The 227959-nt window shown below is 67.5% G+C and carries 193 protein-coding genes, 1 tRNA gene and 3 pseudogenes (2 of these 197 only partly in view); 103 read left to right on the top strand and 94 right to left on the bottom strand.

The window, feature by feature from the left end; translation table 11 throughout:
• Positions 1-534: the 5' portion of a CTP synthase gene (gene pyrG, locus ABWV53_RS02285; RefSeq protein WP_353362482.1), read on the bottom strand. It extends 1164 nt beyond the left edge of the window; the window shows 534 of its 1698 coding nt (coding positions 1-534); the start codon lies at positions 532-534; its stop codon lies off the left edge, out of view.
• A gap of 104 nt (positions 535-638) precedes the next feature.
• Here pyrG and coaBC point away from each other — a divergent pair, with 104 nt between their 5' ends.
• The 4 genes from coaBC (at position 639) to ABWV53_RS02265 (ending at position 3341) form a co-directional block, all read left to right on the top strand.
• Positions 639-1859, top strand: coding sequence for a bifunctional phosphopantothenoylcysteine decarboxylase/phosphopantothenate--cysteine ligase CoaBC (gene coaBC, locus ABWV53_RS02280; protein WP_353362480.1), 1221 nt, complete (start codon positions 639-641; stop codon positions 1857-1859).
• Between the two features lie 79 nt (positions 1860-1938).
• The gene (locus ABWV53_RS02275) at positions 1939-2208 is read left to right on the top strand and encodes a hypothetical protein (protein ID WP_353362478.1); all 270 of its coding nucleotides are present in this window, start codon (positions 1939-1941) and stop codon (positions 2206-2208) included.
• Between the two features lie 11 nt (positions 2209-2219).
• A complete protein-coding gene (dut, locus tag ABWV53_RS02270) occupies positions 2220-2669 on the top strand; it encodes a dUTP diphosphatase (RefSeq protein WP_353362476.1) in 450 nt (149 codons plus the stop codon).
• Between the two features lie 174 nt (positions 2670-2843).
• Positions 2844-3341, top strand: coding sequence for an outer membrane lipoprotein (locus tag ABWV53_RS02265; protein ID WP_353362474.1), 498 nt, complete (start codon positions 2844-2846; stop codon positions 3339-3341).
• 104 nt (positions 3342-3445) lie between these two features.
• On the opposite strand, the gene ABWV53_RS02260 is transcribed toward ABWV53_RS02265, so the two are convergent.
• Complete coding sequence (locus ABWV53_RS02260; protein WP_353362472.1) at positions 3446-3967, bottom strand: FKBP-type peptidyl-prolyl cis-trans isomerase; 522 nt, start codon at positions 3965-3967, stop codon at positions 3446-3448.
• 52 nt (positions 3968-4019) lie between these two features.
• On the opposite strand from ABWV53_RS02260, the gene ABWV53_RS02255 reads away from it, so the two are divergent.
• The 3 genes from ABWV53_RS02255 (at position 4020) to ABWV53_RS02245 (ending at position 6127) form a co-directional block, all read left to right on the top strand.
• On the top strand, positions 4020-5150 hold the full coding sequence (locus ABWV53_RS02255) for a JmjC domain-containing protein (protein ID WP_353362470.1): 1131 nt from the start codon (positions 4020-4022) through the stop codon (positions 5148-5150).
• Between the two features lie 16 nt (positions 5151-5166).
• Positions 5167-5676 carry a hypothetical protein gene (locus ABWV53_RS02250; RefSeq protein ID WP_353362468.1) on the top strand — a complete coding sequence of 170 codons (510 nt, stop codon included), beginning with the start codon at positions 5167-5169 and terminating at the stop codon, positions 5674-5676.
• Positions 5677-5872: 196 nt separating this feature from the next.
• Positions 5873-6127, top strand: coding sequence for a hypothetical protein (locus tag ABWV53_RS02245; protein WP_353362466.1), 255 nt, complete (start codon positions 5873-5875; stop codon positions 6125-6127).
• A 145-nt stretch (positions 6128-6272) separates the two neighbouring features.
• On the opposite strand, the gene ABWV53_RS02240 is transcribed toward ABWV53_RS02245, so the two are convergent.
• The 6 genes from ABWV53_RS02240 to ABWV53_RS02215 form a co-directional block, all read right to left on the bottom strand.
• The gene (locus tag ABWV53_RS02240; protein ID WP_353362464.1) at positions 6273-7058 is read right to left on the bottom strand and encodes an MBL fold metallo-hydrolase; all 786 of its coding nucleotides are present in this window, start codon (positions 7056-7058) and stop codon (positions 6273-6275) included.
• A gap of 10 nt (positions 7059-7068) precedes the next feature.
• Complete coding sequence (gene bamC / locus ABWV53_RS02235) at positions 7069-8157, bottom strand: NlpB/DapX family lipoprotein (protein WP_353362462.1); 1089 nt, start codon at positions 8155-8157, stop codon at positions 7069-7071.
• A gap of 62 nt (positions 8158-8219) precedes the next feature.
• Entirely contained in the window at positions 8220-9116 is an 897-nt protein-coding gene (gene dapA / locus ABWV53_RS02230; protein ID WP_353362460.1) for a 4-hydroxy-tetrahydrodipicolinate synthase, read from the bottom strand.
• A 45-nt stretch (positions 9117-9161) separates the two neighbouring features.
• Positions 9162-9791 carry a class I SAM-dependent methyltransferase gene (locus ABWV53_RS02225; protein ID WP_353362458.1) on the bottom strand — a complete coding sequence of 210 codons (630 nt, stop codon included), beginning with the start codon at positions 9789-9791 and terminating at the stop codon, positions 9162-9164.
• 70 nt (positions 9792-9861) lie between these two features.
• Complete coding sequence (locus ABWV53_RS02220; protein ID WP_353362456.1) at positions 9862-10017, bottom strand: hypothetical protein; 156 nt, start codon at positions 10015-10017, stop codon at positions 9862-9864.
• A complete protein-coding gene (locus tag ABWV53_RS02215; RefSeq protein WP_353362454.1) occupies positions 10014-11240 on the bottom strand; it encodes an MFS transporter in 1227 nt (408 codons plus the stop codon). Before ABWV53_RS02215 ends, ABWV53_RS02220 begins: the two co-directional genes overlap by 4 nt.
• A gap of 129 nt (positions 11241-11369) precedes the next feature.
• Here ABWV53_RS02215 and ABWV53_RS02210 point away from each other — a divergent pair, with 129 nt between their 5' ends.
• The 3 genes from ABWV53_RS02210 (at position 11370) to parC (ending at position 16636) form a co-directional block, all read left to right on the top strand.
• Positions 11370-13355, top strand: a complete 1986-nt coding sequence (locus ABWV53_RS02210; protein ID WP_353362452.1) for a DNA topoisomerase IV subunit B — start codon at positions 11370-11372, stop codon at positions 13353-13355.
• 29 nt (positions 13356-13384) lie between these two features.
• The gene (locus ABWV53_RS02205; protein ID WP_502903811.1) at positions 13385-14203 is read left to right on the top strand and encodes a lytic transglycosylase domain-containing protein; all 819 of its coding nucleotides are present in this window, start codon (positions 13385-13387) and stop codon (positions 14201-14203) included.
• A 75-nt stretch (positions 14204-14278) separates the two neighbouring features.
• Entirely contained in the window at positions 14279-16636 is a 2358-nt protein-coding gene (parC, locus tag ABWV53_RS02200; RefSeq protein ID WP_353362450.1) for a DNA topoisomerase IV subunit A, read from the top strand.
• 131 nt (positions 16637-16767) lie between these two features.
• On the opposite strand, the gene pdxY is transcribed toward parC, so the two are convergent.
• A complete protein-coding gene (gene pdxY, locus ABWV53_RS02195; RefSeq protein ID WP_353362448.1) occupies positions 16768-17664 on the bottom strand; it encodes a pyridoxal kinase PdxY in 897 nt (298 codons plus the stop codon).
• Positions 17665-17678: 14 nt separating this feature from the next.
• Positions 17679-18137, bottom strand: a complete 459-nt coding sequence (locus tag ABWV53_RS02190; RefSeq protein ID WP_353362446.1) for a RidA family protein — start codon at positions 18135-18137, stop codon at positions 17679-17681.
• Between the two features lie 274 nt (positions 18138-18411).
• Here ABWV53_RS02190 and ABWV53_RS02185 point away from each other — a divergent pair.
• Positions 18412-19224: pseudogene (locus ABWV53_RS02185) on the top strand (ComEC/Rec2 family competence protein); the annotation flags it as partial.
• A gap of 255 nt (positions 19225-19479) precedes the next feature.
• Here the strand turns inward: ABWV53_RS02185 and qatD are convergent.
• The 12 genes from qatD to ABWV53_RS02120 form a co-directional block, all read right to left on the bottom strand.
• The gene (gene qatD / locus ABWV53_RS02180; RefSeq protein ID WP_353362742.1) at positions 19480-20214 is read right to left on the bottom strand and encodes a Qat anti-phage system TatD family nuclease QatD; all 735 of its coding nucleotides are present in this window, start codon (positions 20212-20214) and stop codon (positions 19480-19482) included.
• On the bottom strand, positions 20214-21350 hold the full coding sequence (gene qatC / locus ABWV53_RS02175; protein WP_353362740.1) for a Qat anti-phage system QueC-like protein QatC: 1137 nt from the start codon (positions 21348-21350) through the stop codon (positions 20214-20216). The genes qatD and qatC overlap by 1 nt, the downstream gene beginning before the upstream one ends.
• A 125-nt stretch (positions 21351-21475) precedes the next feature.
• The gene (qatB, locus tag ABWV53_RS02170; protein ID WP_353362442.1) at positions 21476-22312 is read right to left on the bottom strand and encodes a Qat anti-phage system associated protein QatB; all 837 of its coding nucleotides are present in this window, start codon (positions 22310-22312) and stop codon (positions 21476-21478) included.
• Positions 22312-24225 carry a KAP family P-loop NTPase fold protein gene (locus ABWV53_RS02165; RefSeq protein ID WP_353362440.1) on the bottom strand — a complete coding sequence of 638 codons (1914 nt, stop codon included), beginning with the start codon at positions 24223-24225 and terminating at the stop codon, positions 22312-22314. The genes qatB and ABWV53_RS02165 overlap by 1 nt, the downstream gene beginning before the upstream one ends.
• A gap of 527 nt (positions 24226-24752) precedes the next feature.
• Entirely contained in the window at positions 24753-25031 is a 279-nt protein-coding gene (locus tag ABWV53_RS02160) for a hypothetical protein (protein ID WP_353362438.1), read from the bottom strand.
• A gap of 71 nt (positions 25032-25102) precedes the next feature.
• Positions 25103-26095, bottom strand: coding sequence for a helix-turn-helix transcriptional regulator (locus tag ABWV53_RS02155; RefSeq protein WP_353362436.1), 993 nt, complete (start codon positions 26093-26095; stop codon positions 25103-25105).
• A gap of 282 nt (positions 26096-26377) precedes the next feature.
• A complete protein-coding gene (locus tag ABWV53_RS02150; RefSeq protein ID WP_353362434.1) occupies positions 26378-27043 on the bottom strand; it encodes a cation:proton antiporter domain-containing protein in 666 nt (221 codons plus the stop codon).
• Positions 27044-27335: 292 nt separating this feature from the next.
• Complete coding sequence (locus ABWV53_RS02145) at positions 27336-28019, bottom strand: hypothetical protein (protein ID WP_353362432.1); 684 nt, start codon at positions 28017-28019, stop codon at positions 27336-27338.
• A gap of 448 nt (positions 28020-28467) precedes the next feature.
• Positions 28468-29739, bottom strand: coding sequence for a TniQ family protein (locus ABWV53_RS20280; protein ID WP_502903810.1), 1272 nt, complete (start codon positions 29737-29739; stop codon positions 28468-28470).
• Positions 29727-31424, bottom strand: coding sequence for an AAA family ATPase (locus tag ABWV53_RS02130; RefSeq protein WP_353362430.1), 1698 nt, complete (start codon positions 31422-31424; stop codon positions 29727-29729). The genes ABWV53_RS20280 and ABWV53_RS02130 overlap by 13 nt, the downstream gene beginning before the upstream one ends.
• A gap of 5 nt (positions 31425-31429) precedes the next feature.
• Positions 31430-33730, bottom strand: coding sequence for a TnsB C-terminal domain-containing protein (locus tag ABWV53_RS02125; RefSeq protein WP_353362428.1), 2301 nt, complete (start codon positions 33728-33730; stop codon positions 31430-31432).
• A gap of 1 nt (position 33731) precedes the next feature.
• Positions 33732-34577, bottom strand: coding sequence for a TnsA endonuclease N-terminal domain-containing protein (locus tag ABWV53_RS02120; protein WP_353362426.1), 846 nt, complete (start codon positions 34575-34577; stop codon positions 33732-33734).
• A 261-nt stretch (positions 34578-34838) separates the two neighbouring features.
• On the opposite strand from ABWV53_RS02120, the gene ABWV53_RS02115 reads away from it, so the two are divergent.
• Positions 34839-35138, top strand: coding sequence for a DUF6471 domain-containing protein (locus ABWV53_RS02115; RefSeq protein WP_353362424.1), 300 nt, complete (start codon positions 34839-34841; stop codon positions 35136-35138).
• Between the two features lie 406 nt (positions 35139-35544).
• Here ABWV53_RS02115 and ABWV53_RS02110 read toward each other — a convergent pair whose 3' ends face one another.
• The 5 genes from ABWV53_RS02110 to ABWV53_RS02090 all read right to left on the bottom strand — a co-directional run bounded on the left by ABWV53_RS02110 (position 35545) and on the right by ABWV53_RS02090 (position 44885).
• Entirely contained in the window at positions 35545-39297 is a 3753-nt protein-coding gene (locus tag ABWV53_RS02110) for an SNF2-related protein (RefSeq protein ID WP_353362421.1), read from the bottom strand.
• Positions 39298-39306: 9 nt separating this feature from the next.
• Entirely contained in the window at positions 39307-41007 is a 1701-nt protein-coding gene (locus ABWV53_RS02105) for an EH signature domain-containing protein (protein ID WP_353362419.1), read from the bottom strand.
• Positions 41004-41714, bottom strand: a complete 711-nt coding sequence (locus ABWV53_RS02100) for an OmpA/MotB family protein (protein ID WP_353362417.1) — start codon at positions 41712-41714, stop codon at positions 41004-41006. Before ABWV53_RS02100 ends, ABWV53_RS02105 begins: the two co-directional genes overlap by 4 nt.
• A 3-nt stretch (positions 41715-41717) precedes the next feature.
• A complete protein-coding gene (gene zorA, locus ABWV53_RS02095) occupies positions 41718-43775 on the bottom strand; it encodes an anti-phage ZorAB system protein ZorA (RefSeq protein WP_353362415.1) in 2058 nt (685 codons plus the stop codon).
• A gap of 279 nt (positions 43776-44054) precedes the next feature.
• On the bottom strand, positions 44055-44885 hold the full coding sequence (locus ABWV53_RS02090) for a helix-turn-helix transcriptional regulator (protein WP_353362413.1): 831 nt from the start codon (positions 44883-44885) through the stop codon (positions 44055-44057).
• A gap of 232 nt (positions 44886-45117) precedes the next feature.
• Here ABWV53_RS02090 and ABWV53_RS02085 point away from each other — a divergent pair, with 232 nt between their 5' ends.
• From ABWV53_RS02085 to ABWV53_RS02070, 4 genes are read left to right on the top strand one after another with little or no spacing between them, the layout of a single operon-like run.
• Positions 45118-46581 carry a DUF3375 domain-containing protein gene (locus ABWV53_RS02085; RefSeq protein ID WP_353362411.1) on the top strand — a complete coding sequence of 488 codons (1464 nt, stop codon included), beginning with the start codon at positions 45118-45120 and terminating at the stop codon, positions 46579-46581.
• Entirely contained in the window at positions 46565-47293 is a 729-nt protein-coding gene (locus ABWV53_RS02080; RefSeq protein WP_353362409.1) for a DUF4194 domain-containing protein, read from the top strand. Before ABWV53_RS02085 ends, ABWV53_RS02080 begins: the two co-directional genes overlap by 17 nt.
• Positions 47290-50646 (top strand): ATP-binding protein, encoded by a 3357-nt coding sequence (locus tag ABWV53_RS02075; RefSeq protein ID WP_353362407.1) that lies wholly within the window; start codon positions 47290-47292, stop codon positions 50644-50646. The genes ABWV53_RS02080 and ABWV53_RS02075 overlap by 4 nt, the downstream gene beginning before the upstream one ends.
• Positions 50621-51835, top strand: coding sequence for a Wadjet anti-phage system protein JetD domain-containing protein (locus tag ABWV53_RS02070; protein ID WP_353362405.1), 1215 nt, complete (start codon positions 50621-50623; stop codon positions 51833-51835). The genes ABWV53_RS02075 and ABWV53_RS02070 overlap by 26 nt, the downstream gene beginning before the upstream one ends.
• Positions 51836-51942: 107 nt before the next feature.
• Here the strand turns inward: ABWV53_RS02070 and ABWV53_RS02065 are convergent, their stop codons facing one another.
• From ABWV53_RS02065 to ABWV53_RS02050, 4 genes are read right to left on the bottom strand one after another with little or no spacing between them, the layout of a single operon-like run.
• The gene (locus tag ABWV53_RS02065) at positions 51943-52743 is read right to left on the bottom strand and encodes an HAD domain-containing protein (protein ID WP_353362403.1); all 801 of its coding nucleotides are present in this window, start codon (positions 52741-52743) and stop codon (positions 51943-51945) included.
• Positions 52736-53143 (bottom strand): DUF6088 family protein, encoded by a 408-nt coding sequence (locus ABWV53_RS02060; protein WP_353362401.1) that lies wholly within the window; start codon positions 53141-53143, stop codon positions 52736-52738. Before ABWV53_RS02060 ends, ABWV53_RS02065 begins: the two co-directional genes overlap by 8 nt.
• Positions 53134-53694, bottom strand: coding sequence for an HAD domain-containing protein (locus tag ABWV53_RS02055; protein WP_353362399.1), 561 nt, complete (start codon positions 53692-53694; stop codon positions 53134-53136). The genes ABWV53_RS02060 and ABWV53_RS02055 overlap by 10 nt, the downstream gene beginning before the upstream one ends.
• A gap of 20 nt (positions 53695-53714) precedes the next feature.
• Positions 53715-54164, bottom strand: coding sequence for a hypothetical protein (locus ABWV53_RS02050; RefSeq protein WP_353362397.1), 450 nt, complete (start codon positions 54162-54164; stop codon positions 53715-53717).
• A 178-nt stretch (positions 54165-54342) separates the two neighbouring features.
• Between ABWV53_RS02050 and ABWV53_RS02045 the strand changes: the two genes are divergently transcribed.
• The 5 genes and pseudogenes from ABWV53_RS02045 (at position 54343) to ABWV53_RS02025 (ending at position 59666) form a co-directional block, all read left to right on the top strand.
• Complete coding sequence (locus ABWV53_RS02045) at positions 54343-54735, top strand: helix-turn-helix domain-containing protein (protein WP_353362395.1); 393 nt, start codon at positions 54343-54345, stop codon at positions 54733-54735.
• A gap of 468 nt (positions 54736-55203) precedes the next feature.
• Positions 55204-56892 (top strand): annotated as a pseudogene (locus ABWV53_RS02040) (DNA internalization-related competence protein ComEC/Rec2); the annotation flags it as partial.
• A gap of 113 nt (positions 56893-57005) precedes the next feature.
• Positions 57006-58556 (top strand): circularly permuted type 2 ATP-grasp protein, encoded by a 1551-nt coding sequence (locus ABWV53_RS02035; RefSeq protein WP_353362393.1) that lies wholly within the window; start codon positions 57006-57008, stop codon positions 58554-58556.
• A 1-nt stretch (position 58557) separates the two neighbouring features.
• A complete protein-coding gene (locus ABWV53_RS02030) occupies positions 58558-58704 on the top strand; it encodes an alpha-E domain-containing protein (RefSeq protein WP_353362391.1) in 147 nt (48 codons plus the stop codon).
• Complete coding sequence (locus ABWV53_RS02025; protein WP_353362389.1) at positions 58698-59666, top strand: alpha-E domain-containing protein; 969 nt, start codon at positions 58698-58700, stop codon at positions 59664-59666. The genes ABWV53_RS02030 and ABWV53_RS02025 overlap by 7 nt, the downstream gene beginning before the upstream one ends.
• A 93-nt stretch (positions 59667-59759) precedes the next feature.
• Here ABWV53_RS02025 and ABWV53_RS02020 read toward each other — a convergent pair whose 3' ends face one another.
• The 3 genes from ABWV53_RS02020 to ABWV53_RS02010 all read right to left on the bottom strand — a co-directional run bounded on the left by ABWV53_RS02020 (position 59760) and on the right by ABWV53_RS02010 (position 61823).
• On the bottom strand, positions 59760-60170 hold the full coding sequence (locus ABWV53_RS02020) for a DUF4148 domain-containing protein (RefSeq protein WP_353362387.1): 411 nt from the start codon (positions 60168-60170) through the stop codon (positions 59760-59762).
• Positions 60171-60388: 218 nt separating this feature from the next.
• Positions 60389-60703 (bottom strand): VF530 family protein, encoded by a 315-nt coding sequence (locus tag ABWV53_RS02015; RefSeq protein WP_353362385.1) that lies wholly within the window; start codon positions 60701-60703, stop codon positions 60389-60391.
• 184 nt (positions 60704-60887) lie between these two features.
• A complete protein-coding gene (locus tag ABWV53_RS02010; protein WP_353362383.1) occupies positions 60888-61823 on the bottom strand; it encodes a LysR family transcriptional regulator in 936 nt (311 codons plus the stop codon).
• A gap of 166 nt (positions 61824-61989) precedes the next feature.
• Between ABWV53_RS02010 and ABWV53_RS02005 the strand changes: the two genes are divergently transcribed.
• The 4 genes from ABWV53_RS02005 (at position 61990) to ABWV53_RS01990 (ending at position 69247) form a co-directional block, all read left to right on the top strand.
• Positions 61990-62859, top strand: a complete 870-nt coding sequence (locus tag ABWV53_RS02005) for an alpha/beta hydrolase (RefSeq protein ID WP_353362381.1) — start codon at positions 61990-61992, stop codon at positions 62857-62859.
• Positions 62860-63089: 230 nt separating this feature from the next.
• Complete coding sequence (locus ABWV53_RS02000; RefSeq protein ID WP_502903809.1) at positions 63090-64403, top strand: efflux RND transporter periplasmic adaptor subunit; 1314 nt, start codon at positions 63090-63092, stop codon at positions 64401-64403.
• A 29-nt stretch (positions 64404-64432) separates the two neighbouring features.
• Positions 64433-67672, top strand: a complete 3240-nt coding sequence (locus ABWV53_RS01995; RefSeq protein WP_353362379.1) for an efflux RND transporter permease subunit — start codon at positions 64433-64435, stop codon at positions 67670-67672.
• 57 nt (positions 67673-67729) lie between these two features.
• Complete coding sequence (locus tag ABWV53_RS01990; protein WP_353362736.1) at positions 67730-69247, top strand: efflux transporter outer membrane subunit; 1518 nt, start codon at positions 67730-67732, stop codon at positions 69245-69247.
• Between the two features lie 6 nt (positions 69248-69253).
• On the opposite strand, the gene ABWV53_RS01985 is transcribed toward ABWV53_RS01990, so the two are convergent.
• Positions 69254-71416 (bottom strand): TonB-dependent siderophore receptor, encoded by a 2163-nt coding sequence (locus ABWV53_RS01985; RefSeq protein WP_353362377.1) that lies wholly within the window; start codon positions 71414-71416, stop codon positions 69254-69256.
• A 374-nt stretch (positions 71417-71790) separates the two neighbouring features.
• Here ABWV53_RS01985 and ABWV53_RS01980 point away from each other — a divergent pair, with 374 nt between their 5' ends.
• The 3 genes and pseudogenes from ABWV53_RS01980 to ABWV53_RS01970 all read left to right on the top strand — a co-directional run bounded on the left by ABWV53_RS01980 (position 71791) and on the right by ABWV53_RS01970 (position 76281).
• The gene (locus ABWV53_RS01980; RefSeq protein ID WP_353362375.1) at positions 71791-73230 is read left to right on the top strand and encodes an NAD-dependent succinate-semialdehyde dehydrogenase; all 1440 of its coding nucleotides are present in this window, start codon (positions 71791-71793) and stop codon (positions 73228-73230) included.
• 106 nt (positions 73231-73336) lie between these two features.
• Positions 73337-73965, top strand: a pseudogene (locus tag ABWV53_RS01975) (LysE family translocator).
• A 153-nt stretch (positions 73966-74118) separates the two neighbouring features.
• Positions 74119-76281 (top strand): TonB-dependent receptor, encoded by a 2163-nt coding sequence (locus ABWV53_RS01970; RefSeq protein ID WP_353362373.1) that lies wholly within the window; start codon positions 74119-74121, stop codon positions 76279-76281.
• Positions 76282-76467: 186 nt separating this feature from the next.
• On the opposite strand, the gene ABWV53_RS01965 is transcribed toward ABWV53_RS01970, so the two are convergent.
• Entirely contained in the window at positions 76468-77373 is a 906-nt protein-coding gene (locus ABWV53_RS01965; RefSeq protein WP_353362371.1) for a LysR family transcriptional regulator, read from the bottom strand.
• Positions 77374-77446: 73 nt separating this feature from the next.
• Between ABWV53_RS01965 and ABWV53_RS01960 the strand changes: the two genes are divergently transcribed.
• Complete coding sequence (locus ABWV53_RS01960) at positions 77447-78463, top strand: sodium-dependent bicarbonate transport family permease (RefSeq protein ID WP_353362369.1); 1017 nt, start codon at positions 77447-77449, stop codon at positions 78461-78463.
• A 21-nt stretch (positions 78464-78484) separates the two neighbouring features.
• Here the strand turns inward: ABWV53_RS01960 and ABWV53_RS01955 are convergent, their stop codons facing one another.
• Complete coding sequence (locus ABWV53_RS01955) at positions 78485-79201, bottom strand: DUF4198 domain-containing protein (RefSeq protein WP_353362367.1); 717 nt, start codon at positions 79199-79201, stop codon at positions 78485-78487.
• Positions 79202-79584: 383 nt separating this feature from the next.
• Between ABWV53_RS01955 and ABWV53_RS01950 the strand changes: the two genes are divergently transcribed.
• Positions 79585-80010 (top strand): DUF4174 domain-containing protein, encoded by a 426-nt coding sequence (locus ABWV53_RS01950; RefSeq protein WP_353362365.1) that lies wholly within the window; start codon positions 79585-79587, stop codon positions 80008-80010.
• 12 nt (positions 80011-80022) lie between these two features.
• Here the strand turns inward: ABWV53_RS01950 and ABWV53_RS01945 are convergent, their stop codons facing one another.
• The 4 genes from ABWV53_RS01945 to ABWV53_RS01930 all read right to left on the bottom strand — a co-directional run bounded on the left by ABWV53_RS01945 (position 80023) and on the right by ABWV53_RS01930 (position 84354).
• The gene (locus ABWV53_RS01945; RefSeq protein ID WP_353362363.1) at positions 80023-81060 is read right to left on the bottom strand and encodes a BLUF domain-containing protein; all 1038 of its coding nucleotides are present in this window, start codon (positions 81058-81060) and stop codon (positions 80023-80025) included.
• A 61-nt stretch (positions 81061-81121) separates the two neighbouring features.
• Positions 81122-82027, bottom strand: coding sequence for a sulfurtransferase (locus ABWV53_RS01940; protein ID WP_353362361.1), 906 nt, complete (start codon positions 82025-82027; stop codon positions 81122-81124).
• 185 nt (positions 82028-82212) lie between these two features.
• Entirely contained in the window at positions 82213-83124 is a 912-nt protein-coding gene (locus ABWV53_RS01935) for a DMT family transporter (protein ID WP_353362359.1), read from the bottom strand.
• Positions 83125-83214: 90 nt separating this feature from the next.
• Entirely contained in the window at positions 83215-84354 is a 1140-nt protein-coding gene (locus tag ABWV53_RS01930) for an aromatic ring-hydroxylating oxygenase subunit alpha (RefSeq protein WP_353362357.1), read from the bottom strand.
• 288 nt (positions 84355-84642) lie between these two features.
• Between ABWV53_RS01930 and xseB the strand changes: the two genes are divergently transcribed.
• From xseB to ABWV53_RS01910, 4 genes are all read left to right on the top strand, one after another.
• Positions 84643-84894 carry an exodeoxyribonuclease VII small subunit gene (gene xseB / locus ABWV53_RS01925; RefSeq protein ID WP_353362734.1) on the top strand — a complete coding sequence of 84 codons (252 nt, stop codon included), beginning with the start codon at positions 84643-84645 and terminating at the stop codon, positions 84892-84894.
• 11 nt (positions 84895-84905) lie between these two features.
• Entirely contained in the window at positions 84906-85823 is a 918-nt protein-coding gene (locus ABWV53_RS01920) for a polyprenyl synthetase family protein (protein WP_502903819.1), read from the top strand.
• An 88-nt stretch (positions 85824-85911) separates the two neighbouring features.
• The gene (dxs, locus tag ABWV53_RS01915) at positions 85912-87789 is read left to right on the top strand and encodes a 1-deoxy-D-xylulose-5-phosphate synthase (protein ID WP_353362353.1); all 1878 of its coding nucleotides are present in this window, start codon (positions 85912-85914) and stop codon (positions 87787-87789) included.
• Positions 87790-87999: 210 nt separating this feature from the next.
• Positions 88000-89079 carry a TRAP transporter substrate-binding protein gene (locus tag ABWV53_RS01910; RefSeq protein ID WP_353362351.1) on the top strand — a complete coding sequence of 360 codons (1080 nt, stop codon included), beginning with the start codon at positions 88000-88002 and terminating at the stop codon, positions 89077-89079.
• A 76-nt stretch (positions 89080-89155) separates the two neighbouring features.
• Here the strand turns inward: ABWV53_RS01910 and ABWV53_RS01905 are convergent, their stop codons facing one another.
• The 5 genes from ABWV53_RS01905 to ABWV53_RS01885 all read right to left on the bottom strand — a co-directional run bounded on the left by ABWV53_RS01905 (position 89156) and on the right by ABWV53_RS01885 (position 95375).
• Complete coding sequence (locus ABWV53_RS01905; protein ID WP_353362349.1) at positions 89156-91084, bottom strand: BCCT family transporter; 1929 nt, start codon at positions 91082-91084, stop codon at positions 89156-89158.
• A gap of 237 nt (positions 91085-91321) precedes the next feature.
• Positions 91322-91834 carry a hypothetical protein gene (locus ABWV53_RS01900; protein ID WP_353362347.1) on the bottom strand — a complete coding sequence of 171 codons (513 nt, stop codon included), beginning with the start codon at positions 91832-91834 and terminating at the stop codon, positions 91322-91324.
• Positions 91831-93342, bottom strand: coding sequence for a TRAP transporter large permease (locus tag ABWV53_RS01895; RefSeq protein WP_353362345.1), 1512 nt, complete (start codon positions 93340-93342; stop codon positions 91831-91833). The genes ABWV53_RS01900 and ABWV53_RS01895 overlap by 4 nt, the downstream gene beginning before the upstream one ends.
• 51 nt (positions 93343-93393) lie before the next feature.
• Positions 93394-93933, bottom strand: a complete 540-nt coding sequence (locus ABWV53_RS01890; protein WP_353362343.1) for a TRAP transporter small permease subunit — start codon at positions 93931-93933, stop codon at positions 93394-93396.
• Positions 93934-94190: 257 nt separating this feature from the next.
• Entirely contained in the window at positions 94191-95375 is a 1185-nt protein-coding gene (locus ABWV53_RS01885; protein WP_353362341.1) for a substrate-binding domain-containing protein, read from the bottom strand.
• Positions 95376-95427: 52 nt separating this feature from the next.
• On the opposite strand from ABWV53_RS01885, the gene ABWV53_RS01880 reads away from it, so the two are divergent.
• The 3 genes from ABWV53_RS01880 to ABWV53_RS01870 are packed head-to-tail and all read left to right on the top strand — an operon-like array spanning position 95428 to position 97771.
• Positions 95428-96165: an ABC transporter permease gene (locus tag ABWV53_RS01880; RefSeq protein ID WP_353362339.1), complete on the top strand. Its 738-nt coding sequence runs from the start codon at positions 95428-95430 to the stop codon at positions 96163-96165.
• Entirely contained in the window at positions 96162-96935 is a 774-nt protein-coding gene (locus ABWV53_RS01875) for an ATP-binding cassette domain-containing protein (RefSeq protein WP_353362337.1), read from the top strand. The genes ABWV53_RS01880 and ABWV53_RS01875 overlap by 4 nt, the downstream gene beginning before the upstream one ends.
• A 41-nt stretch (positions 96936-96976) precedes the next feature.
• Entirely contained in the window at positions 96977-97771 is a 795-nt protein-coding gene (locus ABWV53_RS01870) for an ABC transporter substrate-binding protein (protein WP_353362335.1), read from the top strand.
• Between the two features lie 18 nt (positions 97772-97789).
• On the opposite strand, the gene ABWV53_RS01865 is transcribed toward ABWV53_RS01870, so the two are convergent.
• The 7 genes from ABWV53_RS01865 to modA form a co-directional block, all read right to left on the bottom strand.
• The gene (locus tag ABWV53_RS01865) at positions 97790-99526 is read right to left on the bottom strand and encodes a bifunctional protein-serine/threonine kinase/phosphatase (RefSeq protein WP_353362333.1); all 1737 of its coding nucleotides are present in this window, start codon (positions 99524-99526) and stop codon (positions 97790-97792) included.
• A gap of 19 nt (positions 99527-99545) precedes the next feature.
• On the bottom strand, positions 99546-100358 hold the full coding sequence (locus ABWV53_RS01860) for a formate/nitrite transporter family protein (protein ID WP_353362331.1): 813 nt from the start codon (positions 100356-100358) through the stop codon (positions 99546-99548).
• 44 nt (positions 100359-100402) lie between these two features.
• Positions 100403-100744: a nitrite reductase small subunit NirD gene (gene nirD / locus ABWV53_RS01855; RefSeq protein WP_353362732.1), complete on the bottom strand. Its 342-nt coding sequence runs from the start codon at positions 100742-100744 to the stop codon at positions 100403-100405.
• Positions 100745-100791: 47 nt separating this feature from the next.
• The gene (gene nirB, locus ABWV53_RS01850; protein ID WP_353362329.1) at positions 100792-103320 is read right to left on the bottom strand and encodes a nitrite reductase large subunit NirB; all 2529 of its coding nucleotides are present in this window, start codon (positions 103318-103320) and stop codon (positions 100792-100794) included.
• 370 nt (positions 103321-103690) lie between these two features.
• The gene (modC, locus tag ABWV53_RS01845) at positions 103691-104785 is read right to left on the bottom strand and encodes a molybdenum ABC transporter ATP-binding protein (protein WP_353362327.1); all 1095 of its coding nucleotides are present in this window, start codon (positions 104783-104785) and stop codon (positions 103691-103693) included.
• Positions 104782-105459 (bottom strand): molybdate ABC transporter permease subunit, encoded by a 678-nt coding sequence (modB, locus tag ABWV53_RS01840; protein WP_353362325.1) that lies wholly within the window; start codon positions 105457-105459, stop codon positions 104782-104784. The genes modC and modB overlap by 4 nt, the downstream gene beginning before the upstream one ends.
• A 40-nt stretch (positions 105460-105499) precedes the next feature.
• A complete protein-coding gene (gene modA, locus ABWV53_RS01835; RefSeq protein WP_353362323.1) occupies positions 105500-106282 on the bottom strand; it encodes a molybdate ABC transporter substrate-binding protein in 783 nt (260 codons plus the stop codon).
• A 126-nt stretch (positions 106283-106408) separates the two neighbouring features.
• Here modA and ABWV53_RS01830 point away from each other — a divergent pair, with 126 nt between their 5' ends.
• From ABWV53_RS01830 to ABWV53_RS01795, 8 genes are all read left to right on the top strand, one after another.
• Positions 106409-107227 (top strand): TOBE domain-containing protein, encoded by an 819-nt coding sequence (locus ABWV53_RS01830; RefSeq protein WP_353362321.1) that lies wholly within the window; start codon positions 106409-106411, stop codon positions 107225-107227.
• 124 nt (positions 107228-107351) lie between these two features.
• Positions 107352-108122 carry an ABC transporter ATP-binding protein gene (locus tag ABWV53_RS01825; protein ID WP_353362319.1) on the top strand — a complete coding sequence of 257 codons (771 nt, stop codon included), beginning with the start codon at positions 107352-107354 and terminating at the stop codon, positions 108120-108122.
• Positions 108122-108853, top strand: a complete 732-nt coding sequence (locus ABWV53_RS01820) for an ABC transporter ATP-binding protein (RefSeq protein ID WP_353362317.1) — start codon at positions 108122-108124, stop codon at positions 108851-108853. Before ABWV53_RS01825 ends, ABWV53_RS01820 begins: the two co-directional genes overlap by 1 nt.
• A 64-nt stretch (positions 108854-108917) precedes the next feature.
• Complete coding sequence (locus ABWV53_RS01815; protein ID WP_502903808.1) at positions 108918-110114, top strand: ABC transporter substrate-binding protein; 1197 nt, start codon at positions 108918-108920, stop codon at positions 110112-110114.
• A 115-nt stretch (positions 110115-110229) separates the two neighbouring features.
• Entirely contained in the window at positions 110230-111438 is a 1209-nt protein-coding gene (locus ABWV53_RS01810) for an ABC transporter substrate-binding protein (protein WP_353362315.1), read from the top strand.
• Complete coding sequence (locus ABWV53_RS01805) at positions 111420-111545, top strand: hypothetical protein (protein ID WP_353362313.1); 126 nt, start codon at positions 111420-111422, stop codon at positions 111543-111545. Before ABWV53_RS01810 ends, ABWV53_RS01805 begins: the two co-directional genes overlap by 19 nt.
• Positions 111546-111573: 28 nt before the next feature.
• Positions 111574-112458 carry a branched-chain amino acid ABC transporter permease gene (locus ABWV53_RS01800; protein ID WP_353362311.1) on the top strand — a complete coding sequence of 295 codons (885 nt, stop codon included), beginning with the start codon at positions 111574-111576 and terminating at the stop codon, positions 112456-112458.
• 19 nt (positions 112459-112477) lie between these two features.
• The gene (locus tag ABWV53_RS01795; protein WP_353362309.1) at positions 112478-113494 is read left to right on the top strand and encodes a branched-chain amino acid ABC transporter permease; all 1017 of its coding nucleotides are present in this window, start codon (positions 112478-112480) and stop codon (positions 113492-113494) included.
• 166 nt (positions 113495-113660) lie between these two features.
• On the opposite strand, the gene ABWV53_RS01790 is transcribed toward ABWV53_RS01795, so the two are convergent.
• The 6 genes from ABWV53_RS01790 to ABWV53_RS01765 form a co-directional block, all read right to left on the bottom strand.
• Positions 113661-114779 carry a lipocalin-like domain-containing protein gene (locus ABWV53_RS01790; RefSeq protein ID WP_353362728.1) on the bottom strand — a complete coding sequence of 373 codons (1119 nt, stop codon included), beginning with the start codon at positions 114777-114779 and terminating at the stop codon, positions 113661-113663.
• A 78-nt stretch (positions 114780-114857) separates the two neighbouring features.
• A complete protein-coding gene (locus ABWV53_RS01785) occupies positions 114858-115919 on the bottom strand; it encodes a PLP-dependent cysteine synthase family protein (protein WP_353362307.1) in 1062 nt (353 codons plus the stop codon).
• A 52-nt stretch (positions 115920-115971) separates the two neighbouring features.
• Complete coding sequence (locus tag ABWV53_RS01780; RefSeq protein WP_353362726.1) at positions 115972-117021, bottom strand: tetratricopeptide repeat-containing glycosyltransferase; 1050 nt, start codon at positions 117019-117021, stop codon at positions 115972-115974.
• A 1134-nt stretch (positions 117022-118155) separates the two neighbouring features.
• A complete protein-coding gene (locus ABWV53_RS01775; RefSeq protein WP_353362305.1) occupies positions 118156-118854 on the bottom strand; it encodes an IPTL-CTERM sorting domain-containing protein in 699 nt (232 codons plus the stop codon).
• Positions 118855-119014: 160 nt separating this feature from the next.
• Entirely contained in the window at positions 119015-121810 is a 2796-nt protein-coding gene (locus ABWV53_RS01770; RefSeq protein WP_353362303.1) for an ABC transporter permease, read from the bottom strand.
• Between the two features lie 107 nt (positions 121811-121917).
• Positions 121918-122895: a helix-turn-helix transcriptional regulator gene (locus ABWV53_RS01765; RefSeq protein WP_353362301.1), complete on the bottom strand. Its 978-nt coding sequence runs from the start codon at positions 122893-122895 to the stop codon at positions 121918-121920.
• 210 nt (positions 122896-123105) lie between these two features.
• Between ABWV53_RS01765 and ABWV53_RS01760 the strand changes: the two genes are divergently transcribed.
• Complete coding sequence (locus tag ABWV53_RS01760) at positions 123106-123876, top strand: hypothetical protein (RefSeq protein WP_353362299.1); 771 nt, start codon at positions 123106-123108, stop codon at positions 123874-123876.
• A gap of 70 nt (positions 123877-123946) precedes the next feature.
• Here ABWV53_RS01760 and ABWV53_RS01755 read toward each other — a convergent pair whose 3' ends face one another.
• The 4 genes from ABWV53_RS01755 to ABWV53_RS01740 all read right to left on the bottom strand — a co-directional run bounded on the left by ABWV53_RS01755 (position 123947) and on the right by ABWV53_RS01740 (position 127889).
• A complete protein-coding gene (locus tag ABWV53_RS01755) occupies positions 123947-124648 on the bottom strand; it encodes an ABC transporter ATP-binding protein (protein ID WP_353362297.1) in 702 nt (233 codons plus the stop codon).
• The gene (gene miaA / locus ABWV53_RS01750; protein ID WP_353362295.1) at positions 124645-125640 is read right to left on the bottom strand and encodes a tRNA (adenosine(37)-N6)-dimethylallyltransferase MiaA; all 996 of its coding nucleotides are present in this window, start codon (positions 125638-125640) and stop codon (positions 124645-124647) included. The genes ABWV53_RS01755 and miaA overlap by 4 nt, the downstream gene beginning before the upstream one ends.
• A complete protein-coding gene (locus ABWV53_RS01745) occupies positions 125627-126874 on the bottom strand; it encodes a multidrug effflux MFS transporter (RefSeq protein WP_353362293.1) in 1248 nt (415 codons plus the stop codon). Before ABWV53_RS01745 ends, miaA begins: the two co-directional genes overlap by 14 nt.
• 130 nt (positions 126875-127004) lie before the next feature.
• A complete protein-coding gene (locus ABWV53_RS01740; RefSeq protein WP_353362291.1) occupies positions 127005-127889 on the bottom strand; it encodes an alpha/beta hydrolase in 885 nt (294 codons plus the stop codon).
• A 275-nt stretch (positions 127890-128164) separates the two neighbouring features.
• Between ABWV53_RS01740 and ABWV53_RS01735 the strand changes: the two genes are divergently transcribed.
• Entirely contained in the window at positions 128165-129106 is a 942-nt protein-coding gene (locus ABWV53_RS01735; protein ID WP_353362289.1) for a 2-hydroxyacid dehydrogenase, read from the top strand.
• Positions 129107-129159: 53 nt separating this feature from the next.
• On the opposite strand, the gene ABWV53_RS01730 is transcribed toward ABWV53_RS01735, so the two are convergent.
• Positions 129160-129483, bottom strand: coding sequence for a hypothetical protein (locus tag ABWV53_RS01730; protein WP_353362287.1), 324 nt, complete (start codon positions 129481-129483; stop codon positions 129160-129162).
• Between the two features lie 81 nt (positions 129484-129564).
• Between ABWV53_RS01730 and ABWV53_RS01725 the strand changes: the two genes are divergently transcribed.
• From ABWV53_RS01725 to ABWV53_RS01615, 23 genes are all read left to right on the top strand, one after another.
• Positions 129565-130767, top strand: coding sequence for a pyridoxal phosphate-dependent aminotransferase (locus ABWV53_RS01725; RefSeq protein WP_353362285.1), 1203 nt, complete (start codon positions 129565-129567; stop codon positions 130765-130767).
• A gap of 143 nt (positions 130768-130910) precedes the next feature.
• Complete coding sequence (rpsO, locus tag ABWV53_RS01720; protein WP_092937170.1) at positions 130911-131177, top strand: 30S ribosomal protein S15; 267 nt, start codon at positions 130911-130913, stop codon at positions 131175-131177.
• Positions 131178-131395: 218 nt separating this feature from the next.
• On the top strand, positions 131396-133621 hold the full coding sequence (pnp, locus tag ABWV53_RS01715; protein ID WP_353362282.1) for a polyribonucleotide nucleotidyltransferase: 2226 nt from the start codon (positions 131396-131398) through the stop codon (positions 133619-133621).
• A gap of 87 nt (positions 133622-133708) precedes the next feature.
• A complete protein-coding gene (locus ABWV53_RS01710; RefSeq protein ID WP_353362280.1) occupies positions 133709-134713 on the top strand; it encodes an NAD(P)H-quinone oxidoreductase in 1005 nt (334 codons plus the stop codon).
• The gene (gene tpiA / locus ABWV53_RS01705) at positions 134710-135456 is read left to right on the top strand and encodes a triose-phosphate isomerase (protein ID WP_353362278.1); all 747 of its coding nucleotides are present in this window, start codon (positions 134710-134712) and stop codon (positions 135454-135456) included. The genes ABWV53_RS01710 and tpiA overlap by 4 nt, the downstream gene beginning before the upstream one ends.
• Before the next feature lie 40 nt (positions 135457-135496).
• Positions 135497-135880: a preprotein translocase subunit SecG gene (secG, locus tag ABWV53_RS01700; protein WP_353362276.1), complete on the top strand. Its 384-nt coding sequence runs from the start codon at positions 135497-135499 to the stop codon at positions 135878-135880.
• 116 nt (positions 135881-135996) lie between these two features.
• Positions 135997-136081, top strand: a tRNA-Leu gene (locus tag ABWV53_RS01695).
• A 73-nt stretch (positions 136082-136154) separates the two neighbouring features.
• A complete protein-coding gene (locus ABWV53_RS01690) occupies positions 136155-136514 on the top strand; it encodes an NADH-quinone oxidoreductase subunit A (protein WP_056665836.1) in 360 nt (119 codons plus the stop codon).
• A gap of 24 nt (positions 136515-136538) precedes the next feature.
• Positions 136539-137018, top strand: a complete 480-nt coding sequence (locus tag ABWV53_RS01685; RefSeq protein WP_007849129.1) for a NuoB/complex I 20 kDa subunit family protein — start codon at positions 136539-136541, stop codon at positions 137016-137018.
• Between the two features lie 10 nt (positions 137019-137028).
• Positions 137029-137637: an NADH-quinone oxidoreductase subunit C gene (locus tag ABWV53_RS01680; RefSeq protein WP_353362272.1), complete on the top strand. Its 609-nt coding sequence runs from the start codon at positions 137029-137031 to the stop codon at positions 137635-137637.
• A gap of 26 nt (positions 137638-137663) precedes the next feature.
• Positions 137664-138917 (top strand): NADH-quinone oxidoreductase subunit D, encoded by a 1254-nt coding sequence (locus ABWV53_RS01675; RefSeq protein WP_056665831.1) that lies wholly within the window; start codon positions 137664-137666, stop codon positions 138915-138917.
• Positions 138914-139429 carry an NADH-quinone oxidoreductase subunit NuoE gene (gene nuoE / locus ABWV53_RS01670; protein ID WP_353362269.1) on the top strand — a complete coding sequence of 172 codons (516 nt, stop codon included), beginning with the start codon at positions 138914-138916 and terminating at the stop codon, positions 139427-139429. Before ABWV53_RS01675 ends, nuoE begins: the two co-directional genes overlap by 4 nt.
• Positions 139426-140781: an NADH-quinone oxidoreductase subunit NuoF gene (gene nuoF, locus ABWV53_RS01665; RefSeq protein ID WP_353362267.1), complete on the top strand. Its 1356-nt coding sequence runs from the start codon at positions 139426-139428 to the stop codon at positions 140779-140781. Before nuoE ends, nuoF begins: the two co-directional genes overlap by 4 nt.
• Positions 140782-140795: 14 nt before the next feature.
• Positions 140796-142940, top strand: coding sequence for an NADH-quinone oxidoreductase subunit NuoG (gene nuoG, locus ABWV53_RS01660; protein ID WP_353362265.1), 2145 nt, complete (start codon positions 140796-140798; stop codon positions 142938-142940).
• Complete coding sequence (gene nuoH, locus ABWV53_RS01655) at positions 142937-144013, top strand: NADH-quinone oxidoreductase subunit NuoH (protein WP_353362263.1); 1077 nt, start codon at positions 142937-142939, stop codon at positions 144011-144013. Before nuoG ends, nuoH begins: the two co-directional genes overlap by 4 nt.
• A 12-nt stretch (positions 144014-144025) precedes the next feature.
• Positions 144026-144538, top strand: a complete 513-nt coding sequence (gene nuoI / locus ABWV53_RS01650) for an NADH-quinone oxidoreductase subunit NuoI (protein WP_056665818.1) — start codon at positions 144026-144028, stop codon at positions 144536-144538.
• A gap of 40 nt (positions 144539-144578) precedes the next feature.
• Complete coding sequence (locus tag ABWV53_RS01645; protein ID WP_353362261.1) at positions 144579-145247, top strand: NADH-quinone oxidoreductase subunit J; 669 nt, start codon at positions 144579-144581, stop codon at positions 145245-145247.
• Positions 145244-145552, top strand: coding sequence for an NADH-quinone oxidoreductase subunit NuoK (gene nuoK / locus ABWV53_RS01640; protein WP_056665810.1), 309 nt, complete (start codon positions 145244-145246; stop codon positions 145550-145552). The genes ABWV53_RS01645 and nuoK overlap by 4 nt, the downstream gene beginning before the upstream one ends.
• A gap of 31 nt (positions 145553-145583) precedes the next feature.
• On the top strand, positions 145584-147635 hold the full coding sequence (nuoL, locus tag ABWV53_RS01635) for an NADH-quinone oxidoreductase subunit L (protein WP_353362258.1): 2052 nt from the start codon (positions 145584-145586) through the stop codon (positions 147633-147635).
• Positions 147636-147648: 13 nt separating this feature from the next.
• Positions 147649-149124: an NADH-quinone oxidoreductase subunit M gene (locus tag ABWV53_RS01630; RefSeq protein WP_353362256.1), complete on the top strand. Its 1476-nt coding sequence runs from the start codon at positions 147649-147651 to the stop codon at positions 149122-149124.
• A gap of 28 nt (positions 149125-149152) precedes the next feature.
• On the top strand, positions 149153-150646 hold the full coding sequence (gene nuoN, locus ABWV53_RS01625) for an NADH-quinone oxidoreductase subunit NuoN (protein ID WP_353362254.1): 1494 nt from the start codon (positions 149153-149155) through the stop codon (positions 150644-150646).
• 73 nt (positions 150647-150719) lie between these two features.
• Positions 150720-151025 carry a DUF2818 family protein gene (locus ABWV53_RS01620; RefSeq protein ID WP_353362252.1) on the top strand — a complete coding sequence of 102 codons (306 nt, stop codon included), beginning with the start codon at positions 150720-150722 and terminating at the stop codon, positions 151023-151025.
• Positions 151026-151110: 85 nt separating this feature from the next.
• Positions 151111-151653 carry a DUF1178 family protein gene (locus tag ABWV53_RS01615; protein ID WP_353362250.1) on the top strand — a complete coding sequence of 181 codons (543 nt, stop codon included), beginning with the start codon at positions 151111-151113 and terminating at the stop codon, positions 151651-151653.
• Positions 151654-151790: 137 nt separating this feature from the next.
• On the opposite strand, the gene ABWV53_RS01610 is transcribed toward ABWV53_RS01615, so the two are convergent.
• Positions 151791-153689: an ABC transporter transmembrane domain-containing protein gene (locus ABWV53_RS01610; protein WP_502903807.1), complete on the bottom strand. Its 1899-nt coding sequence runs from the start codon at positions 153687-153689 to the stop codon at positions 151791-151793.
• Positions 153686-154057 carry a hypothetical protein gene (locus tag ABWV53_RS01605; protein WP_353362248.1) on the bottom strand — a complete coding sequence of 124 codons (372 nt, stop codon included), beginning with the start codon at positions 154055-154057 and terminating at the stop codon, positions 153686-153688. The genes ABWV53_RS01610 and ABWV53_RS01605 overlap by 4 nt, the downstream gene beginning before the upstream one ends.
• A gap of 118 nt (positions 154058-154175) precedes the next feature.
• Between ABWV53_RS01605 and ABWV53_RS01600 the strand changes: the two genes are divergently transcribed.
• A complete protein-coding gene (locus ABWV53_RS01600; RefSeq protein ID WP_353362246.1) occupies positions 154176-154844 on the top strand; it encodes an ABC transporter ATP-binding protein in 669 nt (222 codons plus the stop codon).
• An 81-nt stretch (positions 154845-154925) separates the two neighbouring features.
• Here ABWV53_RS01600 and gdhA read toward each other — a convergent pair whose 3' ends face one another.
• On the bottom strand, positions 154926-156269 hold the full coding sequence (gdhA, locus tag ABWV53_RS01595; RefSeq protein WP_353362244.1) for an NADP-specific glutamate dehydrogenase: 1344 nt from the start codon (positions 156267-156269) through the stop codon (positions 154926-154928).
• Positions 156270-156543: 274 nt separating this feature from the next.
• Between gdhA and ABWV53_RS01590 the strand changes: the two genes are divergently transcribed.
• Positions 156544-157710 carry a glycerophosphodiester phosphodiesterase gene (locus ABWV53_RS01590; RefSeq protein WP_353362242.1) on the top strand — a complete coding sequence of 389 codons (1167 nt, stop codon included), beginning with the start codon at positions 156544-156546 and terminating at the stop codon, positions 157708-157710.
• Positions 157711-157788: 78 nt separating this feature from the next.
• On the opposite strand, the gene mutL is transcribed toward ABWV53_RS01590, so the two are convergent.
• The 3 genes from mutL to ABWV53_RS01575 form a co-directional block, all read right to left on the bottom strand.
• Positions 157789-159822 carry a DNA mismatch repair endonuclease MutL gene (mutL, locus tag ABWV53_RS01585; protein WP_353362240.1) on the bottom strand — a complete coding sequence of 678 codons (2034 nt, stop codon included), beginning with the start codon at positions 159820-159822 and terminating at the stop codon, positions 157789-157791.
• Positions 159823-159832: 10 nt separating this feature from the next.
• Positions 159833-161632 (bottom strand): EAL domain-containing protein, encoded by a 1800-nt coding sequence (locus ABWV53_RS01580; RefSeq protein WP_353362722.1) that lies wholly within the window; start codon positions 161630-161632, stop codon positions 159833-159835.
• A gap of 466 nt (positions 161633-162098) precedes the next feature.
• The gene (locus ABWV53_RS01575) at positions 162099-163121 is read right to left on the bottom strand and encodes a porin (protein WP_353362238.1); all 1023 of its coding nucleotides are present in this window, start codon (positions 163119-163121) and stop codon (positions 162099-162101) included.
• A gap of 293 nt (positions 163122-163414) precedes the next feature.
• Between ABWV53_RS01575 and ABWV53_RS01570 the strand changes: the two genes are divergently transcribed.
• Together ABWV53_RS01570 and ABWV53_RS01565 are read left to right on the top strand one after the other, a co-directional pair.
• Positions 163415-164038 carry a Crp/Fnr family transcriptional regulator gene (locus tag ABWV53_RS01570; RefSeq protein ID WP_353362236.1) on the top strand — a complete coding sequence of 208 codons (624 nt, stop codon included), beginning with the start codon at positions 163415-163417 and terminating at the stop codon, positions 164036-164038.
• A gap of 311 nt (positions 164039-164349) precedes the next feature.
• Complete coding sequence (locus tag ABWV53_RS01565) at positions 164350-166500, top strand: sensor domain-containing diguanylate cyclase (RefSeq protein ID WP_353362234.1); 2151 nt, start codon at positions 164350-164352, stop codon at positions 166498-166500.
• 31 nt (positions 166501-166531) lie between these two features.
• Here ABWV53_RS01565 and ABWV53_RS01560 read toward each other — a convergent pair whose 3' ends face one another.
• Positions 166532-167707, bottom strand: coding sequence for a PQQ-dependent sugar dehydrogenase (locus ABWV53_RS01560; RefSeq protein WP_353362232.1), 1176 nt, complete (start codon positions 167705-167707; stop codon positions 166532-166534).
• 33 nt (positions 167708-167740) lie between these two features.
• Between ABWV53_RS01560 and ABWV53_RS01555 the strand changes: the two genes are divergently transcribed.
• Entirely contained in the window at positions 167741-168238 is a 498-nt protein-coding gene (locus ABWV53_RS01555) for a hypothetical protein (RefSeq protein ID WP_353362230.1), read from the top strand.
• A 56-nt stretch (positions 168239-168294) separates the two neighbouring features.
• Here the strand turns inward: ABWV53_RS01555 and xdhB are convergent, their stop codons facing one another.
• Both xdhB and xdhA read right to left on the bottom strand, forming a co-directional pair.
• Entirely contained in the window at positions 168295-170703 is a 2409-nt protein-coding gene (gene xdhB, locus ABWV53_RS01550) for a xanthine dehydrogenase molybdopterin binding subunit (protein ID WP_353362228.1), read from the bottom strand.
• Positions 170700-172301 (bottom strand): xanthine dehydrogenase small subunit, encoded by a 1602-nt coding sequence (gene xdhA / locus ABWV53_RS01545; protein WP_353362226.1) that lies wholly within the window; start codon positions 172299-172301, stop codon positions 170700-170702. The genes xdhB and xdhA overlap by 4 nt, the downstream gene beginning before the upstream one ends.
• 292 nt (positions 172302-172593) lie before the next feature.
• On the opposite strand from xdhA, the gene ABWV53_RS01540 reads away from it, so the two are divergent.
• The 5 genes from ABWV53_RS01540 (at position 172594) to ABWV53_RS01520 (ending at position 178435) form a co-directional block, all read left to right on the top strand.
• Positions 172594-173526 (top strand): LysR family transcriptional regulator, encoded by a 933-nt coding sequence (locus ABWV53_RS01540; protein WP_353362224.1) that lies wholly within the window; start codon positions 172594-172596, stop codon positions 173524-173526.
• 79 nt (positions 173527-173605) lie between these two features.
• Positions 173606-175192 carry an ABC transporter ATP-binding protein gene (locus ABWV53_RS01535; RefSeq protein WP_353362222.1) on the top strand — a complete coding sequence of 529 codons (1587 nt, stop codon included), beginning with the start codon at positions 173606-173608 and terminating at the stop codon, positions 175190-175192.
• Positions 175185-176264, top strand: a complete 1080-nt coding sequence (locus tag ABWV53_RS01530; protein WP_353362220.1) for an ABC transporter permease — start codon at positions 175185-175187, stop codon at positions 176262-176264. The genes ABWV53_RS01535 and ABWV53_RS01530 overlap by 8 nt, the downstream gene beginning before the upstream one ends.
• Positions 176264-177184, top strand: a complete 921-nt coding sequence (locus ABWV53_RS01525; RefSeq protein WP_353362218.1) for an ABC transporter permease — start codon at positions 176264-176266, stop codon at positions 177182-177184. The genes ABWV53_RS01530 and ABWV53_RS01525 overlap by 1 nt, the downstream gene beginning before the upstream one ends.
• 84 nt (positions 177185-177268) lie before the next feature.
• A complete protein-coding gene (locus ABWV53_RS01520; protein ID WP_353362216.1) occupies positions 177269-178435 on the top strand; it encodes a BMP family ABC transporter substrate-binding protein in 1167 nt (388 codons plus the stop codon).
• A gap of 279 nt (positions 178436-178714) precedes the next feature.
• Here the strand turns inward: ABWV53_RS01520 and ABWV53_RS01515 are convergent, their stop codons facing one another.
• The 4 genes from ABWV53_RS01515 to ABWV53_RS01500 form a co-directional block, all read right to left on the bottom strand.
• On the bottom strand, positions 178715-180172 hold the full coding sequence (locus ABWV53_RS01515; RefSeq protein WP_353362214.1) for an N-acyl-D-amino-acid deacylase family protein: 1458 nt from the start codon (positions 180170-180172) through the stop codon (positions 178715-178717).
• Positions 180172-181158, bottom strand: coding sequence for a Bug family tripartite tricarboxylate transporter substrate binding protein (locus ABWV53_RS01510; RefSeq protein ID WP_353362212.1), 987 nt, complete (start codon positions 181156-181158; stop codon positions 180172-180174). The genes ABWV53_RS01515 and ABWV53_RS01510 overlap by 1 nt, the downstream gene beginning before the upstream one ends.
• A gap of 55 nt (positions 181159-181213) precedes the next feature.
• Positions 181214-182158: an N-carbamoyl-D-amino-acid hydrolase gene (locus ABWV53_RS01505; protein ID WP_502903818.1), complete on the bottom strand. Its 945-nt coding sequence runs from the start codon at positions 182156-182158 to the stop codon at positions 181214-181216.
• Between the two features lie 221 nt (positions 182159-182379).
• Positions 182380-183303, bottom strand: coding sequence for a LysR family transcriptional regulator (locus ABWV53_RS01500; RefSeq protein WP_353362208.1), 924 nt, complete (start codon positions 183301-183303; stop codon positions 182380-182382).
• A 133-nt stretch (positions 183304-183436) separates the two neighbouring features.
• Between ABWV53_RS01500 and ABWV53_RS01495 the strand changes: the two genes are divergently transcribed.
• On the top strand, positions 183437-184489 hold the full coding sequence (locus tag ABWV53_RS01495; protein ID WP_353362206.1) for an adenosine deaminase: 1053 nt from the start codon (positions 183437-183439) through the stop codon (positions 184487-184489).
• Positions 184490-184697: 208 nt separating this feature from the next.
• Here ABWV53_RS01495 and ABWV53_RS01490 read toward each other — a convergent pair whose 3' ends face one another.
• A complete protein-coding gene (locus ABWV53_RS01490) occupies positions 184698-185897 on the bottom strand; it encodes a glyoxalase superfamily protein (protein WP_353362204.1) in 1200 nt (399 codons plus the stop codon).
• Between the two features lie 267 nt (positions 185898-186164).
• Between ABWV53_RS01490 and ABWV53_RS01485 the strand changes: the two genes are divergently transcribed.
• From ABWV53_RS01485 to ABWV53_RS01465, 5 genes are all read left to right on the top strand, one after another.
• Complete coding sequence (locus tag ABWV53_RS01485; protein ID WP_353362202.1) at positions 186165-188675, top strand: penicillin acylase family protein; 2511 nt, start codon at positions 186165-186167, stop codon at positions 188673-188675.
• A gap of 566 nt (positions 188676-189241) precedes the next feature.
• Complete coding sequence (locus ABWV53_RS01480; RefSeq protein ID WP_353362200.1) at positions 189242-190231, top strand: hypothetical protein; 990 nt, start codon at positions 189242-189244, stop codon at positions 190229-190231.
• Positions 190228-193833, top strand: a complete 3606-nt coding sequence (locus tag ABWV53_RS01475; protein WP_353362198.1) for a carboxypeptidase regulatory-like domain-containing protein — start codon at positions 190228-190230, stop codon at positions 193831-193833. The genes ABWV53_RS01480 and ABWV53_RS01475 overlap by 4 nt, the downstream gene beginning before the upstream one ends.
• Positions 193834-193892: 59 nt before the next feature.
• Entirely contained in the window at positions 193893-197432 is a 3540-nt protein-coding gene (locus tag ABWV53_RS01470) for a transglutaminase-like domain-containing protein (protein ID WP_353362196.1), read from the top strand.
• A gap of 2 nt (positions 197433-197434) precedes the next feature.
• The gene (locus tag ABWV53_RS01465) at positions 197435-197863 is read left to right on the top strand and encodes a hypothetical protein (RefSeq protein WP_353362194.1); all 429 of its coding nucleotides are present in this window, start codon (positions 197435-197437) and stop codon (positions 197861-197863) included.
• A gap of 170 nt (positions 197864-198033) precedes the next feature.
• Here the strand turns inward: ABWV53_RS01465 and ABWV53_RS01460 are convergent, their stop codons facing one another.
• From ABWV53_RS01460 to kynB, 4 genes are all read right to left on the bottom strand, one after another.
• A complete protein-coding gene (locus ABWV53_RS01460; RefSeq protein WP_353362192.1) occupies positions 198034-198543 on the bottom strand; it encodes a hypothetical protein in 510 nt (169 codons plus the stop codon).
• 120 nt (positions 198544-198663) lie between these two features.
• The gene (gene kynA / locus ABWV53_RS01455) at positions 198664-199551 is read right to left on the bottom strand and encodes a tryptophan 2,3-dioxygenase (protein WP_353362190.1); all 888 of its coding nucleotides are present in this window, start codon (positions 199549-199551) and stop codon (positions 198664-198666) included.
• Positions 199552-199553: 2 nt separating this feature from the next.
• Positions 199554-200849, bottom strand: a complete 1296-nt coding sequence (kynU, locus tag ABWV53_RS01450; protein ID WP_353362188.1) for a kynureninase — start codon at positions 200847-200849, stop codon at positions 199554-199556.
• Between the two features lie 87 nt (positions 200850-200936).
• Positions 200937-201587, bottom strand: a complete 651-nt coding sequence (gene kynB, locus ABWV53_RS01445; RefSeq protein ID WP_353362186.1) for an arylformamidase — start codon at positions 201585-201587, stop codon at positions 200937-200939.
• 131 nt (positions 201588-201718) lie between these two features.
• On the opposite strand from kynB, the gene ABWV53_RS01440 reads away from it, so the two are divergent.
• Positions 201719-202255, top strand: a complete 537-nt coding sequence (locus tag ABWV53_RS01440; RefSeq protein ID WP_353362184.1) for an Lrp/AsnC family transcriptional regulator — start codon at positions 201719-201721, stop codon at positions 202253-202255.
• Here ABWV53_RS01440 and ABWV53_RS01435 read toward each other — a convergent pair.
• Positions 202213-202557 (bottom strand): YkgJ family cysteine cluster protein, encoded by a 345-nt coding sequence (locus ABWV53_RS01435; RefSeq protein WP_353362182.1) that lies wholly within the window; start codon positions 202555-202557, stop codon positions 202213-202215. The genes ABWV53_RS01440 and ABWV53_RS01435 overlap by 43 nt on opposite strands.
• A 137-nt stretch (positions 202558-202694) precedes the next feature.
• Here ABWV53_RS01435 and ABWV53_RS01430 point away from each other — a divergent pair, with 137 nt between their 5' ends.
• The 3 genes from ABWV53_RS01430 to ABWV53_RS01420 are packed head-to-tail and all read left to right on the top strand — an operon-like array spanning position 202695 to position 205206.
• Entirely contained in the window at positions 202695-203012 is a 318-nt protein-coding gene (locus ABWV53_RS01430; RefSeq protein WP_353362179.1) for a FeoA family protein, read from the top strand.
• Positions 203009-204934 (top strand): ferrous iron transporter B, encoded by a 1926-nt coding sequence (gene feoB / locus ABWV53_RS01425; RefSeq protein WP_353362177.1) that lies wholly within the window; start codon positions 203009-203011, stop codon positions 204932-204934. Before ABWV53_RS01430 ends, feoB begins: the two co-directional genes overlap by 4 nt.
• Positions 204935-204939: 5 nt before the next feature.
• Positions 204940-205206, top strand: coding sequence for a hypothetical protein (locus ABWV53_RS01420; RefSeq protein WP_353362175.1), 267 nt, complete (start codon positions 204940-204942; stop codon positions 205204-205206).
• A gap of 562 nt (positions 205207-205768) precedes the next feature.
• Here ABWV53_RS01420 and argF read toward each other — a convergent pair.
• A complete protein-coding gene (gene argF / locus ABWV53_RS01415; RefSeq protein ID WP_353362173.1) occupies positions 205769-206689 on the bottom strand; it encodes an ornithine carbamoyltransferase in 921 nt (306 codons plus the stop codon).
• 16 nt (positions 206690-206705) lie between these two features.
• Positions 206706-207902, bottom strand: coding sequence for an aspartate aminotransferase family protein (locus ABWV53_RS01410; protein ID WP_353362171.1), 1197 nt, complete (start codon positions 207900-207902; stop codon positions 206706-206708).
• A 280-nt stretch (positions 207903-208182) separates the two neighbouring features.
• On the opposite strand from ABWV53_RS01410, the gene ABWV53_RS01405 reads away from it, so the two are divergent.
• Together ABWV53_RS01405 and ABWV53_RS01400 are read left to right on the top strand one after the other, a co-directional pair.
• A complete protein-coding gene (locus tag ABWV53_RS01405; protein ID WP_353362169.1) occupies positions 208183-208503 on the top strand; it encodes a DUF3579 domain-containing protein in 321 nt (106 codons plus the stop codon).
• Positions 208504-208558: 55 nt separating this feature from the next.
• Positions 208559-209803, top strand: a complete 1245-nt coding sequence (locus ABWV53_RS01400; protein ID WP_353362167.1) for a DUF533 domain-containing protein — start codon at positions 208559-208561, stop codon at positions 209801-209803.
• Positions 209804-209941: 138 nt separating this feature from the next.
• Here the strand turns inward: ABWV53_RS01400 and nth are convergent, their stop codons facing one another.
• Positions 209942-210580, bottom strand: coding sequence for an endonuclease III (gene nth, locus ABWV53_RS01395; protein WP_353362165.1), 639 nt, complete (start codon positions 210578-210580; stop codon positions 209942-209944).
• A gap of 198 nt (positions 210581-210778) precedes the next feature.
• Between nth and ABWV53_RS01390 the strand changes: the two genes are divergently transcribed.
• The 6 genes from ABWV53_RS01390 to ABWV53_RS01365 all read left to right on the top strand — a co-directional run bounded on the left by ABWV53_RS01390 (position 210779) and on the right by ABWV53_RS01365 (position 214422).
• The gene (locus ABWV53_RS01390) at positions 210779-211114 is read left to right on the top strand and encodes a hypothetical protein (RefSeq protein ID WP_353362163.1); all 336 of its coding nucleotides are present in this window, start codon (positions 210779-210781) and stop codon (positions 211112-211114) included.
• Entirely contained in the window at positions 211111-211422 is a 312-nt protein-coding gene (locus ABWV53_RS01385; protein ID WP_353362161.1) for a hypothetical protein, read from the top strand. The genes ABWV53_RS01390 and ABWV53_RS01385 overlap by 4 nt, the downstream gene beginning before the upstream one ends.
• Entirely contained in the window at positions 211397-212593 is a 1197-nt protein-coding gene (locus tag ABWV53_RS01380) for an aminotransferase-like domain-containing protein (RefSeq protein ID WP_353362159.1), read from the top strand. Before ABWV53_RS01385 ends, ABWV53_RS01380 begins: the two co-directional genes overlap by 26 nt.
• 6 nt (positions 212594-212599) lie before the next feature.
• Entirely contained in the window at positions 212600-212824 is a 225-nt protein-coding gene (locus ABWV53_RS01375) for a SlyX family protein (RefSeq protein WP_353362157.1), read from the top strand.
• Positions 212825-212902: 78 nt separating this feature from the next.
• The gene (locus ABWV53_RS01370) at positions 212903-213934 is read left to right on the top strand and encodes an aldo/keto reductase (protein ID WP_353362154.1); all 1032 of its coding nucleotides are present in this window, start codon (positions 212903-212905) and stop codon (positions 213932-213934) included.
• Between the two features lie 92 nt (positions 213935-214026).
• Positions 214027-214422, top strand: a complete 396-nt coding sequence (locus tag ABWV53_RS01365; RefSeq protein ID WP_353362152.1) for a DUF6172 family protein — start codon at positions 214027-214029, stop codon at positions 214420-214422.
• 91 nt (positions 214423-214513) lie between these two features.
• Here ABWV53_RS01365 and ABWV53_RS01360 read toward each other — a convergent pair whose 3' ends face one another.
• Positions 214514-215857, bottom strand: a complete 1344-nt coding sequence (locus ABWV53_RS01360) for a DEAD/DEAH box helicase (RefSeq protein WP_353362150.1) — start codon at positions 215855-215857, stop codon at positions 214514-214516.
• A 185-nt stretch (positions 215858-216042) separates the two neighbouring features.
• Here ABWV53_RS01360 and ABWV53_RS01355 point away from each other — a divergent pair, with 185 nt between their 5' ends.
• Both ABWV53_RS01355 and ABWV53_RS01350 read left to right on the top strand, forming a co-directional pair.
• Entirely contained in the window at positions 216043-216420 is a 378-nt protein-coding gene (locus tag ABWV53_RS01355; protein WP_353362148.1) for a translation initiation factor Sui1, read from the top strand.
• Between the two features lie 13 nt (positions 216421-216433).
• The gene (locus tag ABWV53_RS01350) at positions 216434-216661 is read left to right on the top strand and encodes a DUF3820 family protein (RefSeq protein WP_353362146.1); all 228 of its coding nucleotides are present in this window, start codon (positions 216434-216436) and stop codon (positions 216659-216661) included.
• 102 nt (positions 216662-216763) lie between these two features.
• Here ABWV53_RS01350 and ABWV53_RS01345 read toward each other — a convergent pair whose 3' ends face one another.
• Positions 216764-217672, bottom strand: coding sequence for an HTH-type transcriptional regulator ArgP (locus ABWV53_RS01345; protein WP_353362144.1), 909 nt, complete (start codon positions 217670-217672; stop codon positions 216764-216766).
• 70 nt (positions 217673-217742) lie between these two features.
• Between ABWV53_RS01345 and ABWV53_RS01340 the strand changes: the two genes are divergently transcribed.
• Positions 217743-218393 (top strand): LysE/ArgO family amino acid transporter, encoded by a 651-nt coding sequence (locus ABWV53_RS01340; protein WP_353362142.1) that lies wholly within the window; start codon positions 217743-217745, stop codon positions 218391-218393.
• A 120-nt stretch (positions 218394-218513) separates the two neighbouring features.
• Here ABWV53_RS01340 and ABWV53_RS01335 read toward each other — a convergent pair whose 3' ends face one another.
• From ABWV53_RS01335 to mfd, 6 genes are all read right to left on the bottom strand, one after another.
• Entirely contained in the window at positions 218514-219305 is a 792-nt protein-coding gene (locus tag ABWV53_RS01335; RefSeq protein WP_353362140.1) for a MetQ/NlpA family ABC transporter substrate-binding protein, read from the bottom strand.
• Positions 219306-219540: 235 nt separating this feature from the next.
• A complete protein-coding gene (gene serB, locus ABWV53_RS01330) occupies positions 219541-220254 on the bottom strand; it encodes a phosphoserine phosphatase SerB (RefSeq protein WP_353362138.1) in 714 nt (237 codons plus the stop codon).
• Between the two features lie 52 nt (positions 220255-220306).
• Positions 220307-221317 (bottom strand): Bug family tripartite tricarboxylate transporter substrate binding protein, encoded by a 1011-nt coding sequence (locus ABWV53_RS01325; protein WP_353362136.1) that lies wholly within the window; start codon positions 221315-221317, stop codon positions 220307-220309.
• A 148-nt stretch (positions 221318-221465) separates the two neighbouring features.
• Complete coding sequence (locus ABWV53_RS01320) at positions 221466-222212, bottom strand: hypothetical protein (protein WP_353362134.1); 747 nt, start codon at positions 222210-222212, stop codon at positions 221466-221468.
• 98 nt (positions 222213-222310) lie between these two features.
• The gene (locus tag ABWV53_RS01315; RefSeq protein WP_353362132.1) at positions 222311-223168 is read right to left on the bottom strand and encodes a helix-turn-helix domain-containing protein; all 858 of its coding nucleotides are present in this window, start codon (positions 223166-223168) and stop codon (positions 222311-222313) included.
• 164 nt (positions 223169-223332) lie between these two features.
• Positions 223333-226818, bottom strand: a complete 3486-nt coding sequence (gene mfd, locus ABWV53_RS01310) for a transcription-repair coupling factor (RefSeq protein ID WP_353362130.1) — start codon at positions 226816-226818, stop codon at positions 223333-223335.
• A gap of 231 nt (positions 226819-227049) precedes the next feature.
• On the opposite strand from mfd, the gene ABWV53_RS01305 reads away from it, so the two are divergent.
• Entirely contained in the window at positions 227050-227895 is an 846-nt protein-coding gene (locus ABWV53_RS01305) for an IspD/TarI family cytidylyltransferase (protein WP_353362128.1), read from the top strand.
• 59 nt (positions 227896-227954) lie between these two features.
• On the top strand, positions 227955-227959 hold the start of the coding sequence (gene ispF, locus ABWV53_RS01300; RefSeq protein WP_353362126.1) for a 2-C-methyl-D-erythritol 2,4-cyclodiphosphate synthase. The gene runs 478 nt beyond the window's last position; the window shows 5 of its 483 coding nt (coding positions 1-5); the start codon lies at positions 227955-227957; the stop codon falls past the right edge of the window.

The following is a 227959-nucleotide window of genomic DNA, read 5'->3' as shown; positions in this document are numbered from 1 at the left end:
GAGGTGCACGAAGGCCGCGTTGTTGGGCCCGAGCTTCAGGCTGAGCTGGCGCACGGCCTCCAGGAAGGGCAGCGATTCGATGTCGCCCACGGTGCCGCCGATCTCGACGATGGCGACGTCCACCGCGTCGTCGGTGCCCACGCCAGCGCCGCGCTTGATGTATTCCTGGATCTCGTTGGTGACGTGCGGGATCACCTGCACCGTCTTGCCGAGGTAGTCGCCGCGGCGTTCCTTCTCCAGCACCGACTGGTAGATGCGGCCGGTGGTGAAATTGTTGGTTTTCTTCATGCGCGTTTCGATGAAACGCTCATAGTGGCCCAGGTCGAGGTCGGTCTCGGCGCCGTCGTCGGTGACGAACACTTCACCGTGCTGGAATGGGGACATGGTGCCCGGATCCACGTTGATGTACGGGTCGAGCTTGATGAGGGTGACTTTGAGGCCGCGCGATTCGAGGATCGCAGCAAGGGAGGCTGAGGCGATTCCCTTGCCCAGGGAAGACACCACACCGCCGGTGACGAAGACAAATTTGGTCATGTCTTTTTTGGTGGTGGGAAATTGGGATTATAGAGGGCGGGCACGGACCGCCCGCCGGCCCGCCAGGCCGGCGGCATGGCACCCGTCTGCTAAATTGCGCCCCCATGACTGAGCTTGCTGGCAAACACATCGTTCTGGGCCTGAGCGGAGGCGTGGCCTGCTACAAGGCCGCCGAGCTGACCCGGCTGCTCATCAAGGCCGGCGCGACCGTGCAGGTGGTGATGACGGAGGCCGCGGGCCAGTTCATCACGCCGGTCACCATGCAGGCGCTGAGCGGCCGCGCGGTGTACGGCTCGCAGTGGGACGCGCGCGAGCCCAACAACATGCCGCACATCAACCTGAGCCGCGAGGCCGACGCCATCCTCGTCGCGCCGTGCAGCGCCGACTTCATCGCCCGGCTGGTGCAGGGCCGGGCCGACGAGTTGCTGAGCCTGCTGTGCCTGGCGCGGCCGGCCGGGCGCGTGCCGCTGCTGCTGGCCCCGGCCATGAACCGCGAGATGTGGGCGCACCCGGCCACCCAGCGCAACCTGGCGCAGGTGGCGGCCGACGGCGCCACCGTGCTGGGCGTGGGCACGGGCGACCAGGCCTGCGGCGAAACCGGCGACGGGCGCATGCTGGAGCCACCCGAGATCATGGACGAGCTGTCGGCGTTCTTCACCCCGAAGCGGCTCGCCGGCCAGCGGGTGCTGGTCACGGCCGGCCCCACGTTCGAGGCCATCGACCCGGTGCGCGGCATCACCAATCTCTCGAGCGGCAAGATGGGTTTCGCCATCGCCCGCGCCGCACGCGAGGCCGGTGCCGAGGTCACGCTGGTCTCGGGCCCCGTGCACCTGCCCACGCCGCGTGGCGTGCGGCGCATCCCGGTGCAATCCGCGCAGGAAATGCTCCAGGCGGTTGCCAGCCAAGCGCAGGGCGCTAGTATTTTCATAGCAACCGCCGCTGTGGCGGATTGGCGCCCGGCGCAGCCGAGCGGCCAGAAGATCAAGAAGGACGGCTCTGGCGCCGTGCCCACGCTGGCCTTCGTGGAGAACGAAGACATCCTGGCCACCGTGGCGAAGTCCGAGCGGGCGCGGTCCGGCGCTCTGTTCTGCGTGGGCTTTGCCGCCGAGAGCGAGAACCTGCTGGAGCACGCCAGCGCCAAGCGGCTGCGCAAGGGCGTGCCGCTGCTGGTGGGCAACATCGGCCCGGCCACGTTCGGGCAGGACGACAACACGCTGGTGCTGATTGACGAGCAAGGCCACCGCACGCTGCCCCGGGCCTCCAAGCAGGCGCTGGCCCGCGAGTTGGTGGCGGACATCGCCAGCCGTGTCGCGCCGCTGCGCTGAGCGAGGCCTCGCCCGCCATCCCGTGGCCACCCGCCACCCCGCCAGCCCGCCCGCCTCCCCATTCGACCGAAAGCCCCGCATGCCGCTCGACCCCTCCCGCCTGGACGCGGACACGCCACCCGACGGCGACTTCGCCCGCTATGTCGAGCAGCTGACCCGCCGGCCCCCGGCCGTGCGCCAGCCCGGCAGCGCGCCCGCTCGCGGCGGGCCAGAGGTTCCTGGCGCGGCTGTAAGGCCCCCGTCACCGCGCCGCGCCGGCGCCGCTCCGGCCCCCGGGCGCGCCGCGCCGGCCTCGTTCTGGCAGCGCGTCTGGCACGCACTGCAGCAAGCCTCCCAGCACAGAAAGTGAATGGTTGTTCCGTGAAGATCGACGTCAAGATTCTCGACCCCCGCATGGCAGAGCAACTGCCCGCCTACGCCACTCCCGGCAGCGCCGGCCTGGACCTGCGCGCCTGCCTCGACGCGCCGCTCACCCTCGAGGCCAATGCCTGGCAGCTGGTGCCCACGGGCATCGCCATCCATCTGCAGGACCCGGGCTACGCCGCGCTGATCCTGCCGCGCTCGGGGCTCGGCCACAAGCACGGCATCGTGCTGGGCAATCTGGTCGGCCTGATCGACAGCGACTATCAGGGCCAGCTCATGGTGAGCGCCTGGAACCGCAGCGACACCGCCTTCACGCTGCAGCCGATGGAGCGGCTGGCGCAACTGGTCATCGTGCCCGTGGTGCAGGCGCAGTTCAACGTGGTCAGCGACTTCGGCACCGCGTCCGCGCGCGGCGAAGGCGGCTACGGCTCGACGGGCAAGCAATGAGTTGAAGGGCTGCAGCGCAGGAGGCGCACTGTCGGACCACGGATGACGCGCCGGCCTGGCTTCGACCGGCATGGCACGCAGCCCTTGGCTCGCAGCAGCGCAAATGTGTGCAATGGTTCAATCGGTCAACGTTCCGGCGCTGCCGGCCATTGCATCGACAAAGGAGTCTCCACCATGCGTTCTTCCACCCGTCTCGCCTCCCTGGCTGCTTCCCTCGTCGTTGCAGGTTCGCTGGCCGCATGCGCCCAGCAGCCGCGCTACAACGACTACCCCTCGCAGCCGGTCTACAACAACGCGCCGGTGTCCAACAACCAATACGGCAACCAGTACGGCAACGAATTCGGCACGGTCGCCCAGATCGAGACGCTGCGCGACAAGCCCCGCACCAGCGGCGCGGGCGCGGTGCTGGGCGCCGTGGTCGGCGGCGTGCTGGGCAACCAGATCGGCGGCGGCAGCGGCCGTGCGGCAGCCACCGTGCTGGGCGCCGTCGGCGGCGGCGTCGCCGGCAACGCCATCGAAGGCCGGGGCGGCAACAATGGTGCCATCGAAGGCTATCGCCTCGTCATCAATCTGGACCAGGGCGGCCAGCGGATCTACGAAGTGGCCTCGCCCGGCGATCTGCGCACCGGCGACCGCGTCCGCCTGAACGGCGGCCAGATCTCGCGCATGTAAGGCGCCCCAGGCGGCCCTTTAGAGGCCGCGCACGATGAAACGGGCCACGGCGGCCCGTTTCGTGTTTCCAGCATGCTGCCGGGTACGCGGCCCAGCAGGCGAATTCAGTGCACCGCGCCGCCCCCGCCCGTCGGCTGGATGCGAAAGAAGCCCGTGCCCGCGGTGCCGCGCTCCAACTCCTCGTCGGTCGCTTCGCGCACCCCCTGCACGACCAGGTGAAGGCGCAGCGCGATGCCGGCCAGCGGGTGGTTGCCGTCGAGCACGATGTGCTCGGGGTAGATCTGAGCCACGGTGTAGAGCGCGTCTCGCGGTGCGTCCGGGTTCGTGCCCTCTGGCAGCGCTGCACCCTCGAACGTCATGCCTTCTTCGATGTCGGCCGGGAACAGTGCCCGGGGCTCGAGGAACAGCAGCTGGTCCTGGTAGTCGCCGAACGCTTCTTCCGGCTCCAGGTGCAGATCGAGCCTGGCTCCGGTCGAATGGCCCTGCAGCGCCTCCTCGACCCGCTCGAGCAGGTCGTCCCCGCCCACCAGGAATTCCACCGGCTCATCGAGCACGTCGAGTTCTTCGCCCAGCGTGTCTTTCAAGACCCAGGTCAAGGCGACCACACATTGTTGTTTGATTTCCATAGGAGAATTGTCGCAGCTTGACCACTGCCGCGAACGCGGCCGCCCCGACCCCATGGATGTCCATTCGCCCCTGTCCCTGCTTGCAGGCCTGACGCCCGCGCAGTTCATGCGCACCCACTGGCACAAGAAGCCGCTGCTGGTGCGGCGGGCCGTGCCCGGCTTCGCGCCGGCGGTCGGCCGTGCGGAGCTGTTCGCGCTCGCGGGCGAGGAGGGCGTGGAGTCGCGCCTGGTGCAGCACAGGGAAGGCCAATGGCGGCTGCGCCACGGGCCTTTCGCCCGCCGTTCCCTGCCGCCTTTGGCCACCCGCGAATGGACCTTGCTGGTGCAGGGCGTGGACCTGCACGACGATGCCACGCACGCCCTGATGCAGCAGTTCCGCTTCGTGCCCGAGGCGCGGCTCGACGACCTGATGATCAGCTACGCCAGCGACGGCGGCGGCGTGGGCCCGCATTTCGACAGCTACGACGTTTTCCTGCTGCAGGCGCATGGCCGGCGCCGCTGGCGCATCGGCCGGCAGAAGGACTTCACGCTGCGCGAAGGCATTCCGCTCAAGGTGCTGGACAACTTCGAGCCGGAGGAGGAGTTCGTGCTCGAACCCGGCGACATGCTCTACCTGCCGCCCCGCTGGGCGCACGACGGGGTGGCCGAGGGCGAGTGCATGACGTACTCCATCGGGTTCCGGTCGCCGCGCCGCGCCGATATCGCGCAGAGCATTCTGCTGCGCCTGGCCGACGAGGCCACCGACGACGAAGACACGCCCCTCTACCGCGACCCGAAGCAGGACGCCGTGGCCCAGCCCGGCGCCATTCCGCCGGCCTTGCAGGACTTCGCCCGCGACGCGGTGCGCCGCGCGCTGGCCGATCCCCTGTCGGTGGAGCGTGCGCTCGGCGAATCGCTGACCGAGCCCAAGCCCAACGTCTGGTTCGACCCCGCGCCCGCCAGCGGCCTGCTGGAGGGCGTTGCGCTCGACCGGCGCACCCGCATGATGTATGACGACAAGCATGTGTACATCAATGGCGAGAGCTACCGCGCCGCCGGCCGCGATGCGACCTTGATGCGCCGCCTGGCCGACGAGCGGGGGCTCACCGCCCGCGACCTGGCGCGGGCCAGCGACGATGCGCTCGAGCTGCTGTCCGCGTGGTGCGACAGCGGCTGGGCCCACGCCCGGGCGCCGCAGGCGTGAACGAGGCCCCTCGCCCATGAGCGACGCTCCCGCCGCCGCGCCGGACCTGCCCGAGGGTCGCTTCGCCGGCCGGGAGGATTTTCGCCAGTGGGTGCGCGATGCCCTGGCCTGCGCCGCGCGCGAGGGTTGGCGCGAGATCGTCATCAGCGACCCGGACTTCCACGACTGGCCGCTGGGCGAGCGGGCGGTGGTGGATGCCTTGCACACATGGTCACGGTCGGGCCGCAGCTTCACGATCCTGGCGGCCGATTTCGGTGCCGTCGTGCGGCAGCACGCGCGGTTCGTGCAGTGGCGCGGCACCTGGGGCCATATCGTCACGGCGCGCAAGGCGGCGTCCTCGCCATCGCAGGAGGTGCCCAGCATGCTCTGGTCGCCGGGTTGGCACTTGCACCGCCTCGACCGTGACCGCTGCGTGGGCCTGTACGGCCAGTCGCCCGACCGGCGAGCCCTCCTGCGCGGGGCGCTCGACGAGTGGCTGGTGCGCCGCAGCGGGCCGGGCTTTCCGGCCACGACGCTGGGGCTGTAGGGCCGCCTGGGCGAACACTGTGAACCTTGGTGCAAGCCCCGTCAGTGTTAGTCAGTATTGACGAAATTCCCTATAATTTACTGTTGGCTTCAAATACCGCACGCGCCACCAGGCGCCGCCTGCCAACCGGACCGCTGCAAGAGTCGGACGTGGTGTCCATTCAAAAGAATCCCGTTTGTCCAAGAGGAAACCTGACATGAAGAATTCCGTCGTTCTGGCTGCTTTGATCGCCGCTGCTGCCCTCGCCGCCTGCGGCAAGAAGGAAGAAGCCGCTCCCGCGCCCGCACCGGCTCCCGCCGTGACGCCCGCGCCCGCCGTGACGCCTGCCGCATCCGCTCCCGTGGCTCCCGCATCGGCCGCTGTGACGCCTGCCGCTCCTGCTTCCGACGCCGCCAAGGCTGCTGCCGACGCAGCCGCCGCTGCCGCTACCGGCGCTTCGGCCGCCAAGTAAGCGAACAGACTCCGCATCGGGCTGCGGCCCGGTGCCGACTCCGAGCCCCGCACGCCGTGTCGGGGCTTTTTTTCGTCTGGCGGTTGTCTGGCGGGTGGCCTGTTCAGGTGGTTTCCGCGGGCCGGACTGGGCTGCTGGCCCAGCGTCAGCCCGCGTCGATCCAGCCGGTGCCCTCGCGCGGGTGCGCCACGTCGATGGCTTCGAGCGGCCAGCCCAGGGCGTCCGCGAGGGCGGCGCGGGCCAGGTCGGGGTGGTTGTTCTGCGCGCTGAGATGGGCCGCCACCACGCGGCGCAAGCCGCTGTGGCGAACAGTGCGCAGAATGTCCGCCGACACGTGATTGGGCAGGTGGCCGAAGCGGCCGCTGATGCGCCGCTTGAGGAAGGCGGGATAGCCCGAAGCCTGCAGCATCTCCGGGTCGTGGTTCGACTCCAGCAGCAGCGCGTGGCAGTCGCGCAGCTGGTCCAGCACGTGCCCCGAGGCATGCCCCAGGTCGGTCAGCAGGCCGACATGGGTGGCGCCGTCGCTGCAGCGCAGGTGCAGGGGCTCGCGGGCATCGTGCGGAACGGTGAAGGGGCGGGCCTCGAACGCGCCCAGGTCGATCGCCTCGCCATCGCGCGCGATGCGCAGCAGCCCGTCGAAGTCGGGCGCGCCCAGGGCTTCGTGCGTGCCCTGGCTCATCCACACCGGCACGCGGTGGCGCAGAACGAGTTTTTGCACGCAGCCGATGTGGTCGGAATGCTCGTGGGTGATGAACACCGCGTCGAGCTGGGCGGGCGCGATGCCCGCGGCGCCGAGCCTCCCTTCGAGGATGCGGATGCCCAGGCCGCAATCCATCAGCAGGCGGCGGCGCGGACCGCCGCCGGCGGTGCCGCCTTCGATCAGCGTGGCATTGCCGGTGCTGCCGCTGGCCAGGTTGCGAAACCGCAGCACCCGGGCTGGCTCACTTCAGGTCGTCCGCCAGCACGCGCACGATGCGCTGGGCGTTGTCGGACGATTCGGGCGCGCCGGCGGCGTTGAGCACGGAGACGGTGCTCTTGTTGCCTTCGCTGCGCACCACGATGCGGTACTTGAGCGGCGGCACCGCGTCGGGCGAGCGGTTGAAGAGCTTGCCGAAGAAGCCGGGCTCCTTCTTGTCGGTGGGGGCCACGTAGCGCACGAAGTACACGCCCTGGCTGCGGTCGCGGTCTTCCACCGTGAAGCCGGTGCGGTCCAGCGACAGGCCGACGCGGCGCCATGCGCGGTCGAACGGCTCGTCGATCTGCACGGCCGGCGCGCCGCCCACGTTGGCGATGCGGGCCACCGGTACCACTTGCGCGGGCGCGGCGGCGACGGCCCGGGACTGCTCCTCGCTCACGCCGAGCTTGACCATGATGCGGCGCAGGAATTCGGTCTCCAGCTCCGGGTCGGCCGGGCGCGGCTGCCACACGGTGGTGTCCTTCTGGGTGTTGGAATACACCTCGATCATGCCGCGGTGGCTGACGAAGATCTCGGTCGTGCCGTTGGGGCCGCGCTCCAGGCGGGTGCGGAACTTGTCGCGCTCGCCGGTGGAGTACACCGAGTCGAAGATCTTGCCGATGGTCGAGCGGATGATGTCCTGCGGCAGCTTGGCGCGGTTCTCGGCCCAGTCGGTTTCCAGCAGGCCCAGGTTGGCCTGCTCGGTGGTGTAGACGAAGCCGTTTTCGAGCCAGAAGTCGCGCACCGGCTCCCACAATTGGTCGGCAGGGCGGTTGACGACCAGCCAGCGCTGGTTGCCGTCGCGCTCAATGCGCACGTCGCCGATGGTTTGCGGCGCGGCGTTGGCCTTGCCCACGGGGCGCTGGGCCTGGCCCGCCTCGAAGGCAGCGGCCGACACCGTGCCGCCGGGCACGACATAGCGGGAATCGGTGGAGAGCTGGCGCAGGTCGGGCGGCACCTCGAGCGTCGCACCCTTGGTGGCGCTCTTGTAGTCGATCTTGTCGTTCTCGAGAACGGAGCAGGCGGACAGGGCCATGGCGAGGCCGAGCAGGCCCAGGCGGGTGGTAGCGTTCACGCGGAAATCCTCAGGTGATCTGGAAGTGCCGAAGCGGCGGGTTCGGGCTGCGGCGGACCGGATTAAAGCAGACCGCCGGCGCGCAGGGCACCTTCGACGATGGCCTCGTTGGCCGTACCGAGCGGCGTCATCGGCAGGCGCAGCGTGCCGCCGCAATGGCCCATGCGCTGCAGCGCCCACTTGACCGGGATCGGGTTGGCCTCGACGAACAGGTGCTTGTGCACGGGCATCAGCTGGAACTGGATTTCCATGGCGCGGCGCGCATCGCCCGCCAGGGCGGCCACGCACAGCTCGTGCATGAGGCGCGGCGCGACGTTGGCCGTCACGCTGATGTTGCCCTGGCCACCGCAGAGCATCAGGGCCACGGCGGTCGGGTCGTCGCCCGAGTAGACGGCGAAACCCTTGGGCAGGTCGCGGATGAGCCATTGCGCACGTTCGATGTTGCCCGTGGCTTCCTTGATGCCGATGATGCCGGGCACCTGCGCCAGGCGCAGGACGGTGTCGTGCAGCATATCGGCGACAGTGCGGCCGGGCACGTTGTAGAGCACGATGGGCAGGTCGCCCACGGCCTCGGCGATCGCCTTGAAGTGCTGGTACTGGCCCTCTTGCGTGGGCTTGTTGTAGTAGGGCACGACCTGCAGCTGCGTGTCGGCGCCCACCTTCTTGGCGAAGCGGGCCAGCTCGATGGCTTCGGCCGTGGAATTGGCGCCGCAGCCGGCCATGATCGGCACGCGGCCGGCGGCCTGCTCGACCGCCACGCGGATGATCTCGCAATGCTCTTCGACGTTGACCGTGGGCGATTCGCCCGTGGTGCCCACGACGCCGACGCAGTCGGTGCCCTCGGCGACGTGCCAGTCGATCAATTGGCGCAGGGTGGGGTAGTCCACGCTGCCGTCTTCGTGCATGGGGGTGACGAGGGCGACGATGCTGCCGGTGAGAGGGGCGCTGGGGAGGGTCATGTCCGCGTGGTGAAACGGTAAAAGAGCATTCTAACTAGGGATGATTCAGCCGGCGCCCGCTCCGGGAGCGGGCATGCCCGGCGCCGCCGGCGGCAGGAGCGCATGGCGCGCCGGGGCGCTGCCGGGCCGTTCGCGCACGGCGGCGATGCGCTGCACGAAGCGCTCGGGCGACGGCAGCCAGCCGTCTTCGAACGCCACGATACGCAGACCCTGGCAGACGGCCCACAGTTCCCCGGGCGCGAGCAGAAAGTCCGGGCGCGCCGGGCGGCCGACCGTTTCGTTGCCGGCGGCGAAGGTCTCATACAGCAGCACGCCGCCCGGTGCCACGCTGGCGACCAGGGTGGGCAGCAGCGGCCGCCAGAGGTAGTTGGTGACGACCACGCCGCCGAACTGGCGGCCGGCAAAGGGCCAGGGGCCGGATTCGATGTCGGCGCAGACGGCCTCGATCGCCGGCGCGGGCGGGTGGGCCGCAGCCGCGTCCGCGCCTGTCCGCGCCAGCTCGGCCAGGGCCTCGGCCGATCGGTCCACGCCGGTCACCGCATGACCCAGGCCCAGCATCCAGCGCGCATGGCGGCCCCGGCCGCAGGCGACGTCGAGCACGCTGCTGCGCGCCGGCACCAGGTGCGACCAGCGCCGGATCCAGTCGGAGGGAGCTTCGCCGCCATGCAGGGTCATGCTATGAATACTGTAGCTATACGCCCATGCGCAACGGGCGCTGGAGGGCTTTTCCGTCCCATTTTTAGGCTCAGAAGCATGACCACACCTGGTCGGCCATCATCACCATGAAATCGGGCTGGGAGTAGAGCAGGAACACCACCGCCAGCAGGGCGGCGGCCCCCGCCCAGGCCAGGCCCGCCGCCCAGCGGCCGGCGCGGCGATGGGGGGTGGCGGCGGGCGTCATGCCGGGCGTGGCTGCCGCACGATGGCCGTCTCGCGCACCGGCAGGTTGATGAGGCCGGCGAACACGCCCAGAGCGATGGAGAGGTACCACACCACGTCGTAGCTGCCGGTGCGGTCGTACAGGTAGCCGCCCAGCCACACGCCCAAAAAGCTCCCGATCTGGTGGCTGAAGAACACGAAGCCGCTCAGCATCGACAGGTGCTGCACGCCGAAGATCTGCGCCACTGTCGCATTGGTCACCGGTACGGTGGACAGCCACAGCGCGCCCATCACGGCCGAGAAGACGTACACCGACATGGGCGTGAGCGGCGCGAGCAGGAAGACGCTGATGGCCACCGCCCGCGCGAAGTAGATGAAGGCCAGGATGTAGCGCTTGGGCATGCGCTGGCCCAGCGTGCCGGCGATGTAGGTGCCGAAGATGTTGAAGAGCCCGATCAGCGCCAGCGCGTAGCTGGCCACCTGGGGCGACAGGCCGTGGTCCTTCAGGTAGCTGGGCATGTGCACGCCGATGAACACCACCTGGAAGCCGCAGACGAAGTAGCCCGCCGTCAGCAGCAGGAAGCTGGGGTGGTGCAGCGCCTCCGAGACGGCACTGCCGATGGACTGTTTGCGCGGCGCCGCCGCACCCGCTGGGGCCGAGGCGCCGAAGCCCGGCTCGCGCAGGCCGAAGGCCAGCGGCACGATCAGCAACACCATCACCGCCAGCGCCAGCAGGGCCTCCTGCCAGCCCAGTTGCGCGATGAGCTGGCCTTCGACCGGCACCATCAGGAACTGCCCGAACGAGCCCGCCGCCGCCGTCACGCCCATGGCCCAGGAACGGCGTTCCGGCGCGATCTGCCGGCCCAGCACGCCATAGATCACGGCATAGGTCGTGCCGGCCTGCGCCGCGCCGATCAGCACGCCCGCCGTGAGCGCGAACAGCACCGGCGTGGGCGAAAGCGCCATGCCGGCCAGGCCCGCCGCGTAGAGCGCCGCCCCGCCCATCAGCACGCGGAAGGCGCCGAACCGGTCGGCCGCCATGCCCGCGAAGATGCCGAACACGCCCCAGGCGATGTTCTGCACCGCGATGGCCAGGGCGAAGGTCTGCCGCGTCCAGCCCATCTCCTGCGTGATGGGCTGCAGCCACAGGCCGAAGCCATGGCGAATGCCCATCGACAGCGTGACGATGGCGGCGCCGCACAGCAGCACCTGGCCCATGGACAGTTTGGTGGTTTCTTGATGCATCCGGCGAATGTAGCCAAATCCGCCTGCGGCCGCTGACGCGGCGGCGTCTCGCCCACCTCTGCCATGCGCAAGCCGGGGCTAAACCAGCCATGCGGGCTGTGGTTATATCCAGCACTACAATCCGCCGCCATGGCAGTCAAACCCGCATCCTCCTCCGCAAGCAGCGAATACTCCGAAGGCTCGATCCGCGTCCTGAAAGGGCTGGAGCCGGTCAAGCAGCGCCCGGGCATGTACACCCGCACCGACAACCCGCTGCACATCATCCAGGAAGTGCTGGACAACGCCGCCGACGAGGCGCTGGCCGGCCACGGCAAGAAGATCAAGGTCACGCTGCACGCCGACGGCTCGGTCAGCGTGGAGGACGACGGCCGGGGCATTCCCTTCGGCCTGCACCCGGAAGAGAAGGCGCCGGTGATCGAGCTGGTCTTCACCCGCCTGCACGCGGGCGGCAAGTTCGACAAGGGCAAGGGCGGCGCCTACAGCTTCTCGGGCGGCCTGCACGGCGTGGGCGTCTCGGTCACCAACGCGCTGGCGCTGCGACTGGAGGCCTACACCCACCGCGAGGGAAAGATCGCCCAGCTGGTGTTCGAGGGTGGCGACGTCACCGAGCCGCTGACCTCGCGCCCCCTGGCGGCGGGCGAGCGCAAGCAGGGCACCACCGTGCGCGTGTGGCCCGACCCGAAGTACTTCGAGACCGCCGCCCTGCCCATGGGCGAGCTGACCCACCTGCTGCGCAGCAAGGCCGTGCTGATGCCCGGCGTGACGGTGACCCTCGTCAACGAGAAGTCGAAGGAAACCCAGAGCTGGCAGTACAAGGGCGGCCTGCGCGACTACCTGGCGCAGACTTTGTCGGCCGACCCGGTGATCCCGCTCTTCGAGGGCGAGGGTTTCGCCGACCGCCACAGCGAGAGCTTCGCCGAGGGCGAGGGCGCGTCGTGGTGCGTGGGTTTCACCGACGAGGGCGGGCCGGTGCGCGAGAGCTACGTCAACCTGATTCCCACCAGCGCGGGCGGCACGCACGACGCCGGCCTGCGCGACGGCCTCTTCAACGCCGTCAAGAGCTTCATCGAACTGCATTCGCTGTTGCCCAAGGGCGTCAAGCTGCTGCCCGAGGACGTATTCGCCCGCGCCAGCTACGTGCTGTCGGCCAAGGTGCTGGACCCGCAGTTCCAGGGCCAGGTGAAGGAAAAGCTCAATTCGCGCGACGCGGTGCGGCTGGTGTCCAGCTTCGTGCGGCCGGCGCTGGAGCTGTGGCTGCACCAGCACGTCGACTACGGCAAGAAGCTCGCCGAACTCGCCATCAAGGCGGCGCAGACGCGCCAGAAGGCCGGCCAGAAGGTCGAGAAGAAAAAGGGCTCCGGCGTGGCCGTGCTGCCCGGCAAGCTCACGGATTGCGAAAGCCGCGACCTGTCGCACAACGAAGTCTTCCTGGTGGAGGGCGATTCCGCCGGCGGCAGCGCCAAGATGGGCCGCGACAAGGAATGCCAGGCCGTGCTGCCGCTGCGCGGCAAGGTGCTCAACACCTGGGAAGTGGACCGCGACCGGCTGTTCGCCAACAACGAGATCCACGACATCTCGGTGGCGCTGGGGGTCGACCCGCACGGGCCCGACGACACGCCGGACCTCTCCGGCCTGCGCTACGGCAAGGTCTGCATCCTGTCCGATGCGGACGTGGACGGCTCGCACATCCAGGTGCTGCTGCTCACGCTCTTTTTCCGCCACTTCCCCAAGCTCATCGAGGCGGGACACATCTACGTGGCGCGGCCGCCGCTCTTTCGGGTGGATGTGCCCGCGCGCGGCAAGAAGCCGGCCTCCAAGGTCTATGCGCTGGACGAGGGCGAGCTGGAGGCCATCCTCGACAAGTCCGCCAAGGACGGCGTGCCGCGCGAGAAATGCCAGATCAGCCGCTTCAAGGGCCTGGGCGAGATGAATGCCGAACAGCTGTGGGAAACCACGCTCAACCCCGACACCCGCCGCCTGCTGCCGGTGCAGCTGGGCGCGCTGGACTTCGCGGCCACGGCCGGGCTCATCACCAAGCTGATGGGCAAGGGCGAGGCGGCGGCGCGGCGCGAGCTGATGGAGCTGCACGGCGACGCCGTGGAGGTGGACATCTGAATGCGGCCCCGTGCCCCTGAGGTGCTGACATGATTCAAGGTGTTTTTGGCCGCTGGCGCTTGATGTGCCTGGGCATGCTGCTATGGTTTTCGCAGCAGTCGGCGCACGCCGACCTGTGGGCGCACGTGGATGAGCGGGGCGTGACGCACTTCGCGGCCGAGCGCATCGACGAGCGCTACACGCTCTACTTCCGTGGCGACGTGTTCGATTCCACCGTCGATGGCAACGCCGCCGGCACCGGCATCGTCGCGCCCGGCACCGCGCCCGAGGCCACGGCGGCGGGTGCACGGCGGCTGGCGTATTTCGACATCGCCCCCGAGGTCAAGCGCGTCAAGCACCACCTGCGGGCCTCCGCCCTCCAGCAGGGGCTGGACTACGAGCTGCTGCAGGCGGTGATCGCCACCGAATCCGGTTTCGACGCGCAGGCGGTGTCGCCGCGGGGCGCCGTGGGGCTGATGCAGGTCATGCCGGCCACCGCGCAGCGGTTCGGCGTGGCGGGCGCACCCCGGCGGTCGGTGCAGCAGCAACTGGCCGACCCCGGCACCAACGTGGCCGCCGGTGCGCGCTACCTGCGGCACCTGCTCGATGTGTTCGAAGGCCGGCTCGACCTGGCGCTGGCCGCCTACAACGCCGGCGAGGGCGCCGTGCGCCGCGCGGGCGACCGCATTCCGGCCTACCGCGAGACGCAGAATTACGTGAAGAGCGTGATGGGGCTCTACGCGCTGCTCAAGCCCGCCAGGGCGGCTCCGCCGGCCGCGCGCGCCGCCAATGGGCGCGTGCGCATGGAGCTGGCCGGCCCCCTGAGCACGACCACCGCCACCACCACCGCCGCGCCCGACCTGCGCTGACCGTTTGGTGAACGACAGACAGGGCGACGCCCCGGCTGCCGCCTTCCTTTCCTTTTTCTTTTTCCTGCCCGACGCATGAGCGACAACGACCAACCCACCCTCGACCTTTCGCAGCCCGCATCGGACGACAGCCAGAGCCTGGCCGGCTACGCCCAGCGGGCCTATCTGGAATACGCGCTTTCGGTGGTCAAGGGCCGTGCGCTGCCCGACGTGTGCGACGGCATGAAGCCGGTGCAGCGGCGCATTCTCTTCGCCATGGAGCGCATGGGCCTGGCCTACAGCGGCCCCAACCGCAACACCGCCGCCAAGCCGGTGAAGAGCGCCCGCGTGGTGGGCGACGTGCTGGGCCGCTTCCACCCGCACGGCGACCAGTCGGCCTACGACGCGCTGGTGCGCCTGGCGCAGGACTTCAGCCAGCGCTACCCGCTGATCGACGGCCAGGGCAACTTCGGCAGCCGCGACGGCGACGGCGCGGCGGCCATGCGCTACACCGAGGCGCGGCTCACCCGCATCGCCGGCCTGCTGCTCGACGAGATCGACCAAGGCACGGTGGATTTCGTGCCCAACTACGACGGCTCCACCGAAGAGCCGCGCCAGCTGCCGTCGCGCCTGCCGTTCGCGGTGCTCAATGGCGCCAGCGGCATCGCCGTGGGCCTGGCCACCGAGATCCCGAGCCACAACCTGCGCGAAGTGGCCGACGCCTGCGTGGCGCTGCTGAAGAACCCCAGGCTCACCGACGAAGAACTCTTTGCCCTGATTCCCGGCCCCGACTACCCGGGCGGCGGGCAGATCATCAGCAGCGCGGGCGACATCCAGGATGCCTATCGCACCGGGCGCGGCAGCCTGAAAGTGCGCGCCCGCTGGAAGATCGAAGACCTGGCGCGCGGCCAGTGGCAGCTGGTGGTGACCGAGCTGCCCCCCGGCGTCTCGACCCAGAAAGTGCTGGAGGAGATCGAGGAACTCACCAACCCCAAGGTCAAGGCCGGCAAGAAGGCCCTGGGCGCCGAGCAGGTGCAGCTCAAGGCCACGCTGCTGGGCGTGCTGGACGTGGTGCGCGACGAGTCGAGCAAGGACGCGCCGGTCCGTCTCGTCTTCGAGCCCAAGACGGGCCGCGTGCCGCAGCAGGAGCTGATCACCGCGCTGCTGGCGCACACCAGCCTGGAGACGTCCGCCCCCATCAACCTGACCATGGTGGGGCTGGACGGCAAGCCCATGCAGAAGTCGCTGCGGCGCATGCTGCAGGAGTGGGTGGACTTCCGCCAGCAGACCATCACGCGGCGCAGCCGGCACCGGCTGGACAAGGTGCTGGACCGCATCCACATCCTCGAGGGGCGGCAGATCGTGCTGCTCAACATCGACGAGGTGATCGCCATCATCCGCGCGGCCGACGAGCCCAAGGCCGCGCTCATCGCCCGCTTCAACCTGTCCGACCGGCAGGCCGAGGACATTCTCGAGATCCGCCTGCGCCAGCTGGCGCGGCTCGAAGCCATCAAGATCGAGCAGGAATTGAAGGAGCTGCGCGAGGAGCAGGGCAAGCTCGAAGACATCCTGGCGAACCCCGCCTCCCTGCGCCGCCTGATGGCCCGCGAGATCGAGGCGGACGCCAAGCAGTTCGCCGATGCGCGCCGCACGCTCATCCAGGCCGAGAAGAAGGCCGTCGCCGAGGTCAAGGTGGTGGACGAGCCGGTCACGGTGGTCGTCTCGCAAAAGGGCTGGGTGCGCGCGCGCCAGGGCCATGGTCACGATGCGGGCAGCTTCGCCTTCAAGTCGGGCGACGGGCTTTATTCCACCTTCGAATGCCGCACGGTCGATACGCTCATCGTCTTCGGCAGCAACGGGCGCGTCTATTCGGTGGCGGTGGCGCAGCTGCCCGGCGCGCGCGGCGACGGCCAGCCCATCACCACGCTGATCGAGCTGGAAAGCGGCACGCAGCCGCTGCACTACTTCGCCGGCCCGGCCGGCGCGGCGCTGCTGCTGGCCAGCTCCGGCGGCTACGGCTTCATCGCGGCGTTGGAACACATGACGGCGCGCAACCGCAGCGGCAAGGCCTTCGTCACGCTGGCAGAAGGCGAGCAGCTGTGCAAGCCCTCGCATGCGGCTTTCACCAGCGGCGGGCAGGCCCTGGCGCCCGCCACGCACGTGTGCTGCGCCTCCACCGGCGGGCGCATCCTGACCTTCGAGATCACCGAGCTCAAGCAGATGGCCAACGGCGGCCGGGGCCTGATGCTGATCGACCTGGACGACAAGGACACGCTGGCCGGCGCGGCGGCCTACACCCGCAGCGTGCGCATCGCCGGCGTGGGCCGGGGCGGCAAGGAGCGGGAAGAGACGCTGGAGATCCGCAGCCTGAACAACGCGCGCTTTCCGCGCGGGCGCAAGGGCCGTGCGGCCGACCTGGGCTTCAAGCCCACGTCGGTCACGCGGGTGGAATGAAAGAGGCGAGGCGGGCCCGTGGCCGCCGGTGGCCAATACCGGTCGATGCTATATTTTTGATAGCTATACGCGCTGATGTATCAAGCGCTGCCAGCCGTTTGGGCATGAACTAAGCGGCGGTGGGCCGCTGCTCAGCCGGCGCTGCACGGCTCGGCCGAGAAGCATTCGGCCGGCGCGGCGATCTGGCTCTGGCAGGCCACCAGCGGCAGGTCGCGCTGGCCGGGTGCCGTGCGGGCGACCAGCGCATAAAGGCTGCTGACGGCGCCCGACACGGCCTGCGCCGTGGGCTGGCCGCGCAGCAGGTGGCCCAGCAGCACGGCGGAAAACACGTCGCCCATGCCGTTGGGCAGGGGCTGCAGATCGATGTAGGGGGTCTTGACCAGCCAGGCGGCATCCGCCGTCACCGCCAGGGTGGCCAGGCGGTCGGTCGGCAGGTCGGGCGTACGCAGGCTGGTCACCACGATCAGCGACGGGCCGGTGCCGGGCGCCACGCCCAGCAGGGCGCGCGCGGCGGCGATGGCCTCCTGCACCGATGCCAGCGGCGCGCCGTGCAGCAGTTCGAACTCGTAGTGGTTCGGCGTGATGATGCTGGCCTGCGCCAGCGCCCGGCGCCGCAGGAATTCGGGAATGCCGGGCCGCACGAACACGCCCCGGCCCACGTCGCCCATCACGGGGTCGCACAGGTAGTGCAGGCCGGGACGGACGGCGCGGATCTCCTGCACCGCGGCCAGGATGGCCTCGCCCACGCCGGCATCGCCCAGGTAGCCCGACAGCACCGCCGTGCAGCGCGCCAGCACGCCGCGCGCCCGCAGCCCGTCCAGCACGTCGGCGATGTGCGCGGGCGCGAACACCTGGCCCTTGAATTCGCCATAACCCGTGTGGTTGGAGAACTGCACCGTGTGCACCGCCACCGGCTGGATGCCCAGCAACTGCAGCGGCAGCATGGCCGCGTCGTTGCCCACATGGCCGAAGGCGACGTGCGACTGGATGGACAGGACCAGGGGGGCTTCTTGGACGGGAGCGGTCATGGGGCGGTGGTGCTTCAGGACAGTTCGGCGATCAGCTCGATCTCGACGCAGGCGCCCATCGGGATCTGCGCCACGCCGAAGGCGCTGCGGGCATGCACGCCCTTGTCGCCGAACACCTGGCCCAGCAGTTCGCTGGCGCCGTTGGTCACCAGGTGCTGCTCGGTGAAGTCGCCGGTGGAATTGACCAGGCTCATCACCTTCACGATGCGCGCGACGCGGTTCAGGTCGCCGCCGGTGGCTGCATGCAGCGTGCCCAGCAGGTCGATGGCCACGGCGCGCGCGGCCGCCTTGCCCTCTTCGGTCGTGATGTCGCGGCCGAACTGAGCGGCCCAGGGCTTGCCGTCCTTGCGGGCAATGTGGCCCGAAAGGAACACGAGGTTGCCCGTCTCCACATAGGGCACGTAGGCCGCCGCAGGCACCGAGACGGGCGGCAGGGTGATCTGGAGTTCTTTCAGCTTGTCGTAAACGCTCATGGCAGTCCTTGCAGTCTTGCGGATGGAGGAAAAGTGGATGGAAGGGAGCGAGGGCGGCTCCACGGCGGGCTGGGCCCGGTGCGGCCGCCGCCCCCGAGGCCCGGTGTGGCCGCCGCCCAACCTGCGCCAAGTGTTACATAGCGCGGACCGCCCGCCACCGCTCGCGTGCCCTTGGCCTTAGCATGTCCGCATGCCTGCCCATGGCTCGACTCCAGCCTCCGCTCCACCGCTTGCCACGCAGCGCGGGCAGGCGGGCTGGCTGCTGCCGGCGCTGCTGCTGGGCGCCCTGCTGGGCACGGCCCTGCAACTGCAGCAGGCGGCGCTCTGGCCGGCCGGGGCTTACGCGCTGCTGGCCGGGGCGGCGCTGGCGGCCGGCGGCGGGCTCGCCTTCGTACCGGGCGGCCGGTGGCGGCGCCATGTCCGGGCGCTGTGCGTGGGCGCCGGCCTGGCGTTCGCGGCGTGCGGGCTGCGGGCCGGCGTGTTCCTCTCGCACGCGCTGGCTCCCGCGCTGGAGGGCCGCGACGTGCGCATCACCGCCGTGGTGGCCGCCATGCCCCAGTCGCTCGAAGGGGCGCTGCGCATGCGGCTCGCGGTGGAGTCCGCGCGGCTGGACGGCGCGGCCGTGCGGGTGCCGGAATCGATCGACGTGTCCTGGTACTTCGGGCCGTTCATCCGGGACGCAGGCGGGGGGACAGGTGCGGGTGCGGGTGGAGGTGCATTGTCACTGGCGGTGGCGGAACTGCAGAGGCCCCCGCCCACGGTGCGGGCGGGCGAGCGCTGGGAGCTGACCGTGCGCCTGAAGGCCCCGCACGGCGCGCGCAACCCGCACGGCTTCGACTACGAACTGATGCTGTGGGAGCAAGGCGTGCAGGCCACGGGCTATGTGCGCGCCGGCCCGCGCGATGCGCCGCCCCGGCTGCTGGCGGCCACGGCCCGCCACCCGGTCGAGCAGGCCCGCCAGCGGGTGCGCGACGCCATCCTGCAGCGGCTGGCGAGCGAAGGTCCCGCAGCGGACTCCGCGGCCGCCCGGCGCGCCGCCGGCGTGGTGGCGGCCCTGGTCACCGGCGACCAGCGCGCCATCGACCGCTGGTCGTTGACAATCAAGTCCTACGCTGGCTTCCCTCTCAAGCCAAAAGCGACTTGGTAAGTTTTGACAAATGGAGCTACTTTGCTGTTGTGGTTGGTGACCAACTGATGGTCAATCAAGTCCTACTCTGGGGCGGCACGACAGCAGCTCTGGCCTTTGCCGGTAGCGGGTCCGTTTGCACCAACACAGTGCCGTGCCTTGGTCGCGTCGGCCATTGAAGCGGGGGGCTCGCACTCCATAAGCTCAAGTCGGAATTCAATCGCTTAGTAGCTGTAGCAACTGGCGGGAATTCTCTTGGAGATTGCTGGCCGCCTCTTCCTTGGGGACCTTCCAAGTTGCGCTCACGAGCTCGACTGTGCGGTCTTCGCACCAGGGCATAAGTGGTTCGCCATCTATGTGGGCAAACGGGCCATCACTTTCAGGAACTACACGGTTCTTGGGCATCGCAGCAACAAGGCGACGGCAATTCGCCGAGGCGAACATGGCGGGGCCAACACTGAACCAGCAGCCCATGGCTGCTGCACTTCGTAACTCTGAAATCGACCCTGAGAACCAGTGCATGACTGCAACTCCGAAGGCAGGGTGTCGGGCGAGTTCGCGAAGTACATCTGAAGCGGCAGCCCGAGAATGGATGCTTAGGACGCGTCCCCCGAGTTCGGCACTGCGGGCGACGACTGCGGCAAATATCGACTGCTGGATTGCATAGCTCACCTTGTACCTGGCCGACCCATCAAGTCCAACCTCCCCGACCCCCTTGCACTGGGCCATTTGCTCAAGCAAGAGATTGATTTCATTGGCACGCTGCCCAGCAATCTCCGGATGTAGCCCTGGAGAGATGAGCACCCTTTCTGAGCGACCAAGAGCCGCAGATGTTGCCGCGAAGGCCTTCGGGCTTGTTGTCACCAACCAAGTGAATTCATTTCGCAGTACTGCCTGCCTGTACACCTCCCTTGGCTGCTTGTACAAGTCTAGGTGGCAGTGAAAGTCCATCACAGTAGACCATCTCCAATGAGCAAGGCTTCGAGTTCAGCCAACCCTTTCTCAAGAGTCTGTCGGTAGAAAGGTCGTTCCGAGGCTGTAGCGAAGGCGAGCGAAGCACCGAGGAACCGGTCAATACTCTTGTCTCTAGCGGCCAGAACCGCAAGGGCTGCTGCCATTGGGTCGTCCGGGCCGCTGGACTTCGCGGAGCTAATGAGGTTCGAGTGCACGTAGTTGGTGGTATCTTTGTTTGGGCCTCCCCACTTGAGGAAGGATGCCCGACGAATCATGCATGGGACACATCGGCCACAGTGCGTCCTGTTGTATGTACGGTACCGCCCACAGCTAGTTGTCGTGGCGGCAAGTTGGTTGAGCTGAGCCTGGTTCTGGCACTCGGAAAGCATCTCCCCTTTGGTCTTAAACTTGTACGGAAGCTTGAAATTGACCAGCACACCGAGCCCATCCAGCAGTTGCTGCATTTGCCGAATGAAAAGGGGATGCGTGGTCTTTGTGCTCAGGCTTCCCATGCGTCCAGGTACGAGAGGTGGGTTGATGCAGATGAAGCCGTTTTCCGGGACGAAGATGTCCACGGGCATGCCCGGGATACGCGACGCTGCAAGCACTGCGAACGCATAAAACGCCAACGAGCGCCCTCTGGTCGACGTCTCACGCTGCCCGGTAAAGCTAATCTTGTGGCTCCATTGGCAATGCGTTGCCGAACGACCAAGAGCCGTGGCATAGCGAATTTGCTTCTCCGAGTCTTCGTGAGCCAACTGAGATACAAACATGGGCCGTCGGCCCTGCGCAACGAGGTCGATGCCACCAATAAGGCTATCGAGTCCACCAGACAGAAGCGAAACGCAGTCGCTATCGTGAGGCCTGGGCTTTCCATTAGGCGGAAGCTGCCCTCCATCGACGAAGTGGAGTGTCCAGTAGTCACCGGTAAGGACCTTCAGCATGTGTTCAACATGTGCAATCCATGGCTGCCAGCGGACAGGTTCAGCCATTGCTACAGTCAGGTCGATAGTCCGAGTCCACCCATCAGCGCTGGTTGACCGAAGACACGCCAGGTCAGCCGCACAGACCGCAAGACAGAGCTGAACAAAGTCCCAACACGCAGGGGAAGGCGAGTAGCCCTTGCGCTTGATTGACCCTCTCCAGCCCTGCGCGATGGTTCCGACGCTTTCCCGCTTTGCGCTCTTGTTGAAGGTGAAGACGCGAGTATCAGGAGGAAGCTGCGCTGGCAGCTGCTCAACGGTGGTGCAGAGAATCTTCATTCGGAACCGAACACTTTCCATGCCATTGAGTGGACATTCTTTGCCAAGGCTTCTGGGGTTTGGCCCTTCATGCCGGGTTGCTCCATTACGACGCGGACCTGTCCCTGAACGTACTCGCGCATGTCATTTCTAAAATCCTGAATCTGTCGCGCGTCGTACTTGAGCTTCTCGTAGGACTGGCCCAACTGTAGGTCCATGCGGTTGCTAACCTCGTTCGCCACTGTGATTGCGATGACTTCGTCAATCTGCTCGTTGGTGAGTTGGAAAATATCTACGCCAGGGTTGGCTTCATAAAGCTCGGCAAGCGCATCTGTGGCGGCGTTGCGCAATGACTCGTCGTCGAGGCTTCCGGAGTTGGGCATGACCTCCTTGATGATTTCAAGGATGAGCTCGTTGGCTGGCAGGTTTTGCGCCCGAACATTGGCGACCCAGTTCGTAACTTCTTGGTTGGTTCCGTCACGGGCGGCGGCCAAGAAGCTACCCAATTGCCCTGCGCCGGCGGCAGTTGCTCGCGTACTGCTGGTCGCTCGCCGGGAGCCACCCATCCCGGAGTTGACCATCTTGCGGACGGCGGACTTCAGTGCGCTTCGTCCTCCGCCACCTAGGTACGAAGACAAGCTCGCCTTCGCCGAGCCGTAGCGAGGGCTCACGGAAATGGAGTCAGATGTGTCCTGGCCGTCCGCGCCATCGCCATCGCCAGATTCGCCATCGCCCTGCCCATCCGGCGAGCCGTCGCCACCGCCACCTGCTCCACTACCGGAATCAGGTACTAGCCATTCTGGGTCGAAAGGGGACCCCTTCTTGCCGCCCTTAGAGGATGTGGAGGTACCCATTACTTCGACTTGCCTTTCTCACCGCGGATGGCATTCTTGGTTAGCTGTGACGAGTTCGTGTCCGCGAGCCAGTTCTCAACAATTGGACGAGCCCACTCTTCCGCATATAGCTTGGGGATAATTCCAGGGCCAACGTCCTTTACGGGGGCCTGCGAAAGCAGTGCGGATGCCTTCGCTCCAAGCTCCTTGAATGTGCGGCACGGCTCTAGGAGCATCACCATGTCCTCGTTTTTCTTCCAAGTACGTTTGCCCGTTGAGAGCTGCCAAGCCCGCTCCATCGCAAACTGCGCTTGCACCGCACCTGCCTTCTGTATGGCGGCGGTCAGCGCCTGATTTCCTGTACGAGCGACCAAGAGAGCATCCCTGAGCTCACGGCCATCTGCGTTCAACTCATCAATCCCAAAGTCGCGGACCACGGTGTCGCGGCTAAGGTGAAGGAGGGGGCGCAAATCCAACTCGCCGAGCCTGGGCTCAAGAAGCAGCCAGCCTGGCGCAAACTGGGCCTTTGTGAAGAGGTCTGGAAGCTGTGTACCCTTTGCCGCTGCTTCCTCGGCCTGACGAAGCAGTTCCACGCGACCATCCTGCTTGGATGTGACCATGCCGGCGAGGGCATTGGCCAACTCGCTATCACAGCGTTCGACCAGGTGCCACTTAGCCAGCGCCGGTATGTCCAGGTCGATGCCCTGAGGCTCCGCTAATGCCTTCCTCAAGTAGACCGTGTTTAAGAAGCGCTTCATCAGGCGGGGATTGCCAGCCACATCGCTGGACTGACTGAGCAAGGGGGCCAGACCTTCAACCAAGTTCATGAGCTTTACCATTTCGGCGTTGCTTGGGCCGACCGTGGCGACCAAGAATTCCGATGTGATGGCTTCGCCTTTCCAGCTAGCTCTCAGACGTTCAGGAATGGCCTCTAGCGCGTTATTGAACTGAGCCTTATCGAACTGTTCCTGGGCACAGGCATGTTGCATGAGCAGAAGAGCGAGGTAGGCCTTTACCTCGTTGAGGCCAAGCCTCGGAACCATCAGCGGTACCTGTATAAGCTTGTCGAAGTAGTTCGTCGCGACGTCCTTGGTAATGCCGCTTTGCGCGAAGTGAACGCGCACCGCACCCTCAATGAAGTCGTTGTCCGCCGCCACAACAAAGGCGCTGCGCTTGAGGAACAGAAGCAGCCGGATGGACTCCAGTGTCGCGATGGCCGTTTTCGGAAGGCATCGGTCCAAGTCATCGACAAAGACCACCAAGGTGATTTTGAGTTCCTCCAGAAGCTCTTCCACCGCCTTGCGAAAAAGATGAATCTCACTAGGTAGTGAGATAGGCTCTCCGGGCTTCAGAAGGCCGTCAAAGTCCTTGCCTTCGACCTTTTCGACTTTACTGTCGTTGCTGTCATCTCCGAATCCGAGAAACCCGGCGACTTGCATCACAGCCCTACCGGCAACACCAATTGGGACGCCTGTGGCGACCGTTGCGGCAAGCTCTCCCCCCATCTGGGCAAGCCTGAGGACGTTGATGCGAGCAATCAGGCGCTTGGCCTTCTTGAGCAGACCTTCGTCTTTGCCTGCTTGCCGGAGCAACTCGTCTCCAACTTGCTGTAGCAACGCGCTGCGGGCACCCTCAAAATCCTGGTAAAGCCAAGGATTAAAGGTGACTACCACATAGGTATTCTCCTCGTCGCTATCGACTGGTTTGGGCGCTGTGGTTTGCGCTGTTCCTGATGACGTCCCAGCGGCTTGGACCGGCTTGGCACTCAATCGCTTCTGAACCATCCGGACAAGCGACGATTTGCCTGCCCCCCATCCGCCAGAGACACCGATTGAAATCGGCTCCCCCTTTGCCTGCCTCAGCAGATTTGCGCAGGCATCTGCGACGACACCAAAGTTCAGGTAATCAACGGTTGTTTCGTTGTCATGCCACATTGGCAGTTCTCCTCCCCAGTAAGACTACCTCGGTTAGTGTGCTGGACCGTGGTTGACCTGCTGCCGCCACCTGAGGCCTAGCCAAGCCGAGCCGTCCGACAACAGGTGTGTTGAAGGAGCTCTGCGGCGAAGGGCCCTGTCGAGCATCAAGATTCAAACCGAAGGTGACATGCATGGCGCGTAAAGCAAGTAGCGCAAGCACCTCGAGGGGATGTGCCTGCGCGGGCTAGGCAAAGGGCAACATCATCAAGTTCCGTATTCCACTCCCCGGAGCGTCAACCCGGCTGGTCTGATGAAAGTCGAACGCTGCCCGGTCTCCCGAACAGCGTGTTGACTACTTGTGCTCCTTGCGGACGCCCTTGAAGGGCTCGCCGTCCTTCTTTTGGTCCATGAAGCGACCGTTGCCGGCGTCGCGCTTGGTCCAGGTCTGGTTGGTGGGATTGAACACTGCGAGCGGTCGCGCACAGCGCCGCGGCGGGCGTTGTCTCCAACGGGGTCGTTTTTTGCCATTTCAGTCTCCTGTGTGGTTACGCGTTGAGGGAGTGGGTCCAGCTCGGGAGCCCACTGCGAGAAAGGAAATCCACCAGGGGTGGGCTTCCGAAGAACTGCAGCCGTCTGCCGGACATGAAGGCGAGGGCTGCTTGGTCGACGCGAAGGTTCGCACCCCGCGCTTTGGCCGTCAGTTGGGCCAGCAACTGGGAGTTGTCATCCCGGGAGCCAGAGGACGAGCGGGCATCGAAAACGGCGAAATTAATCCAGCCGCCGTTCTGTGCACGCTCCCGAATATGGGCGAAATTCACTTTCATCTTGCACTCCTAGCCCGGAAAACGTCGAGCATGGAAGGCATTCTTGCGAGTGCACTGGTTCAAATAACGACCTACTGAACAGCTGCAGGAAGATTTTTCGATGCTGCGGCGCACAATGCGGCGTGTAGGCGCTGTCGCAGTTCCGGGGGCTCCAGAATCTCCACTTCCGGGCTGTGGCGCAGGAGGTCCATCAACAGCTCTTGGTCGTTGGAGTATGGAATTTCAAGGACGTAGCTGCCGTCCTCGAGGAGTTCGTTTGACTGGTCGTGGTGCCAAGTCTCCTTGCTGACCCATTGCGCTCGCTCTGGGGTGAACTTCAAGCGTGCGCGGTGGGCCGCTTGGCCGGCAAAGATGCCGTAGCCGCTACGGAAGTGCTCCTGCATCTCGTCCTGGCTGACTTCCTGCGCGGGCTCATCCACAACGCGGACGTCGGCAACGGCTTCCAGTGCAAATGACCTGAGGGCATTGCGGGTGTGGCACCACGCGTCCAACATCCAGTTCTCGCGGTAGTGCACCAGCTGTTGAGGAGAAATGGTGCGCTCCGTGTGCTCCTTGCGGTCACGGTTGAGGTACCGCAGATGCAAGCGCTTGCCGTCCAGCAAGGCGCCGGCGATGAGTTGGAAGTGCTTGGGTTCAACCTTCCTGGGCGCGAAATGGATGAGCTTGAGCTTGCGTTCAATCGGCTTGGCCGACTTTGTACCTTCAGCGAGCAGGCTGCGGAAGCGGGATTTCAAGGGGCCGACATGTTCGTCCAGCAGGCCGGGCTGGACGCCCTCCACCAGATGAAGCATCGTCAGCAGAGCAAAGACCTCGGATGAGTTGAACCAAACTCCAGGAAGTTCGAACCGGCCGCCATCGGCCAGCTCGTCATGGATGACCCAGCCGCGCTGGCTGCGGTCCCAGTCAAGGGGGCACCCGAGCCGGTCTCGCAGAAAATCGAGGTCACGCTTTACAGAGGCCTTCGAGACCTCCAGCTCTGTCAGGAACGTATCCATCGACACTGCACCGTGCCGACGGATGAGGCGCACGATTTTGGTTATACGCTCGATGCTGACCTTCGACATGGCTTCCTTCTTCAAGTGGTCGCCCCGCGCAGGCGTGAAGGGGAAGCACACCCCTCACCGACTCGTCAGGCGATATTCCAATGCTCCTTCGAGGTCTGAGCGGCCTCGCGTGATACATCTTAGTCTGACTTGAAACACTTATACACACTCGTTTATAAGGAGTCGGAAGCCGGTTCCAAAAAAGGAAATTTCGCGGGAGTCGGGAGGGCTGGGGACCTCTATTGGCAGATTTCCAATGGGGGCTGTTGCCGGTTTTGTGGAAGTCAGCGCGTAGCTATTGGTCTACTTGCGCGGTTCACTCGGTTCTGGAATGCTGGTCGGCACTGAGAAATGCCGAATCATCCGGCCCAAAGTCGTAGCCTGCACGAGCAGGCTGAAGACGACCACGACGTAGGTCACGCCCAGGACCATATCGCGGCCCTGGAATTCAGGCAGCGAAAGCGCCAACGCGATGGAAATGCCTCCACGCAGTCCGCCCCATGTCAGAATTTTCACGGCGTGTGGGCTGACGCGTCGAAAGCGCCGCAGCACCGTCATTGGTGCGGCGACGCTCAGGCCGCGGGCAACAAGTACCACTGGAATGGCCGCGATACCAACCCAGATGTCCACCGCACGGAAGGACAAGGCGATGAGCTCCAGGCCGATGAGGCCGAACAGCACCAGGTTGAGCAACTCGTCGAGCAGCCCCCAGAAGCTGAACAGATGTTCACGGGTCTTTTCTGACATGTGTTTAGAGGCGCCGTGGTTGCCGACGACCAAACCCATGACCACCACAGCAAGGGGCGCCGAAACGTGCAAGCTCTCAGCGACGCTGTAGCCCGCCGTGGCCAGGGCCAGCGTGATGAGAATTTCCACCGGGTAGCTGTCGATGTCGCTCAGGAGGTAGCAGGCTCCGTAGCCCGCGATGGCTCCGAAAACCAGTGCTCCGATGACTTCACGCACCAGCATGCCGCTGACGCCTACCACCGACAATTCGGCTATACCGGCATCAAGTCCTCAGAGGTCACGAAGGTCGCCATTGCGTCCAAGGCCTCAATCAATCGCACCCTGATGCCGCCGGGTGACTTTATGGTCTTGGTCTGGTGCAATTATCGGATACAGCGCCTCCTCAGCGAACGGTAGTCAGCGAGGGGAAGGCTTGAGGCAAGCAAAACAGAATTTCGGTGTTCCACTTGAAAGCTATTAGTTTCATTTCGAGTTGTCGCCTAAGTTTAAGCACATCCTTGACATGGACAGAGAATCATGGTGCGGCATTTCGCATTTCATTTAGCCGTTCCATAACGCTGTTCAGTCTTGTGTCGGTCTTCCAGCGTCTTTGGGCGGTGGTTACTCTCGGCACGGGAACGTTATGCAGCGCTGCAACTTCATCCCAGGTCATGCTCGTATACCGCTTCTGCAAAATGCAGTCCAGTAGGGTCCTGTTATCGACCGGAATTTTTCCCTTTGGACTGGCCAGAAGTGGGCGAACCACCTCCCACTCTGCATCGGTGAGTTTTTGGTACTCTTTGCCCAAAGATGAACATTGCGGGTCGCGCTTACCCGCGCGCGAGTGAGCAGAAGCTTCGATAACTTGAGGGTGGCCCACGCCAAATTCAATTGGTTCCTCTTGCGCTTCTATTTTAAGAAGACTGAGTTGGGTCGCATATACGGTGGAGCCAACTCGCATGCCCCTCATGCTGACCGTTATGGATGCTTTTGGAAGCTCGAAATGCAATCGACCTTCCTTTGCGGCTTGATAGACGCTTGCCCAGGCTCGCCGGGCAGACGGGAAGCAGTAGAACCACGATAAGGGCGCCATAATTGTGCTGTCTCGAGTTTTCCTTACATCGCCAAGCGGACTGAGCGAGCGGACAAAATATTCGCCTTCGTTGCGTGCGAACACACAAACATCGTCCAGTGATTGTGGTTTGAAAAGCTGAGGCATCAGCACCCGGCCTGGCCGGATAAACGCTCGTAGAAAGACTAGAGCCGGGATGACGAGCCGTGTCCTCGCATTGAGAATAGACCAAGTTGAATGCCGAGATGTCTGCGCATATGGTCTATTAAATGCAAAAGCATATTCTTCGAATGTCGCCGTCTGGCAGTTGCTTAAATCTACTGTGACTATTCGCGCAACCTGGTCCAAGACTGGGAGTCCCCGGGATGGAAGGTCCTCAATGCTTATATTTATGCACTTGCTCCAGCCGACGACAGCATGCGCCGTAGGACTTCCTTCATGCCAATCTATACCTGTTATTAGTTCCACAATCTACATCCTTCTGTTTGAAGGTGTAGCGGCAGTTTTTATCTCGACGATGTGGCACGTCTAGCGGGCATCAATTTGATTTTCAGCTTCAAAGTTTGACCGCTTAACTCGCGGCTTGTAGGTCTGCTCAAACGCCTTCGGCCGACCTTTTGGTCACCGAAATAGATGATTTTTTACGCAGCCGATATTTGTAGACGAACGGCTTCTGCCGGCCCTCCTGGATTGCCAACAGCTTCTTGGCATGCGCCTCACGTCCGCCTGTCTTCCTTTGCGAGGCTTCCGATTTCTTGAAGGCTTCAATCTGTTCCAGCGTCAGTGGAAGTAAGGCCCGGTGATGCCGGAAGACTTGCCATTTTCCGGTGTCTTCCAGCAGGCTCTTAACGGTCACTATTTCCTGGCGGCAGATAGCCGCGTCGGCCCGCTTTTTCACTGCCGTGGCAAGCAAACGGTCTAACTTGACGGAATCGACAGGAGCCTTTCCCGGCTTTCGATAGGAGAACGATGAGGCCGTAGACTGGTAGTGCTCAAAGAACGCCGACAGCAGAACATGCTTGGCAGGTGCGAAGGGAACGCTGCATCGCTCTCGGACCATCAGCGCAGGCCATGCCTTCTCAACGGCGGCGTAGTCGCATCCTGAATCTGAAAGGTACTCCGGGCTGAATGCTTCCTTCAGTTCGAAGGCCATGCGTGTGCCTGCGACTAGCCCATTGGGCAGCGTTAGATTCAGGAATGTTGCTCGTGAGCGGTAGTTGCGGAGCCACTCCCTATGGTGCGTCCAGGTGCCATGACAGATGGCGGCGGATGTCTGCGCGACTTGGTGGAGCAATGCCAAAGAACAGCTTGGAGGCTCAGCTTGCCGACGTTGTCGATGCGGCAACGGCATCAAGAGATTCTGAGCCAAGGTTGTTGGACGAGTGCCAGTGCCATGTAGCGGGTTTCCGTGCTTTAGACACATCCGGACGCCCGGCAAGCAATGGACGCGATGCCAATAACTCTCCCCCTTTTCGAGGAGCTCCTCCCGCGCACACCAAGGACAGTATCGAAACGTCGGGAGACCATGGGTCACTGACTTCACCAAGGAAGCTGTCGAGCCTTGGTCGGCTGTGCAGCCAACCAAAAGCTTCTTCTCAAGACGGTGCACCTCTGCCGTGGGCATGAAAGCCACGGCGTACGGAAAAACGGTGTGACCCCAGAGCAGTGTCTTGGCGTCTGTGCGAGTTTGGATTGCAAGGTCCGGCAGATTGGTGGGTAGAAACATTGAATAGTTGCTCCTGCCCGGTGTGCCTAGAAGATGTGCGACCAACCGCTTAGGTGCCAGGCCATTGTGAATAACGGCCCGCGCCAGAACGCTTCCAATGAGCTCGTCCGGATAGGGAGTAGGTAAGCTCAGGCAGCCCAAAGCGCATTCTCGGGTTCTCGTACGAGTTGCAATGCGAACAACTGCTCAACGATTGAGGTGCGCTCTGTTGCGGCGCGCACGATGGCATGGCGGAAGTCGTCCGGACGATGTTCGATGCCCGGGAACGAAGGAATCGAGACCTGTGTCGATTCGACTTTGGACGAACCTTTTGGCTTGGAGTTTCCCTTTTTGACAGGTGCAGCCTTCTTCGCCAACTGAGCTGCTGCATCGAACATGTTTTTCGCGGTGCCGTCTCGTTCAACTTCCACCGCCAACACCTTTGCGTCTTCAACCGGCATGCCCAACGCCGTGCCAGCATTGACAAGCCGCAACTGGAAGTCAGGAGACCCTGGGCGTGCAGACGCGGCGCGGATACGGGTGAGGCGTTGCCGGCGTTCCAAGCCTTCCATGAGAGTTTCGACGTGCAGAGATTTCACGTCTTCGAACATCATCAACGCTTCGCGGTCGTCGTTACGCAGGGCTGTGACCATCGGATGCACCAGCGTGAACTGGCTTTCATAGACGGACCAAACTAGCTGAACGCTCAGCGTGTCGAGGTCATCCAGAATAGCGCGGGCCTGAACGACGATAAACAGTTTGATGGCCAAGTCGATGATGCCCTGAGTGCAGTCGTAGAAAGCATCGAGCAACTCAGGCGTGAGCCGTTGTGGCGTACTCATCCAGCAGTACCTCCATAGGCACTCCATAAAGTAGACCCACTCACCGTCAGCTTCGACAAGCTGCATCGTTGCCTCGTCCTGAACGACGTCATAGCGGGGTAGCGGTGACCAGCTGCCAAGCCCCATCCCCAGGCTTCTCCGTGCTTGTCGCATGTCCAAGCCCAACACCTTCTCCGCCTTTGGCGTGCCGATGTAGAGGACCGGATTCTTCGATTTGTTGGCCAAGGTCGTGAGTTCGGTCATGACGACCTGGTCTGACTGACCTCGGGTATTGGCGGCGTTTTGCACCTCGTCCGGAATGAGGAGTCCAACACAGTGCTTGTTCAGCAGGATGCGAACGGATGTCTGTAGGGCTGCGTCGGTGGCTCGTCCCTTTTTGAGATGGTCCTCGACATAGGTGTTGTCAGGGATGAGTTCTGCAATTGCATGGATGATGGCCGACAGCAAGGCCTTGACGCCCTTGCCATCCTTCGACATTTCAAAGTGCAGCCACGTAATCTGGTAGAGGTCCAGGTCTGGGTGATAGATGACTTGTGGGTATCTAGCCAAGCATCGCTGGATGGTGGTTGTTTTTCCCATGCCAGACACGCCGATGATGGACGCCGAAAGCTTAGGGGCCACCGTGTCGTAGCTTTGTCGAAACTCCCTTGGCTTCTGGGCATCCTCGTGGATTTCTTGGTAGATGCTCACGTGCTCGGGAGACATCGGACGTCGGCCGATGTAGCCCTCGCGCAGCATGTTGTCCAGCGTAAGCGCCAGTTCAACATGTGAAGTGAGTGGAACCATGACGTTATTCAGGCTGAGCAGTTCTCGCAGGCGGTCGTGGCGGGCCCATTGACGCGAGGATTCATCGAACTTCGGAAGGAATTCCAGCGATTCGATAACTTGCTCCTCGCTGAGTGGCAGCGGCAGCGCTTCAATGAGCTTGTTGCCAGAATAGCGTGCTTGCTGCTGCTGCTTGTAATTGGCGAGTTGGACGTGAGGTGGTAAATACGACGGTGTCATAGGGCTCATCGAATGCGCTGGCGAAACTCGGCCATGCGCGCAGCCAGCGGTGACTTATGCGGACCGGTGGTGGCTGCGATAGCTGGTGCGCCGGGCAGTTCGTCATTCGAGGACTTGGCCTGTTGTGCTTGATTGATGTGTATGACTTGGGCCGTCGGTCTTGCTGCCTCCGCGGGTTGAGGAGCAGTCCGTGGGTCTTCCGTGATGGCTGCCTGCATGTTGGAGATATCGACCAGAACGGCGCGTTCGTCCCTGAGCTCTTCTGCGCGGGCAGGTGCAACGTCCTTACGACGGCTAGAGCGCGATATGCCTTTTGTGATGGACTTCATCTCCTTCACCGCTGCATCAATGACGGGCTTCGTCAATTTGTGGAAATCGTATTGCGCCTGCCGTTTCACCTCGACAGCGTCCGCGGTGAGTTCTTCCACGTCGTGGAAGTGTTGAGCCACTTCCTTGAAGCTCATGCCTTCGAACTTGACGCTATCTTTGGTCAACTTTGCAACGAATGACTCGCCATTTCCATTCGGGGAGTAGAGGATGATTTCATCGACGAGCCGATAGTCGAACGCGACCTGGATAGGCATGCGCTTTTTCCGACCTTGAACGAGCCAGCCACGTTCTCTTGCCTCGGGGCAAGAGAAGAGAATCTTCTTGAATGAGACACCGTCCGCCGTGACCACTGCCTCTCCTCGTGGGAGTAATTCCGCTCTCACTTTCTCGAAGTTCATGCGGTCGAGCGAGCCCATGCGCCGCTGGACGCTGTGCTCAAAGAGTTCACGAGGAATCGGACGTTGGAGGTCCGTCACCTGGTCGTCGGTCAACGGGTAGCCTTTTTGCATCGTCTTGTTGTGCCTGATGATGGCAGCGACGATGATGGTGGTGAACTCGGTGATGTTTAGAGCCACGTCTTTGTCGACATTGATGCTGCGGCGCTTGCGTGCTTCCGCATCTGGGGCGTACCCGGGCGTATCCGGTGCAATGATGGCGTGCATCATCTTGAAGCCACATTCAACAAGTGGCTTCCAATCTGGCCGCAGGCCTGGAACATTTGAGATGGTGCTGCGCAGAGACATTCCGATTCTGCGGGCCTCCATGCTGACAAGCTCTCCTTGGTCCGCAAGGAACATTTCCGGCAAGACGCCGTGAGCCGGCCAATCCGTAGGGTCGTAGGGCAACCCGAGGCGCTCGCAAAGCGCATCCTTGTCTTCGCCAATACTCAGAATTGCCTGCATGGCCGCGGTGTAGCAGGCGTTCTCAAAACCCAGGTAGTAGCCAACAATGAGTCGGCTGTGGCGGTCGATGATGAGGTACAGCGTCGGTTTGCCTACGATTTTCAACCTGTCCTTTGTCGAGACTAGCTTCACGTCAACAATGGTGGCGTCGAATTCGTAGATGTGGCCGGCACCATGGCACTCAATCTGAATGGACCCTTCAGTCGCACGGTCTTCTTGAGCGAACCGCTTTTCGCCCTTGCGTCGGGAAAGTCGAACGTGCAAGGGGTAATTGGTTTTCAGGAAGCGAGATAACTGTCGGTAGCTCGGACACTCCCGCTCGGGACGTAGACATTCATCCCCGTTGCCATCAATGAATGTGTATCGTGTTTCATGGAGGTGCTGAAGGGTCGCCGTCAGCGTACGCTGCTTTCCTTCCTCGAAGTAGTACGCCTCGAGGACCTCACGCATGTTGTCCAGGTCATATTGTTCCAACTGATAGGGCTGCAATGCCGCTTCTCCGGCGTCTATCAGGTCGCCCTTTGCCTGGCGCTTGCGCCCACGCTTTGCCGTACCGACGACATCGAGTCGCCCGCACAAGCTGTACTTGCCGAAGAGAGCGTCCTGTGTTTGACCTCCTTGCCACCAGTCGCGCAGGTCTTTCAGCATCGTCTTGGGTGTGCCGCCCCCCGTCTGCTTTGAGCGCTGAATGAGCAGTGCATGCCTTGTCGTCGGATTGAGGATGGCAGGGTTGTCGACAAGAGTGGATATGCGCTCGTATGCCCTGAGGCTGAGCGCGATGCTCGCAGCCGACGGAGCGCGCCGGAAGGCTTTTGTTTTTGGCTGGAATAGGTCAGAGGATTCTCGACGGTTGACCGCCGGCTCAATGGTGTGTGCCTCGTACTCTGCATACAGCAGGTCAAGGTGCACTTCGAACGGAAGTGCCAATGGTTCTGTGAGATGGATAAGCCAGGCGCGTCCTACCAACGCGCACGTTGAATTTTTAGCCTTGCCCACGACTTCAATATGGAGGATGCGATAGAGACTCCCATCCTTGGACGCCACGACATCGTTTCTGAAGTAGGTGACACCCATATCAAGCTCCTCCCACCGCGCGAAGGCGTCCCGGGACAGCGGACAACTGAAAGCTCGCTAGAGGCGCGCGCTCCGGGCGCGGATTGTTGAGGTCCATCGACAACGCGCGGTTGGCCAGCAGCATGCGTGCTACGCGCATGCCTGTTCCAGCATCGATGCTGCAGCGCCTGTCGTAGTTCGTGCAGTAGTCCACCAGTGAGCCGGAAAAGCTGGTTGCTGCGAGGTCTTGCACCATGCGCGACTGATGCTCTTCATAGAAGCCGGCGTAAGGCTCTGCTGCATCTGGCTCGAGTTGAGCCTTCCGAATCCACAGAAGGTTTCTCACTTTGGCATGCGGCAGGCGCTCCTTGATGATGATGTCGTAGGAAAGCCCCATTCCCGAGCAGATGGCATGTTCGATTTCAAGGCGCGCCACCACCTCTGGAGTGAGCGCTTTCTGCTCTTTGACGCTGTACGCCTTCAGGACTTCCTGGCCTTCGACAATCCTTGTGACCAGGAAGTCGAGTGTCATGACGTACGGAACGTCAGTTCTTGGGTAGTACGGATGCGGCACACTGATTTCGTGAGCGATTTCCAGCGAGATGTCGCGGTCGAGCGGGAACTGCTCACGGATGTCAGCATTGTCTAGGCGCCATTCCAGCATCGCGAAGGTCTCGTTCTCGCCGTCCGAAAGTAGGTCGTGGTTGCGGCCTGTTCGATAGCTGTAGGGCGCATGCGTACGCCCTCGCGAATGGAAGTCCGTGATACGAACCCAGGGTTGATATGAGGCGTGGTGACCGCTTCCGCGTCCCTCGTTCTGGAGCTCGGCGATGCGTGCTTCGCTCCACTTCTTGATGCCGCGGCTCATTGCGGTTGCTCGATGGAATGGGGAGAGTGCGGCTGTGACGGGCTAAGAGAACAAGGGTGATGCATAGGGCTTACTTCAATTGAGGAACTACTGGAGAAGCGAACGTCGCTTCCTAGACATGGCCAAGGCGCATGCATGTCGTGTAGCGCTCAAGGTGTAGAAATTTCTATACGGATATCGCCGTATGTGATTTGTCAATGTATTCGATGAATATGCATCGTATACGATGTATTCTGCAAATAAGCATCATCAGCGACAAAAATGCATCGAATGCAAGGAAGACACACTGATATCGATGTGAAAACGCAACCAAAGTCCGCGGTGGACAAAGAGTGGGAGGCTGAGGCCAAGCAACTACTCAAGGCTGAGCTCGCGCGACAGGGAGTGACCTACCGAGAACTGGTCAGCAAATTGGAAGTCCTTGGAATCAAGGACGACGAGAAGGCTATCGGGAACCGCATCAGCCGAGGCAAGTTCACGCTAGTGTTCTTTCTTCAGTGCATGCGAGCCATCGGTGTCCAGCAGGTTGACCTGCGTGACAGAACACGGTCACGACTCTAGGCTTATTGCGAGGGGTACCGAGTTGGGTAAGCGAGGGGCGGGCCGCGGACGCTCGCTATCACGCTTCTGGACTTCTACGTCCGGCGATTAAGTATGCTGCGAGTCGTTGAGAGGCTTCGCTGGTCGGGGACAAGAAGTACCACATACCGGCTGCGGCGCCGGAGAATACGGATGCCTGTTCTTGCAATCTTGTTGCGATGACAAGAAGGCCGCGGAATGTCGCTACGCACCAGACGCTCAAGCAAGGCTGCTGAGCCGGCGAGGACTATAAATAGTTAAGAATTGGCGCTAACACTGCGGAGGATTGCTTGGCTGCGAGTATTCATGACCGGCGTGGTCAACAGGTGCATTCAAGCGGGCCAAGGAGGATTTCTAGCGTCAGGTCAGAAATCGCAGGGCTTCATGGCTATTGATTCGATGAGATATCGGACCACTCGGAATACAGCATTCTTTCAACCTCCAACATTGTTACCGGGTGGCGCCCCAATAGTTCTGCCAGATGACTTTGGTCCAGCAGTTCTACGGAGTTCAATGCGGCATTTTCATGCGCTTGCCTGTTGAAGAACTGGTTGGTGATGCAAACCTTGTCGAAGGCCACCATTGGATGCCGCCGCCGGTAGAAGGCTTCTCCGGTCACCACTTCCTTCACGGCATCCCAGTTCAGTGAGGTGCCTTGGTTTCCACTGGTTTTAGCCTGTACCAATTTCCCCTTGGACGACGCCAGCGCGACGACGTCCACCCCATTGTCTGCGGTGCCTGGAGTGCGATAGCAGTCGTATCCTTGCTTCGTCCATAGAACGCCAGTGAGGCACTCGAAGTGCTGCCAGCTCATGCGCAGTGCCATATCCAGGGTGACACGCTCATCAATATCCAAGCTATCGGCGGCGGGCACAACATCCGCAATATTGAAGTCGCCGGGGTTCACGTCGCCGGAACCATTGAGCATGTCTTCGGCTAAACCACGTTTGTAGGTGAGTAACCGGTCTAGTTTCACATCGAAAGTCGTGAAGTCTTCAGCCCAGACGACAGGGTAGTAGACATAAACGTCCTTCTTCTGACCGATGCGGTATGCCCGGTCGGTGGCTTGGTCCTCTTTGGCAGGGTTCCAAGTCCGGGTGTAGTGGACCACGTGATTCGCTGCCTGGATGTTCACTCCGAAGCCAACGGCCACTGGAGAAAGGACGAGGACACCGAATCCGGGAGCCTTTTGGAAGGCCTTGATGCGTTTTTGTCGGCTGGCGGTATGGCTGGCCGAGGCGCTTGTGTCGCCATTGATGATGTCTGGTTTGAGACCAAACTCAGCCTCAATGTAGTGCTGCAGGAGCCTCTGAATCTCCCGAAACTCACAGAATACGATAGCCTTTTCTTGCTTATTCTGCACTTGGCGTAGCTGCGCCAATAGCCAATCCAGCTTGGGAGCCTTCTCTCGGTACTGCTTGGTCGGCTCTGGCTTGAAGACATTCAGACCGTGCGGCCGCGGGTCGGTACAGACAAGGCGCAGGTAGTGCAGCAACCCCAGATGGTTTTTGAACGGCGTGGGGTGGTCTGGGTCGCCACGTTTCTTGAAACTGTCGATGGCTTTGGCGTACAGGTTGCGCTGCGTGCTGGACAGCGACAGCTTGCGGCAGTCCTCGACAACAATCTTCTTTGGCAGTTCAGTTGCCACGTCCGCTTTCATCCGCCGCAGAATTTGCGGAGCGATGCGAGTCCGGAGTTCCTCAACGCGGGCCTTCTCTTCATCCGTCTTGGCCTCAATTGGCTTGCGGTAGCGTTGCCCGAAGTCGTTGAGAGCACCGAGTAGGCCGGGCTGAACGAAGTCGAACAGGCACCACATGTCGGCAAGCGTGTTCTCCACGGGAGTACCCGTACAGGCAATCTTGAAGGCTACGTTCTGCTTCTTCGCGGCGCGGGTCACCATCGCCGCAGGATTTTTGATGCGTTGAGCCTCATCGCAGACCATCAGTGACCACTTCTGCGCAGCGAACGAAAACTCCAGGTCACGCAGGGTTTCGTAGGTGGTCAGAACAACCTTGGCGTCACCAACCCAGTTTGGTCGCAGAAACTTCACGAGCCCATCGTCGGTTTGCAGGCGCTGCTCCACCTGGGCGCGCGGCACTCGCAGAGGCGCCAGTGCATCACCGTAGGCGGTCAGCAGTGGAAGTGTGCCTTCCCGGAAGAACTTGCGAGCTTCCTCTGCCCAGTTCTCTAGCAGAGACACGGGCGCGACCACGAGCATGGGCTCAATTGAGGGTTCTTTCTCAATGAGGTATGCCATCAAGGCAAGCAACTGGAGCGTCTTGCCCAGGCCCATGTCATCGGCAAGGACCGCACCGCGCACCTGGTAGTCGCTCTGGAGGCTGAACAGATGCTGCATCCAGGCCAGGCCCTCCCGCTGATGCTTCATCAGGGGGTACTCGGGGCGAATGGCCTGCGGCACTTTTGGTTCGGACGGAACGGACTCCAACGCATCACGACGGAGTTCTTCGTACTCCAGTGCTTGAATATTTGCTCGCAATACGAGCTGCTTTTTCTGCGCGCTTGGCGGTGGTGGCGTCAGTGTTGGTGGCGGGACCGTCCTATCTTCGAGGTCTTTGAAGACTTCCTTGAACGTTTTGACGATGGCTGTCGCTTCATCCAGCGGGATGTCCTGAGGCAGCCAAGACGTCTTTACGGTTGATGCCCCGGATTGCTGTGCTGCAGCTATCGCTTTTTCCAACCGCTCAATGGCCGTCTTGTTTGTCGGAACGGCTACTGGCTCTCCACCGTCTGCCGGTTGGTAAACGACTACGGGTAGTACGTTCTCCGGGAACCATCCTTCTCCTTCGTCCTTTTTCGTGATGTAAGGGGAGTAGTAGGGCTTCTCGACACCGATGCCTTCCACGCGTGAGCTGTAGCCACTGAGGTCATGGACTTGGGCATACGAAACCAGGGTAGGCGGGGCGCTCCGCCGAGCGAGCGCTTCTTTCAGTTCCTCAAGATGGCGCTGTGTGTCGCCTTGGACCTCAAGGTCATATCCATGCCAGGCGACGAGTTGGAAGTTGCGGGCAAGTGCGGTGTGAAGGGTTCGAACGAACACGTTGAGTTGAGCATCGTCCAGCCATTCTTTCTGCGATGTTGTCGGACCACTGGTGTTGGCCGTTTCAATGAGCAAGCCCACCTGTAGGGGGTACCCCGAAGCGTCACGCTCAAACACAGGGGTAAATCGCTCGTATGCGAGTCCCGCGTCTTCACGGGCCTTCTCGAACTGAGACTCGACGATGACATCGACTGCGTCATCGCCCAACGTGGCGTATGGGTTGACCAGGAAGGCCTGGGCTCGGCTGCCTGCGACTCGCCGGCCGGGTAGTCGCTTGATTTCTTGTAAAACGGTGCGGACCTTGGGGGTCACCAGAATCTGGATGATTCCTTCCGGCGTGACGATGTCATAGCGGTCTCGAACGTCCTTGCTGCGGTCGAATGCGTCCAGCCAATCCGAAGGGGCTCCCTCGAAGCCAGGCTCTATCTCCACCACATGGTCGTTGTCGACCACTTCAGAGCGCCGCAGCCCTATCTCCAGCTTTTCTGGAGTCAGCACCACTGACCGATAAAGAAAATCGTCGAGCTGCGCACCTGCTTGAAGTGCGAGCTTTCGGATGCTGCCCCAAGCTTGGCGATGTGCGATATCGGTGCGCTCTGAATCGGAGCGTCGAGCAAAGGCAACAACCGCTTTGAAGAGCTCCCACTGCTTGGGTTGCATCAATTCCGAGCAGTCTTCGCGCGCCATCAGCGGACCCGTGAGCTCCCAGTCCTGAGGTGCTCCATCACGGTCTCGCCAACCTGCGATAGCGATGGAGAAGTTTTCGTCGGTCAACGAGTTACTGCTTTGGAGTACAGGTAGCGCCTTCGTGAAAGGAGGCGTAGACAGGACTTCGGGAAGCGAGGCATAGGCGGCATCGGTGATGGTGGCGTACAACGCATCCCATCCCAGAAGAAAACCATCTTCGACTTCGACCGCAAGGCCATCATCAGCCAACTGAGTAAGGAACCCGCCGACCATGGGGTCGCGCAGGTGTACGCCGCCGCCATGTCCGGGGCCACGAGCGATGACCAGGCCGGTCGGCGACCAGCGACGCACCCATTCGGACGGAGGTGCTGCGTTCTTCTTGAATAACTGGAACATGTGTTCTTCTTATCTCCACCAGCCCTTGTCAGCCTTGTGTTGGAAGCCCCAGGTGGACAGAATTTCGGAGACCTGTGGGTCGGAGTCATCTGTAAGGACCCAGAGGCTGCCGCCCTTGGGCGTTCTGTCCTCGATGCGCAAACCAAGTCGATTGGCCAGTTTGTTCAAGGCAAACCGGTTGTAGTGCCGGGGGGCCTCCGCGCCTGCGCCTGCGCCTTCAGCCGCAGGTTGCTCACGGGGTGGCATAACATTTTCGGGCGGTCGCGTTGCGAGGGGCTCCGAGGGCCGAGCTACGCGCGTCGCAGCGGTCTGGGGCTTGATGCCGAACTCCTCGCGTAACTTGGCGTCGAACATCTGTTCCCACTTGGACCAGCCGTTGATGCCATCTTGGTGGCTGAGCCACAGGATGCTGCGGTTCTTCTGTTTGAGCGAATTGTGGTCGTACTGCGGCAGGCGTAGCGGTTCAGCCGTGTCGAATGGAACGGACCTGCGGGCGTCGTACCCGTACAGGGCATTACCCATGCCACTGAACTCGACGGCGACCAGGTCGCCCATCCGCATGATGAAGGCGTTGTTGCTACCCGATGCGTCGAGATGACAAATGAGACCATCCATCTTCTTGCGCAGAGCAACAAAGTCCCGGTCACGGGCATTGCGCGCCGTCGACCCAAGGGCGAATTCGATGCGGTCGATAGCCTTGACGTAACGTGTCCAAAACTCCATGCGACGGCGGTCGCCCAGACCGTCCTCTGCCAGCTTGGTGAAAAAAGTTTCTATGAACTCTTTCTTGAGCCACTCGGAGACCATCGACCGTGCCTCGGGCACGACCCCGCCCCAACGTGTTTCATTAGAAGGGAGCCATGGATTTCCCCACCAAAGCACTGACCAGTCCCGCAGGTTCTGCTGCAGATGCATGCCGGGGACTTTCACGTACCTGTCTAGCAGCATGACGAGACCACGGTCTCGCAGCACATCGTTGTTTGCAAGTAGCTCCAGCATCCGGGGCAGCAGGCCTTTGAACTGGCTATCGCTCAGCTGCGTTGCTCCACGGATTTGGGCGAGGACAAGTTCGCGCAAGAACCAGGAGGCCTTGGCGATGCCCAGTTCTGCGCAGAGATGGTCGATGGCACTGGCATCGCCCCGCAGCAACTCATCGATATAAGGTGCGCAGGGGTTCTCTCCGAACAGTTGCCTGTTGCCAATGGCGGTGGCCACCCAGTCTGGGTTGACCTGCCTGTCCCTGATGAGGCTGTTCTTGTCGTGCAGATATTCGCGCAGCAGCTTCCAGTTGTTGCGGGCCGTCGCGGGGGCGTTGCCGCCGAATGCGTCGTAGGTGAAGTAGCTTTTCGCCAACCCCTGATAACAGCGACGGAAGGCGCTCGGACGCGCGGACCAGCTATCGACGCCACCAAGAACGGCCTCCAGCCGAGGGCGGTCTTCCAGGACACAGGACCCACTTGGCTTGTGCGGTAGACAAAGGCCCCAAGACAGCAAGTAGGCGTCCCGGAACGATGCGATTTCTTGGCTGTGCCAGAACCTGCACACAGCATCGAGTTGCTGGTCCTCGGACAAAGTTTGTGGAGCTGACCCTTTGGCGCGCGCTCGTATCTTCGTCAGTACGGCGTCGATTTCGGTGGAAACCGCCAGTGCGCGTGAGCCTTCTTCGGTCCCGGTCCGGAGCAGCGAAGCCAGATGGTCGAGCGGGCTCATCGCAGTGCACACTCTCCGAAGTTTCCGGACTCTACCGGCGCCGGCGCTCGGTGCTCGTTGATGCCCAGAAACTCCATTCGCATTTCTACCCGGCGGCTTTCTTCGTCGGTTTCCTTCGCAGCATTGAAGGAGTAGCCACCGACGAGAAAGAGGCTTCGGACGTCTTCCTTCTGCGGAGCCGACAGAACGCTGGTGCCGTTGGTCGCAAACATCGTGCACAGGACCCGTTGGCTGCGCTGCAGGCTGAGATTTAAGTTGCTCAGATAGGAACCAGTCTTGTCCGTGTACCCTTCAACGACAACGCGCTTGAGCACGCGTTTGCCCAAGTCTTCATTGGCCAGTGTGAGGATTTCCGGCACGAACTGCCGCAGGACGCTCTCCTGGTCCGAAGTCAGCGTGGATTTACCAAAGGCAAACCGGGCTCGGTCGCCGAAGTCGATAACGCGACGCTCCTTGTCGACCTTGATACCGTCATAGCGTTTTGCCGCTTCCGTGAACCGCTCGAGGATGCGTTCGATGTCCTTGCGGTGCTGTTCTTCCGCCTTCTCGCGTTCGGTCACGTTCTTCGTTACAGCGAGCAGCGCAACGCCCATCACCACGAGGAACAAAACCATCAGAGCCGTCATGAGGTCTGCAAAGGAAATCCAGAATGGTTTCTCCGCCTCATCTCGGCTGCCGCGTTTAATGATAATTTTGGACCCCACCATGGCTTAAACCCGTGCTGGCTTCATGTTGCCCATGGATGCAAGCGTCACTTCTAACTCTTGTACACCGGAGGACAGGAGGCCTACGGCTGCACCGAGCTTCGTGTGGAACTCTGTGTTGGCTTTCTCCAGGGTACGCCGAACTTCAGTGGCGAAGGTCGTATGGGCTTCACCAAGCACCCTGCTGACACCTTCCAAATACTCATCGGCCTGCTTCTGAGCGGTTCCCAATCGGGTCGCCGAACTCTCGATGCGTGCGAGGATGTCGGTTGTGAGAGAGGCCTCTTTCCTGGCGAGTTCGACAGTTTCTCGCAGTTCGGCGACCAATTGACCGACTGCGTCACGTTGGACGCGATAGTCACGCAAGAGGTCTTGCAAAGTGGAGGCCCCGGCTGTAAGTGCACCGGATGTTTCGGCGAGCTTGGCAGTGACGCTTGCCGCTTGTCCGAGCACGCCGGTGACACGCTCGCCCGCCACGGCGAAGTTTCGAGAGGCAGCTCCCAGTTGCTCGGCACCGGCGTTCATTTTGTCGACCGAGGTGCTGGTGGTTTGGGTTAGGACCGCGACGTTCTGGGCCATCTGCGTGGAGGCCACGCCGATTTCCTTGATGGCGGCCTCCACCGATTCGGACATGCTGTTGACGGCACTGGTTGTGCGGTCCGCCATGACTTGCTCACGAGCACGATTGCTTTCGAACACCGCAGCCTGAGAGTCGTTCAAGGTGGCAAGCATGCCCGCCACCTGGGCCCCGATAGCCTCCAGTGTGGTCTGAAGCTTGGTGTTCGTCTCTGACTGCGACGATGCAACGAGTTGTCGAATCTGCTCGATGAACGCAGCGGATTGGGCGTTCATTGCTTCTTGCCGAGCCTCCATCTTTTCAATGGCTTGCGCCATCCGCTCGGCCATTGTGTCTGTGGAACGTCGGCTTGATTCCTCCATGTTGGCGACGAGCATCTGCAATGTTCCGACAGCGTCTTGGATGCCCTTGGCTGTCTGCTGATTAAGGTCGCTGAGGCCGCTAATCTGCCCGCCGAACAGGTCATTCAAACGCTGGCTGAAGCTCGCCATGACGTCTTGGAGCATGCGTGCAGCCGTCGCGCTTTGGTCGCCGCTTGCAGACTTGACTGTGCTGGCTATGTCTTGCAGAGGACCTTGGAGACTCTGTTGGATGCTCTCTGCAATGGTGGCTCCCAGTGCCTTGTTGTCTTCCCGGGACGCGTCGACTTGCTCTTTCGAGGTCTGGGTTAGGCGGTCTACTAGCTGCAATTGGGCGTCTTTTGATGCAGCGATTTGAGCGGAAGTCAACTCCCGAAGCAGTTCGCCCATTTCCTTGACTAGGGCGTCCTTGAGAATCTTGGACTGGCTGGCGGAGTCCTCGGAGGCGCGTACGAGGCGCGACAGGTATTCCTCTCCAGCGCCCGAGTCGAATCTCGCATCGATATCGTGGGCAATTTCCTCGGTACGACGATAGAGGGAAGCCAGGAGCAGTTTCTCGATGAACGTCACGAGCATTGCTGCGGCAATGGCGGCTGCGGAGACAAGAAACGCCTCGCCCACGAGGTGCATGAGCGACTGCAAGCTATCCCGAACGGTGGCGGCGTTTTCGCTGACTTGGAACTGGCGCAGGCCTTCGATAAGCCCGCTGAAGGTGCCAATGATGCCGATGCCGGTGAATAGACCTGGGAGGTGCTTGAAGAACTCCGTACGAAGCCGGCTGTCAACCACGAATTGGCTGTTGAAGTACAGCTCGGCAGGCGCTGTTGCACGTGTTGCGATGATGGTGAGCTGCCCATCACGTTCCTCGCGCTGAATATGCAAGGAGTCTTGGTACTCCTTCCAAAGGTGTGCCAAACGCCGGTCTCGTGCAAAGACCTTCTTGAACTCCGAAGCGGAGTTCTTAGAGTCAAAACGCTTGATGTCCTTCTGAATAGACCTCAGCCGATTCCAGTGGAGGACGCCCGGGACGAGAAAGACCGTCAGGAATACCAAGATGAGGAATGCCAGCACAGCTCCGGTAGCCAGGACGGGAGTTGGAGCTGTGGCGAGAATAGATTGCAAGTTCACTTAGTCGGCCCTTCCACCGGCGTTCCGTTGACAGCCTTGAGTTCGGGAGCCTCGATGCCATGCGCATCGCAGTGCTGGAACAAGAGCATCTCCAGCATGTTGGTTTGGGAGCGTCGTTCCGTGCTGCTGCGGCTTCCAGCAACGCTTTGAAGCGCGCGGACACGCGAAAGCTGACGGAGACGTTCTTTCCCTCGGACATGGTGGGCTCTTCCCGGCTGTATAGAGCTCCACCATACATGTATCCAATGGTTTCTGGAAGTGGTACAAGCAGGGAAATTGCTATGTCTGTCGAACGAACCCTGGCATCAAGGCTTCGACTTCCGCACGGTTCCTGAGCGCGATTTGTTGTGCTTCGGGCTTGGCGGATTCAGCCAGTTCAAGCCGAAGGTGACGCAGCGCATAGAAGAGAAATGCTCGCCGGCAATGGAACTCCACCTGTCCATCTTCCATGCCGAAGTCGAGCTCAATTGCGCGCTTGTGGGATTCAGACAGTTTGGGGTGAGGAGTCAAAACCAACGGGACGATGGTGTGCCATTCCGAATCTTCTGCCGGATTGGCTATGCCTGGCTCGGTGCCAGTGACTTCGAGCATGCGTGCGATGACGAAGTCACGAAACTCCTTGCGCGTATGACAGAACGCGCGCGCGTGCCAGCGGAAGCCGTCATGAGCCAGGGCATGCGGCGCAATCGTGCGCAAGGTCGGCTGTGGACGTGTCATGGACTGGTATTGCACGCGGATAGCCGTCCCTTCCCTGATGGCGCGCAACAGTGCGAGCAGAACGTCGGTCCGAAAATTCCGACTGGGCGCCGGTACGGTTGCCACTGGAGGGCCCCAGGCCAGAAAGCTGCTTTGTTCAGCCCGCAGTCCTGCACTGTTCTCCAGTAGTTCGTTTAGGAATCGGCCCGCATCGCTGGAGGGATAGAGGGGCTGGAATTCGGGAGGCGCCGTGTAGACCCGAGAACTGCGGTCATACACGAGATTGCCTGGCGCCAGGCTGGTGTACTTGGCGATGTCCAGCGACGCTTGAGGTACGGATATACCGAAAAACTCCATGAGGTCGCTGCGGTTGAGTCGGCCGTTCCAGCGCAGGCGGAAGTCTATGAATTCCAAGCGGCGGTCCTGGCTCCACCGGCCAGAGGCGCGACCGGGGGCTTGTTCCGCTTTGGTGGGCGGCTTGGCATCTGGCTGTGTCATCCCTCGAATTGTCTCATGGGTACAAAAACTATACGAGAATAAAAAATAGACGCGAATAATAAATAGATGCATACTGGCGCAATTGGACATCAGCCTTGGAGGTCTCTGTGGGAGAAGTCAGCAGGTTTGACGTTGCCGGGGATGTGGCATGAAAGCTCTTCGAGGCGCGGCCGCCCTTCGCAATCTTCGCGAACAACCCTTGTGGCGCCTGTTGGCCGCCAACAAGGGGCCGGTTGTGATTGCCATGCTGCAGTCCTTGTTCGTGGAATCCGGGCAAACGCTTCCAAGTTCGGTGCTTCATGAACGCTTGACCCGGGACATCGAAGCGCTACGGGCTGTTGGGGAGGAGCTTCCGCAAACGCCGCAGGCATATGTCGCAGAGTGGCTCAGTCAGGGGTGGTTGACGCGTCGATTTCCTGCGGGGGCTTCCGAAGAGGAGTACGAGCTGTCGGTTGACGCGCTGACAGCACTGCGCTTTGTGACAGGGCTTTTGAAGCCTCGAACCACTGCGACGGAGAGCCGGCTGTCCGTCGTGATTCACCAGCTGTCACGGCTGGCGGAGGAGACCGATACCAATCCGCAATCGCGCCTGGCGGCCCTGCGCGCGGAGCGCGACCGCATTGACCGGACGATTGCCGAGGTCGAACGCGGTGGGGTCAAAGCGCTTGCCCCGGACCGCGCCGTTGAACGGGCGCGCGAAGTCATCGGCTTGGCACAAGAACTCGCGGCCGACTTTCGAAGCGTTCGTGATGAATTCGAGAGGTTGAACCGAGGTCTTCGTCAGAGCTTGATGGAAAACGAAGGGAGCCGCGGCGATGTGCTGGAGCAGCTCTTTGCCGGGGTCGACCTCATTGGTGAAAGCGATGCCGGCAGAACTTTCCATGCGTTCTGGCGGCTGCTGACGGACAGCGAGCAGGCCGCGACGCTGCGCGAGTCGTTGGATGAGGTGACTGGTCGGCCCTTCGCGCGACAGCTGGAGTCGCAGGAGCGCAAATTCTTGTTGGGACTTACTGGGGCCTTGTTGAACGAAGGACGAGGGGTGCACGACGTCCTGCAGCATTTCGCACGTAGCCTTAAAAGCTTTGTCCAGAGCCGGGAATTCCTGGAGCACCGTCGTCTGCACGGCCTCCTCAAAGCGGCGACGCAGGCTGCGCTGAGCGCCAAGGACGACGTGCGGCCAAACGAACAGGTGGGCTTTGAGCTCATGCAGTCCAGCAGCCGTATCAGGTCAGTGTCCCAGTGGGCGCTGTATGACCCGGCGGAGCGCGTGACCGACTCCTCGATGCAGGCAGCCGAGCCGTCCGAACTGGACCTCGAAACGGTGAGCGAGCTGGTTCGGCAATCGGAAATCGACTTTCGAACGCTCAAAGCCCATGTGCGGGCCATCTTGGAGCGGCAGTCTCAGGTGTCCATCGCGCAGGTCCTTGCTGAGTATCCCGCGGAGCAGGGTTTGGGAAGTGTTGTCGGCTACGTCGCCCTGGGCTCCAAGCATGGGGAAGTGACCGACGGTACAGAGTTGGTGGTCTGGGAAGGGGACGACGAGGTGCAGCGCCGCGCCAAGGTTCCCACTATTTATTTCATGAGGGAGCGCTATCTTGAACTCGTTGACTGACGCGATGGATGAGCCCTTTGCAGACGATGCGGCGGCAGATTCTGCTGTTGCCGAAGCTGCGACCTTCCAAGGGGATACGGGGGCATTGCCCATCGATACCCGACGGGTCCTGGTTCAACTCCTTCTCGGCCCCTCGGTAGACGCCCGTCGCCAGTCGAAGCTCTGGCCAGTCCTGCTGCGCGACGAGGTCGCCATCCGTTCGCGCATGCATGACCTCTTCCTTGAAGTCGTCATCGACCATGAGCAGAAGGTCGCCTTTACGAGGCAAGTCGTATCTGAAGACCTAGATGTTCCTATCTTGTTGCGCAAGGCTTCGCTCACATTCCTGGAAACGGCGCTGCTGCTTTTCCTGCGACAGCGGTTGACGCAGGCCGATGCGCAGGGCGACCGGGCGGTTGTGTCGCGAGAAGACATGCAAGAACATCTGGCGGTGTTCGAAAAAGAGAACAACCCCGACCACGCCAAGTTCGCACGGCAGGTCGTCAATGCGGTCGACAAGGCGAAGAAGCTGAGCCTGCTGCAGTCCATCCGTGGGTCGGGGGAGCGCTATGAGGTCTCGCCAACACTCAAACTCCTGTTCTCCGCCGAGGAAATTCAGGAACTCACTCGCACGTATGCCACTTTGGCTGCCTCCCCTGGCGGAGTCGGTTCCAGTGGGGCATCTGATGGCGATGACGACGAACAGTCTGCGGATGAGGAGGAAGCCCAATGAACCCGTTTTCTCAAGCCGACCTGCTTGGCGGCAGCAGTGACCAATTTCGTCTCGCACGGATTCAGACGTTCAACTGGGGAACGTTCTCAAATGTCTTCGACTATCCCATTCCGAAAGAAGGCTATCTTTTTGTCGGCCCATCGGGTTCCGGCAAGTCGACGGTCCTGGATGCGCATGCTGCACTGCTGACGCCTCCGAAATGGGTGGACTTCAACGTTGCGGCGCGCGAGGCCGAGCGCAATGGCCGGGACCGCAGCGTCATGACGTACCTTCGAGGGGCTTGGGCGCAGCAGACCGGCGAAGCCGGTGAATATGTGTCGCAGTACCTGCGTAGCGGCACGACGTGGTCGGCCATCGCGGAAACCTACCGTGATGAACTGGGGCGTGTAGTGGTGCTTGCCCAAGTTCTGTGGGTGAAGGGAAATTCGACCGCCCCGGGTGATGCCAAGCGTGTGTACCTGACGCTTGAACGGGAGTTTGATGTTCAGGAGCTGGAATTCTTCGCGAAGAACGAGTTCGATGCTCGACGCTTCAAGCACGACTTGCCTGATGCAAAGGTGCATACGGAGTTCAGCGCCTACCAAGAGCGTTTTCGCCGGCTGCTGGGCATCGAGAACGAGCGTGCATTGCGCTTGCTGCACAAGACGCAATCCGCCAAGAACCTGGGCGACCTCAACGTGTTCTTGCGGGACTTCATGTTGGATGAGCCCGAAACCTTCGGCATCGCCGCAAGCTTGGTCAATGAATTCGGGGAGCTCAACGAGGCGCACCAGGAGGTTGTTGCTGCACGCAAGCAAATTCAGACGCTGGTCCCGGCTCGGGAAGAACATGGGGAACTGGACCGGGTAAAGTTTGAAAGCAATGGCTTGCTGGCCATACAGACCGCCATTGACCAATATCGAGAACACCGGCGCAAGCTTCTTCTCGATGAGCGCATTGCAGAACTCGAAGTGGACAGGGAGGGGTCGAGGCAGGAGGCGTTGCGACTCGCGTCCATTGCCGAAAACGAGTTCCAGAAGCTGACGGACCTTCAACGGCAGAAGCTCAACATGGGGGCCGACGTCCTGGTCCGGCTCGAAGATGACATCAAGGCGGCTGAAGCTGAAAAGCCCATCCGTATCGGCAAGCGGGACATGGCCGCAGCGGCATGCGAAGCCATGGGCTGGGCTGTCCCGGATTCCGTGGTGTGGTTTGTTCAGCGTGTCGAAGCCGCCAAGCAGCGGGTGTTGAAGGCCCGCGACTTGAAGAAGGAGGTCGAGGAACGGAAGGATGGTGTCAAGGACGAGTTGCGCAGGGCAAATGAGGGCTTCCTGAAGGTCGTCGCTGAGGTGAAGGCGCTTGAACGCCAGAAGTCGAACTTGCCGGCACGGCTGGTCGACCTGCGCGAGCGCATGGCTCGGGACCTCTCGATTCCGGAAGAGAAGCTGCCGTTTGTCGGCGAACTGGTCGAGGTGCGAGCCGAGGAAACGGCTTGGCGTGGTGCCATCGAGCGTGTCCTGGGTGGTTTCGCGCGGGCCATCCTCGTGGACGAGAAGCACTACTCTGCAGTGTCGGCTTACCTGAATGAGCGAAACATCGGTGAACGGCTGGTGTACTTCCGAACCATCCCCCAGACCTCGGGGCGGTCCCCTGGGCCCAATTCCTTGGTGCGCAAGCTCAACATGGCGTCAGGTAGTTTCGGGGACTGGGTCCGGGAGGAGCTCAAGCATTCCTTCGACTTCGAGTGCGCCGACACCCTGCAGGCGTTCCGCAATGCTTCGCGCGCGGTCACCCGGGAGGGGCAGGTCAAGCACAGCACGATGCGGCATGAGAAGAATGACCGCCACTCGGTCAACGACCGCAATCAGTGGGTCCTGGGGTTCGACAACAAGGAAAAGCTGGCACTTTTCAAGCAGCAGGCTGTGGAAATCGGCGGTCGCATCAGCGAGCTGGAAGAGACCGTTCGCAAGATTGGGAAAGAGGAGGAAACCCAGCAGGCGCAGATGCTGCACTGCCAAAACCTGTCCAACCTAACTTGGAACGATGTGGACGTCGGGTCGTTGTTGACACGAATCAACGACCTGACCAGCCGGTTGAAGGCTGAGCGTGAAGCTCGGCCGGACCTTGCAGCGCTGAATGACAGCATCAGGAAGCAAGAAGGCGTGCATTCCCAGGCTGTCGGAAAGAAGAACACGGAAGACGGCAAAGGGCAGGCCATTGCTGCAGACATCAGCCGCCTAAATGGAAAGCTGGAAGAGCTTGCCCGACTGTGGCCGACTTCAGACCGCCCACCTGCGTTCGCCGAGCAGATTGCTGTCCGGTACGAGGCCACGGAGAAGGTGGTCACCTTGGAAAGTCTCGACCATGTGACCAACTTGGTTGAGCGCGGCCTGAATTCGGAGCTCCGGGCACTGGAAAGCCGGTTGTCGGACCTCCGCAACTCCATCGTGCAGCGTTTTGCGGACTTCAACCGGGTGTGGCCTGCGCTTGCTGGCGGACTTGATGCGACGCTCGAAAGCGCCGATGACTATCTGGCGAAGCTCAAACGGCTGGAGGACGACAACCTGCCTGCGTTCGAGGACAGGTTCTTTAGCCTTCTGCGGGAGCAGAGCGACCAGAACCTCACGCTGCTCACCACGAAGCTGGACGAGGAGCGCTCGGCCATTCGGTCGCGCATGGAACTCGTCAATGAAAGCCTGCAGACGGCGCCGTTCAATCCAGGTACGCACCTCGTTATCGACACGACCGACAAGTCCCTCGAGGATGTGCGCCTGTTCCGTGCGAGCCTCAAGGAATCGCTCAGCCACTCGTTCTCCAACGCCCGCGACTTGGCCGAAGAGCGCTTCAAAGCGTTGGCAGCCCTCGTCAAGCGTCTCGCGAGCCAGGAAACCGCAGACAAAAACTGGCGGAATTTTGTGCTCGACGTGCGCCAGCACGTGGAGTTCGTTGCTCGAGAACTGGACGAGGACGACCTGGAGGTCGAGGTCTACCGCAGTGGCGCAGGCAAGTCTGGTGGTCAGCGTCAGAAGCTGGCTGCAACCTGTTTGGCCGCAGCGCTTCGATACCAGCTTGGCGGTCAGGACAGGGCACTTCCCCGTTACTCCACCGTGGTGCTGGATGAAGCGTTCGACAAGGCGGATGCGGAGTTCACGGCCATGGCCATGAACATCTTCAAGACCTTCGGGTTCCAGATGATTGTGGCGACACCGTTGAAGTCGGTGATGACGCTGGAGCCGTTCATCGGCGGCGCATGCTTTGTGCACATCAAGGACCGCAAAAAGTCGGCGGTCATCCCCATCGAATACGACAGTGAGTCTCATCGACTGAAACTGAGCCAGGACGTGCGCAATGTCGAAGAAGCTACTGTCTCTTGAGGCCGCGCGCGATTTTTTGGTTCGTCGCTTCAACAACCATCATCAGAACTGGCTGGCCGGAGAAGGAACCTGGCCGTTGGTCGTGGCGCTGGGCGTCCCAACCGACAAGGACATTGCGGAGGATGCTTCCGCGGTCAGGGGGTGGGCGGCCGCTTGGCAGTTACGGACTGGTCCAGGAGAGGTCCTGTTCGAAGAACGGCAGTTTGCGCGATTTGGCCGGCACCGGCTTCCCAGTCGGCTAAGCTTTGAAAGCGCTGCCGTTGTGGCGGATGCAGTTGGTCAGTCCAGGCGTTGGGGGCTTGCCTGCGAGCGATATCAACGCCTGTCGAGTCGGTGGCCGATGCTTGCGCAGGGCAATGCTTTGGTTTCTCGGTTCGATGTGCTTGCGGACTATTCTGCCGAGGACTTTGAACGCTTGGTGGGCCTGCTGGCGTGGTTGAACGCGAATCCGGCGTCGGGCCTGTATCTACGGCAACTTCCGGTGGAGGGGCTGGATACAAAGTGGTTGGAGAAACGCACGGGGCTCGTGGCTGGTCTTCTTCGCGCGATACGCGGGACTGGAGGTGAGGGCGGTGACTTCCATGCGTTGGTAGGCCTGAAGAAGCCCGCTCATCGAGTGCGCATCCGATTGCTCTGTCCTACGCTGCGCAGCCTCGTCGGGGGGTTGGGTGATATTGAGGCGCCAGTAGGGGAGCTTGGCAGATTGCCCATTTCTCCGGCAGCCGTCGTGATTGTTGAGAACCTCGAAACAGGGCTGGCGCTTCCAGATGTCGCGAACACCGTGCTCGTCATGAAGCTCGGAAATGCGGTGAGCGCTTTGGGAGCTCTGCCCTGGTTGCAGAGTGCTGACGTTGTGTATTGGGGAGACATCGACTCCCATGGTTTTGCAATCCTGGACCGCGCCCGCAAGGCCGTTTCTCAGATTCGGTCCGTTCTGATGGATGAAGCAACACTTTTGGCGCACCGGCCACTCTGGGTTCAGGAGTCGGCGTTGTGTGCCAATGGGGCTTTCGAAGGACTGACTGCAGAGGAAAAGGCTGTCTATGAGCACTTGCGCGCGGGCACATGGGGCGGTCGTGTGCGACTTGAGCAGGAGCGGCTGGAGTGGGGGGCTGCGCTGGCTGCGTTGATGGAGGCAATCTCCGGACACGCGCGTGATGTCCGGGAGCCGGTGGCATCGACTGTGTAAGGGGCTGACTTTTTGAGCGTTGGAAAAACTGCGTGGAAGCCCTTGTAACGGGCACCTACCGTCACGGCGAGCAGCAGACGTAGACCGTGTATCCGGTTTTGGTGAACTCATCCCCCGTTACGCCCTTGTATCACCTTACGCTTGCGCGGCGGCGGGGTCGCCTGGGTTGAAAGCGTCGGTATGACTTGCTCGTCCTGCGCGTGATGCGTGGGCGCGAACGAGGCCAGACGCTGTTCATCCCACATGCACCGCTCGAGTTCGGGCGGAACGAAATGTCCCGACACCATCGCTTGCGCGCTCAGCCGTTCCGCTTCGGCGATGAGCTCCCGCTGACGTTGGTCGGGTTCGAATTGAGGCGCGGCCCACGCGCTGCCGGACTGCGAAGGCCGGCGCAACGCAGCGTGGGCGGCGTCAAGTTGGTCGGCATGAAAACCGACGCCGTCGGGGCAGAGAATCACATGCCCGGACTTCATCCATGCCGTGTCTATGAACGTTGCACCGGAAGTTTCGCTGTCAAGGATGAGCAAACCTTCGCCCCGATAGTGCCTTTCAATCCAACTTGAAACGCTCGCCCTTCGGTCAGGGCCAGAAGTCTCTGGCGCCGACCACGCCGGATGCAGGTTGTCAAGCTTGATGTTGAGGCCAGCTAACGCGAAGAGCGCAAAGAACCCTTCACGGTCGAGTAGTCGAATCCGCCACATCGGCACGACCTGCGGCTTGACCTCAGAAAGTAGCTGGTTGAGTGCGGCTACCGCGTTCCCGGCGAAGAGCTTCTCGGGGGAACTTGGCGCCACGCTTGATGACCGATTGCTACCTCGCGTAGCGCCGTGGTCATTGGAGTACGCGTTGCTCGAAAGCACGCTGTCCACGCCAAGGAACAGAACCGGCTTGCGCGAAGGTTTAGCCACGCTCGTACATAAGCCGACGCCCGCCGACTTCGATTATTCGGCTGATGCGGCGCTGGCCGGTATTGACGACCAGTCGACCAGGCAACTGTGTCGTCATCCCTTGGTTGTATTCCGCGGTAGCGCGACCAGGTCGCACTTCGATGCCAAGACGTTCGAGAACCTGCTTGGACAGCGTTTCAAGACTCCCTCTTGGGATGAGTTGGCCGGTTACGGAACTCACGCGAGTCTTCGCGTAAATCCCCGTACCAATTCGCATCAGCGAGCCCTCGAGACACAGTACCCGCAGGCACCGCGACACTTGGGAAGCGCTTCCGGCCTGGCGAAAGTCCGTGCGCAGCAGAACGTCGCTCTTTTCCACATGCATGGTCAGTCGCATCCGCTCCATCACGTTCACCACCACGCCGGCTTCACGTAAGGTGTTCGCAGCGCCTGCATAGCCTTCGGAAGCAGGCCCGCGTGGAAGCCGCGCTCGGGCTCGCACAAGATTTGATGGCCAGCCGCGTCCCATTCCGACTCCACCAAGCTTTCGCCGCTCTGCAAGTCATCAAGAATCAAGAGGGGCTCACCGCGATGATGTGCCTTGAGCCAGTTGGAAATGGCGGTGTGTCGCGACTCGCCGAGGTCCGCAGGCGCGTCCCAATGCTCATGAAGGGCTTCGGCGACAGCTTCGAGCCCCGTGCGCAGGAAGACTTCGACGAAGTGCTGCCGCTCCAGGATGGAGAGCCAGCTTGTGGTGAGCACAACCCGAGGGCGGCACTCCCTCATTAGCTCCTGCGTCGCTGTCACCGCCTTGGGATGAAACAGCTTCTCCCAAATGTCTTTCGATTCATCGCCTGGCCGCCAGAGCGCGCCTCTTGCGTGGTAACCGCCAAATGGCTGGGACATGCACAGCACGTCATCTATGTCGAGAAGTAGCAGCCCTCGCTGCGGCAAGGCTTCAGCGACCTGCATGCGGCCATCGGGTCGTGAGGTTAGCTCGGTCGCCATGCGTCTGCCCGGTAGAAGGGTTCGAAGCCAGTTGGGGTCAACTCATCATCCCGGCCGTCGCGGCTCAACATCACAGAGAAGCCGTTGCCATATCTGACAAAGAACGCTCCGGTCGGCACAGCGCGCAGTACTTCGACGACCTCGCCAAACACGAACCCACATGCGGTACTCGGAGTGAAAACACCGACATACAAGCTGAAGGACGTCACGTTCTCGCCGCGCCCGAAACGCAGCGCTTCGTAGAAGTTGCAGGTCATCCAGTGACGCCGGTCAGCGGTGCCGCGCGCGCCGTCCTCGGTGCGCCGGGCATGAATCCAGAACTTGCCTGGCATCTCCACCGCGTTCCAGGCACGAACACCACGGCTCTCGGATGCTCCGAGGTCTGCGAGCTTGATTTCATCCCTGAGGGACGTGCGAAGGGCGTGGCGGTCCATAGCAGCTTCTTGGGCGTGCGAATACTGAAAGAGGCAGCGCGGAAAGCCGAAGGTTGCGGCGGAACAGGCGCTGAGGTCGGGGCCACAGTCTATTCCGTTACCGAGGTTTGGGCAATATATTGGGTAGACCGGTAAATGGGCAATGCAGAGACTGAAAGGTTTCTTGAATCCCGCCCGCATGAATTTTCTGGCCACCATCGGTTCTGTGCTCCGTGCTGCCCGCCTTGAGGCAGGGCTCTCGCAAGAGGGTCTTGCGCACAAAGCAGGCATCTATCGGAACACGGTCGGCTTGGCCGAACGGGGCGAGATGTCCATCAGCCTTCAGACCTACGCCCAGATGTGCGATGCGCTCGGCCTCAGCGCCTCGGAGTTGTTGGTCAAAGCAGAGTTGCTGATTGAAGCTGCGGAAGCTGCAGGTCAGGCAAAGACGGAGCGCTGGGTGGTCACGACTAGGGTTGCCGCCAGAGCTGTAGCCGCCAAGAAAGCAACTGCCGAGAGGGTAGGGTCGAAGGCACGGGGGACTGTGCCCTTGAAGACCCGCAAGGTTAAAGCTGGTTCCAGCGACCATTAGCCCCTGCGCGCTTCAGTTGGCAGACAGTTGCCTGGACAGCGTCTTACCCACAAATCAGGGCTAAAGTTGACGTTCAGGCCGGTTTCGACCCGCATTTGCGGAAGCAACCGGCCTCTGCTGGGGTGCTATACGCCTCACAGGAAAGACGACGGAACTCCGGTTTGAACGAGGTGGGGTAGGCTGGAGTAGCACCATTTGTTCAACATCGGGTTTGAGCGTGGTAGCTATTGTCGAAACAAGCAGAAGAGTGTCGTTTCCCTTCGAGCTGGGCCCTATTCTTGGGCCAAGGCTCAAACAAGCCCGTTCTCAACTGGTGCCCAGTGAGATATGGATGCTTGTCGGCTCCTTCGAAAGTAGGACCTTTTGTCTCTGACTACAGGGATGGTTCCTATGCTTTGGCGTAGGACCTATTGATGAAAACTTGCTGAGGTAGGACCTATTGTTCGGGAGTAGGACTTGTTTGTTCTTCTCCACCGCGCCGACTGGGATGTGTTCCGCGCCACCGGCGTGGCTCACCTGATGAGCATCTCCGGCCTGCACATCACGCTTTTCGCCTGGCTCGCCGCGCGGCTGGTGGGCGCGGGCTGGCGGCGGTCGCGGCGGCTCTGCCTGGCGGTGCCCGCCCCCACGGCGGCGCTGGCCTGCGGCGTGCTGCTGGCGGCGGGCTATGCGCTCTTCAGCGGCTGGGGCGTGCCGGCGCAGCGCACGGTGTGCATGCTGGCCGTGGTGGCGCTGCTGCGGCTGTCGGGCCGCCGCTGGCCGTGGCCGCAGGTGTGGCTGCTGGCCTGCGCCGCGGTGCTGCTGCTCGACCCCTGGGCGCTGTGGCAGGCGGGCTTCTGGCTGAGCTTCGTGGCGGTGGCGGTGCTGTTTGCCAGCAGTGCCGGAGCTGTCGGCCCCGTCGATACCGGCGCCCGGGGCCGATTCGGCTCCATGCTGCGCGAGCAGTGGGTGGTCACGCTGGCGCTCACCCCGCTCAGCCTGCTGCTGTTCGGGCAGGTGTCGGTGGTGGGGCTGCTGGCCAACCTCGTCGCCATTCCGTGGACCACGCTGGTCGTCACGCCGCTGGCGCTGGGCGGCATGTTGTGGGCGCCGCTCTGGGACGCCGCCGCCTGGGCCGTGCGGCCCCTGTCCGCCGGGCTGCAGTGGCTGGCGGACTGGCCCTGGGCGCAGCTGTCGCTGGCCATCGCGCCCCTCTGGGCGGGCGCCGCCGCCGTGGCCGGGGGCACGCTGCTGGCGTTGCGCCTGCCCTGGACGGTGCGCCTGCTGGGTCTGCCGCTGCTGCTGCCCGCGCTCTGGTGGCAGCCGCCGCGCCCGCCGCCGGGGCAGTTCGATCTGCTGGCGGCCGATGTCGGCCAGGGCCAGGCCGTGATCGTGCGCACCGCCCGGCATGCGCTGCTCTACGATGCCGGCCCGCGCTACCACCAGGACAGCGATGCCGGCGAGCGCGTGCTGGTGCCGCTGCTGCGCGCCACCGGCGAACGGCTGGACCGGCTGGTGCTGAGCCACCGCGACATCGACCACACGGGCGGCGCGGCGGCGGTGCTGGGCCAGCAGCCGGGGGCCGATGTGCGCGGCTCGGTGGAGGCGGGCCACCCGCTGCGGCAACTGAGGCCCATAGTGCCGTGCACCGCCGGCGAGGCGTGGGAGTGGGACGGCGTGCGCTTCCAGTGGCTGCATCCACCGCCGGGCGACGACCCTGCCGTGGGCGCACCCAACACGCACAGCTGCGTGCTGCGCATCGACGCGGCTGCTTCGGGGTCCGGCCGCGGCGCGGCGGCCCTGCTGGCCGGCGACATCGAGCGCGCCCAGGAGGCCGAGCTGGTCGCCCGCGGCGCGCCCCTGCGCGCCGACGTGCTGCTGGTGCCCCACCATGGCAGCCGCACGTCGTCGAGCCCGGCCTTCCTGCAGGCCGTGGCGCCGCGCACCGCCTGGGTACAGGCGGGCTACCGCAACCGTTTCGGGCACCCGGCGGCGGATGTGGCCGCGCGGTACGCCGGCCAACGCATCGAGCTGGTCCGCACCGACCGTTGCGGCGCGATCGCATGGGCGTCGGCGCAACCCGATCAGGTGCGGTGCCACCGCGCGCTGGCGCGGCGCTACTGGCACCACGTGCCCGGCGACGGCGCCGCACAGGGCGCGGACCCGGCAGACGGGTAGCCGGCCGTACCGAGAGAGACGCCCCTGCTTGAAGATTGGAAAAAATCTCGCACCCGTCTGACGGAATTCAGGCGCACAACTTGCTATGCTGGACGCAGGAGGCACCGCTTTTTATGCAGAAGTTCGACGAGATGTACGCGTCACTGCCGTTTCAGGGCAGCGACGTGCGGGAACACTACAAACGCTACGGCCAGTGGCTGGGCAAACAGCCAGAAGAAGCGATGCAGGCGCGCCGCGCCGAGGCGGAGATGATCTTCCGCCGGGTCGGCATCACCTTCGCGGTGTATGGCGCCAAGGACGAGGGCGGCGCCGGCACCGAGCGGCTGATTCCGTTCGACCTGATCCCGCGCATCATTCCCGCGCACGAATGGTCCCACATGCAGAAGGGCCTGGTGCAGCGCGTGACGGCGCTCAACCGCTTCATCCACGACGTCTACCACGGCCAGGAGATCATCCGCGCCGGCATCGTGCCCTCCGACCTCATCATGCGCAACGCGCAGTTCCGCCCCGAGATGGTGGGCGTCGACGTGCCGCGCGACCTGTACGCGCACATCGCGGGCATCGACATCGTGCGCGCGCCCGATGCGAACGGCGAGGGCGTCTATTACGTGCTGGAAGACAACCTGCGCGTGCCCTCCGGCGTGTCGTACATGCTGGAGAACCGCAAGATGATGATGCGGCTCTTCCCGGAGCTCTTTTCCCTGCACAAAGTGGCGCCCGTCGCGCACTACCCGGACCTGCTGCTCGACACCCTGCGCGCCAGCGCCCCGGCCGGCGCGGCCGAGCCCACCGTGGCGGTGCTCACCCCCGGCATGTACAACAGCGCCTACTTCGAACACGCCTTCCTCGCCCAGCAGATGGGCGTGGAGCTGGTCGAGGGCCAGGACCTGGTGGTCAAGGACAACTTCGTCTACATGCGCACCACGCGCGGCCTGCAGCGGGTGGACGTGATCTACCGCCGGGTCGACGACGACTTCCTCGATCCGCAGGTCTTCCGTCCCACCTCCACCCTCGGCTGCGCGGGCCTCATGAACGCCTATCGCGCCGGCAACGTGGCGATCTGCAACGCGGTGGGCACCGGCATCGCCGACGACAAGTCGGTCTACCCTTACGTGCCCGACATGATCCGCTTCTACCTGGGCGAAGAGCCCATTTTGGCCAATGTGCCCACCTGGATGTGCCGCAAGGAAGACGACCTGAAGTACGTGCTGGACCACCTGCATGAACTGGTGGTGAAGGAAGTCCACGGCGCGGGCGGCTACGGCATGCTGATCGGCCCGGCCGCCACCAAGGCCGAGATCGAGGAGTTCCGCGCCGCGCTCGTCGCCAACCCGGCCGGCTATATCGCCCAGCCCACGCTGTCGCTCTCCAGTTGCCCCACCTACGTCGAGTCGGGCATCGCCCCGCGCCACATCGACCTGCGGCCCTTCGTGCTGTCGGGCCAGAAGGTGCAGATGGCGGCAGGCGGCCTGACCCGCGTGGCCCTCAAGGAAGGCTCGCTGGTCGTCAACTCGTCGCAGGGCGGCGGCACCAAGGACACCTGGGTGCTGGGAGAAGACAGCACCGCGCCACCGGTGCCATTTCCTGCGCCAGCGCAGACCATCGGCGGCATGACCCAGACCCAGACCATGGGCGGCATGACGCAAACCCTGGGAGGAGTCTGAGATGCTGAGTCGCACTGCCGATCATCTGTTCTGGATGTCTCGCTACACCGAGCGGGCAGAAAAGGCCGCCGCAGGCGGACTTTCGCCACAACACTGCGGACGCGCGCAGCGCGTGCGGGGTTCTTTGCCCGAGGAGGCTGCATGCTGAGTCGCACTGCCGATCATCTGTTCTGGATGTCTCGCTACACGGAGAGAGCTGAGAACACCGCCAGGATGCTGAACGTCAACTACGAGACGTCCCTGCTGCCCCAATCCGCCGCGGTCTCCGAAGAAGGCTGGCAAGGCCTGCTGTCGATCAGCGAACTGATGCCCGCCTACACCGCCAAGCATGGCGAGGTGACCGCCGCCGGCGTGCTCAACTTCATGGTGCACGACGGCACCAATCCGTCGTCCATCGTGTCGTGCATCCGCGCGGCACGCGAGAACGCGCGGGCCGTGCGCGGCGCGCTCACCACCGAGGTGTGGGAAACGCAGAACCAGACCTGGCTGGAGCTGAGCCGGCAACTGGACGGCGGCGTGTTCGAGCGCGACCCGGCGCAGTTCTTCGAATGGGTGAAGTACCGCTCGCACCTGTCGCGGGGCGTCACGCTGGGCACCATGCTGCAGGACGAGGCCTTCCACTTCCTGCGCATGGGCACGTTCCTGGAGCGGGCCGACAACACGGCCAGGCTGCTCGACGTGAAATTCCACGCTGTGCAGAGCGACTTCCACGGCTCGGTGCAGAACCCGCGCCGCGCCACGCCGGAATTCGACTTCTATCACTGGAGCGCCATCCTGCGCAGCGTGTCGGCCTTCGAGGTGTACCGCAAGGCCTACCGCGACGTCATCACGCCCGAGCGCGTGGCCGACCTGCTCATCCTGCGCCGCGACATGCCGCGTTCGCTGCATGCCAGCCTGCACGAGGTGGCGGAGAACCTGGCGGTGGTGTCCAACGAGCAGTCGGGCGAGACGCAGCGCAAGGCGGGCCGGCTGCTGGCCGACCTGCGCTATGGCCGCATCGACGAGATCCTCGCGACCGGCCTGCATGCGTACCTCACGCAGTTCCTGGATCGGGTGAACGAGCTGGGCGCGGGCATCAGCCGCGACTTCCTGGTGCCGGTGCCGAACTGACGCGCCCGGCACGCCCGCCCTGCTGCCCGGGGCAGCGCCGCAGCGTCGGCCCCGGGTGCCGTGGCGCCTGGGAGCGCCGGCTCATGCGCCGTCTCAGCGACGGGCGGTGGGCAGGGTGCAGCCGCTGCCGCCCGCCGGCCGCTGCACCGGTGCCGTGGAAGGCAATCCATACGACTGCAGCATCGCGGCCTCCATCTCGCCCGACGCCCGTGCGCATTCCAGCTCGGCGATGACCTGGGCGCGGGTCAGCGGGGCAGGGGCGGACGGTGCGCTGCCGGCCGCGGCCGATGGGGCTGCCTGCACGGCAGTCCCGGCGGTCGCGGTGCTGGTGGTGGCGGTGGTGGCGGTGGTGGGGGCATTGGCGGCGCCCGCAGGGGGCGCGGCCTGCTGCGCCAGCGCGCCGGTGGCGCCCGCCGACAGCATGAACAGCCAGGCCGCGGCGGCCAGCGTCGAGCGGGGTGCAAGACGGCGGCCCGTGGACAGGGCGGCGTCGAAAGAAGCCATGAAGGGGTGCATGGAAAGGCTCTCCGGTAGGACAGGGCGGCGCGGGATGGCCGTCCGTGATGTCACTGTGCCGGCCGCCTTCGGCAGGCGCCATCGGCCTGCGACGAGCTGCGCCCTGGTGCCCGTCAGTGGCGGAGGGGGAGCGCCAGCGGTTGCCGATGGGGGCGCACGCCGGCGCGATGGCCGCACCGCTTTCACCCCACTCCGGCGCGACAGGTTCAGCGCTGCCCCTGGCGGCGTTGCTCGCGCAGCATGAAGAGATAGAGGCTTTCGACCTTCTCTCGCGCCCAGGGCGTCTTGCGCAAGAACTTCAGGCTCGACGACACGCTCGGGTCGCTCTGGAAGCAGCGCACCGGAATCTGCTGGGCCAGGCCGCGCCAGCCGAAATGCCGCTCCAGCGCGACCACCATGGCCTCCAGCGTGACGCCGTGCAGCGGGTCTCTGGAGCGGACCGGCGCCGCTGCAGGGGCAGCGGATGCGCTGGCGTCGGCAGCGGGGGTGGCGGTCGGTGGCAGGGTGGGGTCGTCATGCATGGCGAGGGAGCATACGCCCTGCGCCGATTCACGTCGTTTTCACAGGGAAAATGACCGACAGCGCTTGCTGCATAAGCGCATATAGCTATTATTATTGTAGCAATTGCCTGGCTTCGGCGCCTGGCATGCCGCTGCGCATGGCCCGCCCGCTGCGCGCGCCAGCCTCGCCGGCCGCTCCCGTCGCTCAGACCGTGCCGGGCGGGGCTTGCAGCAGCCGGTCGCCGGCGAAGAGCTCCGCGGCCCAGTCGACGAAGGCCCGCACCTTGGCGCTCAGGTGGCGGTTGGGCGGGTACACCACATAGACCGGCAGCAGCGGCTGCGTCCATTCCGGCAGCACGCGCACCAGCTGACCTTCGGCGAGCGGCTGGTCGGCCTGGAAGGTGGTGATCTGGCCCACGCCGTGCCCCGCCATCAACGCGGTCACGTAGGCGTTGCTTTCATTGACCGCCAGTTGCGACGGGCCGGCCAGTTCCAGCACCTCGCCATCGCGGTGGAATTCCAGCGGATAGCGGCGGCTGGACACTGGCGAAAAGTAGATCACGCAGCGGTGGGCGCCGTCGCCGCGCTCCAGATCCAGCGGGTGCTGCGGCGTGCCGTGCCGCGCCAGGTAGGCCGGTGACGCGACGGTGATGAATTCGAGATTGCCGATGCGCCGCGCCACCAGGGACTGGTCCGCCAGCTCCCCGCCGCGGATCACGCAGTCCACGTTGTCGCCGATCAGGTCGACGGTGCGGTCGCTCACGCCCAGGTCGATCTGGATGTCGGGAAAGCGCTGCTGAAACTCCGCCAGGCGCGGCAGGATCAGCAGCCGCGCGACGGAGGAGCCGACGTCCACGCGCAGCCGGCCACGCGGGCTGGAGCGCGCCTGGCCCATGCTCGCCTCGATGTCGTCGAAATCGGCCAGCAGCCGCACCGTGCGGTCGTAGTAGGCGGCCCCGTCGGCGGTGACGGTGACGCGCCGGGTGGTGCGGTTGAGCAGTTTCACGCGCAGGCGCGCTTCCAGCGCCTGCACGTGCTTGGTGATGCTGGCCTTGGGCAGATGCAGCGAATCGGCCGCGCGCGTGAACGTGCCGGCTTCCACCACCCGCGCGAAGATGCGCATGGCCTGGATCTGGTCCATGGCTTGTCCTTCCTCATCCCTGGTCGGGGTGGAAGAATTCTCACACGCGGGCAGGGCGTGCATTGTTCCGCGTTTGGAAACAGAGCAATGGCCATTCGCGGGTTTATCGTGCCGACCGGGGCCGCTACATTGCTCATCACCCGGCCTCCTGTCAGGGACCCACCCCATGTCATCTCCCTTCTCCGCTGCTCCACCGCCCAGCCCGCCTGCGCCCCCCGCTTGCGCCGACGCCACCATCGACGTGGCGCCCGGCCGGCAGGTCGGCGTGCGGGTGTACGGCAAGAAGCCCAAGGCGAAGACGGGCACCGCGCCGGCTGCGGCGCTGCCGCTGGTGGTGCATTTCCATGGCGGCGCGTTCGTGTCGGGCGACCTGGACAACGGCGGCACCGTGGCCACCCTGCTGCAGGGCGCGGGCGCGCTGGTGGTGTCGGTGGCCTATCCCCTCGCGCCGTTCCCGGAGCCGCTGGAGACGGGCTATGCCGTGCTGCAGTGGGCCTTCAAGCACCGCACGCGGCTGGCCGGGGCCGGCGCGCCGGTCTACCTGGCCGGCGAAGAGGCCGGCGGCAACCTCGCTGCGGGCGTGGGCCTGATGGCACGCGACCAGTCGCACCCACCGATCGCCGGACAGATCCTCCTGTCGCCCATGCTCGACCCCTGCGTGGGCACGCCCTCGGTGCGTGCCGCCACGGGCGAGGCCACCGCCTGCAAGTGGTCGATGGGTTGGACCAAGTTCCTGGGCTGCACCCGCGACGCCGAGCACCCCTATGCCGTGCCCGCCGCCGCACAGCGCCTGGCCGGGCTGCCCCCCACGCTGGTGCTGGTGGGCAGCGACGACCCCATGCGCGACGAAGCGCTGGCCTACGCCGCGCGGCTCGAAGCCGCCGGCCAGCCCGTCACGCGCCACATCTTCAACCAGGCCGCGCAGTGGCCCGAAGCCCTGCTGCAGCAGGGCGCCGGCCACTGCCCCTGCGCGCCCGAGGTGCAGGCGCAGTTGCGCCAGTTCTTCGAGGCGACGCGATGTCGGCCGCCGCTGTGAGCCCTTAAGTCCTCTGATCGCGCGGCGCCGCGCTGCCGCCGCCGTCACCCATCGATTTCCGCTTGACCTCAACCACGGTTGAGGTCGGAGACTGCACACGCCTGCCGATCGCACGGCGTTCAACCACCGTTCGTTTTTTCCGGGCCCGATGCGCCGGAGGGCACCGCTTTGCCCGCGTTTTTTTCCATCGCACCGAATCGCCCGGCCCTGCAACACAAGGAGGAACCACCATGACACACATCAACGACCCGTCGAAGCCCGATTCCCAGCCCGTCCGCACGCCAGAGGCATTGCCGGCGGCCGCGCCCGCTCCATCCTCCGCACGCCGCTGGTGGACCGCCGCCGGCGCCGCCGTGGCCCTGGCCGCCGCCGGGGGTGCTGTCTTCGGCCTGGGCACCTCGCATGCGGAAGCGCCCCAGGCCGCCGCCGCGCCGCCGGCCGCCGTGCCCGTGTCCGTCGCCGCCGTGGTGCAGCAGGAGGTGTCGCTGTGGGACGAGTTCTCCGGCCGGCTGGAAGCCGTGCAGCGGGTGGACGTGCGGCCGCGCGTGGCGGGCGCCCTGCAGGCCGTGCATTTCCGCGAAGGCGCGCTCGTGCGCCAGGGCGACCTGCTGTTCACGGTGGACCCGGCGCCCTTCGCCGCCGAGGTGGACCGTGCCGCCGCGCAGGTGGCCGCCGCGCAGGCCCGCGTGTCGTACACCCGCAGCGAAATGGAGCGCGCCACGCGCCTCTGGGAAGAGCGGGCCATCGCGCAACGCGAGCATGACGAGCGCATGAACGCCCAGCGCGAAGCCGACGCCAACCTGCACGCCGCCCAGGCCGCGCTGCAGGCGGCGCGCCTGAACCTGGGCTACACCCAGGTGCGCGCCCCGGTCTCGGGGCGCGTCGGCCGCATCGAGGTCACCCAGGGCAACCTGGTGGCCGCAGGCGCCGGCGCGCCGGTGCTCACCACGCTGGTGTCGGTGAGCCCGATCTACGCCAGCTTCGACACCGACGAGCAGATCGTCGCGCGCGCGCTGGGCGGCCTGCGCGGCGGCCAGGGCGCCCGCGCCCAAATCGAGCGCATCCCCGTGCAGATGGGCACCGGCACGGCCGGCGGCACGCCGCACACCGGGCACCTGCAGCTCATCGACAACCAGGTCGACGCACGCAGCGGCACGGTGCGCGTGCGGGCCGTGTTCGACAACGCCGATGGCGCGCTCATGCCGGGCCAGTTCGCCCGCATCCGCATGGGCCAGGCCAGAAGCGCGCAGGCCGTGCTCATCAACGAGCGCGCCGTCGGCACCGACCAGAGCAAGAAGTTCGTGATGGTGGTGGGCGAGGGCAACAAGGCGGAGTACCGCGAAGTGCAGCTGGGCGCGCCGGTCGATGGCCTGCGCGTCGTCACCTCGGGCCTGAAGGCCGGGGAGCGCATCGTCGTGAACGGGCTGCAGCGCGTGCGCCCGGGCGCTGCCATCGCCCCGCAGGAAGTGCCGATGGCCGCCAAGGCCGAACAGGGCGGCGACGCTCGGCAGGCGCGCGCCGCCGCCAAGCAACCGGCGGCCTGAGACGGCGCCGCAACCAGGGCAAGAACACCATGAACCTCTCTCGCTTCTTCATCGACCGCCCCATCTTCGCCGGGGTGCTGTCGGTGCTCATCTTCCTGGCGGGGCTGATCGCCCTGCGCGCGTTGCCGATCTCGGAATACCCCGAGGTCGCGCCGCCCTCCGTGGTGGTGCGCGCCACCTATCCCGGCGCCAATCCGAAGGTGATCGCCGAGACCGTCGCCACCCCGCTGGAGGAATCGATCAACGGCGTGGAAGGCATGCTCTACATGGGCAGCCAGGCCACCACCGACGGCGTGATGACGCTCACCGTGACCTTCGCGCTGGGAACCGACCCCGACAAGGCGCAGCAACTGGTGCAGAACCGCGTCTCGCAGGCCGAGCCGCGCCTGCCCGAGGAAGTGCGCCGCCTGGGCATCACCACCGTCAAGAGCGCGCCGGACCTGACCATGGTCGTGCACATGGTCTCGCCCAACGGCCGCTACGACATCGACTACCTGCGCAACTATGCGGTGCTCAACGTCAAGGACCGGCTGGCGCGCATTCCCGGCGTCGGGCAGGTGCAGATCTTCGGCGGCGGCGACTATTCCATGCGCGCCTGGCTCGACCCGCAGAAGGTCGCGCAGCGCGGCCTGTCGGCCGCCGACGTGGTGGCCGCCATCCGCGGCCAGAACGTGCAGGCCGCAGCCGGCGTGGTCGGGCAGTCGCCGGGCCTGCCGGGCGTGGACATGCAGCTGTCGATCAACGCGCAAGGGCGCCTCGCGACGGTCGAGGAATTCGGCGACATCATCGTCAAGACGGGCGCCGACGGCGCGGTGACGCGCCTGCGCGACGTGGCCCGGCTGGAGCTGGGCGCAGCCGACTACTCGCTGCGCTCGCTGCTCAACAACGACCCGGCCGTCGGCATGGGCGTGTTCCAGGCGCCGGGCTCCAACGCGCTCGACATCTCGTCCAACGTGCGCGCCACCATGGCCGAGCTGCAAAAGCACATGCCCGAGGGCGTGGAGTTCCGCATCGCCTACGACCCCACGCAATTCGTGCGCGCCTCCATCCATTCGGTGATCCAGACGCTGCTGGAAGCCATCGCGCTGGTGGTGGTCGTGGTGATCCTGTTCCTGCAGACCTGGCGCGCCTCCATCATTCCGCTGCTGGCGGTGCCGGTGTCGGTGGTGGGCACGTTCGCCGTGCTGCACCTGCTGGGCTTCTCGATCAACGCGCTGTCGCTCTTCGGGCTGGTGCTGGCCATCGGCATCGTGGTGGACGACGCGATCGTGGTGGTGGAGAACGTCGAGCGCAACATCGAGGCGGGCCTGTCGCCCCGCGAGGCCACCTACCAGGCCATGCGCGAGGTGAGCGGCCCCATCATCGCCATCGCGCTGGTGCTGGTGGCAGTGTTCGTGCCGCTGGCCTTCATCAGTGGTCTGACGGGGCAGTTCTACCGGCAGTTCGCGGTCACCATCGCCATCTCCACGGTGATCTCGGCGATCAATTCGCTGACCCTGTCGCCGGCGTTGAGCGCGCTGCTGCTCAAGGGCCACCACGAACCCAAGGACGCGCTGACGCGCGGCATGGACCGCGTGCTGGGCGGGTTCTTCCGCCGCTTCAACCGCGTGTTCCACCGCGGCTCGCAGGCCTACAGCGGCGGCGTGCAGCGCGTCATCGGCCGCAAGGCGCTCATGCTGGTGATCTACACCGCGCTGGTGTTCGTCACCTGGGGGCTGTTCAAGGCGGTGCCCGGGGGCTTCGTGCCCGCGCAGGACAAGCAGTACCTGGTCGGCTTCGCCCAGCTGCCGGACGGCGCCACGCTGGACCGCACGGACGACGTGATCCGCCGCATGGGCGAGATCGTGAAGAAGAACCCGAACGTGGAAGACGCCATCGCCTTCCCGGGCCTGTCGATCAATGGCTTCACCAACAGCTCCAACTCCGGCATCGTCTTCGTCACGCTCAAGCCCTTTGCCGAGCGCACCCGTGCCGACCAGAGCGGCGGCGCCGTCGCAGGCCAGCTGAACCAGGCCTTCGGCAGCATCGAGGAGGCGTTCATCGCCATGTTCCCGCCCCCGCCGGTGGCCGGGCTGGGCACGACGGGCGGCTTCAAGCTGCAGATCGAGGACCGCGCCTCGCTGGGTTATGAAGCCATGGACGCGGCGGTGAAGGCCTTCATGGCCAAGGCCTACCAGACGCCCGAGCTGGCCGGCCTCTTCACCAGCTGGCAGGTCAACGTGCCGCAGCTCTACGCGAACATCGACCGCACCAAGGCGCGCCAGCTGGGCGTGCCGGTGACCGACATCTTCGAGACGCTGCAGATCTACCTGGGCAGCCTCTACGCCAACGACTTCAACCAGTTCGGCCGCACCTACAGCGTGCGCGTGCAGGCCGATGCGGCCTACCGCGCCCGGGCGGAAGACGTGGGCCTGCTCAAGGTGCGCTCGACCACGGGCGAGATGGTGCCGCTGTCGGCGCTGATGAAGATCGAGAACAGCTTCGGCCCCGAGCGCGCCATGCGCTACAACGGCTTCCTGGCCGCCGACGTGAACGGCGGGCCCGCCCCCGGCTACTCGTCGGGCCAGGCGCAGGCCGCCATCGAGCGCATCGCCGCCGAGACGCTGCCGCAGGGCATCGGCTTCGAGTGGACGGAACTCACCTACCAGGAGATCCTGGCAGGCAACTCGGCCGTGCTGGTGTTCCCCATCGCCATCCTGCTGGTGTTCCTGGTGCTGGCCGCGCAGTACGAGAGCCTGACGCTGCCCATCGCCATCATCCTGATCGTGCCCATGGGCCTGCTGGCCGCCATGGCGGGCGTTTGGCTGACCGGCGGCGACAACAACGTGTTCACGCAGATCGGGCTCATCGTGCTGGTGGGGCTGTCGGCCAAGAACGCGATCCTGATCGTGGAATTCGCGCGCGAGCTCGAATTCGCCGGCCGCACGCCGGTGCAGGCCGCCATCGAAGCCAGCCGCCTGCGGCTGCGCCCCATCCTCATGACCTCGCTGGCGTTCGTGATGGGCGTGCTGCCGCTGGTGCTGTCCACGGGCGCGGGTGCCGAGATGCGCAGCGCCATGGGCGTGGCGGTGTTCGCCGGAATGATCGGGGTGACGGCCTTCGGCCTCTTCCTCACACCGGTGTTCTACGTGGTGCTGCGCCGCATGGCGGGCAACCGGCCGCTGCAGCAGCACGGCAGCCACGTGGCGCCGATCAGCCCGCCCGACGCCGGCAGCCTGGGTGCCAACGCCCAGCCGGTGCTGGCCGCGCCGCGCGGCCAGCACGAATGAAACGCCGCAAGCCAAGCAAACCAACGAGGACCTTTCACCATGTCTGCTGATTCCCTGATGGCTTCCTTCGACAGTTCCGCCGTTCACGTGCGCCGGGCGGTGCGGCTGCTGCCGCTGGCCGCCGCCCTGGTGCTGGCCGGCTGCGTGGGCACGCCCACCCTGACGCAGCCTGCCCACGCCGGTGTGCCCGTGCCCACCCGCTTCAGCGCGGAAAGCACCTCGCCTCTCTGGACGACCGCCGCGCCCGCTGAAGCGCAGCCCCGCGGCGCCTGGTGGCAGAGCTTTGCCGACCCGGTGCTGAACGACCTGGTGGAGCGTGCCGCCACCGGCAACACCAGCCTGCAGGAAGCCGCTGCGCGCCTGGCCGAAGCCCGGGCGCTGCTGCGTTCGGCCGATGCCAACCGGGCGCCGCAGGTGGGCGCATCGACGGGCGTGGCCCGGCAGGCCGGCGCCAATACGGCCTCCGGCGGGCCCGTGCCCGCCACGCTGGCCACGGCGGGCCTGAACGTGTCTTACGAACTCGACCTGTTCGGCCGCCTGTCGCAGGCCAGCGACGCGGCGCGGCTGGACGCGCAGGCGCGGGCTGCGCTGCTGCAGAGCGCCCGGCTGATGGTGCAGGCCGACGTGGCGCAGACCTATCTGCAGCTGCGCGCCGTGCAGGCCGAGCGCGCCCTGGTGCAGGAGAGCCTCGATGCCTACCAGGGCACGCTGCGCCTCACCCAGCGCCGCTATCAGGCGGGCGACGTGGCCGAGCTGGACCTGGCCCGCGTGCAGACCGAGGTGGCGGCCACCGAATCCGAGGCGCTGGCGCTGGAGCGCCAGCAGGTGCTGCTGCGCAATGCGCTCGCCGTGCTGCTGGGCGAGGTGGCCACCGGCTTCACCGTGCCGCCCGCACCGGCCGAAGCGGCCCTGCCCGCCATCCCGGCCGGCGTGCCGGGCACGGTGCTGGCGCGCCGGCCCGACGTGTCGGCGGCGCAGGCGGCGGTGCTGGCCGCGCAGGCCCGCGTGGGCGTGGCCCAGGCGGCGTGGTTTCCGGCCGTCACGCTCACCGGCAACGGCGGCTTCGCGTCGCCCGAGCTGGGCGATCTCTTCAAGTGGTCGGCGCGGTCCTGGGGCATCGGTGCGCTGCTGTCGCTGCCGATCTTCGACGGGGGCCAGCGCGCCGCGCAGGAAGAGGGCGCCCGCGCCCGGCTGGAGGGCGCCATGGCCGCGCACAAGGGCCAGGTGCTGACGGCGTTCCGCGAGGTGGAGGACCAGCTGGGCGCCCTGCGCCTGCTCGCCGGCCAGGCCGAGGCGCAGGAGCGGGCCGTGCAGTCCGCCCGGCGCGCCACGCAGCTGTCCGATTCGCGCTACCGCAACGGTTTGGTCAGCCAGCTGGAACTGCTGGACGCACGGCGCAGCGAACTGCGCAACCGCCGCCAGGCGCTGCAGGTGCGCACCGCTCAGCAAACGGCGACGGTGGGCCTCATCCGTGCGCTGGGCGGCGGCTGGGGGGAAGGCGCATCCGGCGCGCTGGCTTCGGCCGATCCGGTGGTCGGCGGCGGGTGGCTCGCTGCCGCTCCGCCAGCGCGCTGAGCCGGGTCAGAAGCGGTACGTGCCCGTCAAGGTGACCGTGCGGCGCTGGCCGTAGAAGCAGTCGCCCCGCGCCAGGCACTGCGTGATCTGCACCTTGTCGGTGAGGTTGGTCACGTTGAGCGCCAGGCGCCATTGGCCCGCGTCGTACGCTGCCAGCGCATCGGTGAGCAGGGCGGAGGGCGTGGTGATGGCGCTGGTGCCGCTCCACTGCGAGCCGGTATAGCGCAGGCCCGCGCCCACGGTCCAGCCGCCGCGGCCGCTGCTGGCGAAGCGGTGCATGAGCCAGCTCGAGGCCGTGTGCCGGGGCACGCTGGCCACGGGCTGGCCCTGGTCGCCGGCATTGCTGCGCGAGATGACGGCATCGGTGTACGCATAGCCCACGGTCCAGTCCCAGTTGCGCGCCAGGCTGGCCGTCATCTCGGCCTCGAAGCCCTTGGTCTTCACTTCGCCGATCTGCAGGCTGTTGAGCGGGTTGCCGGGGTCGGTGGTCTTGCGGTTCTTCTCGCGCAGCTGGTAGATGGACGCGAAGGCCGAGATGCCCTGGCCCTCGGGCTGCCATTTCACACCCGCTTCCCACTGCTCGCCGCGCTGCGGCTTGAACGGCGCGCCGTAGAAGTCGGCCCCGCCCAGCGGCTGGAACGACTCGGAATAGCCCAGGTAGGGCGCCCAGCCGCCGTCCAGTTGGTAGGTGACACCGGCGCGCTTGGTCCAGGCCTTGTCGTCGCCCGCGGCGGCGGGGCGGCCCTGGGTCTCGCTCTTGGCCTGGTCGTGCCGCAGGCCCACGGTGGCGGTGAGCCGGCCCCACTTGATCTGGTCCTGCGCGTAGAAGCCCAGCTGGCGCTGCTCCACGTCGGGCTGCCGCACGAGGGCCGTGTCGGCCGGGGCGGTGAAGTTGCCGTAAACCGGGGCGTAGACGTCGATGGACGGCGCCAGCGCACGCCAGGTGCGCTGGCCCCAGTGGTTGCGCTGCACGTCGATGCCGCCCAGCACGGTGTGCTCGGTCTCGCCCCAGCGCAGCTTGCCTTCGAGCTGCGTGTCCACCAGCAGCATGCGCGAATTGCCCACCGTCCAGGAAGCGTCGCGCACCACGGTGCGTCCGTCGGCATTGAACACCGGCCGGGCGGGGCGGCCCCGCGCCGCGTTGGCGGCGAAGCTGGTGTAGAGCGTGCGGTAGTCCACCTCGCCCAGGCTGCGCCGCAGGTTCTGGCGCACCGTCCAGTCGTTGCCCAGCTGGTGGCTGAACAGATAGCCCCAGGTGGTGCTCTCGGAGTCGTAGCGGTCCCACCCGGGCTCGCTGATGAAGGTGGACGTCGGGATCTGGCCGTAGCGGTTGGGCAGCTGCGTGCCCTGCCACGGGAAGAACCCGATCATCGAGCCGCTTTCGTCCTTCTGGTGCGTGAACTGCAGCGTGAGCGAGGTGGCGGCGCTGGGCTTGAAGGTGAGCGTGGGGGCGAAGACCAGGCGGTCGTCGGGCACGTGGTCCACCTGGGTGTCGCTGTCGCGCCCCACCGCCACCAGGCGGTAGAGCCACTGGCCGTCCTCGGTGAGCTTGCCCGTCAGGTCGGCGGCGATCTGCTTGCGGGCATGGCTGCCGACCTGCACCTGCACCTCGCGCAGGGCTTCGGCCTGCGGGCGCTTGGAGGTGAGGTTCAGCACGCCGCCCACGCTGCCCTGCCCGTACAGCACCGAGGACGGACCGCGCAGGAATTCCACCCGCTCCAACGTATAGGGGTCGGGCCGGGTGTCGTTCCAGTAGCCGATGAAGCGCACCATGCCGTCCAGGTACTGCGTCACGTCGCCCCCGCGTGCCTTGAAGGTGTCCTGCCGGCTGTCGAAGTAGTTCGACACGACGCCCGCCGAGTACGCCGTCGCCTGCCGCAGCGTCTGCACGCCCTGCGCTTCCATCTGGTCCCGGGTGATGACGCTGATGGCCTGCGGTGTCTCGATGAGCGGCGTGTCGGTCTTGGTGGCCGACAGTGCGCGCTTGGCGACGAAGCCGCTGACGGGCGCGGTGGGGTTCTCGCCCTCCGCGTTGGCATTGACCGTGACGGGCGCGAGCGTGGCGGCGGGCGCCGGGGCTTGAGCCTGGGCATGGGCCGGCGCGGTGGCGTTGGCCAGCAGCGCGGCTGCGGCGACGAGGTTGAGACGAGGCAATCGCGTGAATCGCATGGAAGGCTTTCCGTCGATGAAATGAGGCACGGTGGCGGAATTGGCTTCCCGGATGCGCGGACGGCAGCGGGTGGCTGAGGCAGGGGCGCAGGATCAGGCGGCCGCGAGGCAGCGGCGCCGTGCGGCCAGGCGGGCATTCTAGAGGGTATCGAGAACCATTCTTATCTTCATCGGGCGGTGCAGCGGCTCGGCGAGGTCTCTGGACACCCGATGGCACAGGGTTGTCATGGGCGAGCCTGCAGGACTGCGGCAGCCGACCTATAGTGCTTGGTTGCTGCCGCGCTCGCCGGCCTGCGGGCCCGGGTGACCCCTCCGGGCGAGTGGGGTCGAAAGTGCAAGCGCATCCCCTTCCAATCCTGCAAGGAGCTATTCGAATGACCTATCCCAACACGCAACTCTTCATCGCCGGCCAGTGGCAGGACGCGGCCGACGGCAAAACGATTGCCGTGCACAACCCCTCCACCGGCCAGGAGATCGGCCGGGTCGCGCATGCCGGCCGTGCCGACCTGGACCGCGCGCTGGAAGCGGCGCAAAAGGGTTTCGAGGCCTGGCGCGACCTGCCCGCCGTCGAGCGCGCAAAAATCATGCGCCGCGCCGCCGGCCTGATGCGTGAGCGCGCCGAAGCCATCGGCCGCATCCTGACGCAGGAGCAGGGCAAGCCGCTGGCCGAGGCCAAGGTCGAGGCCATGGCGGCGGCGGACATCATCGAATGGTTCGCCGACGAAGGCATGCGCATCTACGGCCGCATCGTGCCCTCGCGCGGCAATTTGAACGTGCGCCAGCTGGTGCTGAAGGACCCGGTCGGCCCGGTGGCCGCGTTCACGCCCTGGAACTTCCCCATCAACCAGGTGGTGCGCAAGCTGGGCGCCGCGCTGGGCGCGGGTTGCTCCATCCTCGTCAAGGCGCCAGAAGAGACCCCGGCCAGCCCGGCCGAACTGATCCGCGCCTTCGCCGATGCGGGCGTGCCGGCCGGCACCGTGGGCCTGGTGTATGGCGATCCGGCCGAGATCTCCAGCTATCTCATTCCGCACCCCGTCATCCGCAAGGTCACCTTCACCGGCTCCACCGCCGTGGGCAAGCAGCTGGCGGCCCTGGCCGGCAAGCACATGAAGCGCGTGACGATGGAGCTGGGCGGCCATGCGCCGGTGATCGTGGCCGACGACGCGGACGTCGAGCTGGCGGTGAAGGCCTCCGGGGGCGCCAAGTTTCGCAATGCCGGCCAGGTCTGCATCTCGCCCACGCGCTTTCTGGTGCACGAGAGCATTCGCAAGGATTTCGTTGCCGCGCTCACCCGCCATGCGCAGGGCCTGAAGGTGGGCGACGGCCTGGCCGAGGGCACGCAGATGGGCCCGCTGGCCAACCCCCGCCGCGTCACCGCCATGGCCGAGCTGCTGCAGGACGCCGTCCAGAGCGGCGCCGAGGTCACGGCCGGCGGCGAGCGCATCGGCAGCGAAGGCAACTACTTCCAGCCCACGGTGCTGGACAACGTGCCGCTCAGCGCCCGCATCTTCAACGAAGAGCCCTTCGGCCCCGTGGCCGCCGTGCGCGGCTTCGAGAAGATCGAGGACGCCATCGCCGAAGCCAACCGCCTGCCCTACGGCCTGGCCGGCTATGCCTTCACCCGCTCGCTCAAGCACGCGCACCTGCTGTCGCAGCGGGTCGAGGTGGGCATGCTGTGGATCAACCAGCCAGCCACTCCGTCGGCCGAACTGCCCTTCGGCGGGCTGAAGGATTCGGGCTACGGCTCCGAAGGCGGCCCGGAGGCCATCGAAGCGCACCTGAACACGCGCGCCGTGTCGATCACCAACGTGTGACCCCGGCCGCCTGCGCCCGGCAGGCACGCTCCCACCCGTCGAAGGCTGCGCCGCAGGGCGCGGCCTTCGTCGTTTCTGGCGCTGCGCCGCTGCTTATCATCGCCCGATGCTGACTGCCGCCCAACTCATCGCCTTCCTGGTCGCCGCCGTGCTCATCACCGCCACGCCGGGCCCCGACAACCTCATGGTGCTGGGCATGGGCATGTCCCGGGGCCGGCGGCCCGGCATCGTGTTCGGGCTGGGCTGCGCGCTGGGGTGCCTGAGCCACACGCTGCTGGCCGTGGTCGGGGTGAGCGCGCTGATCGCCGCCTCCCCGGTCGCCTTCACCGCGCTCAGGTGGGTGGGCGGTGCGTACCTGATCTGGCTCGGCATCCAGGCGCTGCGCAGCACCGGGGGTGGCGGTGTGGCCTCCGCCCAGGCGGCGCCCGCGCAGTCGCTGCGCGGCTTGTTCTTCAAGGGCATGCTCGCCAATGCGATCAACCCCAAGGTGGTGCTGTTCTTTCTGTCGTTCCTGCCGCAATTCGTGGTGCCGGCCCAAGGCCAGGTCGCGCTGCAACTGGGGCGCTGGGGCTGGCCTTCACCGTGCAGGCGGCGCTGCTGTTCGGCCTGCTGGGTTACTTCGCCGGCTCCATCGGTGCGTGGCTGAGCCGCCGCCCGCGCGCAGGCCTGTGGCTCGACCGCATCGCCGGCGCGGTGTTCGTGGGGCTGGGGTTGAAGATGTTGAGCGGCCGATAGGGTGTGCGCGACGGGCGCGCGCCGCGCGCTGGCGGTCGCCACGTGGAATCCGCGCAAGAGCATCGTTTTGCCTGCCGACTTGTCGTGATAATTGGGAGTGATTCCCATTTAACAATGACCATGCACGACCGCAGCTTCCCTTCATCCGCCGGCTTGAACCTTTCCCCGCTGGCCCATCGCATTCGCCAGGGCCTGGCCACCGGCCTGCTCGCGGCGACCGCCGGCGCCATGGCGCAGCCCGCGACCGACAAGACGCTTTCCCAGGTGGAGGTGAGCGACCAGGCCGAGGCCATCGGCGGCTTGCAGAAGACCTATTCGGGCGGGCAGCTCGCCCGGGGCGGCGACCTGGGCCTGCTCGGCCGGGTGGACCTGATGGACGTGCCCTTCAGCACCACCAACTACACGTCCGAGCTGATCGAGAACCAGCAGGCGCAGAGCGTGTCGGACGTGGTGATGAACGACGCCTCGGTGCGCCCGCTCGCCGCACGCGGCGGCTTCGGCGACGAATTCCAGATCCGCGGGCTCACCATGCCCAACGGCGACCTGGCGATCAACGGCCTCTACGGCCTTGCGCCGTCCACGCGCATTCCGCTGGAGATGATCGAGCGCGTGGAGGTGCTGAAAGGTCCCGGTGCGCTCACCAGCGGCGTGGGCCCAAACGGCAGCGTGGGCGGCAGCATCAACACCGTGCTCAAGCGTGCGGGCGATGCGCCGCTGACGCGCCTGACCACCACCTACATGAGCAAAGCCAACCTGGCCGCCCACCTGGACGTGGGCCGGCGCTTCGGCGAGGACAACGAGTGGGGCGTGCGCGTCAACGGCCTGGTGCGCGGCGGCGAAGGCACCATCGACGGCGGCAAGCAGAACCTGAACCTGGGCTCCATCGCCCTGGACTATGCCGGCGCGCGCACCCGCTGGTCGCTCGACGCCACCGCGACACGCGGCGAGACCGACGACTTCCGCAACCACATCACCTTGCCGACCACGGGCGGCATTCCGGCCGTGCCCGACACGCGCACCGCCTTCTATCCCAACACCGAACTGAAGGACAACTTCAAGCTGGTGACCTCGCGCCTGGAGCATGACATCAGCGCCGGCACCACGGTGTATGGCAGCGTGGGCTGGTCCAAACTCGACTACCGGCAGGACTTCCCTGGCGGCCTGGGGCTCGACTCCAACGGCAACTTCACGGTGCGCAATGCCTGGTACGACCAATACACCGATTCGAAGGCGGCCGACGTGGGCCTGCGCACGCGCTTCACCACCGGCGCCGTCAAGCACACGGTCGCGCTGGGCTTGAACTACATGGAGCAGGAGACCGGCTACTTCTACGCCACCGGCGGCAGCGCCCGCTCCAGCCTGTACGACCCGGTGCCGGCTCCGGCGATGACCGGCGTGCGCGGCGCGCCCGCCAAGAGCGTGGAGAACCACCAGCACAGCATCGCCATCGCCGACACGCTGGCCCTGCTGAACGACAGCCTGCTGGTGACGGTGGGCCTGCGCCGCCAGACCATGGACTACGAAGGCTTCAACGTGGCGACCGGCGCCTCGTCCAGCCAGTACAAGTCGAGCAGCACCACGCCGCTCGCCGGCGTGGTCTTCAAGCCCGCGAAGAACACGTCGATCTATGCCAACTACACCGCCGGCCTGTCGCGGGGCAGCAAGGTGTCCGAGACGGCCACGCCCGCCTACGACAACGCGGGCGAGACCATTCCACCCTTCAAGTCACGGCAGGTCGAGGTGGGCGTGAAGGTGGACTGGGGCCGGCTCACGACCCAGGCCGCCGTCTACCAGATCAAGCGGCCCAGCGCCTACACCTCCGTCTCCACCATCGACCCCAGCCTGAACCACTATGGCTTCGACGGCGAGCAGCGCAACCGCGGCCTGGAACTGACGGCCTACGGCGAAGTGCAGCGCGGCCTGCGCCTGATGGCCAGCGCCGCCTTCAACGAAGCCAAGCTCACCCGCACCCAGGGCGGCGTCAACCAGGGCAACACGGCCACCGGCGTGCCCAAGGTCAACTACAACCTGGGCGTGGACTGGAACACGCCATGGCTGCAGGGCCTGAGCTTCAACGGCCGCGTGGTCAGCTCGTCCTCGGTGTACCGCGACGTCGCCAACACGCTGCGCACGCCGTCCTGGACGCGGCTGGACCTGGGTGCGCGCTATGCCACCCAGCTCTCCGGCAAGCCGGTGGTGTTCCGCGCCAACCTGGAAAACGCGTCAGACAAGTCCTACTGGATCACCGGGCTCAACAGCTATTCCACGACGGGTCTGCCGCGCACGCTCACCGTGTCGGCGCAGTTCGACTTTTGAGAAGGTGTAAAAGAACCCGCCATGCCCGCTCGCACCGCAAAAACACGCCCCCTCGGCGTTGCAAGTGCTCGCCATAGCCCGAGCTATGGCTGCGCTTTGCGCCTTGACGGAACGCGTTTGTGCGGCCCGCTCGGGCTCGTCGGATTCATTCACACCTTCTGAGCGGCCGGCCGGCCACCGCATCGCTCAAGAGTGCACCTCCCACCCGCGCGCCTGCTGCAGCAGCTGGCGCAGGAAGTTCTCGGCGATGGGCGACAGGCGCTTGCCCTGCGGCCACAGCACGTACCACGATGACGGCACGGGCATGCCTTCGGCGCGCAGGATCGCCACGCCCTCGCTGGCCGGCTCGGCCGGCAGGGCATGGCGCGACACCAGCCCCAGGCCCATGCGCGCGGCCACCGACTGCTTGATGGCTTCGTTGCTGCCCAGCTCCAGCCGCACGCGGGGCGCGAAGCCCAGCGACTTGAAGTGCTCGTCGGTCGCCAGGCGTGTGCCCGAGCCGGTCTCGCGCAGGATGAACGGCTCCTTCAGCAGCTGCTCCAGCCGTACCCGGCGGCGCGTGGCCAGGGGGTGGTCCTGCGCGGCGATCACCACCAGCGGATTGCCCAGCAGCACCTGCCGGTCGTGCGGCACGTTGCGCGGCGGGATGGAGAGGATGTAGAGGTCGTCCTCGTTGGCCAGCAGCCGCTGCACCACGCCGTCGCGGTTGAGCACCTGCAGCGACACGTCCACCGCCGGGTGTTCGGCGCAAAAGCGCCCCAGCATGCGCGGGATGAAGTACTTGGCAGTGCTGGCCAGCGCGATCCGCAGCCGCCCCTGGCTCACGCCCTTGAGCGCGGCCACGCGCTGCTCCAGCGTTTCCCACTCGGCGGCGATGGCCCGGGCCGTCTGCGCGGCGGCCTCGCCCGCCTGGGTGAGGTGCAGGCGCTTGCCGACGCGCTCGTAGAGCGGCAGGCCGATGGCGTCGGACAACTCCTTGAGCTGCATCGACGCGGTGGGCTGGGTCACATGGCAGTGGCGCGCCGCGCCGGTGACCGAGCCGGTCTCGGCCAGCGCCAGCATCAGCTGCATCTGGCGAAAGGTGGCATGCATAGAGAAACCTCGATGAAGTCGATCGATAGTATCGATTTTCCAGGATCGCTGAGGACCCCTAGCATCGCAGCCCATGAACCACCTTCTCGACCCTGCGATCCTGTTTTTCGTGCTCGGCCTGGCGGCCGGGCTGCTGCGCTCCAACCTGGAGGTGCCCGCGCCGCTGTCGCGCTTCCTGTCGCTCTACCTGCTGATGGCGCTGGGCCTGAAGGGCGGCTTCGCGCTGGCCCAGTCGGGCTGGACGGCGCAGGTGTCCGCCGCGCTCGGCTGCGCGCTGGTGCTGGCCATCGCCGTGCCCGCCATCGCCTGGTGCGTGCTGCGCCGGCTGCTGCCGCCCTTCGACGCGGCGGCGGTGGCGGCCACCTATGGCAGCGTCAGCGCCGTGACCTTCGTGACGGCCAGCCACCTGCTGGAGCAGCAGGGCACGCCGGCCGGCGGCTACATGGCGGCGGCGATGGCCTTGATGGAGTCGCCCGCCATCGTGCTGGCGGTGGTGATGGCGCAGTGGCTGCGGCAGCCGGCGGGGGGCGCTTTGCCGGCGGGTGGGCAGGCGGTGCTGGCCGGCGGCGGCGGCGCCCGCACCGCCATGGGCCACGGCCCCCGGCTCGGCCCCGTGCTGCGCGAGGCGCTGACCGATGGCGGCGCCGTGCTGCTGCTGGGCGCGCTGCTGGTGGGGCTCGTCACCGGCGAGCGGGGCGAAGCCGCCATGCACCCCTTCACCGTCGATCTCTTCAAGGGCCTGCTGGCGTTCTTTCTGCTCGACATGGGGCTGCTCACCGCCCGCAACGTGACCGGGCTGGGCGCGCAGCGCCTGCCGCTGGCGCTGTTCGCGGTCGTCGGCCCGGTGGCGCACGGGCTGCTGGCGCTGGGCCTGGCGCGGATCGCCGGCCTGGCCGTGCCCGAGGCCACGCTGCTGGCCGTGCTGGGCGCGAGCGCCTCGTACATCGCCGTGCCCGCCGTGCTGCGCCACGCCATGCCGGAGGCGCGGCCGGCCCTTTACGTCGGCCTGTCGCTGGGCATCACGTTCCCGTTCAACCTGGTGCTGGGCATACCGCTCTATGGCTGGCTGGCGCAGGCGTGGCTGGGGTGAGGGCGCCGCACGGAGGCCGCGTCAGTGCCCGGGCGCGGCCGGCAGGGCGGGCGATTCCATGCCTTCCGCCTGAGCGAAGGTCAGCGTGGTGATGTAGCTGGTCTCGCCGAATCGGGCGCCGTTGCGCTCGCCCGGCGCCGTGTCGGCGTGCTTCACCTCGGCGACGTACTGGCCCTTCCAGGGCAGCGCGAACCGCACTGTGCCGTCGGCCCCCGTCTGCGCCTCGCGGGCCCAGCCGGAGGGCGACACCAGCGTCACCTGCGTCTTGGGCAGCGGCTGGCCGTTGAAGACCACGCGCAGCTCTCCCGCGCGCTCCGTCGGCACCAGGTCCAGCGGCGCAGTGGCAGCCACCGGCTTGCCCAGGCCCGCCACCCAGCGCGCGGCAGGGCGCCACAGCAGGGCGGGCTTGCCGGCCTTGCTGCGGTCGATGAGCGGGTAGGGCGCTTCGGCGAACAGCGAATCGGCAGCGCCGGCGGGCAACGCATAGGTGAAGGCGCCGGCCGCACGCTGGCCGGGCAGCTGGCGGCTCTGGCCGCCGGCTTGCTGCGCCAGCACGGGCACGCCTTCAAACTTGTCGAGCGCGCCCGGCGAGGTCTCGCGCAGGTTGTCGGCGTATTCGCCGAAGTGCAGCCGGGCCTGGTTGCCGCTGGCTTCGATCCACACCTGGTGGGCCTGGGCGGTGCCGGCGAGCGCGGCCATCAGGCAGGCGGTGACGAGCGGGTGCAAGGGACGGGTCATGAAGAGAACTCCAGGGTTGAAAATCAGCAGGCTTCATGCATTTGCTATCAAAAGCGTAGCTGCCCGCGCTGATGGATCAAGCGCTGCAGCCCATTTTGTGCACGAAGAGGTGAGCGGCTGGCCGAGGGGGCCCGCTGGCGCGGGCGCGCCCCGGGGTGGCTGCGCGGCCCAGGGCGCAGGCGGGCGCACCCGGCTGGCTCCGCGCAGGTGGCGCGGGCCGCTGCATTCTAGGCGTTGAGAATCGATCTCATTCTGGAATGTGTGAAAGTCGTGCCGAAGGCTCCCCTGCAACCAGCGCGGTGCGGCGCTCCACCGGGTCGGGCCGCCGTCCGACGCACCGCGCGCCGGGCCGTCACGACACTACCGGGATGAGCCCGACCTTCATGACCCATGCCGCCGTGGCCTTCGGCCTGGCGCTGCCCGCCGCCGCCGCCTGGGCCGACGGCAACCCGCTCGCCGCCGAGCGCTGGAAGACCCGCCCGGTGGTGGTCGTGGTGCCGGCGCCGGACGACCCGCTGCTCGTGCGGCTGAACGCCGCCCTGCGGGAGCCGGCCCTGCGCGAAGGCTTTCGCGAGCGCGACATGGCGCTCTACACCGTCGTCGCCGGCCAGGGCAGCCGCAACGGTCAGGCGCTGCCGGCCGCCAGCACGGCGGCCTTGCTCGCCGCGCTGGAACTGGGCGCCCAGGGGCCGGCGACCTTCGTGCTGGTGGGCAAGGACGGCGGGGTGAAGATGAGGGAAGGCGCTGACGTGGACCTGCGGGAAGTCTTCGCCGAGATCGACCGCATGCCCATGCGCCAGCGGCGCTGAGGCGGCGCGTGCTCAGCCAGCCGCCACGCCGGGCCAGGGCTGGGACAGATCGATGTCCAGCACGACGCCCGAGCGCGCCGGCGGCCGGGGCTGAATGGCAGCGAGCCGCGTTTGCATGGCGTCCCAGATCGGCCCGCCCAGGAGCACCGAGCCCGCTGTCTCGAAGGCCGAGAAGCCGCTCGCCTGGGCCAGCGCATGCAGGCTGCCCGAGAGTTCCGGCACGCCCGGCGGCGTGATGAACAGCACCTCGGGCCGGGCCTGGCGCACCATCTCGTGGGCCAGCGCCCGGGCGACGAAGTCGGTGTCGCTGCCGTGGCCGCTGCGGCGCATGAGGAACACCACCAGGTCGACGTTGCGCAGCAGCGGCGAGGCGAGGGTGGAGCCCAGCAGGTTCTCGCTGATGCCCACCAGACGCACGGCGCCGGCGCCCGGGTCCGCCACGTCGGCATAGTCGAGCGGGTAGGTGTCGGCGTCACGGCCGGTGTCGGAGATCTTCAGGGAACAGGCGGGCGTGCCGAAGCGCTCGGTGAGGTGGCTGAAGATGGGGTGGAACCACAGCACGGAGTTGCTGAACACAGCCGCCTGCTTGACCGCGCCCGCCTCGCCGCCGGCGCCACCCGAGGCCGTGTCGGGGCGCGGCAGGCGGTTGGGCGTGAGGAAGTAGCGGAACGCGTCGGTGACCGCCGCCAGCCGGTGCGCGGCCAGGAACCTTCGGATGGTGGCCAGCCGCTCGCTGGTCTGGCGGGCAGTGGAGGGCGACGACTGCACCAGCGCCACGCTCCACTGCCCGTGGCTGCGTTCGGTGATGCGCTGGTTGAACAGCACCGTCGGCTGTTCGTGGTTCCAGAAGGCGCTGGTGCGCGCCAGCAGCCCGCGCAGGGCGGCGTCGTCGCCTTCGATGAAGTGCAGGAAGTAGCCCTCCGCTACCGCCAGCAGGCCGGTCAGGCCGTTGCGCCGGGCGTACTCCGCGCAGGTCGCCAGCAGGCTTTCCGGCGGCACAGCCAGGTTCCCGTTGCGTCGGGCGGGGCCAAAGTAGCAAACGGCGCGCATGGCGTGGGGTGGGCGCGTGAAAAGCGTCAGAGCGGCGTCAGGGGGCGTGAAGGGCGCCGCTTCAGCCGCGCTCCACCGGGCGGCTGGCGTCGCTGCACCATTCGCTCCAGCTGCCCGCGAACAGCCCGGTGGGGCCCAGGCCGGCGACCTCCATCGCCAGCAGGTTGGGCACCGCGCTCACGCCGCTGCCGCACTGGTGCACGACGCTGCCCGCCGGCCGGCCCTGCAGCAGGGCGTCGAACTCGGCGCGCAGCTGCTCGGCCGACTTGAAGCGGCCGTCCGGCCCCAGGTTCTGGGGGAAGGGGCGGTTGAGCGCGCCCGGGATGTGGCCCGCGACGGGGTCGAGCGGCTCCACCTCGCCGCGAAAGCGGGGCGTGGCCCGCGCATCGACGATGGTCTGCCCGGGCTGGCCCAGGCGGGCCTGCACCTCGTCGGCGGTAACCAGCTCGCGCAGCGGCGCCCCGAGCCGGAAGTTGGACTGGAAGTGCGCCGGCTCCTCGCCGCTCGCCACCGGCAGGCCGGCGCTCTGCCAGGCCTGCAGGCCGCCGTCCAGCACGGCCACGGCGTCGTGGCCGGCCCACTTGAGCATCCACCAGAGGCGGCCGCAGTAGTTGGCGCCGTTGCGGTCGTACACCACGGCCTGCATGTCGTTGGCGAAGCCGATGCTGGAGAGCCAGCTGGCCAGCCGCTCGCGGTTGGGCAGGGGGTGGCGTCCGCCCGATGCGGGCTCGTCGCCCTCGGCCGCGACGATGACGCCGCCGGCACCGGGCGCGCCGTGCGGGGCGCTCAGGTCGCGGTCGAGGTCGGCATGCACGGCGCCCGGAATGTGCGCCTCGAGGTACTGCGCGCCGCCTGACGACGGATGCATCAGGTCGAAGCTGCAGTCGAAGACCATGCGCGGGCGCGCACTGGCCATCAACGCCTGCAGTTCAGGCACGGAGATCAGCGTGGTGTAGGCAGAGGGCATGGCGGGTCGGCGGGTGCTGTGATGCGGCCATTGTGGCACTGCCTCGGCCGGCGGCATGCCGGACTGCGCCTGCAAAAACGCCGGTTCCGGCCGCGCTGGACCTTGGTTCACGTTGCGCGGGCCGGCCCGGCAAAGCGTGGGTGTGGTGGGTGTGTGAGGGGGCCGCCGCGCAGCGCGCTCGGCGCTCAGCGTTCCTCGGCCGGCGCGCCCGGTGCCGCCCGTGCCCGCAGCGCGGTGGCGACGATGCCGCTCGCCACGATCAGCGCCATGCCCAGCCAGCCGATCGGCGGGATGACGTCGCCGAAGAGCGCCACGCTGAAGAACGCGGCGAAGACGATGCCCGAATACTGCAGGTTGGCGACCACCAGCGTGCCGCGCGGCGTCATGGCGCGCGCATACGCCCGGGTCATGCACAGCTGGCCGGCGGCGGCCAGCGCGCCGATGGGCAGCAGCCAGAGCGCGGGCCAGCCGGGCCAGTCGGAGGTGCCCGTCACCAGCAGGGCCGCGCCGCCCGCCACCGCCGAGCCGACGGCGAAGTAGAAAACGGTGCGGGTCTCGGGCTCGCCCAGGCGCGACAGCGCCATGACCTGCATGTAGGCGAAGGCGGCGGTCAGCCCCGAGAGCAGCCCCACCATGCCGGCGAACCCCTGGTTGTCGCCGATGCTGGGGCGCAGCATCATCACCACGCCGGCAAAGCCCGCCAGCACGGTGGCCACCAGCGTGGCCTGCAGCGGCGGTCGCGGCTGGGCGCCGCTGGGGCGCCAAGTCAGCAGCGCGCCGCCCACCAGGAAGGCGGCGATCCACACGCTGCTCATGTAGTTGAGCGTCATGGCGGTGGCGAGCGGCAGGTGGGCGATGGCATAGAACCAGGAGCCCAGCGAGGTCACGCCGATCAGGCTGCGCCAGGCATGCATGCCCGGAAAGCGCGTGCCCAGCGACACCCCCTGCGCCCGCGCCAGCCCCCACAGAATGGCCATGCCGATCAGGCCGCGGTAGAAGACCAGCTCGGCCGAATTGAAGTGCGCCGATGCGAACTTCACGCACACCCCCATGCTGGCGAAGATGAAGGCAGCCAGAACCATCCAGAGGGCGTGCATGGGCAGTGAGTCGAATCTAGGAATGAAAAAAGCTGCCAGCGCCCGAAACATCGGCGCTGGCAGCTATGCTTTTGGTAGCAATGGGGGGAATCACCGCTGGGATATGGCGTCGCCCATCTGCGCGCGGTACCACTCGTGGAAATGCTGCATGCCGTCTTCCATCGGGCTCTGGTAGGGGCCGACCTCGTTGTCGCCGCGCTCGTACAGCGCCCGGCGGCCGGCGTCCATGCGCTCGCCGATCTCGTCGTCCTCGATGCAGGTCTCCATATAGGCGGCCTGCTGCGCCTCGACGAATTCACGCTCGAAGGCCGTGATCTCTTCCGGGTAGTAGAACTCCACCATGTTCAGCGTCTTCGTCGGGCTGACCGGGTGCAGGGTCGAGACGGTGAGCACGTGCGGATACCACTCCACCATGATGTGCGGGTAGTAGGTCAGCCAGATCGCGCCGCGCTCGGGCAGTTTGCCTTCGCGGTAGTTCAGCAGCACCTCGTGCCACTTCCGGTAGACGTCGGAGCCCGGCTTGCCGAAGGTGGAGGCCACGCCCACCGTCTGCACCGAGTAGTGCTGGCCGAACTCCCAGCTCAGGTCGTCGCAGGTGACGAAGTTGCCCAGGCCCGGGTGGAACGGGCCGACGTGGTAGTCCTCCAGATAGACCTCGATGAAGGTCTTCCAGTTGTAGTTGCACTCGTGCATCTCCACGCGGTCGAGCGTGAAGCCGTCGAAGGACAGCTGCGCCAGCGGGCCCATGCGGCCCAGGTCGGCGTGGATGTCGCGGCCGTTGTCTTCGAACATGAGGCCGTTCCATTCGCGCAGGCCGTAGTTGTTCAGGTTCAGGCAGGGGTCGTGCGAGAAATGCGGCGCGCCCAGCAGCTCGCCGGAGGGGGCATACGTCCAGCGGTGCAGCGGGCAGACGATGTTGCCGCCGGCATGGCCCTTGCCCTGGCCCTGCAGCGTGCCGCGCCCCCGTAGCATCACGGCCTGCCGGTGGCGGCAGACGTTGGAGATCAGCTCGACCCCGCCCTGGGCATTGCGCACCAGCGCGCGGCCCTCCTTTTCCTGGGGCAGCGCATGGTAGTCGCCGGGATGGGGCACGGACAGCTGGTGCCCCACGTAGCGGGGCCCGCGCTGGAAGACGGTCTCCAGCTCGCGCTGGAAGAGCGTTTCGTCGAAGTAGCTTGAAACTGGTAGTTGGCTTGCGGCCTGCTGCAGTTGAAGACTTAAATCAGACATGAAGACCTGACCTAAAGACTCCCCACAGGGAGGTGCGGGTGCGCACGTGGAAAAAACGAAACCGGCCGAGCAAAACACCCACAGCCGGTTCGATGGAAGGAATGGGATTGTAGCCGGTGGGGTTATTTCCGCCCGGCCGGTATGTGTATTGCACCAGTACGGGGAGCGCCCGGCCGGCTGCGGCGAGGCGGGTGTCGCCGCCGCGCTCGCGCCGGGGAGGCGCCGGCGGGCGCTGGCCCCTAGAATCGCAGGTTTTTGACAGTGCGCCGCCAGGCCGCGCCCCCCTCCATGCTCAAGGCCCCGCCACCCCCCGCCCAGCCCGCCCCCCTTGCCGAGCCCGCCAGCTACGAAGCCGCGCTGGAGGAGCTGGAGCAACTCGTGGGCCGCATCGAGTCGGGCCAACTGCCGCTCGACCAGATGCTGGCGGGCTACCAGCGCGGCGCCGCCCTGCTGGAATTCTGCCGGGGCCGGCTGGAGGCGGTGCAGGACCAGATCAAGGTGCTGGACGAAGGCACGCTGCAGCCGTGGACGCAGGAATGAGCGGCCGCCCGATGACGCCCGCCCGCACCACCACTTCCCCGGCGCCCGGCTTCGACCTGGGCGGCTGGAGCGACGGGCAACTGCAGAGCGTGGAAGCGGCGCTGTCGCAATGGGTGCGTGGCGATGCGCCGGCGGGCCTGGGCGATGCGATGCGCTACGCCGTGCTGGACGGCGGCAAGCGCCTGCGGCCGCTGCTGGTGCTGGCCGCCAGCGAGGCCGCCGGGGGCCTGCCCGAGGCGGCCCTGCGCGCGGCCTGCTCGGTGGAGCTGATCCATGCCTATTCGCTGGTGCACGACGACATGCCCTGCATGGACAACGACGTGCTGCGCCGCGGCAAGCCCACGGTGCACGTGCGGTTCGGCGAGGCCCAGGCCCTGCTGGCGGGCGATGCGCTGCAGGCCCTCGCCTTCGAGTTGCTGACGCCCGAAGACGGCGTGCCGCCCGCCATGCAGGCGCGGCTGTGCCGTCTGCTGGCGCGGGCCGCGGGTGCCGACGGCATGGCCGGTGGCCAGGCCATCGACCTGGCCAGCGTCGGCGTGGGGCTGGACGAAGCCCAGCTGCGCCGCATGCACCGCCTGAAGACCGGCGCGCTGCTGCAGGGCAGCGTGGCCATGGGCGCTGCCTGCGCGGAGGCGGCCCCCGCCGTCGCCGAACCGCTGCTGCGCTATGGCGCCGCCATCGGGCTGGCCTTCCAGGTCGTGGACGACATCCTCGACGTCACCGCCGATTCCGCCACTCTAGGCAAGACCGCCGGCAAGGACGCCGCGAGCGACAAGCCCACCTACGTGTCCCTGCTGGGCCTGGACCGGGCTCGCGCGCATGCCGACGAACTGCTGGCCGAGGCCCATGCCGCGCTGCAGGCCACCGGCCTGCCGGACACCCGGGCGCTGGCGGCGCTGGCGGACATGGTGGTGACCCGCTCGCACTGAGCGCCCGGGTGCCCCGGAGCCCGAAATTTGAATCGAATCGGCCGCGCGCTCGTCAATCAAGCGCCGGCTGCTATCAAAAAAGTAGCTTATGCCCACGAACTCCTATCCCATGCTGCAGACGGTGAACGACCCCGCGGACCTGCGCCGCCTGTCGCGTGCCGAGCTCAAGGAGCTGGCCTCCGAGCTGCGCGCCTTCGTGCTGGAAAGCGTCTCGCAGACCGGCGGACACCTCAGCTCCAACCTGGGCACGGTCGAGCTCACCGTGGCGCTGCACGCCGTGTTCGACACGCCGCGCGACCGGCTGGTGTGGGACGTGGGCCACCAGACCTATCCGCACAAGATACTGACCGGCCGGCGCGACCGCATGGGTTCGCTGCGCCAGATGGGCGGCCTCTCGGGCTTTCCGCAGCGCGCCGAAAGCGAGTACGACACCTTCGGCACGGCGCACTCCAGCACCAGCATCTCGGCGGCGCTGGGCATGGCGCTGGCTGCCAAGCAGCGCGGCGAGGACCGCCGCGCGGTCGCCATCATCGGCGACGGTGCGATGACGGCCGGCATGGCCTTCGAGGCGCTCAACAACGCGGGCGTGGCCGATGCCAACCTGCTGGTCGTCCTGAACGACAACGACATGAGCATCAGCCCGCCGGTGGGCGCGCTGAACCGCTACCTGGCGCAGCTGATGAGCGGCCAGTTCTACGCCAAGGCGCGCGACGTGGGCAAAAGCGTGCTCAAGAACGCGCCCCCGCTGCTGGAGCTGGCCAAGCGCCTCGAGCAGCAGGCCAAGGGCATGGTGGTGCCCGCGACCCTATTCGAAAAGTTCGGCTTCAACTACATCGGCCCCATCGACGGGCACGACCTGGACTCGCTCATCCCCACGCTGGAGAACATCAAGGGCCTGAAGGGCCCGCAGTTCCTGCACGTGGTCACCAGGAAGGGCCAGGGCTACAAGCTGGCCGAGGCCGACCCGGTGGCCTACCACGGCCCGGGCAAGTTCGACCCCACGGTCGGCATCGTCAAGCCCGCCACCCCGGCCAGGCAGACCTTCACGCAGGTCTTCGGCCAGTGGCTGTGCGACATGGCTGAAAAGGACGAGCGGCTGGTGGGCATCACGCCCGCCATGCGCGAGGGCTCCGGCATGGTCGAGTTCGAGCGGCGTTTTCCCGGCCGCTACTACGACGTGGGCATCGCCGAGCAGCATGCCGTCACCTTCGCGGCCGGCATGGCCTGCGAGGGCGTCAAGCCGGTGGTGGCGATCTATTCCACCTTCCTGCAGCGCGGCTACGACCAGCTCATCCACGACGTGGCCCTGCAGAAGCTGCCGGTGGTCTTCGCGCTCGACCGTGCGGGCCTGGTGGGCGCGGACGGCGCCACGCATGCGGGCGCCTACGACATTCCCTTCGTGCGCTGCATCCCGAACATGAGCATGGCCTGCCCGGCCGACGAGCGCGAATGCCGCCAGCTGCTCACCACCGCCTTCGAGCAGGACCACCCCGTCGCCGTGCGCTACCCGCGCGGCAGCGGCGCCGGCGTGGCGCCGCTCGCTGGTCTGGAGGGCCTGCCCTTCGGCCGTGGCGAGGTGCGCCGCAAGGGCAGTGGCAACGCGCCGCAGCGCATCGCCATCCTGGCCTTCGGCACGTTGCTCTACCCGGCGCTGCAGGCGGCCGAGGCGCTGGACGCCACGGTGGCCAACATGCGCTGGGCCAAGCCGCTGGACACGGCCCTGCTGCTGGAGCTGGCCGCCAGCCACGATGCGTTGGTGACGGTGGAAGAGGGCGCCATCATGGGCGGCGCCGGCAGCGCGGTGGGCGAGGCGCTGAACGCGGCGGGCCTGGCCGTGCCGCTGCTGCAGCTGGGCCTGGCCGACGTGTTCATCGAGCATGGCGACCCGGGCGCCCTGCTGGCGCTGCAGGGGCTGGACGCATCGGGCATCGAGGCGTCGATCCGCGCGCGATTCCTGCCCGGTTGAACGTGAGCCGGGCGCCCGTGCGGCCGCCCGATGCGAGAAGGCTTGCAGAAAGCTGAATCCGGTGCGGCCGGGGCCCGGCTGCGCGGGAAAACCCCCAACGGTGCGCGAGAAGGCGGTTCCTACAATCGCTTCCGGCTGAAACAGCCAGGGGCGAGCGCAGTGCCTGCAAGGCCGGCCGCCCCGGTTTCGCAATCACATCGGAGATCTTCCATGGACCGTCGTTCCATCCTCAAGCACGCGGGCGTCGCCGGCGTACTCGCCGCCGGGGCCGCCCCGGCCGTGCACGCGCAGGCCACCATCCGCTGGCGCCTGGCTTCGAGCTTCCCCAAGTCGCTGGACACCATCTACGGCACGGCCGAAGTGTTCTCCAAGAAGGTCAGCGAATGCACGGGCGGCAAGTTCCAGATCTCGGTGCACGCCGGCGGCGAGCTGATGCCCGCGTTCGGCGTGGTCGACGGCGTGCAGAGCGCCTCGGTCGAAATGGCGCACACGGCGCCCTACTACTTCTACGGCAAGGACCCGACGTTCTGCCTGGGCTGCGCCGTGCCCTTCGGCCTGAACGCCCGCCAGATGAACGCCTGGATGTACGAAGGCAACGGCTTGAAGCTGATGCGTGAGTTCTACGCCAAGTACAACATCATCAACTTTCCGGGCGGCAACACCGGCGCGCAGATGGGCGGCTGGTTCCGCAAGGAAATCAAGTCGGTCGCCGATCTGAAGGGCCTGAAGTTCCGCACCAATCCGTTCGCTGGCCGTGTGCTGGAACCGTTCGGCGTGATCCCGCAATCCATTCCCGGCGCCGACCTGTACCCCGCGCTGGAAAAGGGCACCATCGACGCGCTGGAATGGGTGGGCCCCTACGACGACCAGAAGCTGGGCTTCAACAAGGTCGCGCCGTTCTACTACTACCCCGGCTGGTGGGAAGGCGGCCCGCAGCTGGACTTCTACATCAACACCAAGGCCTGGGAAGGCCTGCCGGCCGAATACAAGGCCGTGGTGGAGGCATCGGCATCGCACGCCAACATCTCCATGCTGGCCAAGTACGACGCCCGCAACCCGGTGGCCATCAAGCAACTGGTGGGCTCCGGCACCAAGCTGCGCCCCTTCACGCAGGACGTGATGAACGCCGCGTTCAAGTCGGCCCAGCAGATCTATGCCGACCTGAACAACAGCAACCCGGAGTGGAAGAAGATCTACCCCGACTACTCCAAGTTCCTGGCCGACCAGAACGCCTGGTTCCGCTTCACCGAAGGCACCTTCGACCGCTTCATGCAGGCGCAAAAGCTCTAAGGCTTCACGGCCCCCGCGACCAAAGCCCGCTTCGGCGGGCTTTTTCACGCCTGGCCAGGCGCGGGGCGGTGCGCCGTCAAGGGATGCGCCGAGCGGCCCGGAAGCGCCCGTAGCGCACCAGGAAGTCGTGGATGAGCTGCTCCTGCGTGAATCCGGTCACGTCGTGCGACGCCTCGGCGTCGGTGGTGCGGGCCACGGCGCGGTAGTGCCGGCGCGCGCCGTCGCTCTTGCCGTCGGCCCAGGCGAAGCTGGGCATGCGGTAGTCGCGTTCCCGCACCGCGAATTCGAACGGGCCGCGCTCGCCGTGCTGCACCACCAGCGCCACCCGCTGGTCGGTCTGCTCCACCGCGGCGTCCAGGCCGCGCTCGCGTACCTGCGCTGCCACCGCTTGCAGCGCGGGCGTCGCGGTGTCTTTCAGGTAGGCCAAGATCTCGGCGCGCGGGTGGTAGCGCACGATGGAGTCCAGGCGCTGTTCCCAGGTCATACCGGCATCGTCGTCCTCCGTGGCGACGATGGGCAGCCCGCCGGGCATGGCGTTCTCGGTCTGCAGCGCGCGCAGGAGGCCATAGCACATCAGGATCATCACCACCACGAAGGGCAGCGCGCTGGCGATGGCCGCCGTCTGCAGCGCCTGCAGGCCGCCGGTGGCCAGCAGCACGGCCGCCACCACCCCGGCCGTGACGGCCCAGAAGATGCGCTGCCACACGGGCGAGGGCGTTTCCGCGCCGGAGGTGATCATGTCGATCACCAGCGCGCCCGAGTCCGCCGAGGTGACGAAGAACAGCATGACCAGCAGCGTGGCGAGCCCCGACGAAATGGTGGCCCAGGGCAGATGCTCCAGCATGGCGAAGAGCGCCACCGAGATGTTCTCGTCGACCACCCGGGCGATGGGCGCCACGCCGGTCATCTCCATCTGCAGCGCGGTGTTGCCGAACACTGTCATCCAGAGAAAGGTGAACAGCACCGGCACCAGCAGCACGCCGGAGATGAATTGGCGGATGGTGCGGCCGCGCGAGATGCGCGCGATGAACATGCCCACGAAAGGCGACCACGCGATCCACCAGCCCCAGTAAAAGAGCGTCCAGTCGCCGAACCAGGGATTGGGCTCGTAGGCGTAGAGCGCGAAGGTGCGGGGAATCACGTCCCCCAGGTAGGCGCCGATGTTCTGCACGAAGGCCTTGAGGAGGAACACGGTGGAGCCCGTGAACAGCACGAACAGCAGCAGCACGAGCGCGATGCCGATGTTCAGCTCGCTCAGCCGCCGCACGCCTTTGTCCAGGCCCGCCACCACCGAACCGGTCGCCAATGCGGTGGTGACAGCGATCAGCGCGATCTGCACCCAGAGCGAGGACGGAATGCCGAACAGGTAGGTGAAGCCGGCGTTGACCTGCAGCACGCCCAGGCCCAGGGAGGTGGCGATGCCGAACATCGTGCCCAGCACGGCGAAGATGTCCACGGCATGGCCGATGGGGCCGTTGATGCGCTTGCCGATCAGCGGATAGAGGGCCGAGCGGATGGTGAGCGGCAGGCCGCGCCGGAACGAGAAGTACGCGAGCGCCAGGCCGACCACGATGTAGATCGCCCAGGCATGCAGGCCCCAGTGGAAGAAGGTGAGCGTCATGGCCCGCCGGGCGGCGGTCACGGTGCCGCCCTCGCCGGTGGGTGGCGCGATGTAGTGCTGGATGGGCTCGGCCACGCCGAAGAAGATGATGCCGATGCCCATGCCCGCGCTGAACAGCATGGCGAACCACGAGGCATAGCTGTATTCGGGTTCCGAGTCGTCGGGTCCGAGCTTGATGTCGCCGTAGCGGCTGGCCATCAGGAAGACAGCGAAGAAGAGAAAGCCCGCCGTGCTGGCCACGTACAGCCAGCTGAAGTCGGCCACGATGTAGGCCTGGATGGCGTTGAACACCTGCCCCGCGTTCTGGGTGAACACCGCGCCGTAGACCACGAAGGCCAGCACCAGCGCGGCCGAGAGATAGAAGACGGGCGGATTGATCTGCATCCGCGGCGGACGGGAGGCAGAGGCGGAAGGATCTGGGGGCGGTGCGGGAGTGGACATGGGCGGATCGATCCGTGCGAGTGGGACAGTGCGGCCAGCCGCTGCCAGCGGGAGGCCGTCGCCGGAATTACGCCATGGCGGCGGGCCCTGCGCAGACAGCGCCCGATAAGGCCTGCTGTAGGAAAAGCGCTTGTCCGCAGCCGGCCGGCCAGCCCCGCTCGACGGGGCTGCGCGAGGTGGTCAGGCCGACGGCCCGGCTGCCGGCGCGGGCACGGGCGCCATGCCCTGGCGCACGACCGCATGGCCGAACGCCACGAGCAGGGCGGGGTCGGCGGAGTGGATCCAGGTGATGCTGCCGCCACGGCGGCGCAGCAGCATGCGCGGCGCGATGATGGCCTGCACCCAGGGCCAGTGCACGATCTTGAAGGTGGCGACGTCGGCGGCGTGCACCTCCTTGTCCCAGAGCCAGGTCTGCACCACGGTGTCGCCCGCCAGGCGCGTGCGGCTGAACACCATCCACCAGCCGACCCAGCCGATCACCACCGCCGCCAGCCCGAAGGTGGAGAGGGCGGTGAAGTTCCAGTCGGCCTCGCTCAGCGTGGGCAGCGACCAGGCCGCCAGCGCCGCGAGGCTGGCGACGATCAGCACCGCCAGCGCCCGCACCAGCGGGGGGAAGGCAGCGCTCTCCATCGACGGCGGGGCCGTCGGCGCCGTGTGGCCGGTCACGGCATCCTGGGTTGCGCCAGTGTTCACTGCGGGGTGCTGGCCGCGCCCTCGGGCGCCGCGGCAGGGGCGTTGCCGAAGGGGTTTTCCATGTCGATGTTGCCTTCCTGCTGCGGCTGGCTGTCCGCCGGCATTTCCAGCTGCACCTTGTCCACGTCAACGACGACTTCCTTGTCGAGGAACACGGTCACGGTCTGCGGGAAGAAGATCACGATCGCCACCAGCAGCACCTGCATGACCACCCAGGGGATGGAGCCCATGTAGATGTCGCTGGACTTGACCGGCCTGTCGATGCGCTTTTCCTTGAAGAGCGTGTCCGAGATGCCGCGCAGGTAGAAGAGGGCGAAGCCGAAGGGCGGGTGCATGAAGCTGGTCTGCATGTTCACGCACAGCAGCACGCCGAACCACACCAGGTCGATGCCCAGCTTGTGCGCCACCGGGCCCAGCAGCGGCAGGATGATGAAGGCGATCTCGAAGAAGTCGAGGAAGAACGCCAGGAAGAAGATGAAGATGTTCACCACGATCAGGAAGCCGATCTGGCCACCCGGCAGGTCCGTGAGCATGTGCTCGATCCAGATCGCCCCGTCCACGCCCTGGAACACCAGCGAGAAGACGCGCGAGCCGATCAGGATGAACACCACCATGGCCGTGAGGCGCATCGTGCCGTCCATGGCTTCCTTGATGAGCTTCCAGCTCAGCCGCTTGTGGATGGCCGCGAGGATCAGCGAGCCCACCGCGCCCATGGCGCCGGCTTCTGTGGGCGTGGCGATGGCGTGGTCCATGAACGGCAGGCCGCCCATGGAGCCCAGCACCGCGAAGATCAGGATGGCCGAAGGAATGATGCCGCGCAGACACTTGCCCCAGAGGGCCCAGCCGTGCAGCGTGCGCGCCGTCTTGGGCAGGCCGGGCACGAAGTCGGGGCGGAAGCGGCCCAGGATGAAGGTGTAGATCGCGAAGATCAGCACCTGCAGGATGGCCGGACCCCAGGCGCCCTTGTACATGTCGCCCACCGAGCGGCCGAGCTGGTCGGCCATCACGATCAGCACCAGCGAGGGCGGCACCAACTGCGTGATGGTGCCCGAGGCCGCCAGCACGCCGGTGGCGTAGCGCATGTTGTAGCCGTAGCGCATCATCACCGGCAGCGAGATCATGGCCATGGCGATCACCTGGCCGGCCACGGTGCCGGTGATGGCGCCCAGGATGAAGCCGACGATGATGACCGAGTAGCCCAGGCCGCCGCGCACGGGGCCGAAGAGCTGGCCCATGGAATCGAGCATGTCCTCGGCGAGGCCGCATTTCTCGAGCACCGCGCCCATCAGCGTGAAGAACGGAATGGCCAGCAGCAGGTCGTTCGACAGGATGCCGAACATGTTGATCGGCAGGTTGGCCATGAAGTTGGCCGGGAACCAGCCCATCTCGATGGCGAAGAAGCCGCAGAACAGCCCCAGCGCCGACAGCGAGAAGGCGACCGGGAAGCCGATCAGCATGATCGCGATGAGCCCCGCGAACATGATCGGGGCGAAGTTTTCCATGTGCATGCTGAAATCTCTTGCGCTGAGGAATCGGGTGGGCGAGGAACGGGGCGGGGCTTACTGCACCGGCTTTTCGTAGTGGGTGGTCATCTCCAGGTCGCCGGTCAGCACCGCCACGCGCTTGATGATCTCCGCCACCCCCTGCAGGAACATCGCGCCGAAGCCCACGGGCAGCAGCAGCCCGGCGGGCCAGCGGATCAGCCCGCCGATGTTGCCGGACATCTCCTGCGTGACGAACATGTTCCAGAAGAACGGCACCGTCAGCCAGGTCAGCAGGCCCATCACCGGCAGCAGGAAGAAGAGGAGGCCGAACAGGTCGATCAGCACCTGCCCGCGCGCGCGCAGCTTGCCGTAGATGATGTCCACGCGCACGTGTTCGTTGAGCTTGAGCACCAGGGGCGCGCCCAGCATGACCGTGGTGCCGAACAGGTACCACTGGATCTCGAGCCAGGCGTTGGAACTCAGGTCGAGCCCGTAGCGCACGACGGCATTGGTGGCCGAGATGAGCGCGGCGGCCAGCACGGCCCAGCCGGCCAGCTTGCTGAGCCTTGTGGAGATCCAGTCGATGCCCAACGCCAGTTTGAGAAGCCCTGACATGGTGTGCGTCCTGTAGAGAAATGGGGTGGCGGGCCGGCGCGTGGCCGGCCCGTGGTGCGGGGTCGGGCGATTACAGCGCATCCTAAGGCTCGCCTCCTTAAAAAAGGCTGACGCAATAGGCTGGGGTTTTCCATAGGTGAAGGCCGCGGCGTCGGGGTTTCCGCGGGGGTGCAGCCGCCGCATGCAGGCCGCGTGCAGGCCGTGCGCACGCCGCTCGTGCGACGGTGGCGGCGGGGCGCCGCTGCGGGCGCCCGGCGCTACCGGGCCCCGGCGGACGACCCGCGCCGGCGCCGCGCCGCCGGGAAGTTCCACCAGGGCAGCACGCGGCTCATGGACAGCACCTCGCCGCAGCGCATGGGCGCGTAGCCCGGCATGGCGGCCATGCGCTCCTGCCAAGCGGGCGTCTGCAGCAGCTCGCGCAGCGCCCGCGTGGCGGGCTGCTCCAGCGACGACTTCAGGCAGGCGAGGTGGTAGCACTCGTGCACCAGGGGCACGAAGTCCAGCCCGCGCGCCCGCGCCGCCAGCTCGATGCCCATGCCGGCGTCGGCCGCGCCCGATGCGATGGCCTGCGCCAGCGCGCCGTGCGAGGGCTCGATGCGCCCGCTGCCGGCCGCGTCGATGTCGCCGGGCTGCAGGCCCGCCTGGGTCAGCAGGTCGCCCAGCAGCACGCGGGTGCCGGTGCCGATGGGCCGGTGGATGAAGCGTGCGCCGGTGCGTGCCACGTCGGCCAGCGACTGCAGCCCCAGCGGGTTGCCGCGCGCCACGATCAACCCCTGCGTGCGGCGGGCGAAGCCGATCACCTTGTGCAGGCCCGGCTGCAGCAGCGGCTGGTAGGTGCGTGCCGCGAGCGAATCGGCGGCCGGCTGCTCCAGCGTATGGAAGCCGGCGATCGTGCAGCGGCCCTCGTTGAGCGCGCGGATGGCATCCACGCTGCCGGTGAAGCGGATGTCCAGATGCAGCCCGCCGCCCGCCGCGTGGCCGGGAGCGGCATCGTCGCCGCCGGACGCGGGTGCCGCCGACGCATGCGCCGCCGCGTGGGCGCGCAGCACCGACAGCGCATCGTCGTGGCTGGCGTAGAGCGTGAGCACATGGCTGCGGTCGTCGAAGGCCACGGCGAAGGCGCGCTCCAGGTCGGCGCGCAGGGCCTCGATCTGCGGGGCGAGCCGGGCCTGCGCCTGGCGCTCGGCCCAAAGCAGCTTGGTGCCGAATTCGCTGAGCTGCGCCGACTGGCCCTTGCCCCAGATGATGAGCTCGCCGCCCAGCTCGTCCTCCCAGCGCTTGAGCGCGCCCCACACATGGCGGTACGACAGCGCCAGCGACCGGGCGGCGGCGGAGATGGAGCCGTGCTGCGCCACGGCCTGCAGCGTGTCGAGCAACGGGTTGCGGATGAGCGCGTCGCCCGCGTCGCGGCTGAGCGTGTAGTGGAACTGGACCCTATGCACGAGGTTTCATATCGCTGGACATTGATGTGCTGCATACGATAGCCCACAACCCATGTCCACGATGACCCAGAGCGCGGCCACGGCGCTCGATCTCCTGACCTCCGCAGATGCCGCTCTGTGGACCATCGTCGCCCGCTCCCTCGCCGTGAGCGCGACGGCCTGCGCGCTGGCGTGCGGCGCCGGCCTGGTGCTGGGCGCCTGGCTGGGCGTGGCGCGCTTCGCCGGGCGCGGCGCCGTGCTGGCGGTGCTGAACACGCTGCTGGCCGTGCCCTCCGTGGTGGTGGGGCTGGGTGTCTACCTGCTGCTCTCGCGCAGCGGGCCGCTGGGCGCCTGGGGCTGGCTCTTTTCCTTCAAGGCGATGGTGCTGGCACAGGCCATCCTGGTGCTGCCGGTGGTCACGGCGCTGACCCGGCAACTGGTGGAAGACGCCGACCGCGCCCACGGCGAGCAGCTGCGGTCGCTGGGTGCCGGCCCGCTGCTGCGCAGCCTGCTGCTGGCCTGGGACGAACGCTATGCGCTGCTCACGGTGCTGATCGCGGCATTCGGCCGCGCCATCTCCGAAGTCGGCGCGGTGATGATCGTGGGCGGCAACATCGACGGCTTCACCCGCGTGATGACCACCGCCATCGCTTTGGAGACCAGCAAGGGCGACCTGCCGCTGGCGCTGGCGCTGGGCTTCGTGCTGCTGGCCGTGGTGCTGGCGTTGAACGTGTGCATCGCGCTGTTGCGGCGCTGGCGTGAGCGGGTCGATGGGGCGGTGGCGGCCCCGTCCATCGGGGTCGCCGCATGAGCGCGCGCCCCTGGGCCGAGACCTCTGAGCCGACCCCGGCCTGCGACGCGAGCGCCGCCACACCGCTCTTCGCGCTGCAGCGGGTGGACGTGCGCTACGGCCGCGTGCAGGCGCTGGCGGCGGTCGATCTGCGGGTGGTGCCGGGCGAGCGCCTGGCGCTGGTGGGTGCCAACGGCAGCGGCAAGAGCACCCTGCTGCGCGTGCTCCATGGCCTGGCCGCGCCCACCGCCGGCCAGTTTTCGCGCGATGCCGCCAGCCGCCAGGCGATGCTGTTCCAGCGGCCTTTCATGCTGCGCGCCAGCGCCCTGAACAACGTGGCGCTGGGCTTGTGGCTGGGCGGCGTGCCGTGGAAGCCGGCGCGCCTGCAGGCGCTGGCCGCATTGCGCCGCGTGGGCCTGCTGGAGGCGGCGGCGCAGAACGCGCGCACGCTCTCGGGCGGGCAGCAGCAGCGCCTTGCGCTGGCGCGCGCCTGGGCGCGCCGGCCCGACGTGCTGCTGCTCGACGAGCCCACCGCCAGCCTCGATCCGCATGCCAAGCGCGAGGTCGAGGCGCTGATGGCCGACTTCGCCGCCGGCCATGGCGCGGGCGGCCCGGCGCACCCCGTCACCATGGTGTTCAGCAGCCACAACCTGGGCCAGGTCAAGCGCCTGGCCAGCCGCGTGGTGTACCTGGAGCATGGCCGCGTGATGGCCGATCTGCCGGTGCACGATTTCTTTCATGGACCGCTGCCCGAAGCGGCCCGCCTGTTCGTCAAAGGAGAAATGGTATGAATCAGAGCATCGATTGCAAGTGTTTTCGGCCTCCAGCGCTCATGAGTAAAGCGCTTGTAGCTATTGTTTTTGTAGCATCCGGCGGTGTGGCATCGGCGCAGTCCATCACCATGGCGTCCACCACGTCCACCGAGCAGTCGGGCCTCTTCGGCCACCTCATGCCGGCCTTCAAGCAGGCCAGCGGGGTGGATGTGAAGGTGGTGGCGGTGGGCACCGGCCAGGCGCTGGACATGGCGCGGCGCGGCGACGCGGACGTGCTCTTCGTGCACGACCAGGCGGCGGAGGAGAAGTTCGTCGCCGACGGCTGGGCCACCAAGCGCTACCCGGTCATGTACAACGACTTCGTGCTGATCGGCCCGCCCGCGGACCCGGCCGGCACGCGCGGCAAGGACATCGTCGCTGCCCTGGGCAAGATCGCCGCGGCGAATGCCGAATTCGTCTCGCGGGGCGACAAGAGCGGCACGCATGCGGCCGAACTGCGCTACTGGAAGATGGTGGTGGGCGAGGGCGGCAAGGGCGGCGCCTACAAGGAATGCGGCTGCGGCATGGGGCCTGCGCTCAACATAGCCGCCTCCAGCGGCGCCTACGTGCTGGCCGACCGGGGCACCTGGCTCAACTTCAAGAACCGCGCCGCGCTGGCGGTGCTGGTCGAAGGCGACACCCGGCTCTTCAACCAGTACGGCGTGATGGTGGTCAACCCCGCCCGCCATCCGCACGTGAAGGCGGCCGACGCGCAGAAGTTCGTGGACTGGGTGGTTTCGCCCGCCGGGCAGACCACCATCGCCCAGTACAAGGTGGGCGGCGAGCAGTTGTTCTTCCCGAACGCCCAGCCCTGAGCGCCCAGCCCTGAGCGCTCACAGCCCCGGCACGCGCCAGCCCAGCACGCCCACCAGCGCCAGAGCCAGCACCAGGCACAGGCCCTGCCAGAACCGCACCGGGTTGCGCTCGATCAGCGGCGTGCGGCGGCGCCGGGAGAACGAGCGGGCGGGGGCGCGCAGGTCGTGCGCGAGCTCCGAGGCTGCCTCCTGCCGCCGCAGCGGGTCGGGGTCCAGCGCCTTGGCGAGCACGCTGTCCAGCCAGTCGGGCAGCTCCGGCCGCAGGTGGCGCAGCGGCGTGTAGCGCAGGCGGCGCATGTCCTGGGGCGTGCGCACGCGCGATGCGTCGAGGCCGTAGGGCAGCTGCCCCGTCAGCATCTGGTAGGCGATGGCCGCCAGCGAGAACAGGTCGGCCCCTGGGCTGGCGCGATGGCCCAGCAAGACCTCGGGGGCCATGTACTGCAGCGTGCCGGGGGGCTGCCCGGCCGGCTCGCCCGTGCCGCTTTCCGCCAGGCCCGCCACGTGCGCGGCCGCCAGGTCGATCAGCCGCACCGTGCCGTGTGCGTCGATCATCACGTTCTCGGGCCGCAGGTCCTGGTGCAGCATCTCCCGGCTGTGGAGGGCGTGCAGGCCCATCGCCATCTGCTCGACCAGCGCGCGCACGGCGGCCAGGGTGGGCCGGGGGTGGTCCACCATCCATTGCGCCAGGGTCTGGCCGTCGATGTATTCCAGCGCCGTGAAGAGATGGCTGCGCGGCCGCTGGCCCGCCCAGGCCTTCACGACGTGGGGGCTGTCGATGCGGCGCGCCACCCATTCCTCGAGCGCGAAGGCGTCCAGGTACGCCGGCTGGTCGCGCAGGTCCACCGACGGGGTCTTCAGCACCACGGCCTGGCCGGTGGCGTCGTCGGTGGCCAGGTGCACGTGGCTGCGGGCGCTCACCTGCAGCGCCCGCACGATGGTGAAGCCTTCGAAGCGGTCACGCGGCGCCAGCGCGGGCGGCAGTGCCAGGCCTTCACGCGCTGCGTGCGGCAGGGGCGCATCGGCCGGGGGCAGGGCGTCCACCCGCAGCAGCTGCACGGTGGCGTCGTCCGCGCCGCCGCGTTGGCGTGCCAGGGCCGTCAGCGTGGCGGCGGCCGCGTCGAAGTCGTCGCGGTGCAGATGCAGCGCGGCGTGCACGTCCGCGGCTTCCAGCCCTTCGTAGGCGCCGTCGGTGGCCAGCAGGTAGATGTCGCCCGCATCCACGGGCCAGTGGCGGTAGTCGATCTCGACGTGCGCGCCGATCCCCAGGGCGCGGCCCAGGTACGACTCGGCCGACGACAGGCGCACCCGGTGGTCGTCCGTCAGCTGCTCGAGCGCCTGCGGGTGCAGCCGGTAGGCGCGTGCGTCGCCCACGTGCAGCAGGTGGGCCTGCCGGCCCTTGAGGATGAGCGCGGTGAAGGTGCAGACATAGCCGCGGTCCTTCTCGAACCGGCCTTCGCCGCGTTGCGTCTGCGCGTGCAGCCACGAGTTGGTCGCGCACAGCACGCGCTGCGCCGCCCGGCGCACCGACCAGGCCTCGGACGTGGCGTAGTAGTCGTCCAGGAACGACCGCACCGCCGCCTGCGCAGCCACCTGGCTCACGTCGCTGGAGCTGATGCCGTCGGCCAGCGCCAGGGCGATGCCCTTGCTGGCGAGCAGGTGCCCGGTGGGCAGCAGCGCGCCGTGGAAGTCCTGGTTGGCGCCGTGCGCGCCGGCCAGCGAGTGCTGGCCGAGCGTCACGCGCAGGCCGTGGGCCATGGGGTTGCAGGCCCTGGGGTCAGCCGACGCGGCGCTTGGGCGCGGTCTTGTAGTGGGTGGAGTAGAGCGTGGCGCCCACGAAGGTAAGGCCCCCGACCAGGTTGCCCAGCACGGTCGGGATCTCGTTCCAGATCAGGTAGTCCATCAGCGTGAACTGGCCGCCCAGCATCAGGCCGATGGGAAAGAGGAACATGTTCACGATGGAATGTTCGAAGCCCATGTAGAAGAAGACCATGACGGGCATCCACATGCCGATGGCCTTGCCCGACACGCTGGTGGACATCATGGCCGCCACCACGCCGGTGGAGACCATCCAGTTGCACAGCACGCCGCGGATGAAGAGCGTCAGCATGCCCGCCGCGCCGTGCGCCGCGTAGCCCACCGTGCGGCCTTCGCCGATGTGGCCGATCTTCTGGCCGATGGCGTTGGGCGCCTCGGAAAAGCCGAAGGTGAAGATGATCGCCATGAACACGGCCACGGTGAAGGCGCCGGCGAAGTTGCCGCAGAACACCAGCCCCCAGTTGCGCAGCACGCCGGCCCAGGTGGCGCCCGGCCGCTTGTCGAAGACGGCCAGCGGCGCCAGCGTGAACACGCCGGTCAGCAGGTCGAACCCCAGCAGGTACAGCATGATGAAGCCGACCGGGAACAGCATGGCGCCGACCAGCGCGTTGCCGGTGTTCACGGTGACCGATACGGCGAAGGCGGCGGCCAGCGCCAGGATGGCGCCGGCCATGTAGGAGCGGATGAGCGTGTCCCGGGTGGACATCAGGAGCTTGGATTCACCGGAGTCCACCATCTTGGTGACGAATTCGGAAGGGGCTAGATAGGCCATGGTGTGTGTAGTCGAGAGGGATCGATGATGGGGTGAGCGGTGGCTCAGCGGGACAGCGCGACGAGCACGCGGCCGGCGTCGACGCGCACCGTGTGCGCGTGCACCGAGTGCTGGGGCGCTTCCACGCATTCGCCCGTGCACAGGTCGAAATGGTTCTTGTAAAGCGGCGATGCGACCACCACCCGATCGCCCAGGCTGCCCACGAGCCCGCGGGAGAGCACGCTGGCGCCGGACTGGGGGTCGACGTTGTCGATGGCGTGGAACCGGTCCTGGCCGATGCGGAAGACCGCGACGTGGCGGCCCTCCACCAAAGCGCAGACACCGGTCGCGGGCACGATGTCGGCCACCGCGCAGATGTCGTGGAAGGGTGCGAGTTCGGTGCTCATGGCGGCTTGCGTATCGATGGCTTCTTGCGGTGCGGCGGTGGAGGACGTCATGCGGCTCCTTCCTCGGCCGCGGCGGGGGCGCGCTCGTCGGCGCGGGCCGGGCGGATCTGGCCGCGCTCGTTCACGAACACGATGTGCTTGTCCGGCTGGCTGCTGTTGACGAAGGTGCGGAAGCGCTGGCGCACGGCCGGGTCGGTCACGGCGGTCTTCCATTCGCACTGGTACGTGTCCACCACGTGCTGCATCTGCGCTTCCAGCTCGGCGGCCAGGCCGAGGGTGTCGTTCACCACCACGCCCTTCAGGTAGTCCAGGCCGCCCTCCAGGTTGTCGCGCCAGGTGCTGGTGCGCTGCAGGCGGTCGGCCGTGCGCACGTAGAACATCAGGAACCGGTCCACCAGGCGCACCAGCTCTTGCCTGGACAGGTCGGACGCCAGCAGCTCGGCATGGCGCGGCTTCATGCCGCCGTTGCCGCAGACGTAGAGGTTCCAGCCCTTCTCGGTGGCGATGATGCCCACGTCCTTGCCCTGCGCCTCGGCGCACTCGCGGGTGCAGCCCGACACGCCGAACTTGATCTTGTGCGGCGCGCGCAGGCCCTTGTAGCGGTTCTCCAGCTCCACCGCCAGGCCCACGCTGTCGCCCACGCCGTAACGGCACCAGGTCGATCCCACGCAGCTCTTCACCGTGCGCAGCGACTTGCCGTAGGCATGGCCCGATTCGAAACCGGCGGCGATGAGTTCTTCCCAGATGAGGGGCAGCTGCTCGACGCGCGCGCCGAACAGGTCCACCCGCTGGCCGCCAGTGACCTTGGTGTAGAGGCCGTACTTCTTGGCGACCTGGCCCACGGCGATCAGGCCGTCGGGCGTGACCTCGCCGCCCGCCATGCGCGGCACGACGGAGTAGGTGCCGTCCTTCTGGATGTTGCCGAGGAAATAGTCGTTGCTGTCCTGCAGGCTGGCGAGCTGGGGCTTGAGCACGAACTCGTTCCATACCGACGCGAAGATGTTGGCCGCCACCGGCTTGCACACGTCGCAGCCCAGGCCACGGCCATGCCTGGCCAGCAGATCGTCGAAGGTCTTGATCTCGCCCACGCGGACGAGGTGGAAGAGTTCCTGGCGCGAGTAGGGGAAGTGTTCGCACAGGTGGTTGTTCACCGCCATGCCGCGCTTGGCCATCTCGGCCTTCATCACCTGGGTGACCAGCGGCACGCAGCCGCCACAGGTGGCGCCCGCCTTGGTGCAGGCCTTCATCTCGGCGATGCTGCAGGCGCCTTCGCCCACGGCCGCGCAGATCTGGCCCTTGCTCACGTTGTTGCACGAGCAGATCTGGGCGGTGTCGGGCAGCGCCTCCACGCCCAGGCCCGGCTTGGCCTTGCCGTCGCTGGAGGGCAGGATCAGGAATTCGGGCTCCTCAGGCAGGGCGATGCCGTTGAGCGCCATCTGCAAGAGCGTGCCGTATTCGTCGGCATTGCCCACCAGCACGGCGCCCAGCAGCGTCTTGCCGTCATCGCTCACCACGATCTTCTTGTAGATCTGCTTGCGCTCGTCGATGTACTGGTAGCTTCGGCAGTGGGGCGTCTTGCCCTGCGCGTCGCCGATGCTGGCGACGTCCACGCCCATCAGCTTGAGCTTGGTGCTCATGTCGGCGCCGGCAAAGGCCGCATCGGCCTGGCCGGCGATGTGGCGCGCCACCACGCGCGCCATGTCGTAGCCGGGTGCCACCAGCCCGAAGAGCTGTTCGTTCCACGAAGCGCACTCGCCGATGGCGTAGATGTCGCGGTCGCTGCTGCGGCAGTGGTCGTCCACCGCAACGCCGCCCCGCGGGCCCAGGGCGAGGGCGCACTGGCGGGCCAGCTCGTCGCGGGGGCGGATGCCGGCGGAGAACACGATCATGTCGGTCTCCAGGTGCGTGCCGTCGGCAAACACCATGCGGTGGCGCGCCGTGGCGCCGTGGGTGATCTCGACCGTGTTGCGGCTGGTGTGCACCTGCACGCCCAGCGCCTCGATCTTGCTGCGCAGCACCCGGCCGCCGCCGTCGTCCACCTGCACGGTCATGAGGCGCGGGGCGAACTCGACCACGTGCGCCTCCAGGCCCAGGTCGCGCAGGGCCTTGGCGCATTCCAGGCCCAAGAGGCCCCCGCCCACCACCACGCCGGTCTTGGAGTGCGCGCCGCTGGCCTTCATGCCTTCCAGGTCTTCGATGGTGCGGTAGACGAAGCAGTGCGGGCGGTCGCGCCCCGGGACCTGGGGCACGAACGGCACCGAGCCGGTGGCCAGGATCAGCTTGTCGTAGTGCAGCACCTCGCCGTCAAGCGTGGTGACGGTGTTGTTGCGCCGCTCGATGGAGGCCGCCCGGGCGGCCAGGCGCAGGGTGAAGCCGCTGCGCTCGAAGAACCCAGGTTCGACGACCGACAGCTCCTCGGCCGTCTTGCCCGAGAAGAACTCGGACAGGTGCACCCGGTCGTAGGCCGGACGCGGCTCCTCGCAAAGGACGGTCACCTCGGCGGCAACCTTCAACTGCTCCAGTTCTTCCAGGAGCTTGTGGCCGACCATGCCATGGCCTACTACGATGATTTTCATGTGGGTGATCCTGCAATTCCACGGCGGGCGGGGGTGTGCAGGTCGGCGTGCCGGGCATCGAAAGGGAGGATGCGGCGCGTGACATGTGCCCCCGCGAGACGCGGGCGTAAGTCGGGTGGGAACGGCCGACGACCGGGGCGGCAAGGCCGCCAGGCCATCGGGTTCCGCCGTCGTTGGCGGAGGCTGGTGAGCCGGCGGCGGCACTGCCGCAGGCTCTGTCAAACGCTGAGCAGGATTCGTGCCCGACTGGGAGGGCGATGCGGGGCCGTCATGCCGGGGTTGCCGGGGTCGGATGCCCCTCTTTTGCACCACAGTGGTGTGGGCAGTGCCCGTTGCGGGGGCGTACGCACCATGGGGCAGCGGCGGGTGCTCAGCCCAGCACCGCCACGCCCTTGACCTGCGCCCACAGCGGCAGGCCCGGGGCCAGCCCCAGCGTGCGGGCCGAGCGCAGCGTGATCCGCGCCAGCAGCGGCGTGCCGGCCGCGTCCAGCGCCACCATCACTTGGCCGGGCCCGTCTTCCTGCACCGCCACGACGCGAACGGCCACGGCATTGAGGATGCTGCTGCCCTGCGGCGGGGCCAGCGCCAGGCTGACGTCGCGGGCCTGCACCCGCAGGCGAAGGGGCTGGCCGGGCTGGCGGTGCCCGGCCGAGGCGAACTGCAGCTGTCCTCCGGAAAAGCCGACGGTGGTCAGCTGGTCCTCGGCGTCGTGCGACAGCACCGTGCCGGCGACCACCGTCGCCGCCGTGTCGCCGTGAGCGAGCGGCAGGTCCAGCCGCGCCAGCAGCTCGGCCGTGGGGCCGGCGGCCTCCACCCGCCCGGCGCGCAGCAGCACCAGATGGGCGGCCAGCCGGGCGACCTCGTCCTGCGCATGGCTGACGTAGATCACCGGAATGTCGAGCCCGCGCTGCAGCCCTTCCAGGTAGGGCATGACTTCGGCCTTGCGCGGGGCGTCCAGCGCGGCCAGCGGCTCGTCCATCAGCAGCACGCGGGGGCTTGCGGCCAGCGCCCGGGCGATGGCGACGCGCTGCCGCTCGCCACCCGACAGCGTGTGTGGGCGGCGCTCCATCAGCGGGCCGATGCCCAGCAAGGTGACGGCCTGCTCGAGCGCCACGGCGCGGCGGGCGGCCGGCAGCCGGCGCAGCCCGTAGTCGATGTTGCCGCGCACGGTGAGGTGCGAAAACAGGCTGGCTTCCTGGAAGACGTAGCCCAGGCCGCGCCGGTGGGTGGGCAGCCACAGGCCCTGCGCGTCGTCCTGCCACACGTCGCCATTCACCACGACGAGGCCTTGCGCCCGGTCCAGCCCGGCCAGCGCACGCAGCACGCTCGTCTTGCCGCACCCCGAGGGTCCGAACAGCGCCGTGATGCCGCGCCCGGGCAGCGCGAGCGCCACGTCCAGCGTGAAGTCCGGGCGCTCGAGCCGCAGCCGCGCGTCGATCACAGGGGTGCCTGGGGGCTGCGTCATGGGCGGGGGCGCTCAGGCTGCCACCACTGCAGCGCCAGCAGCACGATGAACGAGAACGCCACCATGCCGCCCGCCAGCCAGTAAGCCTGGGCGTATTCCATGGCCTCGACGTGGTCATAGATCTGCACCGACACCACCCGCGTCACGCCGGGGATGTTGCCGCCCAGCATCAGCACCACGCCGAATTCGCCCACCGTGTGGGCGAAGCTCAGGATGCCGGCGGTGATGAAACCGGGCCGGGCGAGGGGCAGCACCACGGTGACGAAGCGGTCCACCGGGCCCGCGCCCAAGGTGGCGGCCACCTCCAGCGGGCGCGCGCCCAGCGATTCGAACGCCCGCTGCAGCGGCTGCACGGCGAACGGCAGCGAATAGGCGACCGAACCCACCACCAAGCCGGCGAACGTGAAGGGCAGCGTGCCCAGGCCCAACGACTGGGTGAGCGTGCCCAGCGGCCCCGCCGGCCCCATCAGCACCAGCAGGTAGAAGCCCAGCACCGTGGGCGGCAGCACCAGCGGCAGCGCCACCACCGCCGCGATGGGGCCGCGCCAGCGCGAGCGGGTGTGGGCCAGCCACCAGGCGAGCGGGGTGCACAGCACCAGCAGCAGCGCGGTGGTCAGGGCCGCCAGCCGCAGCGTCAGGCCGATGGCCGACCAATCTTCAGCCGACAGGTGCATGGGGTGCCGCGAGCACAGGCAGAAGTGAGGGACCGCCCGTTCAGAACGAGTAGCCGTAAGAGCGGATCACGGCCCGGGCGCTTTCGGAGCGCAAATAGGCCAGCAGCGCCGTGGCGGCGGCATGGCCCTGGCGCTTGTTCAGCAACACCGCATCCTGGCGGATGGGGTCGTGCATGTCGGCCGGCACCTGCCAGGCCGAGCCGCGCGCGATGCGGCCTTTCTCCATCACCTGCGACAGTGCCACGAAGCCGAGCGGCGCATTGCCCGTGACGACGAACTGGTAGGTCTGCGCGATGTTCTCGCCCATCACCCAGCGGGGCTTGAGCCGGTCGGCCACGCCCAGCTTCTCCAGCGTCTGGTGCGCCGCCAGGCCGTAGGGCGCGAGCTTGGGATTGGCCACCGCCAGGTGGGCGAAGTCGCCCGTGCGCAGCACCTGGCCCTCGGCATCGACATAGCCGGGCTGTGCGCTCCAGAGCACCAGCCGGCCCACCGCGTAGGTGAAGCGCGAGCCCGCGACGGCGCGGCCCTCCTGCTCCAGCCGCTGGGGCGTGGTGTCGTCGGCGGCCAGCAGCACGTGGAAGGGCGCGCCATGGGTGATCTGTGCATAGAACTTGCCGGTCGCCCCGGACGACAGCGTGACCTGGTGGCCGCTCTCGCGCTCGAAGGCCGCCGCGATCTGCTGCATGGGCGCGATGAAGTTCGCGGCGACCGCGACCGACACCTCGTCCGCACGGGCCGGTGCCGAAAGGCTGGCGACGAATGCCAGGCCGATGAGGCCCAAGAGGCTGGCGCGGGCCGAGGTCGGCGGTGAGGCAAGGTGCATGGGGACCGATCGCTATTCCATCGATGAATAGCGAAGTATAGCGAGAGCGGGTAGCTGCCCGGCCGGCGCGGGCCGGGCGACGATGCCGCCGCGCGACCCCGGCGCCGACGGCGGCATGATGGGGCCATGCAAGAACGACGACTGGCTTTTTCCGAAGCGCTGGGCCACGGCATGGCCGACCGACGCATCGACATCCTGCGCCACATCGGCGAGGGCGGCTCCATCTCGCAGGCGGCGCGGCAGGTGGGCGTGAGCTACAAGGCCGCCTGGCAGGCGGTGGACACGCTCACCAACCTGGCGGGCGTGCCGCTGGTCGAGAAGCTGGTGGGCGGCGCGGGCGGCGGAGGTGCGCGGCTGACGGATGCGGGCCGCCAGCTGCTGGCCGCGGCCGGCGCGGTGGAGCAGGCTCGGCGCATGGCGCTGGCCCAGGTCGATGCCAGCGTGACGGGCGGCCACCAGGCCGTGGCCCGGCTGGCGGTGCGCACGAGCATGCGCAACCAGTGGCCCTGCGTGGTCACGGCCATCGAGCGGCACGGCCCGCTGGTGCAGGTGCAACTGGCGGGCGATGGGCCGGCGAGCCATGCGCTGGTGGTGCGGGCCCGCATCACCCGCGAAAGCGCCGAGCTGCTGGGCTTGGCGCCCGGCCTGCCGGTGCAGGCGCTGTGCAAGGCCACCGCGGTACGCGTGGCGGGGGTGGGCGCTGCGGCGTCGCCGGGGCCCAACGCATGGTCGGGCCGGGTCACGCGCTTATCGCGGGGCACGGCGGGCGACGAGATTTCGGCGCAGCTCGACGCCGGCGTCCAGATGGTCGGTTTCGCGCCGCCGGGCAGCGGTTTGCGCAGCCGGGCGAAGGTGGTGCTGCAGGCCGACGAAGCCGCCGTGGTGCTGGCCGTGGGGCCTGTGGCGCAGACTGACAGGGTTGGCCCGCATAGCGTTTCTACATAGGCATTTGCCCCATGTCGCGGGCTTGCGGGCCCGACTTACGATGCGCTGCAACATTCCTTCGGGGACAGCGTCCGGGCCCTGCGCCAGGCCGCCGTCACCCCCACCACGGAGCCGCCCCAAGCGCATGAGCGACGTCATTCTCGAAACCCACAGCCTGACCAAAGAGTTCAAGGGCTTTACGGCAGTCAGCGATGTCAATCTCGCCGTGCGGCGGGGTTCGATCCATGCATTGATCGGGCCCAACGGCGCGGGCAAGACCACCTGCTTCAACCTGCTGACCAAGTTCCTCGAGCCCACGTCCGGCACCATCCTGTTCAACGGCCACGACATCACCCGCGAGCACCCGGCGCAGATCGCCCGGCGCGGCGTGATCCGCTCGTTCCAGATCTCGGCCGTGTTCCCGCACCTCACGCTGATGGAGAACGTGCGCCTGGGCCTGCAGCGCCAGCTCGGCACCTCGTTCCACTTCTGGCGCAGCGCCGGCACGCTCCGGCAGCTGGACGACCGGGCGATGCAGCTGCTGGCCGAGGTCGGCCTGGAAGACCTGGCCGGCGAGATGACCGTGAACCTGCCCTACGGCCGCAAGCGCGCGCTGGAGATCGCCACCACGCTGGCCATGGAGCCCGAGCTGATGCTGCTCGACGAGCCCACGCAGGGCATGGGCCACGAGGACGTGGACCGCGTCACGCAGCTCATCAAGAAGGTGTCGGCCGGCCGCACCATCCTGATGGTCGAACACAACATGAAAGTCATCGCCACCATTGCCGACTGCATCACCGTGCTGCAGCGCGGCGCCGTGCTGGCCGAAGGGCCCTATGAAGAAGTCTCCCGCAACCCGCAGGTGATGGAAGCCTACATGGGCACCACCGACGGCCAACTGCAGGGAGCGCACTGATGGCCGCCCCGCACACCTCCACGGGCCAGCCCGCGCTGGAGATCCGCAACCTCGAAGCCTGGTATGGCGAGTCGCACGTGCTGCACGGTGTCGACATCGTGGTGCAGCCGGGCGAAGTCGTCACCCTGCTGGGCCGCAACGGCGCGGGCCGCACGTCCACCATGCGGGCGGTGATGGGCCTGACCGGCGCGCGCAAGGGCTCGGTGAAGATCGGCGGCGTCGAGACCATCGGCATGCCCACGCACCGCATCGCCCACCTGGGCGTGGGCTACTGCCCGGAAGAGCGCGGCATCTTCTCCAGCCTGTCGTGCGAAGAAAACCTGCTGCTGCCGCCCGTGCTCAAGACCGGCACGCCCGGCATGCCGATCGACGAGATCTACGCCATGTTCCCCAACCTGGCCGAGCGCCGCCACAGCCAGGGCACGCGCCTGTCGGGCGGCGAGCAGCAGATGCTGGCCGTGGCGCGCATCCTGCGCACCGGCGCCAAGCTGCTGCTGCTCGACGAGATTTCGGAAGGCCTGGCGCCGGTGATCGTGCAGGCGCTGGCCCGCATGATCGTCACGCTGCGCGAGAAGGGCTACACGGTGGTGATGGTGGAGCAGAACTTCCGCTTCGCCGCGCCGCTGGCCGACCGCTTCTACGTGATGGAGCATGGCCGCATCGCGCTGCAATTCGGCGCGTCCGAACTCGAAGCGCGCATGCCGGTGCTGAACGAGCTGCTCGGCGTCTGACCCCCGCGCTGCAGCCTCGCCCTGTTTGTCAGAGATTTCCACCCGTTCCACAGGAGACAACCCCATGAAGGCACAACTCACTCAACTGGCCCTGGCCCTCGGCGTCATGGGCCTGGCGGCTTCCGGCGCGCATGCGCAGGACAAGGTCAAGATCGGCTTCATCACCGACATGTCGAGCCTCTATGCCGACGTGGAAGGCAAGAACGGCGCCGTCGCCATCCAGATGGCCATCGACGACTTCGGCGGCAAGGTGCTGGGCATGCCCATCGAACTGCTGACGGCCGACCACCAGAACAAGGCGGACATCGCGGCCAGCAAGGCGCGTGAATGGATCGACACGCAGAACCTGACCATGCTCTTCGGCGGCACCAATTCCGGCACCGGACTAGCCATGGCCAAGGTGGCGCAGGAGAAAAAGCGCGTCTTCGTCGTCAATGGCGCCGGCACCTCGGCCCTGACCAACGAGCAGTGCAGCCCCTACACCGTGCACTACGCCTACGACACCGTGGCGCTGGCCAAGGGCACGGGCGGCGCGGTGGTGCAGCAGGGCGGCAAGGACTGGTTCTTCCTCACGGCCGACTATGCCTTCGGCGCCGCGCTGGAGGCCGACACCGCCAAGGTGGTGAAGGAAAAGGGCGGCCGCGTGGTGGGCAACGTCAAGCACCCGATCAACGCGTCGGACTTCTCCTCCTTCCTGCTGCAGGCGCAGAACTCCAAGGCGCAGATCCTGGGCCTGGCCAACGCGGGCGGCGACACCATCAACGCCATCAAGGCCGCCAAGGAATTCGGCATCAACAAGACGATGAAGATGGCCGGCCTGCTGGTGTTCCTCACCGACATCCACAGCCTGGGCCTGAAGAACACCGAGGGCCTGCTGCTGACCACCAGCTGGGACTGGAACCTGGACGACAAGACGCGCGAGTTCGGCCGCAAGTTCTTCGCCAAGACCAAGCGCATGCCCACCGACATCCAGGCGGCCGACTACTCCGCCACCATGAACTACCTGAAGGCCGTCGACGCCGCCAAGACCATCGACGCCGACAAGGTCATGGAAAAGCTGAAGTCCACGCCCATCAACGACTTCTACGCCAAGGGCACCATCCGTCCCGACGGCCGCTTCGCGCACGACATGTACCTGATGCAGGTCAAGTCGCAGGCCGAGTCCAAGGAGCCGTGGGACTACTACAAGGTCGTCGCCAAGCTGCCGGCCGACCAGGTCTGGACCACCAAGGCCGACAGCAAGTGCGCGCTCTGGAAGTGAGCAGCCCGCATTGAGCAGGCCATGAGCTGAGCTGGGCAGACCGGCTTCGCTCATCGCCGGCTGCGCCCGGCGCCGTTCCACCACACCCCACAACATCAGCAGGAGACAAGACACCATGCAGCACCCACGCACCCGGCAGTTCACTCGATTGGCGCTCGCGGCCGCCCTGGGCCTCGCCGCTGCAGGCGCGGCCCAGGCGCAGGACAAGGTGAAGATCGGCTTCATCACCGACATGTCGAGCCTCTATGCCGACGTGGAGGGCAAGAACGGCGCCGTCGCCATCCAGATGGCCATCGACGACTTCGGCGGCAAGGTGCTGGGCATGCCCATCGAGCTGCTCTCGGCCGACCACCAGAACAAGGCCGACATCGCGGCCAGCAAGGCCCGCGAGTGGATCGACACGCAGGGTCTGACGATGGTCTTCGGCGGCACCAATTCCGGCACGGCGCTCGCCATGGCGAAGGTCGCGCAGGAAAAGAAGCGCGTGTTCATCAACAACGGCGCCGCCACCTCGGCCCTGACCAACGAGCAGTGCAGCCCCTACACCGTGCACTACGCCTACGACACCGTGGCGCTGGCCAAGGGAACGGGCGCGGCCATCGTCGATGGCGGGGGCAAGAGCTGGTTCTTCCTCACGGCCGACTACGCCTTCGGCCACGCGCTCGAGGCCGACACCAGCGCGGTCGTGAAGGACAAGGGCGGCACGGTGGTGGGCTCGGTGCGTCATCCGCTGAACGCGTCGGACTTCTCCTCGTTCCTGCTGCAGGCGCAGAACTCCAAGGCCCAGGTGCTGGGCCTGGCCAACGCCGGCGGCGACACGGTCAACTCCATCAAGGCCGCCAAGGAATTCGGCATCGGCAAGAGCATGAAGCTCGCCGGCCTGCTGATCTTCTTCAGCGACATCCACAGCCTGGGGCTGCGCAATACCGAAGGCCTGCAGTTCACCACCAGCTGGTACTGGGACATGAACGACGAGACGCGCAAGTTCGCCGACCGCTTCATGGAAAAGACCAAGCGCCGCCCGACCGAGATCCAGGCGGCCGACTACTCGGCCACCATGAACTACCTGAAGGCCGTCGAGGCCGCCAAGTCCATCGAGGCCGACAGGGTCATGGAAACCTGGCGCGGCATGAAGATGAACGACTTCTTCAGCTCCGGCACGCTGCGCGGCGACGGCCGGTACGTGCACGACATGTACCTCATGCAGGTCAAGGCGCCCAGCGAATCCACCGGCCCCTGGGACTACTACAAGCTCGTCAAGAAGCTGCCGGGCGAGCAGGTGTTCACCACCAAGGCGGAAAGCAAATGCGCGCTCTGGAAGTGAGCCCCGCGTGGCCCGCTGGCGGCCCGGCGGCAGGCGCCGGCGGGCTGCCGCGCCAGGCCGCGCAACGCCGCCGCCGCGTTCCGACCCGCATCGCCCACCTGACCTGATCCCTTTCCTCACCACGCGCGTCACCCCATGGAAATCTTCGGTGTCTCCCTGCCGGCCCTGCTGAGCCAGCTCCTGCTGGGGCTGGTCAACGGCTCGTTCTACGCCATCCTCAGCCTGGGGTTGGCGGTGATCTTCGGCCTGCTCAACGTCATCAACTTCGCGCATGGAGCGCTGTTCATGCTGGGCGCCTTGCTCACCTGGATGGGCATGAGTTACCTGGGGCTGAACTACTGGGTGATGCTGGTGGCGGCGCCGCTGGTGGTGGGGCTGCTGGGCGTGGTCATCGAGCGCCTGCTGCTGCGCTGGATCTACAAGCTCGACCACCTCTACGGCCTGCTGCTCACGCTGGGCCTGACGCTGCTCATCGAAGGCGTGTTCCGCTCGATCTACGGCGTCTCGGGCCTGGGGTACGACACGCCCGAGCTGCTGGAAGGCGCCACCAACCTCGGCTTCATGATCATGCCGAACTACCGCGCATGGGTGGTGGTGGCGTCCATCGTGGTGTGCCTGGGTACCTGGTACGTGATCGAGAAGACCAAGCTCGGTGCCTACCTGCGCGCCGGCACCGAAAACCCGCGCCTGGTCGAAGCCTTCGGCATCAACGTGCCGGTGATGATCACGCTCACCTATGCGTTCGGCGCGGCGCTGGCCGCCTTCGCCGGCGTGCTGGCGGCGCCGGTCTACCAGGTCACGCCGCTGATGGGCCAGAACCTCATCATCGTGGTGTTCGCGGTGGTGGTGATCGGCGGCATGGGCTCCATCATGGGCTCGATCCTTACCGGCCTCGGCCTGGGTGTGATCGAGGGGTTCACCAAGGTCTTCTACCCGGAGGCGTCTTCCACCGTCGTGTTCGTCATCATGGTCATCGTCCTGCTCATCCGCCCCGCCGGCCTCTTCGGCAAAGAGAAGTGAAAAGAACAGAGGCCATCGCATGAACCAAAAGAACCTCACCACCATCGGCTACGGCCTGCTGCTCGTCGGCCTCGTGGCCGCGCCCTTCTTCGGCGCGTACCCCGTCTTCGTGATGAAGCTCATGTGCTTCGCGCTGTTCGCATCCGCCTTCAACCTGCTGCTGGGCTACACGGGCATGCTGTCCTTCGGCCACGCGGCCTTCCTGGGCGGCTCGGCCTACGTCACCGGCCACGTCGTCAAGGCCTGGGGCGCCACGCCGGAACTCGGCCTGCTGGCGGGCCTGCTGTCCGGCGCGCTGCTGGGCCTGGTGATGGGCTTCTTCGCCATCCGCCGCCAGGGCATCTACTCCACCATGATCACCCTGGCGCTGGCGCAGATGCTGTTCTTCGCCTGCCTGCAGGCGCCGTTCACGGGCGGCGAGGACGGCCTGCAGGGCGTGCCGCGCGGCAAGCTCTTCGGCGTGATCGACCTGGCCAGCGACCTCACCATGTACTACGTGGCGCTGGTGGTGGTGGTGGTGGCCTTCCTCGTGATCGTGCGCACCATCCACTCGCCCTTCGGTCAGGTGCTCAAGGGCATCAAGGAAAACGAGCCGCGCGCCATTTCGCTGGGCTACGACACCAACCGCTTCAAGCTGCTGGCCTTCGTCATCTCGGCGGCCATCGCCGGTCTGGCCGGTGCGCTCAAGACGCTGGTGCTGGGTTTTGCCACGCTGTCCGACGTGCACTGGTCGTCGTCCGGCCACGTGGTGCTGATGACGCTGGTGGGGGGCCTGGGCACGCTCAGCGGCCCGCTGGTGGGCTCGGCCGTGGTGGTGCTGCTGGAAAACAAGATCGGCGAGCTGGGCAACCTGCTGGCTGCGCTGAGCGGGGTCGAATGGTTCCGCACGCTGGGCGAATCGGTCACCATCGTCACCGGGCTGATCTTCGTGGTCTGCGTGCTGGCCTTCCGCCGCGGCATCATGGGCGAGATCATCGCGTGGCTGGAACGCCGCCGTGCCGGCCGCGGCCAGCGGCCCGGGCCGGGCGCGCACTGAGCCTGTCAAACCGATTCTTTCAGGAAAAAACAGCCTCTGGCGCTTGCTCCACCTGGGGGTGCCGCTATCAAATAAATAGCGTGGGTCATGGGGCAGTGCTCCACGCGGTGGGGAATGCCGCCTCGTCCCTGGCGGCGAGGGCGCCATGCCCTCGCCGTCGGGCGGCTCAACTCAGTTCCAGCCGCCGAGCGTAGCCCGTCATCTCCAGGTAACCCTGGCCCACCGCGCTGCCGCTGGCGTCCACCAGGCGGCTCAGGCCCTCCCAATACACGGCCCCGGTGGAGCCTCGGCTGTCCAGCTCCTGGTCGTCCAGCACCGCCTGCACGGTGAAGCGCCCACGCGGCGTGGCCACCTGCCACTCGACCGGGTAGCGGGCGCCGGTCACGCCGCTCTGCCAGTGGCGCAGCGGCGTGAAGCTCACGTCGCCCGCGCCGAACACGATCGGCGCAGTCTCGCCCGCCGCACGCCACGACCCGCCGGCCCACAGCGCGCTGCCGTCGGCGCGCCGCAGCCGAAAGGCCATGAGCGCGGCGCCACCCTCCAGGTTCATGCCGATCCAGTCCCAGCCCACGGCGTCGGGGTGCATCAACGCCTCGCTCCATTCGTGGTCCAGCCAGGCTCGCCGGTCGTGCGGCGCGCTGCGCTCGTCCACCGCCATGCGCTGGCCCTCCAGCGTGATGTGGCCGGCCACCGCCAGCTGCGGCTGGCTGTAGTAGTGGCTCGCCTGCACGGGCTCGGGTCCCTTGCGCGACAGGCCGGCGCTGCCCTGCAGCAGCAGCGGCTGGGTGGTGACGAACGTCAGCTCCAGCCCGAACTGCGCGCCCTGCACGCGGGCGGTGTAGCGGCTGGTGCCGGGCGCGCTGCCATCGGCGCGCACCAGCGACCAGTCGCGCAGCCGCACGTCGGTGTCGTGCTCAGCTGCCTCGGCAATGCCGAAGCCGGCGCGGGCGATGCGCTGGTCGTGGTGGAGCCTGCGGCCCTGCACGTCGGTCAGCGCCGCATGCGCGAACACCAGCTGCCGCGCCGCGAAGGCCGAGCGCATGCCTTGCGCCGCGTCCACCCGCGAGCGGAAGAACGTCACCTGGAAACCCCAGCGCCGCCCGCCCGCCAGCGCCTGGCCGGTGATGTACCACCACTCCGTGCGCAAGTCCGGGTGGCTGCCGTGGTCGCGCGGAAAGACCAGGCTGCGCGGCGCAAGCGCCCGGGCCATGCCCGCCGGCAGCAGCCAGCCCGCCGCGCCGCCGCCCGCGCCCAGCGCGGCAAGCAGCCAGCGCCGGCGGTCCATGGCATGGGTCGCCGCACCCAGGAGGGTGTGGGGCAGGGCAGTGGGCAGCGGGGGCCGGGCAGGCATGGCCAGGTGCCTTCAGGCCAGCAAGGCATCCATGCGCGCACCCGCCGCCGCGCAGCAGCCCATGCGTGCCTGCACCCAGGCCTCGTCGTAGTAGGTCGGCAGGTAGCGCTCGCCCGAATCGCAGAGCAGCGAGAGGATGGAGCCTTCCTGCCCCTGTTCGCGCATCTCTCGCGCCAGCCGCAGCATGGCGACGAAGTTGGTGCCGGTGGACGGTCCCACGCGCCGGCCCAGCAACTGCGACAGCGCGCGCATGGCGGCGATGGAATCGTCGTCCGCGACTTCCTCCATGCGGTCCACCAGCGTGCGGATGAAGCTCGGCTCCACCCGCGGGCGGCCGATGCCCTCGATGCGCGAGCCCGGCGCCGTCAACGTCTCTACGCCCGTGCGGTGGTAGGCGCTGAACACCGAGCCCGCCGGGTCGGCCACGCACACCTGGGTGGCATGCCGCTGGTAGCGCACGTAGCGGCCGATGGTCGCGCTGGTGCCGCCCGTGCCCGCGCCCACCACGATCCAACGCGGCACCGCATGCCGCTCGTGCGCCATCTGCGTGAACATGCTTTCGGCGATGTTGTTGTTGCCGCGCCAGTCGGTGGCGCGCTCGGCGTAGGTGAACTGGTCCATGTAGTGCCCGCCCGTCTCGGCCGCCACGGCGCGGGCGGCGTCGTACACCTGGGCCGCGCTGTCCACGAAATGGCAGCGCCCGCCATAGAACTCGATCAGCGCGATCTTCTCGGCCGACGTGCTGCGCGGCATCACCGCCACGAACGGCAGGCCCAACAGGCGGGCGAAGTACGCCTCGCTCACGGCGGTGGAGCCGCTGGACGACTCCACGATGGTCGAGCCCTCGTGCAGCCACCCGTTGCACAGCGCGTAGAGGAACAGCGACCGCGCCAGCCGGTGCTTGAGACTGCCCGTCGGGTGGGTGGACTCATCCTTCAGGTAGAGGTCGATGCCCGCCGCCGCGTAACCCGGCAGGGGCAGGGGAATCAGGTGGGTGTCGGCGCTGCGGTGGTAGTCGGCTTCGATGCGCGCGATGGCGGCGGGCAGCCATCCGCTGGAGGAATGTGCGGTCATGCGGACGAGTATCGCAGGCACTCCGGTGCGGTGCGCCCGGCCGGCACGGCGCCTACAGCCCGAAGAACGGGCGATTGGCCTCGATGCGAGCGGCCTCCGCTGCAGGGAAGAGCCGCTGGTCCAGCAGCCTTTGCAGCGCCGATCGGCCCTGGTCGAAGTCCTGCACGTAAAAGGCGCTCACCGTCAGCTCGTCCAGGGCGCGCCAGGCATAGACGGCCGCGTCGACGAACAGGATGTCGTCCGGCCGGGGGATGCGCGCAGCCTCCTGGGCGTAGAGATGGGCGAGCGCGAACTCCGAACGCAGGCGGTGGTAGCGCGCCAGCTCGCACAGCGGCTCGGCACGCCGGGGGCGCTGCGCATAGGCGGCAAGGTAGCCCTCGCGCACTTCGTGCGCAGGAGCCTGCAGTTGTTCGGTGAGCACCGCCACCTGCATCGCCGCATACCAGCACTCTTCGTCCCACCCGCCCATGGCGGCACGCCGCCGATAGGCCTCGCGGGACTCCTGCAGCCGCCTCGCGTCGCGCAGGCTCTGGGCTAGGTAGAAGGCGTAGCGCGTGTTGCCGGGCGCATCGCGCAGCGCCTGCTCCAGCACGGCGATGTCGCGCAGATAGGTCTGCGGATCACGCGCCCGCGCACCGTCGTGCGAGACATCGATCAGCGGCCCGGTCACGGTCTGCCAGGCACCGTGCGCGGGCGCGGCGAGGAACTCGTGCAGAACGCCCTCCCACCGCCATGGCACCCGGGTGGCCACCATCGCGTTGCGCAGGTACTCGCAGTCGTTCATGCGGCAGGTGAACATGTACCCGTCGGCCTCCAGCCGGGGCCACGCAAAGCCTTCCGGTACGCGCAACTGCTCGTCCGCGTCGATGAAGAGCAGGTAGTCCGCCTGGGGGCGCGCCAGCTCCAGCGCCTCGTTGCGGTTGTGGGCGAAGTTCTTCCAGGGCCGCTCGTGCAGGCTGCCGGGCACATCCTGCAGGAAGCGGCGCACGATGTCCTGCGTGCCGTCCGTCGAGCCCGTGTCGACGATCACCCAGTGGTCGATGAGCGGCCGCACGGAAGCGAGGCACCGGGTGATCACCGGTGCCTCGTTCTTCACGATCATGTTCAGGCAGATGCGGGGGCGTGTCACTGCGGATCGGATGGGGGGCACCAGTGGCCCCCGTGGTGGGTGTCAAAGCGCTGCAGTTGCGGCGCTTCTGGGGCCGCTTTATTGACAGTAGGCCTCGGCCGTCACGTTGGCAGCCGATGTGCAATTGAACTTGCAGGACCACTGGTTGGCCGCGGAGCGGCGGGACGTCGCGATGGTATTCAGGAAGTCTGCCGAATTGCAGCCGCCCGACACCACGTTGCCCGACGAGCAGACGGCCGTCAAGTTGTCCTGGCCGGTGCCACCGTTGCAGTTGGTCGTGGCCGACGTGGAAGTCGTCAGGGTGCCGACGCTTCCCGTCGGACCTGCGGGCCCGGCTGCACCGGTATTGCCGGTCGCCCCCGTAGGACCAGTGGCCCCCGTCGATCCATTGGGACCCTGAATACCCTGAGGGCCCTGAATGCCTGTCGCCCCCGTAGCCCCGGTGGCGCCCGTCTGCCCGGTCGCGCCTGTCGGTCCCGTCGCGCCCGTCGACCCCGTTGCTCCAGTCACCCCGGTGGGGCTGGTGGCACCCGTCTGCCCGGTCGCGCCTGTCGGTCCCATTGCGCCTGTCGACCCTGTTGCTCCGGTCCCCCCCGTGGGGCCGGTGGCACCCGTGCTGCCGACTCCGCCGGCCCCGGTCGGTCCGGTCATACCCGTCGCACCTGTGGATCCGGTAGGGCCCGTTGCCCCGGTGGCACCCGTGGCGCCCGCGGCGCCTGCTGGGCCGGTGGCCCCGGTCGCACCCGTCGCACCTGCGCCAATGCCCGGATTGCACTTGGTCAATTGCCCCGTGGCGCCGTCATGGCAGGTGAGGTTGCTGCTCGTGCCCGATGACGATATGCCCGGCACATAGACCTCGCCCGTGCCCTGAACGCGCAGCCGCTCCTGGCCCCCGGAGCCCTTGACAACGAAGCCGCCGCCGGCGGGCGGGGTGGCGGAGATGTCCGCCGCCATCACGCCAGCGGCATGCAGGGCGAAGACGGAACACACGGCAGTGGCGGCCCAATGGGCGCCTGGGCGGGGGTGGGACTTGGACATGACCATCCTTTTCTCTGTTTCAGAGCGGGTGTTCGAGGGGAGGGGGCCGGGCCATGCCCGGGGGCAGTTTCAGCCGGAATGGCTTCCGAAGGCCGTGCGGTCGCGCCGGCTCCGGAAGGCAAACGCCGCCAGCAGCAGCGACAGCAGGACCAGGCCGAATTCGCTCAGCGTGGGGATGGCCGCCGGGGAGGTGGCCGCACCGATCTGCACGTTGGCCGGCACATTGGCGAAATTGCGCGTGACGGTGGCGTTAGGCCCCAGGTTGATCACGGCGGTGCCGCCGGACGAGGTCAGCTGCACCGGCTGCGCTGCGGTGCCCTGGAGGGTGAGCGCGCCCAGCACTGTGATGTTGGCGCCCTGCGGCAGCACGAAGGTGCGCCCCGTGGTGCTCTGCAACACCAGGTTCTGGACGGTGATGGTGCCGCTCAGTTGCGAGGTGTTGCCGACATTGCAGCCGTCGCGCAGCACCAGCGTGTTGTTGCCCGTGTTGGTCCCGTTGGCGGACAGGTTGCCGCCCAGGGAGATCGTGCCGCCGGTGCCGGTGATGTCCGAGCCCGAGGCGAAGATGGCGTCGGAGTCCGAAGAAAAGGTGCCACCGCCCAGGTTGAGCGTGCCCTGCAGGTCGAGCGAAGTGCAGCCGATGTCGATGGCTCCGCCCGCCACGTCGAGCGAGCTGCCCGGCGGTACCACCACCTGAGCCGCCACGGGAGCGCACAGGGAAAGCAAAAGCGCGGCACCGGCAACCCAGCGCAGGGACGGTCGAATCATGGGAACTCCTTGGGCGGCAACCGTGCAATACCCGGCGAAGCGGCGTCGGATCCGGGCGAGGAAGCACCGTTGTGAAAGCCGTGTCGTCAATTGACGGTGGTTAACATTTTGGGTGAATGTATTCGAGTCTGAACAAATTGCTACCCGGGCAAAGCCAGTGTTACCAATCTTCCTTCACGGCGGCCGCCATCTGCCGCGACATCGACGTCCGAGCAGCCGACCATGCCGCGAGCGTGCCGGCCGTGATGGTGGCAGCCGCCATCCACCCGAGGCGGTCCACCGGCACGAGCAGCTCCATGGTCCAGTGAAAGCTCTGCGGATTGACGACGTGCACCAGGATCACCGACACGGCCCAGCCCAGCACGGTGCCGGCCATAGCGCCCACCGCCGTCCACACGGCCCCTTCGCCGGCCACCACCGCCAGCACCTGGCGGCGGGTCAGGCCCAGGTGGACCAGCAGGCCGAACTCCTTGCGCCGCGCCAGCATCTGGGCGCTGAAGCTGGCGGCCACTCCGAAGAGCCCGATGCCGATCGCCACGGCCTGCAGCCAGTAGGTGACCGCGAAGCTGCGGTCGAAGATGGCGAGCGACCGCTCGCGGATGGCGGCGGCGGAGCTGAATTCCAGCGGCACGGCGGCGGCTGGCAGCGTGCCGGCCTGCGCGGCACTTCTTTCGCTGCCGGTGCCGTTGCGATCCGGCTCGCCCTGCGCTGCGCCGGCCGGTCGCCCGAGTTGCCGTGCCAGCGCCGAGATGGCGCCGCGCAGCGCCGCCTCGTCGGCGCGCGGCGCCGGCCACAGGGCGAGGTCGGTGGTGCGCTCATCGCCCGTCAGCCGGATGAAATCCGCCCGGTCCAGCGTCACCGCGCCGAACTGGCGCACGTAGTCGCGCCATACACCTGCTATGAAAAATGTAGCTAGGTGCGCTGTATCCACCTGCGCCAGCGGCCTGAAAGCCTGGGAAAGCGCGGGCCAGTCCATGCCCGGCCGCACGTCATAGAGCTGCACGACCGCCTCGCTCACGTACACGCCCACGCGCCCTGCGGGAACGGGCAGCGCGGCGCTGACCAGCGGCAGGGCCTGGGCGGCGTCCGCGCCCGTGCCCAGGCCCTGGCGGGCCAGCAGCGCGACGGCGGGGCGGGTCGGCTCCAGCAGCAGGTTGCCCACGCGCAGCGGTTGCAGGCGTTCCACGCCGGGCAGGCGGGCGACGGACTCGGCAAAGCCGGCCGGAAAGGTGGCGGTGGCCTCGTCGCCCCCGCTGCCGGCGGCGGCGATGCGCACGTAGAGCGGTGCGGGCAGCACGGCGTCCAGCCACTGGATGACGGAGCCCCGGAAGCTCGACACCATCACCGTCAGGGCGACGGCCAGGCTGAGCGAGGCGACCACGCCGCCCACGGCCACGGCGGCGGTGCCGCGCATGCGGCGGGCGCGCTCCAGCGCCAGCAGCGGCAACGGGTGGGTGAAGGCGTGGCGCTGCACCAGCGGCTGCACAGCGTTCAGCAGCACCTGCACCAGCCAGGGCAGCAGGGCGATGCCGCCCACCAGCAGCAGGCCCACGGCCGCGTAGGCCGCCAGCGGCACGCCCCAGACCGGCGGCGCGAAGGCCAGCCCCGCCGCCGCGGCGATCAGCGCCAGGCCCAGGGCGCCGCCCCGGCCGGCGCCAGCGCCCTGGCCGCCCAGCCCCTTGAGGGTCTGCGCGGGCGGCAGCTGCTGCGCCTGACGCGCCGGCCACCAGCCGCCCGCCAGCGCCGCCGCCACGCCCAGCAGGCCGTATACGCCGGCGGCCGTGGCACTCCACTGCAGTGTGGGCCGCACGCCCGCGAAGTAGCCGCCGCCCAGGTCGCCGCCCAGCACGCGCAGCGCCAGGGCCGCCAGCGCCGTGCCCAGCGCCAGGCCGCACGCGCTGCCCAGCAGGCCGAGGGCGGCCGATTCGGCGAGCACCAGCGCCCGCCGCTCGCGGGGCGTGGCACCCAGCACCGCCAGCAGCGCGAACTGCGGCGCGCGCTGCGCCACGCTGAGCGCCAGCACGGAGAAGACGAGGAAGGCGCCGGTGAACAGTGCCACCAGCGCCAGCACGGTGAGGTTGACGCGGTAGGCGCGCGAGAGATTGCTCACGCGCTGCGCGGCGTCGCCGGGCTCGGCCACGACCACGCCGCCGGGCCAGCCGGGCAGGGCCTGCAGTTCGCGCTCCACCGCGCTGCGCTGCACGCCGGGGCGCAGCTGCAGGTCGATGCGGGTGAGCTGCCCACCGCGCCCGAACAGGTCTTGCGCGGCGCCGATGTCCATCACCGCCAGCGGCGCACCGGCCGCGGCCACGGTGCCGGCGACCTGCACGGTGTAGGTGCGCAGGCCGGCTTGCAGGGTGAGGGTGCGCGGCGCCCAGGGCGCAGCCGTCGCCGGGGCCGACGTAGCGGCAAAAGAGCCCCGGTCCGCCCCGCCGAGCGCCTGCAGGGCGGCGGCGTTCAGGAAGACGGTGGCGGGCGAGAGCATCGCCAGCCGGGGCGCGCCGGCGAAGGCCTGGGGCATGAGGGCGGGCGCCACCGCCGGCAGGGTGAGCGCGTCGGCGCCGACGAGGCGCAGGGCGACCGGCGCCACGGGGGCCGGCGGGCCCCCGGCATCGCCCGCCGGCCCGTCGCCCGTGCGGGCCTGCACGGTCATCTCCAGCCAGGGGCTGGCCAGCGCCACCTGCGGGTGGGCCGCGGCGGCCGCGTACACCGACTCGGGCAGCGCGCCCTGCGCGGCGCGCAGCTCCAGGTCGGGCTGCCCGTTGACGGAACGCACCGCCTGCGAGAATTCCTGAAGCGCCGACGCGTTGATCACGTGCACCGCGAAGCCCAGCGCCACGCCCAGCATCACCGCCACCACGGCCGCCGCGCTGCGCCAGGGGTGGTGGCGCAGCTCCTGCCAGGAAAAGCTGCGCAGCAGGCGCACGAGCGGGGTGGAGACGAATGGCGAGGGCATGCAGGCGATGGGGTTCACCCACCGCATTGTCTGGCAGCGGCCCGCAGCGGGGCTTGTGCGGGCGTTTGCGGGCGTTCGCGGGCGGCGCGCCGGATGGTCGTGGGCGACTACTCCAGCCGCCGCAGCGCGTCGATGAGCTGCGCGACGTTGGAAACCCCCAGCTTGTCGTAGGCGGCCCTCAGCTGGTTGCGCACGGTGGCGGGCGAGCGCCCGAGCCGGGCAGCCACCTCCTTGTAGCTGTTGCCCTGGGCGGTCAGCTCCGCCACGCGCAGCTCGCTCGGCGTCAGCCCGTCCGCCGCGCAGCGCGGCCGGCATCTGAGGAACAACAGGCCATGCCGTGCATGGTGGCGGATCACCACCGTGCGGCCCGCATGGCAGGCCTGCCCGCGCAGGAAGACGTCGAGCGCCGCCGTGGGCACCACCTGGCCCGGCCAGCCAGGCCATTCGGTGCGGAGCATGGCCTTGAAGGGCTCGTCGGCGTGGTAGATCACGCCGCGCAGGTCGGCAATCGCCGTGCCGCAGGGCGGCGGCCCCGCCGGGTGCACCTCGCGCAGATGCATGCGCCGGTTGATGGCCAGCGCCTGCATCACGTGGGGCGCGATCTGGTGCACGAACGCCGTCTCGTGCGCCTGCGCCTCGGCCTCGGGGTCGGCGCGGAACAGGGATATCCAGTGCACGAATCTCCGATCCGTGTCGTTGTCGGCCGTGATGAAGTTGTTGTTCAACCCCCAGCGCTTCATATGGTCTCCCAACCGGCGATGCTCGCCATGACGGGGCCAGGTGGGTGCATGGACGCGAACCGTGCCCCGGCGCCGATCCATCAGGCTGGCCGCCGCCGTGTCCAGGTGCTTGACCTGCTCGTACTCGGCCATCATGTCGGTGCCCTGCTCGAACAAGTGCAGCGTATGGATGTCGATGCCCGCCGCAGTGGTCCGTGCCGTGCCCCACATCGCCGAGTCGAACGGCAGCACGGTCTGCAGCAGCCGCAGCGCGTCGTCCTGGAACGCGTCGATGGCATGTTCGTGCGCCATGGCGTATAGGCGCAGCAGGAGGTCGCTCGGGTCTTGGGGCGTGCTGGAGGGCATGGCTTGACGAGCAGCAGTGGGCTGGTTGCGGTCGTGCGGTCGGCACGTGCGGCGGCGGCCGTGACGCGTGGTCGCGCCAGCCCGCATGGTGCATCTGCATCATGGCTCGAATGGTCTTGGCAAGGAACACTCGTGTCGTGGACAGCCGGGTGTGTGTGGCCCGAGCGCCACGCCCGTCCTCTTCGCAAGCCTCTCATCCCAGGACCCACCATGACGTTCCCTGTTGCTTCTCCTTGTTCCGCTTCTCGCCTTGCCCCGGTCCGCCTCGGTCTCATGGGCGCAGCCATGGGCCTTTTGGCCGCCTGCGGCGGGGGCGGCTCCTCGGAGGATTCCCCTCCTGCTGCGTCCACCACCTACATCAGCTTTGCCGGCAGCAGCAACGGCGAGTCCGTGGTCGACGCGTACAACAAGCTGGCCAAGTTCAGGGCAGGGACGCGCGGCATGGAGGTGGCGGGCGTTCCGTCGGACATCACCATCGACAACGACAACAATCTGCTGAAGACCGGCTACCAGGCGATCGGCAAGGTCCAGCTGGTTGCGGGCACCGGCGGCACCACCATCGCTGGATTGGTGGCCAAGGATGAAACCATGCTGGCCATCGAGGCGGCGGGTTCCGGGGCCGTGACGCTGGGCAAGAGCGACGTGCGATTCGCACCCCCTGGCTCCGGCTCCGGCTCCGGCTCCGGTTCCGGTTCCGGTTCCGGCTCGGGTTCGGGCTCTGGCTCTGGCTCTGGCTCTGGCTCTGGCTCTGGCAGTCTGGCGGCCTGCAGCCAACTGAAGTACCCGGGAGATACCTCGGATCCGCAGGTCTATAGCTACGACAGAATCGCGCAGTTCGATATCTGCGCCTACAAGGCCACGGGCGACAGCAAATATCTCACCGACGGCAACCGGCAGTGCAGCGTGCTGGACGGGCTGCTGCGCGCCACGTCCAGCACATTCAAGCCGCTCTTTTGCAATGGCGCCTCGTTGAAGATGTGATGCGTGCCCCCCCAAAGGAGTGCGCCAGCGTTCGGGCGATGAACCGTTTCACGGCCCGGCCGGTGGCGCTTCACCCCGACGTTGCCAAACCGTTCATGCGCAACCGCAACACCCGGTCGGCCAGCGCCGCGGCGGCCTGCGAATGCGTCACCAGCACCAGCGCCGTGCCATTTTCGCGGGTCTGTGCCTGAAGCAGTTCCATCACCCGCGAGGCCGTGCCAGGGTCCAGGTTGCCGGTGGGCTCGTCGGCCAGCAGCAGGGCGGGGCGGTGCACCAGGGCGCGGGCGATGGCCACGCGCTGCAGCTGGCCGCCGCTCAGCTGCTGGGGCAGGCGCGACCCCAGCCCCTGCAGGCCGACGGCGGCCAGCATCCGGTCGACGCGGGCGGGGTCTTGCCGGCCCAGCAGCATGAGCGGCAGGGCCACGTTCTGCGCCACGTCCAGGTGCGGCAGCACATGGAAGGCCTGGAACACGAAGCCCACCTGCCGCCGCCGCCAGAGTGCCCTCTGGGTGTCGTCCAGCGTGCCCAGGTCGATGTCGCCCTGCAGGATGCGGCCCTCGTCCCAGGTGTCCAGCCCCGCCAGGCAGTTGAGCAGCGTGGACTTGCCCACGCCCGAGTCGCCCACGATGGCGATGAATTCGCCGCGCTGCACCTGCAGGTCGACACCGCGGAAGACGGCCTCCTCGCCATAGTGCTTGCCCAGGCCGGTCACGGTGAGCACCGGGCCGGTTGCGGCATCGCTCGCCGGAGTGGGGGGCGCGGCGGCGTTCATGGCGCGGGCCTCTCGGCCAGCAGCGCCTGCACGCGGCGCACCAGCGTGCCGGTGGCGTCCGCCGCGTCACAGGCGATGACCTGGCGCTGGGGCATGCCGCGCAGCCAGGTGATCTGGCGCTTGGCCAGCTGCCGCGTGGCCGCCACGCCGCGTTCGCGCAGGTCGGCGGCGGGCCACTGGCCGGTAGCGGCTTCGAAGTCCAGCGCCTCCCAGGCCTGGCGGTAGCCCACGCAGCGCATCGAGGGCAGGTCCGGGTGCAGGTCGCCACGGGCGCGCAGGCGACGCACTTCGTCGACGAAGCCGGCCTGCAGCATGGCGTCGAAGCGCTGGGCGATGCGCCCATGCAGCCAAGCGCGGTCTTGCGGTTCCAGAGAAAAAAGGGCGATGGCGCCCGGTGCGCCTGGGCTTGATGCTATCTTTTTGGAAGTGTGGAAGTGGGAGAGCGGCTGGCCCGAGACATGCCACACCTCCAGCGCCCGCTGGATGCGCTGACTGTCGGCTGGCGCCAGGCGCGCGGCCGTGACGGGGTCGACGCGGGCCAGTTCGGCATGCATGCCGGGCCAGCCGATGGCGGCGGCCTGGGCCTCCAGCCGGGCGCGCACGGCGGGGTCGGCGGGCGGCATGTCGTCGATGCCGCCTTCCAGCGCCTTCAGGTACAGCATGGTGCCGCCCACCAGCAGCGGCAGCGCGCCGCGTGCGCGGATCTCGCCCATGAGGCGCTGCGCGTCGGCCACGAATTCGGCCGCGCTGTAGGCCTGCAGGGGGTCGCGGATGTCGATCAGGTGGTGCGGCACGCGGGCCAACTCGTCGGCGCTGGGCTTGGCGGTGCCGATGTCCATGCCGCGATAGACCAGCGCCGAATCGACGCTGATGATTTCCACCGGCAGCGCGGGCGCCAGCGCCTGGGCGATGGCGAGCGCGCCGGCGGTCTTGCCCGAGGCGGTGGGGCCGGCCAGGGCGATGGCGGCGGGCCAGGCGTCAGCGCGAGGCATGCAGGCCTCCGGCGAAGCGCGGCACCAGCGTCCACGCGATGGCGGCCAGCAGCGCCGCCCAGAAAGCGACGCCCTGCACCAGCGGCAGGGCGGTGCCGGCCGGCTGCGCACCCAGCCAGGCCCCGCTGCCGAAGGCCGCCAGCATCATCATGAAACCGTTGAGCGCCGAGGCCACGCCCGCGGCCTGCGGAAACGGGCCGACCGCGCCGCTCTGGCCGCAGGGCTGGTGGATGCCGTGGCCCAGCATGAAGAGATAGAAGGGCAGCAGCAGCGCCCAGGGCGAGGGCCAGCCCGCCAGCGAGCAAGCCACCAGCCCGCAGCCCCCGGCCGCGCTGAGCGCCCCCGCCAGCGCCACGGTGCGTACCAGCCCCAGCCGCGCCAGCAGCCGCCGGCACAGCAGCGTGCCCAGCAGGTAGGCCAGCGCCGTGGAGAGCAGCGCCATGCCGTAGGCCGTGCGGGACAGGCCCAGCACGTCGATGAAGGCGAAGGACGATGCGGCCAGGAAGGTGAACAGCCCGCCGTAGCTGGCGGTGGTCAGCAGCGAAAACGCCCAGAACGCGGGCGTGCCCAGCACGTGCGCCCAGGTGCGCACCAGCGTGGCGGGGTGCAGGGCGCGCGGGTTGCGCTGCGCCAGCGTCTCGGGCAGGCGCAGCGCGACCAGGGTGAGCGTGGCGATGGCATAGGCGGTGAGCACCAGCAGCGCGGCGCGCCAGCCCAGCGCATCGGCCAGCAGCCCGCCCAGCGGGGCGCACAGGCAGGCGATCAGGCCCAGCCCGGTCAGCGCCTTGGACATGGCGCGGGCGCCGGCCAGCGGCGTGTATAGGTCGCGCACGATGGCGCGGGCGCACATCACCACCGCGCCCATCGCCGCGCCCTGGGCCGTGCGCCACACCACCAGCAAGTCCATGGACGGCGCGAGCGCGCTGCCCACCGAGGCGGCGGTGTAGGCCGCCAGGCCGACGAGCAGGATGGGGCGGCGGCCGAAGCGGTCGGAGAGCGGCCCCCACGCGAGCTGCGAGACGCCGAAGGCCAGCAGCAGCGCGCTCAGGGTGAGATGGGCGGAGGCGACGCTGGCGCCCAGGCTGCGCGTGAGCGCGGGCAGGGCGGGCAGGTAGAGATCGGTGGTGACGGGCTGAATGCTCAGCAGCAGGGCCAGCACGACCACGGCAAGGCCGGGTGACAGGGCCGTGCTCGGCAAGGGCTCCGACCCGGGGGCGGCGGAGGATGCGGACATGGTGCGGGCGAGGGTACCAGAGACGGCCGCCCTGGCGCGCCGCGCGCCCTGCGCCGACCGGCGCTGGTGCCCGTCCTGCCGCTGCCTGCCGGCCTGGGTTCAGGTCACGGGCAGGCCGCCAGCGGGCCGGTCAGATACGCTGCGCCGGCACCGCCGACGCCTGCTGCGCGCCGCTGCCCGGCGGGCCCAGCTTGAACAGGTCGGCCAGCGCCTCGCGGTACTGGTCCTGCCCCAGGTCGTTGGTGTTGTGGTGCGTGCCGCCTTCCACGACGACGAAGCGCTTGGGCTCCTGCGCCGCCTCGTAGAGCTTGCGGCCGAGCGACGGCAGGATGAGCCGGTCGTCGCTGCCGTGCACGACCAGCAGCGGCGAGCCGATGTGGGCCACCTTCTGCGCCGACTCGAAGCGCTGAGTGATGAGGCCGGAGATCGGCAGCCAGCCCCACTTGAAGGTGCTGACCACTTCGGCGATGTTGGTGAAGGTGCCTTCGACGATGGTGCCTTTCTCGTCCGGCACCTGCGCGGCCAGGTCGATGGCGATGGCGCCGCCCAGGGAGTGGCCGAAGATGTAGCGGTCGCTGCGCGGCGCCTTGCCAGCCAGCCAGCGCCAGGCGGTGTGGGCGTCTTCCAGCGCGGTGGCTTCGGAGGGCAGGCCCGCGCTGCTGCGCCCGAAGCCCCGATAGTCCACCGCCAGCACCGAGAAACCCATCTCCTGCATGCGGCGGATGCGCGGCGCCGAGCCGGTCACGTTCCAGCGGGCGCCGTGCAGGTACAGCAGCACCGGCGCGTCGGCCTGGCCGGCCGGCATCCAGAGGCCGTGCAGCTTCTCGGCGCGCGAGGTGACGGTGGACTGGAAGTCGATCCACACGTCCTGCATGCCGTCGGTCATCTGCATGCCGCCCCAGGCCCGGTCGCTGGGCTGGAAGATCCATTCGCGCTGCTTGGCGTCGAGCGTGGCGCAGCCCGCCGTGACAGCCATGGCCAGGGCGAGGCAGGAGAAGACGGACCAGCGTTTCATCATGGATCGGACTGAGTGGCGAAGCAGTGGAAAGTTCAGCTAACGGACGGTGCCCCCGCACGGATGACAGCCGTGGAGCGAAGGGGGGGCCGCGGCGTGGAAAGCGCCGAAGGCGCGGCCGGAAAGGCCGAGCAAGTTTCGTGCATGGTTACCATCGGCACCATGGGGGTTCCACTGCGTACCCCACTGTCTGGTTCTGGCCTTTTCGGGCTGCAGCGCTCCATGCGATTGGGCTTTGCGCTATCGAAAGGGTAGCAATATCTGGAGTTGATGCTTTGACCGATCCCAAGATCCCCCTGCTCGTCATCCACACCCTGGCGCCGGGCCACCAGGCACAGATCGCCGAACGCTACGACCTGCACTACGCCCCGACCGCGTCGGACCGCACGGCGGCCATCGCCACACAGGGCGAGCGGTTCCGTGCTGTGCTGACCATCGGCTCGACGGGCCTGACGGCGCAGGAAATGGTGGCCATGCCGTCGCTGGAGCTGGTCTGCGCGCTCGGCGCGGGCTATGAAAACATCGACGTGGAGGCCGCCCGTGCGCGCGGCATCACCGTGGCGACGGGCGCCGGCACCAACGACGAATGCGTCGCCGACCATGCCTTCGGGCTGCTGCTGGGCGTCGTGCGCGGCCTGCGCCCGCTGGACCGGCTGGTGCGCGAAGGCGTCTGGCGCACGGCCATCCCGCTGCCGCCCAACGTGTCGGGCAAGCGCCTGGGCATCTTCGGGCTGGGGGCCATCGGGCAGAAGATCGCACGGCGCGCCGCCGCGTTCGACATGCCGGTGGGCTATCACAACCGCCAGCCGCGCCAGGGCGTGGACCACCGTTATTTCGACAGCCTGGAGGCCCTGGCCAAATGGTGCGACGTGCTCGTCTGCGCCACGCCCGGCGGCCCCGCCACCCGCCACCGCATCGGCGCCGACGTGCTGGATGCGCTGGGCCCGCAGGGCTATCTCGTCAACATCTCGCGCGGCAGCGTGGTCGACACCGACGCCCTGGCGGCCGCCCTGCGCGAGCACCGCATCGCTGGCGCGGGCCTCGATGTCTATGAAAGCGAGCCGGCGCCGCCCGAGTCGCTGATCGCGCTGGACAACGTGCTGCTGACCCCGCACGTGGCCGGCTGGTCGCCCGAGGCAGTGCAAAGCAGCATCGATCAGTTCCTGGCGAATGCCGAAGGGCACTTTTCCGGCCGGGGCGTGGTCGCGCCTGCCTGAGGGCGACCGCGCCTCGCCGGCCGACCCGCCTACGCGGGGGTGGCCGGATCGGTTCAGGGCCGGGCGTAGCCCCGGCAGGCGCCCGCGTTCGGCAGGCCCTTGCATTCGCGCAGCAGGCGCCGGTCCCGCTGGGCCGGGGTCTCGCCCGAATGGTTCTGTGAGTCCTTCACGCGCAGGCCAGCTCGTTTGTGCGGCTTGGGCGCCTTGGCGGATGCCACCCTGGCCGTCTTGTCGGCGGCGGCGGCCTGGGACGGCGCGGCTGCCAGCATCCCGGCGAGCGCCCAAGGCAGGGCCAGCGAGGTGATGGCATGGCGCAGGAACGGACGGCTGCGCCGCTGGCGCACCGCTGATGTTGGTGAAACGTGGGCTCGAATCATGAAGCAATCTCCCTGGCCGCAATATAAGCCGGGTGCGCGGGTTTCGGCCGCAAAGGCAAGGCGGGTTGACGTTCCGCTACAGTGCCTGCGTTCCGTTTTCATTCCACTCGTTCATTAGTCCAGCCCATGCGCGCCACCCTCGCCACCCTGCAGGAATCCCGTATCCGTGAAGTCGCCAACGCCGGCATGGGCCGTGGCGACGTGCTGCCTTTCTGGTTCGGCGAAAGCGACGAGCCCACGCCCCAGGTCATCCGCGATGCGGCGGTGGCCTCCCTGCAACGCGGCGAGACCTTCTATTCCCACAACCTGGGCCTGCCGGACCTGCGCGAGCAGGTCGCGGCCTATGCCAGCCGGCTGCACGGCGCGGTGGGCATGGACCGCATCGCCATCACCTCGGGTGGCGTGAACGCGCTCATGCTGGCGATGCAGGCATTGCTGGATGCTGGCGACGAGGTCGTCGCGGTCACGCCGGTCTGGCCCAACCTGACGGCCCAGCCCGTGGTGCTGGGCGCACGCCTGCGCTGCGTGCCGCTCAGCCCGCAGCCGGACGGCGCCTGGGCGCTGGACATGGCCGCGCTGCTGGCCGCCATCACCCCCGCCACGCGCCTGCTGGTGCTGAATGCGCCCAACAACCCCACCGGCTGGACGCTGTCGGCCCAGGAGCAGTGCACCATCCTGGCGCACTGCCGCGCCACCGGCACCTGGATCCTGGCCGACGAGGTGTACGAACGCCTGTATTACGAGCCGACACCCAACGCCTGCGCTCCCAGCTTCCTCGACATCGCGCAGCCGGACGACCGGCTGGTGGTGGTGCAGAGCTTTTCCAAGAGCTTTCTCATGACGGGCTGGCGCCTGGGCTGGCTGGTGATGCCGCCGGCGCTGACGCCCCACATGGGCAAGCTGGTGGAGTTCAATACCTCCTGTGTGAGCGTCTTCACCCAGCGGGCCGGCCTGGCGGCGCTGGCGCACGAGGCCGACATCACGCCCCGGGTGGTGGCGCACATGCGCGCCTGCCGCGACACGCTGGTGCCGCTCCTGCAGGCGCTGCCCGGGGTCTCCGTCGCGCCGGCCAAGGGCGGCATGTACGCGTTCTTCCGGCTGGAGGGTCAGCCCGACTCGCTGGCGCTGGCCAAGCGCCTGGTGGCCGAGGCGGGCCTGGGCCTGGCGCCGGGCGTGGCGTTCGCCGACGAAGCCGAAGGCTGGCTGCGCTGGTGCTTCGCCTCCCAGGACACGGGCCGGCTGGCGGAGGGGGTGGGGCGGCTGAAAAAGTGGCTCGGGTTATAATCGGCCGGTTTTGCATGGTGCAAGACGCACGCCGGTGGCCGTTCCAGCCGCCAGCGCAAGTAAACCGGGGGCGCCAGCCGCCGCTCCGATCCGCCCTTGCAGGGTGCGACTCTGGCGGCCCGCCTCCATACAAAGGAAATCCAATGATCGCATCCTCCATCAAGGCCGAAGTCGTCAAGGCCAACGCCCGCGCCGCCAACGACACCGGCAGCCCAGAAGTGCAAGTCGCACTGCTGACCGCCCGTATCAACGAGCTGACCCCCCACTTCAAGCAACACGCCAAGGACCACCACGGTCGCCGCGGCCTGCTGCGCATGGTGAGCCGCCGCCGCAAGCTGCTGGACTACCTGAAGGCCAAGGATGCTGACCGCTACACGGCGCTGATCGCCAAGCTGGGTCTGCGCAAGTAAGCGCATTCGCATGCCGAAACGCCTGGGTTAGCACGCTAGCTCAGGCGTTTTTTACTTCGGAGTCTCCATAAGCAGAGCGAAGCTGTGTCATTCCAATGGTCCTGGGTTCGGTGCCCGGGCCCCAGGCCCACTGGAATGGCATCGTGTTCTGACTTGGGTCTCCGGCCCTTGCTGGCTCTGGGCAGCCAGCTATCAAAACCGAAGCATAGGAAATACGCATGACCATCTTCAACAAAGTCACCAAGTCCTTCCAGTGGGGCGACAAGACCGTCGTCATGGAAACGGGCGAAATCGCCCGCCAGGCCAACGGCGCCGTGCTGGTAGAGATCGACGGCACCGTCATCCTCGCCACCGTGGCGGCCTCCAAATCGGCCAAGCCCGGCCAGGACTTCTTCCCGCTGACCGTCGACTACATCGAGAAGACCTACGCCGCTGGCAAGATCCCCGGCAGCTTCTTCAAGCGCGAAGCCAAGCCCAGCGAACACGAAACGCTGACCAGCCGCCTGATCGACCGTCCGATCCGCCCGCTGTTCCCCGAAGGCTTTCTGAACGAAGTGCACGTGGTGATCCACACCGTGTCGCTCAACCCTGAAGTCGATGCCGACATCGCCGCCATGATCGGCGTGAGCGCTGCGCTGGCCATCTCCGGCATCCCGTTCGCCGGCCCCATCGGCGCCGCGCGCGTGGGCTACATCAACGGCGAGTACGTGTTGAACCCGGGCCAGACCGCCCGCAAGAATTCGCAGATGGACTTGGTCGTCGCCGGCACCGAAGCCGCCGTGCTGATGGTCGAATCCGAAGCCCAGCAACTCAGCGAAGAAATCATGCTGGGCGGCGTGGTGTTCGGCCACGAGCAGGCCAACATCGCCATCAACGCCATCCATGAGCTGGTGCGCGACGCCGGCAAGCCCGTGTGGGACTGGCAGGCGCCCGCCGAAGACGAAGCCTTCGTCGCCAAGGTCAAGGGCCTGGCTGAAGACAAGCTGCGCGCCGTCTACCAGATCCGCAGCAAGCAGGCCCGCACGCAGGCCCTGCGCGAAGCCAATGCCAGCGTGATGGCGTCGCTGAAGGAAAGCGGCGAGCCGTTCGATGCCGGCAAGGTGGGTGACCTGCTGTTCGCCATCGAATCGAAGATCGTGCGCAGCCAGATCCTGGCCGGCGAGCCCCGCATCGACGGCCGCGACACGCGCACCGTGCGCCCCATCGAGATCCGCAACTCCGTGCTGCCCCGCACGCACGGCTCGGCCCTGTTCACGCGTGGCGAAACCCAGGCCCTGGTGATCTCCACGCTGGGCACCGAGCGCGACGCGCAGCGCATCGACGCGCTGGCCGGCGAGTTCGAAGACCGCTTCATGTTCCACTACAACATGCCTCCCTTCGCCACCGGCGAAGTGGGCCGCATGGGCTCCACCAAGCGCCGCGAGATCGGCCACGGCCGCCTGGCCAAGCGCGCGCTCGTCGCCGTGCTGCCGACGAAGGAAGAATTCCCCTACACCATCCGCGTGGTGTCGGAGATCACCGAATCGAACGGTTCCTCGTCGATGGCTTCGGTCTGCGGCGGCTGCCTGTCGATGATGGACGCCGGCGTGCCGATGAAGGCCCATGTGGCCGGCATTGCCATGGGCCTGATCAAGGAAGACAACCGTTTCGCCGTGCTGACCGACATCCTGGGCGATGAGGATCACCTGGGCGACATGGACTTCAAGGTGGCCGGCACGACCGCCGGCATCACCGCCCTGCAGATGGACATCAAGATCCAGGGCATCACCAAGGAGATCATGCAGGTCGCACTGGCCCAGGCCAAGGAAGCGCGCATGCACATCCTGGGCAAGATGCAGGAAGCCATGGGCGAAGCCAAGACCGAGGTGTCCGATTTCGCGCCCAAGCTCTACACGATGAAGATCAACCCCGAGAAGATCCGCGACGTGATCGGCAAGGGCGGCTCCGTGATCCGTGCGCTGACCGAAGAGACCGGCTGCCAGATCAACATCGACGAAGACGGCACGATCACCATCGCCGCCACCGACAACGCCAAGGCCGACGAAGCCAAGCGCCGCATCGAGCAGATCACGGCCGAAGTCGAGATCGGCAAGATCTACGAAGGCCCGATCGTCAAGATTCTGGACTTCGGTGCGCTGATCAACCTGCTGCCCGGCAAGGACGGCCTGCTGCACATCAGCCAGATCGCCCATGAGCGCGTGGAAAAGGTCACCGACTACCTGACCGAAGGCCAGATCGTCAAGGTGAAGGTGCTGGAGACGGACGAGAAGGGCCGCGTCAAGCTGTCCATGAAGGCCCTGCTGGACCGCCCCGCGGGCGACCAGGGTGGCCGTCCGGAGCGCGCCGAGCGCCAGGACCGGGGCGAGCGCCGTGATGGCGGCCGCGCCGAGGCGCAGCAGCAACACGCCGCGCCCAGCGCCGACGGCGGCCAGTTCAACGGCTGATTGCTACTGAAACGATAGCTGCCGGCGCTTGTGCGACAAGCGCCGGAGCTGTTTTTCGATCCCATACAAGGTCACAAGGTCATCCCGATGAACCGAGTCATGCGCGCCGTGGAAATCACGGCGTTCGGCCCGCCTGAAGGGCTGAAACTGGGCGAGCGGCCCGTGCCCACGCCGGGTCCGGGCGAGCTGCTGATCCGCGTGGCGGCCAGTGGCATCAACCGCCCCGACGTGCTGCAGCGCAAGGGCCACTACGCACCGCCGCCGGGCAGTTCGGACCTTCCCGGTCTGGAAGTGGCCGGCGTGGTCGAGGGCGGCGAAGCCGAGACGCTCGCGCAAGCCGGCCTGCGCATCGGCGACCGCGTCTGCGCCTTGCTGGCGGGCGGTGGCTATGCCGAGTGGTGCGTGGCGCCGGTCGAGCAATGCCTGCCGGTGCCGGCCAACCTGAGCGACGTGGAGGCGGCCTCGCTGCCCGAAACGTTCTTCACGGTGTGGAGCAACGTCTTCGACCGCGGCCGCCTGCAGGCGGGCGAGGTGCTGCTCGTGCAGGGCGGCAGCAGCGGCATCGGCGTGACGGCCATCCAGCTGGCCCGCGCACGCGGCGCCACGGTGGTGGTGACGGCGGGCAGCGACGACAAGTGCGCCGCCTGCCTGGCGCTGGGCGCCCACCATGCCGTCAACTACAAGACGCACGACTTCGTCGCCGAAGTCCAGCGCATCACGCAAGGCCGCGGCGTCGACGTGATCCTGGACATGGTGGCGGGCGACTACGTCAGCCGCGAGGTGGAATGCCTGGCCGAGGACGGCCGCCTGGTCATCATCGCGGTGCAGGGCGGGGTGAAGGCCGAGTTCAACGCCAGCCTGGTGCTGCGCAAGCGGCTCACGGTGACCGGATCGACGCTGCGGCCCCGCTCGGTGGAGTTCAAGGGCGCGATCGCCCGCGCGCTGCGCAAGGACGTCTGGCCGCTGCTCGAATCCGGTGCCGTGCGCCCCGTGATCCACAGCACGCTGGACGCCGGCGACGCCGCGCAGGCCCATGCCCTGATGGAATCGAATCAACACATCGGCAAGATTGTCTTGACGTGGACCGCATGAAAAAGAAACTCATCGCCGGCAACTGGAAGATGAACGGCGGCCTGGCCGCCAACGAAGCGCTGCTCAAGGCGCTGCAGGATGGGCTGGCCTCGCCGCCCACCTGCGACGTGGCCGTGGCGGTTCCGGCCGCCTACCTGGCGCAGGTGCAGGCATTGGTTACGGGCTCCGGCATCGCCCTGGCGGCGCAGGACGTGTCGCAGCACGAGTCGGGCGCCTTCACGGGTGAAGTCTCGGCAGCCATGCTGCGCGATTTCGGCGTGCGCTACGCGCTTGTCGGCCATTCCGAGCGCCGCCAGTACCACGGCGAAACCGACGCCGTCGTGGCCGCGAAGGCGCAGCGCGCCCTGGCGGCGGGCATCACGCCCATCGTGTGCGTGGGCGAGACGCTGGCCGAGCGCGAAGCAGGGCAGACCGAGGTGGTCGTCAAACGCCAGCTGGCTGCCGTGATCCACGTCAACGGCCACTGCATCAGCGAGATCGTGGTCGCGTACGAGCCCGTCTGGGCCATCGGCACCGGCCGCACGGCCACGCCGGCGCAGGCCCAGGAAGTGCACGCCGTGCTGCGCGCGCAACTGGCCGCCGCGACCGACAAGGCCGACCGCATCCCGCTGCTCTACGGCGGCAGCATGAACGCGGCCAATGCCGCTCAGCTGTTGTCTGAAAACGACATCGACGGCGGGCTGGTGGGCGGAGCCTCGCTCAAGGCCCCCGATTTTCTGCAAATCATTGCCGCAGCGCGCTGAAGATCTGCGCCGGCTGCTATCAAAACAGGAGTACTGAAGAATGAATGTATTGGTCAACGTCATCCTCGCCATCCAGATGCTCACCGCGCTGGGCATGATCGGGCTCATCCTGATCCAGCACGGCAAGGGCGCCGACATGGGCGCGGCCTTCGGCAGCGGCGGCTCGGGCAGCCTGTTCGGCGCCAGCGGCAGCGCCAACTTCCTGTCGCGCACCACCTCGGTGCTGGCGGCGGTGTTCTTCGTCGCCACGCTGGCACTGGCCTACTTCAGCAACGCCCGCCCGGCGACCACCGGCAGCGTGCTGGAAGGCGGCCCGGCCGCAGCCGTGCCGGCGGGTGCGCGCCCGGTGGCGTCAGCGCCTGTCGCAGTGCCTGCCGTGCCAGCGACGCCGGCATCCGGCGCGGGCCAGATTCCGACCAAATAATCTGCTTTCCGTGACCTCGTGTGAGCGAGGTAAGGGAATTTCCGGAGTAGAATCACGGATTGCCTGGACAAGCCAAAACCTCAAAGGTTCCTCATGCCATCCAGGTACATAAATCAGCCGTCGTGGTGAAATTGGTAGACACGCTATCTTGAGGGGGTAGTGGCGAAAGCTGTGCGAGTTCGAGTCTCGCCGACGGCACCAATCAAAAGGCCCCCTCACATGCTCTGCAACGGAGCGTGTGTGGGGAGTCCTCAGCGATGAGCAAATCCTCCAGATGAACCTCGATCAGTACCTCCCCGTTCTTCTGTTCATTTTGGTCGGCATCGGCGTGGGCGCCGTCCCGCTGATCCTGGGCTATGTCCTCGGCCCCAATCGCCCCGACGCGGCGAAAAACTCCCCCTACGAATGCGGCTTCGAAGCCTTCGAAGACGCCCGCATGAAGTTCGACGTCCGGTACTACCTCGTCGCCATCCTCTTCATTCTTTTCGATCTGGAAATCGCATTCCTCTTCCCATGGGCGGTTGCCCTGCACGATGTGGGTTTGACGGGATTCATCGCCGTGGTGATCTTTCTGGCCATCCTGGTCGTGGGCTTCGCCTACGAGTGGAAAAAGGGTGCGCTGGATTGGGAATGAACGGCCAGAACAAAGGACGACACGATGATTGAAGGCGTGATGAAGGAAGGCTTCATCACCACGAGCTACGACTCGGTGGTGAACTGGGCCAAGACCGGCTCGCTGTGGCCCATGACCTTTGGTCTGGCCTGCTGCGCGGTCGAGATGATGCACGCGGCCGCTGCGCGCTACGACATCGGCCGCTTCGGCGCCGAGGTGTTCCGCGCCAGCCCCCGCCAGTCCGACCTGATGATCGTGGCCGGCACCCTGTGCAACAAGATGGCGCCGGCGCTGCGCAAGGTGTACGACCAGATGTCCGAGCCCCGCTGGGTGCTCTCCATGGGCTCCTGCGCCAACGGCGGCGGCTACTACCACTACAGCTATTCGGTGGTGCGCGGCTGCGACCGCATCGTGCCGGTCGACGTCTACGTGCCGGGCTGCCCGCCCACGGCCGAAGCGCTGATCTACGGGATCATCCAGCTGCAGCAGAAGATCCGCCGCACCAATACCATCGCGCGCGTCTGAAGGCCCGAACATGACTGCTATTGCCATTCGCCCCGACGTGCTGCGGGATGTGATCGCTGGCGCCCTGGGCGACAAGCTGCGTTCGATCACGGTGCAACTGGAAGAGGTCACCGTGGTGGTCTCTGCCGCCGACTACTTGGCTGCCATGCAGATCCTGCGCGATGCGCCGGGCTGCCAGTTCGAGCAGCTGGTCGATCTGTGCGGCGTGGACTATTCCGCCTACCGCGACGTCGGTGTGGAGGGTGCCCGCTACGGCGTGGTCTCCCACCTGCTGTCGGTGAGCCTGAACCAGCGCGTTCGCGTCAAGGTGTTCTGCCCGGACGACGACCTGCCCGTGGTCGCTTCGGTGTCCGAGCTGTGGAACTCCGCCAACTGGTACGAGCGCGAAGCGTTCGACCTGTACGGCATCGTGTTCGACGGCCACAACGACCTGCGCCGCATCCTGACCGACTATGGTTTCATCGGCCACCCGTTCCGCAAGGACTTCCCGCTGACCGGCCATGTCGAGATGCGCTACGACGCCGACCAGCGCCGGGTGATCTACGAGCCCGTGACCATCGAGCCGCGCGAGGTAACGCCCCGCATCATCCGCGAAGACAATTACGGAGGCCTGCATTGAGGCGTTCCGGCGCTCAGTGATCCACCATGGCTGAAATCAAGAACTACTCCCTGAACTTCGGGCCCCAGCACCCGGCCGCCCACGGCGTGCTGCGCCTGGTGCTCGAGCTGGACGGCGAAGTCGTCCAGCGCGCCGACCCGCATATCGGCCTGCTGCACCGCGCCACCGAGAAGCTGGCCGAGCACAAGACCTTCATCCAGTCGCTGCCCTACATGGACCGGCTGGACTACGTGTCGATGATGTGCAACGAGCACGCCTATTGCCTCGCCATCGAGAAGCTGCTGGGCCTCGACGTGCCGCTGCGCGCGCAGTACATCCGCGTGATGTTCTCCGAGATCACCCGTCTGCTGAACCACCTGATGTGGCTCGGTTCGCACGGCAACGATTGCGGCAGCTCCACCATCCTGATCTATACCTTCCGCGAGCGCGAGGACCTGTTCGACATCTACGAAGCGGTGTCGGGCGCGCGTATGCATGCGGCGTATTTCCGTCCGGGCGGCGTCTACCGCGACCTGCCCGACTCGATGCCGCAGTACAAGGTCAACAAGATCCGCAATGCGAAGGCCATCGACGCGCTGAACCAGAACCGCCAGGGTTCGATGCTCGACTTCATCGACGACTTCACCAAGCGCTTCCCCAAGTGCGTGGACGAGTACGAAACCCTGCTGACCGACAACCGCATCTGGAAGCAGCGCACCGTCGGCATTGGCGTGGTGACGCCCGAGCGCGCGCTCAACCTGGGCATGACCGGCCCGATGCTGCGCGGCTCGGGCATCGCCTGGGACCTGCGCAAGAAGCAGCCCTACGACGCCTACGACCGCGTCGATTTCGACGTGCCGGTGGGCAAGACGGGCGACTGCTACGACCGCTACCTGGTGCGCGTGCAGGAAATGCGCGAGTCCAACCGCATCATCAAGCAGTGCGTGGACTGGCTGCGTGCCAACCCCGGCCCGGTCATCACGGACAACCACAAGGTGGCGCCGCCGTCGCGTGAGTCCATGAAGTCCAACATGGAAGAGCTGATCCACCACTTCAAGCTCTTCACCGAAGGCTTCCGCGTGCCCGAGGGCGAGGCCTATGCCGCCGTCGAGCATCCCAAGGGCGAGTTCGGCATCTACCTCGTGAGCGATGGCGCCAACAAGCCCTACCGTCTGAAGATCCGTGCCCCGGGGTTCGCCCACCTGGCGACCCTCGACGAAATGGCGCGGGGCCACATGATTGCCGACGCGGTGGCCATCATCGGCACCATGGATATCGTGTTCGGGGAGATTGATCGATGATTACCGAAGCGACCAAGGCGCGTTTCGCGCGCGAAGTGGCGAAGTACCCGCCCGAGCAGAAGCAGTCGGCCGTGATGGCGTGCCTCTCCATCGTCCAGCAGGAGCAGGGCTGGGTGAGCACCGAGAGCGAAGCCGTCATCGCCGAATACCTGGGCATGCCGCAGATCGCCGTGCACGAAGTCACGACGTTCTACAACATGTACAACCAGCAGCCGACGGGCAAGTTCAAGCTGAACGTCTGCACCAACCTGCCGTGCCAGCTGCGCGACGGCCAGAAGGCGCTGCACCACCTGGAAAAGAAGCTCGGCATCGCCATGGGCGAGACTACGCCGGACGGCCTCTTCACCTTGCAGCAGTCCGAGTGCCTGGGCGCCTGCGCCGATTCCCCCGTCATGCTGGTCAACGACCGCACGATGTGCAGCTTCATGGACAACGACAAGCTCGACCAGCTGGTGGACGGGCTCCGGCAGGCCGAAGGCGCCGCGCCCGGCCGTGTGGAGGAGCGCGCATGACCACCGCCGCACAAATCCTCTCGCAGTTCCAGGCCACGGGCGTCCAGACCTGCTTCCACGACCGCCACATCGAGCCGCAGATCTATGCGGGCCTGGACGGCACGAACTGGAGCATCAAGGACTACGAGGCCCGCGGCGGCTACCAGGCCCTGCGCAAGATCCTGGGCACCGATGGCGGCGAGCCGATGACGCAGGACCAGGTCATCGCCACCGTCAAGGAATCGGGCCTGCGCGGCCGCGGCGGCGCGGGCTTTCCGACGGGCCTGAAGTGGAGCTTCATGCCCCGCTCGTTCCCCGGCCAGAAGTACCTCGTCTGCAATTCGGACGAAGGCGAGCCGGGCACGTGCAAGGACCGCGACATCCTGCAGTTCAACCCGCACATCGTCATCGAGGGGATGATCATCGCGGCCTACGCGATGGGCATCTCCGTGGGCTACAACTACATCCACGGCGAGATCTTCCAGACCTACGACCGTTTCGAAGAGGCGCTGGAAGAAGCCCGTGCGGCGGGCTATCTGGGCGACAAGATCCTGGGCAGCAACTACAGCTTCCAGCTGCACGCGGCCCACGGTTTCGGCGCGTACATCTGCGGCGAGGAAACGGCCCTGCTGGAGTCGCTGGAAGGCAAGAAGGGTCAGCCGCGCTTCAAGCCCCCGTTCCCCGCGAGCTTCGGCCTCTACGGCAAGCCCACCACGATCAACAACACCGAGACCTTCGCGGCGGTGCCCTGGATCATCCGCAACGGCGGCGCGGCGTATCTCGCCTGCGGCAAGCCGAACAATGGCGGCACCAAGATCTTCTCGGTGTCCGGCGACGTGGAGAAGCCCGGCAACTACGAAGTGCCCATGGGCACGCCGTTCGCCAAGCTGCTGGAACTCGCCGGCGGCGTGCGCAAGGGCCGGCAGCTCAAGGCGGTGATTCCCGGCGGTTCGTCCGCCCCGGTGCTGCCGGCATCCATCATCATGGAATGCACGATGGACTACGACTCCATCGCCAAGGCCGGCTCCATGCTGGGCTCGGGCGCCGTCATCGTGATGGACGACTCCCGCAGCATGGTCGAGAGCCTGCTGCGCCTGTCGTACTTCTACTCGCACGAATCCTGCGGCCAGTGCACGCCGTGCCGTGAAGGCACCGGCTGGATGTGGCGCGTGATCGACCGCATCCAGCACAACGAAGGGCGCGTGGGCGACCTCGACCTGCTCAATTCGGTGGCGGACAACATCCAGGGGCGCACGATCTGCGCCCTGGGCGACGCAGCGGCCATGCCCGTGCGCGCCATGATCAAGCACTTCCGCCCCGAGTTCGAAGCGCTGATCCGACAACAGACTCCCCAGGCGCCTGCCTCTGCCTGACCTCGAGAACGCATATGGTTGAAATCGAACTGGACGGGCAGAAGGTGGAAGTCGCCGAAGGCAGCATGGTGATGCATGCGGCCGAGAAGGCGGGCACCTACATTCCCCATTTCTGCTATCACAAGAAGCTTTCCATCGCCGCCAACTGCCGCATGTGCCTGGTGGACGTGGAGAAGGCGCCCAAGCCCATGCCCGCCTGCGCCACGCCGGTGACGCAGGGCATGATCGTGCGCACCAAGAGCGACAAGGCCATCAAGGCCCAGCAGTCGGTCATGGAGTTTCTGCTCATCAATCACCCGCTGGACTGCCCGATCTGCGACCAGGGCGGTGAATGCCAGCTGCAGGATCTGGCCGTGGGCTACGGCGGTTCCTCCTCGCGCTACGACGAAGAAAAGCGCGTGGTGTTCCACAAGGACGTCGGCCCGCTGATCTCGATGGAAGAGATGAGCCGCTGCATCCACTGCACCCGCTGCGTGCGCTTCGGCCAGGAAGTGGCCGGCGTGATGGAGCTGGGCATGATCCACCGCGGCGAGCATTCCGAAATCACCACGGTGGTCGGCGACACGGTCGACTCCGAGCTGTCGGGCAACATGATCGACATCTGCCCCGTCGGTGCACTGACCAGCAGGCCCTTCCGCTACAGCGCCCGCACCTGGGAGCTGTCGCGCCGCAAGTCGGTGAGCCCGCACGATTCGACCGGCGCCAACCTGATCGTCCAGGTCAAGAACCACCGCGTGATGCGCGTCGTGCCGCTGGAGAACGAAGACGTCAACGAGTGCTGGATCGCCGACCGCGACCGCTTCTCCTACGAAGCGCTCAACGGCGACGACCGCCTGACCCGCCCCATGCTGAAGCAGGGCGGCCAGTGGCAGGAAGTCGATTGGCAGACTGCGCTGGAGTACGTGGCCAATGGCCTGCAGAGCGTGCGCAACGACCACGGTGCTAGCCGCATCGGCGCCCTGGTCAGCCCGCACAGCACGCTGGAAGAGCTGTACCTGGCCGGCGCGCTGGTGCGTGGCCTGGGCAGCGACAACATCGATTACCGCCTGCGCAACGCCGAGTTCACTGCCTTCGAAGGCGTGCGCTGGCTCGGCACCTCGATCGCATCGCTGTCCACCCTGCAATCCGTGCTGGTGGTGGGCTCCAACCTGCGCAAGGACCATCCGCTGTTCGCGCAGCGCATCCGCCAGGCCGCCCGCCGCGGCTGCCGCGTGACGTCCATCCACAGCCAGGCACACGACTGGGCCATGCCCGTCGAGCGGTCCGTGGTGATGCCCGCCGCCGAATGGCTGGGCGCGCTCGGTGCCATCGCTGCCGCCATCGCGCAGGAAAAGAACGTTGCCGCACCCCACGCCGTGGGCGAAATCGGCGAGGAAGCGCGTGGCATCGCCCAGGCGCTGCTGTCGGGCGAGCGCCGTGCCATCCTGTTGGGCAATGGCGCCGCGCACCATGCGCAGGCTTCACAGCTGCTCGCCATGGCGCAGTGGATCGGCGCGCACACCGATGCGACCGTGGGCTACCTGACCGAAGCGGCCAATACCGTGGGCGCGCAGTTCGTCGGCGCGCAGCCGCAGTCGAACGGCCTGAACGCCGGACAGATGCTCACCGGCGGCCTGAAGGCGGCGCTGCTGCTCAACACCGAGCCGGTGTACGACTCCGCCTTCGGCGTCGAAGCCGGCCGCGCCCTGGCGCAGGCCGACATGGTCGTCACGCTGAGCCCATTCAAGGCGAACATGGAATTCAGCGACGTGCTGCTGCCCATCGCGCCGTTCTCGGAAACCTCGGGTACGTTCGCGAATGCGGAAGGCCGGCTGCAGGGCTTCCATGCGGTGGTGAAGCCGCAAGGCGACGCCCGTCCGGCGTGGAAGGTGCTGCGCGTGCTCGGCAACCTGCTGGGTGTGCCGGGCCTCGATTTCGAGACCTCGCAACAGGTGCTGGCGCAGGCCACCGGCGTGGCGCCGGGCGCCGCGGCGCTGGACTTCCTGCCCGCGGAGAGCCTGGACAACACGACCTCGGAAGCGCCCGCAGCCGCGGAAGGCGCCGCCGTGGGCGAGCCGGTCGTGGCCAGCATCTACCAGCTCGATGGCCTGGTGCGCCGTGCCACGTCGCTGCAACTGACGGCCGATGCCCGCTACGCAGCTGAAGGAGTCGCAGCATGATCGACGCGCTGTACAACGGCGGGCTGCATCTGCTGCCCTACACCTGGTGGACGGCCGCTGCCTGGCCCGTGCTCTGGATCCTGCTGAAGATCGTCGCCATCGTGGCGCCGCTCATGGGTGCGGTCGCCTACCTGACGCTCTGGGAGCGCAAGCTGCTGGGCTTCATGCAGGTTCGCCACGGTCCCAACCGCGTCGGCCCGTTCGGGCTGCTGCAGCCCCTGGCCGACGGCCTGAAGCTGCTGACCAAGGAAATCATCCAGCCTGCGGCCGCGAGCAAGGGCCTCTTCGTGCTCGGCCCGCTGATGGCGATCATGCCGGCGCTCGCCGCGTGGGTGGCCATTCCCTTCGGCCCCGAAACCGTGCTGGCCAACGTGAACGCAGGCCTGCTGCTGATCATGGCCATCACCTCGATCGAGGTCTACGGCGTCATCATCGCCGGCTGGGCATCGAACTCGAAGTACGCCTTCCTGGGTGCGCTGCGCGCATCGGCCCAGATGGTGAGCTACGAGATCGCCATGGGCTTCTGCTTCCTGGTGGTGATCATGGTGTCGGGCAGCATGAACCTGATCGACGTGGTCGCGAGCCAGGGCCGCGGCACCATGGCAGACATGGGCCTGACCTTCCTCTCCTGGAACTGGCTGCCGCTGCTGCCCATCTTCATCGTCTACCTGATCTCGGGCGTCGCTGAAACCAACCGCCACCCGTTCGACGTGGTCGAAGGCGAGGCGGAAATCGTGGCCGGCCACATGGTCGAGTACTCGGGCATGGGCTTCGCGGTGTTCTTCCTGGCTGAATACGCCAGCATGTGGCTGGTGTCCATCCTGGGCGTGCTGATGTTCATGGGCGGGTGGCTGCCGCCGGTCGAGGCACTGGGCTTCATCCCGGGCTGGATCTGGCTGGGCCTGAAGACGTTCGTCGTGGTGTCCATGTTCATCTGGATCCGCGCGACCTTTCCGCGGTTCCGCTATGACCAGATCATGCGTCTGGGTTGGAAGATCTTCATTCCGGTCACCCTGGTGTGGCTGCTTATCGTGGGCGCTTGGCTGCATTCGCCCTGGAACATCTGGAACTAGGCGGGGACAACCATGACTGCTGTTGCTTCTGCATCACCTTTCTCGATCAAGGATTTCTTCAAGAGCTTCATGCTGGTGGAGCTGGTCAAGGGCATGGCACTGACCGGCCGCTACGCCTTCCGCCGCAAGGTGACGGTGCAGTTTCCTGAAGAAAAGACGCCCCTGTCGCCGCGTTTCCGGGGCCTGCACGCGCTGCGCCGCTACGAAAACGGCGAAGAGCGCTGCATCGCCTGCAAGCTGTGCGAAGCGGTGTGCCCGGCGCTGGCCATCACCATCGAGTCCGACGTGCGCGCCGACGGGTCCCGGCGCACCACGCGCTACGACATCGACCTGACCAAGTGCATCTTTTGCGGCTTCTGCGAGGAAAGCTGCCCGGTCGACTCCATCGTGGAAACCCAGATCCTGGAATACCACGGCGAGAAGCGCGGCGATCTGTACTTCACGAAGGAAATGCTGCTGGCCGTGGGCGACCGCTACGAGCCCGAGATTGCCGCAGCGAAGGCCGCGGACGCCAAGTACCGCTGAGCGGCGCTGCTCCCGCCTGATCTTTACAAAGACCCGATCCATGGACGCCAAGACTGGTTTCTTCTATCTGTTCTCGGTCGTGCTGCTGTACGCAGCCTTCCGGGTCATCACCGCGCGCAACCCCGTGCACGCCGTGCTGCATCTGATCCTCGCCTTCTCCCAAGCTGCGGCCATCTGGCTGTTGCTCAAGGCCGAATTCCTCGCCATCGCGCTGGTGCTCGTCTACCTGGGCGCGGTGATGGTGCTGTTCCTGTTCGTGGTGATGATGCTGGACATCCACATCGACCATGTCCGCCGGGGCTTCTGGCGGCACTTCCCGCTGGCCGCCTTCATCGGCGCGCTGATCGCCCTCGAGATGGGCGCGGTGCTGATGACCGGCTTCCGCGGCATGGACGAGCCCAAGGCCGTCGCCGTGATGGTGGATGCGGCGGGGCAGGCCATTCCGTATTCGAACACCCGCGCCCTGGGCAAGCTGCTCTATACCGAGTATCTCTACCCGGTCGAGATCGCCGCCGTGATCCTGCTGGTGGCCATGATCGCCGCCATCGCGCTCACCCTGCGCCAGCGCAAGGACAACAAGACCATCAGCCCGTCCGAGCAGATCCGCGTGCGCGCCAGCGACCGCGTGGCGATGGTGCAGGTGCCTGCCACGCGCAAGGCTGAAGAACCGGCTCCCGTGGCCGCCGCCGTCGAGGAGAAGAAGGCATGACGTTGACCCTGGGCCACTTTCTGACGCTGGGAGCCATGCTGTTCGCCATGGCCGTGATCGGCATCTTCCTGAACCGCCGCAACCTGATCGTGCTGCTGATGGCGATCGAATTGATGCTGCTGGCGGTGAACATGAACTTCGTGGCCTTCTCCCACTACCTGGGCGACATGCACGGCCAGGTGTTCGTGTTCTTCATCCTGACCGTGGCCGCCGCCGAGTCCGCCATCGGCCTGGCCATCCTGGTTCTGCTCTTCCGCAACAAATCCAGCATCAACGCGGAAGACCTCAACACCCTCAAGGGTTGATGGTCGCCGGACACAAGCAAGGTTCTCAAGAATGAGTCAAACCCTCTCTGCATCCATGCTCCTGGCGGTGCCCCTGGCGCCGCTGGTGGGTTCCGCGCTCGCGGGTATCTGGGGCACAGCCTTTGGCGGCAACAAGATCGGCCGCGGCGGCAGCCATACGCTGACGATCCTCGGCGTGCTGATCGCCTTCATCCTGTCGGCCCTCACGTTCAACAGCGTGGTCTCCGATGGGGCGCGCTTCGACCAGTCCATCTACACCTGGATGGTGGTCGGCGGCCTGAAGATGGAAGTCGGCTTCCTGATCGACAGCATCACCGCGATGATGATGTGCGTGGTGACCTTCGTGTCGCTGATGGTCCACATCTACACCATCGGCTACATGCAGGAAGACGACGGCTACAACCGCTTCTTCTCGTACATCTCGCTCTTCACCTTCTCGATGTTGATGCTCGTGATGAGCAACAACCTGCTGCAGCTGTTCTTCGGCTGGGAAGCCGTGGGCCTGGTGTCCTATCTGCTGATCGGCTTCTACTACAACCGTCCTTCCGCCATCTTCGCCAACATGAAGGCGTTCCTGGTCAACCGGGTGGGCGACTTCGGCTTCATCCTGGGCATCGGCCTGATCGCGGCGTACACGGGCACGCTGAACTATGGCGAGATCTTCTCCAAGCTGCCCGAACTGCAGAGCACGCTGCTGCCCGGCACGGGCTGGCTGCTGGTCACCGTGATCGCCATCTGCCTGTTCATCGGCGCCATGGGCAAGTCGGCCCAGTTCCCGCTGCACGCCTGGCTGCCGGACTCGATGGAAGGCCCGACCCCCATTTCCGCGCTGATCCACGCCGCCACCATGGTGACGGCCGGCATCTTCATGGTGTCGCGCATGTCGCCGCTCTATGAGATGTCGGATGCCGCGCTCAACTTCATCCTGGTGATCGGCTCCATCACGGCCCTCTTCATGGGCGTGCTCGGCATCATCCAGAACGACATCAAGCGGGTGATCGCGTATTCCACGCTGTCGCAGCTGGGCTATATGACCGTGGCGCTGGGCGCGTCCGCCTACTCGGTGGCCGTGTTCCACCTGATGACCCACGCGTTCTTCAAGGCGCTGCTGTTCCTCGGTGCCGGCTCGGTCATCATGGGCATGCACCACAACCAGGACATCCGCTGGATGGGCGGCGTGCGCAAGTACATGCCCATCACCTGGATCACCTTTCTGCTGGGCAACCTGGCGCTGATCGGCACGCCGTTCTTCTCCGGTTTCTATTCGAAGGACGCGATCATCGAGGCGGTGCACGCCACCAACCTGCCGGGCGCCGGCTTCGCCAACTTCGCCGTGCTGGCGGGTGTGTTCATCACCGCGTTCTATTCGTTCCGGCTGTACTTCCTGGTGTTCCACGGCAAGGAGCGCTACGACCAGAACCCCGACGCCCATCACCATGATGCGCACCACCCCGACGACCACCACGACGACCACCATGGCCACGGCCACGACGCCAAGCCGCACGAGTCGCCGCTCGTGGTGACGGGCCCCTTGATGCTGCTGGCCATCCCGTCGGTGGTGATCGGTGCCATCGCACTGATGCCCATGCTGTTCGGCGACTTCTTCAAGGGCGTGATCTACGTGGACGGCGCCAAGCACGGTGCCATGGCCGAGCTGGCCGAAGCCATCCACGGCTGGGTGCCCATGGCCTTGCACGGTTTCACCGCTGCGCCGTTCTGGCTGGCGCTGGCCGGCGTGGTCGTGTCCTATGTCTTCTACATGGTGATGCCTGCCTGGCCCACCGCCATCAAGTCCGCCATGCAGAAGATCGGCGTCTATCAGGCCCTCGAGGGCAAGTACGGCGTGGACTGGGTCTATGAGAACGTGTTCGCCCGCGGCAGCCGCGTGCTGGGCACCGGTCTCTGGAAGGGCGGCGACCAGGCGCTGATCGACGGCCTGGTGGTGAACGGCTCGTGGAAGCTGGTGGGCCGCATCGCCTCGGTGGTGCGCTGGTTCCAGTCCGGCTACATCTATCACTATGCGCTGGTGATGATCCTGGGCGTGTTCGCGCTCATGACGTACTTCGTCTGGCTCAACAAGTAGGAGAACAATAAAAATGGGTTGGTTGAGTCTTGCGATCTGGGTGCCGATTGCGTTCGGCATCCTCCTGCTCGCCTTCGGGCGTGACGAACAGGCGCCGATGGTGCGCTGGCTGGCGTTGGTCGGCGCCCTGGTCGGGCTGGCCGTGACGGTGCCGCTCTACGGCGGTTTCGACAACGCCAGCGCCGCTGCGCAGTTCGTCGAGAAAGCCATGTGGATCGAGCGTTTCAACGTGCAGTATCACCTGGGCGTGGACGGCATCTCGTTCTGGTTCGTGCCGCTGACGGCCTTCATCACCGTGATCGTCGTGATCGCGTCGTGGGAAGCCATCACCGAGCGCGTGAACCAGTACATGGGTGCGTTCCTGATCCTTTCCGGCCTGATGATCGGCGTGTTCAGCGCGCTGGACGGCATGCTGTTCTACGTGTTCTTCGAAGCCACGCTGATTCCGATGTATCTGATCATCGGCGTCTGGGGCGGCCCGAACAAGATCTATGCGGCGTTCAAGTTCTTCCTCTACACGCTGCTCGGCTCGCTGCTGATGCTGATCGCGCTGATCTACCTGTACAACCAGTCGGGTGGCAGCTTCGACATCGCCACCTGGCACCAGCTGCCGCTGTCCCGCACGGCGCAGACCCTGCTGTTCTTCGCGTTCTTCGCGGCGTTCGCGGTGAAGGTGCCCATGTGGCCGGTCCACACCTGGCTGCCCGACGTGCACGTGGAAGCGCCCACCGGTGGCTCCGCCGTGCTGGCGGCCATCATGCTGAAGCTGGGCGCCTACGGTTTCCTGCGCTTCTCCATGCCCATCGCTCCCGACGCCGCCCGCGAATGGGCCTGGCTGATGATCGCGCTGTCGCTGGTCGCCGTGATCTACGTGGGCCTGGTGGCGCTGGTGCAGAAGGACATGAAGAAGCTGGTCGCCTATTCGTCGGTCGCTCACATGGGCTTCGTCACGCTGGGCTTCTTCATCTTCAACGACCTCGGTGTCTCCGGCGGCATCGTGCAGATGATCGCCCACGGCTTCGTGTCGGGCGCCATGTTCCTGTCCATCGGCGTGCTGTACGACCGCGTGCATTCCCGCGAGATCGCGGCCTACGGCGGCGTGGTCAACACCATGCCCAAGTTCGCGGCGTTCGCCTTGCTGTTCGCCATGGCCAACTGCGGCCTGCCGGGCACCGCCGGTTTCGTCGGCGAGTGGATGGTCATCCTCGGCGCCGTGAAGTTCAACTTCTGGGTGGGTCTCGCATCCGCCACGGCCCTGATCCTGGGCGCCGCCTACACCCTCTGGATGTACAAGCGCGTCTATCTGGGCCCTGTCGCCAACGACCATGTCCGCGAACTCAAGGACATCAACGCCCGCGAATTCCTGGTGATGGCGGTGCTGGCGATCGCGGTGCTGTACATGGGCCTCTATCCACGTCCATTCACCGACGTCATGGACGTGTCCGTCGCGCAGCTGCTCAAGCACGTGGCCCTGTCCAAGCTCAACTGACCCACCAGACTGAACCGAGAGAGACGAGATGATTGACAACATCAGCTGGCTGGCGATCTACCCCGAGATCGTGCTTCTGGTCATGGCGTGCGTGATCGCGTTGGTGGACCTGGGGGTCTCCAGCGCCCGGCGCACCGGCACCTATGTGCTCACCATGCTCACGCTGGCCGTGGTCGCCGCGCTGCAGGCCATGTACGCCACCGGCGGCAGCACCTTCTACGGCTTCGGCAACATGGTGGTCAGCGACGCCATGGGCAATTGGCTCAAGTGCTTCGCCACCATCGCGATGATGGTGACCCTGGTCTACGGCCGCCCCTACGCGGCCGACCGCGACATGCTGCGCGGCGGCGAGATGTTTACGCTCTCGATGTTCCTGCTGCTGGGCATCTTCGTGATGATCTCGGGCAACAACTTCCTCGTGATCTACCTGGGCCTGGAACTGCTCACTCTGTCGAGCTACGCGCTGGTGGCCCTGCGCCGTGACCACACCGTCTCGACCGAGGCGGCCATGAAGTACTTCGTGCTCGGCGCGATGGCCAGCGGTTTCCTGCTCTACGGCCTGTCGATGATCTACGGCGCCACGGGCTCGCTCGACATCGGCCAGGTCTTCAAGGCCGTGAATTCCGGCCAGATCCGCCACCAGGTGCTGGTGTTCGGCCTGGTGTTCGTGGTGGCTGGCCTCGGCTTCAAGCTGGGCGCCGTGCCGTTCCACATGTGGGTGCCCGACGTGTACCAGGGCGCGCCCACCGCGGTCACGCTGGTGATCGGCGGCGCGCCCAAGCTGGCTGCCTTCGCCATCACCATCCGCCTGCTGGTGGACGGCCTGCTGCCGCTGGCCATCGACTGGCAGCAGATGCTGGCGGTGCTGGCCATCGGCTCGCTGCTGGTAGGCAACCTGGCCGCCATCATGCAGACCAACCTGAAGCGCATGCTGGCCTACTCGACCATCTCGCAGATGGGCTTCGTGCTGCTGGGCCTGCTCTCGGGCGTGATCAATGGCAACGTCGATGCCACGGCCGTCGAGAACGCCTACAGCTCCGCCATGTTCTACGTGGTGACCTATGTGCTGACCACGCTCGCCGCATTCGGCGTGATCCTGCTGCTGGCGCGCGAGGGCTTCGAGAGCGAGGAAGTCGCCGACCTGTCCGGGCTCAACCAGCGCAGCCCGTTCTATGCCGGCGTGATGGCGATCTGCCTGTTCTCGTTCGCGGGTCTGCCGCCGCTGGTGGGCTTCTATGCCAAGCTCGCCGTGCTGCAGGCACTGGTGGCCTCGGGCCAGACGCTCTACATCGCCCTGGCCGTGTTCGCCGTGGTCATGTCGCTGATCGGCGCCTTCTACTACCTGCGTGTCATCAAGGTGATGTACTTCGACGCGCCGCTGACGGCGACCCGCGTGTCCGCCCCGATGGACGTGCGCGTGGTGCTGACACTCAACGGCGCCCTGATCGTGGCGCTGGGCCTGCTGCCCGGCGGCCTGATGGCCCTGTGCGCCGACGCCGTCGTGCGCGCCCTCGCGACCTAAGGAAGGGCGCGGGCGCCCAGCGCCCGCCCAGTCTTCCGGCTCTTTTCAGCCTTCGCCACACGATCATCTCGCCATGTCGCAAACCGGTGCCGTCTGGCTGGTGATCGTGGCTGCGTTGCTGGCGGCCAACCTGCCTTTCATCAACGAGCGCTGGCTGATCGTCGGGCCCCGCGCCGGCGCACGCAAGCCACTCGGCGGGCGACTGGCCGAAATGGCGCTGCTCTACGCCGTGGTGGGGGGCCTGGCCCTGTTGCTGGAGCGTCGCGCCGGGCAGATCTCGCCCCAGGGCTGGGAGTTCTACGCCATCACGGCCACGCTGTTCGTGACGCTGGCGTTCCCGGGCTTCGTCTATCGATACCTGCTGCGTCGCCGCGATTGAGCGGACGACGAAGCGCAGGGCTCCCCGGGCGACCTGCTCCGCCCATCCGTCCACCCACCCATCCATCCCACTTTTTCCTCGTACCGTGAAAGTCCTCGATCTCTTCTGCGGGCACGGGCATGGTTTCGAGGGGTGGTTCGGCTCCGAAGACGACTACCAGTCGCAGCAGCAGCGCGGCCTGGTGCAATGCCCGCTCTGCGGCAGCAGCCAGGTGCGCAAGGGGCTGAGCGCGCCCCGGCTGAACCTGGGGGCAAGGCCGGCTCCCGGCGGCGCACGCCATCGGGAGGACGCCCCGGCCCCCGGCGCACAGGCCGGCGCGGCTTCGTCCCCACAGCAGCCGCCCGCCGCTGCGGAGATGGCGCCCCCCGCCGCAGACCGAGAGGCGCTCCGGCAGATGCAGGCGCAGCTGCAGGCCGCCTGGCTCAAGCTGTCGCGCGAGATCGCCGCGCGTACCGAAGATGTGGGGAGCCGCTTCGCCGACGAAGCCCGGCGCATGCACCACGGCGATATCGCCGAACGTTCCATCCGGGGCGAAGCCACCCGCGAGCAGGCGATGGAGCTGCTGGAAGAGGGCGTGCCGGTGATGCCGCTGGCGTTGCCGGTCGGCGCGAAGGAAACCCTGCAGTAGGCTGCCGCTGCCGGGCGCTCAGCGCTGTGCAGGCCCTTCCCAGGGCGCGCCCGAAGACCCGCCAGGCGGGTGGAGCGGGCAGCCCGGTCGACCGCTGGGGCCTCGGCCCCCACCCAAGCAGACCTCTTTGGGCCCGCTCAAGGCTGAGCCGGTCCATCCGCCGCGAACTGCAGCGCCGCCAGCCGGGCATAGACACCCCCCTGGCGCAGCAGCGCTTCGTGCCGGCCCTGCTCGACGATGCGGCCGTGCTCCAGCACGACGATGCGGTCCACGTTCTGCACCGTGGCGAGGCGGTGCGCGATGACCAGGGTCGTGCGCCGCCCGGCATGCCGGTGCATCGCGGCTTCGAGCGCGGCCTGCACGACCCGCTCGCTCTCGGCGTCCAGCGCGCTGGTGGCTTCGTCCAGCAGCAGCACGGGCGCATCCTTCAGCAGGGCGCGGGCGATCGCCATGCGCTGGCGTTGCCCGCCCGACAGCCGCACGCCGCGTTCGCCCAGGAAGGTGTCGTAGCCCTCCGGCAGCGCCTCGATGAAGCCGTGGGCGTAGGCGGCGCGGGCGGCGGCCTCCACCTCCGCGTCGCTGGCGTCGGGCCGGCCGTAGCGGATGTTCTCGCGGGCCGAGCGGGAGAAGATGACCGCGTCCTGCGGCACGATGCCGATCTGGCCGCGCAGCGTGTGCAGCGGCAGCGTGCGGATGTCGCTGCCCGCCAGCGTGATGCGGCCGCCATCCAGCGGGCCGCCGCGGACGTCGTAGAAGCGCTGCAGCAGCTGGAACACCGTGCTCTTGCCCGCGCCGCTGGCACCGACCAGCGCAACCGTCTCGCCCGTGCGCAGTGCCAGGTCGAAACCCTGCAGCGCAGCCACTCCCGGCCGGGACGGGTAGGCGAAGCTGACGTTGTCGAACGCCAAAGCGATGGGCGGCGAACTGCCTGGCGCTGCCTCCGCAGCTTTCCCTGCCGCCGGGTTCGCACCCGGCGCGCCGGCCGACGGAAGAACCTGGCCCTCCGGGGCCATCGGCGACGTGATCGAGGCGTTCGTCGCCAGCAGCTCCATCAGCCGCTCGGTCGCGCCCGCCGCACGCAGCAGGTCGCCGTACACCTCGCCCAGCACGGCCACCGCCCCCGCGAGAAACATCACGTAGACGACGGTCTGCCCCAGGTTGCCGGCACTCAGGGTGCCGGCGATGACGGCCTGCGTGCCCTGGTGCAGGCCCCACAGCAGCAGGGCGGCGTTGGTGATGATGATGAACGCCACCAGCGCGGCACGCGCCCCGCTGCGCCGCACGGCGGCCTGGAAGGCGGTGTCGGTGGCGGCCTCGAAGCGGCGCGCCTCGCGCGGCTCTGCGGTGAAGCTCTGCACCACGGGAATGGCGTTCAGCACTTCGGCGGCCATGGCGCTGGCGTCGGCCACCCGGTCCTGGCTGGCGCGCGAGAGCCGCCGCACGCGCCGCCCGATCCACAGCGTGGGCAGCACCACGATCACGATCGCCACCAGCACCAGCACCATGACGTAAGGGTGGGTCCAGACCAGCATCGCGAGCGCGCCCAGGCCCAGCACCGCGTTGCGCAGCCCCATCGACAGGGACGAGCCGACGACGGTCTGCACCAGGGTGGTGTCCACCGTCAGCCGCGACAGCACCTCGCCGGTCTGCGTGGTTTCGAAGAATTCCGGGCTCTGCCGCAGCACGTGGGCATACACCGCGTTGCGCAGGTCGGCCGTCACCCGCTCGCCCAGCCAGCTGACCATGTAGAACCGTGCCGCCGAGAAGACGCCCAGCGCGGCCGCCACGCCGAACAGCAGGGCGAAATGCCCGCGCAGCGCCATGGCCTGCGTCGCCTTGTCCGCGCCGACCAAGCCGCCGTCGATCAGTTGCCGCAGCGCCCACGGAAAGGCCAGCGTGGCCAGCGCCGCCAGCACCAGGAACACGCCGGCCAGGGCGATGCGGCCGGCGTAGGGACGCAAGAAGGGCAGCAGCCCCATCAGCGAGCGGGGAGCGCCGCGCGCGGGCGCCGGGGCTTCGGAGCGCGCCACCGTCATTCCAGCCCGAAGGCGGACTGCAGCGCCTGCGCGAACTCGCGGTTGCCGCTGAGCGACAGGGTGAACGTGTGGCGCACGCCGGCGTGGCGCTCCACCGCCGGCTGCAGCCGCCGGGAAGCGGGGTCGTAGTGCAAGGTCTGCAATGGCGCGTCGTCGGGTTCGCTCTGCAGGTCGTAATCCCAGGCGCCGCCTTCCTCGACGGGGCCGCGCCGGCCGGGGAACTGCTCGGTGGCCCAGGCCAGCAGCCGCACGATCTCGTCCTGCAATGGCACGAGGTGGGCGTCGGTCACGCTGGCGATGGCGTCCCAGGTGCCGGTGCCTTCATCGTCTTCGCTGTAGTCAAATTCAAGGTAGTCGAGGCGAGCCATGGTGCGGTGGGATGATCGGTGGCTTGCATTCTGCGGCATCGTCGAATGCGCCGCAGGAGGCCGGCGTTCGCCCCCGACCGCCGCGTTCTCTCTTTCCGCCACTCGATCACCGCGCTCCATGCCTTCGACGGATTTCTCACGGACCCTGCCGGCCACGCCGCCCTCTGACACCCCGATCCTGCACGCGCAGGCCTGGAGCTTCGGCTACCCCGGCCGGCCGCTGCTGCGCGACTGGAGCGCGCGTATCCGCCCCGGCGTGTCGCTGGTGCTGGGCGGCGACGGCGCGGGCAAGACCACGCTGCTGCGGCTGCTCGCGGGCGCTCTGGCACCGCAGGCGGGGTCCGCGCAGCTGCTCGGCCTGCCGCTTCCACCCTGCCGGTCGCCCGGGGCGCCGCACGTCTTCTGGGTGGAGCCGCGCTCCAGCGGGCTCGATGCCGTCACCCCGGCGCAGTGGTTCGCGCAATTGCCCGCGCTCTATCCGCATTGGGACGGCGAGGCCCTCGCGCTGCACGTCCAGGGCTTCGATCTTCTGCCGCACCTGCACAAGCCGATGGAGCAACTCTCCACCGGCACGCGGCGCAAGGTGCTGTTCGCTGCGGGATTCGCCTGCGGCGCGGAGCTCACGCTCTTCGACGAGCCGGTGGCCGGGCTCGATAGGCCGTCCATCCACCACCTGCAGGCAGCGCTGGCCGGCTGCGCGAGGCAGGGCGCGCGCGCCCTGGTGGTGGCGCATTACGAGCCGCTGCCTGGCGTGCCCTGGAGGGACACCTGGGTGCTGCCGGACTGAAACACGCGCGTGTAAAGTCGATTGCTATGAAAAACATAGCATGAGGCCCAAGTGGGATGGGCGCCAGAGGGCGATTTGGCTTCAAACCACCCCTTGCGCCAGCATCGCGTCCGCCACCTTCACGAAGCCGGCGATGTTCGCGCCATCCACGTAGCTCACGCTGCCGTCCGCCCGCTGGCCGTGACGCACGCAGGCCGCGTGGATGCCCTGCATGATCTTCAGCAGGCGCGCATCGACCTCTTCACGCGGCCAGGCCAGGCGCGACGCGTTCTGGCTCATCTCCAGGCCCGACGTGGCCACGCCGCCCGCGTTGCTGGCCTTGCCCGGCGCATACAGCACGCCGGCCGCCTCGAAGGCCTTGGCCGCCTCGATGGTCGATGGCATGTTGGCGCCCTCGGCCACGCAGAGCACGCCGTTGCCGATGAGGCGGTCCGCATCCTGCGCCTGCAGCTCGTTCTGCGTGGCGCAGGGCAGTGCGACCTCCACCGGCACATGCCAGGGGTTCGCACCGGCCTCGAAGCGGGCGCCGACCTGCGCGGCATAGTCGCCGACGCGGCCGTAGCGCTGGTTCTTGATCTCCATCAGCAGGGCGAGCTTCTCGGGCGTAAAGCCGGCCTCGTCGATCACCGTGCCGCCGGAGTCGGACACCGTGACCACCCGGGCGCCCAGCTGCAGCGCCTTCTCGACCGCGTACTGCGCCACGTTGCCCGAGCCCGACACCGCCACGCGCAGCCCGTCCATGGCCCGGCCCCGGGTCTTGAGCATCTCCTGGGCGAAATACACCGTGCCGTAGCCCGTCGCCTCCGGGCGCACCAGCGAGCCGCCGAACGACAGCCCCTTGCCGGTGAAGACGCAGTCGGCCCGGTTGGTCAGCTTCTTGACCATGCCGGCCATGAAGCCCACCTCGCGCCCTCCCACGCCGATGTCGCCGGCCGGCACGTCGGTGTCGGCGCCCACGTGGCGGTACAGCTCCGAGGCGAACGCCTGGCAGAAGCGCATCACCTCGCCCTGGCTCTTGCCCTTGGGGTCGAAGTCCGAGCCGCCCTTGCCGCCGCCCATCGGCAGCGTGGTCAGCGCGTTCTTGAACGTCTGCTCGAAGGCGAGGAATTTCAGCACCGACAGATTGACCGACGGATGAAACCGCAAACCGCCCTTGTACGGCCCGATCGCCATGCTGTGCTGGATGCGGTAGCCCCGGTTGACCTGCACCCGGCCAGCGTCGTCCGTCCAGCACACGCGGAAGGTGATCGTGCGCTCCGGCTCCACCAGGCGCTCCAGCAGCGCCTGCTCGGCATAGCGGGGGTTTTGCGCGATGAAGGGCCACAGGCTCTCCATCACCTCGGTCACGGCCTGCAGGAATTCGGGCTGGTCAGGGTTGCGCTGGGCGACCTGTTCGAGAAACTGGCCGACGGATGCATGGGACATGGAAAGCACTTTCTGTGGCGACGGGGAGGGCGGGGCCGCTGACGGCACGCGGGCATGCCGGGGTGCGGGCGGGCGCCACATTATGGAGAGCCGGTCCGGCTGGGTGCACCGTTCGAGGGATTTTTCAGCGCCATTGGAGGAAATTTGAACCGAACTGGTGCAAATGTCGGTGCCGACTTGGTGCTTCTTCGACTTGTGCCTGTCATCGAAGCACTGCACAGTGCCACTGGGCTGGACCGGCCCGCCCATCCTCGACCTGAGAAAGAGACACACCATGACCCGAAAGATTTTGGGAAAGACGGCCTTGGCCGCCGCCGTGGCCACGGCGCTGCTGGCCGGCTGCGGCGGCGACGACAACGACCCCACGCTCGACGGCAAGAAGGCGCTGGTGATCGGCCATCGCGGCGCCGCCGGCTACCTGCCCGACCACACGCTGGAGGGCTACCGCCGCGGCATCGAGATGGGCGCCGACTTCATCGAGCCCGACCTGGTGGCCACCAAGGATGGCGTTCTGATCGCCCGCCACGAGCCGAACATCACCGCCACCACCGACGTCTCCACCCGCCCCGAGTTCGCCAGCCGCAAGACGAAGAAGGTGGTGGACGGCGTCACCGAAGAGGGCTGGTTCGCGTCCGACTTCACGCTGGCCGAGATCAAGACGCTGCGCGCCGTGCAGCCCCTGCCCGAGCGCGACCAGTCGTTCAACGGCCGCTTCCAGATCCCGACGCTGGCCGAGGTGCTCGACCTCGCCCGCAGCGAGGGCCGGCGCCTGAACCGCAGCGTGGGCGTGTACATCGAGACCAAGCACCCGACCTACCACGCGCGCCTGGGCCTGCCGCTCGAAGACCGGCTGCTCGGCACGCTCTCGCAGTACGGCTACACCGCCAAGGACTCGCCCGTCATCCTGCAGTCGTTCGAGGTCTCCAACCTGAAGTACCTGCGCGGCAAGACCCAGGTGCGGCTGGTGCAACTGGTGGACGCGAACGACGTCAACGCCGACGGCAGCATCGATTTGACCGCGCCCTACGACAAGCCCTACGACTTCGCCGTGGCGGGCGACCGCCGCACCTTCGCCAGCCTGCTCACGCCCGAGGGCCTGAAGGAAGTAAAGACCTACGCGGACGGCATCGGCCCCTGGAAGCCCTATCTCATCCCCTCGCGCCAAGTCGATGCCAACCGCGACGGCAAGCCGGACGACCTGAACGGCGACGGCGTCATCGACGAGCGCGACCGCGTGCTGATGCAGCCCACCCGGGTGGTGGAGTACGCCCACGACGCCGGCCTTTTCGTGCACCCCTACACCTTCCGCAGCGAGGCCAAGCGGCTCACGTCCGACTACAAGGGCGACGCGAAGGAGGAGTACCGCCGCTTCTTCCGCCTGGGGGTGGATGGCGTGTTCTCGGACTTCCCGGACCAGGCCAAGGCGGCGCGGGACGATTGAGACTCGGGGCTGGCTGGCGAAGCCAGGGCGGACGGCCCGGCTGGGCCGAACGCCCCCCGGCGCATCGGCCCGAACCCTTCACCGACCGCGCAGGAAGAGCGCGTCCAGCTCCTTCATCGACAGCTGGCGCCAGGTCGGGCGGCCGTGGTTGCACTGGTCGGACCGGTCGGTGGTCTCCATCTGCCGCAGCAGGGCGTTCATCTCGTCCAGCGTCAGCCGGCGGTTGGCGCGCACCGCACCGTGGCAGGCCATGGTGCCCAGGATCTCGTTGCGGGCGCGCTGCACCACGGTGCTGGCGTCGTGCGCCGCCAGCTCGGCCAGCACGCTGCGCGCCAGCTCCACCGGGTTGCCGTGCGCCAGCGTGGTGGGCACGGCCCGCACCGCCAGCGTGCGCGGCGAGAAGGGCGAGATCTCCAGGCCCAGCATCTCCAGCGTATCGGCCTGCGACTCGGCCGTCGCCACCTCTTCGGGCGTGGCGGCGAAGGTGGCGGGAATCAGCAGCGGCTGGCTGGCGATGCGCGTGCCGCCATCTACCTGGGCCTTGAGCCGTTCATACACGATGCGTTCGTGGGCGGCATGCATGTCCACCACGATCAGGCCCTGGGCGTTCTCGGCCAGGATATAGACGCCGTGGATCTGCGCGACGGCGCGGCCCAGCGGCCAGGTGGTGGCATCGGGAACGGCAGTGGCCGTGGGGCGGGGTGGCACGGGCGTCGCCCAGTCCGTCGCCTGCGGCGCGGCCACGGGCTGGGCCGCCTCTGCACCCAGCGGCTCGAAAGGTGGCGTGCCCGCTGGGAGCACGGCAGTCTCGGTGGCCGTCGATGGCGAGCCCCACAGCGCCTGCAGGTCGGACACCTTGTGGCCGGGCCGTTCATCAAATTTAATAGCACTCTGCGCTGATGAATAAAGCGCTGCAGGCCGATTCGTTGTAGAAAACTGGCTGGCCGCCGCAGCCGGGGCGCCGTCGGTGCCCGCTGTGCCCGCTGTGCCCGCTGTGCCCGCACCGCCCGCGCCGCCTGCGCCTGGTGCGCCCGCAGCGGCAGCCGCCTGGGCCAGTGCCTGCGCACGCGGCGCGGCCAGGGCGTTCTCCACCGCGTGGCGCACGGCCTGGTGCACTTCGCGGCTGTCCCGGAAGCGCACCTCGATCTTGGTGGGGTGCACGTTCACGTCCACCCGCAGCGGGTCGATCTCGACATAGAGCGCATACACCGGCTGCTTGTGGCCGTGCAGCACGTCTTCATACGCGCTGCGCGCCGCGTGGGTCAGCACCTTGTCGCGCACGAAGCGGCCGTTGACATAGCAGAACTGCTGGTCGGCGCGGGAGCGGGCGGCATCGGGCAGGCCGGCGCGGCCGGTGACGGTGACGGCACCGGAGCGGTGCCGCACGGCCACCGATTCAGCGAGGAAGTCCTCGCCCAGCACGTCCGCCAGGCGGCGCGCCAATGCCTGCTGCAGCGCGTCGGCGTCGTGCGGGCCATCGCCGGCGGCCAGCGTGGCGCGCCACTGCTCGACCAGCTTGCCTTCGTGCCAGATGGCAAAGCCCACGTCCGGCCGGGCCAGCGCATGGCGGCGCACGGCCTCCACGCAGTGGGCCAGTTCGGTGGCGTCGGTCTTCAAGAATTTGCGCCGGGCTGGCGTGGAAAAGAAGAGTTCCTTCACTTCCACCGTGGTGCCGGTGCTGCGCGCCGCGGGCCGCAGCTCGCCGCTGCGCGCCTCCAGCAAAAAGGCGCTGGCCTGGTGCGCCGTGCGCGACAGCAGCGCCATCTCCGACACCGAGGCGATGGCGGCCAGCGCCTCGCCCCGGAACCCCATGGTGGCGACCGATTCGAGGTCGTGCAGGTTGGTGATCTTGCTGGTGGCGTGGCGGCGCAGCGCGATGGGCAGCTCGTCCTGCGGAATGCCGGCGCCGTCGTCTTCCACCGCGATCAGCCGCACGCCGCCGGCCAGCAGGCGCACGGTGATCTGCGTGGCGCCGGCATCGAGCGCGTTGTCCACCAGTTCGCGCACGGCGGAGGCGGGGCGTTCGACCACTTCGCCCGCGGCGATCTGGCTGATCAGCTCGTCGGGCAGGTCGCGGATGGGGCGGCGGGGCGTGGGAAGGGGTGCGTTCACCCGGCCGATTTTAGGTGGCCGCCCTCGCCGACGCCGCAGCGGGCGTGGAGTGCAGCACCTGCGGCACCCCGCCCGTGCCGGCCAGCGCCGCGGCCATGCATGCGATGCCGCTGGGCGACAGCTTGGCATCGTGCTTGGCCAGCGCCGCCAGGTTGGCCACTTCCTCGGCGCGCTGGATGCGGCCCGGCGCCACGCGCACCGCGCCGATGGACAGCGTCGTGCAGTCGAAGAAGCGCTTCACGCCGTGCCGGTCTTCCGCCCAGATGCCGCCGGCGCGCTGCGCTTCGTCGTCGAACAGGCTGCGGGCCTCGGCGGCGAAGGCCGCCACCAGGTCGCGGCAGCGCTGCAGCCAGTTGCCGCTCTGGAAGAGCAGCATGAAGTCGTCGCCGCCCACGTGGCCGACGAAGTCGCGCTGCGCGTCGCAGTGCGCCACCGACAGCCGCGCCAGCAGGCGGATCATCTGGTCGCCGCGCCAGTAGCCGTAGTAGTCGTTGAACGGCTTGAAGTGGTTCATGTCGGCGTAGCAGGCGACGAACTCGGTGCCGCTGTCCAGCAGCCGCTGCATGTGCAGGCTGATCGGGATGTTGCCCGGCAGGAAGGTGAGCGGGTTGGCGTGGCGCGCCGCCTCGATGCGCGCTTCCGTCACTCCGCGCACGAGCTGGTCGCCCGTGCCCAGGCCGATGTAGCGGCCGTTGTCGGTCACGATGAAGCCGTCGTTCAGGTAGCGCTGGTCCTGCGAGGTGAGGATGCCCACCAGCTGGTCCACGTCGCAGTCCAGCTCGACCACGCGCGGCGCATGGTTGGCGAAGGCGCTGCAGGGCCTGCGGCCGTGCACTTCGCGAAAGAAGAGCGTGGCGTAGTGGTTCATGAACTGCTGGCGGTTGATCAGCGCCACCGGGCGCGTGCCCTCCAGCACGGCCACCGCGTGCAGCTCGGCATGGGTCTTGAAGAGCTGCGCCACCTCGTCGTTGGGGGTGTCGGGCTCCACCGTGGGCGCCTGCAGCACCAGCAGATTGCGCAGGATGCCCGGGCGCGCATGCTGGCCCTGGTGCGGCAGCACGGCCACGCGCCGGTCGCGCAGCGCTTCCAGCGCGGAGGGCTCGATGGATTCGAACGGCAGCCGTGCCGGACGGCCCAGCAGGTAGCCCTGGCCGTAGGGAATGTCCAGGTCGCGCAGGGCGCGCAGCTCTTCGCGCGTCTCGATGCCTTCTGCCACCAGCGTGGTGCCGAACACCTCGGCGATGCCCTTGATGGCCTGCAGCATCTGCAGCTTCTCGGGGTGCTCGGCGATGTCGCGGATGAAGTATTTGTCGATCTTCACGAAGTCGGGCTTCACCTCCGACCAGAGCCGCAGGCTCGAATGCCCGTCGCCGAAATCGTCCAGCGCCAGGCGGGCGCCGCAGGCATGCACCTCGCGCAGCGCGGCGCGCAGCGAGGCCATGTCCGAGACGCGCTCATGCTCGGTGATCTCCAGCACCACCATGCGGGCGGACACGCCCAGCTCGCGCACGGTGCGGCCCAGCAGGCCGGCGCCGCACATCGCCACGCCGGACACCAGCGCATCGGCGCTGATGTTGACGAACACGCGCCCGGCGCGCCCCTCGCGGCCCCACTGCCACAGCGCGAGCACCACGCACAGCAGCTCGAAGTCCTGCAGGATGCGCTCCTGCCGCGCCATCTCCAGCAGCGCATCGGGCCGGTGCAGCGCGGAGCCCTCGGGCCCGCGGATCAGCGCCTCGTGCGCGTAGATCGAGCCTTCGCGCAGGTCGGCCAGGGGTTGGAAGACGCAGTAGAGGCCGCCGCCACGCATCAGCCGGGCGAGCGGCCCGGTGCCTTCGCGCACGGCGGGCGAGAGCAGCTCGAGCACGGAAGCCGGCGCAGGCGCAGGCGCGGGCGGCACAAACGCGGGCAGGGCGGTGTGCGCCGGCGCGTGGACGGGCACAGGCGCGGGCGCGGCGGCGAGGAAGGACACCATGATGACCAGATGAAGCGATGGGCCACCTTAGGGCCGGGCGGTGACAGCGGCATGACACCGCCGAGGCTGCCGGGTGGCTTCCGCCGCACGGAAAAGCCGGCAGCGGCGCCCGCGTTGGCATACGGCCGCAGCTGCTATGAATTCGATAGCTATAAGCGCTTGATGGACGGGCGCCCGAGCCTCAAAACACCTCGAACCATCGGCCTGGCCACGAAAAAAGGCACGGCGGGTGGCTCCGCCGTGCCTTCGGAGGGCATCGCCGCCCCGCGCCGGTTCACGGCGTGGGGGCGGCACGCGCCGTTCAGAACCGGTGGCGGATGCCTACGCCCATGCTGTTGCCGCTGCGCTGGTTGGTGATCTTGTCGTTCATCACGACGGCATAGACGTCGGTGCGCTTGGACAGGAAATAGTCGTAGCCGACGGAGAAGGTCTTGCGGTTGACGTCGGGCGTGGACCAGTCGGTCTTGACCCATTCGGCCAGCAGCTTGCCGTTGCCGATGGGGGCGGATGCGCCGACCTGGAAGGTCTTGCCCTTGGTGTCGGCCGTGTCGCTGATCTTCTTCTCGCCATAGCTCAGGAAGGGCTTGACCATGCCGAAGTCGTACGCGCCCAGCAGCATCCAGTATTTCTGGTTGTTGGCCAGCAGCGTGTTGGTCGGGTTGGCGATGTCGGTGTTCTCGTAGAAGCCGGTCAGGGTCAGCGGGCCGCCGAAGTAGAAGAAGTTGGCGCCGAAGTTGTTCTTGCCGCCCTGGCCCGGCTGCTCGCCGAACTGGTACTGGACGTTGGCCGAGAAGCCGCCGAACTTGGGCGTGCTGTAGACCAGCTGGTTCGACCAGCCGGTGTCGGACGGGGTCATCGCGCGCCAGCCGGTACCGTTGAAGAGCGGCACGTCCTTGTGCAGGATCAGGGGCGAGAACACGAAAGAATCACCGAACGGGTTGCCCACCACCGATGGCAGGAAGTTGGGCGCCATCCAGCGGCCCAGCAGCACCGAGCCGAAGTCGCCCGACAGGCTCACGTTGGCGTCGCGCGAGAAGAACGGGTCGTTGGCGAAGCGGCCCTGCGTGCCGGTGTCCACCTTGATGAACGAGGTCAGCTGGAAGTTGGCCTTCAGGCCGCCGCCCAGGTCTTCGGTGCCCTTGAAGCCGAACCACGAGGTCGTCATGCCGCCGCTGTCCACCACCGAGCGGCGGTTGGGGTCGCCCGCCATCTTCATCGAGCCGACGAATGCGTCGGTCAGGCCGGTGATCTCGACCTTGCTCTGGGCGTGGGCAGTTGCGCCGCACAGCAGGGTGGTTCCGAGGGCGATCAGGGTTTTCTTCATGGTGTTTCCTGCAGGTGGATGAAAAGACAACGGAAAGGAGTCGTCGGCGCCATGGCGCAAACGGTTGGAATATGCGCTAAACGTATCCAGCTGAAAACCGCTAGCAAACTCCATGCCTCCAGGTCGTGCCTTGGGGCAGCCGCGTTGTCTTGAAGGTTGCTTGCATTCGCCGCGCCCGCTCGGCCCGGTGGTTGCGCGACGCGCCCTGTTCCGGGCGCTCGATGCCCGCTGCGGGAGTGCATCCCTTGACCTCCCTCAACACGCTGCGGGGCACGCGCCGGCACAGTCGCGCCATGTTTGTCCAACCCTCTCTCGACCCCCTTTGCGCGCCCGAATGGGCCGCCGCCGGCGAGGTGCTGCGCGAGCGCCACCAGCGGCCGGCGACGGTGCTGCACCTGGACATCGGCCGCGTGCTGCTGGGCGTGCGCGAGGACGGCCAGATGCGCCACCAGTTGGGCGTCGTGCAGGGGCCGTTCTGGCTCGATGCCGCGGCGGCGTTGCTGGGGCAGCCCTGCGCGGTCGACATGGTCGCCGACACCCGCGTGGCGGTGCGGCGCGTGCCGGTCGATGTGTTCCAGCAAGGCGTGGCGACGCTCGCGCCCGCCGTGCGGGAGCTGGTGCACAGCCTGGCCAGCGGCTACTGCCGCCAGACCGAACTGGCGGTGAGCCGGCTGGCGCAGGACGCGGAGGCGCGCTGCGCGCAATGGCTGCTGCAACATGCCCAGCCGGGCGATGACGGCACGCTGCGCGTCACCCTGCAGCAGCGCAAGCGGCTGATCGCGGCGCAACTCGGCATCGCCCCCGAAACGCTTTCGCGCGTGCTGCGGCAGCTGCGCGAGCACGGTCTGATCGCCGGCACCGGCAGCGTGCTGAACCTGCCCCGGCCGCAGGCGCTGCAGAGCGTGGCCGGCGGCTGATACGGCTTCGCGTGCGATCGTCTGGCTTCGTTGGTTCGCCCCGCCGTGCTAGAGCACTGTCTTCGGCTTTCCGCCTCGTCAGCCGGCTGAATGCGAACCCGTATGAAACGCCTGCCGGGCGGCGCCGCGCCGGCGTGGCGCGGGGCAGGGTTTTCCTGCCAGGCATTGAGGGTTGCCCCGGACCCGGGCCTTTAGGGTCGCTGCGTATATTGGGGCACGACCCTCGATCGCGCCGCCCCTTTTTTTCAGCCCATGCCCCGAGTTTCTCGCCCGTCGTCGCTCATCCAAGGTGCCTCCTGCGCGGAGGCGGCATGACACCGCCAGCGGCCGAGGCAGCGGGCGGGCGCGACGCGGCATTCGCGCCGGCCGACTCGTCCTTCGACCCCTCGCCGGACTCCATCTCCTCCGATCCGCCGGGCTGGCCGCTGCCCGGTGCACTGGTCGTCAAGCTGGTGGCGGTGGCCCTGCTGGCCGTGCTGCTGGCCGGCAGCACCGCTGCCTGGCTGGTGTCCTATGCCTCCACGCAGGCCGCCATGCGCCGGCTGGTCAGCCAGCAGAACGACGAAGTGGAGATGGTGGCGCGCCTGCTGGCCAGCAAGATCGAGCAGAGCCAGCGCGTGCTGGGCACCGTGGCCGACGGCATCGCTCCGAACCTGCTGGACTATCCGCAGTCGCTGGAATGGCTGGTGCAGCAGGGCCTGCCCGCGGTGCGTTTCTTCGACGCGATGCAGGTGGCGCGCAAGGACGGCCAACTCAGCGTCAACCTGCAGTACGGCAAGCTGCAGCAGGCGGCAGCGCTCGACCCGATCGAGCGCGACTACCTGCTGCGCACCATCGTGGATGGCAAGCCCCTGGTGTCCGACCTGATCGGCACCGCGCCGGGCGAGGCGCGGGTGATGTTCACCATGCCGCTGCGCCAGGGCGAGGGCCCGGTGAGCGGCGCCGTGGCCGGCGTCCTGCGGCTGCAGTCGCAGGGCCTGCTGCCGCAGTCCATGGCGATGCCGGCGCGGGAAGATTCCCGCCTCATCGTCTTCACCCGCGAGGGCGTGATCCTGTCGCACCCCCAGCGGGAGCGCGTGCTGGGCCACGTGCGCGACGAGCCCGGGCTGGCAGCCGTCTACGCCCGCTGGCAGCAGCAGGAGCAGCCGCTCAAGGGCCGGGGTTTCACCGAGCGCATGGCGGGCCACGTGGTCAGCATCGCGGGCGTGCCGCTGCCGCAGTGGATGGTCGCCCGCGTGAGCGACGCCCAGGCCCTGATGGCGCCGGCCGAGGGCGCCCAGCGCGGCGCATGGTGGATGGCCGGGGGCGGCGTGCTGGCCGTCGCCCTGCTGGCGGGCCTGGCGATGCTGTGGATCGCCCGGCCGCTGGCGCTGCTGGGCCTGCGCGCCCGGCGCATGCTACGCGCGCCGGCGGGCGAAGGCGACGCGGGCGATGGGTGGCCGCGCTCGCGTGGCGAGGTCGACGCGCTGGTGAGCGTCTGCACGCAGATGGCCTCGCAGCGTGCGCGCGAGCAGCGCCAGGCCGGCATCACGGCGGTACGGCTGGACACGCTGCTGGCGCATGCCCCGGTCGGCATCGTCATCACCCGGGGCGAGGTGCTGGAGGTGGCGGGCGTGCAGGCCGCTCGCATGCTGGGCTATTCGCCGCCCGAGTTGCAGGGCCTGCCCGCCCGCGCCATGCATGCCAGCCAGGGCGACTACGACCAGTGGCGCAGCCGCGTGCGCCAGGCCTTCGCCGCGCACGGCAGCTTCGACGGGGACGTGCGCTTTCGCCGCAAGGATGGCAGCTCGGTCTGGGCACGGGTGCTGGCCTATCGCGCGGGATCGGCCACCCCCGGGCCGGCGTCGGCCGGCACGGTATGGCTGCTGGAGGACATCACCGCCGAGCGGGGCTCGCGCCAGTTGCGTGGCTGGGCGGCCGGCCACGATCCGCTCACACGCCTTTTGAACCGGCGCGCCTTCATCGAGCGGCTGGGCGAACTCATGGGCGTGCGCGCCCAGGGCGGCGCCACGGTGCCGGCCCCACCGCCTGGCTCGGAGGCCGACGCGCTGGCGGTGCTCTTCATGGACCTGGACCACTTCACCGTCATCAACGACGTCGCGGGCCACGACGCGGGCGACGAGGTGCTGCAGCACGTGGCGCGCCTCATCGAGGAGCAGGTGCGCCACGTGGGGTGGGCCGCACGGCTGGGGGGCGATGAATTCGCCGTGGTGCTTCCCGCCTGTTCGCCTTCCCGGGGGCAGGAGATCGCCGAGCTGATCCGCCTGGCCATCGCCGCCTGGGAGCCTTCCTTCGGCAGCCGCAGCTTCCTGGTCAGCACCAGCGTGGGGCTGGTGGTGCTGGAAGACAGCGTGACGGGCGAGGAGCACGTCACCCATTTGCTGCGCGCCGCCGACATGGCCTGCTACGAGGCCAAGCGGCGCGGGCGCAACCGGGTGCACACGACCCGGCTGCAGCCGTGAAGGCGGCCGGCGACCGCGCCGGGCCTGCGGGTCACGGGGCGGGCGCGATGCGCAGCACGCGGCCCTGCGCGCTGTCGGTCAGCAGGTAGAGCGCGCCGTCCGGCCCGGCGCGCACGTCCCGCAGGCGCTCGCCCAACTCCTCGAACAAGGTCTCCTGCGGGCCCGGCACACCGCCCTGCAGCGGCACGCGGCGCACCGAGCGCTCCTTCAACGCCGCGATGAACAGGCTGCCGCGCCATGCGGGAAAGAGGGCGCCGTCGTAATAGCTCATGCCCGCCGGGGCGATGGAGGGCGTCCATTCCGCGAGCGGCGGCTCGACCCCCGGCAACGTGCGGTAGGGGGTGATGCGCGCGCCGGTGTAGTCCACGCCGCCGGTGGCGAGCGGCCAGCCGTAGTTGGCGCCGGGCACGATGCGGTTGAGCTCGTCGCCACCCTTGGAGCCGTGTTCGTGCTGGTAAAGCGCGTTCAGCGCCGGCACGAACACCAGGCCTTGCGGATTGCGGTGGCCCAGGCTGTAGATCTCGGGCAGCACGCCGGCGCGGCCAGTGAAGGGGTTGTCCGCCGGCAAGCCGCCGTCGCGGGCGATCCGCACCGTCTTGCCCAGGTGCGTGTCCATCCGCTGCGCGTCGGTGCGCTCCACGTTGCCGTCGCCCAGCGTGATGGCCAGCGTGCCGTCGCCCAGCAGCGCCATGCGCGCGCCGAAGTGCTGGTCGTGCCGCTTGGCCGGCCGGGAGGTGAAGAGGGTTTGCACCTCCTGCAACTGTTGGCCGTGCAGGCGGGCACGCACCACGCGCAAATGGTTGGCCTGTGGCGTGCCGTGGGCGAGCGACAGGTAGATCCAGCCGTTGCGCGCGAAGTCCGGGTCGACCAGCACGTCGAACAGACCCGCCTGGCCCGCGACCAGCACGGGCGGCAGGCCCTCCACGGGCTGCGGTTGCAACGCCTGCCGGCCATCCGATCCCGGCGCGATGACGCGCAGGCGCCCGGCCCGCTCGGTCACCAGCAGTCGGCCGTCGGGCAGGAAGGCGGCGGCCCACGGAAACTCCAGCCCGCTCGCTACCGTCTCGACGCGGTAGCCGGCGGCCTGGGCCGGCACGAGCGGCAGCGCTGCCAGGCAGGCGAAGGCCGCGGCGCCGAGCCAACGGCGCCAGGCAGTGCCCCTGCGGAGCCGGGGGCGTTCGGTGGGGCGGCGCGAAGTGGGCATCATGGCGGCAGTATCGACCAGCCCCACGCCAAAGCCATGTCCCTGCTCGCAGCCGGTTTTCCTGAAGAGCCCGTCACCTGGCGGCGGCACTTGCGGCCCTTGCTCGCCTTCGGCCTGGCCCTGCTGTTCGCCGCTGCCTGGGGCACGCTGGTGCAGACGCAGTTCAACCTGGCCGCGCTGGCGGAGCTGGGCCTGACGATCGCGCCGACCACGCGCATGCTCACCTCGGCGCAGGACCTGGCAGGCTTCGGCCCGATCTACGCCGGCATCGTGCTGGCCGGCTGGCTGCCCGCGTTCGCGGTGGCGGCCTGGCTGTCGCGGCGCTGGCCGGCCGGGCGCACGGCGCTGTATGTCCTGGCCGCGACGGCCGGGCTGGTCGCCGCCGTGCGGGTGGTGGACGCGGCGGCCCCCATGCCGGTGCTGATCTACGCCACGCGCACCTGGGTGGGGCTGGCGTGCATGGCGATCGGCAGCGGCCTGGGCGGCGCGCTGTTCGCGGCGTGGAGCCGGCCGCGCGCCAAGGGGGCGCGTTGATGCGCGGGTGACCCTGCCTCGATGGCTTCAGGGCGCGCGCCCGCCGCGCACCCCCGTCAGCCCAGCCGGCCCAGTGACCGCAGCACGTTCTCGGCCGTGGCGGGTGCCTGCAGCTGGACCGGCGCATCGCCGCCCCGCGCCGCGGCCACCGCGTTGCGCAGCGCTTCGTACACGCTGATGGCCAGCATGAAGGGCGGCTCGCCCACGGCCTTGCTGCCGCCCACGTTGTCCTCGCGGTTGGCTTCGTGCCAGAGGTCTACCTTGAAGTGCGCGGGCACGTCGCCCGTGGCGGGAATCTTGTAGGTGCTGGGCGCGTGGGTGGAGAGCACGCCGCGGTCGTTCCACACCAGCTGCTCGGTGGTGAGCCAGCCCATGCCCTGCACGAAAGCGCCCTCGATCTGCCCGACGTCGATGGCCGGGTTGATGCTGCGGCCCACGTCGTGGAGGATGTCCACCGCCAGCAAGCGCGATTCGCCGGTCAGCGTGTCGATGGCGACCTCGGTGCAGGCCGCGCCGTAGGCGAAGTAATAGAAGGGCCGGCCCGTCAGCGTGGTCTTGTCGTAGTGGATCTTGGGCGTGCGGTAGAAGCCGTCGCTCCAGAGCTGGATGCGGTTGGCGTACGCCGCATGGACCACGTCCTCCCAGGCACGCTCCTGGACGGGGGAGATCACGCGCCCGCCCTCGAAGCGGATGGAGCCCGCGCCGCAACCGTCCAGCCCGCAGACGAAGGCGGCCAGGTTCTCACGCACATTGCGCGCGGCGAACTGCGCGGCGCGGCCGTTCAGGTCGGTGCCGCTGGAGGCCGCCGTGGCGCTGGCGTTGGGGACCTTGGCCGTGTCGCTGGCGGTGACCAGCACCCGCTCCATCGGCACGCCCAGCTCGTCGGCCACGATCTGCGCCACCTTGGTGTGCAGGCCCTGGCCCATCTCGGTGCCGCCGTGGTTCACCTGCACGCTGCCGTCGGTGTAGACGTGCACCAGCGCGCCGGCCTGGTTGAAGAGCGTTGCCGTGAAGCTGATGCCGAACTTGACCGGGGTGATGGCCATGCCCCGCTTCAGCACCGGGCTGCCCGCGTTCCATGCCGCAATGGCCGCCTGCCTTTGCCGGTAGTGGGCGGTCCGCTCCAGTTTCGGTAGCAGATCGTGCAGGACGTTATCTTCCACCGGCATCTGGTAGTGGGTGACGTTGCGCTCGGTGGTGCCGTAGAGGTTGGCCAGCCGCACGTCCAGCGCGTCGCGGCCCAGGGCGCGGGCTATGTCGCCCAGGATGGCCTCGATGACGATCACGCCCTGCGGCCCGCCGAAGCCCCGGAAGGCCGTGTGGCTCTGCGTGTTCGTCTTGCAGCGGTACGACGCGATCTCCACGTCTTCGAGGAAGTAGGCGTTGTCCGCGTGGAACACGGCGCGGTCGGCGACCGGGCCGGAGAGGTCGGCCGAGAAGCCGCAGTTGGCGGCCATGTGCAGCTTCAGGCCGGTGATGCGGCCACTGTCGTCGTAGCCCACGTCGTACTCGTAGGCGAAGGGGTGGCGCTTGCCGGTGACCATGAAGTCGTCGTCGCGGTCCAGCCGCAGCTTGACCGGCCGGCCCAGCTTGTGCGCGGCCACGGCGGCCCACACGGCCAGGTGGCCGGCCTGTGTCTCCTTGCCGCCGAAGCCGCCGCCCATGCGCCGGCATTCCACGCGCACGGCGTGGTTGTCCAGCCCCAGGGCGTGGGCCACCCAGTGCTGCACCTCGCCCGGGTGCTGGGTGCTGGAGTAGATGCACCACTGGCGCTGCTCCAGCGGCAGGGCGTAGGCGATCTGGCCCTCCAGGTAGAAATGCTCCTGGCCGCCGACTTCGAGCGTGCCCTGCAGCCGGTGCGGCGCTTGGGCCAGCGCGGCCGGCGCGTCGCCACGCCGCACGAAGACGGGCGGCAGCACGTAGCTTTCGCGCGCCAGGGCTTCCTGCACCGTCAGCACGGCGGGCAGGGGCGTGATGTCCAGCGTCACCTGCCGGGCGGCGCGGCGCGCCAGCATCACCGAGTCGGCGACGACCAGGCCCACGACCTGGCCGACGTGCTGCACGGTGTCCGTGGCAAAGACGGGTTCGTCGTGCGCGAACGCGGCCAGCAGCTTGTCGCCCGGCACGTCGGCCGCCAGCACCACCCCGCGCACGCCGGGCAGCGCCAGCGCCGCGTCGGCGCGCACCGCGTTCAGCCGGCCGTGTGCCACGGGCGAGAGGATGGGCGCGGCATAGAGCGTGCCCTTCAGCTCGGGCAGATCGTCGATGTAGTGCGCCAGGCCGGCGACCTGGGCGCGCGCGCTTTCGTGCGGGTGCGAGCGGCCCATGGCGATGGCGTGCGCGGGCGCGCTGGCCGGCACGGGCGGCTGGGCGGCCATGGCACCGGCGGCGCCTTGCGCGTCGGCACGGGCGGCCACGGGGTCGTCGCCGGCGTCGCGGCTCACGGGGGTGGCGTGGGTGTTCATGCTGCCACCTCCCGGGCGCCGGACGACAGGCTGGCCGCCAGCACGGCGGGCAGCTGCGCGTGCAACTGGTCCAGTGATATCGGCTGCGGAACCCCGTTCGCGCCGTGCGCGCCCTCCGGGCTCTCGCGCCAGAAGCGCTCCATCAGCGCGCCCAGCACGGCGCGGCGGTATTCGCCGCTGGCCCGCATGTCGGAGATGGGGCTGAACTCGGACTGCAGCACGCCGGCGGCCTGCTGCACGGTGGCCAGCGTCCAGGGCTGGCCGGTCAGCGCGGCCTCGGTCTGGCGCGCACGGGCCGGCGTGGCGGCCACGCCGCCCGCGCCGATGCGCGCGGCGGCGACGCGGCCCTTCGACACCTGCAGATGGACGACCAGGCAGACGGCGGAGATATCGTCGTCGAAGCGCTTGGAGACCTTGTAGGCCGCCAGCCGGCCATCCGCCGCGGGCAGGGGCACGTCGATGCGCACCAGCAGCTCGTCCGCCGCCATCACGTTCTGGCGGTAGCCGGTGTAGAGGTCTTCCAGCGGCAGCGTGCGTTCGCCGCGCACGCTGGCCAGCGCCACGTGCGCGCCCAGCGCGATGAGCAGCGGCATCGAGTCGCCGATGGGCGAGCCGTTGGCCACGTTGCCGCCCAGCGTGCCCGAGTTGCGCACCGGCAGCCCGGCGAACCGCGTGGCGAAGCCGTGCAGCTGCGGCCAGCGCTCGCACAGTGCCGCGAAGGCATCGGTCAGCGACGCGGCGGCGCCGATGCGCAGCACGCCACCGGCTTCTTCGATGCGGCGCAGCGACGCGACCCGGGTCACGTCCAGCACCTGCGGAAATTGCCGGTGCTGCTTGGTCACCCACAGGCCGACGTCGGTGGTGCCGGCCACCACCTGGGCCGCAGGCTGGGCGGCGCGGGCGGCCAGCAGGGCCTCGAGCGTGGTCGGCGCGATATAGGCCGAATCGGCCTCCTGCGCCGATCCATCCAGCGCCAGCTGCTCCAGTTTTCGTAGCAAAAGCGGTGCGTCGACCTGCACGGCGGGCAGTGACTGCATCTGCTCGGCCGCATCCAGGATGGGGCGGTAGCCCGTGCAGCGGCACAGGTTGCCGGAGAGTTCCTCCGCCGCCAGGGCGCGGGTGATCTCGCGGCCCTGGCAGACATGGTTCTGGTACATGCCGAAGAGGCTCATCACGAAGCCCGGCGTGCAGAAGCCGCATTGCGAGCCGTGGCACTGCACCATCGCCTCCTGGGCGGGGTGCAAGCTGCCGGCGGGTGGGGCGGCTGCCCGTTCGCCGTCGCCGCCCTGGAGCGCGGCAGGCTGGATCAGCGGGTCGGCGGTGAGGTCTTCCACCGTCCACACGGCCATGCCGTCGATGGAATGCGCCAGCCGGATGCAGCTGTTGATGGCCTGGTAGTGCACGCGGCCGTCGCGGGCCGCGCCCAGCACCACGGTGCAGGCGCCGCAATCGCCCTCGCCGCAGCCTTCCTTGGTGCCGGTGGCGCCCAAGTCTTCGCGCAGCACCTCCAGCAGGGTGCGGTCGGGGGGCACGCCGTGCAGCACCAGGGTCTGGCCGCGGCGGATGAAGCGAATGGGGCGGGTAGAGAGTTGGGTCATGCGTGATGAGCGCCTGGTTGCGTGATGGCCGTGGGTCGCGCGGAATGGGTTCGTGGTGATTGTGGCCTGCCGCAGGGCGAAAGCACACCGCGTGCCGGCTGGCGGCGCACGGGCTCGCACGGTGCGTTGGCATCCAGCCGCCGCAGGGGTGCGGTGTACAGTTGCCGCCACCCACTTTCGAGCCGCCGTGACAGCCGCAGCTCTGGCGCCTTGCGCGCAGGTTTTGCCATGCTGCGACAAACGGCCCCGGGCGGCATACGCGCCGCCGTATGACAGGAATGCAGCACCCCGTATGCGAGACCAAGCCCTCTTCGACAAGATCGACCTCCATCTCATCAGGGTGTTGCATACCGTGCTAACCGAACGCAGCGTTTCCAAGGCCGCCGTCAGGCTGGGCATGCACCAGCCGGCGGTGTCGGCCGCGCTGCGCCGCCTGCGCGGACTGGCGGGCGATCCGCTGCTGGTGCGCTCGGGCGCCGGCATGCAGCCCACCGACGCGGCGCTGCGCATGGTGGCGCCGGCGGGCGCCATCCTGCGGTCGGCCGAGGCGCTGTTTTCCGACGCGCGCGGTTTCGATCCGCGCACCGCCACCCGCACCTTCCGCATCGCCGCCAGCGACTATCTCGATCCGCTCTTCCTGCCCCGCCTGATGGCCCACGTCAAGGCAGAGGCGCCTTTGTGCCCGGTGGAGGTCATGTCCCTGTCGGCCGACGTGCACTACCACGCGCACCTGGAGCAGGGCGAGGTGGACGTGGTCATCGGCAACTGGCAGCAGCCCCCCGAAGACCTGCACATGGCGCGCCTTTTCGGCGACGAGGTGGTCTGCCTGGTGGCCGCCAGCCATCCGGCCGTGCGGCGCGGCTGGACGGCCGACGAATGGCTGACCGCCGAGCACATCGCCCCCACGCCCACCCACCCCGGCGCGCGCGGCGTGATCGACGAGCATCTGGACGCCAAGGGCCTGACCCGCCGCATCGCCGCGCGGTGCGCGCATTTCAGCGTGATCCCCGACATGGTGGCATCCAGCTTGCTTGTGCTGACCACCGGGCGGCAGTTCTGCGAACGTTTCACCGAGAGGCTGCCACTGGCCGTGCTGCCGTGTCCCGTACCCTTTCCACGCCTCGTGTACTACCAGCTGTGGCACGCCCGATCGCACCATTCGGCGGCCGCGCTGTGGTTGCGCGAAAGCGTCAAGGCCGTGGCCGCATCGCTACGAAAACAATAGCTGGCCGTGCCCGCTCCGCCAGCGCGGAATGCGGATGTGGTCCCCAGGATCCCTGCAGAACTTGAGCCACAATCGCCCCATGAAACCTTCTGCTTCCTCCCCCGCAGCGGCCGCTGGCGCCGCCGGTGCGCCACCGCGCCTGCAGCTCGCGGGCATCACCAAGCGCTACCCCGCCGTGGTGGCCAACAGCGGCGTCTCGCTCACCGTGCAGCCGGGCGAGGTGCACGCGGTGCTGGGCGAGAACGGCGCGGGCAAGTCCACGCTGATGAAGATCATCTACGGCGCCGTCAAGCCCGATGAAGGGGCCATCCATTTCAACGGCCAGCCCGTGCACATCCGCAACCCGCAGGAGGCGCGCGCGCTGGGCATCGCCATGGTGTTCCAGCACTTCAGCCTGTTCGACACGCTGACCGTGGCCGAGAACGTGTGGCTGGGGCTCGACAAGCACCTGACGCTGGCCGAAGTCACCCAGCGCATCACCGCCACGGCTGCCGAGTACGGCCTCGACATCGACCCGCACCGCCCCGTGCACACGCTGAGCGTGGGCGAGATGCAGCGCGTGGAGATCATCCGCGCGCTGCTCACCCAGCCGCAATTGCTGATCCTGGACGAGCCCACCTCGGTGCTCACGCCCCAGGCGGTCGAAAAGCTCTTCGTGGTGCTGCGCAAGCTGGCCAGCGAAGGCTGCAGCATCCTCTACATCAGCCACAAGCTGCATGAGATCCGCGCCCTGTGCACCGCCTGCACCGTGCTGCGCGGCGGCAAGGTGACCGGGGTGTGCAATCCGGCCGAGGAATCGAACGCCTCCCTCTCGCGCCTGATGATCGGCGCCGAGCCGCCGGCCCTGGATCACCGCCCGGCCCGTCGGGGCGACACCGTGCTGCGCGTGCAGTCGCTCAGCCTGCCGCGCACCGACGCCTTCGGCGTCGACCTGATCGGCCTCGACTTCGAGGTGCGCGCGGGCGAGGTGGTGGGCATCGCCGGGGTGTCCGGCAACGGCCAGAAGGAATTGCTCTATGCCCTGTCGGGCGAGGACCAGCGCGCCCAGCCGGCCATGGTGCAGGTGGCGGGCCGGCCCGCCGGCCGGCTTAATCCGCGCCAGCGCCGGGCGCTGGGCCTGCATTTCGTGCCCGAGGAACGCCTGGGCCGCGGCGCCGTGCCCACCATGGGCCTGGCGCACAACCTGCTGCTCACACGCGACAACTGCGTGGGCGCGGGCGGCTGGCTGCGCACCGGCGCGCTGGCCGACCATGCCCGGGCCATCATCGACCGCTTCCACGTCAAGGCAGGCGGTCCGCAGGCGGCCGCCAAGTCGCTGTCCGGCGGCAATCTGCAAAAGTTCATCGTTGGCCGGGAGATCGATGCCAAGCCCGCGCTGCTGATCGTTTCGCAGCCGACCTGGGGCGTGGACGTGGGCGCCGCGGCGCAGATCCGTGGCGAGATCCTGGCGTTGCGCGACGCCGGCTGCGCCGTGCTGGTGCTGAGCGAAGAGCTCGACGAGCTGTTCGAGATCTGCGATCGTCTGCTCGTCGTGGCCAAGGGGCATCTGTCGCCCTCCATCGACCGCAAGGAGGCCACGGTGGAGCGCATCGGCGAATGGATGAGTGGGCTGTGGGACCAGCCTGGCACGCCCGCAGACGGGGTGAAGGAGGTGGCCCATGCTTAAGCTCGAAGCCCGTCCGCAGGCCTCGCGCTGGTGGACCTACGGCTCGCCGCTGCTGGCGCTGGCCGTCACCGTGCTGATCGGCGTGGCGCTCTTCGCCGCGCTGGGCAAGGACCCGGTCCGCGGCCTGCAGATCTTCTTTTGGGAACCCATCAAATCCACCTACGCCATCGGCGAACTGATGGTCAAGGCCACGCCGCTCTTGCTCATCGCGCTTGGGCTGGCCGTGTGCTTCCGCTCCAACGTCTGGAACATCGGCGCCGAAGGGCAGTTCGTCATTGGCGCGGTGGCGGCAGGCGGCATCGCCCTGATGGCCGACAAGACCACCGGCCCGTGGATCGTCCCGGCCATCCTCTTGGCCGGCGTGCTGGGCGGCATGTTCTGGGCCGGCATCACGGCTCTGTTGCGCGACCGGTTCAACGCCAACGAGATCCTGGTCAGCCTGATGCTGGTGTATGTCGCCACCCAGCTGCTCGGCTATCTGGTCTATGGGCCGTGGAAAGACCCCATGGGCTACAACTTCCCGCAGACCAAGATGTTCGAGCGTGTCACGCAGATACCCCGTTTGCTGCAAGGCTCGCGCCTTAGCATCGGCCTGCCCATCGCACTGGCGGCGGCGGCCGCGCTCTGGGTCTTCCTCTTCCGCACCCGGGCGGGCTTCGCGCTGCAGGTGGGCGGGCTGGCGCCGGCGGCGGCGCGCTACGCGGGCTTCTCGTCGCGCCGTGCGCTCTGGACGGCGCTGCTCATCTCGGGTGGCGCTGCGGGCCTGGCGGGCGGGCTGGAGGTGGCCGGCCCCATCGGGCAGCTCACGCCCTTCGTGCCAGCCGGCTACGGCTTCGCGGCCATCATCGTGGCTTTCGTGGGGCGGCTGCACCCGGTCGGCATGGTGTTTTCGGCCATCCTGATGAGCATGTTCTACATCGGCGGAGAGCTGGCCCAGTCGCGCCTGGGCCTGCCCAAGTCGCTCACCGGCGTGTTCCAGGGCCTGCTGCTTTTCACGCTGCTGGCCTGCGACACGCTCATCGCCTACCGCGTCCGCTGGGTCGGCGCATCCCCCCAACCAGGAGCCCGCTGATGGAGTCCTACGCATTGCTGCTGGGTGCCACGCTCAGCGCCGGCACCGTGCTGGCCATCGCCGCGCTCGGCCTGCTCATCAACGAGAAGGCCGGCATCGTCAACCTGGGCGCCGAGGGCATGATGCTCTGCGCGGCCATCGCGGGCTTCGCCACCGTGGTGCACACGGGCAACACCTGGCTGGGCTTCGCGGCCGGCATGGCGGTGGGCGCCTTGCTTGCGGCCGTGTTCGGGATGCTGGTGATCTGGCTCAACACCAACCAGTACGCCACGGGCCTGGCGCTCAGCCTGTTCGGCGTGGGTTTTTCGGCCTTCGCCGGGATCAGCTACGTGCAGGCCAAGCTGCCCGAGCTGCCGCGCTACGCCATTCCGGTGCTGGGCGACATCCCGCTCGTCGGGCCGGCGCTCTTTCGCCAACACCCGCTGGTCTACCTGACCGTACTGCTGGTGGCGGCGCTGGTGTGGTTCCTCTACCGCTCGCGCGCCGGGCTGGTGCTGCGCTCGGTGGGCGAATCGCCCGAATCGGCCCATGCGCTGGGCTATCCGGTGCGCCGCATCCGCCTCATGGCGGTGATGGCGGGCGGCGCGCTCTGCGGGCTGGCGGGTGCCTACATCTCCACCGTCTACACGCCGCTCTGGGTCGAAGGCATGGTGGCCGGCCGCGGCTGGATCGCGCTGGCGCTCACCACCTTCGCCACCTGGCGGCCGGCACGGGTATTGCTGGGTGCCTACCTGTTCGGCGGCGTGACGATGCTGCAGTTCCACCTGCAGGCGTCCGGCGTGCAGGTGGCGAGCCAGTTGCTGAGCATGCTGCCGTACCTGGCCACCATCGTGGTGCTGGCGCTGATCTCGCGCAACCCGGCCTGGATCCGCGCCAACATGCCGGCCTCGCTGGGCAAGCCGTTCCACGCCGGCTCATAATCCGCCGCCCCTTTTCGCCGTTTCGCCGTTTCGCCGTTTCCGTGTTGTTTCGTTTCGATTGAGATCTTCCCAGAAAGACAAGCCATGACCCAACTGACCAAACGATCCTTCCTGCAGACCGCCAGCCTGTCCGCCCTGGCCGCCGCCGCCCTGGTGGGTTGCGGCAAGAAGGAGGAGCCCGCCGCTGCTGCTCCAGCCGCCGCGCCCGCAGCCGCCGCCGCGCCCGCAGCAGCCACCACGCCGCTCAAGATCGCGTTCGCCTATGTCGGCCCGGTGGGCGATGGCGGCTGGTCGTTCGCGCACGACAACGGCCGCAAGGCCATCGAGAAGGAATTCGGCGACAAGGTCGTCACCAGCTTCGTCGAAAGCGTGCCCGAGTCGGCCGATGCCGAGCGCGTGCTGCGCGACATGGCCGGCCAGGGCAACAAGCTGATTTTCGGCACCACCTTCGGCTACATGGAATCGATCCAGAAGATCGCTCCCGACTTTCCCGATGTGAAGTTCGAGCACGCCACCGGCTACAAGACCGCCGCCAACGTGCGCACCTATGACAGCCGCACCTACGAAGGCGCCTACATGGCCGGCGTGATCGCCGGTGCCATGACCAAGACCAACACGCTGGGCGTGGTGGGCTCGGTGCCGATCCCCGAAGTGATCCGCAACATCAACAGCTTCACGCTGGGCGCGCAGTCGGTCAACCCGAACATCAAGACCAAGGTGGTGTGGGTGAACGAATGGTTCAGCCCGCCGAAGGAAACCGAGGCCGCAACCTCCCTCATCAACGGCGGCGCCGACGTGCTGTTCCAGAACACCGATTCGCCCGCCGTGCTCAAGACCGCGCAGGAAAAGGGCAAGCGCGCCTTCGGCTGGGACAGCGACATGACCGCCTACGGCCCCAAGGCCCACCTGGCCTCGGCCATCATCAACTGGGGCCCGTACTACATCAAGGCCACGCGCGACGCGCTGGACGGCAAGTGGACCACCGGCCAGAGCTGGTGGGGCGTGAAGGAAGGTGCGATCGATCTGGTCTCCATCGCCGAAGACGTGCCCGCCGATGCCAAGGCCAAGGTCGAAGCCGTAAAGAACGGCCTGAAGGACGGCAGCTTCGTGATCTGGAAGGGTCCCATCGTCGGCCAGGACGGCAAGGAAGTGCTGGCCAAGGACGCCGTGGCGGACGACAAGTTCCTGGGCGGCGTGAACTTCTACGTCAAGGGCGTGGAAGGCAACGTGCCTGGCGGCGACAAGAAGTAAGCCGGTCTTCACACCGCCGGATCGAAACCGGCTGTGGAGGGCGCAAACAAAAGAAGGGCTGCCCGAGGGCAGCCCTTTTTGCTGGTTCTGCGTAACGCCGGGCGCCTCGTGTCGGTGCGCGGTGCATCGCAGGCAGGGCCGTCCGCTGGGCGGCCAGCCTTCGACATGAGGGCTTGGCACGAAGGCCGTCATGCGGGCCGGCACGAATGCGGCGGTCCATCCCGGGCCAAAGGCCCGTCAGTCCCTGGCCTTTATCGGGCTTCTGGGGGCCGTCCTTGGTCAGCGCATCAACACCCGGCCCGGCCGCTGCCCCGTCGGCTGCCCGCCGTCCCAGACCTGCCGGCCGTTGACCCATACGCCCTCGATGCCGCGGCTCGCCTGCACGGGGTGGTCGAAGGTGGCGACGTCCTGCACCTGCGCGGGGTCGAACACCACCAGGTCGGCCTTCCAGCCAGCGCGCAGCAGGCCCCGGTCCGCCAGCCCGTAGTTCTCGGCGGCCAGGCCGGTCATCTTGTGCACGGCCGCTTCCAGCGTCAGCAGGCCCTGGTCGCGCACCAGCCGCGACAGGATGCGCGTGAAGGTGCCCCACTGGCGCGGGTGCGGATGCGGATCGAACGGCAGGCCATCGGAGCCGACCATGGTGCGCGGATGCGCCAGGATGCGCTCCACGTCGCGCTCGTCCATCAGGAAGTAGATCGCGCCCGCGGGGGCGAGCCGCTGCAGCATTGCCTCGTCGCACAGCCCCCATTCGCGCTGCAGGTCCGCATAGTCGCGGCCCTGGGCCGAGGGCTCGCCCTTTGACCAGGCGATGAGCGTGCGGCGTGCGAGCCGCACGCGGTCCAGGCGCAGCATGGTGGACGTGGCGGGGTAGGGGTGGCAATCCAGGCACACCGGCTGGAGCAGGGCGGCGCGGTCGATGCGCGCCAGCGTCTCCACCGAACGGCCGTGGTTGCGCTCGCCGGCCAGCTTGTGGTGCGAGAACACGACCCGGGCGCCGAGTGCTCGGCCGATGTCCAGGGCTTCTTCGATCGCCGCGTCGATATGGTCGGATTCGTCGCGCAGGTGGGTCGCATACACCATGCCGTTTCGGCCACGCATGGCCGCGCCGATGTCGATGATCTCCTGCGTGGTGGCGTGCTGCGCGGGCGGGTAGAAGGTGCCGGTGGACATGCCGAACGCACCGGCCTCCAGCGCCTCTTCAAGCAAGCGGGCCATGCGTTCGCATTCCTGCGGCGTGGCCGGGCGCTGCAGGTCGTCGTCCATCGCGCTCACGCGCAGGCTGGCGTGGCCCACCAGGGGGATCGCGTTGACCGCGGCGGGCGCATCGCGCAGCGCCTGCATCCAGGCGGGAAAATCGGCGTACCGGAACAGTTCCGAAGGCCCCAGCAGGTCTAGCGGCTGCGGCAGGGCGCGGCCCGGCGGCACGGGCGCCAGGCTGATGCCGCAGTTGCCGGTCACCACCGTGGTCACGCCCTGCGAAACCTTGGGCACCATGTCGGGATGGGCGAGCAGGTAGCCGTCGTCGTGGGTGTGCGAGTCGATGAAGCCGGGCGCGAGCACCCGGCCTGCGATGTCGATCACCGCGTGATCGCCCTCGGCGCCGGTGCCCGGCTCCAGCACGGCGGCGATCGTGTCGCCTTCGACGAGCAGGTCGGCGGCGCGCGGCGGCGCGCCGCTGCCGTCGATGAGCAGGCCGCCGCGCAGCAGCGTGCGGGCGGGGGTGGCGGACCCGGCCATCAGTCGAGCTTCTCGATCTTGTTGTGCTCGATCAGCTCGCCCCAGCGCTTGGTCTCGCGGTCGATGGTGCGCTGGAAGTCCGCTGGCGTGCCTCCGGCCGGCACGGCACCGAGCTTGGTCAGGCCCTCGCGCACGGCCGGCGTGGCCAGCGCGGCGTTGATCGCGGCATTGAGCTTCGTGACGATCTCGGGCGGTGTGCCGTGCGGCGCCACCACGCCGCCCCAGGCCACCGTCTCGTAGCCCTTCACGCCGGATTCGTCGAGCGTGGGTACGCTGGGCAGCATCGCGATGCGCCTGGCGCTGCTCACGGCCAGGGCGCGCACCTTGCCGGCGGCGACCAGCGGGCCGACCTCGGACGAGTTGGCGAACAGGTAGTCGATGCGCCCGCCCATCAGGTCCTGCAGCGCGGCCGGGCCGCCGTTGTAGGGCACGAAGAGCACGTCGATGCCCGCCATGCTGCGGAACAGCTCGCCGCCCATGTGCCCGGTGGTGCCCACGCCGGGCGCGCCGAACGACAGCTTGCCCGGCGCCTTGCGCGCCGCGGCCACCAGTCCGGCCACGTCCTGGATGGGCGATTCCTTGGGCACGATCAGCACGTTGTAGAGATCGAAGGCATGGGCCACGGGCACCAGGTCGCGGTCCACGTCGTAGGGCAGCTTCTTGAAGAGCGTGCGGTTCACGGCCAGCGTGTTCACGTTGCCGTAGCCGATGGTGTAGCCGTCGGCAGGCTTGCTCTTGATCTGCATGATGCCGATGTTGCCGGCGGCGCCGGGGCGGTTCTCGATCACCACCGGCACGCCGAGCGATTTGGAGAGTTCGTTGGTCACGAGCCGCGACAGCACGTCGGGCGAGCCGCCGGCGGCCGAGGGCACGACGAAGGTGATGGGCTTCTCGGGCCAGGCGGCCTGCGCGGGCAGGGAGGCCGCCGACAGGCAGGCGGCCGAGGCCAGGAAGGCGAGGGAGCGGTACAGCTTGCGGTGGATCATGGTGGGCTTTCTCAGGGGGCGGGGAATGCGGTGACGGCCTGGGGGCGGCTCAGGCTCAGGGCAGCGGATCGCCCGCGCCGGTGCGCTCGACGATCAGGCGGTAGTGCTCGGGGCGGCGGTGCTTGGCGAAGTTGAAGACGTGCTCGCGGAAGTGTTCGCCCAGCGACAGGTCGGCGCGCACGCAGATCACCTCGTCCTCTTCGCTGGTGGTGCGCGCGACGATCTCGCCGCTGGGCGCGACGATGACCGAGCTGCCGATCAGGTGGTGCCCGTCCTCGGATCCGCACTTGGCGGCCGCGGCCACCCAGATGCCGTTCTGGTAGGCATTGGCCTGCAGCGAGATCAGGTGCGTGGTGGTGCGCAGGTGGGCCGGCTCGGCCCAGTGGATGTTGAGCGAGGGCGTGTTGTAGCCGAGCACCACCACCTCGGCGCCCTGCAGCGCCATCACGCGGTAGGTCTCGGGCCAGCGGCGGTCGTTGCACAGGCACATGCCCATGCGCACGCCGTCGGTGTCGAAGGCGCGGAAGCCCAGGTCGCCCACCTCGAAGAACTTCTTCTCCAGGTGCTGGAAGGGCGCCTCGGGCTTGTGGTCCGCGTGGCCGGGCAGGTGGATCTTGCGGTAGCGGCCGCGAATGGCGCCGTCCTGTCCGACGATCACGGCCGAATTGAAGCCGCGCCCCTCGGCGGTCAGCTCCGCGTAGCCGAGGTAGAAGCCCACGCCGAGCTGGCGCGCCGCGTCGAAGAGGGGCTGCGTCTGCGGTCCGGGCAGGCTGCGCTCGAAGAAGTGCTCGTGCGCCTCCGCCTCCGGCATCCAGTAGCGCGGGAAGAACGTGGTGAGCGCCAGTTCCGGAAACACCACGAAGCGCGCGCCACGGCCGTGCGCCTCGCGCAGCATCGCGACCAAACGGGCGACCACGGAGGGCCGGCTGTCGGCCAGGTGCACGGGGCCCATCTGGGCGACGGCCAGGTCGAGGAACCGGCGGGGGCCGGCGGGGCGCATGCTCATGGAACAACCTTCTTTTCTTCGTTGCATCGGTGGTGGTGCCATCGATTATTCGAAGCGGTGTCCGGCGCGTCGAATGACGCTTTGTGGCCCGGCTTTAACCCGTTGTTAACCCTTTGCCTCGCCGCGGTGCAGCACGGCGCGCCACGCACCGGCAGGGGGCGGGTGCATGGGGCGCGACGCCACCCTGGTGCGCGCCTCGCCGCGGCTCAGGGGGCTCAGCCGGTCGCGGCGTCGTCCGAGAACGGCAACGCCAGCCCGCATTGCAGCAGCACACTGTGCAGCGCGTGCAGCAGCGCATCGGCCGCGGGCGAAAGCGGTGCGCTCTGCAAATGGACCAGGTCGGCCACGATCGGCTGCGCGCCCCGCACCGGAATCACCTTGAAGCGCGACTCCAGCCAGCCCTGCAGCGAATACGCGTCCACCAGCGCGGCGCCGGCGCCGGCATGCACCAGCGCGCAGGCATAGTGGGGCGAGGTGACCTCGACGTGGAAGCGCGGCGCCCTGTCGCAGTCCGCGAACATCTGGTCGATGCGCAGCCCCAGCGGCGAGCCGTGCGGATAGCCGATGAGATCGTGCGGCAGCAGTTCATCGGTGCCGACCTCCTCGTAAGCGGCCAGCGGATGGCTGCGCGGGCAGACGCACAGCAGCCGGGCGGCGGCGATCGGGCGGGTGACGAGGTTCGGGTGATCGACCGGGAAGGTGGAAATGCCCAGGTCGGCCCGCTGCTGCAGGATGCGCTCCTTCAGCGCCGCGTGGTTCAGGCAATGGAAGTGCACCTGCAGGTCCGGCAGCGTGGTGCGCAGCTGGGCGATCGCCAGCGGCACGATCATCTGCCCCAGGCTCGGACTCGACAGGATGCTCACGAACCCCCGTGCCCGCACCGCCAGCTCGCGCGTGAGGCTGCCGATGCGCTGCACGCCGCCGTGCACCTGCTCGACCTCCACATACAGCCGCCGGGCCTCGGCCGTGGGGTGCAGGCGCCCCTTGACGCGCTCGAACAGCGCGAAGCCCAGCCGGCTCTCGGTGTGCGACAACAGCCGGCTGATCGCGGGCACGGACACATGCAGCAGGCGCGCCGCGCCGCTGACGGAGCCGGTCACCATCACGGCCCGGAAGGCTTCGATCTGTCGCAGATTCATGGGCGCGATTTTGCGACGGACAGGGCGGGACCGGGGCCAGCACCCGCCGCTGGCTCGTCACATCCGGCCACTGAGCGCTGCGGACAAGGCATCATTCACCCATCGCCGCACTACGAAGCCACGGAGCCGCCCCATGAAAATCCCCGTCATTCCCCCGAAGCGCCTGCCCGACCTGCTGCGCGCCATGCCCAAGGCCGAGCTGCACATCCACATCGAAGGCTCGCTGGAGCCCGAGCTGATCTTCGCGCTGGCCGAACGCAATGGCGTGGCGCTGCCTTACGCCGACGTCGAGGCGCTGCGCAGCGCCTATGCCTTCACCGATCTGCAGAGCTTTCTCGACATCTACTACGCCGGCGCCAGCGTGCTGCTGAAGGAGCAAGACTTCTACGACATGGCGCGTGCCTACCTGGCGCGGGCCGCGGCCGACAACGTCGTGCATGCGGAGATCTTCTTCGACCCGCAGACGCACACCGCGCGCGGCGTGCCGATGGAGGTGGTGGTGGCCGGCCTGCACCGCGCCTGCGCCCATGCGCGGGCGGAAACGGGCATATCGAGCGCGCTGATCCTTTGCTTCCTGCGCCACCTGAGCGAGGACGACGCGCTGCAGACGCTGGAGCAGGCCCTGCCGTTCAAGGACCGCTTCGTCGGCGTGGGGCTGGACAGCAGCGAGGTCGGCCACCCGCCGGAGAAGTTCGCCCGCGTGTTCGCCCGCTGCTGCGAGTTGGGCCTGCGCCTGGTGGCCCACGCGGGCGAGGAAGGACCGCCCGCCTACATCTGGAGCGCCCTCGACGTGCTGAAGGTGGAACGCATCGACCATGGCGTGCAGGCCGTGCACGACGCGGCGCTGATGCAGCGGCTGGCAGAAGAACGCATCGCGCTCACCGTGTGCCCGCTGTCGAACCAGAAGCTCAAGGTCTTCCCCGACCTGGCGGACCACAACCTCAAGCGGCTGCTGGACGCGGGCCTGGCGGTGACCGTGAATTCGGACGACCCGGCCTACTTCGGCGGCTACATCAACGACAACTTCGTGCAGCTCTTCGAGGCCGTGCCGGCGCTGACCGCCAAGGACGCCTACCACCTGGCGTTCAACAGCTTCGAAGCCAGCTTCGTGCCGCAGCCCGACAAGCACCATTGGCAGCATGCGCTGAAGGCCTGCTTCGAGCGGTTCGCCGATCACCAGGGGTGAAATTCTGGGTCAAAACATGCGCCGGCGCTTATCCTACAAGCGCCTGTAGCTATAAAAAAAGTAGCAAATGCTGCGAGGGCCGCCGACGCAGCGGCGCCGGCACCAGGTGCTGAAGGGGCGTCCCAGCCCGTGCAGGGGCCAGAGCGGGACCGACGGGCTTGGCCCGGGATGGGCCCGAGGGCCGGCGTTCGCGCCGCCCTTCAGGGCTTCATTCCTCCAGGAACCGGAGGCGGTTGCCGAAGGGGTCGGTGAGCGTCATCAGGTCTCCGCCCCATGGCGCCTTCTCCACGCCGGGCCGTCGGGTGGCATAGCCGCGCGCGGTGAGCTCCGCGTGGAAGGCCACCAGCCCCTCGCAGCGCAGCACCACCATGGCGCCCGGCGTGCCGTCGCGTTCGTCTTCCGACAGGTGCAGCACGCAGCCGGCGCGGGACACCTGCAGGTAGCGGGGCGCGGCGGACGGGGGCGCCGGTTCCGCCGTCGCCTCTGCCCCGCCGTGCTGCGCGTCGGGCAACCGCCAGTTCACCGAGAAGCCCAGCAGCCCGACATAAAAGCGCAAGGCCTCGTCCACCCCGTCGATGCGCAGCACTGGCACGCTCTGGCGGACCTGGAGGCTCTGCGCATCCGAAGAAGCGTCGGCCCCCGGCGCAGGCTGGAGGGCGGCACTTGGAGCGGGGCCTGCATTCGTCTCCGCCGGCTGGCGCGCTGGCCGCTCCGAGCGCCCCCGCGGGCCGGCCGGCCGTGCCGGCGGCTGCGTGGTGGCCCCCTGATGGTCCGCGCCCGCTCCATCGAGCAGCGGGCGGGCGGGCGACGCGGCCTGCAGCGCCTCATACACCCGCAGCGCGGCGTAGGCATCGTTCGCGGCGTAGCGCTGCTGCGCGTCGGTCAGCTGGGGCTGCGCCCAGTTCGACGTGCCGATCTTCTTGGACTTGGCGAAGCGCTGGCCGAACAGCAGCGCGATCGCGGTCTTCACGCCCATCGAGCGCGGATAGCCCAGGCGGCGCAGCACGGTGTCCAGGTCGAGCAGCGCATGCACCGGCCCGCCCAGTGACCGCGCCAGCTGGCTGCGGTCGTTGTCCAGTCCGAACCCCGCCTTGACCAGGTGCGGCGCGGCCAGCAACGCCTGCACGGCGCGGCGGCAGCCGGGCGTGGCCAGCTGGAACAGCCAGCCCTGCTCCAGCGTGGCGAACTGCACCAGGTGGGGGCCGTCCGACACGTCGCCCCGCACGAAGGTGGGCTTGGATTCGGTGTCGAACCCCAGCACGGGTGAATCGATCAACGCTCGCAGCGCGGCGACCGCATCGTCGTCGGTGCGGATGAGCCGGATGCGGTCCAGATCGAGCCCTTCGAAGAGGGGCAGCAGCGCGATCTGTTCCTTGGTGGGCAGCGGAAGGTGAGAAGAAGAGGGCATGGGTGAGGAGCTGGGACCAGGCCGCCCGGTGAAGGGCGAACCGGGCGCGGTGTCAGGCAGGGGGGAGCAGCGGAATGTGCGGCCAAGAATACCCCCGGGCGTGAACCGATGGACAGAACGCCGCCATCGCCCCATGCTGGCCAGGCCCCGACGGCGGCCTGCCGGCATCAGAGGGCGACGACCCCACGAGCGGGCAGCGAACAGACCCGTGCCCGGCCGCAGCGGCGCCGCCCCGGCGCCACCGGCCCCATCCACCGGAGACACACCATGCACCCCATCGTCCGCAGCGGCACCCGGCCGCTTTCCTTGCTGGCCCTGGCCGCGCTCGCCGCCTGCGGTGGCGGCGGCAGCGACAACGGCGATGGCGGCGGGGGAGGGGGCGGCGGGGCGGGCACGTCGCTCAACGCGGAGATCCGCCGCACCAGCATGGGCGTGCCCCACATCAAGGCCGCCAACTGGCAGGGCGCGGGCTACGGCTACGGCTATGTCCAGGCGCAGGACACGCTCTGCACGCTGGCCGACGGCTTTCTCACCTACCGAGGCGAGCGCTCGCGCTACCTGGGCGGCGACACGCAGGTGCTCAACGACAGCACGCTCGGGCGGCCGAGCAACATCGACTCCGACTTCTTCCATCGCCACGTCATCTCCAGCGACGTGGTCGACCGCATGATCGCCGCGCAGCCCGAGAACCTGCGCCAGATGGTCAAGGGCTTCACGGCCGGCTACAACCGCTACGTGCGCAGCGTGAAGGCCGGCGGCAGCGACGTGGCCGCCACGGCGCACGCGGCCTGCCGCAACGAGGCCTGGGTCGCGCCCGTGACCGAGCAGGACGTGTGGCGCCGCATGATCGCGGCCAACCTGGCGGGCGGCTACAGCAACTTCGCTGCCGCCATCGCCAACGCCACCGCGCCGGCCGCGAGCAAGGCCGGGCCGGTGGCGCCGGCAGCTGCCGCCACCAGGGCGATGGGCGCCGCGGCGCCGCAGCAGGTGGCGGCGGTGGACCCGGCCCGCACCCGCGCGCCCGAGCTGCAGGTGGGCGGCACGCGGGGCATCGGCAGCAACATGTTCGGCTTCGGCGCGTCCGTCACGGGCGAGGGCAGCTCGGTGCTGTTCGGCAACCCGCATTGGTTCTGGAAGGGGCCGGACCGCTTCTACCAGGCCCAGATCACCATTCCCGGCGAACTGAACGTGAGCGGCGTGTCCTTTTTGGGCATTCCCGTGGTGCTGATCGGCTTCAACGACAACGTGGCCTGGAGCCACACGGTCTCCACCGCGCGGCGCTTCGGCTTCTACCAGCTGACGCTCGCCTCGGGCGACCCCACCAGCTACCTGCGCGACGGCCGCCCGGTGAAGATGACGGCCAGCACCATCACCGTGCCCACGCGCACCGCGTCGGGCGGCACGGCCGACCTGACGCGCACCCTCTACCGCTCGGAATACGGCCCCCTGGTGAACCTGGCCGCGCTGAACCCAGCGCTGGGCTGGAACCAGACGACGGCCTATGCGATCCGCGACATCAACGGCGACAACCTGCGCACCTTCCGCAACTGGATGCGCTGGAACCAGGCGAGATCGCTGGACGAATTCATCGCCATCCAGCGGGAGGAATCCGCCATTCCCTGGGTCAACACCGTCGCCGTGGGCCGGGGCGACGGCCGCACCTGGTATGCCGACATCGGCGCCGTGCCCAACGTGTCGCCCGAGCAGGTGGCGTCGTGCACCACCGCCGCCGGCCGCGCCGTGGCCGCCGCGCTGCCCAACGTGCCGTTCTTCGACGGCTCGCGCAGCGCCTGCGACTGGCAGACCGACACCGATTCGGCACAGACGGGCGCCGTGGGCCCCGCGCGCATGCCGCGCCTGCTGCGCGGCGACTACGTGGCCAACATGAACGACAGCTACTGGCTCGCCAACCCCGCAGCGCCGCTCACCGGCTACCCGGCCATCTTCGGCGCCACCGGCACGCCGCAGACCCTGCGCACGCGGCTGGGCCACACCATGGCGCAGCAGCGGCTGGCCGGCACCGACGGCTACGCCGGCACGCAGGCGACGAGCGCCATCGTCCGCCAGATGGTGCTGAACAGCCGCGTCTACAGCGCCGAGCGGTTCAAGGACCAGGCGCTGGACATGGTGTGTACGGGCAGTGCCGGCACCGACGCGGCAGCAGCCTGCGCCGCGCTGCGCGCCTGGGACAACACCGGCAACGCCAACGCCCGCGGCTCGCACGTGTGGGACGCCTTCTGGCGCCGCGCCCAGGCCGCCGTGCCGGCGGCACAGCTCTATGCCGTGCCCTTCAGCGCCAGCGACCCGGTCAACACGCCGCGCGACCTGAGTTCCAGCGCCGCCCCCGCGCTGCGCACCGCCTTTGCCGCCGCCGTGGCCCAGGTGGTGCAAAGCGGCTTCGCCATGGACGCGCAGCGCGGCGACCTGCTCTTCGCCACACGCGGCGGCGAGCGCATAGCGCTCTACGGCGGCTGCGGCGACGTGGGTTACTTCACCATTACCTGCTCCGAAAACCCGCTGGAGCGCGGCGGCTACACCATGGACGGCCAGCCCCACGGCAACAGCTACATGCAGGTGGTGAGCTTCCCGCAGGGCGGGGTGCAGGCGCACACCTTCCTCACCTTCTCGCTCTCGGACGACCCGGCCTCGGCGCACTACGGCGACTACACCCGCGCCTACGGCGCCAAGCAGTGGCTGCGCGTGCCGTTCGCCGAGTCGGAGATCACCGCGGACAAGGACTACCGCACGGTGACGATCAGCGAGGCGGTGGGGCAGTAAGTGGCAAGCCCGTCAAGCGGGCACTCAGGACGCTCTGCATCCTTCGAGCGAGGATCGGACGAGTGCGAGCCGCAAGCGGCAGCAAGGCCAAACGTGATGGCGTTCAACGCTGCAGGCCTTCCGAGTCCGCAGCTGCACGCGACGCAGCGATTCGTGCAGAGGCATCCCCACTGCGCACCGATGCGACGTAGCCAGCTTGCCGCACGCGTACTACCCGCACCGCTCCACTTCAATGGCCTGTGCGGGGGCAGTGTGCGATGACAGCTATTTGAAGCTGGTCACCACTACAGTAGTGGACTTAATGTGGTAGCCCAGAAAGGAATCACTTCGATCGTGCAGAAATCCCCGCTGGAAACAGGATCTGGCGATTATTCGAGATGCATCCGTCGCAGCGGGTGAGCGTGAACAATTGTGTAATTGACGGATTTTTCTATTCTTGAATCGTTCACCCCAATAGCTACCGCGAGTCACCAACTTGGCTGGGCCTTTTTCTCCCTGTAAGCTTTCTCAGCCGCCGCTCGTCGCGGTGATTACCAGCCGTATTGAGCTGGATTGGGAGGGAGAATATGGTGCCTGTCGTCATGCACAGTGGTGGTGTGCGCTCATCCGGAATTGTTAAATGGCTGGCCAATTTCACATTTGCTTTGCTATTGGGTCTGGCGGCTATGGGTCATGCGGAAGCTACGAGCATGACGCGTGCACAGACATGGCTTTCAGCCCAAATAGTGCCGACCGGCACCGTTGTGCAAGAGCAAGGCTCAGTGGCCCTGCCATTACAAGTGCGCGCAGAAACAGCTGCCGCGCTACGACAGGTTGGAGTCCACCCCGACAAGGCGTTGTTCGATGCGATCGCACTGCCAACGGTAGATACCACCGAGTACCGTGCGCGCCAGGCCATTGCGGCCATCCAGTCGGGCGGCAGCCCCGCCGCACACCTGGACTGGTTGGAGGCTCATGCAGCCGGCGGTGGGGGTTTTGGTGCTGCCCCAGCGTACCCCGCGAATGTGCAAGACAGCGCCTGGGCCTTGTTTGCTTTGATGGCAGGGCGCAACACCTCACCAGAGATCGCGCAAGTGGCCAACTGGCTGCTGGGCCAGCAGCAGACTGACGGCCACTGGGCTCTCGCCCAGGATGAAGATGGAGTCGTTCCTACCGCACTGGTGTTGCAGGCTCTGCAGGGTCTGCGCCATCTCGGCAGTGTTGCGGCAGCACTAGCCAACGCCCGCCAATGGCTCGACGGACAACGCCAGGGCAATGGCGCCTGGGGCAGCACGGAGCGCACCGCACAAGCACTGCTGGCCATGCTGCCCGCGCTCAACGACGCCAGCAGCGAAAGCTGCGCCATCGCCGCGCTCGAAACGGCACAGCTTGCCAACGGCAGCTGGCAGGACGATGCCTACCCCACTGCGCTGGCCCTGCGTGCCTTGTGGCTGGCGGGCCAGCCTGCCACCAATCCCGATGCGGCATCCATCCAGGGCCTGGTCATCGACGACGCAACCGGCCTGCCACTCAGCGGCTTCAGGCCAGCCTGCAGACACAGGGACTCAGCGCGTTGACTGACACCAACGGTCGATTTGCCCTCTTCCAGCTCCGCCCGGGGTCCGAAACACTGTTGATCCAGGCTGCGGGCTACCTGCCCATGCGTGTTGACCTGCCCTTGCAACGAGGCCAGGCCCTGGAACTGGGCACCATTCGACTTAAAGCCGCGAATGCAGGCAACGCCAGCACTGTCACCATCACCGGTGTCGCCAAGTACACCGACGGTGGCGGCACCTACCTTGAGGCAGCCAACGCCACCGTCATGGTGGGCGCGCTGACGGCCGTCACCGATGCCAACGGTGAATACACGCTGGCAGATGTGCCACCGGGTGCGATGAGCCTCAAGGCCGCGTACTCCACCTATCCCGCCTATGAAGCCAGCTTTGATGCTGCGGCAGGCCAGCAAGTACGGGTTGATCCGTTTTTCATCGGTCGTACTGCAGGACAAAGCACGCTGAAGGTAGTGGTGACCAACCAAGCTACAGGCAGCGTGATCCCGGGTGCCACCGTGGTGCTCAACGGCATCAGCACTAACACCAATGCGCAAGGTGAAGTGAGCTTTGCCACCGGCGTTGTCGCGGGCAACAATACGGTGGCAGTGTCGGCCAGCGGCCACGACAGCCGCATCCTCACCATCCAGGTGCAGGGCATTCATAGCATTAACTTGCCGGTAACGCTGGCCCCGATGGCTCCGGGCGCGCCTACACAGACCATGCTGCGTGGAGTCATCACGGATGCCGGCAGCTACCTGCCACTGGCGGGGGTCACTGTCACCGTTGAAGGAACTGGCCGCATGGCCACCACAGATGCGGCAGGACGCTATGCCATCGGCGGCGTGCCCGAATTCTCCGGCGTGCGCGATGTCCGCATCGAGAAACCAGGCTACCAGGCCCATGTGCAAAGCCTCACCCTTGTGCAAGGGCGCACGCACCAGTTCGATGTGTCACTACAGCAGCAGACCGACCCCAGCCAACCCATCCGGATACTGGTGAGCGTGACCGACAAAGCCACCTTGCAGCCCGTCGAGAATGCCACCATCACGTTGACCGGCAGCAACCCGCATGTGCTGCAGACCAACGCGGCTGGCACGGCCCAAGCCTCGGGGCTGAACGCGGGCGCTACCCAAGTGCAGGTATCCGCACCCGGATATGACAACGCCGTCTTCTCTACAAACCTGCAGGCAGGTCTCAGCTACCGCCTTCCCGTCGAACTGGTGCCGCAAGTCATCGGCAGCACCCGCATTCACGGCATGGTGCTGGATGCCCAAAGCCGGCAACCGCTGGTCGGTGCCGAAGTGATCCTGGCAGGCACCAAAGTAACGGAAACCACCACCGACGCCAGGGGCCACTACGAATTCAGCGGCCTCACCCCGGGGCGTTGGAATCTCGCGGCCAGCGCAGCGGGATACAAAGGCTCCAGCCGAGGGTACGACGTTGCCGCCAGTTCGGAAGTCAACATCCCGCTGGCCGTGAGCCAGGGCATTCAGATGGGCGACGGCAGCTTGCGAACGATTGCAGTGGGGCACCCCAACAACTCCTCTGCCGCAGTGGGCTACCTGTTCGTCTTCGGTGCACAAGGTACGTCCGGCACCGTGGCCAGCAACGACGGTGCCATCAACTACGGCTTCACCATCGATGCCGGCGGGGTTGCCGAACTCATGGTTCCGAGCGACCAGTTCCTGTCGCCGGCCGACACGGTCTTGGGCAAAGCCTTGTTTGTCTATGCCAGCGAGCCCGTCAGTGCCTACTTCCTGAACCGGGAGCAATACACGACAGACATGACCTATCTCCTGGACGTTACTGCACTGGGAACGAAGTACCGGGTATTGGACTGGACGTATGCCTATTCAGAACTGCAGATGTCGCTCACCGCAACGGAAGACGGCACGGTTGCGGTCGTAACGCCCGCCGTGGTGCTCAACAGCGGACAGCCAGCCCATGCACCCTTCGAAGTCAGGCTCAACAAAGGGCAGTCCGTGCTCTACACGACAGCCAGTGGAAACGACCCCACGGGGACAACGATTTCCGCCAACAAGCCCATCGCCGTTTTTGCAGGGGCGCAGTGCGCCAACATTCCGGTCGGCGCTGGGTATTGCGACCACCTCTTCACCCAGCTACCACCCGTGAACCACTGGTCGGCCAACTACGTGATTCCGAAAACCGCGAACACTGGCGCTGCGGGCAATCTGGTGCGCATCCTGGCCGACGCTGATGGCACCACCCTCGAAGTTGACGGCGCCGTGGTCAAGACTCTTGCCGCCGGTGAGTTCTACGAGATCGAAAATGCCGAAAGCCTCCAGATCAAGGCCTCCAAGCCTGTCCTGGTCGGCCAGTTCATGAAAGGCTCGACCATCACCACGGGGGGCAGCCTGGGCGATCCGGCCTTTACGTACATCAACGGCATCGATCAGGTTCTGTCGGACTATGTGTTCACCGCGCCCACGAATCTGTCGCCCTACCAGGAAAACTACCTGAACGTAGCCATTCCCACCCCTGCGCTGGCCACATTGCAACTCAATGGCGTGGCGGTGGACGTGGGTCTCTTTTCCGCCGTGGGCAGCACCGGCTACAGCGCGGGCAACATCCCCATTCCTGTCGGGCCAGGGCGCATCAAGGCAGACAGCCCATTCTTGGTGACCATTTCCGGCTTCAGCCAGGACGACAGCTACCACACCATCGTTGGCGCCAACTACTCGGCAGGCGCCTCTGGGTCCGAGCCGACCATCGCCAAGCTCACCGTGGGCACGGATCTGCAAAGTTACCCAGCGCAGACCTCTGTGCAGCTACAGGCCGCCGTTGCCAACCAGGGGCGTGTGCCTGCCACCTTGCGCATCGTGCTGCGGATCACCGACGCGAATGGCGACGAAATCGCGCGCTTTGCTGCAGCCCCCCTGGGCGAAGTGCTGCCGGGCGCCACCGTCAACCACACCCAGCCATGGAACACCGCCCTTTACCGCGCAGGCAACTACACCCTGATCGGTACCTTGACCGACACCAGCGGCGAAGTGGTGGGTACCGCCAGCAGCCTGTTTGCCATCACCGCCGGTGGTGCACTGAATGCGCCCAAAGCCACGCTGACCCTGGCCACCGACAAGGCTGAATACAGCCAGAACGATCGTGTGCGCCTGGACAACCTCGTGCGCAACCTGACAGCCAACGCGGTGGTGGATGACGCCCGGGTGACACTGACCGTGCGCAATCCCCACGGCACCGTGGTGTTCACGCACACCCATAAGTTGGGACAACTGGTTGCCAGCGGCATGCGGGCGCTGGACGTCCAGCAGCTGCTCAAAGATGCGCCCGTGGGTACCTATGCTGTGGAGGCCAAGCTGCTGGGCAGCGGCAACAACCTGCAGAGCGCAGCCGCAGCCGCAGGCGCCGAGTCGATCCAGTCGTACAGCACAGATGTGCTGCTGGCCACCGCCAGCACCAGCTACCGCGTGCTGGCTGACCCTGTCGCTCCTGGCGGCCCTGAGCCTGAGCGTGCCATCCCCATTCCCGTGAATGCGCTCTGGCAGCTGTTGCTGACCGCCGTGGCCCTGCTGGGCATGGGTGGTGTGCGCGTGCACAAGCTGCGCGCCCGCCGTCGCAACGACAACAAGCCGGGGAGCGCGCAATGAGCCCGGCACCAGCAAGACCCGAAATACCTACAAATATGAACCCGAGGGAGAAGACCGACATGCCCGACGCCAGTCACCCAACCCGCGCGCCTCTGGCTGGGCGTGACCATCCCATGCAAGGCCCCATGCTGTGCAGCACCGCCAAGCCTGCAGGCTGGTTCAAGCGCAGCATCAGCACCCTGGTGGTCGCATCCATCCTCAACAGCCTGGCCCTGCCGCTGGTGCACGCCCAAACTGCCCAGCGCAACCACGCGGCGCAGCAAGACCTGCGAACCAGCGGGGCGGAGCGCTACGCCGCCTCTCTGCAAAACATGGGCAACATCCTGCAGGCCAGCCCGTCTTCTGCTGCCACCCGCAACCCCGCCGCCTACCTGCCCACTGTAGACAGCGTGCAGCAGCAAGCCGAAGCGCTGCAGGCCGAGTGGGACGCCCTGCGCGCCACTTGGCAAGCCGCCGGGGTGGACGACAGCATCATCCAGCGCCAACGCGCGCACGAAGAAACCTTTGCCGCCCGCAACCACGCGCTGCTGCAGCGACTGCAAGCCGTCGTCAAGACCGATGGTCGCGATGCCGCTGCCGTGCAGGCCTTGCGTAAATTGGTGGCCGCTTCGGCCAGTCCTGCCACCCACCTGCCTATCAACTTGCGCAACATGCCCTGGCAGGTGGAGGCCGTCAAAAAGTCACTGCCCGCCACCACCCAGGCTGAACTGCAGCAAAAGCTGGCCCTCACCCTTGCCGCCAAAACACAAGCCACCGCCAGTGCCAGTACTTACGGCAGCCAGGCTGCCACCGCACCTGGCACGGCAGACCTGGCTGCCACCATTGACGCGCAACAAACCCCAGAAATCAAAGCCCTGGCCATCAGCCTGGACAATAACCCCCACAAAATTTACCAGTGGGTGCACGACAACATCCACTACTTTCCCAGCCACGGCAGCGTGCAAGGTGCGCAAGACACTCTCGACAAGAAACGCGGCAACGCCTTCGACACCAATAGTCTGCTGATTGCTCTGCTGCGCGCCAGCGGCATCCCCGCCCGTTACGTGTACGGTACCGTGGAATTGCCCGTTGCCCAGGTGCAGAACTGGGTGGGCGGCGCGCTCACCGCCGATGCCGCTCAACAAGTCCTGAGCCAAGGCGGCGTGCCCAACACCGTGCTCACCAAGTCCGGCCAGGACTTCGCCTTCCGCTTGGAGCATGTCTGGGTGGAGGCCCTGATCCAGTACCAGCCCGGCCGGGGAGCCAGGCATGTGCCAGGCGTCAGCACGCCGGACACCTGGGTACCCCTGGACGCCAGCTATAAGCAATACACCTTTCAGCCAGGCATGGATCTGCAAACCGCAGTGCCCTTGGATGCCCAGGCCCTGCTCGACGCCGCTAGCCAAGGCTCACAAAGCAACGCCCAGGAAGGCTGGGTACGCAACCTCAACACCACGGCCCTGCAAAGCCAGCTAAACGCCTACCAAAACCAACTCAAAACCTACATCGACAGCCAGAACGGCGGCAAAAGCACCGTGGGCGACGTGCTGGGCACCCGAAACGCCAGCATCGACCCACTGCCCTATCTGGCTGGCACCTTACCCTATGTCATCAAGGCCAGAACCCAGCAGTTCAGCGAAGTGCCAGACAGCCTGCGCACCCAGTTCCGCTACCAAATTTACGCCGACCAACGCAGCGCAGCGTGGGGAGACAGCCCCTTACTGAGCTGGCAAACCCCCACCGCCAGCCTGGCAGGCAAGAAAGTCACCATGGCCTGGGTAGCTGCCAGCCCCGCAGACCAGGCCGCCATAGAAGCCCTCATCCCCACGCCCCCGCCCGGACAGGACCTTGACCCCAGCCAACTCCCCAAAGGCCTGCCCGGCAGCATCCGCCTGAAGCCGGAAATCCGGGTGGATGGAAGCACCGTTGCCACAGGCCCCGCCATGAGCGCAGGCCGCGAACCCGTGGGCGCAGGCGCGTTCACCCGCTACGGCAGCCAGGGCCAGGACTGGGATGAAACCCAAGACCAACTCATCGCTGGCCAACAAACCGCGCTGGGCGTGAGCATCCAGGGCATCAGCCTCGCGCAGATGGAAGCCCTCAAAACCCGGATGCAAGCCACCCAGCAGAAGCTGCAGCAAGCCCAGACCGCCCCGCAAGACCAACGGGCCACCATCTTGGCAGGCATGACAGGCGAGAATCTGACGGGCGACCTGCTCACCGCCACGGTCTGGGGCTACTTCGCCAGCCTGCAAAGCCACGGCGCCATTGCATCCAGCCAGGCCCAGACCTTTGACCTGCCCGCACTGAGCTACGGCCTCTTTCACGCCCAGGTCAAGCCCAACAAGCTCTACGGCATCGTCACCACCGGCATCAGCTTCCAGGGCCTGAACATGGACATCGGGCACCTGCGGCACATCCGCTGGGTGAAGGACGACAACCCAGGCAGCGCGATCAACAACAAGCCCGAGCTGACCCAAAACGGCAAGTCGGCAGCGCAAAACCGCTGGATCGCGTACAACAAGATGCGGGGCCAATACGCGAGTGCCATGGAACATGCCGTGCCGGAGCAATACTGGGTGGACAAAAGCCAGTGCCGGTACGTGGATGAAAACGGACAAACGCAGAACTTTGCCAAAGAAGACTGCACGCAGGGTATCAGTGCGGTGAAGGCCATTGCCATCGCCCAGAGTCAGGGTCAGAAGATCTACACCATCAACCAGAGCAACCGGGATACGGCTTTGCCAAAGCTTGCATTGGGCGGAGGGGCTGTAGCTGAGATCAGGAATGCTATCGAGGCGGGCAAGGAGGTGACATTCCACGAAAGCCCCATCAGTGCGCACGGGTGGACGGGACACGGCTACACCATCACGGATCCAGAGACTGGGGCGGGGGCCTACATCATTGAGGGCAAGGGGAACGGAGGAAACCTCTTGTTTGACGAAGGCGGGCTTAAGGTGATGCGCTACTTTAGTATTGGCGCACCACCGATATCCGTAGATCCAGAAATTCTCAACACGACCTATTCCGTAGGTGTCGCAGCGGTTTACTCGGCCATCAACACGGTATCTGAGCTTTGGGATTGCTACCAAGATGTTATTAAGGAAGCAGTACTGACCATCGTGGTGGTGCTTGCTGTAGCGGCTATTGCAGCCGCCTTGACGGCGGGAACAGGCTTGGCAGCGGGGGTGGCTGCGGCACTTGTGATACTAAACACCAATGCATCCGCAGCGTCTGGTCGGCCACAATGTTCTCCACCCACTGTACGACTGCAGGTTCAAGAGAGTGCATACTGTGACAACAATGGCGGTAAGACGCTCAACACCCTAAAGGGCGAAATTCTCTATGGAAAACCCGGTGTAGGCGTCACGGTGGAGCAGGCCGAGATAGGGATGAATAACATGCTCGTACGAGCAGCGGCTGAGCCCTGGATTCCTAATAAGTTCTTGCCGACGCTTGCCGATATGGGGGCGTCGACAATCAACAAACTTAGAAGACTTCCACCCTATGGTTACCCCAAGGGTGGCAATATTCCAGGGATGTCATCGCAGCAAATGTATAAAAATACCTGCTTTCGAATAGATGTTGAAAATATATTTGGCGCCAATTTTAAGGAATAACCATGCTAGAATATGAAAAACATATCGAAGATATAAATAAATCAAAACCTCCAAATAGGGAGGATAGGATAATGGAGTTGTGGCGGTATATGGGGGATGACATCCATCTTGACGAGGCGGGTCGAATTGCAGTAAGGGATTATATTTTAAGTATTTATGAACAATTAAATTTCAATGAAAAGCACGCAGCTCTTCAAGTTCTTCTGAAATCTGGTGGCTGGAGTAATGGGCGGGATTTTATTTTCGACTACCTTGGAGAGATTTTTTGTAGATTCAAGAGTGATGCTGCATTGTTAAGCACCTATCTCTATGTACTACAGGGTTATGACGATTGGCGAAATGAGCTAGATATAGGTGCATGGGAGTTGGACGAAACATTCAGAGAAGCTTACGAGAGGTTAAAAGCGGGAAATTCAAGGCATTTAGACTAATGGGTCGAGGCACCCAATACATCCCCGGCCAAAGCACATCCGACACCTGGGTACCAGTGCCGGACAGCCTGCGCACCCAGTTCCGCTACCAAATTTACGCCGACCAACGCAGCGCCGCGTGGGTAGACGGCGCCTTACCAGGCCCAGACCTTTGACCTGCCCGCACTGGGCTACGGCCTCTTCCACGCCCAAGTCAAGCCCAACAAGCCGTACGGCATCGTCACCACCGGCATCAGCTTCCATGGTCTGAACATGGACATCGGGCACCTGCGGCACATCCGCTTGGTGAAAGACGACAACCCCAGCTTCCCCATTAACACCAAAGCAGAACTCACAAGCAACGGCAGGCCCGCAGCGCAGGACGCTGGATTGCCTACAACAAGATGCGGGAGCAGCACGCCAGCGCCATGGAACACGCCGTGCCAGAGCAATACTGGGTGGACAAAACCCAGTGCCGGTACCAGGATGAGAACGGCCAGACACAGAACCCGGCCAAAGAGGATTGCAAGCAAGGCATCAGCGCATTGAAGGCCATTGCCATCGCACAGAGCCAGGGGCCGAAGATCTACGCCATCAACGAAAACAACCGGCACACGGCTTTCCCCCAACTCACCGTAAGCGGAGGAGCCGGGGAAGAGATCAGAAGCGCCATCGAGGCAGGCAAAGAGGTGACCTTCCATGAGCCTTGGCAGGCTTCATCGACGAAGTGCTGCCTAGGAAGGACGCCAGGTGATGGTGCGCATCCTGGTGCTCAAAGTCCTGTACCGGTGTGCCGGGGCGATTTGTGCAACAAAGGCTCCCTACAGCGACGTCCGCAACCGCCAGATCTCCGGAAACAGCACCACGTCCAGCATCTTGCGCAGGTAGCTCACCCCGCCCGTGCCGCCGGTGCCGCGCTTGAAGCCGATCACGCGCTCCACGGTGGTCACGTGGCGGAAGCGCCAGAGGCGGAAGGCGTCCTCCAGGTCGGTGAGTTCCTCGCCCAGCTGGTAGAGGTCCCAATGCGTCTGCGGGTCGCGGTACACGGTCAGCCAGGCCTGCTCGACGGCGTCGCTCTCCACGTACGCCTGCGTCCAGTCGCGGTCGGTGTGGCTGGCAGGCACCGCGATGCCGCGCCGGGCCAGCAGGCGCAGGGCCTCGTCGTAGAGCGAGGGCGCGGCGTAGGCGGCCTGCACCTGCTCCAGCAGGTCGCTGCGGTGCTCATGGGGTTTGAGCATGGCGCGGTTCTTGTTGCCCAGCGCGAATTCGATGCTGCGGTACTGGTAGCTTTGAAAGCCGCTCGACTGCCCCAGGTAGGGCCGCATGGCGCTGTATTCGGGCGGCGTCATGGTGGCCAGCACGTCCCAGGCGTGCACCAGCTGTTCCATGATCTTGGAGACCCGCGCCAGCATCTTGAAGGCCGGTTGCAGCTCGTCGCGCGCCACGTGGGCGATGGCGGCGCGCAGCTCGTGAAGCATGAGCTTCATCCAGAGTTCGCTGGTCTGGTGCTGCACGATGAAGAGCAGCTCGTCGTGCGCGGGCGAGAGCGGCTTTTGCGCGGTGAGGATGGCGTCGAGCTGCAGGTAGTCGCCATAACTCATGCTGCGGCTGAAGTCGAGCTGGGCGCGTTCCTCGTGCACCACCGATTCCGGCGACCCGGCGGGCGGGGTTGGAGTTGCGCTCGCAGGGGTGGGGGCGTGCGGGCACATGTTCAGGTCACCGCGTGCTGGCGGTTGAATTCGGGGCGCTGCCATTCGGCCGCCTCCAGCACCTGCCGCAGGTGCTCCACCGCATTCCACACATCCTCGAAGCCGATGTACAGCGGCGTGAAGCCGAAGCGCAGGATGTCCTTGTGCCGGCCGGTGCCGCCGTCGCCCTTGCGGAAGTCGCCCACCACGCCGCGCGCGATGAGCGCCTGCACGATGGCGTAGGCGCCTTCGTCTTTTTCAAGGCAGACCTGCGAGCCGCGCTGGGCGTGATCGCGCGGCGTGGCCAGGCCCAGGCCGTGGCCCGCGCAACGTTCTTCGACCAGCGCGATGAACAGGTCGGTCAGCGCCAGCGACTTGGCCCGCAGCGCGGCCATGCTGCCCAGGCTCTGCGCCGCCGTGAACACGTCCAGCCCGCATTGCAGGGCCGACAGGCTGATGATGGGCTGCGTGCCGCAGAGATAACGCGCCACGCCGGGCGCGGGCTGGTAGTCGGGCGTGAACTGGAACGGCGCCGCATGGCCCCACCAGCCCGACAGCGGCTGCCAGAAGCGGTCGGCATGGCGCGGGTGCACCCACACGAAGGCGGGCGCGCCCGGCCCGCCGTTCAGGTACTTGTAGCCGCAGCCGATGGCGAAGTCGGCGCCCGCGCCGTGCAGGTCGACCGGCACCGCGCCGGCGCTGTGCGCCAGGTCCCACACGCACAGAATGCCGGCCGCATGGGCCTGTGCGGTGACGGCCGCCATGTCGTGCATGGCGCCCGTGCGGTAGTTGACATGGGTCAGCATCAGCACCGCCACCTCTTGGGTCAGCGCGGCGCCGATCTCCTCGGGCTCGACCAGCACCAGCTCCAGCCCGCGCTCCTTGCACAGGCCTTCGGCGATGTAGAGGTCGGTGGGGAAGTTGCTGCGCTCGCTGACGATGCGACGGCGGCCGGGCGCGTCGGCCCGGGCGATGTTCAGCGCGGCGGAGAGCACCTTGTAGAGGTTGATCGACGTGCTGTCGGTGCACACCACCTCGCCCGCCCGCGCACCGATGAGCGGCGCCAGCTGGTCGCCCAGCCGCTGCGTCAGGTCGAACCAGCCGGCGCTGTTCCACGACTGGATCAGGTCCGTGCCCCATTCCCGCGTCACCACGTCGGCGATGCGGCCGGCGGCGGCGCGGGGCAGCACGCCCAGCGAATTGCCGTCCAGGTAGATGACGCCCGGCGGCAGCGTGAAGTGCTCGCGCAGGCCGCGCAGCGGGTCGGCGGCGTCGCGCGCCTGGCAGGCTTGCCGGGTGAGGGTGGATGTGGTGGTCATGGGTGGTTGCTCACTTTTTTATAGCTGCATGCGCAGGCGGACCAAGCGCTAGAGGCCGAAATGATTCAAAAAGATAGCGCCGTGGCGTCAGCCCAGCGGGCGCAGCACGGCGCGCACCGGCGAGGCGTCGGCGGTGGTCAGCTTCAAGGGCAGGGCGATGAGTTCGTAGTCGCCCTCGGGCACGTCGTCGAGCACCAGGTTCTCCAGCACCCGCAGGTGGCGGCGGCGGATGACCTGGTGGCTCTCCAGCGTCTTGCTGTCGGCCGGGTCGATGCTGGCGGTGTCGATGCCCACCAGCACCACGCCTTCGTCGGCCAGCCGCTCGATGGTGGCGGGCGCGAAGGCCGTGAGCTGCCCGTCCCAGCGGTCGACGGGCATGCGCTCGTAGGTGCGTACCAGCACGCGGGCGGGCAGGGCGCCGCCGCCCCTCGGCATCGCATGCGCGATGTGGTCCCAGGTGATGAGCGGCCCGCGGCCGATGGCGTGGATGACGCGGCAAGGGCCGATGAACGCATCCAGCGGCACGTCGCCGATGGCGGCGCCCGCGGCGTCGTAGTGCAGCGGCGCATCGGCATGCGTGCCCACGTGCGGCGACAGCGTGATGGCGCTGACGTTCACCGGGCAGCCGGGGCCGATGGTGGCGCACCACGCCTGCGCATAGGCCGTGTCGCCCGGAAAGACCGGGGTGGCGCCGTGGACGGGCGCGGAAATGTCCCAAAGGCGGGAAGGTGCGGTCATGGCGAGGGTTGGTGGATCAGCCGGATGGCAGCCGATGCTATTCGTACGACCTGGGATAAGTCACGTCTCTATTTGCATGAAGATGAAAAATTGAATAATCCAGTCTATCAAGTCGATTTAGAGGAATTTTTATGCAGCCACCCATCGATCGCATCGACCTCCAGCTGCTGACGGCACTGCAGGCCAACGCCCTGCTCACCTCGGGCGAACTGGCGCAGATGGCCCATCTGTCGCAGTCGCCCTGCTGGCGGCGGGTGAAAAAGCTGGAGGACGACGGCGTCATCACCGGCTACCACGCCGCCTTGAGCCGCCGTGCGCTGGGCTATGGCGTGATGGCCTTCGTCATGGTGGGCATCGACCACCAGAACGAGATCGCCTCGCGGGCCTTCGAAGAGGCCGTGTGCGCCATTCCCGAGGTGGTGATGTTCCACGGCATTTCCGGCCCGGCGGACTTTTTGCTGCTGGTGGTGGCGCGCGACCTGGACGCGTATTCCGACCTGCTGCAGCGCAAGCTGCACCGCCTGCCGGGCGTGCGGCAGGCGCACACCTATTTCTCGCTGCAGGAATTCAAGGGCCAGGTGGGCGGGCTGCCGGTGCCGGTGCCGGCGCCCCCGGCACTGCGCGATCAGGCCAGCGTGGCCGCATCGCCTTCGAGCGGCGGCAACTGATGGCGCCGGCGCGCGCGCTGGCAGGCCTCGCTGCCGGCGGCGAACTCACGGCAGGGCGAAGGGCGCCATTCGTAGATGCCGCAGGCCGCCCGCAGGCCCACGCGCCCGGTCAGCGCGGCGCAGCGGGGCTGGGCGTGGTCGGTGCCGCGCATGCGGGCAGTGCCATCGGTCACCTCCACCGCCAGGCCGTCGGGCACGTCGCCGCCGGCAGCCTGCGTTTCGTGCACCGAGAAGTCGACGCGGAAGCTGGCGCAGCAGGCGCCGCATGACAGGCAGGGATGTTCGGGCGGGGCGGTGGTCACGGGGGTGCGCGGGCGTGGCGACCCGGGTGCGGCGGGGCTGCAGCATAAGCGAGCGGAGGCTGCCCGATGACCCATGCCGGCGCTCGACCTTCGTTGGGTCGTAAAATGAGAATTAATATCATTTCAAACAGGTACCCATGACAACCATCCAGGACGGCCCTTCGGCCCCCCTGGCGCCGGCCGCCGCATGCGCGCCGTCCGTCGGACTCGACACCCTCGCCCGCCATGTCCCCGCCATCGTCACCGGCCTGCGCACCGCCGGCGACGCCGCGCAGCGCGACATGGTGCTGCGCCTGATGGAGATCGGCTTTCTGCCCGGCGAGCCGGTGCGCGTGGTGGCCAGCGGCCTGCCCGGCGGCGACCCCATCGCCGTGCGCGTGGGCCAGGCCACCTTCGCCCTGCGGCGCCATGAAGCCGCCCTGGTGCAGGTGCGGCGCGACGGGGCCGGCGCATGAACGGCGCCACGGCCACCACCCCGTCCGCCGCCACTGCGGCGCAGCCGCTGCGCATCGCGCTGCTGGGCAACCCCAACTGCGGCAAGACGGCGCTCTTCAACCTGCTGACCGGCGCCCGCCAGAAGGTCGCCAACTACGCGGGCGTGACCGTCGAGCGCAAGGAAGGCTCGCTCGTCACCGGCAGCGGCCGGCGCGTGCGCGTGCTGGACCTGCCGGGCGCCTACAGCCTGAACGCCCAGAGCGCGGACGAAGCCGTCACGCGCGACATCGTCACCGGCCGCCGTGCGGGCGAGCCGGCGCCCGAGCTGCTGGTCTGTGTGACCGACGCCACCCACCTGCGGCTGAACCTGCGGCTGGTGCTGGAGGCGCGCGCGCTCGGCCTGCCCATGGTGCTGGTGCTGAACATGAGCGACATGGCCGAGCGCCAGGGCATCGCGATCGACCGCGAGGTGCTGTCGCGCGAACTGGGCATGCCGGTGATGGCCACCGTGGGCGTGAAGAGCGGCGGCGCGCAGGAGCTGGTGCGCTGGCTGGACACCGTGCGGCCCGCGGTGCTGGCCTCGCTGGTGCCGCGCGCGGCCGCATCCACGGCCCCTGCCGCCGACCCGCAGCAGCAGGTGCTGCAGCTGCACCAGGAAGTGCGACGCGTGATGGACCTGGCGGTGCGCGAGCCGCAGGTCAGCCTGCGCCGCGACGACCGCATCGACGCGGTGGTACTGCACCCGGTCTGGGGCCTGCTGCTGCTGGCCGTCACCCTGTTCCTGATGTTCCAGGCCGTCTTCAGCTGGGCCGAGACGCCCATGGACTGGATCAAGGCCGCCACCGAGGCGGCCGGCGCCGCGGTGAACGGGGCGATGGCCGAAGGCCCGCTGCGCAGCCTGCTCACCGACGGCGTCATCGCCGGCGCGGGCGGCGTGATCGTGTTCCTGCCGCAGATTTTGATCCTGTTTTTCTTCATCCTGGTGCTGGAGGATTCGGGCTACCTGCCGCGCGCGGCCTTTCTGCTCGACCGCGTGATGGGCACCGTCGGGCTGTCGGGCCGCTCGTTCATCCCGCTGCTCTCCAGCTTCGCCTGCGCCATTCCCGGCATCATGGCCACGCGGTCGATCCCGCACTGGCGCGACCGGCTGGTGACGATCATGATCGCGCCGCTCATGACCTGCTCGGCCCGGCTGCCGGTGTACGCGCTGCTGATCGCGGCCTTCATTCCCGAGCGGACGGTGGCGGGCTTGTTCAACCTGCAGGGACTGGTGCTGTTCGCGCTCTACGTGGGCGGCATCGTGAGCGCCATGGGCGTGGCCTGGGTCGCCAAGCTGCTGCGCAGCGGCGGCGGCGCCACCCCGCTGCTGATGGAGCTGCCCACCTACCGCTGGCCCAGCCCCCGGGGCTTGGGCCTGGGCCTCTGGGAGCGGGCGCTGATCTTCCTGCGCCGCGTGGGCGGCATCATCCTAGCCGTGACCGTGCTGCTGTGGTTCCTGTCGTCGTTCCCGGGCGCGCCCGAAGGTGCCACCGGCCCGGCCATCGAATACAGCTTCGCGGGCCGCATCGGCAGCGCGCTGGAGGTGATCTTCGCGCCCATCGGCTTCAACTGGCAGATCTCCATCGCGCTGGTGCCAGGCATGGCGGCGCGCGAGGTCGCCGTGGGGGCGCTGGGCACCGTCTACGCCCTGTCGGCCACCGGCGAGGAAACCGCCGCGCAGCTGGGCCCGCTGATCGCGCAGAGCTGGTCGCTGGCCACGGCGCTGTCGCTGCTGGTGTGGTTCATCTTCGCGCCGCAGTGCATCTCCACCATCGCCGCCGTGCGGCGGGAGACCAACAGCTGGCGCTGGCCGCTGGTGATGACCTCGTATCTCTTCGGGCTGGCGTACCTGGCCAGCTTCATCACCTACCGCGTGGCGCTGGCCTTCGGCGCCGGAGGATGAACGGCATGGCGCAGAACCTGATCGTCGGCCTCATCGTGGCCGTGGCCGCGCTCTACGTGCTGTGGCGCTACCTGCCCCAGCGCTGGCGCGGCCGGCTGGGGCGCGTGCATGCCAGCCTCGCGAAGTCGCCCGGATGCGGCGGGGGTAGCGACGGGGGCTGCGCGAGCTGCGGGTCGTGCGGCAGCGCGGGGGATGCGGCTTCGGGTGCGCCTGCGTCTGCGCCCACGGAAAAGCCGGTGGCCATGCCGCCCTCGCACCGGCCGGGGCGTTGAAGTTCTTGATTGCTATCTAATTGATAGCTTGACGCGCAGGTATAGCAAGCGCTGCAGCCCATTTTGGCTTGAAGAATGAGCGCACGTGGGGCTGCAAAAGAAGGTACTCCATGAGTGCCTTCTGCGCGTAGGGTGCGTTTTGGCTCCGGCCCGCGGCCCTTGGCCGCTTCACATCCGCTGCGCGGATATGAGCCTGCGCCGAAACAGTCTGCCGGCGCTGGCGCGCCGCCGCCTTGCATTTCATGCAACGCGGCCGAGCAGAAGGTACTCCATGAGTGCCTTCTGCGCGTGGGCTGCGTTTTGGCTCCGGCCCGCGGCCCTTGGCCGCTTCACATCCGCTGCGCGGACGTGAGCCTGCGCCGAAACAGTCTGCCGGCGCTGGCGCGCCGCCGCCTTGCATTTCATGCAACGCGGCCGAGCAGAAGGTACTCCATGGGTGCCTTCTGCGCGTAGGGTGCGTTTTGGCTCCGGCCCGCGGCCCTTGGCCGCTTCACATCCGCTGCGCGGATATGAGCCTGCGCCGAAACAGTCTGCCGGCGCTGGCGCGCCGCCGCCTTGCATTTCATGCAACGCGGCCGAGCAGAAGGTACTCCATGAGTGCCTTCTGCGCGTGCATCCTGTTTTCTGCCTCGTCCCACACGACCGATTGGGGGCCGTCGATGACGTCGGCCTCCACCTCTTCGCCGCGATGGGCGGGCAGGCAGTGCATGAAGAGCGCGTTCGGCTGGGCGACGGCCATCATCTCGGTGTCCACGCACCAGTCGGCGAAGGCCAGGCGCCGGGCCTCGTTCTCGGCTTCGTAGCCCATGCTGGTCCAGACGTCGGTGGTCACCAGGTCGGCGCTGCGGCAGGCGTCCATCGGGTCCTTGAAGACCTTGTAGCAGCCGCTGCGGGGCGTGCGGCCGCCGAAGGCGAGCTTCTCGTCGATCTCGTAGCCGCCGGGCGTGCTGACGTGCACTGTGAAGTCCAGCAGGTCGGCCGCCTGCAGCCAGGTGTTGGCCATGTTGTTGCCGTCGCCCACCCAGGCCACCACCTTGCCCTGGATGGAGCCACGGTGTTCGATGTAGGTGAACAAATCCGCCAGGATCTGGCAGGGGTGGAATTCGTTGGTCAGGCCGTTGATGACCGGCACGCGCGAGTGCTGGGCGAAGCGTTCGATCTTCGCCTGCTCGTACGTGCGGATCATCACCAGGTCGGTCATGCGGCTGATGACGCGGGCGCTGTCCTCGATGGGTTCGGCGCGGCCCAGCTGGCTGTCGCCCGTGGTCAGGTGCACCACGCTGCCGCCCAACTGGTACATGCCGGCCTCGAAGCTCACGCGGGTGCGGGTGCTGGCCTTCTCGAAGATCATGGCCAGCGTGCGGTCGGCCAGGGGGTGGTACTTCTCGTAGCTCTTGAACTTGCCCTTGATGAGCGCGGCGCGGCCGAACAGGTACGCGTATTCGTCGGCGGTGAGATCGTTGAATTGCAGGTAATGCTTCATGGGTGCATTCAGTCGTTCATTCGGCCAGCAGCGCCTTGACCAGCGGAACCAGCAGCGCGACGATTTCGTCGGCCTCGGCCCGGGTGAGGATGAGCGAGGGCACCATGCGGATCACGGTGTCCGCCGTGACCGACAGCAGCAGGCCGGCCTCGGCCGCGCGGCCCACCAGGGCGCCGCAGGGCTTGGTGAGTTCGATGCCCAGCATCAGGCCCTGGCCGCGGATTTCCTTCACGCCGGGCAGGCCGCCCAGTTCGCGCTCCAGCGCCGCCTTCAGGTGGGCGCCCACGTCGGCCGCGTTCTGCAGCAGGCCTTCTTCTTCCATGATGCGGATGGTTTCCACCCCGGCGCGCATGGCCAGCGGGTTGCCGCCGAAGGTGGTGCCGTGGTTGCCGGGGCCGAAGATGGTGGCGGCCTTGGGGCCGGCCACCACGGCGCCGATGGGCACGCCCGAGCCCAGGCCCTTGGCGAGCGGCATCACGTCGGGCAGGATGCCGGCCCACTGGTGGGCGAACCACTTGCCGGTGCGGCCCATGCCGCACTGCACCTCGTCGATCATCATCAGCCAGTCGCGCTCGTTGCACAGCTGGCGCAGCTGCTGCAGGTATTCGATGCGCATCGGGTTCACGCCGCCTTCGCCCTGGATGGTCTCGAAGAACACGGCGACGACGTTGGGGTTGCCCTCGGTGGCGCGCTTGATGGCCTCGATGTCGTTCATCGGCACGCGGATGAAGCCCTCCACCAGCGGGCCGAAGCCGGCCTGCACCTTGGGGTTGCCGGTGGCCGACAGGGTGGCGATGGAGCGGCCGTGGAAGGCCTTTTCATAGACCACCACCACCGGCTTGTCGATGCCCTTGTCGTGGCCGTACTTGCGGGCCAGCTTCAGCGCGGCCTCGTTGGCCTCCAGGCCGGAATTGCAGAAGAAGACGTTGGCGAGGCCCGAGCGCTCGACCAGCATCTTCGCCAGCTCTTCCTGCAGCGGCACGTGGTAGTAGTTGGAGCTGTGGATCAGCCTGGCGATCTGGTCCTGCAGCGCAGGCACCAGCTTGGGGTGGTTGTGGCCCACCGTGTTGACCGCGATACCGCCCAGGGCGTCGAGGTACTGCTTGCCGTTCACGTCCCACACACGCACGCCTTCACCGCGTTCCAGGGCAATGGGCAGGCGGCCATACGTGTTCATCACGTGGGGGGAAGCGGCCGGGGCGGTAGCGGTCATGCGTCAATCTCCAGACAGTGCGGTTGCGGGCTTGAAAGCGAAGCACGATTCTAGGGTGTGCTTCATGGCGCGATGTTGACGATTGCGCATCACTGCCATGCGGTCGCCGAGAACCGCGCCGGGCGAAGCAAGCCCCTCTTTGCGCATGAATCGCCGCGTGCGCCCGACGCTGGCGTGGCCGGCAGGGTGGAGGGTCTTGCCGGCTGGCTCTTATATAAGAGTTAGAATGCGCGTTTGCCGGCCCAACCCGCCTCGCGCATACAAAAAGCCCCCGAACCCGATGGTTTCTCCCTCCTCCAAAGAAGTCTTCATACAAGGCATCACCCAAGACGGGAAAACCTTTCGCCCCAGCGACTGGGCGGAGCGCCTGGCGGGGGTCATGAGCCAGTTCCGCCCCGGCGGCGCCCGGCCCGGCAGCCACCTGAGCTATTCGCCCTGGTGTGTGCCCACCACCATCGACGGCGTCAAGTGCGTGGTCGTGCACCGCGACCTGCAGGGCCACGAGCCCATGGCCTGGGACTTCGTCATCAACTTCGCGCGCGACAACAACCTGCAGGTGGCCGAGGCCTGCCTGCTGCCCGACGAGCCGCCCAAGGGCTGACCCTTCCGGCCGCGCTGGCCGCCCTGGCCGCCTGGGCGACCGCAACATCTGCAGCATGCGCATTCCCCGGCGCCCCTCGCCGGCCAAGCCGGTCCGCGCGCCGGTGGTTGAAAACCCGTGCGCAGCGCCCACCTGCTGGCCTGTCGTCCCTGCATCACAACAACGCCAAGAGCGCAGGACTCTCCCGCAGGCGCGCCCCCGCGCCCGGCGGTCCCCACCCACTCTTGGAAAGCCCTTGCCCATGCAGCCAGAACACACCCGTGCCGTCATGGCCATCAGCCTGATGGCCGCCTTTGCCGACGAACACAAGGACGAACGCGAACGCGACCACCTGCGCGAGATGGCCGAATCGCTCAGCGCCGGCAGCGGCCTGGACCTGATGAAGCTCTACCAGGACGTGCTGCTCAAGCGCGTGCGCCTGGAAGACGCCACCGCCGCCCTGGGCACCCCCGAGCTGCGCCAGCTTGCCTATGAGATGGCCGTGGGCGTGTGCGATGCCGACGGCGTGTGCAACGACGCCGAAAAGGCCTTCCTGCAGCGCCTGGCCACGGCTCTGCAGGTGCCCGCCGACCAGGCGCGGGAGGTGGTGAGCCAGGCCGACGCGCTGGCCAATGCCCCGCTGCGCGCCGAGCCCGTGCAGGCCGAGGCGTGGGACAGGGCGCCCGGCGCTGCGGCGGCAGCTGCCGCAACCGCCGCAGCGGCGGGGGTGGCCGGCGCCGCGGGCATCGCGGCTCCCGCGTCTGCGCCGGCGCCGGGCGCGGGCGTTACCTTGAACGCTGCATCGGTCAGCGACGCGGAGATCGATTCGATGATCCTCAACGCCTCCATCCTCAACGGCGCGCTGGAACTGCTGCCCCAGTCGCTCGCCTCCATGGCCATCATCCCGCTGCAGACGCGGTTGGTGTACCGGGTGGGCAAGGTCTACGGCTACGAGCTGGACAAGCGCCACATCGCCGACTTCCTCGCCACCGTGGGCGTGGGCCTGACCTCGCAGTACGTCGAGCAGTTCGGCCGCAAGCTGGTGGGCGGCCTGCTGGGCAAGGTGATGGGCGGCATGGGGCGCGCCGTGGGCAGCGCCGCCACCGGCTCGGCCTTTTCGTTCGCCAGCACCTATGCCTTGGGCAAGGTGGCGCAGCGGTACTACGCGGGCGGCCGCACCCTCAGCACCGACTCGCTCAAGGCATCGTTCTCCCGCACGGTCGAGGAAGCCAAGGGGCTGCAGCAGCGCTACGTGCCGCAGATCCAGGAAAAGGCCAAGGGGCTCGACGTCGGGCAGCTGATGCGCGAGCTGCGGGCTTGATGCCGAAGCGCCGCGCCGCGTCCGGCGCTGGATGTGCTATTGAATGGATAGCGGCCGGCCCTTGTGTAACAAGCGCGTGAGGCCCAAAACGCTTGAATTTCGAGGTCCGCACCGCCCGCAGCGCACGGGGGTGCGCCCTCAAGGCGCAGGCGTCTTCGGCCGGTAGTCGCACCACGGCGCCACCACGCATTCCCAGCACCGCGGCTTGCGGGCCTGGCACACGTAGCGGCCCAGCAGGATCAGCCAGTGGTGCGAGTCCACCGCGTAGGCGGGCGGCACCCGCTTCATCAGCTGCAGCTCCACGGCCAGCGGGTTCTTGCCGGGCGCCAGGCCCGTGCGGTTGCTCACGCGGAAGATGTGCGTGTCCACCGCCATGGTGGGTTGCCCGAAGGCCACGTTGAGCACCACGTTCGCCGTCTTGCGGCCCACGCCCGGCAGGGCTTCGAGCTCCTCGCGCGTGCGCGGCACGATGCCGCCGTGGCGCTCCACCAGCAGCCGGCAGGTCTCCATCAGATGGCGGGCCTTGCTGCGGTAGAGGCCGATGGTCTTGATGTAGCCCTCCAGCCCTTCCAGCCCCAGATCGAGGATGGCCTGCGGCGTGCCGGCGACGGGAAAGAGCCGCCGGGTCGCCTTGTTGACGCCCACGTCGGTGGCCTGCGCCGACAGCAGCACGGCGGCCAGCAGCTCGAACACGGTGGTGTATTCGAGCTCGGTGTTCGGCAGCGGGTTCGCGGCCTTGAGCGCGGCGAAAAAAGGTTCTATGTGCGCGGTTTTCATGCGGGGATGGGCCGTTCGCGGCTGGGTCGGATGGCTCGCAGCCAGGCCGGAAGGTCGGTGGAGCTGCGCTGCTTTCCGCCGAATATATGCGGGCAGGCCGGGTCTTTACACCATGTTGACGGGGCGGTTCCTACAGTGATGGCGTGTTCCTCAACCGGGCCAAAGGGCGGTCTCTCCGCTCCTGGGCCCTTTCGCACCATGTTCGATCGCTCCACCGCCGCCGCGCTGCACCGTGCGCTGCCAGAACCCGGCCCATCGCGGCCCGCCGGCTCGCCCTTCGTGGTGCTGCCGGTGCGCCTGCCCACCACCGACGCGCTGGCCTGCCGGCGAACGCTCCACCATCTGCTGGGGCGGCGGCTCGCGAGCTACTGCATGCGTGTCGACACCCCGCACGGCGCGCTGTGCGTGGACCTGAACGTGCGCCCCGCCGACGTCGCCCACTGCATGCGGCTGCTGGTGGCCGGCCTGCCCCGTGCGGAATTCGGCCACGTCGGGGCGGTGCGCCCGCCGGCCCGCCCGGAGGCTCGACCATGACGCTGCACTGGACGGAACCGGCGCTGCCCATGATGCTGGCCCTGGTGGTGGTGTTCGTGCCGCTGCTGCTGGCCTGCTGGCTCACCCGCGACCCGGATCGCCGCGCGCTGCGCTCGCCGCCCCGGCATCGCCTGGCCGCGCTGGCTGCCGTGGCGGCACGGCGTAGGCAGGGGTGGCCCGCTCGCGAAGCCGAGCACGGCGACGGGCATGGCGACGAGTGCGGCGATGGCACGGCGATGGCGCGACAATGGCGGTTTCCACTGACCGCTGCGCGTTCCTTCCATGCAATTCGCCGACCGCCTGAATAACGTCGAAACCTCCGCCATCCGCGAGCTGTTCAAGCTGCTGGGCAAGCCCGGCATCATCAGCTTCGCCGGGGGCTTTCCCGACAGCGCCATGTTCGACGTGGAGGGCCTGCGCGCCGCCAGCGCCAAGGCCCTGGAAGAAGAGCCCGGCGCGGCGCTGCAGTACGGCGCCACCGAAGGCTACAACCCGCTGCGCGAGCAACTGGCCGCGCTGATGGCCGCCAAGGGCGCGAGCGGCGTGGCGCCGGCCGACCTCATCGTCACCACCGGCAGCCAGCAGGCGCTGGACCTGCTGGGCAAGACCCTCATCAGCCCCGGCGACAAGGTGATCGTGGAGGGGCCGACCTTCCTGGCCACCATCCAGTGCTTCCGCCTCTACGGTGCCGAGCTCATCAGTGCGCCCATCGACGGCGACGGCGTGCAGACCGACGCGCTGGAACGACTCATCGCCGAGCATCGCCCCAAGTTCGTCTACCTCATCCCCACCTTCGGCAACCCCAGCGGCGCCACGCTGAGCCTCGCGCGCCGCCGCGCCGTGCTGGAGATGGCCGTGCGCCACAACACCGTGATCGTGGAAGACGACCCCTACGGCGACCTGTACTTTGGCGAGGCGCCGCCGGCCAGCCTGCTGAACCTCTCGGCCAGCGTGCCGGGCAGCCGCGAGCTGCTGGTGCACTGCGGTAGCTTGAGCAAGGTGCTGTCTCCCGGCCTGCGGGTGGGCTGGATGATCGCCCCGCCCGAGCTGCTGGCCAAGGCCACCATGTGCAAGCAGTTCAGCGACGCGCACACCAGCACCTTCGCCCAGGCCACGGCGGCCCAGTACCTCAAGGCGGGCCGCATGCCCGCCACGCTGGACCACGTTCGCGGCGTGTACGCCGAACGCGCCCAGACCATGGGCGACGCGCTGCGCTGCGAATTGGGCGACGCCGTCACCTTCGTGCAGCCGCGCGGCGGCCTGTTCTTCTGGGCGCGGCTGACCGGCGCCGGCGGCAAGGTCGCCGACGGCAACGTGCTCGCCCAGCGCGCCATCGACAAGGGCGTGGCCTTCGTGCCCGGCACGCCGTTCTTCTGCGCGAACCCCGACCACGCCACGCTGCGCCTGTCGTTCGCCACCGCCGACGTGGACAAGATCCGCGAGGGCGTGGCGCGGCTGGGCCAGGCCGTGGTGGGTTGAGCCACCATGCCTTCCGCACCTTCCGACGACGCGCAGCGACTGACCGAGCTGGAGATCAAGGCCAGCTACACCGAAGACCTGCTCGACCAGCTCAACCTCGTCATCTACCGCCAGCAGCAGGAGATCGACGCCCTGGCCCGCACCGTGGCGCTCCTGCGCCAGCAAATGCCCGAGGCCGGCAGCGGCGCGGGCGAGCGCAACCTGCGCGACGAGCTGCCGCCGCACTACTGACCCGCGCCTGTCGAACCGGCCGAGGGCGCATCCGCATCGCCCGGCCTGGACCGAACCACCACTGAAAGGCTTTGAACCATGCAGTACCGCAACCTGGGCAAGAGCAACCTCAAAGTGTCGGCCCTGTGCCTGGGCACCATGATGTTCGGCGACCAGACCAGCCGCGACGAAGCCGCCGCCATCGTGGCCGACGCCCGCGAGCAGGGCGTCAACTACATCGACACGGCCGACGTCTACACCAAGGGCGCGTCGGAAACCATGGTCGGCCAGCTGCTGCAGGGCCAGCGCCACGAATGGGTGCTGGCCACCAAGCTCGGCAACCGCATGTCGGACGCGGTGAACGAAGTGCACTACTCGCGCAGCTGGATGCTGCGCGAGCTGGACTGCAGCCTGGAGCGCCTGCGCACCGACCATGTGGACGTGCTCTACCTGCACCGCGACTACCCCGGCATGCACCTCGAAGAGGCGCTGTTCGCGCTCGACGCGCTGCTGCGCGCCGGCAAGATCCGCTACTGGGGCGTGTCCAACTTCCGCGCCTGGCGCATCGCCGAGCTGGTGCACGGCGCCCGCCAGCTGGGCATGCCGGGGCCCGTGGTCTGCCAGCCCTACTACAACCTGCTCAACCGCATGCCCGAGGTCGAGGTCCTGCCCGCCTGCGAATACCACGGCATCGGCGTGACGCCCTACAGCCCCGTCGCGCGCGGCGTGCTGACCGGCAAATACCCGCCCGGCCAGCCGCCGCAGGAAGGCACCCGCGCCGGCCGGGGCGACCGGCGCATGACGCAGACCGAGTTCCGCGAGGAATCGCTCGTCATCGCCCAGCAGCTCAAGCAGCACGCCGAGGCCCGGGGCGTGACGCTGGCGCAGTTCGCCACCGCCTGGGTGCTGGCGCACCGCGCCGTCAGCGCGGTCATCGCCGGCCCGCGCACGCTGCAGCAGTGGCAGGACTACGCGCCCGCGCTGGGCTACCAGGTCACGCCGCAAGACGAGGCGCTGGTGGACTCGCTGGTGGCGCCCGGCCATCCGTCCACGCCAGGCTACACCGACCCGGGCTATCCGCTGCCCGCCCGCGTGCTCCCTGCGGCGAGCAGGGCAGGCGACCTGTATTGAGCATGAAAACGCGCCCCAGCGCTGGACGGATCAGCGCGGGGTGCTATGAAAAGCAGAGTGATGGGCGCTGCGGTCGCGGGTTACGATCGGGCATGCGAAAGACCTATCAGCTTCACATCGAAGGCAAGCACCGCGACCGTCTGCTGGACGCGGCCCGCCACGACATCCACCGCTACCTGCGCCGCGAACGCCGCCGCCCCCTGCCGGAAGGGGCGCGCTTCTGGGACTTCGACTGCCGCTTCGGCACCACCGAGCAGGACGCCGCACCCGTGCGCGAGGAAGAGCTCACCCGCCTGATCGACGGCGTGGCCGCCTCGGGCGCCGCGCAGTTCTATGTCGAGATCGTCGCCCGGCCGGGCGAGGGACTACCCCCTCGGCGCGGAGAGGCTTCAGGAGACGGGCACGCCCACTCCCACGATGACGATGGCCACGGTGGCGATGCCGGTGGCGACGGGGGTGACGGTGGCGGAGGTGGGGGCGGCGACTGATCGGTCTGGCCGCATGATGGCTGTGTCGGGTGGTGGTGTCGCGCCAAGCTCGGTGCGGCCTGGCCGCCCCGCCCCAGCGCGGCCGGGCCGCTCAGTCTTCTGACCGGCCGGCGGGCGAGGCCGCCGCAGCCGCAGCTGCAGCCGCACGCAGCTTGTCCTTTTTGCTCGGCCGCGATCCCTTCACCCCGCCGGTGCCCGGCGGCAGCTTGCCGGGCCGCTGCGGCGCGGAGTTGGGCGGGTGGGCCGAGGGGCCCTCGGCCACCGGTGTTTCCGCCAGTTCAGTCTCGAAACCGGCAAGCTGCTCGATGGGCAGCGCCGGCAAGGCCTGCTTGCGGCCGATGAGCCGCCAGTGGGCGAGCGACTGCGGTGTGATGAACGTCACCGCCGCGCCGCTGGCGCCAGCCCGGCCCGTGCGGCCGATGCGATGCACGTAGTCGGCCGCGGCGCGGGGCAGGTCGTAGTTCACCACCGCGGGCAGGTCGGCGATGTCGATGCCGCGGGAGGCGAGGTCGGTGGTCACCACCACCTGCCACCGCTCGTCCTTGAATTCCTGCAGCACCTGGCGGCGCGCGCCCTGGCTCAACCCGCCGTGGAAGGGCGATGCGTAGATGCCGGCCTTGTAGAGCTTTTCCGCCACGTGCTCGGCTGCGTACTGCGTGGCGACGAACACCAGCACGCGGCTCCAGCCGGCCTCCTGGATGAGCTGCTTGAGCAGCTGCGTGCGGCGCTTCTCGTCCACGGCGATGGCGCGCTGGGCGATGTCGGGCGCGGTGGCGGGTTCGTGCGGCACTTCCACGCGGACCGGGTCGCGCAGCAGGGCCTGCGCGAGCTGGGTCACGCCATCGGGGAAGGTGGCGGAAAAGAGCAGGCTCTGGCGGCGGGCCGGCAGCAGCGACAGCACCCGGTCCAGCTCTTCGGCGAAGCCCAGGTCCAGCAGCCGGTCGGCTTCGTCCAGCACCAGCGTCTGCACGTGGGCGAGCGAGAGGGCGTTGTGCTCCACCAGGTCCAGCAGCCGGCCGGGCGTGGCGACCGTCACGTCGGCACCGCCGCGCAGCGCCATCATCTGTGGGTTGATCGACACGCCGCCGAAGGCCACGGCCACCTTCAGCCGGGCCGCCTGCAGGGGACGGGCGAGGTCGCGCAGCACCTCGCCCACCTGGGCCGCGAGTTCCCGCGTGGGCACCAGCACCAGCGCGCGCACCCGCCGGGGGCCGTCACCGGCACCGGCGGCCTGCGCGGGGGGCAGGATCTGCTGCAGCAGCGGCAGGCCGAAGGCGGCCGTCTTGCCCGAGCCGGTCTGGGCGCAGCCCAGCAGGTCGCGGCCCGCCAGCACCACCGGAATGGCCGCCGACTGGATGGGCGTGGGGGAGGAAAAGCCCATCGCCTCGGCGGCGTGAACGAGAGCGGGGGAGAGGCCGAGGGCGGCAAAGGGCATGGTGTGAGGCGGTGGCGGCGCCGCGCCGACGCGCCAGGCGTTGCCGGGCGTGGGCAGGGGCCAAAAAAGGACAATGGCGCGATTGTGCGGCACGCACCGTGCGCCGGGATAATCGGCGCCATCGTGCCCTTTCGACCCTCCTGCCCCATGCACCTTCCTGTCGTCCCCCTGCACCGGAGCCCGCCATGCGCCTGAGCGACCTGGGCGGCCTGGGCGGCCTGGTCTACAGCACCGACGCCGGCCGCATGTGCCCCGATTGCCGCAAGCCGGTGGGCCAATGCTCCTGCGCGGCCGACCGCGCCGCGGCGGCCGTGCCGGCGGGCGACGGCATCGTGCGCGTGTCGCGCGAAACCAAGGGCCGGGGCGGCAAGGCGGTGACGCTGGTCAAGGGCGCGCCCTTGCCTGCCGCCGAACTGGCGCAGCTGGGCAAGCAGCTCAAGGCGGCCTGCGGCACCGGCGGCACGGTGAAGGACGGCGTGATCGAGGTGCAGGGCGACCATGTCGAGCGCGTGATGCAGGCGCTGCAGGCGCAGGGCTACAAGGTCAAGCGCGCGGGCGGCTGAACCGGTGGTGCCCATGGACCCGGCCCAGCTCGAACGCCTGTTCACCGTCACGATGCCCTACGGCAAGCACAAGGGCACGCCCATCGCCGACCTGCCGGGCAACTACCTGAACTGGTTCGCCCGCGAAGGCTTTCCGCCCGGCGACGTGGGCCGGCTGCTGGCGCTGATGCACGAGATCGACCACAACGGGCTGGGCGACCTCCTGGCCCCGCTGCGAGCCGCCGCCCGGCGGGGTGGGTAGGGCCGGCAACGGTTTTTCGGCTCGAATTGTGCTGCAGCGCTTGTGGGATCAGCGCAGGCAGCTATCAATTGTGTAGCGATTTTTCCCGCGGCAGCGATCCGCTCACGCGTTCTCTCCCAGCCAGCGCCGCGCCGCTTCCATCACGCAGCGCGTCAGCCGCTCCAGCCCCGCCTGGGCGCTGCGCGGGTGCGCCCAGTACATCGGCACGTCGACGGCCAGGCCCGGCGCGAAGTCCACCAGCGTGCCTTCTGCCAGCTGGCTGGCGATCAGCACGGTGGGGTGCATGCCCCAGCCCATGCCCAGCTCGCAGGCCTGCACATAGGCGAAGTTGCTGGGCAGGAAGTGGCGCGGCGGCGGCCTGCGCGGCAGGGCCAGGCCGTGTTGCTGCAGCCATTGGTCCTGCAGCCGGTCCTTGCGGTCGAAGGCCATCAGCGGCGCGTCGGCCAGGGCCTCGGCGGTGGCGCCGTTCGCGAAATGGCGGGCGACGAAGGCGGGGCTGGCCGCCGCCACGTAGCGCATGGTGCCCAGCGGCCAGGTGTTGCAGCCCGCGATGGCCGTGCCGGTGGCGGTCACGGCGGCCAGCACCTCGCCGTCGCGCAGGCGCTGCGCCGTGTGTTCCTGGTCGTCGATGCGGATGTCCAGCAGCTCGTTGCCGCCCGCCGTATAGGCGTGCATGGCCTCCATGAACCATGTGGAGAGCGAGTCGGCATTCACCGCCAGCTTGACGGCCGGGGCGGGCGCCTCGTGGTCGGGCATCAGCGCCGGGTTGGCGCGCCGCAGCTCGTTTTCCAGCAGCGCGACCTGCTCCACGTGCACGCAGAGCCGCCGGCCCGCGTCGGTGCCCGTGCAGGGCGTGCCGCGCAGCACCAGCACCTGGCCGACGCGCTCTTCCAGCTGCTTCACGCGTTGCGACACCGCCGAGGGGGTGACGTGCAGCTTGCGCGCCGCGCGCTCGAAGCTGCCCTCGCTCACAACCGCGGCCAGGGCCTGCAGGCCGGCATAGTCCAGCATTCAGTTTTGCTTCACATTGGTTAGGAGTTTTAAGTTTACTTAAAGTTGCCCGGTTTTCACAATCGGGGCCATGTGGAATCTTCTTCAACCCTCCGTATCGGCTTCGTGGATCGCCGGCTTCACGGTGTGCCTGTCGCTGCTCGTGTCCATCGGTGCGCAGAACCTCTACGTGCTGCGGCAGGCCGTGCAAGGCCGGCACGTGCATGCCTGCGTGGCCTGGTGCGTGTTGAGCGATGCGGTGCTGATCGGCGTGGGCGTGGGCGGCATGGCGCAGCTGCTGGGCGCCTCGCCCGTGCTGGCCTACTACCTCACGCTGGGCGGCGCGGTGTTCCTCTTCGGCTACGGCTGCTTCGCCTGGCACCGGGCGTTCTTCGCGCCGCAGGCGGGCCTGCGGGCCACGGGCTTGGCGGAGCGCAGCGTGGTGGGCGTGCTGGGCGCGCTGGCCGTCATCACCCTGCTGAACCCGCATGTCTACCTCGACACGGTGGTGCTGATCGGCTCCATCGGCGCCCGGCAGGACGGCGGGCTCAAGTGGGTGTTCGTCGCCGGCGCGGCCTGCGCCAGCTTGGTCTGGTTCGTCCTGCTGGCCGTGGCCGGGCGGCGGCTGCAGGGCGTGTTCGCCAACCCGGCCGCGTGGCGGGTGCTCGACTTCGTCACCGGCGCCACCATGTTCGGGCTGGCCTGGTGGGTGGGCAGCGGCCTGGCCGACCTGCAGGCGTGACGAAAAAAAGGCGCCTTGCATCGCACGGCGCCGGGCAGGCCGGGCAGGCCGGGCAGGCAGGGCAGGCAGGGCAGGCAGGGCAGGCAGGGCAGGCAGGGCAGGCAGGGCAGGGGCCGCCCGTCAGAACGCCGGGACGATCGCGCCCTGGTACTTCTCCTGGATGAAGCGCTTCACCTCGGGCGTGTGCAGCGCCTTCACCAGGTTCTGGATGTTCGGGTCGCTCGCACGGTCGCGGCGGGCGGCGACCAGGTTGGCGTAGGGCGAATCGCCCGACTCGATGAACAGCGCGTCCTTCACCGGGTTCAGCTTGGCCTCGATGGCGTAGTTGGTGTTGATGAGCGCCAGGTCCACGTCGTCCAGCGCGCGGGGCAGCAGCGCGGCCTCGAGCTCGCGGAACTTGAGCTTCTTCGTGTTCTTGACGATGTCGATGGGCGTGGAGGTGATGACGCGCGGGTCCTTCAGCGTGATGAGCCCCTGCTTTTGCAGCAGCAGCAGGGCGCGCCCGGCGTTCGACGGATCGTTGGGGATGGCGATGGTGGCGCCGTCCTTCAGCTCGCCGATCGACTTGATCTTCTTCGAGTAGGCGCCAAAGGGCTCCACGTGCACCTTGCCGCCCGGCACGGCGACGAGGCTGCTCTTGCGGTCCTTGTTGTAGCTGTCCAGGTAAGGCTGGTGCTGGAAGAAGTTGGCGTCGAGCTGCTTGTCCTCCACCGCTGCATTGGGCTGGATGTAGTCGCTGAATTCGCGCACCTGCAGATCGACGCCCTGCGCCTTGAGCTGCGGCTTGACGAAGTTCAGGATCTCGGCGTGCGGCACGGCGGAGGCGGCGACCTTCAGCACGGCGTCGGCGGCGTGGGCACCCAGGGCCAGGGAGGCCAGGGCGATGGCGGAAAGGGCTTTCTTGAGAGACATGGAGGCGCTCACTGGATGGCAATGGATGCGGCCAGTGTAGTGCCCCAAATCGGTGCAGCCCACGTTTTTATTTTCATATTCATATAACGGGGCAAAACTTCATGCTGTTTTTCGGTTTGCGAAGGAATCGCATGAAAACAGCCTGGGGCGCCCGTGAGTCAAGCGCAGGGTGCTATCGAATCAGGAGCGATCGATTCGGGAAAACCCCCGCTCCCGGCGCTGCCCGGGCCGCTGGTCAGCGCAGCACTTCCAGCAGCCGGTCCAGCCCGCCTTCGTTGATCGCCACGTCGGCCTGGGCCCGCACCGCCGGCTTGGCGTGGTAGGCGACCGAGAGGCCGGCCACGCCCATCATGGGCAGGTCGTTGGCGCCGTCGCCCACGGCGATGGCGAGCGCCGGATCGATGCCCATCAGCGAGGCCACTTCCAGCAGCGTGCGGCGCTTTTCGGCGCCATCGCAGATGTCGCCCCAGGCCTGGTCCAGCAGGCGGCCGGTGAGCTGGCCGTCCTGCACTTCCAGCCGGTTGGAGCGGGCCAGGTCGATGCCCAGGCGCGCCTTCACCCGGTCGGCGAAGAAGGTGAAGCCGCCGGACACCAGCAGCGTCGTCAGGCCGGCAGCCTTGGCCGCGGCCACCAGCTCCTGGGCGCCCGGGTTCAGGCGCAGGCGCTCGGCGAACACCTGCTCCATGTGCTGCACCGTCACGCCCTTGAGCAGCGCCACGCGCTGGCGCAGGCTCTCCTTGTAGTCGGTGATCAGCCCCTGCATGGCCGCCTCGGTGATGGCGGCCACCTCCGTCTTGCGGCCGGCGGCGTCGGCGATCTCGTCCACGCATTCGATGTTGATGAGCGTGGAGTCCATGTCGAAAGCGATGAGCTTGTAGTGCGACAGGGGGTGCGGCTGGGCGTGGGCCTGCAGGGCGAGACCCGGGGCGAATTCGGTGGCGGCGTTCATGGGACGGTGGATGGATGGGACCGCGCCGATTATCCCCGCCGCCCGGTGCGAACTATTGCGGCACCAGGCCGGCCGCCTTCACCAGCTCGGCGTGCAGCTTGATCTCGCTCGCGATGCTGTCCTTTAGTTGCTGGCCGGTGCCGGGGGCGGGCTCCATGCCGCTGGCCTGCAGCCTGGCGACCGTGTCGCCCGCCAGCGCCGCATGGGCGGCGCGCTGCAGGCGGTCGATGACGGGCTGCGGCGTCTTCGCGGGCGCGAACAGGCCCACCCAGGCCGACAGCTCCACCTGCTGCACACCGCTCTCGGCCATGGTGGGCACCTGCGGCAGCACGGGCGAGCGCTCGGGGCTCATCAGCGCCAGCGCCTGCAGCTTGCCCGCCTGGATGTGGGGCAGCGCCTCGGGCAGCACGGCGAACATCATGTCCACGGTGCCGGCCAGGGTGTCGTTGACGGCGGGAGCGCCGCCCTTGTAGGGCACGTGCAGCAGATCGGCGCGGGTGCGGGTGCCGAACATCAGCGCCGCCAGGTGCTGGGGGCTGCCGTCGCCGGACGACGCGTAGGTCAGCTGCCCCGGCGCGGCCCTGGCGGCGGCCAGCACGGCGGCCACGTCGGGGAAGCGCTTGCCGTCCTTCACCACCAGCACCATGGGCTGGTTGACCAGCCGGGTGATCGGAACGAAGTCCGCCTGCGGGTCGTAGGGCAGAGTCTTGAAGATGCTCTTGTTGGTGGTAAGGAACGAGGCCGGCGACACCATCAGCGTGTAGCCGTCGGGCGCGGCCCGGGCCACCAGCGGCGTGCCGATCTGCCCGGACGCCCCGGCCTTGTTGTCCACCACGAAGGGCTGGCCGAGTTCGGCCGCCATTCGGGTGGAGACGGTGCGCGCGATCATGTCGGCGCTGCCGCCGGCTGGCAGCGCGACGATCACCTTGACCGGCCGGTCGGGATAGGCGGGCTGCGCCTGGGCCTGCGCGGCGCTGCTGGCGAGCAGCGCGGCAAGAGCGCCCAGGGCGCAGGTCGATGCGCGGGCGACGGTGAGGGCGCGGAAGGTGCGCGTGGCGGACATGGCGGTTCCTTGAAGATGCGGGGGATGGCTGAACCCTTGGCACCAAGCAAGTCCCGCACCCAATTCTTCGGTTTGCTATCGATTGAATAGCGCTACCCGCCCGTGGATCAAGCGCCACGGGGCACTTTGACCCCGAAGCGCTACTGGATCAACCCTGCTTCGGCCGCTGCCTGCGGCGCGAGACCCAGGCCGCCGACGCGGCCAGCCCCCCGCCCAGCAGGGCCAGCGCCGGAACCCCGAGCCCCGGGACCGGCGTGGCGACCGGCGCGGCCGCGGGCTGCGCGCAGGCGCCGGTATCCAGCGCGCCCAGGGGCGTGGGTGCCTGCCAGGCGCTGGGCGCGACGGGCACCTCGTCCGCCAGGGCGCTGATCTCCTGGCCGTTGTAGCGAAAGATGGGGCTGAGCCCGTTGATCCACCACAGCACGCTGGTGGGCGGCTGCAGGTTGGTCACGCTGTAGGAGCCCGTGGGGCCGCTCACCGGGGCGGCCGTGATCTGCGAGAACATGCCTGTCAGCACGCCGGCGCCGTTGGTGGTGGCCGCGCCTGCCACGTCGGTGGGCGGTGCGGTCGTCAGGTTCTGCACGAACACGCGGTCCCCGTTGGCGCCGAAGTACCAGACGACGCAGCGCAGGTGGCTGGCATTCCACGTCTGGTTGACGGCGGAGTTGCCGCCGTTGTCCATCGCCACCGCGACCAGGTAGGCGGTGTCCGATTCGACTCCGGGAATGTCAGAAGTCGTCACCGTGCCGGTGTAGGTGATGAGATAGGGCGCCGCCAGCGAGGCGCCGCCATGGCCGAGCGCCAGGGCCGCGCAGGTGGCGGTGGCGGCGCGCCGCAGCGCGCGAAGCCCCTGGGCGCGGCGCTGGGGGAGTGGATTCTGGTCGGGTCGGTGCATGGTTCCTCCAATGCCAGGCATTATGGAAACCGGGCGGCCGGCGGTATTGGATGGACCGGACATGCCGCCGTGGCCGTGGCGGCCCTGGCACCGAAGGCTTAGCTCAGCAGCGCCAGCGGCCGGCACGCTCCGGCGCGCAGCCGGCCCGCCAGGGTGGCCCGCGCCGTGCCGCCAGGCGCGTTGCCGAAGGTGGCCGGCGTCCACCCGACGAAGCGCTGGAAGTCGCGGATGGCGTGCGACTGGTCGGTGTAGAGCAGCAGGGCCTGCTCCAGGCCGTGCCCGGGCGCCGGGGGCTCGGGTTGCCGGCTCAAGGCGGCGGCCAGCCGCAACGCGCGGTATTTCATGGCCAGGGCCTTGGGCGACATGCCGTGGCTTTCCTCGGTGAGCCGGCGCAGGTGGCGGCCGCCCACGTTCAGCCGGCCCGCCAGCTCGTCCAGCGACAGGCTGGCCGAGGCTTCGAGCCACTGGTCCACGGCCTGCAGCTGCCGCATGCGCTGCGCCGCCGGCTCGGCCAGCGCGCCGCACAGGAAGGCCTCCACCGTGCGCGCATGGCCGCCGTCCAGCGGCGCGTCGTGCAGCTGGGCCAGCAGCCGGTCCACGGCGGTGGCGCCCCACAGGTCGTCGGCGGCGAAGAGCTGGTCGGCGCACTGCTGCCCCGGCACGCGCACCAGCGACAGCCAGCCCTGCGGCAGCAGGCCGATGGTGAGCAGGCGAAACCCCGGCCCGAAGGCCATGCGGTAGGCCGAGCGCGTGGGCCCGATCAGCGCGACGGGCGGCGCGGCCACCGGCGGTGCGTCGCCGAACTGGTAGCTGCAGTCGCCCGCCAGCCGGATGTGGACGTTGGGCAGCATGGCGGGCAGCACCTCCACCCGCGCCCGATCGACGCCGTGCACCACCGCGTGCATGGTGAGCAGCGAGCGCACGGGCGGCGTGGGAGGGTAGTAGTCCAGGCGCATGGCGGTGTCAGTATCGCGGGAGTATCGCGGGCAAAGCGCCATCGTGAAAGGGCGGCGCGCCGGCGTATTGGACGAAACGGACATACGTGTGGCCCGCGCTCCCCGCCGCAGGCAACATGTGAAGCCAAATCGGCCTCTGGCGCCCATTCCAACTGGGCCTGGTGCTATGCTTTTTCTAGCACCGCCAGCGGCTGCCCCAGGCTGCGCAGCACGTCGCGCACCAGCTGGGCCCGGTCCTTGGGCTCGGGCAGTTCGCGCTCGATGCGCAGCTTCTCGTTGCCCGCCAGCTTGATGTGCTTGTTCTTCTGGATCAGGTGGATGATGGCCATCGGGTCCACCGGCGGCTGGGGCTTGAAGGTGATGGTGATGACGCCGGGCGCCGCGTCCACCTTGACCACGCCGTAGGGTTGCGACAGCACGCGCAGACGATGCACGTCGATCAGCGTCTGCGCCTGCGGCGGCAGCTTGCCGAAGCGGTCCACCAGTTCTTCCAGCAGGGCGTCGATCTGGTCGCTGGTCCGGGCGGTGGCGAGCTTCTTGTAGAACGACAGGCGCAGGTGCACGTCGCCGCAGTAGTCATCGGGCAGCAGCGCCGGGGCGTGCAGGTTGATGTCGGTGGTGACCGAGAGGGGGCTGAGCAGGTCGGGCTCCTTGCCCGCCTTGAGCGAACGCACGGCCTCGTTCAGCATCTCGTTGTAGAGCTGGAAGCCCACCTCCAGCATGTTGCCGCTCTGGTTCTCGCCCAGCACCTCGCCCGCGCCGCGGATCTCCAGGTCGTGCATGGCGAGGTAGAAGCCCGAGCCCAGCTCCTCCATCTGCTGGATCGCGTCCAGCCGCTGGGCGGCCTGCTTGGTGAGGCCCTCCACGTCCGGCACCATGAGGTAGGCATACGCCTGGTGGTGACTGCGGCCCACGCGGCCGCGCAGCTGGTGCAGCTGCGCCAGGCCGAACTTGTCGGCGCGGCTCATGATGATGGTGTTGGCCGTGGGCACGTCGATGCCGGTCTCGATGATGGTCGAGCACAGCAGGATGTTGTAGCGCTGCGCCACGAAGTCGCGCATCACCTTCTCCAGCTCGCGCTCGGGCATCTGGCCGTGGGCCACGGCGATGCGGGCCTCGGGCAGGATTTCCTCCAGCTTCTGGCGGCGGTTCTCGATGGTTTCCACCTCGTTGTGCAGGAAGTAGCACTGCCCGCCGCGCTTCAATTCGCGCAGCACGGCCTCGCGGATCACGCCCGTGCCCTCGCTGCGCACGAAGGTCTTGATGGCCAGCCGCCGCTGCGGCGCGGTGGCGATCACGCTGAGGTCGCGCAGGCCTTCCAGCGCCATGCCCAGCGTGCGCGGGATGGGCGTGGCGGTGAGCGTGAGCACGTCCACCTCGGCGCGCAGGGCCTTCATCTGCTCCTTGTGGCGCACGCCGAAGCGGTGTTCCTCGTCGATGATGAGCAGGCCCAGGTTGTGGAACTTCGTCGATTCGCTGAGCAGCTTGTGCGTGCCCACCACGATGTCCACCGTGCCGTCGCCGATGCCCTTGATGGCGGCGGTGATCTCCTTGCCGGAGCGAAAGCGCGAGACCTCGGCGATCTTCACCGGCCACTTGGAGAAGCGGTCCACCAGCGTCTGGTAGTGCTGCTCGGCCAGCAGCGTGGTCGGCGCGAGGAAGGCCACCTGCTTGCCGCCCGTCACCGCCACGAAGGCGGCGCGCAGCGCGACCTCGGTCTTGCCGAAGCCCACGTCGCCGCAGACCAGCCGGTCCATGGGCTGGGGCGAGATCATGTCCTGGATGACGGCGTGGATGGCGGCGTTCTGGTCGGCCGTCTCCTCGAAGCCGAAGTCGTTGGCGAACTGCTCGTAGTCCTGCGGGCTGTAGCGGAAGGCATGGCCCTGGCGCGCCGCCCGGCGGGCGTAGATGTTGAGCAGCTCGGCGGCGGAATCGCGCACCTGGCTGGCCGCCTTGCGCTTGGCCTTTTCCCACTGGCCGCTGCCCAGCTTGTGCAGCGGCGCCTCGTCGGCCGATACGCCCGTGTAGCGGCTGATGAGCTGCAGCTGGCTCACCGGCACGTAGAGCACGGCCTTGTCGGCGTATTCCAGGTGCAGGAACTCCTGCATCGCGGGGCTGCCGTCCGGGTTCTTCTGGCCCACGTCCATGTGGATCAGGCCCCGGTAGCGGCCGATGCCGTGCGCGCTGTGCACCACCGGATCGCCCAGGGTCAGCTCCGACAAATCCTTGATGAGCGCCTCGACATCGCTCACCTGCTCCTGCTTCTTGCGGCGGCGCGTGGTGACGCCGGCGGCGAAGAGTTCGGTCTCGGTGACGAAGTCGATGCCTTCTTCCAGCCAGGCGAAGCCCGTGGCCAGCCCGGCGGTGGCGATGCCGACCTTCTCATCGCCCTGGCCCTGGAACTCGGCCAGCGAATCGAAGGCGGGCGGGTTCACGCCCGAGGCGCGCAGGAAGTCCAGCAGGCTTTCGCGCCGGCCATCGCTTTCGGCCAGCAGCAGCACGCGGTGCTGCGTGTTGCGGATGTGGCCGTGCAGGCGCGCGAGCGGGTCCTCGGCACCGCGCACCACCGACAGATCGCCCAGCTTCTGGAAGTGCGGGTTGTCCGCCACGTCGTCCACGCCCGGCCGCAGCGACAGCTGCGCGTGCGAATTGGCGCGGGTGTAGAACTGCTCGATGCCGAGGAACAGCGATTCCGGGGGCAGCGCGGGGCGATGAGGGTCGCCCTGCACCAGGCGGTAGCGCTCCCGGGTGTCCTGCCAGAAGCGCTGGAAGGCCGGCTCCAGGTCGCCGTGCAGCACCACGGTGGCGTCAGCCCCGAGGTAATCGAACACGGTGGCCGTTTCCTCGAAGAAGAGCGGCAGGTAGTACTCGATGCCGGCGGTGGCTATCGCCTGCCCCATGTCCTTGTAGATGCGGCTCTTGGTGGGGTCGCCCTCCAGCAGCTCGCGCCAGCGGCTGCGGAACTTGGCCCGGGCCGCGTCGTCCATGGGGAATTCGCGCCCCGGGAGCAGGCGCACCTCGGGCACGGGGTAGAGGCTGCGCTGCGTGTCGGGGTCGAAGGTGCGGATGGAGTCGATCTCGTCGTCGAACAGGTCCACCCGGTAGGGCACGGGCGAGCCCATGGGGAAGAGGTCGATCAGGCCGCCGCGCACGGCGTATTCGCCGGGGCTCACCACCTGCGATACGTGGCTGTAGCCGGCCAGGGTGAGCTGGGCGCGGAACTTCGCCTCGTCCAGCTTCTGCTTGACCTTGAAGTGGAAGGTGTAGGCCGCCAGGAACGATGGCGGCGCGACCCGGTAGAGGGCGGTGGTGGCGGGCACCAGCACCACGTCGGCGCCGGTGTCCCTGTCCTTCTGGCTGATGCGCCAGAGCGTGGCCAGGCGCTCGCTGATGAGGTCCTGGTGCGGCGAGAAGGTGTCATAGGGCAGCGTCTCCCAGTCGGGGAACAGCGCGCAGCGCAGCCCGGGCGCGAAGAACGCCATCTCGTCGATCAGGCGCTGCGCGTCGGTGGCGTCGGCAGTGACGATCGCCACCGTGCGGCGCTCGGCCTTCTCGCGCTCGCCCAGGCGGGCCAGCAGCAGGGCGTCGGCGCTGCCCACGGGCCGGGGCAGGGTGAATCGTTTACCGGGGGAGAGTTTGGGCAGTTCCATGCGGAGGTGGGGGCTGGGGGCCGTGGGCGCCGGGGTGCGAAGCTGCGCCGGAGGCGGCGCGACGGCCATCGGAAGATTCTAGGGAATGTCTTTATGAACGACCGGGGCGTGGACATCGCCGCGTGCCCGGCGCAGCGGCGCAGCCTGCGAAGGGAACGCGGCTGGCCAGCGCTTCATATGGGGGCGGCGCCCGCCGCTGCAATCCGAGGTGGCTCGTAGAATCCGCGCCTAATGACCATCGACGCTCCAGCCGCCTTCACCTCCACCGTGCCCCTGGGCGCCGCGGGCCGTTTCTGGGCGGTGTTGCCCTGCGCCGGCGTGGGCGCGCGCGCCGTGGCCGGCGGCGTTGCAGGCGCGGGCGGCGTGCCATTGCCCAAGCAGTACCAGCCGGTGGCCGGCCATCCGCTGGTGATGCATACCCTGGCCGCCTTCGCCGGCGTGGGCCGGCTCCTGGGCACGCTGGTGGCCGTGGCGCCGGGCGACTCGTTCTTCGACAGCCACGTCCACGGCCTGACCACCTTCTTCGTGCTGCCCTGCGGCGGCGCCACCCGGGCCGACACGGTGCGCGCCAGCCTGCGGGCACTGCAGGAACGCGGGGCGGAGGGCGACGACTGGGTGCTGGTGCACGATGCGGCCCGCTGCCTGGTCACCACCGCGCAGATCGACGCGCTGATCGACGCCTGCGCGGGCGACGCGGTGGGGGGGCTGCTGGCGCACAAGCTGGCCGACACGCTCAAGACCGCGACCGACGGCCTCGGGGGCGTGCGCGTGGCCGGCACGGTGGACCGCAGCGACAAATGGCTGGCGCAGACGCCGCAGATGTTCCGCCTGGCGCCGCTGCTGCAGGCGCTCGAGCAATTCGGCGCGCAGGCCACCGACGAGGCCAGTGCCATGGAGGCCATGGGCCTGCACCCGCGCCTGGTGCCCGGCGGGGCGCAGAATTTCAAGGTGACGTATCCGGACGACTTCGCGCTGGCCGCCGCCGTGCTGGCCCAGCGCATGCACGGCGCCACGCTGGAGCGCTTCGGCGGCCAGCGCGGCGAGGCGTCGGCGGTGCCGGCGCGCACCATTTTCTGAACGGGCCGCTGCCGAGTGCTGGCCGCCGGCCGGGCCCGAACCCATCGAAGAGGACACACATGGA

Source organism: Acidovorax sp. FG27 (assembly GCF_040365715.1).
Classification (GTDB): Bacteria; Pseudomonadota; Gammaproteobacteria; order Burkholderiales; family Burkholderiaceae_C; genus Paracidovorax.
Note: the sequence above shows the minus strand (reverse complement) of the source record. Positions and strands in the feature narration are given on the sequence as shown.

Bases quoted from the DNA above. Each gene is read 5' to 3' on its own strand.
- coaBC (WP_353362480.1), top strand. From the start codon at position 639: ATGACTGAGCTTGCTGGCAAACACATCGTTCTGGGCCTGAGCGGAGGC.
- ABWV53_RS02275 (WP_353362478.1), top strand. From the start codon at position 1,939: ATGCCGCTCGACCCCTCCCGCCTGGACGCGGACACGCCACCCGACGGC.
- ABWV53_RS02265 (WP_353362474.1), top strand. From the start codon at position 2,844: ATGCGTTCTTCCACCCGTCTCGCCTCCCTGGCTGCTTCCCTCGTCGTT.
- ABWV53_RS02260 (WP_353362472.1), bottom strand. From the start codon at position 3,967: ATGGAAATCAAACAACAATGTGTGGTCGCCTTGACCTGGGTCTTGAAA.
- ABWV53_RS02255 (WP_353362470.1), top strand. From the start codon at position 4,020: ATGGATGTCCATTCGCCCCTGTCCCTGCTTGCAGGCCTGACGCCCGCG.
- ABWV53_RS02250 (WP_353362468.1), top strand. From the start codon at position 5,167: ATGAGCGACGCTCCCGCCGCCGCGCCGGACCTGCCCGAGGGTCGCTTC.
- ABWV53_RS02245 (WP_353362466.1), top strand. From the start codon at position 5,873: ATGAAGAATTCCGTCGTTCTGGCTGCTTTGATCGCCGCTGCTGCCCTC.
- dapA (WP_353362460.1), bottom strand. From the start codon at position 9,116: ATGACCCTCCCCAGCGCCCCTCTCACCGGCAGCATCGTCGCCCTCGTC.
- ABWV53_RS02225 (WP_353362458.1), bottom strand. From the start codon at position 9,791: ATGACCCTGCATGGCGGCGAAGCTCCCTCCGACTGGATCCGGCGCTGG.
- ABWV53_RS02220 (WP_353362456.1), bottom strand. From the start codon at position 10,017: ATGACGCCCGCCGCCACCCCCCATCGCCGCGCCGGCCGCTGGGCGGCG.
- ABWV53_RS02215 (WP_353362454.1), bottom strand. From the start codon at position 11,240: ATGCATCAAGAAACCACCAAACTGTCCATGGGCCAGGTGCTGCTGTGC.
- ABWV53_RS02210 (WP_353362452.1), top strand. From the start codon at position 11,370: ATGGCAGTCAAACCCGCATCCTCCTCCGCAAGCAGCGAATACTCCGAA.
- ABWV53_RS02205 (WP_502903811.1), top strand. From the start codon at position 13,385: ATGATTCAAGGTGTTTTTGGCCGCTGGCGCTTGATGTGCCTGGGCATG.
- parC (WP_353362450.1), top strand. From the start codon at position 14,279: ATGAGCGACAACGACCAACCCACCCTCGACCTTTCGCAGCCCGCATCG.
- pdxY (WP_353362448.1), bottom strand. From the start codon at position 17,664: ATGACCGCTCCCGTCCAAGAAGCCCCCCTGGTCCTGTCCATCCAGTCG.
- ABWV53_RS02190 (WP_353362446.1), bottom strand. From the start codon at position 18,137: ATGAGCGTTTACGACAAGCTGAAAGAACTCCAGATCACCCTGCCGCCC.
- qatD (WP_353362742.1), bottom strand. From the start codon at position 20,214: ATGGACTTTCACTGCCACCTAGACTTGTACAAGCAGCCAAGGGAGGTG.
- qatB (WP_353362442.1), bottom strand. From the start codon at position 22,312: ATGGGTACCTCCACATCCTCTAAGGGCGGCAAGAAGGGGTCCCCTTTC.
- ABWV53_RS02165 (WP_353362440.1), bottom strand. From the start codon at position 24,225: ATGTGGCATGACAACGAAACAACCGTTGATTACCTGAACTTTGGTGTC.
- ABWV53_RS02160 (WP_353362438.1), bottom strand. From the start codon at position 25,031: ATGAAAGTGAATTTCGCCCATATTCGGGAGCGTGCACAGAACGGCGGC.
- ABWV53_RS02155 (WP_353362436.1), bottom strand. From the start codon at position 26,095: ATGTCGAAGGTCAGCATCGAGCGTATAACCAAAATCGTGCGCCTCATC.
- ABWV53_RS02150 (WP_353362434.1), bottom strand. From the start codon at position 27,043: ATGCTGGTGCGTGAAGTCATCGGAGCACTGGTTTTCGGAGCCATCGCG.
- ABWV53_RS02145 (WP_353362432.1), bottom strand. From the start codon at position 28,019: ATGCCTCAGCTTTTCAAACCACAATCACTGGACGATGTTTGTGTGTTC.
- ABWV53_RS02130 (WP_353362430.1), bottom strand. From the start codon at position 31,424: ATGACACCGTCGTATTTACCACCTCACGTCCAACTCGCCAATTACAAG.
- ABWV53_RS02125 (WP_353362428.1), bottom strand. From the start codon at position 33,730: ATGGGTGTCACCTACTTCAGAAACGATGTCGTGGCGTCCAAGGATGGG.
- ABWV53_RS02120 (WP_353362426.1), bottom strand. From the start codon at position 34,577: ATGAGCCGCGGCATCAAGAAGTGGAGCGAAGCACGCATCGCCGAGCTC.
- ABWV53_RS02115 (WP_353362424.1), top strand. From the start codon at position 34,839: ATGCATCGAATGCAAGGAAGACACACTGATATCGATGTGAAAACGCAA.
- ABWV53_RS02110 (WP_353362421.1), bottom strand. From the start codon at position 39,297: ATGTTCCAGTTATTCAAGAAGAACGCAGCACCTCCGTCCGAATGGGTG.
- ABWV53_RS02105 (WP_353362419.1), bottom strand. From the start codon at position 41,007: ATGAGCCCGCTCGACCATCTGGCTTCGCTGCTCCGGACCGGGACCGAA.
- ABWV53_RS02100 (WP_353362417.1), bottom strand. From the start codon at position 41,714: ATGGTGGGGTCCAAAATTATCATTAAACGCGGCAGCCGAGATGAGGCG.
- ABWV53_RS02085 (WP_353362411.1), top strand. From the start codon at position 45,118: ATGAAAGCTCTTCGAGGCGCGGCCGCCCTTCGCAATCTTCGCGAACAA.
- ABWV53_RS02075 (WP_353362407.1), top strand. From the start codon at position 47,290: ATGAACCCGTTTTCTCAAGCCGACCTGCTTGGCGGCAGCAGTGACCAA.
- ABWV53_RS02070 (WP_353362405.1), top strand. From the start codon at position 50,621: ATGTCGAAGAAGCTACTGTCTCTTGAGGCCGCGCGCGATTTTTTGGTT.
- ABWV53_RS02055 (WP_353362399.1), bottom strand. From the start codon at position 53,694: ATGCAGGTCGCTGAAGCCTTGCCGCAGCGAGGGCTGCTACTTCTCGAC.
- ABWV53_RS02050 (WP_353362397.1), bottom strand. From the start codon at position 54,164: ATGGACCGCCACGCCCTTCGCACGTCCCTCAGGGATGAAATCAAGCTC.
- ABWV53_RS02045 (WP_353362395.1), top strand. From the start codon at position 54,343: ATGAATTTTCTGGCCACCATCGGTTCTGTGCTCCGTGCTGCCCGCCTT.
- ABWV53_RS02035 (WP_353362393.1), top strand. From the start codon at position 57,006: ATGCAGAAGTTCGACGAGATGTACGCGTCACTGCCGTTTCAGGGCAGC.
- ABWV53_RS02030 (WP_353362391.1), top strand. From the start codon at position 58,558: ATGCTGAGTCGCACTGCCGATCATCTGTTCTGGATGTCTCGCTACACC.
- ABWV53_RS02025 (WP_353362389.1), top strand. From the start codon at position 58,698: ATGCTGAGTCGCACTGCCGATCATCTGTTCTGGATGTCTCGCTACACG.
- ABWV53_RS02020 (WP_353362387.1), bottom strand. From the start codon at position 60,170: ATGGCTTCTTTCGACGCCGCCCTGTCCACGGGCCGCCGTCTTGCACCC.
- ABWV53_RS02015 (WP_353362385.1), bottom strand. From the start codon at position 60,703: ATGCATGACGACCCCACCCTGCCACCGACCGCCACCCCCGCTGCCGAC.
- ABWV53_RS02010 (WP_353362383.1), bottom strand. From the start codon at position 61,823: ATGGACCAGATCCAGGCCATGCGCATCTTCGCGCGGGTGGTGGAAGCC.
- ABWV53_RS02005 (WP_353362381.1), top strand. From the start codon at position 61,990: ATGTCATCTCCCTTCTCCGCTGCTCCACCGCCCAGCCCGCCTGCGCCC.
- ABWV53_RS02000 (WP_502903809.1), top strand. From the start codon at position 63,090: ATGACACACATCAACGACCCGTCGAAGCCCGATTCCCAGCCCGTCCGC.
- ABWV53_RS01995 (WP_353362379.1), top strand. From the start codon at position 64,433: ATGAACCTCTCTCGCTTCTTCATCGACCGCCCCATCTTCGCCGGGGTG.
- ABWV53_RS01990 (WP_353362736.1), top strand. From the start codon at position 67,730: ATGGCTTCCTTCGACAGTTCCGCCGTTCACGTGCGCCGGGCGGTGCGG.
- ABWV53_RS01985 (WP_353362377.1), bottom strand. From the start codon at position 71,416: ATGCGATTCACGCGATTGCCTCGTCTCAACCTCGTCGCCGCAGCCGCG.
- ABWV53_RS01980 (WP_353362375.1), top strand. From the start codon at position 71,791: ATGACCTATCCCAACACGCAACTCTTCATCGCCGGCCAGTGGCAGGAC.
- ABWV53_RS01965 (WP_353362371.1), bottom strand. From the start codon at position 77,373: ATGCATGCCACCTTTCGCCAGATGCAGCTGATGCTGGCGCTGGCCGAG.
- ABWV53_RS01960 (WP_353362369.1), top strand. From the start codon at position 77,447: ATGAACCACCTTCTCGACCCTGCGATCCTGTTTTTCGTGCTCGGCCTG.
- ABWV53_RS01955 (WP_353362367.1), bottom strand. From the start codon at position 79,201: ATGACCCGTCCCTTGCACCCGCTCGTCACCGCCTGCCTGATGGCCGCG.
- ABWV53_RS01950 (WP_353362365.1), top strand. From the start codon at position 79,585: ATGACCCATGCCGCCGTGGCCTTCGGCCTGGCGCTGCCCGCCGCCGCC.
- ABWV53_RS01945 (WP_353362363.1), bottom strand. From the start codon at position 81,060: ATGCGCGCCGTTTGCTACTTTGGCCCCGCCCGACGCAACGGGAACCTG.
- ABWV53_RS01940 (WP_353362361.1), bottom strand. From the start codon at position 82,027: ATGCCCTCTGCCTACACCACGCTGATCTCCGTGCCTGAACTGCAGGCG.
- ABWV53_RS01935 (WP_353362359.1), bottom strand. From the start codon at position 83,124: ATGCACGCCCTCTGGATGGTTCTGGCTGCCTTCATCTTCGCCAGCATG.
- ABWV53_RS01930 (WP_353362357.1), bottom strand. From the start codon at position 84,354: ATGTCTGATTTAAGTCTTCAACTGCAGCAGGCCGCAAGCCAACTACCA.
- xseB (WP_353362734.1), top strand. From the start codon at position 84,643: ATGCTCAAGGCCCCGCCACCCCCCGCCCAGCCCGCCCCCCTTGCCGAG.
- ABWV53_RS01920 (WP_502903819.1), top strand. From the start codon at position 84,906: ATGACGCCCGCCCGCACCACCACTTCCCCGGCGCCCGGCTTCGACCTG.
- dxs (WP_353362353.1), top strand. From the start codon at position 85,912: ATGCCCACGAACTCCTATCCCATGCTGCAGACGGTGAACGACCCCGCG.
- ABWV53_RS01910 (WP_353362351.1), top strand. From the start codon at position 88,000: ATGGACCGTCGTTCCATCCTCAAGCACGCGGGCGTCGCCGGCGTACTC.
- ABWV53_RS01905 (WP_353362349.1), bottom strand. From the start codon at position 91,084: ATGCAGATCAATCCGCCCGTCTTCTATCTCTCGGCCGCGCTGGTGCTG.
- ABWV53_RS01895 (WP_353362345.1), bottom strand. From the start codon at position 93,342: ATGCACATGGAAAACTTCGCCCCGATCATGTTCGCGGGGCTCATCGCG.
- ABWV53_RS01890 (WP_353362343.1), bottom strand. From the start codon at position 93,933: ATGTCAGGGCTTCTCAAACTGGCGTTGGGCATCGACTGGATCTCCACA.
- ABWV53_RS01880 (WP_353362339.1), top strand. From the start codon at position 95,428: ATGTCCACGATGACCCAGAGCGCGGCCACGGCGCTCGATCTCCTGACC.
- ABWV53_RS01875 (WP_353362337.1), top strand. From the start codon at position 96,162: ATGAGCGCGCGCCCCTGGGCCGAGACCTCTGAGCCGACCCCGGCCTGC.
- ABWV53_RS01870 (WP_353362335.1), top strand. From the start codon at position 96,977: ATGAGTAAAGCGCTTGTAGCTATTGTTTTTGTAGCATCCGGCGGTGTG.
- ABWV53_RS01865 (WP_353362333.1), bottom strand. From the start codon at position 99,526: ATGGCCCACGGCCTGCGCGTGACGCTCGGCCAGCACTCGCTGGCCGGC.
- ABWV53_RS01860 (WP_353362331.1), bottom strand. From the start codon at position 100,358: ATGGCCTATCTAGCCCCTTCCGAATTCGTCACCAAGATGGTGGACTCC.
- nirD (WP_353362732.1), bottom strand. From the start codon at position 100,744: ATGAGCACCGAACTCGCACCCTTCCACGACATCTGCGCGGTGGCCGAC.
- nirB (WP_353362329.1), bottom strand. From the start codon at position 103,320: ATGAAAATCATCGTAGTAGGCCATGGCATGGTCGGCCACAAGCTCCTG.
- modC (WP_353362327.1), bottom strand. From the start codon at position 104,785: ATGACGCAGCCCCCAGGCACCCCTGTGATCGACGCGCGGCTGCGGCTC.
- modB (WP_353362325.1), bottom strand. From the start codon at position 105,459: ATGCACCTGTCGGCTGAAGATTGGTCGGCCATCGGCCTGACGCTGCGG.
- modA (WP_353362323.1), bottom strand. From the start codon at position 106,282: ATGCACCTTGCCTCACCGCCGACCTCGGCCCGCGCCAGCCTCTTGGGC.
- ABWV53_RS01830 (WP_353362321.1), top strand. From the start codon at position 106,409: ATGCAAGAACGACGACTGGCTTTTTCCGAAGCGCTGGGCCACGGCATG.
- ABWV53_RS01825 (WP_353362319.1), top strand. From the start codon at position 107,352: ATGAGCGACGTCATTCTCGAAACCCACAGCCTGACCAAAGAGTTCAAG.
- ABWV53_RS01820 (WP_353362317.1), top strand. From the start codon at position 108,122: ATGGCCGCCCCGCACACCTCCACGGGCCAGCCCGCGCTGGAGATCCGC.
- ABWV53_RS01815 (WP_502903808.1), top strand. From the start codon at position 108,918: ATGAAGGCACAACTCACTCAACTGGCCCTGGCCCTCGGCGTCATGGGC.
- ABWV53_RS01810 (WP_353362315.1), top strand. From the start codon at position 110,230: ATGCAGCACCCACGCACCCGGCAGTTCACTCGATTGGCGCTCGCGGCC.
- ABWV53_RS01805 (WP_353362313.1), top strand. From the start codon at position 111,420: ATGCGCGCTCTGGAAGTGAGCCCCGCGTGGCCCGCTGGCGGCCCGGCG.
- ABWV53_RS01800 (WP_353362311.1), top strand. From the start codon at position 111,574: ATGGAAATCTTCGGTGTCTCCCTGCCGGCCCTGCTGAGCCAGCTCCTG.
- ABWV53_RS01795 (WP_353362309.1), top strand. From the start codon at position 112,478: ATGAACCAAAAGAACCTCACCACCATCGGCTACGGCCTGCTGCTCGTC.
- ABWV53_RS01790 (WP_353362728.1), bottom strand. From the start codon at position 114,779: ATGGACCGCCGGCGCTGGCTGCTTGCCGCGCTGGGCGCGGGCGGCGGC.
- ABWV53_RS01785 (WP_353362307.1), bottom strand. From the start codon at position 115,919: ATGACCGCACATTCCTCCAGCGGATGGCTGCCCGCCGCCATCGCGCGC.
- ABWV53_RS01780 (WP_353362726.1), bottom strand. From the start codon at position 117,021: ATGATCGTGAAGAACGAGGCACCGGTGATCACCCGGTGCCTCGCTTCC.
- ABWV53_RS01775 (WP_353362305.1), bottom strand. From the start codon at position 118,854: ATGATTCGACCGTCCCTGCGCTGGGTTGCCGGTGCCGCGCTTTTGCTT.
- ABWV53_RS01770 (WP_353362303.1), bottom strand. From the start codon at position 121,810: ATGCCCTCGCCATTCGTCTCCACCCCGCTCGTGCGCCTGCTGCGCAGC.
- ABWV53_RS01765 (WP_353362301.1), bottom strand. From the start codon at position 122,895: ATGCCCTCCAGCACGCCCCAAGACCCGAGCGACCTCCTGCTGCGCCTA.
- ABWV53_RS01760 (WP_353362299.1), top strand. From the start codon at position 123,106: ATGACGTTCCCTGTTGCTTCTCCTTGTTCCGCTTCTCGCCTTGCCCCG.
- ABWV53_RS01755 (WP_353362297.1), bottom strand. From the start codon at position 124,648: ATGAACGCCGCCGCGCCCCCCACTCCGGCGAGCGATGCCGCAACCGGC.
- miaA (WP_353362295.1), bottom strand. From the start codon at position 125,640: ATGCCTCGCGCTGACGCCTGGCCCGCCGCCATCGCCCTGGCCGGCCCC.
- ABWV53_RS01745 (WP_353362293.1), bottom strand. From the start codon at position 126,874: ATGTCCGCATCCTCCGCCGCCCCCGGGTCGGAGCCCTTGCCGAGCACG.
- ABWV53_RS01740 (WP_353362291.1), bottom strand. From the start codon at position 127,889: ATGAAACGCTGGTCCGTCTTCTCCTGCCTCGCCCTGGCCATGGCTGTC.
- ABWV53_RS01730 (WP_353362287.1), bottom strand. From the start codon at position 129,483: ATGATTCGAGCCCACGTTTCACCAACATCAGCGGTGCGCCAGCGGCGC.
- rpsO (WP_092937170.1), top strand. From the start codon at position 130,911: ATGATCGCATCCTCCATCAAGGCCGAAGTCGTCAAGGCCAACGCCCGC.
- pnp (WP_353362282.1), top strand. From the start codon at position 131,396: ATGACCATCTTCAACAAAGTCACCAAGTCCTTCCAGTGGGGCGACAAG.
- ABWV53_RS01710 (WP_353362280.1), top strand. From the start codon at position 133,709: ATGAACCGAGTCATGCGCGCCGTGGAAATCACGGCGTTCGGCCCGCCT.
- tpiA (WP_353362278.1), top strand. From the start codon at position 134,710: ATGAAAAAGAAACTCATCGCCGGCAACTGGAAGATGAACGGCGGCCTG.
- secG (WP_353362276.1), top strand. From the start codon at position 135,497: ATGAATGTATTGGTCAACGTCATCCTCGCCATCCAGATGCTCACCGCG.
- ABWV53_RS01690 (WP_056665836.1), top strand. From the start codon at position 136,155: ATGAACCTCGATCAGTACCTCCCCGTTCTTCTGTTCATTTTGGTCGGC.
- ABWV53_RS01685 (WP_007849129.1), top strand. From the start codon at position 136,539: ATGATTGAAGGCGTGATGAAGGAAGGCTTCATCACCACGAGCTACGAC.
- ABWV53_RS01680 (WP_353362272.1), top strand. From the start codon at position 137,029: ATGACTGCTATTGCCATTCGCCCCGACGTGCTGCGGGATGTGATCGCT.
- ABWV53_RS01675 (WP_056665831.1), top strand. From the start codon at position 137,664: ATGGCTGAAATCAAGAACTACTCCCTGAACTTCGGGCCCCAGCACCCG.
- nuoE (WP_353362269.1), top strand. From the start codon at position 138,914: ATGATTACCGAAGCGACCAAGGCGCGTTTCGCGCGCGAAGTGGCGAAG.
- nuoF (WP_353362267.1), top strand. From the start codon at position 139,426: ATGACCACCGCCGCACAAATCCTCTCGCAGTTCCAGGCCACGGGCGTC.
- nuoG (WP_353362265.1), top strand. From the start codon at position 140,796: ATGGTTGAAATCGAACTGGACGGGCAGAAGGTGGAAGTCGCCGAAGGC.
- nuoH (WP_353362263.1), top strand. From the start codon at position 142,937: ATGATCGACGCGCTGTACAACGGCGGGCTGCATCTGCTGCCCTACACC.
- nuoI (WP_056665818.1), top strand. From the start codon at position 144,026: ATGACTGCTGTTGCTTCTGCATCACCTTTCTCGATCAAGGATTTCTTC.
- ABWV53_RS01645 (WP_353362261.1), top strand. From the start codon at position 144,579: ATGGACGCCAAGACTGGTTTCTTCTATCTGTTCTCGGTCGTGCTGCTG.
- nuoK (WP_056665810.1), top strand. From the start codon at position 145,244: ATGACGTTGACCCTGGGCCACTTTCTGACGCTGGGAGCCATGCTGTTC.
- nuoL (WP_353362258.1), top strand. From the start codon at position 145,584: ATGAGTCAAACCCTCTCTGCATCCATGCTCCTGGCGGTGCCCCTGGCG.
- ABWV53_RS01630 (WP_353362256.1), top strand. From the start codon at position 147,649: ATGGGTTGGTTGAGTCTTGCGATCTGGGTGCCGATTGCGTTCGGCATC.
- nuoN (WP_353362254.1), top strand. From the start codon at position 149,153: ATGATTGACAACATCAGCTGGCTGGCGATCTACCCCGAGATCGTGCTT.
- ABWV53_RS01620 (WP_353362252.1), top strand. From the start codon at position 150,720: ATGTCGCAAACCGGTGCCGTCTGGCTGGTGATCGTGGCTGCGTTGCTG.
- ABWV53_RS01610 (WP_502903807.1), bottom strand. From the start codon at position 153,689: ATGACGGTGGCGCGCTCCGAAGCCCCGGCGCCCGCGCGCGGCGCTCCC.
- ABWV53_RS01605 (WP_353362248.1), bottom strand. From the start codon at position 154,057: ATGGCTCGCCTCGACTACCTTGAATTTGACTACAGCGAAGACGATGAA.
- ABWV53_RS01600 (WP_353362246.1), top strand. From the start codon at position 154,176: ATGCCTTCGACGGATTTCTCACGGACCCTGCCGGCCACGCCGCCCTCT.
- gdhA (WP_353362244.1), bottom strand. From the start codon at position 156,269: ATGTCCCATGCATCCGTCGGCCAGTTTCTCGAACAGGTCGCCCAGCGC.
- ABWV53_RS01590 (WP_353362242.1), top strand. From the start codon at position 156,544: ATGACCCGAAAGATTTTGGGAAAGACGGCCTTGGCCGCCGCCGTGGCC.
- ABWV53_RS01580 (WP_353362722.1), bottom strand. From the start codon at position 161,632: ATGCGTGGCGGCGGCCTCTACTGCGTCTTCCAACCCCTGGCCGACCTG.
- ABWV53_RS01575 (WP_353362238.1), bottom strand. From the start codon at position 163,121: ATGAAGAAAACCCTGATCGCCCTCGGAACCACCCTGCTGTGCGGCGCA.
- ABWV53_RS01570 (WP_353362236.1), top strand. From the start codon at position 163,415: ATGTTTGTCCAACCCTCTCTCGACCCCCTTTGCGCGCCCGAATGGGCC.
- ABWV53_RS01565 (WP_353362234.1), top strand. From the start codon at position 164,350: ATGACACCGCCAGCGGCCGAGGCAGCGGGCGGGCGCGACGCGGCATTC.
- ABWV53_RS01560 (WP_353362232.1), bottom strand. From the start codon at position 167,707: ATGATGCCCACTTCGCGCCGCCCCACCGAACGCCCCCGGCTCCGCAGG.
- ABWV53_RS01555 (WP_353362230.1), top strand. From the start codon at position 167,741: ATGTCCCTGCTCGCAGCCGGTTTTCCTGAAGAGCCCGTCACCTGGCGG.
- xdhB (WP_353362228.1), bottom strand. From the start codon at position 170,703: ATGAACACCCACGCCACCCCCGTGAGCCGCGACGCCGGCGACGACCCC.
- xdhA (WP_353362226.1), bottom strand. From the start codon at position 172,301: ATGACCCAACTCTCTACCCGCCCCATTCGCTTCATCCGCCGCGGCCAG.
- ABWV53_RS01540 (WP_353362224.1), top strand. From the start codon at position 172,594: ATGCGAGACCAAGCCCTCTTCGACAAGATCGACCTCCATCTCATCAGG.
- ABWV53_RS01535 (WP_353362222.1), top strand. From the start codon at position 173,606: ATGAAACCTTCTGCTTCCTCCCCCGCAGCGGCCGCTGGCGCCGCCGGT.
- ABWV53_RS01530 (WP_353362220.1), top strand. From the start codon at position 175,185: ATGCTTAAGCTCGAAGCCCGTCCGCAGGCCTCGCGCTGGTGGACCTAC.
- ABWV53_RS01525 (WP_353362218.1), top strand. From the start codon at position 176,264: ATGGAGTCCTACGCATTGCTGCTGGGTGCCACGCTCAGCGCCGGCACC.
- ABWV53_RS01520 (WP_353362216.1), top strand. From the start codon at position 177,269: ATGACCCAACTGACCAAACGATCCTTCCTGCAGACCGCCAGCCTGTCC.
- ABWV53_RS01515 (WP_353362214.1), bottom strand. From the start codon at position 180,172: ATGGCCGGGTCCGCCACCCCCGCCCGCACGCTGCTGCGCGGCGGCCTG.
- ABWV53_RS01510 (WP_353362212.1), bottom strand. From the start codon at position 181,158: ATGATCCACCGCAAGCTGTACCGCTCCCTCGCCTTCCTGGCCTCGGCC.
- ABWV53_RS01505 (WP_502903818.1), bottom strand. From the start codon at position 182,158: ATGCGCCCCGCCGGCCCCCGCCGGTTCCTCGACCTGGCCGTCGCCCAG.
- ABWV53_RS01500 (WP_353362208.1), bottom strand. From the start codon at position 183,303: ATGAATCTGCGACAGATCGAAGCCTTCCGGGCCGTGATGGTGACCGGC.
- ABWV53_RS01495 (WP_353362206.1), top strand. From the start codon at position 183,437: ATGAAAATCCCCGTCATTCCCCCGAAGCGCCTGCCCGACCTGCTGCGC.
- ABWV53_RS01490 (WP_353362204.1), bottom strand. From the start codon at position 185,897: ATGCCCTCTTCTTCTCACCTTCCGCTGCCCACCAAGGAACAGATCGCG.
- ABWV53_RS01485 (WP_353362202.1), top strand. From the start codon at position 186,165: ATGCACCCCATCGTCCGCAGCGGCACCCGGCCGCTTTCCTTGCTGGCC.
- ABWV53_RS01480 (WP_353362200.1), top strand. From the start codon at position 189,242: ATGGTGCCTGTCGTCATGCACAGTGGTGGTGTGCGCTCATCCGGAATT.
- ABWV53_RS01470 (WP_353362196.1), top strand. From the start codon at position 193,893: ATGCCCGACGCCAGTCACCCAACCCGCGCGCCTCTGGCTGGGCGTGAC.
- ABWV53_RS01465 (WP_353362194.1), top strand. From the start codon at position 197,435: ATGCTAGAATATGAAAAACATATCGAAGATATAAATAAATCAAAACCT.
- ABWV53_RS01460 (WP_353362192.1), bottom strand. From the start codon at position 198,543: ATGGAAGGTCACCTCTTTGCCTGCCTCGATGGCGCTTCTGATCTCTTC.
- kynA (WP_353362190.1), bottom strand. From the start codon at position 199,551: ATGTGCCCGCACGCCCCCACCCCTGCGAGCGCAACTCCAACCCCGCCC.
- kynU (WP_353362188.1), bottom strand. From the start codon at position 200,849: ATGACCACCACATCCACCCTCACCCGGCAAGCCTGCCAGGCGCGCGAC.
- kynB (WP_353362186.1), bottom strand. From the start codon at position 201,587: ATGACCGCACCTTCCCGCCTTTGGGACATTTCCGCGCCCGTCCACGGC.
- ABWV53_RS01440 (WP_353362184.1), top strand. From the start codon at position 201,719: ATGCAGCCACCCATCGATCGCATCGACCTCCAGCTGCTGACGGCACTG.
- ABWV53_RS01430 (WP_353362179.1), top strand. From the start codon at position 202,695: ATGACAACCATCCAGGACGGCCCTTCGGCCCCCCTGGCGCCGGCCGCC.
- feoB (WP_353362177.1), top strand. From the start codon at position 203,009: ATGAACGGCGCCACGGCCACCACCCCGTCCGCCGCCACTGCGGCGCAG.
- ABWV53_RS01420 (WP_353362175.1), top strand. From the start codon at position 204,940: ATGGCGCAGAACCTGATCGTCGGCCTCATCGTGGCCGTGGCCGCGCTC.
- argF (WP_353362173.1), bottom strand. From the start codon at position 206,689: ATGAAGCATTACCTGCAATTCAACGATCTCACCGCCGACGAATACGCG.
- ABWV53_RS01410 (WP_353362171.1), bottom strand. From the start codon at position 207,902: ATGACCGCTACCGCCCCGGCCGCTTCCCCCCACGTGATGAACACGTAT.
- ABWV53_RS01405 (WP_353362169.1), top strand. From the start codon at position 208,183: ATGGTTTCTCCCTCCTCCAAAGAAGTCTTCATACAAGGCATCACCCAA.
- ABWV53_RS01400 (WP_353362167.1), top strand. From the start codon at position 208,559: ATGCGCATTCCCCGGCGCCCCTCGCCGGCCAAGCCGGTCCGCGCGCCG.
- nth (WP_353362165.1), bottom strand. From the start codon at position 210,580: ATGAAAACCGCGCACATAGAACCTTTTTTCGCCGCGCTCAAGGCCGCG.
- ABWV53_RS01390 (WP_353362163.1), top strand. From the start codon at position 210,779: ATGTTCGATCGCTCCACCGCCGCCGCGCTGCACCGTGCGCTGCCAGAA.
- ABWV53_RS01385 (WP_353362161.1), top strand. From the start codon at position 211,111: ATGACGCTGCACTGGACGGAACCGGCGCTGCCCATGATGCTGGCCCTG.
- ABWV53_RS01380 (WP_353362159.1), top strand. From the start codon at position 211,397: ATGCAATTCGCCGACCGCCTGAATAACGTCGAAACCTCCGCCATCCGC.
- ABWV53_RS01375 (WP_353362157.1), top strand. From the start codon at position 212,600: ATGCCTTCCGCACCTTCCGACGACGCGCAGCGACTGACCGAGCTGGAG.
- ABWV53_RS01370 (WP_353362154.1), top strand. From the start codon at position 212,903: ATGCAGTACCGCAACCTGGGCAAGAGCAACCTCAAAGTGTCGGCCCTG.
- ABWV53_RS01365 (WP_353362152.1), top strand. From the start codon at position 214,027: ATGCGAAAGACCTATCAGCTTCACATCGAAGGCAAGCACCGCGACCGT.
- ABWV53_RS01360 (WP_353362150.1), bottom strand. From the start codon at position 215,857: ATGCCCTTTGCCGCCCTCGGCCTCTCCCCCGCTCTCGTTCACGCCGCC.
- ABWV53_RS01355 (WP_353362148.1), top strand. From the start codon at position 216,043: ATGCGCCTGAGCGACCTGGGCGGCCTGGGCGGCCTGGTCTACAGCACC.
- ABWV53_RS01350 (WP_353362146.1), top strand. From the start codon at position 216,434: ATGGACCCGGCCCAGCTCGAACGCCTGTTCACCGTCACGATGCCCTAC.
- ABWV53_RS01345 (WP_353362144.1), bottom strand. From the start codon at position 217,672: ATGCTGGACTATGCCGGCCTGCAGGCCCTGGCCGCGGTTGTGAGCGAG.
- ABWV53_RS01340 (WP_353362142.1), top strand. From the start codon at position 217,743: ATGTGGAATCTTCTTCAACCCTCCGTATCGGCTTCGTGGATCGCCGGC.
- ABWV53_RS01335 (WP_353362140.1), bottom strand. From the start codon at position 219,305: ATGTCTCTCAAGAAAGCCCTTTCCGCCATCGCCCTGGCCTCCCTGGCC.
- serB (WP_353362138.1), bottom strand. From the start codon at position 220,254: ATGAACGCCGCCACCGAATTCGCCCCGGGTCTCGCCCTGCAGGCCCAC.
- ABWV53_RS01325 (WP_353362136.1), bottom strand. From the start codon at position 221,317: ATGTCCGCCACGCGCACCTTCCGCGCCCTCACCGTCGCCCGCGCATCG.
- ABWV53_RS01320 (WP_353362134.1), bottom strand. From the start codon at position 222,212: ATGCACCGACCCGACCAGAATCCACTCCCCCAGCGCCGCGCCCAGGGG.
- ABWV53_RS01315 (WP_353362132.1), bottom strand. From the start codon at position 223,168: ATGCGCCTGGACTACTACCCTCCCACGCCGCCCGTGCGCTCGCTGCTC.
- mfd (WP_353362130.1), bottom strand. From the start codon at position 226,818: ATGGAACTGCCCAAACTCTCCCCCGGTAAACGATTCACCCTGCCCCGG.
- ABWV53_RS01305 (WP_353362128.1), top strand. From the start codon at position 227,050: ATGACCATCGACGCTCCAGCCGCCTTCACCTCCACCGTGCCCCTGGGC.